184 protein-coding genes, 1 tRNA gene, 2 pseudogenes and 2 riboswitches (1 of these 189 cut by a window edge) are annotated in these 198,943 nt (G+C 66.9%); of the genes and pseudogenes, 88 read left to right on the top strand and 99 right to left on the bottom strand.

The window, feature by feature from the left end; translation table 11 throughout:
• Window positions 1-32: 32 nt before the first annotated feature.
• On the bottom strand, window positions 33-1,244 hold the full coding sequence (gene tyrS / locus ACZK33_RS01635; protein ID WP_134951770.1) for a tyrosine--tRNA ligase: 1,212 nt from the start codon (window positions 1,242-1,244) through the stop codon (window positions 33-35).
• Window positions 1,245-1,411: 167 nt separating this feature from the next.
• Between tyrS and ACZK33_RS01630 the strand changes: the two genes are divergently transcribed.
• The gene (locus ACZK33_RS01630) at window positions 1,412-2,884 is read left to right on the top strand and encodes a M23 family metallopeptidase (protein WP_423173874.1); all 1,473 of its coding nucleotides are present in this window, start codon (window positions 1,412-1,414) and stop codon (window positions 2,882-2,884) included.
• 65 nt (window positions 2,885-2,949) lie between these two features.
• Window positions 2,950-4,077 carry an anhydro-N-acetylmuramic acid kinase gene (locus tag ACZK33_RS01625; protein WP_423173875.1) on the top strand — a complete coding sequence of 376 codons (1,128 nt, stop codon included), beginning with the start codon at window positions 2,950-2,952 and terminating at the stop codon, window positions 4,075-4,077.
• Window positions 4,078-4,147: 70 nt separating this feature from the next.
• Here the strand turns inward: ACZK33_RS01625 and ACZK33_RS01620 are convergent, their stop codons facing one another.
• The 3 genes from ACZK33_RS01620 to ACZK33_RS01610 form a co-directional block, all read right to left on the bottom strand.
• Window positions 4,148-4,378, bottom strand: coding sequence for a hypothetical protein (locus tag ACZK33_RS01620; RefSeq protein ID WP_005420465.1), 231 nt, complete (start codon window positions 4,376-4,378; stop codon window positions 4,148-4,150).
• 78 nt (window positions 4,379-4,456) lie between these two features.
• Window positions 4,457-5,830, bottom strand: coding sequence for an AmpG family muropeptide MFS transporter (locus tag ACZK33_RS01615; RefSeq protein ID WP_423173876.1), 1,374 nt, complete (start codon window positions 5,828-5,830; stop codon window positions 4,457-4,459).
• A complete protein-coding gene (locus ACZK33_RS01610; protein WP_032128444.1) occupies window positions 5,827-6,627 on the bottom strand; it encodes an exodeoxyribonuclease III in 801 nt (266 codons plus the stop codon). The genes ACZK33_RS01615 and ACZK33_RS01610 overlap by 4 nt, the downstream gene beginning before the upstream one ends.
• 162 nt (window positions 6,628-6,789) lie before the next feature.
• Between ACZK33_RS01610 and pyrE the strand changes: the two genes are divergently transcribed.
• From pyrE to ACZK33_RS01570, 8 genes are all read left to right on the top strand, one after another.
• Window positions 6,790-7,449 (top strand): orotate phosphoribosyltransferase, encoded by a 660-nt coding sequence (gene pyrE / locus ACZK33_RS01605; RefSeq protein ID WP_010486876.1) that lies wholly within the window; start codon window positions 6,790-6,792, stop codon window positions 7,447-7,449.
• A 19-nt stretch (window positions 7,450-7,468) separates the two neighbouring features.
• Window positions 7,469-8,137, top strand: coding sequence for a hypothetical protein (locus tag ACZK33_RS01600; protein WP_423173877.1), 669 nt, complete (start codon window positions 7,469-7,471; stop codon window positions 8,135-8,137).
• A 174-nt stretch (window positions 8,138-8,311) separates the two neighbouring features.
• The gene (locus ACZK33_RS01595) at window positions 8,312-8,404 is read left to right on the top strand and encodes a potassium-transporting ATPase subunit F (protein WP_005407770.1); all 93 of its coding nucleotides are present in this window, start codon (window positions 8,312-8,314) and stop codon (window positions 8,402-8,404) included.
• A gap of 12 nt (window positions 8,405-8,416) precedes the next feature.
• Complete coding sequence (gene kdpA / locus ACZK33_RS01590) at window positions 8,417-10,126, top strand: potassium-transporting ATPase subunit KdpA (protein WP_423173878.1); 1,710 nt, start codon at window positions 8,417-8,419, stop codon at window positions 10,124-10,126.
• Window positions 10,127-10,136: 10 nt separating this feature from the next.
• Complete coding sequence (kdpB, locus tag ACZK33_RS01585; RefSeq protein ID WP_423173879.1) at window positions 10,137-12,194, top strand: potassium-transporting ATPase subunit KdpB; 2,058 nt, start codon at window positions 10,137-10,139, stop codon at window positions 12,192-12,194.
• The gene (gene kdpC / locus ACZK33_RS01580) at window positions 12,191-12,841 is read left to right on the top strand and encodes a potassium-transporting ATPase subunit KdpC (RefSeq protein WP_422347057.1); all 651 of its coding nucleotides are present in this window, start codon (window positions 12,191-12,193) and stop codon (window positions 12,839-12,841) included. The genes kdpB and kdpC overlap by 4 nt, the downstream gene beginning before the upstream one ends.
• A 36-nt stretch (window positions 12,842-12,877) precedes the next feature.
• Window positions 12,878-15,538, top strand: a complete 2,661-nt coding sequence (locus ACZK33_RS01575; protein ID WP_368851616.1) for a sensor histidine kinase — start codon at window positions 12,878-12,880, stop codon at window positions 15,536-15,538.
• Entirely contained in the window at window positions 15,519-16,232 is a 714-nt protein-coding gene (locus ACZK33_RS01570) for a response regulator transcription factor (RefSeq protein WP_004153862.1), read from the top strand. Before ACZK33_RS01575 ends, ACZK33_RS01570 begins: the two co-directional genes overlap by 20 nt.
• 319 nt (window positions 16,233-16,551) lie before the next feature.
• Here ACZK33_RS01570 and ACZK33_RS01565 read toward each other — a convergent pair whose 3' ends face one another.
• From ACZK33_RS01565 to coaBC, 3 genes are read right to left on the bottom strand one after another with little or no spacing between them, the layout of a single operon-like run.
• Window positions 16,552-18,897 (bottom strand): phosphomannomutase/phosphoglucomutase, encoded by a 2,346-nt coding sequence (locus ACZK33_RS01565; protein WP_423173880.1) that lies wholly within the window; start codon window positions 18,895-18,897, stop codon window positions 16,552-16,554.
• 12 nt (window positions 18,898-18,909) lie between these two features.
• On the bottom strand, window positions 18,910-19,383 hold the full coding sequence (gene dut / locus ACZK33_RS01560; protein WP_032130326.1) for a dUTP diphosphatase: 474 nt from the start codon (window positions 19,381-19,383) through the stop codon (window positions 18,910-18,912).
• The gene (gene coaBC, locus ACZK33_RS01555; protein ID WP_049421485.1) at window positions 19,380-20,642 is read right to left on the bottom strand and encodes a bifunctional phosphopantothenoylcysteine decarboxylase/phosphopantothenate--cysteine ligase CoaBC; all 1,263 of its coding nucleotides are present in this window, start codon (window positions 20,640-20,642) and stop codon (window positions 19,380-19,382) included. The genes dut and coaBC overlap by 4 nt, the downstream gene beginning before the upstream one ends.
• Before the next feature lie 228 nt (window positions 20,643-20,870).
• Between coaBC and ACZK33_RS01550 the strand changes: the two genes are divergently transcribed.
• The 4 genes from ACZK33_RS01550 (at window position 20,871) to ACZK33_RS01535 (ending at window position 25,002) form a co-directional block, all read left to right on the top strand.
• Window positions 20,871-21,497 (top strand): response regulator, encoded by a 627-nt coding sequence (locus ACZK33_RS01550; RefSeq protein WP_032130328.1) that lies wholly within the window; start codon window positions 20,871-20,873, stop codon window positions 21,495-21,497.
• A 70-nt stretch (window positions 21,498-21,567) separates the two neighbouring features.
• A complete protein-coding gene (gene radC / locus ACZK33_RS01545; RefSeq protein WP_032130338.1) occupies window positions 21,568-22,272 on the top strand; it encodes a RadC family protein in 705 nt (234 codons plus the stop codon).
• A gap of 114 nt (window positions 22,273-22,386) precedes the next feature.
• A complete protein-coding gene (gene argS / locus ACZK33_RS01540; protein ID WP_423173881.1) occupies window positions 22,387-24,075 on the top strand; it encodes an arginine--tRNA ligase in 1,689 nt (562 codons plus the stop codon).
• 21 nt (window positions 24,076-24,096) lie between these two features.
• Window positions 24,097-25,002: an SPOR domain-containing protein gene (locus tag ACZK33_RS01535; protein WP_049399052.1), complete on the top strand. Its 906-nt coding sequence runs from the start codon at window positions 24,097-24,099 to the stop codon at window positions 25,000-25,002.
• 121 nt (window positions 25,003-25,123) lie between these two features.
• On the opposite strand, the gene ACZK33_RS01530 is transcribed toward ACZK33_RS01535, so the two are convergent.
• The gene (locus ACZK33_RS01530; RefSeq protein WP_285301465.1) at window positions 25,124-25,876 is read right to left on the bottom strand and encodes an SDR family NAD(P)-dependent oxidoreductase; all 753 of its coding nucleotides are present in this window, start codon (window positions 25,874-25,876) and stop codon (window positions 25,124-25,126) included.
• Between the two features lie 117 nt (window positions 25,877-25,993).
• On the opposite strand from ACZK33_RS01530, the gene ACZK33_RS01525 reads away from it, so the two are divergent.
• On the top strand, window positions 25,994-26,461 hold the full coding sequence (locus ACZK33_RS01525; RefSeq protein ID WP_005411992.1) for a YehS family protein: 468 nt from the start codon (window positions 25,994-25,996) through the stop codon (window positions 26,459-26,461).
• On the opposite strand, the gene ACZK33_RS01520 is transcribed toward ACZK33_RS01525, so the two are convergent.
• Window positions 26,430-27,317: a LysR family transcriptional regulator gene (locus ACZK33_RS01520; RefSeq protein ID WP_107433493.1), complete on the bottom strand. Its 888-nt coding sequence runs from the start codon at window positions 27,315-27,317 to the stop codon at window positions 26,430-26,432. The two genes, ACZK33_RS01525 and ACZK33_RS01520, sit on opposite strands and share 32 nt — an antisense overlap.
• A gap of 143 nt (window positions 27,318-27,460) precedes the next feature.
• Here ACZK33_RS01520 and ACZK33_RS01515 point away from each other — a divergent pair, with 143 nt between their 5' ends.
• Complete coding sequence (locus ACZK33_RS01515) at window positions 27,461-28,609, top strand: MFS transporter (protein WP_332838306.1); 1,149 nt, start codon at window positions 27,461-27,463, stop codon at window positions 28,607-28,609.
• Here ACZK33_RS01515 and ACZK33_RS01510 read toward each other — a convergent pair.
• Window positions 28,606-29,304 carry a TorF family putative porin gene (locus ACZK33_RS01510; protein WP_423173933.1) on the bottom strand — a complete coding sequence of 233 codons (699 nt, stop codon included), beginning with the start codon at window positions 29,302-29,304 and terminating at the stop codon, window positions 28,606-28,608. The genes ACZK33_RS01515 and ACZK33_RS01510 overlap by 4 nt on opposite strands.
• A gap of 178 nt (window positions 29,305-29,482) precedes the next feature.
• On the opposite strand from ACZK33_RS01510, the gene ACZK33_RS01505 reads away from it, so the two are divergent.
• Window positions 29,483-29,872 (top strand): DUF6165 family protein, encoded by a 390-nt coding sequence (locus tag ACZK33_RS01505; protein WP_032130333.1) that lies wholly within the window; start codon window positions 29,483-29,485, stop codon window positions 29,870-29,872.
• On the opposite strand, the gene ACZK33_RS01500 is transcribed toward ACZK33_RS01505, so the two are convergent.
• Both ACZK33_RS01500 and ACZK33_RS01495 read right to left on the bottom strand, forming a co-directional pair.
• The gene (locus tag ACZK33_RS01500; protein WP_423173882.1) at window positions 29,817-30,551 is read right to left on the bottom strand and encodes a response regulator transcription factor; all 735 of its coding nucleotides are present in this window, start codon (window positions 30,549-30,551) and stop codon (window positions 29,817-29,819) included. The genes ACZK33_RS01505 and ACZK33_RS01500 overlap by 56 nt on opposite strands.
• A gap of 190 nt (window positions 30,552-30,741) precedes the next feature.
• Window positions 30,742-31,314, bottom strand: a complete 573-nt coding sequence (locus ACZK33_RS01495; protein WP_032130335.1) for an OmpO family porin — start codon at window positions 31,312-31,314, stop codon at window positions 30,742-30,744.
• A 210-nt stretch (window positions 31,315-31,524) separates the two neighbouring features.
• On the opposite strand from ACZK33_RS01495, the gene ACZK33_RS01490 reads away from it, so the two are divergent.
• Together ACZK33_RS01490 and ACZK33_RS01485 are read left to right on the top strand one after the other, a co-directional pair.
• Window positions 31,525-33,927 carry a S9 family peptidase gene (locus ACZK33_RS01490; RefSeq protein ID WP_423173883.1) on the top strand — a complete coding sequence of 801 codons (2,403 nt, stop codon included), beginning with the start codon at window positions 31,525-31,527 and terminating at the stop codon, window positions 33,925-33,927.
• A 91-nt stretch (window positions 33,928-34,018) separates the two neighbouring features.
• The gene (locus ACZK33_RS01485) at window positions 34,019-34,378 is read left to right on the top strand and encodes a DUF1428 domain-containing protein (protein ID WP_182267092.1); all 360 of its coding nucleotides are present in this window, start codon (window positions 34,019-34,021) and stop codon (window positions 34,376-34,378) included.
• 15 nt (window positions 34,379-34,393) lie between these two features.
• On the opposite strand, the gene ACZK33_RS01480 is transcribed toward ACZK33_RS01485, so the two are convergent.
• On the bottom strand, window positions 34,394-35,083 hold the full coding sequence (locus ACZK33_RS01480; protein ID WP_423173884.1) for a hypothetical protein: 690 nt from the start codon (window positions 35,081-35,083) through the stop codon (window positions 34,394-34,396).
• A 107-nt stretch (window positions 35,084-35,190) separates the two neighbouring features.
• Window positions 35,191-36,084, bottom strand: a complete 894-nt coding sequence (locus tag ACZK33_RS01475; protein ID WP_049435203.1) for a hypothetical protein — start codon at window positions 36,082-36,084, stop codon at window positions 35,191-35,193.
• 490 nt (window positions 36,085-36,574) lie between these two features.
• On the opposite strand from ACZK33_RS01475, the gene ACZK33_RS01470 reads away from it, so the two are divergent.
• The 9 genes from ACZK33_RS01470 to ACZK33_RS01430 all read left to right on the top strand — a co-directional run bounded on the left by ACZK33_RS01470 (window position 36,575) and on the right by ACZK33_RS01430 (window position 44,483).
• Window positions 36,575-38,008 carry a Do family serine endopeptidase gene (locus tag ACZK33_RS01470; RefSeq protein ID WP_049462587.1) on the top strand — a complete coding sequence of 478 codons (1,434 nt, stop codon included), beginning with the start codon at window positions 36,575-36,577 and terminating at the stop codon, window positions 38,006-38,008.
• Window positions 38,009-38,109: 101 nt separating this feature from the next.
• Window positions 38,110-38,475: a hypothetical protein gene (locus tag ACZK33_RS01465; RefSeq protein ID WP_032128158.1), complete on the top strand. Its 366-nt coding sequence runs from the start codon at window positions 38,110-38,112 to the stop codon at window positions 38,473-38,475.
• Window positions 38,476-38,483: 8 nt separating this feature from the next.
• Complete coding sequence (locus ACZK33_RS01460) at window positions 38,484-38,954, top strand: phage holin family protein (protein ID WP_049398102.1); 471 nt, start codon at window positions 38,484-38,486, stop codon at window positions 38,952-38,954.
• Window positions 38,951-39,412 carry a protein sip-5 gene (locus ACZK33_RS01455; RefSeq protein WP_329893720.1) on the top strand — a complete coding sequence of 154 codons (462 nt, stop codon included), beginning with the start codon at window positions 38,951-38,953 and terminating at the stop codon, window positions 39,410-39,412. The genes ACZK33_RS01460 and ACZK33_RS01455 overlap by 4 nt, the downstream gene beginning before the upstream one ends.
• Before the next feature lie 67 nt (window positions 39,413-39,479).
• Window positions 39,480-40,589, top strand: coding sequence for an AI-2E family transporter (locus ACZK33_RS01450; RefSeq protein WP_032128161.1), 1,110 nt, complete (start codon window positions 39,480-39,482; stop codon window positions 40,587-40,589).
• Between the two features lie 31 nt (window positions 40,590-40,620).
• On the top strand, window positions 40,621-41,340 hold the full coding sequence (locus ACZK33_RS01445) for an HAD family hydrolase (RefSeq protein ID WP_032128162.1): 720 nt from the start codon (window positions 40,621-40,623) through the stop codon (window positions 41,338-41,340).
• Window positions 41,341-41,343: 3 nt separating this feature from the next.
• The gene (locus ACZK33_RS01440; RefSeq protein WP_423173885.1) at window positions 41,344-42,711 is read left to right on the top strand and encodes a leucyl aminopeptidase family protein; all 1,368 of its coding nucleotides are present in this window, start codon (window positions 41,344-41,346) and stop codon (window positions 42,709-42,711) included.
• 135 nt (window positions 42,712-42,846) lie between these two features.
• On the top strand, window positions 42,847-43,950 hold the full coding sequence (locus ACZK33_RS01435; RefSeq protein ID WP_423173886.1) for a catalase family peroxidase: 1,104 nt from the start codon (window positions 42,847-42,849) through the stop codon (window positions 43,948-43,950).
• A complete protein-coding gene (locus tag ACZK33_RS01430; protein ID WP_132808881.1) occupies window positions 43,947-44,483 on the top strand; it encodes a cytochrome b in 537 nt (178 codons plus the stop codon). Before ACZK33_RS01435 ends, ACZK33_RS01430 begins: the two co-directional genes overlap by 4 nt.
• A 627-nt stretch (window positions 44,484-45,110) precedes the next feature.
• On the opposite strand, the gene ACZK33_RS01425 is transcribed toward ACZK33_RS01430, so the two are convergent.
• Genes ACZK33_RS01425 through ACZK33_RS01410 form a run of 4 tightly spaced genes read right to left on the bottom strand, consistent with a single transcriptional unit; the run spans window position 45,111 to window position 48,600 of the window.
• Window positions 45,111-45,713 carry a response regulator transcription factor gene (locus ACZK33_RS01425; protein ID WP_005407733.1) on the bottom strand — a complete coding sequence of 201 codons (603 nt, stop codon included), beginning with the start codon at window positions 45,711-45,713 and terminating at the stop codon, window positions 45,111-45,113.
• Window positions 45,710-46,924 (bottom strand): sensor histidine kinase, encoded by a 1,215-nt coding sequence (locus ACZK33_RS01420; protein WP_423173887.1) that lies wholly within the window; start codon window positions 46,922-46,924, stop codon window positions 45,710-45,712. Before ACZK33_RS01420 ends, ACZK33_RS01425 begins: the two co-directional genes overlap by 4 nt.
• 6 nt (window positions 46,925-46,930) lie before the next feature.
• Window positions 46,931-47,707: an ABC transporter permease gene (locus ACZK33_RS01415; protein ID WP_423173888.1), complete on the bottom strand. Its 777-nt coding sequence runs from the start codon at window positions 47,705-47,707 to the stop codon at window positions 46,931-46,933.
• Window positions 47,704-48,600 carry an ABC transporter ATP-binding protein gene (locus tag ACZK33_RS01410; protein WP_121505143.1) on the bottom strand — a complete coding sequence of 299 codons (897 nt, stop codon included), beginning with the start codon at window positions 48,598-48,600 and terminating at the stop codon, window positions 47,704-47,706. The genes ACZK33_RS01415 and ACZK33_RS01410 overlap by 4 nt, the downstream gene beginning before the upstream one ends.
• A gap of 202 nt (window positions 48,601-48,802) precedes the next feature.
• On the opposite strand from ACZK33_RS01410, the gene ACZK33_RS01405 reads away from it, so the two are divergent.
• The 5 genes from ACZK33_RS01405 to ACZK33_RS01385 all read left to right on the top strand — a co-directional run bounded on the left by ACZK33_RS01405 (window position 48,803) and on the right by ACZK33_RS01385 (window position 56,611).
• A complete protein-coding gene (locus ACZK33_RS01405; protein ID WP_423173889.1) occupies window positions 48,803-50,056 on the top strand; it encodes an efflux RND transporter periplasmic adaptor subunit in 1,254 nt (417 codons plus the stop codon).
• A 102-nt stretch (window positions 50,057-50,158) separates the two neighbouring features.
• Window positions 50,159-50,848, top strand: coding sequence for an ABC transporter ATP-binding protein (locus tag ACZK33_RS01400; protein WP_049399872.1), 690 nt, complete (start codon window positions 50,159-50,161; stop codon window positions 50,846-50,848).
• Between the two features lie 14 nt (window positions 50,849-50,862).
• Entirely contained in the window at window positions 50,863-52,020 is a 1,158-nt protein-coding gene (locus ACZK33_RS01395; protein ID WP_423173890.1) for an ABC transporter permease, read from the top strand.
• Between the two features lie 13 nt (window positions 52,021-52,033).
• Entirely contained in the window at window positions 52,034-53,356 is a 1,323-nt protein-coding gene (locus ACZK33_RS01390; protein ID WP_423173891.1) for an ABC transporter permease, read from the top strand.
• 429 nt (window positions 53,357-53,785) lie between these two features.
• A complete protein-coding gene (locus ACZK33_RS01385; protein ID WP_423173892.1) occupies window positions 53,786-56,611 on the top strand; it encodes a TonB-dependent receptor in 2,826 nt (941 codons plus the stop codon).
• 118 nt (window positions 56,612-56,729) lie between these two features.
• On the opposite strand, the gene rarD is transcribed toward ACZK33_RS01385, so the two are convergent.
• The gene (rarD, locus tag ACZK33_RS01380) at window positions 56,730-57,626 is read right to left on the bottom strand and encodes an EamA family transporter RarD (RefSeq protein WP_423173893.1); all 897 of its coding nucleotides are present in this window, start codon (window positions 57,624-57,626) and stop codon (window positions 56,730-56,732) included.
• Window positions 57,623-58,528: a drug/metabolite exporter YedA gene (yedA, locus tag ACZK33_RS01375; RefSeq protein WP_032128174.1), complete on the bottom strand. Its 906-nt coding sequence runs from the start codon at window positions 58,526-58,528 to the stop codon at window positions 57,623-57,625. Before yedA ends, rarD begins: the two co-directional genes overlap by 4 nt.
• 223 nt (window positions 58,529-58,751) lie before the next feature.
• Between yedA and ACZK33_RS01370 the strand changes: the two genes are divergently transcribed.
• Both ACZK33_RS01370 and ACZK33_RS01365 read left to right on the top strand, forming a co-directional pair.
• Entirely contained in the window at window positions 58,752-60,086 is a 1,335-nt protein-coding gene (locus tag ACZK33_RS01370; RefSeq protein ID WP_423173894.1) for an MFS transporter, read from the top strand.
• Between the two features lie 31 nt (window positions 60,087-60,117).
• The gene (locus ACZK33_RS01365; RefSeq protein ID WP_478454010.1) at window positions 60,118-60,453 is read left to right on the top strand and encodes a hypothetical protein; all 336 of its coding nucleotides are present in this window, start codon (window positions 60,118-60,120) and stop codon (window positions 60,451-60,453) included.
• Between the two features lie 113 nt (window positions 60,454-60,566).
• Here the strand turns inward: ACZK33_RS01365 and ACZK33_RS01360 are convergent, their stop codons facing one another.
• From ACZK33_RS01360 to ACZK33_RS01345, 4 genes are all read right to left on the bottom strand, one after another.
• Window positions 60,567-62,219, bottom strand: coding sequence for a M28 family metallopeptidase (locus tag ACZK33_RS01360; RefSeq protein ID WP_164080610.1), 1,653 nt, complete (start codon window positions 62,217-62,219; stop codon window positions 60,567-60,569).
• A gap of 105 nt (window positions 62,220-62,324) precedes the next feature.
• Entirely contained in the window at window positions 62,325-63,257 is a 933-nt protein-coding gene (locus tag ACZK33_RS01355; protein WP_423173895.1) for an MBL fold metallo-hydrolase, read from the bottom strand.
• Window positions 63,258-63,413: 156 nt separating this feature from the next.
• Entirely contained in the window at window positions 63,414-63,716 is a 303-nt protein-coding gene (locus ACZK33_RS01350; protein WP_065724234.1) for a hypothetical protein, read from the bottom strand.
• A 138-nt stretch (window positions 63,717-63,854) separates the two neighbouring features.
• Window positions 63,855-65,147 carry a tryptophan--tRNA ligase gene (locus ACZK33_RS01345; RefSeq protein ID WP_478454008.1) on the bottom strand — a complete coding sequence of 431 codons (1,293 nt, stop codon included), beginning with the start codon at window positions 65,145-65,147 and terminating at the stop codon, window positions 63,855-63,857.
• 108 nt (window positions 65,148-65,255) lie between these two features.
• Between ACZK33_RS01345 and ACZK33_RS01340 the strand changes: the two genes are divergently transcribed.
• Window positions 65,256-66,056, top strand: a complete 801-nt coding sequence (locus ACZK33_RS01340) for a hypothetical protein (RefSeq protein WP_132808863.1) — start codon at window positions 65,256-65,258, stop codon at window positions 66,054-66,056.
• A 73-nt stretch (window positions 66,057-66,129) separates the two neighbouring features.
• On the opposite strand, the gene ACZK33_RS01335 is transcribed toward ACZK33_RS01340, so the two are convergent.
• From ACZK33_RS01335 to rocF, 3 genes are all read right to left on the bottom strand, one after another.
• Window positions 66,130-66,351 carry a CsbD family protein gene (locus tag ACZK33_RS01335; RefSeq protein ID WP_004153772.1) on the bottom strand — a complete coding sequence of 74 codons (222 nt, stop codon included), beginning with the start codon at window positions 66,349-66,351 and terminating at the stop codon, window positions 66,130-66,132.
• A gap of 202 nt (window positions 66,352-66,553) precedes the next feature.
• Window positions 66,554-66,691, bottom strand: coding sequence for an entericidin A/B family lipoprotein (locus tag ACZK33_RS01330; protein WP_008266021.1), 138 nt, complete (start codon window positions 66,689-66,691; stop codon window positions 66,554-66,556).
• Window positions 66,692-66,853: 162 nt separating this feature from the next.
• Window positions 66,854-67,774 (bottom strand): arginase, encoded by a 921-nt coding sequence (gene rocF / locus ACZK33_RS01325; RefSeq protein WP_049462319.1) that lies wholly within the window; start codon window positions 67,772-67,774, stop codon window positions 66,854-66,856.
• Between the two features lie 90 nt (window positions 67,775-67,864).
• Here rocF and ACZK33_RS01320 point away from each other — a divergent pair, with 90 nt between their 5' ends.
• Entirely contained in the window at window positions 67,865-68,254 is a 390-nt protein-coding gene (locus ACZK33_RS01320; RefSeq protein WP_478454006.1) for a hypothetical protein, read from the top strand.
• Between the two features lie 18 nt (window positions 68,255-68,272).
• Here ACZK33_RS01320 and ACZK33_RS01315 read toward each other — a convergent pair whose 3' ends face one another.
• Window positions 68,273-69,217, bottom strand: coding sequence for an ankyrin repeat domain-containing protein (locus ACZK33_RS01315; RefSeq protein WP_423173896.1), 945 nt, complete (start codon window positions 69,215-69,217; stop codon window positions 68,273-68,275).
• 580 nt (window positions 69,218-69,797) lie between these two features.
• On the opposite strand from ACZK33_RS01315, the gene ACZK33_RS01310 reads away from it, so the two are divergent.
• Together ACZK33_RS01310 and ACZK33_RS01305 are read left to right on the top strand one after the other, a co-directional pair.
• Window positions 69,798-70,205, top strand: a complete 408-nt coding sequence (locus ACZK33_RS01310) for a hypothetical protein (RefSeq protein ID WP_423173897.1) — start codon at window positions 69,798-69,800, stop codon at window positions 70,203-70,205.
• Between the two features lie 80 nt (window positions 70,206-70,285).
• Window positions 70,286-70,609: a hypothetical protein gene (locus ACZK33_RS01305; protein WP_423173898.1), complete on the top strand. Its 324-nt coding sequence runs from the start codon at window positions 70,286-70,288 to the stop codon at window positions 70,607-70,609.
• A 57-nt stretch (window positions 70,610-70,666) separates the two neighbouring features.
• Here the strand turns inward: ACZK33_RS01305 and ACZK33_RS01300 are convergent, their stop codons facing one another.
• Window positions 70,667-70,969, bottom strand: coding sequence for an addiction module antidote protein (locus tag ACZK33_RS01300; protein ID WP_049431463.1), 303 nt, complete (start codon window positions 70,967-70,969; stop codon window positions 70,667-70,669).
• Window positions 70,970-71,027: 58 nt separating this feature from the next.
• Complete coding sequence (locus ACZK33_RS01295; RefSeq protein ID WP_423173899.1) at window positions 71,028-71,315, bottom strand: type II toxin-antitoxin system RelE/ParE family toxin; 288 nt, start codon at window positions 71,313-71,315, stop codon at window positions 71,028-71,030.
• 233 nt (window positions 71,316-71,548) lie between these two features.
• On the opposite strand from ACZK33_RS01295, the gene ACZK33_RS01290 reads away from it, so the two are divergent.
• The 3 genes from ACZK33_RS01290 to ACZK33_RS01280 all read left to right on the top strand — a co-directional run bounded on the left by ACZK33_RS01290 (window position 71,549) and on the right by ACZK33_RS01280 (window position 74,273).
• Entirely contained in the window at window positions 71,549-72,148 is a 600-nt protein-coding gene (locus tag ACZK33_RS01290) for a hypothetical protein (RefSeq protein ID WP_423173900.1), read from the top strand.
• Window positions 72,149-72,175: 27 nt separating this feature from the next.
• Complete coding sequence (locus ACZK33_RS01285) at window positions 72,176-73,300, top strand: XVIPCD domain-containing protein (RefSeq protein WP_423173901.1); 1,125 nt, start codon at window positions 72,176-72,178, stop codon at window positions 73,298-73,300.
• Window positions 73,301-73,421: 121 nt separating this feature from the next.
• Window positions 73,422-74,273: a hypothetical protein gene (locus tag ACZK33_RS01280; protein ID WP_423173902.1), complete on the top strand. Its 852-nt coding sequence runs from the start codon at window positions 73,422-73,424 to the stop codon at window positions 74,271-74,273.
• A gap of 127 nt (window positions 74,274-74,400) precedes the next feature.
• Here ACZK33_RS01280 and ACZK33_RS01275 read toward each other — a convergent pair.
• The 4 genes from ACZK33_RS01275 to birA all read right to left on the bottom strand — a co-directional run bounded on the left by ACZK33_RS01275 (window position 74,401) and on the right by birA (window position 77,050).
• Window positions 74,401-74,476 (bottom strand) — tRNA-Thr (locus ACZK33_RS01275).
• Between the two features lie 40 nt (window positions 74,477-74,516).
• Window positions 74,517-75,344 (bottom strand): SPOR domain-containing protein, encoded by an 828-nt coding sequence (locus ACZK33_RS01270; protein WP_423173911.1) that lies wholly within the window; start codon window positions 75,342-75,344, stop codon window positions 74,517-74,519.
• Between the two features lie 9 nt (window positions 75,345-75,353).
• A complete protein-coding gene (locus ACZK33_RS01265; RefSeq protein ID WP_012509777.1) occupies window positions 75,354-76,085 on the bottom strand; it encodes a type III pantothenate kinase in 732 nt (243 codons plus the stop codon).
• Window positions 76,082-77,050 (bottom strand): bifunctional biotin--[acetyl-CoA-carboxylase] ligase/biotin operon repressor BirA, encoded by a 969-nt coding sequence (gene birA, locus ACZK33_RS01260; protein ID WP_107431404.1) that lies wholly within the window; start codon window positions 77,048-77,050, stop codon window positions 76,082-76,084. Before birA ends, ACZK33_RS01265 begins: the two co-directional genes overlap by 4 nt.
• Window positions 77,051-77,194: 144 nt before the next feature.
• On the opposite strand from birA, the gene ACZK33_RS01255 reads away from it, so the two are divergent.
• The gene (locus ACZK33_RS01255) at window positions 77,195-77,473 is read left to right on the top strand and encodes a hypothetical protein (RefSeq protein ID WP_032128189.1); all 279 of its coding nucleotides are present in this window, start codon (window positions 77,195-77,197) and stop codon (window positions 77,471-77,473) included.
• Entirely contained in the window at window positions 77,440-78,231 is a 792-nt protein-coding gene (locus tag ACZK33_RS01250) for a M90 family metallopeptidase (RefSeq protein ID WP_478454001.1), read from the top strand. Before ACZK33_RS01255 ends, ACZK33_RS01250 begins: the two co-directional genes overlap by 34 nt.
• Before the next feature lie 979 nt (window positions 78,232-79,210).
• On the opposite strand, the gene ACZK33_RS01245 is transcribed toward ACZK33_RS01250, so the two are convergent.
• The 6 genes from ACZK33_RS01245 to ACZK33_RS01220 all read right to left on the bottom strand — a co-directional run bounded on the left by ACZK33_RS01245 (window position 79,211) and on the right by ACZK33_RS01220 (window position 85,502).
• Window positions 79,211-80,635: an ATP-binding protein gene (locus tag ACZK33_RS01245; protein WP_423173934.1), complete on the bottom strand. Its 1,425-nt coding sequence runs from the start codon at window positions 80,633-80,635 to the stop codon at window positions 79,211-79,213.
• A 25-nt stretch (window positions 80,636-80,660) separates the two neighbouring features.
• Window positions 80,661-81,344: a response regulator transcription factor gene (locus ACZK33_RS01240; protein WP_004136763.1), complete on the bottom strand. Its 684-nt coding sequence runs from the start codon at window positions 81,342-81,344 to the stop codon at window positions 80,661-80,663.
• Window positions 81,345-81,418: 74 nt separating this feature from the next.
• Complete coding sequence (locus ACZK33_RS01235) at window positions 81,419-81,793, bottom strand: hypothetical protein (protein ID WP_010487000.1); 375 nt, start codon at window positions 81,791-81,793, stop codon at window positions 81,419-81,421.
• A 212-nt stretch (window positions 81,794-82,005) separates the two neighbouring features.
• Entirely contained in the window at window positions 82,006-83,037 is a 1,032-nt protein-coding gene (gene dusA / locus ACZK33_RS01230) for a tRNA dihydrouridine(20/20a) synthase DusA (protein ID WP_423173913.1), read from the bottom strand.
• Window positions 83,038-83,243: 206 nt separating this feature from the next.
• Window positions 83,244-83,894 (bottom strand): DUF6338 family protein, encoded by a 651-nt coding sequence (locus tag ACZK33_RS01225; protein ID WP_423173914.1) that lies wholly within the window; start codon window positions 83,892-83,894, stop codon window positions 83,244-83,246.
• Window positions 83,895-84,038: 144 nt separating this feature from the next.
• Window positions 84,039-85,502: a SulP family inorganic anion transporter gene (locus ACZK33_RS01220; RefSeq protein ID WP_423173915.1), complete on the bottom strand. Its 1,464-nt coding sequence runs from the start codon at window positions 85,500-85,502 to the stop codon at window positions 84,039-84,041.
• A 242-nt stretch (window positions 85,503-85,744) separates the two neighbouring features.
• Here ACZK33_RS01220 and ACZK33_RS01215 point away from each other — a divergent pair, with 242 nt between their 5' ends.
• Together ACZK33_RS01215 and ACZK33_RS01210 are read left to right on the top strand one after the other, a co-directional pair.
• Window positions 85,745-86,701 (top strand): cation diffusion facilitator family transporter, encoded by a 957-nt coding sequence (locus tag ACZK33_RS01215; protein ID WP_032128195.1) that lies wholly within the window; start codon window positions 85,745-85,747, stop codon window positions 86,699-86,701.
• A gap of 111 nt (window positions 86,702-86,812) precedes the next feature.
• A complete protein-coding gene (locus ACZK33_RS01210; protein WP_049399846.1) occupies window positions 86,813-87,238 on the top strand; it encodes an organic hydroperoxide resistance protein in 426 nt (141 codons plus the stop codon).
• A 751-nt stretch (window positions 87,239-87,989) separates the two neighbouring features.
• Here the strand turns inward: ACZK33_RS01210 and ACZK33_RS01205 are convergent.
• The 6 genes from ACZK33_RS01205 to ACZK33_RS01180 form a co-directional block, all read right to left on the bottom strand.
• Window positions 87,990-88,649: a hypothetical protein gene (locus ACZK33_RS01205; RefSeq protein ID WP_279911981.1), complete on the bottom strand. Its 660-nt coding sequence runs from the start codon at window positions 88,647-88,649 to the stop codon at window positions 87,990-87,992.
• Window positions 88,650-89,515: 866 nt separating this feature from the next.
• Window positions 89,516-90,406 carry a 3-hydroxyisobutyrate dehydrogenase gene (gene mmsB, locus ACZK33_RS01200; protein ID WP_004136647.1) on the bottom strand — a complete coding sequence of 297 codons (891 nt, stop codon included), beginning with the start codon at window positions 90,404-90,406 and terminating at the stop codon, window positions 89,516-89,518.
• Window positions 90,403-91,578: an enoyl-CoA hydratase/isomerase family protein gene (locus ACZK33_RS01195; RefSeq protein ID WP_423173916.1), complete on the bottom strand. Its 1,176-nt coding sequence runs from the start codon at window positions 91,576-91,578 to the stop codon at window positions 90,403-90,405. The genes mmsB and ACZK33_RS01195 overlap by 4 nt, the downstream gene beginning before the upstream one ends.
• On the bottom strand, window positions 91,575-92,372 hold the full coding sequence (locus tag ACZK33_RS01190; RefSeq protein WP_423173917.1) for an enoyl-CoA hydratase: 798 nt from the start codon (window positions 92,370-92,372) through the stop codon (window positions 91,575-91,577). The genes ACZK33_RS01195 and ACZK33_RS01190 overlap by 4 nt, the downstream gene beginning before the upstream one ends.
• Window positions 92,369-93,535, bottom strand: a complete 1,167-nt coding sequence (locus tag ACZK33_RS01185) for an acyl-CoA dehydrogenase family protein (RefSeq protein WP_423173918.1) — start codon at window positions 93,533-93,535, stop codon at window positions 92,369-92,371. The genes ACZK33_RS01190 and ACZK33_RS01185 overlap by 4 nt, the downstream gene beginning before the upstream one ends.
• A gap of 14 nt (window positions 93,536-93,549) precedes the next feature.
• Window positions 93,550-95,055 carry a CoA-acylating methylmalonate-semialdehyde dehydrogenase gene (locus tag ACZK33_RS01180; protein WP_049399840.1) on the bottom strand — a complete coding sequence of 502 codons (1,506 nt, stop codon included), beginning with the start codon at window positions 95,053-95,055 and terminating at the stop codon, window positions 93,550-93,552.
• Between the two features lie 115 nt (window positions 95,056-95,170).
• Here ACZK33_RS01180 and ACZK33_RS01175 point away from each other — a divergent pair, with 115 nt between their 5' ends.
• Window positions 95,171-96,538, top strand: a complete 1,368-nt coding sequence (locus ACZK33_RS01175; protein ID WP_182267060.1) for a helix-turn-helix domain-containing protein — start codon at window positions 95,171-95,173, stop codon at window positions 96,536-96,538.
• Between the two features lie 404 nt (window positions 96,539-96,942).
• Window positions 96,943-97,896 carry a DUF1028 domain-containing protein gene (locus ACZK33_RS01170; protein WP_423173919.1) on the top strand — a complete coding sequence of 318 codons (954 nt, stop codon included), beginning with the start codon at window positions 96,943-96,945 and terminating at the stop codon, window positions 97,894-97,896.
• A 73-nt stretch (window positions 97,897-97,969) separates the two neighbouring features.
• Here ACZK33_RS01170 and ACZK33_RS01165 read toward each other — a convergent pair whose 3' ends face one another.
• Entirely contained in the window at window positions 97,970-99,844 is a 1,875-nt protein-coding gene (locus ACZK33_RS01165) for a patatin-like phospholipase family protein (RefSeq protein ID WP_423173920.1), read from the bottom strand.
• A gap of 127 nt (window positions 99,845-99,971) precedes the next feature.
• Window positions 99,972-100,186: riboswitch (cobalamin riboswitch) on the top strand.
• A gap of 161 nt (window positions 100,187-100,347) precedes the next feature.
• On the opposite strand from ACZK33_RS01165, the gene ACZK33_RS01160 reads away from it, so the two are divergent.
• Both ACZK33_RS01160 and pncA read left to right on the top strand, forming a co-directional pair.
• Window positions 100,348-101,034: an epoxyqueuosine reductase QueH gene (locus tag ACZK33_RS01160; RefSeq protein ID WP_080291760.1), complete on the top strand. Its 687-nt coding sequence runs from the start codon at window positions 100,348-100,350 to the stop codon at window positions 101,032-101,034.
• A gap of 55 nt (window positions 101,035-101,089) precedes the next feature.
• Complete coding sequence (gene pncA, locus ACZK33_RS01155; RefSeq protein WP_423173921.1) at window positions 101,090-101,716, top strand: bifunctional nicotinamidase/pyrazinamidase; 627 nt, start codon at window positions 101,090-101,092, stop codon at window positions 101,714-101,716.
• A 287-nt stretch (window positions 101,717-102,003) separates the two neighbouring features.
• Here the strand turns inward: pncA and purU are convergent, their stop codons facing one another.
• Entirely contained in the window at window positions 102,004-102,855 is an 852-nt protein-coding gene (gene purU / locus ACZK33_RS01150; RefSeq protein WP_032128205.1) for a formyltetrahydrofolate deformylase, read from the bottom strand.
• A 114-nt stretch (window positions 102,856-102,969) separates the two neighbouring features.
• Between purU and ACZK33_RS01145 the strand changes: the two genes are divergently transcribed.
• A complete protein-coding gene (locus ACZK33_RS01145) occupies window positions 102,970-103,881 on the top strand; it encodes a LysR family transcriptional regulator (RefSeq protein ID WP_049399772.1) in 912 nt (303 codons plus the stop codon).
• A 3-nt stretch (window positions 103,882-103,884) separates the two neighbouring features.
• Here ACZK33_RS01145 and ACZK33_RS01140 read toward each other — a convergent pair whose 3' ends face one another.
• The 3 genes from ACZK33_RS01140 to ACZK33_RS01130 form a co-directional block, all read right to left on the bottom strand.
• Window positions 103,885-104,985 carry an NADH:flavin oxidoreductase/NADH oxidase gene (locus ACZK33_RS01140; protein ID WP_423173922.1) on the bottom strand — a complete coding sequence of 367 codons (1,101 nt, stop codon included), beginning with the start codon at window positions 104,983-104,985 and terminating at the stop codon, window positions 103,885-103,887.
• 113 nt (window positions 104,986-105,098) lie between these two features.
• The gene (locus ACZK33_RS01135; protein WP_423173923.1) at window positions 105,099-105,905 is read right to left on the bottom strand and encodes an NAD-dependent protein deacetylase; all 807 of its coding nucleotides are present in this window, start codon (window positions 105,903-105,905) and stop codon (window positions 105,099-105,101) included.
• A 55-nt stretch (window positions 105,906-105,960) separates the two neighbouring features.
• Window positions 105,961-106,362: an acyl-CoA thioesterase gene (locus ACZK33_RS01130; RefSeq protein WP_004153688.1), complete on the bottom strand. Its 402-nt coding sequence runs from the start codon at window positions 106,360-106,362 to the stop codon at window positions 105,961-105,963.
• Between the two features lie 152 nt (window positions 106,363-106,514).
• On the opposite strand from ACZK33_RS01130, the gene ACZK33_RS01125 reads away from it, so the two are divergent.
• Window positions 106,515-107,150: a LysE family translocator gene (locus tag ACZK33_RS01125; RefSeq protein ID WP_032128209.1), complete on the top strand. Its 636-nt coding sequence runs from the start codon at window positions 106,515-106,517 to the stop codon at window positions 107,148-107,150.
• Between the two features lie 191 nt (window positions 107,151-107,341).
• Here the strand turns inward: ACZK33_RS01125 and ACZK33_RS01120 are convergent, their stop codons facing one another.
• Window positions 107,342-108,361 carry a ribonucleotide-diphosphate reductase subunit beta gene (locus tag ACZK33_RS01120; RefSeq protein ID WP_004153683.1) on the bottom strand — a complete coding sequence of 340 codons (1,020 nt, stop codon included), beginning with the start codon at window positions 108,359-108,361 and terminating at the stop codon, window positions 107,342-107,344.
• Between the two features lie 428 nt (window positions 108,362-108,789).
• A complete protein-coding gene (locus ACZK33_RS01115) occupies window positions 108,790-111,192 on the bottom strand; it encodes a ribonucleoside-diphosphate reductase subunit alpha (protein WP_197616975.1) in 2,403 nt (800 codons plus the stop codon).
• 552 nt (window positions 111,193-111,744) lie between these two features.
• On the opposite strand from ACZK33_RS01115, the gene ACZK33_RS01110 reads away from it, so the two are divergent.
• Window positions 111,745-112,581, top strand: a complete 837-nt coding sequence (locus ACZK33_RS01110) for a DUF2884 family protein (RefSeq protein WP_423173924.1) — start codon at window positions 111,745-111,747, stop codon at window positions 112,579-112,581.
• A 75-nt stretch (window positions 112,582-112,656) separates the two neighbouring features.
• On the opposite strand, the gene zapE is transcribed toward ACZK33_RS01110, so the two are convergent.
• Window positions 112,657-113,757, bottom strand: a complete 1,101-nt coding sequence (gene zapE / locus ACZK33_RS01105; protein WP_032128212.1) for a cell division protein ZapE — start codon at window positions 113,755-113,757, stop codon at window positions 112,657-112,659.
• Entirely contained in the window at window positions 113,754-114,425 is a 672-nt protein-coding gene (locus tag ACZK33_RS01100) for an alpha/beta hydrolase (RefSeq protein ID WP_423173925.1), read from the bottom strand. Before ACZK33_RS01100 ends, zapE begins: the two co-directional genes overlap by 4 nt.
• 43 nt (window positions 114,426-114,468) lie before the next feature.
• Here ACZK33_RS01100 and ACZK33_RS01095 point away from each other — a divergent pair, with 43 nt between their 5' ends.
• Entirely contained in the window at window positions 114,469-115,326 is an 858-nt protein-coding gene (locus tag ACZK33_RS01095; protein WP_032128214.1) for an EamA family transporter, read from the top strand.
• Between the two features lie 299 nt (window positions 115,327-115,625).
• Here the strand turns inward: ACZK33_RS01095 and ACZK33_RS01090 are convergent, their stop codons facing one another.
• From ACZK33_RS01090 to ACZK33_RS01080, 3 genes are all read right to left on the bottom strand, one after another.
• A complete protein-coding gene (locus ACZK33_RS01090; RefSeq protein WP_423173926.1) occupies window positions 115,626-117,068 on the bottom strand; it encodes an ExeM/NucH family extracellular endonuclease in 1,443 nt (480 codons plus the stop codon).
• Between the two features lie 172 nt (window positions 117,069-117,240).
• A complete protein-coding gene (locus tag ACZK33_RS01085) occupies window positions 117,241-117,759 on the bottom strand; it encodes a c-type cytochrome (protein WP_005407662.1) in 519 nt (172 codons plus the stop codon).
• Window positions 117,760-117,964: 205 nt separating this feature from the next.
• Complete coding sequence (locus tag ACZK33_RS01080; RefSeq protein WP_005407661.1) at window positions 117,965-118,573, bottom strand: TetR/AcrR family transcriptional regulator; 609 nt, start codon at window positions 118,571-118,573, stop codon at window positions 117,965-117,967.
• A 161-nt stretch (window positions 118,574-118,734) separates the two neighbouring features.
• Here ACZK33_RS01080 and ACZK33_RS01075 point away from each other — a divergent pair, with 161 nt between their 5' ends.
• The 3 genes from ACZK33_RS01075 to ACZK33_RS01065 are packed head-to-tail and all read left to right on the top strand — an operon-like array spanning window position 118,735 to window position 123,528.
• Window positions 118,735-119,898, top strand: a complete 1,164-nt coding sequence (locus tag ACZK33_RS01075) for an isovaleryl-CoA dehydrogenase (RefSeq protein WP_032128216.1) — start codon at window positions 118,735-118,737, stop codon at window positions 119,896-119,898.
• A gap of 10 nt (window positions 119,899-119,908) precedes the next feature.
• Complete coding sequence (locus ACZK33_RS01070; RefSeq protein WP_423173927.1) at window positions 119,909-121,519, top strand: carboxyl transferase domain-containing protein; 1,611 nt, start codon at window positions 119,909-119,911, stop codon at window positions 121,517-121,519.
• 26 nt (window positions 121,520-121,545) lie between these two features.
• Window positions 121,546-123,528, top strand: a complete 1,983-nt coding sequence (locus ACZK33_RS01065) for an acetyl/propionyl/methylcrotonyl-CoA carboxylase subunit alpha (protein ID WP_423173928.1) — start codon at window positions 121,546-121,548, stop codon at window positions 123,526-123,528.
• 21 nt (window positions 123,529-123,549) lie between these two features.
• Here the strand turns inward: ACZK33_RS01065 and ACZK33_RS01060 are convergent.
• A pseudogene (locus tag ACZK33_RS01060) lies at window positions 123,550-123,690 on the bottom strand (putative peptide maturation dehydrogenase); the annotation flags it as partial.
• A gap of 238 nt (window positions 123,691-123,928) precedes the next feature.
• Between ACZK33_RS01060 and ACZK33_RS01055 the strand changes: the two are divergent.
• Window positions 123,929-124,243: an NHLP-related RiPP peptide gene (locus ACZK33_RS01055; RefSeq protein ID WP_125895448.1), complete on the top strand. Its 315-nt coding sequence runs from the start codon at window positions 123,929-123,931 to the stop codon at window positions 124,241-124,243.
• Window positions 124,244-124,275: 32 nt separating this feature from the next.
• The gene (locus ACZK33_RS01050) at window positions 124,276-124,617 is read left to right on the top strand and encodes an NHLP-related RiPP peptide (RefSeq protein WP_012509743.1); all 342 of its coding nucleotides are present in this window, start codon (window positions 124,276-124,278) and stop codon (window positions 124,615-124,617) included.
• Window positions 124,618-124,665: 48 nt separating this feature from the next.
• Here the strand turns inward: ACZK33_RS01050 and ACZK33_RS01045 are convergent, their stop codons facing one another.
• The gene (locus tag ACZK33_RS01045) at window positions 124,666-125,844 is read right to left on the bottom strand and encodes a putative peptide maturation dehydrogenase (RefSeq protein ID WP_423173929.1); all 1,179 of its coding nucleotides are present in this window, start codon (window positions 125,842-125,844) and stop codon (window positions 124,666-124,668) included.
• A 164-nt stretch (window positions 125,845-126,008) separates the two neighbouring features.
• On the opposite strand from ACZK33_RS01045, the gene ACZK33_RS01040 reads away from it, so the two are divergent.
• Entirely contained in the window at window positions 126,009-126,299 is a 291-nt protein-coding gene (locus ACZK33_RS01040) for an NHLP-related RiPP peptide (RefSeq protein WP_012509741.1), read from the top strand.
• Window positions 126,300-126,315: 16 nt separating this feature from the next.
• On the opposite strand, the gene ACZK33_RS01035 is transcribed toward ACZK33_RS01040, so the two are convergent.
• The 4 genes from ACZK33_RS01035 to aceB all read right to left on the bottom strand — a co-directional run bounded on the left by ACZK33_RS01035 (window position 126,316) and on the right by aceB (window position 133,301).
• Window positions 126,316-128,820 (bottom strand): putative peptide modification system cyclase, encoded by a 2,505-nt coding sequence (locus tag ACZK33_RS01035; RefSeq protein ID WP_423173930.1) that lies wholly within the window; start codon window positions 128,818-128,820, stop codon window positions 126,316-126,318.
• A gap of 16 nt (window positions 128,821-128,836) precedes the next feature.
• Complete coding sequence (locus tag ACZK33_RS01030; RefSeq protein ID WP_049400576.1) at window positions 128,837-129,877, bottom strand: GGDEF domain-containing protein; 1,041 nt, start codon at window positions 129,875-129,877, stop codon at window positions 128,837-128,839.
• A gap of 420 nt (window positions 129,878-130,297) precedes the next feature.
• Window positions 130,298-131,599, bottom strand: a complete 1,302-nt coding sequence (gene aceA / locus ACZK33_RS01025) for an isocitrate lyase (protein WP_100474968.1) — start codon at window positions 131,597-131,599, stop codon at window positions 130,298-130,300.
• A 64-nt stretch (window positions 131,600-131,663) separates the two neighbouring features.
• A complete protein-coding gene (gene aceB / locus ACZK33_RS01020) occupies window positions 131,664-133,301 on the bottom strand; it encodes a malate synthase A (RefSeq protein ID WP_423173931.1) in 1,638 nt (545 codons plus the stop codon).
• A 110-nt stretch (window positions 133,302-133,411) separates the two neighbouring features.
• Here aceB and ACZK33_RS01015 point away from each other — a divergent pair, with 110 nt between their 5' ends.
• Entirely contained in the window at window positions 133,412-134,380 is a 969-nt protein-coding gene (locus ACZK33_RS01015) for a LysR family transcriptional regulator (RefSeq protein WP_423173932.1), read from the top strand.
• 292 nt (window positions 134,381-134,672) lie between these two features.
• On the opposite strand, the gene ACZK33_RS01010 is transcribed toward ACZK33_RS01015, so the two are convergent.
• Window positions 134,673-135,578 (bottom strand): IS110 family transposase, encoded by a 906-nt coding sequence (locus ACZK33_RS01010; RefSeq protein ID WP_478453963.1) that lies wholly within the window; start codon window positions 135,576-135,578, stop codon window positions 134,673-134,675.
• A 354-nt stretch (window positions 135,579-135,932) separates the two neighbouring features.
• Here ACZK33_RS01010 and ACZK33_RS01005 point away from each other — a divergent pair, with 354 nt between their 5' ends.
• The gene (locus ACZK33_RS01005; RefSeq protein WP_423175042.1) at window positions 135,933-136,841 is read left to right on the top strand and encodes a LysR family transcriptional regulator; all 909 of its coding nucleotides are present in this window, start codon (window positions 135,933-135,935) and stop codon (window positions 136,839-136,841) included.
• Window positions 136,842-136,923: 82 nt separating this feature from the next.
• Here ACZK33_RS01005 and ACZK33_RS01000 read toward each other — a convergent pair whose 3' ends face one another.
• Together ACZK33_RS01000 and lepB are read right to left on the bottom strand one after the other, a co-directional pair.
• Window positions 136,924-138,180 (bottom strand): MFS transporter, encoded by a 1,257-nt coding sequence (locus ACZK33_RS01000; protein WP_279911997.1) that lies wholly within the window; start codon window positions 138,178-138,180, stop codon window positions 136,924-136,926.
• A 123-nt stretch (window positions 138,181-138,303) separates the two neighbouring features.
• Window positions 138,304-138,930 (bottom strand): signal peptidase I, encoded by a 627-nt coding sequence (lepB, locus tag ACZK33_RS00995; RefSeq protein WP_423175043.1) that lies wholly within the window; start codon window positions 138,928-138,930, stop codon window positions 138,304-138,306.
• A 204-nt stretch (window positions 138,931-139,134) separates the two neighbouring features.
• Here lepB and ACZK33_RS00990 point away from each other — a divergent pair, with 204 nt between their 5' ends.
• Window positions 139,135-139,536: a hypothetical protein gene (locus ACZK33_RS00990; RefSeq protein ID WP_019661885.1), complete on the top strand. Its 402-nt coding sequence runs from the start codon at window positions 139,135-139,137 to the stop codon at window positions 139,534-139,536.
• A 3-nt stretch (window positions 139,537-139,539) separates the two neighbouring features.
• Window positions 139,540-139,986, top strand: a complete 447-nt coding sequence (locus tag ACZK33_RS00985; protein ID WP_004153636.1) for a 3-dehydroquinate dehydratase — start codon at window positions 139,540-139,542, stop codon at window positions 139,984-139,986.
• Between the two features lie 113 nt (window positions 139,987-140,099).
• Here the strand turns inward: ACZK33_RS00985 and dcp are convergent.
• The 3 genes and pseudogenes from dcp to arfB form a co-directional block, all read right to left on the bottom strand.
• Window positions 140,100-142,257, bottom strand: a pseudogene (dcp, locus tag ACZK33_RS00980) (peptidyl-dipeptidase Dcp).
• A 111-nt stretch (window positions 142,258-142,368) separates the two neighbouring features.
• Window positions 142,369-142,929, bottom strand: coding sequence for a lysophospholipid acyltransferase family protein (locus ACZK33_RS00975; RefSeq protein WP_223276957.1), 561 nt, complete (start codon window positions 142,927-142,929; stop codon window positions 142,369-142,371).
• A 46-nt stretch (window positions 142,930-142,975) separates the two neighbouring features.
• A complete protein-coding gene (gene arfB, locus ACZK33_RS00970; protein ID WP_032130467.1) occupies window positions 142,976-143,407 on the bottom strand; it encodes an alternative ribosome rescue aminoacyl-tRNA hydrolase ArfB in 432 nt (143 codons plus the stop codon).
• Between the two features lie 133 nt (window positions 143,408-143,540).
• Between arfB and ACZK33_RS00965 the strand changes: the two genes are divergently transcribed.
• Complete coding sequence (locus tag ACZK33_RS00965) at window positions 143,541-144,068, top strand: DUF2059 domain-containing protein (RefSeq protein ID WP_010487093.1); 528 nt, start codon at window positions 143,541-143,543, stop codon at window positions 144,066-144,068.
• Window positions 144,069-144,143: 75 nt separating this feature from the next.
• Here the strand turns inward: ACZK33_RS00965 and ACZK33_RS00960 are convergent, their stop codons facing one another.
• From ACZK33_RS00960 to ACZK33_RS00945, 4 genes are all read right to left on the bottom strand, one after another.
• The gene (locus ACZK33_RS00960) at window positions 144,144-144,911 is read right to left on the bottom strand and encodes a pseudouridine synthase (RefSeq protein ID WP_423175045.1); all 768 of its coding nucleotides are present in this window, start codon (window positions 144,909-144,911) and stop codon (window positions 144,144-144,146) included.
• Window positions 144,912-145,028: 117 nt separating this feature from the next.
• Window positions 145,029-145,607 (bottom strand): O-methyltransferase, encoded by a 579-nt coding sequence (locus ACZK33_RS00955; RefSeq protein WP_180844588.1) that lies wholly within the window; start codon window positions 145,605-145,607, stop codon window positions 145,029-145,031.
• A gap of 5 nt (window positions 145,608-145,612) precedes the next feature.
• Window positions 145,613-147,268, bottom strand: a complete 1,656-nt coding sequence (ubiB, locus tag ACZK33_RS00950) for a ubiquinone biosynthesis regulatory protein kinase UbiB (protein WP_423175046.1) — start codon at window positions 147,266-147,268, stop codon at window positions 145,613-145,615.
• Window positions 147,265-147,900 (bottom strand): ubiquinone biosynthesis accessory factor UbiJ, encoded by a 636-nt coding sequence (locus tag ACZK33_RS00945; protein WP_049420999.1) that lies wholly within the window; start codon window positions 147,898-147,900, stop codon window positions 147,265-147,267. Before ACZK33_RS00945 ends, ubiB begins: the two co-directional genes overlap by 4 nt.
• A gap of 498 nt (window positions 147,901-148,398) precedes the next feature.
• On the opposite strand from ACZK33_RS00945, the gene ddlA reads away from it, so the two are divergent.
• Window positions 148,399-149,493, top strand: a complete 1,095-nt coding sequence (gene ddlA / locus ACZK33_RS00940) for a D-alanine--D-alanine ligase (RefSeq protein WP_423175047.1) — start codon at window positions 148,399-148,401, stop codon at window positions 149,491-149,493.
• 146 nt (window positions 149,494-149,639) lie between these two features.
• Here the strand turns inward: ddlA and ACZK33_RS00935 are convergent, their stop codons facing one another.
• From ACZK33_RS00935 to oleC, 3 genes are all read right to left on the bottom strand, one after another.
• On the bottom strand, window positions 149,640-149,795 hold the full coding sequence (locus ACZK33_RS00935) for a DUF1328 domain-containing protein (protein WP_004153593.1): 156 nt from the start codon (window positions 149,793-149,795) through the stop codon (window positions 149,640-149,642).
• A gap of 82 nt (window positions 149,796-149,877) precedes the next feature.
• A complete protein-coding gene (gene oleD, locus ACZK33_RS00930) occupies window positions 149,878-150,870 on the bottom strand; it encodes a 2-alkyl-3-oxoalkanoate reductase (protein ID WP_423175048.1) in 993 nt (330 codons plus the stop codon).
• Window positions 150,867-152,525 (bottom strand): olefin beta-lactone synthetase, encoded by a 1,659-nt coding sequence (gene oleC, locus ACZK33_RS00925; protein ID WP_071228789.1) that lies wholly within the window; start codon window positions 152,523-152,525, stop codon window positions 150,867-150,869. The genes oleD and oleC overlap by 4 nt, the downstream gene beginning before the upstream one ends.
• A 104-nt stretch (window positions 152,526-152,629) precedes the next feature.
• Between oleC and ACZK33_RS00920 the strand changes: the two genes are divergently transcribed.
• On the top strand, window positions 152,630-153,055 hold the full coding sequence (locus tag ACZK33_RS00920; protein ID WP_004135417.1) for a YkgJ family cysteine cluster protein: 426 nt from the start codon (window positions 152,630-152,632) through the stop codon (window positions 153,053-153,055).
• Window positions 153,056-153,168: 113 nt separating this feature from the next.
• Here ACZK33_RS00920 and ACZK33_RS00915 read toward each other — a convergent pair whose 3' ends face one another.
• The 4 genes from ACZK33_RS00915 to ACZK33_RS00900 form a co-directional block, all read right to left on the bottom strand.
• Complete coding sequence (locus ACZK33_RS00915; RefSeq protein WP_049400565.1) at window positions 153,169-154,059, bottom strand: alpha/beta fold hydrolase; 891 nt, start codon at window positions 154,057-154,059, stop codon at window positions 153,169-153,171.
• 117 nt (window positions 154,060-154,176) lie between these two features.
• Window positions 154,177-155,193 (bottom strand): 3-oxoacyl-ACP synthase III, encoded by a 1,017-nt coding sequence (locus ACZK33_RS00910; protein WP_010487115.1) that lies wholly within the window; start codon window positions 155,191-155,193, stop codon window positions 154,177-154,179.
• Window positions 155,194-155,295: 102 nt separating this feature from the next.
• Window positions 155,296-155,613: a DUF4156 domain-containing protein gene (locus ACZK33_RS00905; RefSeq protein WP_005407628.1), complete on the bottom strand. Its 318-nt coding sequence runs from the start codon at window positions 155,611-155,613 to the stop codon at window positions 155,296-155,298.
• Between the two features lie 215 nt (window positions 155,614-155,828).
• Window positions 155,829-158,678 carry a M16 family metallopeptidase gene (locus tag ACZK33_RS00900; protein WP_032130144.1) on the bottom strand — a complete coding sequence of 950 codons (2,850 nt, stop codon included), beginning with the start codon at window positions 158,676-158,678 and terminating at the stop codon, window positions 155,829-155,831.
• 415 nt (window positions 158,679-159,093) lie between these two features.
• Between ACZK33_RS00900 and ACZK33_RS00895 the strand changes: the two genes are divergently transcribed.
• Window positions 159,094-159,570, top strand: a complete 477-nt coding sequence (locus ACZK33_RS00895) for an XAC0231 family protein (RefSeq protein ID WP_032130143.1) — start codon at window positions 159,094-159,096, stop codon at window positions 159,568-159,570.
• 69 nt (window positions 159,571-159,639) lie between these two features.
• Window positions 159,640-160,119, top strand: coding sequence for a tRNA (cytidine(34)-2'-O)-methyltransferase (locus ACZK33_RS00890; RefSeq protein ID WP_005407625.1), 480 nt, complete (start codon window positions 159,640-159,642; stop codon window positions 160,117-160,119).
• Window positions 160,120-160,435: 316 nt separating this feature from the next.
• Here ACZK33_RS00890 and ACZK33_RS00885 read toward each other — a convergent pair whose 3' ends face one another.
• Window positions 160,436-161,599 (bottom strand): acyl-CoA dehydrogenase family protein, encoded by a 1,164-nt coding sequence (locus ACZK33_RS00885; RefSeq protein ID WP_423175049.1) that lies wholly within the window; start codon window positions 161,597-161,599, stop codon window positions 160,436-160,438.
• Window positions 161,600-161,914: 315 nt separating this feature from the next.
• Here ACZK33_RS00885 and ACZK33_RS00880 point away from each other — a divergent pair, with 315 nt between their 5' ends.
• Both ACZK33_RS00880 and ACZK33_RS00875 read left to right on the top strand, forming a co-directional pair.
• Window positions 161,915-163,591, top strand: a complete 1,677-nt coding sequence (locus ACZK33_RS00880; protein ID WP_049461849.1) for an electron transfer flavoprotein-ubiquinone oxidoreductase — start codon at window positions 161,915-161,917, stop codon at window positions 163,589-163,591.
• A 65-nt stretch (window positions 163,592-163,656) separates the two neighbouring features.
• Window positions 163,657-164,058 (top strand): c-type cytochrome, encoded by a 402-nt coding sequence (locus ACZK33_RS00875; RefSeq protein WP_049421100.1) that lies wholly within the window; start codon window positions 163,657-163,659, stop codon window positions 164,056-164,058.
• Here ACZK33_RS00875 and ACZK33_RS00870 read toward each other — a convergent pair.
• Complete coding sequence (locus ACZK33_RS00870) at window positions 164,052-167,651, bottom strand: ATP-binding protein (RefSeq protein ID WP_423175050.1); 3,600 nt, start codon at window positions 167,649-167,651, stop codon at window positions 164,052-164,054. The genes ACZK33_RS00875 and ACZK33_RS00870 overlap by 7 nt on opposite strands.
• A 75-nt stretch (window positions 167,652-167,726) precedes the next feature.
• Here ACZK33_RS00870 and ACZK33_RS00865 point away from each other — a divergent pair, with 75 nt between their 5' ends.
• From ACZK33_RS00865 to pnuC, 7 genes are all read left to right on the top strand, one after another.
• Entirely contained in the window at window positions 167,727-168,365 is a 639-nt protein-coding gene (locus tag ACZK33_RS00865) for a response regulator (RefSeq protein ID WP_049421098.1), read from the top strand.
• A 378-nt stretch (window positions 168,366-168,743) separates the two neighbouring features.
• Window positions 168,744-169,514 carry a hypothetical protein gene (locus ACZK33_RS00860; RefSeq protein ID WP_423175051.1) on the top strand — a complete coding sequence of 257 codons (771 nt, stop codon included), beginning with the start codon at window positions 168,744-168,746 and terminating at the stop codon, window positions 169,512-169,514.
• A gap of 111 nt (window positions 169,515-169,625) precedes the next feature.
• Entirely contained in the window at window positions 169,626-171,617 is a 1,992-nt protein-coding gene (locus ACZK33_RS00855; protein ID WP_423175052.1) for a peptidoglycan-binding domain-containing protein, read from the top strand.
• A gap of 246 nt (window positions 171,618-171,863) precedes the next feature.
• A complete protein-coding gene (locus ACZK33_RS00850) occupies window positions 171,864-172,271 on the top strand; it encodes a glycine zipper 2TM domain-containing protein (protein WP_121505030.1) in 408 nt (135 codons plus the stop codon).
• A gap of 125 nt (window positions 172,272-172,396) precedes the next feature.
• Window positions 172,397-173,521, top strand: a complete 1,125-nt coding sequence (locus ACZK33_RS00845; protein WP_423175053.1) for a phosphotransferase enzyme family protein — start codon at window positions 172,397-172,399, stop codon at window positions 173,519-173,521.
• A 43-nt stretch (window positions 173,522-173,564) separates the two neighbouring features.
• Window positions 173,565-173,660, top strand: a riboswitch (TPP riboswitch).
• A 71-nt stretch (window positions 173,661-173,731) separates the two neighbouring features.
• Window positions 173,732-175,921, top strand: a complete 2,190-nt coding sequence (locus ACZK33_RS00840; RefSeq protein WP_423175054.1) for a TonB-dependent receptor — start codon at window positions 173,732-173,734, stop codon at window positions 175,919-175,921.
• Window positions 175,922-175,929: 8 nt separating this feature from the next.
• Window positions 175,930-176,499 (top strand): nicotinamide riboside transporter PnuC, encoded by a 570-nt coding sequence (gene pnuC, locus ACZK33_RS00835; protein WP_012509709.1) that lies wholly within the window; start codon window positions 175,930-175,932, stop codon window positions 176,497-176,499.
• Window positions 176,500-177,266: 767 nt separating this feature from the next.
• On the opposite strand, the gene ACZK33_RS00830 is transcribed toward pnuC, so the two are convergent.
• From ACZK33_RS00830 to ACZK33_RS00810, 5 genes are all read right to left on the bottom strand, one after another.
• Window positions 177,267-177,683: a hypothetical protein gene (locus tag ACZK33_RS00830; RefSeq protein ID WP_423175055.1), complete on the bottom strand. Its 417-nt coding sequence runs from the start codon at window positions 177,681-177,683 to the stop codon at window positions 177,267-177,269.
• A gap of 84 nt (window positions 177,684-177,767) precedes the next feature.
• The gene (locus ACZK33_RS00825) at window positions 177,768-178,742 is read right to left on the bottom strand and encodes a Dyp-type peroxidase (RefSeq protein ID WP_132808759.1); all 975 of its coding nucleotides are present in this window, start codon (window positions 178,740-178,742) and stop codon (window positions 177,768-177,770) included.
• Window positions 178,743-178,865: 123 nt separating this feature from the next.
• On the bottom strand, window positions 178,866-179,234 hold the full coding sequence (locus ACZK33_RS00820) for a VOC family protein (RefSeq protein WP_049423115.1): 369 nt from the start codon (window positions 179,232-179,234) through the stop codon (window positions 178,866-178,868).
• A 68-nt stretch (window positions 179,235-179,302) separates the two neighbouring features.
• Complete coding sequence (locus ACZK33_RS00815) at window positions 179,303-180,070, bottom strand: helix-turn-helix transcriptional regulator (protein WP_423175056.1); 768 nt, start codon at window positions 180,068-180,070, stop codon at window positions 179,303-179,305.
• A 123-nt stretch (window positions 180,071-180,193) separates the two neighbouring features.
• Window positions 180,194-180,769, bottom strand: a complete 576-nt coding sequence (locus tag ACZK33_RS00810; protein WP_043034956.1) for an OmpO family porin — start codon at window positions 180,767-180,769, stop codon at window positions 180,194-180,196.
• Between the two features lie 206 nt (window positions 180,770-180,975).
• Here ACZK33_RS00810 and ACZK33_RS00805 point away from each other — a divergent pair, with 206 nt between their 5' ends.
• The 5 genes from ACZK33_RS00805 (at window position 180,976) to ACZK33_RS00785 (ending at window position 185,298) form a co-directional block, all read left to right on the top strand.
• Window positions 180,976-181,926: a DUF2268 domain-containing putative Zn-dependent protease gene (locus ACZK33_RS00805; RefSeq protein ID WP_423175057.1), complete on the top strand. Its 951-nt coding sequence runs from the start codon at window positions 180,976-180,978 to the stop codon at window positions 181,924-181,926.
• Window positions 181,927-182,138: 212 nt separating this feature from the next.
• Complete coding sequence (locus tag ACZK33_RS00800) at window positions 182,139-182,411, top strand: hypothetical protein (protein ID WP_012509703.1); 273 nt, start codon at window positions 182,139-182,141, stop codon at window positions 182,409-182,411.
• 156 nt (window positions 182,412-182,567) lie between these two features.
• The gene (locus tag ACZK33_RS00795; protein ID WP_071228804.1) at window positions 182,568-183,254 is read left to right on the top strand and encodes a hypothetical protein; all 687 of its coding nucleotides are present in this window, start codon (window positions 182,568-182,570) and stop codon (window positions 183,252-183,254) included.
• A 440-nt stretch (window positions 183,255-183,694) separates the two neighbouring features.
• Window positions 183,695-183,916 carry a helix-turn-helix domain-containing protein gene (locus ACZK33_RS00790; protein WP_200881082.1) on the top strand — a complete coding sequence of 74 codons (222 nt, stop codon included), beginning with the start codon at window positions 183,695-183,697 and terminating at the stop codon, window positions 183,914-183,916.
• Window positions 183,913-185,298, top strand: coding sequence for a HipA domain-containing protein (locus ACZK33_RS00785; RefSeq protein WP_478453979.1), 1,386 nt, complete (start codon window positions 183,913-183,915; stop codon window positions 185,296-185,298). The genes ACZK33_RS00790 and ACZK33_RS00785 overlap by 4 nt, the downstream gene beginning before the upstream one ends.
• A 36-nt stretch (window positions 185,299-185,334) precedes the next feature.
• Here ACZK33_RS00785 and ACZK33_RS00780 read toward each other — a convergent pair whose 3' ends face one another.
• The gene (locus ACZK33_RS00780; protein ID WP_423175059.1) at window positions 185,335-186,000 is read right to left on the bottom strand and encodes an Ivy family c-type lysozyme inhibitor; all 666 of its coding nucleotides are present in this window, start codon (window positions 185,998-186,000) and stop codon (window positions 185,335-185,337) included.
• 115 nt (window positions 186,001-186,115) lie between these two features.
• On the opposite strand from ACZK33_RS00780, the gene ACZK33_RS00775 reads away from it, so the two are divergent.
• A complete protein-coding gene (locus ACZK33_RS00775; RefSeq protein ID WP_423175060.1) occupies window positions 186,116-186,592 on the top strand; it encodes a YybH family protein in 477 nt (158 codons plus the stop codon).
• A gap of 145 nt (window positions 186,593-186,737) precedes the next feature.
• Here the strand turns inward: ACZK33_RS00775 and ACZK33_RS00770 are convergent, their stop codons facing one another.
• From ACZK33_RS00770 to ACZK33_RS00750, 5 genes are all read right to left on the bottom strand, one after another.
• Window positions 186,738-187,763 carry an NAD(P)H-dependent glycerol-3-phosphate dehydrogenase gene (locus tag ACZK33_RS00770; RefSeq protein WP_005407597.1) on the bottom strand — a complete coding sequence of 342 codons (1,026 nt, stop codon included), beginning with the start codon at window positions 187,761-187,763 and terminating at the stop codon, window positions 186,738-186,740.
• Between the two features lie 20 nt (window positions 187,764-187,783).
• Window positions 187,784-188,302, bottom strand: a complete 519-nt coding sequence (gene secB, locus ACZK33_RS00765; protein ID WP_005407596.1) for a protein-export chaperone SecB — start codon at window positions 188,300-188,302, stop codon at window positions 187,784-187,786.
• Between the two features lie 100 nt (window positions 188,303-188,402).
• Complete coding sequence (locus ACZK33_RS00760) at window positions 188,403-188,840, bottom strand: rhodanese-like domain-containing protein (RefSeq protein WP_004134671.1); 438 nt, start codon at window positions 188,838-188,840, stop codon at window positions 188,403-188,405.
• A 57-nt stretch (window positions 188,841-188,897) separates the two neighbouring features.
• Window positions 188,898-189,323 carry a hypothetical protein gene (locus tag ACZK33_RS00755; RefSeq protein WP_049423133.1) on the bottom strand — a complete coding sequence of 142 codons (426 nt, stop codon included), beginning with the start codon at window positions 189,321-189,323 and terminating at the stop codon, window positions 188,898-188,900.
• Between the two features lie 32 nt (window positions 189,324-189,355).
• Entirely contained in the window at window positions 189,356-189,823 is a 468-nt protein-coding gene (locus ACZK33_RS00750) for a YiiD C-terminal domain-containing protein (RefSeq protein WP_005407593.1), read from the bottom strand.
• 35 nt (window positions 189,824-189,858) lie between these two features.
• Between ACZK33_RS00750 and ACZK33_RS00745 the strand changes: the two genes are divergently transcribed.
• The 3 genes from ACZK33_RS00745 (at window position 189,859) to ACZK33_RS00735 (ending at window position 193,052) form a co-directional block, all read left to right on the top strand.
• Complete coding sequence (locus tag ACZK33_RS00745) at window positions 189,859-190,668, top strand: uroporphyrinogen-III synthase (RefSeq protein ID WP_423175062.1); 810 nt, start codon at window positions 189,859-189,861, stop codon at window positions 190,666-190,668.
• A gap of 104 nt (window positions 190,669-190,772) precedes the next feature.
• Window positions 190,773-191,750 carry a uroporphyrinogen-III C-methyltransferase gene (locus ACZK33_RS00740; protein ID WP_032130163.1) on the top strand — a complete coding sequence of 326 codons (978 nt, stop codon included), beginning with the start codon at window positions 190,773-190,775 and terminating at the stop codon, window positions 191,748-191,750.
• A 6-nt stretch (window positions 191,751-191,756) separates the two neighbouring features.
• Window positions 191,757-193,052, top strand: a complete 1,296-nt coding sequence (locus tag ACZK33_RS00735) for a heme biosynthesis HemY N-terminal domain-containing protein (RefSeq protein ID WP_164080634.1) — start codon at window positions 191,757-191,759, stop codon at window positions 193,050-193,052.
• 117 nt (window positions 193,053-193,169) lie between these two features.
• Here ACZK33_RS00735 and ACZK33_RS00730 read toward each other — a convergent pair whose 3' ends face one another.
• The gene (locus ACZK33_RS00730; RefSeq protein WP_099551602.1) at window positions 193,170-194,465 is read right to left on the bottom strand and encodes an acetyl-CoA C-acetyltransferase; all 1,296 of its coding nucleotides are present in this window, start codon (window positions 194,463-194,465) and stop codon (window positions 193,170-193,172) included.
• A gap of 93 nt (window positions 194,466-194,558) precedes the next feature.
• Between ACZK33_RS00730 and ACZK33_RS00725 the strand changes: the two genes are divergently transcribed.
• Window positions 194,559-195,446 carry a hypothetical protein gene (locus ACZK33_RS00725; RefSeq protein WP_049423143.1) on the top strand — a complete coding sequence of 296 codons (888 nt, stop codon included), beginning with the start codon at window positions 194,559-194,561 and terminating at the stop codon, window positions 195,444-195,446.
• 278 nt (window positions 195,447-195,724) lie between these two features.
• On the opposite strand, the gene ACZK33_RS00720 is transcribed toward ACZK33_RS00725, so the two are convergent.
• The 4 genes from ACZK33_RS00720 to ACZK33_RS00705 all read right to left on the bottom strand — a co-directional run.
• A complete protein-coding gene (locus ACZK33_RS00720) occupies window positions 195,725-196,351 on the bottom strand; it encodes a superoxide dismutase family protein (protein WP_285302935.1) in 627 nt (208 codons plus the stop codon).
• Between the two features lie 31 nt (window positions 196,352-196,382).
• Window positions 196,383-196,952 (bottom strand): superoxide dismutase family protein, encoded by a 570-nt coding sequence (locus tag ACZK33_RS00715; protein ID WP_004134573.1) that lies wholly within the window; start codon window positions 196,950-196,952, stop codon window positions 196,383-196,385.
• Between the two features lie 93 nt (window positions 196,953-197,045).
• Entirely contained in the window at window positions 197,046-198,494 is a 1,449-nt protein-coding gene (gene ntrC / locus ACZK33_RS00710) for a nitrogen regulation protein NR(I) (RefSeq protein WP_423175366.1), read from the bottom strand.
• Window positions 198,487-198,943 carry the end of a two-component system sensor histidine kinase NtrB gene (locus ACZK33_RS00705; protein WP_279913420.1) on the bottom strand. 605 nt of this gene lie beyond the right edge of the window, so the window shows 457 of its 1,062 coding nt (coding positions 606-1,062); its start codon lies off the right edge, out of view — the gene reads right to left on this strand; it ends in the stop codon at window positions 198,487-198,489. Before ACZK33_RS00705 ends, ntrC begins: the two co-directional genes overlap by 8 nt.

Here is a 198,943-nt window from a genome sequence, read left to right as displayed (position 1 = left end):
GAAGGGCCGGCTGCGCCGGCCCTTCCTTTGTCTCAGGCAGCGACCAGGCGCACGCGGGCGAAGGTGCGCTTGCCGACCTGTAGCAGGCCTTCGAAGCCCGGCTGCAGCACCTGCTGGCCGTCTTCGACCACTTCACCGTCCACCTTGACCGCACGCTCCTTGAGCTTGCGGTTGGCTTCGGAGTTGCTCGGGGTCAGGCCGGCCGCGGTCAGCAGTGCGGCGATACGCAGGCCTTCGGCCGGGATCGCCACGTCCTGCAGCGGCAGCTGGGTGATGTCGCCCTGCCCGGTCACCGCCGCTTCCCAGCCGGCAATGGCCTGCTCGGCCGCCGCGGCGTCGTGGAAGCGGGTGGCCAGTTCACGCGCCAGGCGCAGCTTGACCACGCGCGGGTTCAGGCCGCCATTGGCCACCTGCTCGCGCAGCTGTACGGCTTCGGCCTGGCTGATGTCGAAGGACAGCAGCTCGATCCAGCGCCACATCAGGGTGTCGTCCACCTTCATGGTCTTGGTGACGATGTCGATGGCCGGTTCGCTGATACCAATGTAGTTGCCCAGCGACTTGGACATCTTGTTGACGCCGTCCAGGCCTTCCAGCAGCGGCATGGTCAGCACCACCTGCGGTTTCTGGCCGTGGTGTTCCTGCAGGCCACGGCCCATCAGCAGGTTGAACTTCTGGTCGGTACCGCCGAGCTCGACGTCCGCTTCCAGGGCCACCGAGTCGTAGCCCTGCACCAGCGGGTACAGGAACTCGTGGATGGCGATGGACTGCTGGGCGGCATAGCGCTTGGCGAAGTCGTCGCGCTCGAGCATGCGCGCCACGGTGTGCTGGCCGGCCAGGCGGATCATGTCGGCGGCGCCCATCTTGCCGAACCACTCCGAGTTGAAGCGGACTTCGGTGCGGTTGCGGTCCAGCACCTTGAATACCTGCTCTTCATAGGTACGGGCATTGGCCAGCACGTCGTCCTTGCTGAGCGGCTTGCGGGTCAGGCTCTTGCCGGACGGGTCGCCGATCATGCCGGTGAAGTCGCCGATCAGGAAAATGACCTGGTGGCCGAGGTCCTGGAACTGGCGCATCTTGTTCAGCAGCACCGTATGGCCCAGGTGCAGGTCGGGCGCGGTGGGGTCGAAGCCGGCCTTGATCCGCAGCGGGCGGCCTTCCTGCAGGCGCGCACGCAGATCCTCGAGCTTGAGGATCTCGTCGGCACCACGGCCGATCAGGGCAAGGGCTTCTTCAATCGAGGACACGTGACTACTCCCGGCAACGCCGATTCTTGTGTGGGGTGTTAAAGCAAAGTTAACCCGATTGGCTTCACAAAAGCCAATGGGCACAAGGGTTTGACGCCGTTTTCTCAGGTGTCTATGGTAACCGGCGATCAGGCCCGTGCTCCCGGGCTGCCAGGAAAAAACCGCCGATGCACAATTCCGAACAAGGGCGCGCACGCAAGCAGCGCTTCCAGGAACGCCTCCACGTCCTGCACGACAACGCCCTGCATCGGAAGCTCAGGCAACATCTTCCCGCCGCCTTCAATGAGCGCTGGACCCGCCGTCATTGGATGCATGCCAGCCTGTTCGCGACCATCGGCGCCCTGGTGGCGACCATCGTCCCCGGCTTCTCGCACACCATCGACGCGCCCTTCGCCGACAGCCACACCAGCCTGGCGCTGCCGTTGCCGCCGCTGACCCTGGCCCGCCAGCAGCAGGTGCCCGGCGACAGCTGGCAGGTGCTGCGGGTGCAGCGCGGCCAGACCCTGAGCGACCTGTTCGACAAGGCCGGCATTCCGGCCACCACCCTGCACCGGGTACTGGACCACCCAGGTGCGCGTGAGGCGCTGACCAAGCTGCGCCCGGGTGCCGAGATCGCCTTCGACATGCCGCTGTCCGGTGACCTGCGCAGCATCCGCTTCGACCGCGATGCCGACAACCGGGTGGAACTGAGCCTGGCCGGCGATGACATCAAGGAGAAGGTGACCAAACGCGAGACCTCCACGCGCACGGTGGTCACCAGCGGCGAGATCACCAGCTCGCTGTATGCCGCGGCCCGGCGCGCCGGGCTGTCGCCGTCGGCGATCGCGACGATGACCGACGACATCTTCAAGTACGACATCGACTTCTCGAAGGACCTGCAGCCGGGCGACCGCTTCAGCGTGGTGATGGATGAAACCTGGCGCGAAGGCGAGAAGGTGGACACCAGCAAGATCCTGGCCGCGACCTTCACCACCGGTGGCAAGACCTATTCCGGCTTCCGCTTCGACCGCAACGGCAAGTCCGAGTACTACGACATCAACGGCCGTTCGCTGAAGAAGAGCTTCATCCGCATGCCGATCCCGTTCGCACGGCTGAGCTCGACCTTTGGCGCGCGCAAGCACCCGGTGCTGGGCAAGATGCGCATGCACAAGGGCGTGGACTACGCCGCGCGCACCGGCACCCCGATCATGGCCGCCGGCGACGCCCGCGTGCAGTTCGCCGGGGTGCAGCGCGGCTACGGCAACGTGGTGATCCTCGACCACGGCCGCGGCCACACCACCCTGTACGGCCACATGTCGCGCTTTGCGAACATCAAGACCGGCCAGCGTGTGGCCCAGGGCACGGTGATCGGCTATGTCGGCTCGACCGGCCTGGCGACCGGCCCGCACCTGCACTACGAATTCCGCGTCAACGGCGAGCACCGCAACCCGCTGACCGTGACCATGCCGCCGCCGGAGCCGCTGAAGGGCGCCGAGCTGGTCGCCTTCCGCGCGCAGACCGCACCGGCGATGGCGCGCATCCAGGGCATGGAGAAGCTGATCTACGCCGACGCCAGCCCGGCACCGACCAGCCGCGACGAGGCCGCCCCCGAGGTTGCCAGCGCCAAGGACAAACAGGCAACCGGCCGCAAGCGCGGCTGAGCCCCTGCGTTGACGAAGAAGGACGCGGCAGCCCAAGCTTGCCGCGTCCTTTTTTTATGCCTGCCATGAACACGACTGCCGACAGCGACGCCCCCCTGTACCTTGGCCTGATGTCGGGCACCAGCGCCGACGGCATCGATGCCGCACTGGTGCAGTTCCCCGCCAGTGGTGGCTGCCGCTTCGTGCATGGGCTGACCGCCCGCTGGGAGCCGGTGCTGCGCGCGCGGCTGGTGGCGCTGGGCGAAGGCGGGCCGCTGGATTCGCTGGAAGAGCTCGGCGAACTGGACGCGCGGATTGCGATCAGCTTCGCTGAAGCCGCCAATCAACTGCTGGCCGAGGCCGGCGTGGACCGCAGCCAGGTCCGCGCGATCGGCTCGCACGGCCAGACCGTGCGCCATCGCCCGCTGGCCAATCCGGCCTTCACCGTACAGCTGGGCGACGGCAACCGCATCGCCGAGCTGACCGGGATCACCACGGTGTGTGATTTCCGCCGCCGCGACGTGGCAGCCGGAGGCCATGGTGCGCCGCTGATGCCGGCCTTCCACCTCGGCATGCTGGGCACGGCTGATGAAGACCGCGCCGTGCTCAACCTGGGCGGGATCGCCAACCTGACCCTGATCCCGCGCGAAGGCGCGGTGCGTGGCTTCGATACCGGCCCGGCCAACGCGCTGATGGATGCCTGGTGCCAGCGCCACACCGGCCGCACCTTTGATGCCGACGGCGCGTATGCCGCCAGTGGCGCGGTGGACGAACGCCTGTTGGCCGGCTGGCGTTCGGAGCCGTGGTTCGCGCTGCCGCCGCCGAAGAGCACAGGCCGTGAGCAGTTCCACCTGGCCTGGGCCGAGGCCCACATGGGCGAAGGCCAGTACGCTGCCGCCGATGTGCAGGCCACCCTGCTGGAGCTGACTGTGGCGACGGTGGCCGATGCGCTGCTGGCGCAGCAGCCGCAGACCCGGCGCCTGCTGGTGTGCGGCGGCGGGGTGCGCAACCGGCAGCTGATGAAGCGGCTGGCTGCACGGCTGCCGGGGGTGCAGGTGGAGTCCAGCGCGGTGCATGGGCTGGACCCGGAGTACGTGGAGGCGATGGGCTTTGCCTGGCTGGCGCAGCGGACGATGGACGGGCTGGCCGGCAACCTGCCGAGCGTGACCGGGGCGACGGGGCCGCGGATCCTGGGGGCGATCCACCTGGCGTGAGGTGGTCATCCACGCATGGCGTGGATCTACCGGGAACGGCGGTCGAGCGTGGCTCGACGCTACATGGGCACTAATCGAAGCCCTGCCCTGCGGGCAGGGCCTGCAGGGCGGCGATGGCGTCGGAGAGCGCGTCCACTTCGGGATCGCCGAAGCCGGAGCGGACCTCCAGTTCACTGCTGAACAGGCCCTGCTCCAGCAAGGCGGCGCAGGTCTGTTCGTGGGTCCAGCCGCGGGCAACCGCGACACGTCGGATACGTTCCAGCAGCAGCGGGTCCAGGTCCCGCAGCACAACGTCGGCCATGCTCACTTCCCCGTTCGCAAGGCACCGCCCCCTCGGCGCGTCGGGGGCGATGATCCCGCAGACCGGGCGGGCAGGCAATCAGGCGGCGCTTGCGGCCTGGCGACGGCGCTGCTGCACGATCAACAGAGCGCAGAGGATCACCACCGGGATCGCCACCAGCGCGGTACCGACGAAGAACAGCGCGTAGCCTTCCAGCAGCGTCCGGCCCTGCGCGAGCGTCTGTACCGACCACCCCGAGAGCCCCTTGAGCGCCTTGCCGGGCATCGCGTAGAACGAACTCAGCAGCGCGTACTGGGTTGCGGTGTATCCGATGCTGGTCAGGCTCGACATATAGGCGATCAGCGCCGTACCGGCGAAACCGCTGGCGAAGTTGTCGATTGCCATGGCCACCGCGAAATGGGTGGTGTCCGGGCCCGAATAGGCCAGCCAGGCAAACGCCAGGTTGGAGGCCGGACCCAGCACGGCGCCCACCATCAGCGCCGCCAGCACTCCCCAGCGAACCGAGACCAGGCCCGCCGCAGCAATGCCGACGAAGGTCGCGACCAGGCCCACCGAGCCACGTACAGCGCCAACGGTGTCCTCGTCCAGGCCGAGATCGACGTAGAACGGGTTGGCCATCGGCCCCATGACGAAGTCGGCCATGCGATAGACGCTGATGGCCACCAGGATCAGGATCGCACCACTACGATGCTCGCGGACGAAGGCGATGAACGGCCCCACCACGGCGTCGAACAGGCCCCGCGGCGTCCACAGCGAGGTCGCCTGAACCTGCACGGCAGCCACTTCCCGCGCGGGCTCACGGGCCATGACCACGGCCACCACGCCAAGCGCCATGAGGACGGCCATGATCTCGTACGAGACCTGCCAGCCGACACGGGCCGCGATGATCAGGATCAGCGCATCGGTGACCAGCAATGCGGTGCGATAGCCCAGCGCCGAGGATGAGGTCAGCAGGCCCAGCTGCTCGCTGTTGTCAGCACTTTCAATGCGCCAGGCATCGATGACGATGTCCTGGGTGGCCGAAGCAAACGCCACGATCACGGCCATCACGCCGAACACGACGATGTGCTGCCAGGCGATACCCAGGAACTGGATCTGGCCCCCCTTGGGCTGGACCAGCGCCATGCCGACCAGGCCCACCACCACGACCAGCTGCGACAGCAGCATCCAGCCACGGCGGCGGCCAAAGCGACCGAACAGAGGCACGTCGGTCTTATCGACGATCGGCGCCCACAGGAACTTCATGGTGTAGGCCAGCCCGACCCATGACAGGAAACCGATCGTGCTCAGCTCGATGCCTTCCTTGCGCATCCAGAAGCCGAGCGTGTTGCCCACCAGATAGATCGGCAGGCCGGAACTGAAGCCGAGCAGCAGCATCGCCAGCACCTTGCGCTGGCTCAGGTTGGACACCACCTGCTGCCACGGCCGACGCGGCTTGGCAGCCTCGGTCACAGGTCGTAGTCCACGATGAACGGCGCGTGGTCGGAGAAGCGCTCGTCGCGGTAGATCGAGCAGCTGCGCAGGCGGTCACGCAGGCCCGGGGTGATGAACTGGTAGTCGATGCGCCAACCGACATTGTTGGCACGGGCAGCGCCGCGGTTGCTCCACCAGGTGTAGTCCTCGCCGGTGGGGTTGAGCAGGCGGTAGGCGTCAGCCCAGCCACGGCCGGCGGCGACATCGGTGGCCTGGCCATGGTCGGCGCACAGGGCATTGAGCCAGTCGCGCTCTTCCGGCAGGCAGCCGGAGTTCTTCTGGTTGGACTTCCAGTTCTTGATGTCCAGCGCCGAACGCACGATGTTCCAGTCGCCGCACAGCACGTAGTCGCGGCCGCTGCGCGCCCATTCCTCGAGGATCGGCCGCAGCCATTCCATCACTTCGAACTTGAAGCCCTGGCGCAGGTCGCCCGAGCTGCCCGACGGGATATAGAAGGAGACCACGCTGAGGTTGCCGTAGCGCGCCTCGATGTAGCGGCCTTCGTCGTCGAACGGGGCCCAGCCCAGCGAGGTGATCACCTGGTCCGGCTCGCGCTTGCTGTAGATCGCCACACCGCTGTAGCCCTTCTTGGTGATGGCGTCGCGGTAGAAGCAGTGGTGGCCGTCCGGGCGGAACATCGGGTCGGTCAGCTGGTCTTCCTGGGCCTTGGTCTCCTGGATGCACAGGACGTCGGCGTCCTGGGACCGGAACCAGTCGAGGAAGCCCTTGGTTGCGGCGGAGCGGATGCCATTGGCGTTGAAACTGATGATGCGCATGCGGGGGACCTGCGGCGGGAAACCGGGCAAGCATACCGGTTGCCTGCGGGGCTGCGCAGTCCGCCAGGCCGGGCCGCGACACCCTTCACAGGGCCCCGGACGAGCGCGAAACGCCCAGCTGGATTAGGATTTGTGCTCCAAATGAAGATGAATCGAGTTTTGATGAGCGACCACCGCCACCGTTTCCTGCAGCTGGCCCTGACCGCCGACGCCCTGCGCTTCGGCCAGTTCACCCTCAAGTCCGGCCGGCTGAGCCCCTATTTCTTCAACGCCGGTCGTTTCGACTCCGGTTCGCTGCTGTCGCAGCTCGGCGCCTGCTACGCCGATGCCATCGATGCCACCGGGATCAAGTACGACGTGGTGTTCGGCCCGGCCTACAAGGGCATTCCGCTGGCCACCGCGATGGCCTGCGAGCTGGCCCAGCGTGGCCGCGACCTGCCGCTGTCGTTCAACCGCAAGGAAGCCAAGGACCATGGCGAAGGCGGCCAGCTGATCGGCGCCGACATGAATGGCAAGCGCGTGCTGATCGTCGACGACGTGATCACCGCCGGCACCGCGATCCGCGAAGCGCTGGGCATCATCCGTGCCGCCGGTGGCACCCCGGCCGGCATCGTGGTGGCACTGGACCGCCAGGAGATCGCCTCGGAAACCGACCGCCGCTCGGCGGCACAGTCGGTGGCCGAAGAGGCCGGCATTCCGGTGATCGCCGTGGCGTCGCTGGCCGACCTGCTTGATTTCGCCTCCGGCAACCCGGAACTTGTGGGTTACCGGCAGCCGCTGGAAGCCTACCGGGCCCAGTACGGCGTCCGTTCGATCCGCTGACCGACCCAGGGGAAAGGTCATGTCCCGAGTTCCTGCTGTCCTCTTTGCCGGCCTGCTGCTGGCCGTGCCGTTCACCGTACCGGCGCAGTCGCGCGACAGCGGCAAGACGGAAAAGAAGCTGTACTGCTGGAACGAGGGCAAGGAGCGGATCTGCAGTGATTCGCTGCCGGCCGACGCGGTCAACCATGCCCGCGAGGAGTTCAACGCGAAGAGTGGCCTGCGCAATGCGCAGGTCCAGCGCGCGTTGACCGACGAAGAGCGCGCCGCCGCCAGCACGGAGGCGGCGCAGCAGCAGCTGGACCTGATGGCCGCGCAGACCCGCCAGCGCACCGAGCAGGCGATGCTGACCACCTATGGCAGCGAGGACGACCTGCGCCGGGTGTTCGCCGAGCGCCAGGAAGTGCTGGACAACAACCTGAAGACCGCCGAGTACAACGTCACCAGCCTGCGTGAGTCGCTGGTGGCGCTGCTGGCGGCCGCAGGTGACCGCGAACTGGCCGGTGGCAAGGTGGCCGACAAGCAGGCCGAGGCGATCCGCCAGCGGCACGTGCAGCTGCAGTCGCAGCAACGGCTGCAAGCCGGGTTCCTGCAGCAGCAGCAGGTGTTGAAGGCCGAGATCGACAGCACCCTGCAGCGCTATCGCGAGCTGAAGGGGCAGGTGCCGGCGAGCCAGGCTCCGGCGGGCTGACCACGCTCCCGTCGCCGGGCATGGCCCGGCGCTACCCAGGGCCTGGTTACGGATTGGCCCACGGAATTTATGCACTCTTTACGCGTCGGCCCGGTCCGGCGCGTAGTGCGTTTATGGGGGGCAGGACGACGATGACGGCCTGAGGTGGAGGGGTTCCACCAGGACGCTATTGCAATGTCCCCCTGGCTGTCGTTGTTGTGTGGCGTGCTGGTGCTGGTCGCCGCCGCCTATCTCCTTTATGTCGTGCTGCGGCCCGAGTCGTTCTGAGCGGAGCCGGCCATGACTGAGATGCTTGTGATTATTGCCGCCAGCCTGCTGCTGGCGTGGCCGCTGGGCCTGTACCTGGCCCGCGTGATGCGTGGCACGCCGATGAAGGTCGACGTGCTGTTCCACTGGATCGAGAAACCGCTGTACAGGGTGTTCGGGGTCGATCCGTCGCGCTCGATGTCCTGGCGCGGCTACGTGCTGGCCTTCGTGCTGAGCAACGTGGTGGTCGCGGTACTGACCCAGGCGGTGTTCATGACGCAGGCCTGGCTGCCACTGAATCCGGACCAGATCCCGAACATGCGCTGGGACACCGCGCTGCACACGATGATCTCGTTCCTGACCAACACCAACCAGCAGCACTATTCGGGTCAGGCGCAGCTGTCCTATCTCTCGCAGATGACCGGCATCACCGGCCTGCAGGTGGTCACGCCGATGATGGGCCTGGCGCTGGCAGTGGCGACGCTGCGCGCGTTGTTCTCGCGTGCGCCGCAGGCTGCGGTGGCGACGGGTACCGGCGATGACCGCCAGGTGGCGGTGGGCAACTACTACGTGGACGTGGTGCGCCTGTGCGTGCGCTTCCTGTTGCCGCTGTGCCTGGTGTGGACCCTGCTGCTGACCAGCCAGGGCGTGCCGTCGACGATGACCGGTGGGCCGCAGGCCACGCCGATCGACGCCAGCGCCGGCATGGCCGAACAGAAGCTGCCGCTGGGCCCGGTCGGGGCGATGGTCGCGGCCAAGCAGCTGGGCGCCAACGGTGGCGGCTGGTACGGCCCGAACAGCAGCTTCCCGCTGGAGAACCCGACCCCGCTGTCGAATGCGCTGGAAATCGTCGGCATCCTGCTGGTGCCGATGTCAGTGATCTTCATGATCGGTGTGTTCACCGGCCGACGTCGCTTCGGCGCCCTGGTGTTCAGCTGCATGCTGGGCATGTCGCTGCTTTCCACCGGCGCGATGATGTGGAGCGAAGGACATAGCGCCAGCGCCGCCACGCCGCTGCTGATGGAAGGCAAGGAGGTGCGCTTCGGCGCCGATGGCACTGCGCTGTGGGCGGCGGTGACCACCCAGGTCTCCAACGGCTCGGTGAACGGCATGCACGATTCGCTGGCGCCGCTGAGCGGTGGCATCGCGATGGTCAACATGCTGGTCAGCGCGATCTGGGGCGGCATCGGCTGTGGCCTGCAGCAGTTCATCGTCTATCTGCTGCTGGGCGTGTTCCTGGCCGGGTTGATGACTGGCCGCACGCCGGAACTGTTCGGCCGCAAGCTGGAGACGCCACAGGTGCGGCTGCTGGCCCTGCTGGTGCTGCTGCAGCCGATCACCCTGCTGGTGTTCACCGCGATCACCCTGGCCGTACCCGGCCTGGCAGGGACCTCCAACCCCGGCTTCCATGGCATCAGCCAGGTCTTCTACGAGTACGTCTCGGCCTACGCCAACAACGGTTCGGGCTTCGAAGGGCTGGGTGACGCCACGCTGTGGTGGAACCTGAGCTGCTCGCTGGTACTGCTGCTGGGCCGCTTCCCGCTGCTGATCATTCCGCTGGTGGTGGCCGCACAGCTGGCTGCCAAGCGCCAGGCCCCGGAGTCTGCCGGCAGCCTGCAGATCGAAACCCCGACCTTCGCCCTGACCCTGGTCTCGGTGATCGTCATCCTGACCGTGCTGCAGTTCATGCCGGCGCTGGTACTCGGCCCGATCGCCGACCACCTGAGCCTGGGACTGCACTAAGGACACCCTGATGAGTACCCAAGCAAGTTCAACCCGTAGTACCCATGCAGCGCGCCCTGCCCTGCTGGATGGCGCCGGCCTGCGCCGTGCGCTGGTCGATGCAGTGCGCAAGCTGTCGCCGATGCATCTGGTGCGCAGCCCGGTGATGGCGGTGGTGATGGCCGGCACGATCGTGGCCGCGATCGTCACCCTGACCGGCAATGCACCACTGGGCTTCGGCCTGGCAGTGACCGTGATCCTGCTGGTGACCGTGCTGTTCGGCAACTTCGCCGAAGCGGTGGCCGAAGCGCGTGGCCGTGGCCAGGCCGCCTCGCTGCGGCGTGCCCGCCAGGACCTGGTGGCGCGCCGGCTGGCGGCGCCGCAGCCGGGCGCCGCCGAAACCCAGGTACCGGCCGCCGAACTGCGCCCGGGCGACCACGTGATCGTCAGCGCCGGTGAGCTGGTGCCGGCCGATGGCGAGATCGTGCAGGGCCTGGCCACCATCAACGAAGCGGCGGTGACCGGCGAATCGGCGCCGGTGCTGCGCGAGGCCGGTACCGACCGCTCCGGCGTGATCGGCGGCACCAAGGTGCTGTCCGACCAGATCATCGTGCGGGTGACCGCCGAACCGGGCCACAGCTTCCTGGACCGGATGATCGCGCTGGTGGAAGGCGCCAACCGCCAGAAGACCCCGAACGAGATCGCGCTGACCCTGCTGCTGGCGGCGATGACGTTGACCTTCCTGGTGGTGGTGGCCACGTTGCCGGCCATTGGTGCCGCGGTCGGCGTCAAGGTCGACCCGCTGCTGCTGATCGCGCTGCTGGTATGCCTGATCCCGACCACCATCGGCGGCCTGCTGCCGGCCATCGGCATCGCCGGCATGAACCGTGCGCTGGCCGCCAACGTGCTGGCCAAGTCGGGCAAGGCGGTGGAGGTGGCCGGCGACGTCGACGTGCTGCTGCTGGACAAGACCGGCACCATCACCTACGGCGACCGCCAGGCCAGCCACTTCCATCCGCTGGCCGGCATCGACGCCAGCCAGCTGCGCGAGGCGGCACTGCTGTCCTCGCTGGCCGACCCGACCCCGGAAGGCAAGTCGATCGTGCGCCTTGCGCGCGAACAGGGCTGTGCCACCGCCGAAGCGGACCACGCCGAGTACCTGGCGTTCAGTGCGCAGACCCGCATGTCCGGCGTGGATCTGGAACATGGGCGGCAGATCCGCAAGGGCGCCGCCGATGCGATCCGCACCCACGTGCAGGCGCTGGGCGGCAACGTGCCGGCGGAACTGGCCGGTCGCGTCGAGCAGGTCGCACGCAATGGTGCCACCCCGCTGGTGGTGGCCGAGGGCCGCCACGTGCTGGGCGTGATCGAGCTGTCGGACGTGGTCAAGCACGGCATGCGCGAGAAGTTCGCGCAGTTGCGGGCGATGGGTATCCGCACGGTGATGATCACCGGCGACAACCCGCTGACCGCCGCCGCGATCGCTGCCGAAGCCGGCGTCGACGACTACATCGCCGAGGCTCGCCCGGAGGACAAGCTGGCACGCATCCGCCAGGAGCAGGCCGGCGGTCGCCTGGTGGCGATGGTCGGTGACGGTACAAACGACGCCCCCGCACTGGCCCAGGCCGACATCGGCCTGGCGATGAACTCCGGTACGCAGGCGGCGAAGGAGGCCGGCAACATGGTCGACCTCGATTCGGACCCGGCCAAGCTGCTGGCGGTGGTGGAAGTAGGCAAGCAGCAGCTGATCACCCGCGGCGCGCTGACCACCTTCTCGCTGGCCAACGACGTCTCCAAGTACTTCGCGATCCTGCCGGCGCTGTTCGCCGCGGCCGTTCCGACCATGGCCGCACTGAACGTGATGCAGCTGTCGAGCCCGCGCAATGCGGTGCTGGCAGCGCTGATCTTCAACGCCCTGGTGATTCCCGCCCTGATCCCGCTCGCCCTGCGTGGCGTGCGCTTCCGCCCGGCCACTGCAACCGCACTGCTGCGCCGGAACATGCTGGTGTACGGCCTCGGCGGCGTGCTGCTGCCGTTCGCAGCGATCAAGGCAATCGACCTCCTTCTTGTCCTGGTATTCGGCGCATGAACCGTTCCGCTTCCACCTCCACCTCCCTGTCCCGCGAAGCAAAAGCCGAGGCCCGCGTGGCCAGCCTGCAGGATGGCGCCAGCTGGCGCCCGGCCATCGGCCTGGGCCTGGCTACCCTGCTGCTGGCCGGTGCGGTCTACGCCGGTATCGCCACCGGTTTCGCCGGTCTGGCCTACCCCACCCAGGCCGAGGGCAGCCTGCTGCGCGATGGCAACGGCCAGGTGCGCGGCTCGGCGTGGCTGTCGCAGCCGTTCACCGGTGACGGCTATTTCCAGGCGCGTCCGTCGGCGGCCAGCTACGACCCGATGGCCGCGGCCGGTTCCAACATGGCGCGCAGCAACCCGGCGCTGGCCGAGCGTGTTGCCGCCAGCACGGCTGCAGTGGCCGCGCGCGAAGGTGTCACCCCCGCGCAGGTACCGGCAGACCTGGTCACGCAGTCCGCGGGTGGCCTGGATCCGCAGCTGTCGCCGGCCGCGGCGCAGCTACAGGTGGCACGCGTGGCGCGCGCCCGTGGCCTGCCGGTGGAACGCGTGCAGGCACTGGTGCAGGCGCATACCGAAGGTCGCCAGTGGGGCCTGTTCGGCCAGCCGCGGGTCAACGTGGTGACGCTGAACTTCGCGCTGGACCACGCAGCCAAGGCACCGTGATGCCGGCCTGCACCGGCTGCGCGCACAATGGCACCCATGACTGATGCGCGTACCCGCCAGGCCGATGCCCTGGTCGAAGGCCTGCAACGCGAAGCCGGCGGCAAGCTGACCGTGTTCCTCGGCGCGGCGCCGGGCGTGGGCAAGACCTACACCATGCTGACCCGCGCACAGGAACAGCTGCGCCGCGGTGTCGACCTGGTCGTGGGCCTGGTGGAAACCCACGGCCGCGCCGATACCCAGGCGCTGCTGGAGGGCCTGCCGCAGTTGCCGCTGAAGGCAGTGGCCTATCACGGCCATACCCTGCAGGAAATGGACCTGGATGCCGTGCTGGCACGGCATCCAGCGCTGGTGCTGGTGGACGAACTGGCCCATCGCAATGCGCCGGGCAGCCGCCATGAGCGGCGCTGGCAGGACGTGATGGAGCTGCTGGACGCCGGCATCGACGTCTGGACCACGGTCAACATCCAGCACCTGGAAAGCCTCAACGACGTGGTGATGCGGATCACCGGCGTACGCGTGAGCGAGACCGTGCCGGACGGCGTGCTCGACCGCCTGCATGACATCGTGCTGGTCGACCTGCCGCCACGCGAACTGATCGCGCGCCTGCAGCAGGGCAAGGTCTATGTGCCCGAACAGGCCGCGCAGGCGCTGCAGGCGTTCTTCTCGCCGGCCAACCTGACCGCGCTGCGTGAACTGGCGATGCAGGAAGCCGCCGACCGCGTCGACAGCAGCCTGCGTGAAGCACGCGCCGCACGCGGCGAGAGCAACCTGCCGCTGCGTCGCGGCGTGCTGGTGGCCATTGATGGCGGCGGTCAGAGCGAATACCTGGTGCGGGTGGCGCGTCGCATCGCCGAACGCCGCGACGCGCCGTGGACGGTGGTGACCGTGCAGGGCCGACGCCAGGACGAGGCGACCCGGCGCGAAATCGATGCGGCCTTCGCACTGGCACGGCGCCTGGGCGGCGACGCCGAACTGCTGCACGGATCGAGCATCGCCGATGCCCTGCTCGACCATGCCGCGCACAACGGCGTGTCGACCCTGGTGCTCGGCCGGACCCGCGAACGTCCGCTGGCGCGGATGTTCAACCGCACCCTGACCCAGCAGCTGATCCAGCGCGGCGCGCACTACGAGATCACCATCATCAGCACGCCGCAGGCACGTGCACGTTCGCGCCGCGAGGGGCTGATGGCACCGGTGCGTGGTTTCAGCCATGAACCCGTGCAGGCCCTGATCGCCACGGCGTTGGCGTGCGTGGTTGCCTGGCTGGCCGAACGCTGGGTGGGCATGGCCGACCTGTCGATGGTGTTCATCGTGGCGGTGGTGCTGGTGGCTGCACGCACCCGTGCCAGCGTGGCGGTGATGGCGGCGATCCTGTGTTTCCTCGCCTACAACTTCCTGTTCATCGCACCGCGCTTTACCTTCGCCATCGGCGCACGCCAGGGCGTGATCACCGTCTTCCTGTTCCTGGCCGCCGCACTGGTGGCCGGACGCCTGGCCTCGCGCCTGCGCATGCAGGTGATCGCGCTGCGTGCGGCCAACCGCCATGCACGTGCGCGCCAGCAGCTGGGCCGGCAGCTGGCCAGTGCCGCCGGCAACGGCGAGGTGGCACAGGCGGGTCGACATGCGCTGGAACAGGCGATGGACGTGCCGGCGTGGCTGCGGATCGGCGCCGACACCGCAACCGGTGGCCGCAGCCAGCCCGGCGACACCGACCTGGCCGCCGCCGACTGGGCGCTGCGCCATGGCCAGCCCAGTGGACGCTTCACCGATACCCTGGCCGGTGCGCAGTGGTGGTTCCTGCCGCTATTGGATGGCGAGGACCGCGCGATCGGCGTGGCCGGCCTGTACCTGCCCGGCGCACAGGCGCGCCTGCTGCCCGAACAACGGCAGCTGGCCGAAGCAATGGTCGACGACATCGCGCAGGCCGCGCTGCGCACGCGGCTGGTGGCCGAACTGGAGCAGGCGCACGTCAGCAACGAGACCGAGCGACTGCGCTCGGCGCTGCTCTCTTCGGTGTCGCACGACCTGCGCTCGCCACTGGCGGCGATGATCGGCTCGGCCGACAGCCTGGCCAGCTACGGTGCGGCAATGGATACGGCCGATCGCCGCGCCCTGCTCGACACCATCCTGGTCGAGGGCGAGCGGCTGGACCGCTACATCCAGAATCTGCTGGACATGACCCGCCTCGGCCACGAGGGATTGAAGATCAACCGCGACTGGATCGGCGTGGACGAACTGATCGGCTCGGCCGCACGGCGCCTGCAGCGCTACCAGCCCAGGGTGCGGCTGGAGCTGGACATTCCGGCCACGCTGGCGCCGATCTGGGTACACCCGGCGCTGGTCGAACAGGCGGTGTTCAACGTGATGGAAAACGCGGCCAAGTTCTCACCGCCCGATGCCGCCGTGCAGGTCCAGGCGCGCGAGCTGGACGGCCAGCTGCGCATCGACGTGATCGATGCCGGCCCCGGCATTCCCGACGACGAGCGTGCGCGCATCTTCGACATGTTCTACAGCGTCGAACGCGGTGACCGTGGCCGCCACGGCACCGGCCTGGGCCTGACCATCTGCCAGGGCATGATCGGCGCGCACGGCGGCAGCGTGCAGGCGCTGCCCGGGCGCGACGGTCGCGGTACCCTGATCCGCATCACCCTGCCCCTGCTCAAGCCAGCCTCCCACGATGAGCCCGACCCCGATTGATGCCAGCGTGCCGGCCGCGCGCGTGCTGGTGATCGATGATGAAACCCAGATCCGCCGGTTCCTGGACATCAGCCTGCGCGCGCAGGGCTACCAGGTACGGCAGGCGGCGACCGGCCAGGAAGGCCTGCAGCTGGCTGCCAGCGAGGACATGGATCTGGTGATCCTGGATATCGGCCTGCCGGACATGGAAGGCCACGAGGTGCTGGAACAGCTGCGGCAGTGGAGCCAGGTGCCGGTGATCATGCTAACCGTGCGCGCCGGCGAAGCCGAGAAGGTACGGGCGCTGGACACCGGCGCCAACGACTACGTGACCAAGCCGTTCGGCACGCAGGAGCTGATGGCGCGGGTGCGGGCGCTGCTGCGCACCCGCAGCGTGCCCAGCGACGGCACGCCGCCGGTGTTCGACGACGGCCACCTGCATGTGGACCTGGTGCGCCGTGAAGTGGCGCTCGACGGCGAGCCCGTCGCATTGACCCGCAAGGAGTACGCGCTGTTGTCGCTGCTGCTGCGCAACGCCGGGCGGGTGGTGACCCAGCCCCAGATCCTGCAGGAGATCTGGGGACCGACCCACCAGCACGACACCCACTACCTGCGCATCCTGGTCGGCAAGCTGCGGCACAAGCTGGGTGATTCAGCGCTGGATTCGCGCTACCTGTTCACCGAACCGGGCGTCGGGCTGCGGTTCAAGGGGTGAGGGTGTGCCGACCAACGGTCGGCATCCACCAAAGCGAATCCGGAAGAGCATCCACGCATGGCGTGGATCTACTGTGTCGACCAAGGTCGACACCTACCAACAGCGGTCCATGCCGTTCCGACAGATCGCGGAAATTGTCAGGGGTGGGGCGGTGTCGGAGTGCGGGGTGTCAGCCGCATGGATGCGGCTGCCAAGCCTACAGGGACGTACTTGCGGCGTCCCCGCACTCCGACACCGCCCCGCCATCTCGCGGATAGCTCGCTATTGATGTTGATGTTGCCGTTGCTTCGGCCGGTGCCGGGCGCCGCCCGGCCCCACCTCAGAACCCCAGCGGGGTGTCGCCCAGCACCGGTTGCAGCTGGCTGCGGAACAGCGCCTGGATGCGTTCCAGTGCCGCCTCGTCGTTGCCTTCGAAACGCAGCACCAGCACCGGCGTGGTGTTGGAGGCGCGCACCAGGCCCCAGCCATCGGGGAAGTCCACGCGCAGGCCGTCGATGGTCGACAGGCGACCGCGCACATACGGGTTGTCCGGCGACTGCGCCGCCGCCACCAGCATCGCCACCAGCGCATGCGGCGTGCCGTCGGCCACCGGCACCTTCAGCTCCGGCGTGGCCACCATCTCCGGCAGCTCTGCCAGTACCTCGTCCGGAGTCTCCTCGCGCTGGGCCAGGATCTCCAGCAGGCGCGCGGCCGCATACAGGCCGTCATCGAAACCGAACCAGCGCTCCTTGAAGAAGAAGTGGCCGCTCATCTCGCCAGCCAGCTCGGCATCGGTCTCGCGCATCTTCGCCTTCATCAGCGAATGCCCGGTCTTCCACATCAGCGGGCTGCCACCATTGCGCAGCACGTGGTCGGACAACTTGCCGGTGCACTTCACGTCGTAGATCACCATCGCGCCGGGGTTGCGCATCAGCACGTCGGCGGCGAACAGCATCAGCAGGCGGTCGGCATAGATGATCTTTCCTTCGCCGGTGACCACGCCCAGGCGGTCACCGTCGCCATCGAAGGCAACGCCGAGATCGGCACCGAAGCGCTTCACCGTCTGCACCAGGTCTTCCAGGTTGGCCGGCTCGCTGGGGTCGGGATGATGGTTGGGGAAGGTACCGTCGACATCGCAGTACAGCGGGATGACTTCCGCACCGATCGCTTCCAGCAGCTGCGGCGCGAGCGCGCCGGCCACGCCGTTGCCGGCATCGGCCACGACCTTCAATGGGCGGTCCAGCTGCACGTCGTCGGCAATGCGCTGGATGTAGTCGGCGCTGACATCGCGCTGCTGGTAATCGCCCGGCTCGGCGGCCTGTACCAGGCGGCCTTCGACGATGCGCTGGTACAGATCGGTGATGGCATCACCGGACAACGTCTCGCCGCCGATGACCACCTTGAAACCGTTGTACTCGGGCGGGTTATGGCTGCCGGTGACCGCCACGCAGGTGCCGGTACGCAGATGGAAGGCGGCGTAGTACACGACCGGGGTCGGTGCCAGGCCGATGTCGATCACCGCGCAACCGGCGCGCCTCAGGCCCTCGGCCAACCCTGCGGCCAGTTCCGGGCCGGACAGGCGGCCGTCGCGGCCGATCACCACCTCGCGCAGGCCCTGCTCCAGGGCCACGGTGCCGATGGCCTGGCCGATCAGCGCCGCCGTTTTCGGCGTCAGTTCACTGCCAACCACGCCGCGGATGTCGTAGGCGCGGAAGATACCGGCCGCCAGTTCCTCGGCCGGAACCGGTGGCGGGGGCGGCGGTGCACTTTCAGTTGTGCTGGCCTCGGCCACCGGCGGCGGCGCCATCTGCAGGCTCTCGCTCAGGGTCGGGCCATGATCGGCTTCCGCCACGGTCGCCCGGCGCGGCAGCGGCAGCGACTTCGGCAGGCGGCCGCGCCCCACCACCAGCAGCACGGCGATGAACGCCAACAGCAGCCCAACGATGGCGCTGGCCAGCGAACCCAGGCCCAGCGGACCAGGTTCGACATTGGGTACCGCGGCCACCAGCCGCAACGGCGTCCCCGGAATCGGCCGCGCCAATGCTTCGGCGCTTTCGGCCAGGCCGGCATCGCCCTGGGCAACGAGGTCATGCGCGCCCTGGCGCAGGCCAAGGAAACCGGCCGATGGCGCACTCACCTGGTCCAGCGGCGAGGTCAGCCGCAGCAATGGCTGGCGCACGTAGAGCACCGCCGGGCCGAGACTGCCCAGTTGAACCGGCGCTGCCAGGCCCAGGCGATTGCCACCGCCATCGCGGACCACGCGCAGGCTGGGCTTGCCTTCGGCCAATGCCGCTTCCAGCAGCGCCAATCGGGCATAGCCAAAGGCGGCCGGGTCGGCGTAGGCGTTGGCCAGATCGGCGGTCAGTACCTCGGCGTGCTCGACGCCGGTCCAGCTCTCGCGGACCGCGAGTGCCGCCGCAGCGGCATCACCGGCCTGCAGCGCCTGCTGCACGCGCTCGTTCTTCAGCTGCTGCTGCAGCTGCTTCAGCTGGCCGGCAGCGGCCTCCTGCAGGCCCTGCACGGCCTGGTCACGAGCAGCTTCCAGCGCCTGGCCGTTGGCCTCCTGGCGCCATTGCTGCACTGCGCTCCATCCGAACCAGCCGGCCAGCAGGATCAGCAGCACCCCCAGTAGTGGCGCACTGCGTCCCAACGACCGTCCCCGCTGTCCTTCCCCGATGCCGCTCATCGATGTCCCCTGTCAACGCACTCCGGTATGGCCGAATCCACCCGTTCCCCGCACGCTGTCGGTGAAAGTATCCACCACCTGCAGGCTGACGCGGGCAATCGGCACGATCACCAGCTGCGCGATGCGATCGCCCGGCTCGATGGTGAAGGCCTCGCGGCCACGGTTCCAGACGCTGATCAGCAGCGGGCCCTGGTAATCGGCGTCGATCAGGCCGGTGCCATTTCCGAGCACGATGCCGTGGCGATGGCCCAGCCCCGAGCGCGGCAGGATCACCGCGCACAGGTTCGGGTCGGCGATGTGGATGGCCAGGCCGCTGGGCACCAGAGCGGTGTCGCCCGGCTGCAGGGTCAGCGCGGTATCCAGCGCCGCGCGCAGGTCCATGCCGGCACTGGCTTCGGTGGCGTAGGCCGGCAGCGGCCAGCTGTCGCCGAAGCGCGGATCGAGCAGCTTGACCTGCAGCGGTTGGGAAGTGAAAGCCTGGGTCATGCCTGGAGTCTCCGCGCGATCAGCGCCAGCAGTTGTTCGGCCAGCTCACGCTTGGAGGTGGCCGGGAATACCTGTTCACCGTCCTGCCAGAAGGCCGTGGCGGCATTGTTGTCGCTCTCGAAACCGCCGCCGCTGATGCCGACCTGGTTGGCGATCACCAGGTCCAGGCGCTTGTCGACCAGCTTGCCACGCGCGTATTTCTCCACGTCGTGGGTTTCGGCGGCAAAGCCGACCACCAGCTTCAGCGACTGGGTCTGCGCAGCCACCTCGGCAAGGATGTCCGGCGTGCGCACCAGCTCGATCACCAGCGACTGGCTGTCGGCGGTCTTCTTCAGCTTCTGCGGCGCGACCTGGCGCGGCGTGTAGTCGGACACTGCAGCGGCACCGATATAGATGTCGGCCGGCAGCGACTTCAGCACGGCATCGCGCATCTGCGCAGCCGAGCGCACGTCGACGCGCTGCACGCCGGGCGGCGTCGGCAACTGTACCGGGCCGCTGACCAGCACCACCTGAGCGCCCATCGTCGCGGCGGCCGCGGCCAGGGCAAAGCCCATCTTGCCGCTGCTGCGGTTGCCGACATAGCGCACCGGATCGATGTCTTCATAGGTCGGGCCGGCGCTGATCAGCAGGCGCAGGCCCTGCAGCGCACGGGTTTCCGGCGCGGCAACGGCCGCGGCGCTGCTGCCGTTGGCGGCCAGCGCGGCCACGATGTCGCCCGGTTCGGCCAGACGCCCCGGACCGGACTCGCCTTCGGCCAGCGGGCCGTCGACCGGGCCGATCACCTGCGCGCCGCGCTGGCGCAGCAGGGCGATGTTGGCCTGGGTGGCCGGGTGCAGCCACATGCGATGGTTCATCGCCGGGCAGATCGTCAACGGCGCGGTACTGGCCAGGCACAGCGTGCTGACCAGGTCATCGGCATGGCCCTGGGCCAGCCGGGCCAGCAGATCGGCGGTTCCCGGGGCAACCACGATGCGGTCGGCCCAGCGCGCCAGCTCGATGTGGCCCATGGCCTGTTCGGCGGCGCTGTCCCACAGCGTGGTGCGGGTGGGCTGCCCGGACAGGGCCTGGAAACTGAGCGGAGTGACGAACTGCTGGGCACCGGCGGTCATCGCCACCTGCACCTGGGCACCGGCGTCGCGCAGGCGCCGCACCAGTTCCAGGGCCTTGTAGGCCGCGATCCCGCCTCCGACGCACAACAGCAGTTTCTGACCTTCCAGCGCGCGGGCCGGCGCGGGGGAAGCGTTGGGGGAGTCAGCCACCTGGAATTCCTGTGCAAACGAGGGCGCTAGCTTACCCGATGGTCGGTAATGTCCCGGTGCAGGGTGCACATAGCGGACAGCTATCAGTAGATGGAGCGCGCTGCGCCTGACCCTGGGTCAGCCGGGCATCGGTTTCGGACCTTTCCTATACCTCTACGGGTCTGCGCTTTTGCAGAATCAGGCATTGGCTGCCGTCTGCCGTGGCCTGTTCGACCTTCGAGGAGCCTCGTGCATCCACGCATCATCATTGCCGACGACCATCCTGTGGTCCTGCATGGCATCCGTATCGTGCTGCAGACCCACCTGATGGACATCGTCGGCAGTGCACGTGACGGCGCCCAGCTGCTGGAGCTGGTGGACCACCACGACTGCGATGCGGTGCTGACCGACCTGTCGATGCCGGGTGACGGCCCGGACGGTCCAGAGCTGATCGACGCGCTGCGCGTGCGTCACCCCGGGCTGCCGGTGGTGGTGCTGACCGGCGCCCGCCATCCCGGGCTGCTGGACGGACTGCTGCGCGAGGGCATCAGTGGGCTGGTCGACAAATGCGCCGATTTCGCCGAACTGCCGCAGGCACTGAACGCCGCACTGGCCGGGCAGGTCTTCGTCTCCCAGCAGCTGCGCCACCACCTGCAGGCGCGCGACCTGCTGTTTCCACGCGAACCGTCGCCGCTGTCGGCGCGGGAACAGGAAGTGCTGGATCTGCTGGCGACCGGGCTCAGCGTGAATGCCGTCGCCGAGCGTTGCGGGCGCAGCCCGAAGACCATCAGCCGGCAGAAGGCCGAAGCCAAGCGCAAGCTGGGCCTGCAGAACAACCAGGAACTGTTCGACTATCTGCAGACCCGGCGCGGGTGAGGCATCCTCCGACCCGGTGCTGCGGTATGCACCGATGGGAGCCGCCACGCAGGCTGGCGATGATGCAGGCATGCCCATCCATGACTGGCCCGAACAGGAACGCCCCCGCGAGAAGCTGATCGCGCGCGGGCCCACGGCACTTTCCGACGCCGAACTGCTGGCCCTGTTTCTCGGCTCCGGGTTCGGTGGCCGCGATGCCGTGCAGACCGCGCGCGACCTGCTGCAGGCGCACGGCCCGTTGCGGGTGCTGCTGGACCGCCCCGCGCGTGACCTGGCCCGCCTGCCCGGGCTCGGCCCGGCGCGCAGCTGTACGCTGGCTGCCGGGCTGGAACTGGCCCACCGCTACCTGGCTGCCGAGCTGGAACACGGCGAAGCGGTCGGCAACAACCCGGCCGCGGTCGGCCGCTATCTGCAGCACCGCCTGCGGGGGCAGGCCCGAGAGATCTTCATGGCCCTGTTCCTGGACAACCGGCACCGCCTGATCGCCTGCGAGGAGCTGTTCCACGGCACCATCAACGCCGCACCGGTCTACCCCCGCGAAGTGGTGCGGCGCGCCCTGCTGCACAACGCGGCGGCGGTGATCCTCAGCCACAACCACCCTTCCGGCGACCCGGAACCCTCCAGCGCCGATACCCGCATCACCGACGAACTGCAGCAGGCACTGGCGATGGTGGACGTGCGCCTGCTGGACCACTTCGTGGTCGGTGAGGGCCGCCCCGTTTCGTTTGCTGAACGAGGCCTGCTGTCGCCGCCCCAGCCCCGCCTGTTCGGCTGAGCGCCCGCCCTCCGGGCGCCATCGGTCGCCCCCACAGGCAGGTTTCGGTCAGCGTGGCCGCTGGTATCTGCGCTAAAATGGGCGATTCCGCCGCTCATTCTCACAGCAGGCCTCGTGAAAAATCTCCTCCGCGCCCTGATCAGCCAAGGCATCGAAGCCTTGCGCGCCAATGGCACCCTGCCCGCCGACTCCCTGCCGCCGGACTTCGTGGTCGAGCGCCCGAAGACCCGTGACCACGGCGACTTCGCCACCAATGCCGCGATGCTGCTGGCCAAGGCCGCGCGCAGCAATCCGCGCGCACTGGCACAGGCGCTGGTCGAGGCACTGCCGCGCAGCGAGGACGTCAGCAAGGTCGAGATCGCCGGCCCCGGCTTCATCAATTTCCACCTGGCGCCGGCCGCGTACCAGCGTGAAGCCGCGTCGGTCATCAAGGAAGCCCACGACTACGGCCGCAACCTGTCCGGCAATGGCCGCACGGTGGGCGTGGAGTACGTGTCGGCCAACCCGACCGGCCCGCTGCATGTCGGCCATGGCCGCGCGGCGGCGATCGGCGACTGCGTGGCACGCGTGCTCGATGCGAACGGCTGGAACGCCAAGCGCGAGTTCTACTACAACGACGCCGGCGTGCAGATCGAGAACCTGGCGCTGTCCACCCAGGCACGGATCAAGGGTATCGCGCCGGACCAGGATAGCTGGCCGGAGGGTGGCTACCGCGGTGAATACATCGCCGACGTCGCCCGCGCCTACATGGCCGGCGCCAGCGTCGATCTGGAAGGCAGCACCGTGGTCGGTGCCAAGGACCCGGACGACATGCAGGCGATCCGCCGCTTCGCTGTGGCCTACCTGCGCAACGAGCAGAATCTGGACCTGGCCGCGTTCGGCGTCGACTTCGACATCTATTTCCTGGAAAGCTCGCTGTACGCCGACGGCAAAGTCGCCGAAGCGGTCGCCAAGCTGCAGGCCTCGGGTCATACCTATGAAGAAGGTGGCGCGCTGTGGCTGCGCAGCACCGACTTCGGTGACGACAAGGACCGCGTGATGCGCAAGTCCGACGGCACCTTCACCTACTTCGTGCCGGACGTGGCCTACCACCTGTCCAAGTGGCAGCGCGGCTACGAGCGCGCGATCACCGAGCTCGGCGCCGATCACCATGGTTCGCTGGCACGCGTGCGCGCCGGCCTGCAGGCGATGGAAGTGGGCATCCCGCAGGGCTGGCCGGAATACGTGCTGCACCAGATGGTCACCGTCATGCGCGGCGGCGAGGAAGTGAAGCTGTCCAAGCGTGCCGGCAGCTACTTCACCCTGCGCGACCTGATCGAGGAAGCCGGCCGCGATGCGACCCGCTGGTTCCTGATCGCGCGCAAGCCCGATTCGCAGCTGACCTTCGACATCGACCTGGCCCGCCAGCAGAGCAACGACAACCCGGTGTTCTACGTGCAGTATGCGCACGCCCGCGTCTGCAGCCTGCTGCGCCAGGCACAGGAGAAGGGCCTGGTGTACGAACAGGGCAACGGCCTGGCCAACCTCGGCCGCCTGGCCGACGACGCCTCGCTGCTGCTGATGAACGAGATCTCGCGGTACCCGGAAGTGGTGGAGGCGGCCGGCGTGGCGCTGGAACCGCATCTGGTGGCGCAGTACCTGCGTGAATTGGCGCACGCGTTCCACACGTGGTATCACGGGACGCCGGTGCTGGTGGAAGACGCTGCGGATCGCAACGCCAAGCTGACCCTGGCCTGCGCCGCGCGCCAGGTGCTGGCCAACGGCCTCGAACTCCTGGGCGTCAGCGCCCCGGAAAAAATGTAAGCATCAGGAGACGCAGTACACATGGCAGCACGACGCGGCAAAAACCAGGCACGACGCAACAGCAGCAGCCAGGGCACACCCGGATGGGTGTGGCTGGTCGCTGGCGTGGCGATTGCGGCCGTGGTGTTCCTGGCGGCGCCGAACCTGTTCAAGGGCGAAGGCGATGGCTTCCTGCGCGCCGGTCCGCAGCCGAACCCGAACGCGCAGCCTGCCCCGGTCGCTGATGCCGACAGCGATGTCGGCACCCAGCCGGCCGCGCAGCCGGCCACGCCGAAGCCGGCCGAACCGGAAAAGCCGGCCGCCACCCAGTACGACTTCTACACCCTGCTGCCGGGCAAGGAAGTTGAAATGTCCGACGCCGAACTGGCCGCCAGCGCGCGTGCCGAGGACCAGCGCCGGGCCAAGGCCGAAGCGCAGCGTGCGCAGGCGGCACTGGAAGGCAAGCCGGTTCCGCCGCCAGCGGCTACCGCGCCCGCACCGACGGCAACTGCCAGCGTGGCCAGCACCGCGCCGGTGACCGCCACCAGCCGTCCGCTGCCGGCACCGCTGAGCGAACGACCGGCTGCGGCAACGCCTCCGGCCAGCACGCCGACGGCGTCGACCAGCACCGCCGCCGCCACTCCGGCAGCGCGTGCGGAAACCGCGCCGACCGCGGCCACTACCCCGGCCGCTGCGGCACCGGCTGCCGCCGACAATGCCCGCTACATCCTGCAGGCGGGTGCGTTCGGTGCCTCCGGCGATGCCGAAGCGACCAAGGCCAAGCTGGCGATGATGGGCCTGGCGGCACGCGTGGAATCGGCGCAGATCAACGGCAAGACCGTGTACCGCGTGCGCATGGGGCCGTATGGCAGTGCAGGTGAACTGTCTGAAGCCAAGCAGAAGCTGGATGGCACCGGCCTGCAGGCGATGGCGATCAAGGCACAGTGAGTCTGCCGAAGTGAATGAAAAAGCCGGGCACAGCCCGGCTTTTTTTTGTCTGTGTAGAGTCGAGCCTATGCTCGGCTTCTGTTGAAAGCAGTCGAGCATGGCTCGACTCTACAAATGACCGTCAGCCTTCGCGGGCGACCTGGAAACCGGCGAAGGACTGGCTGACCGGCATCAGTTCCAGGCGATTGATGTTCAGGTGCGGCGGCAGCGTGGCCACCCAGAAGATCTGTTCGGCGATGTCTTCGGCGGTCATCGGGTTGGCGCCGGTGTAGAGCTTGTCCGACGCTGCCTGGTCGCCATGGGTACGCACCACGGTGAACTCGGTTTCGGCCATGCCCGGCTCGATCGTGGTCACGCGCACGCCGGTGCCGTGCAGGTCCGAACGCAGGCCGAGCGAGAACTGGCTGACGAAAGCCTTGGTGCCACCGTAGGCATTGCCGCCCGGGTACGGGTAGACACCGGCCACCGACGAAATGTTGATGATTGCGCCCTTGCGCTCCACCAGCTGCGGCAGCAGGCGGTGGGTCAGCGTCACCAGCGCGGTGATGTTGGTGTCGATCATCGTGGTCCAGTCCGACAGCTTGGCGCTCTGTGCCGGCGCGGTGCCCTGCGCCAGGCCGGCGTTGTTGACCAGCAGATCGATCTCGCCGAAGGCCGGCGGCAGTGCCAGCAGCGCCGCTTCCATCGCCACCGGATCGCGGATGTCGAAGGCGGCGGCATGCACCACGTCCTTGCCGTAGCGCTCGACCAGCGGCTGCAGGCGTTCTGCGCGGCGGCCGGTGGCGATCACCTTCCAGCCCGCCTGGGCGAAGCGGTGGACGGCGGCGGCGCCGAAGCCGGACGTGGCGCCGGTAATCAGGACAGTGCGGGTCATCAGGCAACTCCAGGGGGAAAAACCAGACCCCCATTCTGGCACCGTCGGCCGGGGGTTGCGTTGCCTGATCGGCCAGATCCGGCCCCACCTGTCGGGGTGACCGGTACAATCGGGGCCATGATCAACAACGATGTCCTGCGCAGCGTGCGCTACTCCCTGGACCTGGGCGATCACCACGTGGTGACCCTGTGCCAGATGGCCGACCCGGCCTTCGCCGTGGATCCCGAACAGGTGAAGGCCTGGCTGCGCCGCGAGGACGAAGCCGGTTTCGAGGCGATGAGCGACAGCGCGCTGGCGCACTTCCTCGACGGCCTGATCGTGCACCTGCGCGGTCGCGACGAAAGCCAGCCGCAGCGTGCGGTGGAAACCCGCATCGACAACAACCTGGTGCTGAAGAAGCTGCGCGTGGCCTTCCAGCTGCGCGACGTCGATCTGATGGAGATCTTCGCCAGCGCCGGTTTCAACGTCTCCAAGTCGGAAGTGGGCGCATTGTTCCGCCAGCCCGGGCACACCAACTACCGGCGCTGCCTGGACCAGATGCTGCGCAATTTCCTCAAGGGCCTGAGCCTGCGCCTGCGCGGCTGAGCACGGCTTCGACGAACGCCCGCGCCGCCGGTGTCGGCAGTCGCTGCCAGACCAGGTGCACGCGGCGGGTCGGGGTCGGCTGCAGCGGAATCTGTACCACCCCCTGGAACCCGTCGGCGATCAACGCTGGCACGATGCCAACCGCCAGCCCATGGCGGACGAAGCGCTCGATCAGTTCCATCAGATTGACCTCGAAGCGCACCGTGTGCGGCAGGCCAGCGGCAGCGAAGGCATCGTCGGTCTGCCGCCGCGCACCGGTGCCGCGCGGAAAGTCGACCAGCGCCTCGTCCTGCAGTTCGGTCAATGGCAGCCGCTTGCGGCGGGCCAAGCGGTGTGACGGCGCCAGCACCGCCACCAGGTCTTCTTCCTGCAGCATCTGGTGGCAGACCCCGTCCAGCCCTGCCGACGGCGCCAATCCGACCAGCGCCACGTCCAGCTCTCGCGACTGCACCTGCGCGATCAGGTCCTCGCTCTTGTCGACCCGCAGCTGGAACTCCACCTGCGGGTGCGCCTGCTGGAAGGCCGCCAGCATCGCCACCACATCGATGTCGGTCAGCGAGGAGATCTGCCCGATCGCCAGCAGGCCACGCACCTCGCCAGTAACGGCGGCCACGTCGGCGCGCAGGTGGCGCAGGCTGGCCAGCACCTGGCGTGCATGCACCAGCAGCGCCTCGCCGGCGGCGGTGGCCCGCACCTGGCGAGGCAGGCGCTCGAACAGCGTTGTGCCCAGTTCCTGCTCCAGGTAGGCAATCTGGTGGCTCAACGCGGACTGCACCACGTGGCAGCGTTCTGCGGCGCGGGTGAAATTGCCCTCTTCGGCCAGGGCGACGGCAAACTCGAGCTGCTTGAGATTCATCCAACTATCTCGTTTCCAGATGGCATGGATGATGATGATTCATTTCCATCATGGCCGCAGCAGGCGGACACTGTGCATCCCGCTTTGTGGAATACCGCGTGAGTCCGTCCCTCCCCCCTCTGCACCGCTGGCAGGTGCTGCTGATGTCGGTGGCTACCGGCGTGGCCGTGGCCAGCAACTACTATGCGCAGCCACTGCTGCACACCATCGCCGATGCCTTCGGCGTGCCATTCGGCCAGGTCGGCATGGTGGTCACTGCCGCACAGCTGAGCTATGCCGCCGGACTGATCCTGCTGGTGCCGCTGGGAGACCTGTTCGAACGCCGCCGCCTGATCGTGGTGATGAGCCTGCTGTCGGCAGGCGGGCTGGTGATCAGTGCCTGTGCACCATCGCTGGCCTGGTTGCTGGTCGGCACCGCGATCACCGGCCTGTTCTCGGTGGTGGCGCAGGTACTGGTGCCGTTTGCGGCCACGCTGGCCGCGCCGGAACATCGTGGCCGCGTGGTCGGCACATTGATGAGTGGCCTGCTGCTGGGCATCCTGCTGGCGCGCACCGTGGCCGGCCTGCTTTCCAGCCTGGGTGACTGGCGCCTGGTGTATGCGATCGCCGCCGGCACCCTGGTGCTGACCGCACTGGCATTGCAGCGCGGCCTGCCGCGATTCCACCACAGCGCCGGCCTCGGTTATTTCGCATTGCTGCGCTCGATCGGCGTGCTGTTCGTGCAGGAGCCGGTGCTGCGCCAGCGCACCCTGCTGGGCGCCTGCAGCTTCGCCATGTTCGCGATCTTCTGGACGCCGCTGGCATTCCTGCTGGCACAACCGCCCTACGCCTACAGCGATGCCACCATCGGCCTGTTCGGGCTGGTCGGCGCCGCCGGTACGCTGGCGGCCGGCCTGGCCGGGCGCATGTCCGATCGTGGCCAGACCGGACGTGCCACTGCCATCGCACTGATGCTGTTGCTGCTCTCGTGGCTGCCGTTGGGGCTGTCGGCACACTCGCTGCTGGCGCTGCTGGTCGGCGTGGTGGTGCTGGACCTGGCCGCGCAGCTGCTGCACGTGAGTAACCAGAACCTGATCTACGCACTTCAACCGGCAGCGCGCAACCGCCTCAATGCCGGCTACATGACCGGCTACTTCATCGGCGGTTCGCTGGGTTCGCTGCTGTCGGCGCAGGTCTACCAGCGCTTCGGCTGGACCGGCGTCTGCGTGGCCGGTGCTGCGGTGGCCATGCTGGCCCTGCTGCTGTGGCTGCCCGGCGCGCTGCGCGCGCGCCAGGCTTCGGTGACTGACTAGAAGCTGCCCTGCAGCGCCAGCTCCCAGCGTCCGCCGGCATTGCCCGGAAACAGCCGCTTCGCTGCGTTGTCGGTGTCATGCACGGTGGCGCGCAGTTCCCATGCCGGGGTCAGCGAGGCGATGGCACTGAGCTGGCCATGCAGGTAATCAGGCCCCTGTGCGGTGGCCAGCCAGTACTGGCCTACCGCAGCTTCGAGGCGGAACCGCTCGTGCAGCGGCACCCGCACACCCAGCTGGGCGTAGGTGCCGCGATGGCCGCCCGCCAGCGCGTCGTTGGAATGCGCCAGCTGCAGCCAGGCGCGCTGTTTCCAGGTCACGGTGGTATTGAGCTCGGTCCAGTCCAGCGCGCGGCCGGTGCCCGGGTACACGTAGCGGGACAGGTTGGCATCCAGTGCCCAGTCCGGTGCCAGTGCACCACTCCAACCGGTCACCAGGTCGAACTCGCTGCGCGCGCCGTTGTCCGGCTTGAACGATACGTTGGACCCCCACACGCTGGCGTACCAGCCCGATGGGATCGAGACCTTCGCGCCGGCCTGCACCGCCGGGTCGCCGTCGCTCTGCGAGCTGCCGCGCCACACGTAATCGCTGGTCAATGCGGCACTGCCACTGACCTGCACCTGCGCCTGGGCGGTGCCGATGCCGAGCAGCCCTGCCAGGGCGGCCACCACTGCCGCCATCATCCCCTTGCTGTTCACTGCACTGTGTTCCTCGTCGAAGGCGGTCACGCCGCCGGGACCGCAGTGTCGAGGCGGTGGCCGTAACGGATCGAGGGTGCTGCCGGGCCCGTGGCGCAAATTCGGCGTAAATCCCGCGGACCGGGGCCACATGCCAGCAGCGCGGTATCATGGCGCCCTGTTTCCAGGAACCAACTGCGTGGACGCCATCCTGACTCCGGTATCGATCGGCGAGCTGATCGACAAGATCACCATTCTCGAGATCAAGGCCGAGCGCATCGACGATGCCGCCAAGCTGAGCAACGTGCGCACCGAGCTGGACGGCCTGCTGCCGTTGCTGCAGCTGCAGCTGCAGGCTCAGCCGGCGCTGGCCGTGCTGAAGCAGCAGCTGAAGGCGATCAACGAGCGCATGTGGGACATCCAGGACCAGCTGCGCGACAAGGAAGCGGCCCAGGTGTTCGACGATGCCTTCATCCAGTTGGCGCGTGGTGTCTATGGCACCAATGGCGAGCGCGTGCAGGTGAAGAACGAGATCAACCGCGTGGCCGGTTCAGCCCTGGTGGAAGAGAAGCAGTACCAGGGCGAGTAACGCCGCCTCGCTCGGCGTCGATCAGATGGCGGAAGCGGAACAGCTCGCCATCGTTGCGGATGCCCAGCTTGCGGTAAGCCGCTCGCTTCTGCGTGCTGATGGTGCTGGCTGTACGCCCACTGCGGCGTGCCATCTCGCCGGTGCTGCAGCCGCGCAGCACCCACTGCAGGACGGTGCGCTCGCGCGTACTCAACCGTGGTGGACGCACGGGCTGCTGGCGTTGCCGGCGGGACTGGTTCAACTGTGCACGCAGTTCCGGCGGCACGAAGCGCCCGCCACGGGCAACCACGCTCACTGCCCGCAGCAGCGTCTGCGGCGCGCAGGCCTTGGACAGGAATCCGCGCGCACCGGCCTGCAGGGCCAAGGACACGACACCCGCGTTGCAGTGCGCGGACAGCACCAGGATCGGCACTGCCGGCCAATGGCGTGATAGGTGCCGCAGCAGTTCCAGACCTTCCCCGCTGTCACCGATCGGCAAGGCGTCGACCAGCAGCAGATCGATCGCGGCCGCCTGCTGCTGCAGGCGCTGCAGCAGATCACCGCTGCGACCGTAGCTTCCATCGACCTGCAGGTCCGCCTGCCGGGCCAGGACTTCCTGCACGCCATGCCGCAACAGCGGGTGCGGATCCAGCAGCAACAGGCGGCAGGGAGAATCGCGGGGCGACGGAAACGTGGGCATGGTTGCATTCCTGCAGAACAGGCCACTCACCCTAGGGCGCAGCCGACGCCTGCGGAATCCAATTCGTTGCAATGCCGCCCTTCCGCCGCGCCACGGTCAGGTAGCGTTTGCCCAGCCGGAAACGCAACAGGCCCGGCATCGGCCGGGCCTGTCGAGGCATCTTCGGCGCGCAGGCGCGCCGAGGAAGCAATTACCAGCTGAAGCGCGGGCCGACGGTGTATTCCTTGTCGCCGTCGCGGTTCATCTTCAGCTCGCCGTTCAGGCCCCAGTTCTGGTTCAGCTTGACCTGACCACCCAGGCGGCCGTACCACTGGCCTTCCGGATTGATGCCGTGCTTCTTCGAGAAATCTTCGTAGCCGACCATGCCGTAGACTTCGGCGTGGGCACCGAAGGCGGTGCGGATACCGGCTTCAGCGCTGTAGCCGTTGAAGTCCAGGCCGTGCTTCTGGTCGCGCTTCTGGTAGGCAACGCGGGCAACGAAGTCGGTGGTCGGAGCGATTTCAACGTTGTAGCCGGCGCCGATCTTCCACTGGTCCAGCTTGATGTTGGTGTGGTCGATTTCCTGGCGGCTGTACTCACCGAAAGCGTGGAAGTTCGGCAGGAAGCCGTACGAACCCTTCACGCCCCAGCCGTCGGCCTTGAACGCGTCGATGTCGGTCTTGGCGTAGTCGGCTTCGGCGTAGTTGTACGACAGGTTCTCAGCAGCCGAGGCGGTGAACGGCAGGGCAGCGGCCAGGGCCAGAGCAATCAGCGAATTCTTCATGGGGGTACACCTTTACTTTCTTATGGTGTGCAGCAGCGCCAAGGCGCCATCGCATCGGGAATGTAAATTCTCCGTTATTCGCCACAACGCTCCCTGAAAACAGCGGTCTTCGCATTGCTGAATTTTTTGCCTTGATTCAGGCTGTCTCTGGCATACGCGCGCGGCGCGCGTGCATTTGTGATTCGTCGTCGATTGCAACAGGAGGTTGCCTTGTACGTTTCCGATCCGCCGCTGGTGCCTGTTCGCGCCGCGCTCCTGGCATGCGCTGCCCTGTTCCCGATCCACGCTGCGCACGCACTGCAGGCCGCTGACTACCAGCGCGCCGAACGCGTGCATGACAGTCACCTTCGCGGTGCGCTGCGCAATGCTTCGGTGCTGCCCCACTGGCTGGCCGATGGGCGCTTCTGGTACGAACGCGAAACCACGCAGGGCCGGCGCCAGGCGGTACTGGTCGATCCAGTCCAGGCCACACGCCAGATCCTGTTCGAACCCGATGCGCTGGACGCTGCGGTTGCACCTCTCGGTGCCAGAGGACCACGCCTGCGCTTGAGCAGCGTGCAGGTACTGGATGAAGGCCTGCGCCTGCAGTTCAACGGCGAGGCGGCGATCAGCTGTCAATGGCCACGCCTGCAGTGCGTGCGTTCGCAGGATGCAGCGCCAGCGACCGATGCACTGCCATCGCCCGGCGGTGATGCCTGGCTGCAGGTACGCGATCACAACCTGTGGCTGCAGTCGCCCGGAATGGCAGCACGAGCGCTGACCAGCGGCGGTGAACCCAATCATGGCTTTGGCGTGCTGCCGGACTTCACCCTGCGCGGCATTCCACGCCGCCAGGGCCGGATGCCGACGCGGCCGTTCGCGGTCGGCTGGTCACCGGATGGCCGCTACGTGGCCGGCATCCGCTACGACGAACGCGCGCTGCAGGACTACCCCTATCTGGAAAGCAGCCAGGCCAACAGCGCGCGGCCGCGCGTGCATACGGTGAAGCTGGGGCTGCTGGGTGACACCCGGCAGGTGCGCGACAGCCTGTATGTGGTCGACACCCGCAATGGCCAGCAGCATGACATCGCCTTGCCGGAAGGCTGGAACACCCTCAGCGAAGCCGGCGTACTCGGCTGGGACGGCGACCGGTTGTATGCCGTGATCGCGCACTTCGGCGCACCGCGCAGGCTGCGCCTGGTGGAGATCGATGCCAACAGCGGTGCGTTGCGCACGGTTCTGGAAGAAGCCAGCGACACCCGCCTGCAGCTCAACGTGTATTCCTACAACCGGCCAGCGGTGGCCATCCTGCCCGGCCAGGACACGGCGGTGTGGTTCTCGCAGCGCGATGGCTGGGGCCATCTGTACCGGGTCCGCCTGTCCGACGGCAAGGTGCTGCGCCAGCTCACCCGCGGCCAATGGGCGGTGCGCGACCTGCTGGGCGTGGACGCTGCGGGTGGCTGGGCGTACTTCAGCGCCGGCGGCGTCGACGGTGGCGACCCCTACGTACGCGGCCTGTACCGTGTATCGCTGCAGGGGGGACCGGTCCAGCGCCTGGCCGCCGATGGCAACGACCATCTGGCCGATGCCGGCACCGGTGCGTTGTTCGGCGGGCGCGCCCCCCAGGCGCTGTCGCCTGGCGGTGGCTATCTGGTGGATACCGCTTCCCGTCTCGACCAGCCACCACGCACCGTGCTGCGGGCCAGCGATGACGGCCGTGAAGTGATGGTGCTGGAAACAGCCGATGACAGCGCGATCCTTGCTGCCGGCTGGCGCCCACCACGGCGCGAACGGCTGCTGGCCGCCGATGGGCGAACGCCGATCTTCGCCACCGTCTACCTGCCCCGCGACTATCGCGATGACGGCAGCTTTCCGGTGATCGACGCGATGTACGGTGGCTCCTTCGTCAGCAATGCGCCGGTGACCTACGCCGAGGCGGTGTCCGCCTTGAATCCGGTGTCACGCGCCAGCCTGGCCGAACTGGGCTTCGTGGTGGTCAGCATCGACGCGCGCGGCACCGGTGGCCGCGACAAGGCGTTCCATGACAGCAGCTTCCTGCACGGGGCAGATGTGCAGCTGGATGACCATGTGGCTGCGCTGCGCCAGCTGGGCGAACGCTACCGGGGCATCGACCTGCAGCGGGTCGGCATCTACGGGCATTCGTTCGGTGGTTACAGTGCAGCGCGCGCCCTGCTGCGCTATCCGGCGTTCTACAAGGTGGGCGTGGCCTCGGCCGGCAGCCACAATTTCCAGGGCATGTACGGCGGTGCATTGCACGGCATGGACCGGCTGTTCGGTGGCGTGCTGCCACCAACACCCCTGGCCGATGGCGTGCCGGCGCCGTTTGCCGGACTCGACAATGCAGCGTTGGCCGGCAACCTGCGTGGGCATCTGATGCTGGTCTATGGCGAACTGGACGAGAACGCGCCGCCGGCGCTGACCCTGCAGCTGGCCGCCGCCCTGAACAAGGCCCAGCGCAGCTACGACCTGCTGTACCTGGCCCGGCAGGACCACGAACTGTTCCGCAACGACGCCACCTACACGCACCGCATGTGGGACTACTTCGTGCGCCACCTGGCCGGCCAGCAGCCACCGGAGACGGTGCTGGCGCCGCTGCCCGGTGGGCCGGGCTGAACAGGCGCACACAGGATGTCGATCCACGGCGCCCTGGTTCGTCGGGTACTTGAAGGCCGTGCATGCGGCACGGTCCATCCGGAGGCAGGCAATGAGCTACATCGATGGTTTCGTCCTGGCGGTGCCCACCGCCAACAAGGAGAAGTTCCTCGCCCATGCACGCACAGGGGATCCCGTTTTCATCGAGTACGGCGCGCTGCGCGTGGTCGAGTGCTGGGGTGACGACGTACCGCACGGCAAAACCACCGACTTCTTCGGCGCGGTGAAAGCCACGGCAGACGAGACGGTGGTCTTCTCGTGGATCGAATGGCCGGACAAGCCGACCCGCGACGCCGGCATGAAGAAGATGATGGAAGACCCGCGGTTTGATCCGGCGAAGAATCCGATGCCGTTCGACGGCGCGCGGATGATCTACGGCGGCTTCGTGCCGATCTACGAGCTGACGCGCTGAACCGGGCGGACGTGCTCAGCGCGCGTCCGTCTCATCGCTGGCGGAGGCATGGCCGGCGCCCAGTGCGGCGCCGGCGCCGAGGCCCATGCCGCCCATTCCGGCCCCCATTCCGCCACCGCCGCCGCCACCACCCGCACGACCGCCCTTGGCATCGCCATCGTTGCGGCCCTTGCCACCGCCACTGGCAGCGGGCCGGGTCGGGCCCTGCGGTGGAATCTGCAGGTCGGTCGGGATGGGGGCCAGATCCAGCGCTTCGCGCACGAAGTCGCGCAGCGAGACCACCAGTTCGTGGAGGTGCACCGGCCGCCCCTGTGCCAGTTCGTTGGCCGCACGCGCGGCCAGCCGCACCTGCTCGTCGGTGCCCAGCAACAGGATGTCCGACAGTGCCGCTTCAACCGCATCGCGGATGCGGCGCGCGCGATCCGAGTGGGGTTCGGCGATGCCTTCGGCATTTTCGCGCTGGCGCAGGTCGCGGCGATGGCTGGGATCCACGCCCAGTTCGCCAGTGAACGACCCGCCCAGGGTCTTGTAGGCCGCCATCAGCGTGCGCAGCCGTTCGTTGATCTGCCGGTTCTCGCGCTCGCGGCGCTGTTGCAGGGTCTGCATCACCAGCAGGCGGATGCCCACGCCCAGCAGGGTGATCAGGACCAGGCCGGCCAACGTGGACAGCACGCCCTGCCAGGAACTGAAGTCGATACCACGCATGCCCGGGGCTCCTGCAGGAAGAACCTGCATCTTGCCCCAGACCGTGCCCCAGAAACGCGAAAGGCCCCACCACCCGTTGGGCGGCAGGGCCTTCGGTCACGGCGCGATTACTTGCGCTTGGCGACCTTGCGCACGGCCTTCTTGGCCGGAGCCTTCTTGGCGGCGACCTTCTTCAGCGGCGCAGCCTTCTTGGCGACCGTCTTGCGGGTGGCGGCAACCTTCTTGCCCACCGCCTTCTTGGCAACGGCGGTCTTCTTGCCGACAACCTTCTTGGCAGCAGCGGTCTTCTTGCCGACGGCCTTCTTGGCGACAGCAGCCTTCTTGCCGACAACCTTCTTGGCGGCCGCGGTCTTCCTGGTGGCGACCTTCTTGGTAGCGGCAACCTTCTTGCCGACAACCTTCTTGGCAGCCACGGCCTTCTTGCCAGCGACCTTCTTGGCCGCGACGGTCTTCTTGGCCACGGCCTTCTTGGCGGTGGCGACCTTCTTGCCGACAACCTTCTTGGCGGCCGCGGTCTTCTTGGCAACGGTCTTCTTCGCGACGGCGGCCTTCTTGGTGGCAGCCTTCTTCACGGTAGCGACCTTCTTGCCAGCAGCCTTGGTGGCAGCCTTGGTGGTCTTCTTGGCAGCGGCGGCCTTCTTGGTCACGGCCTTGCCTGCAGCCGCCTTCTTCTTGGCCACTTCCTTCTTCAGGGCAGCGGCTTCGGCCTTGGCGTTCTTCTTGGCGGCTTCCAGCTTCTTCTTGGCGTTGGCAACAGTCTTGCCGACCGACTTGGCAGCCTTCTCGGCCTTCTTGGCAACGGTCTTCTCGACCTTGGCCACGGCCTTCTTGGCCTTGGCAACGCGGGTGCCGGCAGCCTTGGTGGCGCGCTTGACGGTCTTCTTGACCGACTTCACTGCGTCTTCGGCAGCGTGGGCGATGGTCTCGCCAACGTTGGTGGCGGTTTCTTTGACGTTCTCGACGGCGTCGGTCACGACCGACACACCATTACCGTTGCTCATGTTGCCCTCCTGCGGGCCTTAAGTATCAAAACGGGGCGATGCTATACCGACATTGACGATCGTGGAACGGGGCATGCGCCCGCAATCGCATCTGCTGCGACGGTAATGGTGTAGCCCAGCACCCTCTCGAGCACAGCGGGTTGACAGGAAACCCCTTTTTTCAGTGCTGCGCCGCACGGTGCGGGTAGCGGCAGGTGCTGCCTGCGCGCACCTGCCAGAGTGCTGCGAAAGGCATGCGATATGGCGCATCGCGGCACCAGGATGCGCAGAACTGCGCAAGTATCAGCCTGTATCCACACGCGCTTCGGCAGACGTCGGCACATTGCGAAGCACGCCCGACGTTGTCGCCACCGCCCCACAGATGGCGACGCCGACCCGCGTTCCGGGCGCCCGGTTTTCATGGCGCATTTATCCAGATCGCGACACACTCATTCAGCTTGTTTTACCGTAGGGCCGAACCGCCCCCACCCACGCCAGCGAACCGACTCCCATGCGACCGCTTCCCACCCTGCTCACGCTCGCAATCGCCGCCGCCTTCGGTGGCTTCGTTGCCACCGGCATCAATGCCCACCTGGACAACCGTGCCGACGCCGCGCCGCTGCCTGCGGTACTCCCGACCACGGCGGCATTGCCGGCCTCGGTGGCCGGACAGGCGGTGCCGTCGCTGGCACCGATGCTGGAGAAGGCGATGCCGGCCGTGGTCAGCGTCAACACCAAGCAGGTGGTGCGCGTGCGCAACCCCTTCTTCAACGACCCGTTCTTCCGCCGCCTGTTCCCGGACATCCCGCAGGAACGCATCAACGAATCGCTGGGCTCGGGCGTGATCATCGACGCCAAGGAGGGCCTGGTGCTGACCAACCACCACGTCATCGACAACGCCGATGACGTGCAGGTGACACTGGCCGACGGGCGCACGGTCAAGGCCGAGTTCCTCGGTTCGGACCGCGATACCGACATCGCGCTGATCCGCATCCCGGCGCAGAACCTGACCGACATCAAGCTCGGCAACAGCGACCAGCTTCGGGTCGGTGACTTCGTGGTGGCCATCGGCAACCCGTTCGGCTTCAGCCAGACGGTCACCTCCGGCATCGTCTCGGCGGTGGGCCGCAGCGGCATCCGCGGGCTGGGCTACCAGAACTTCATCCAGACCGATGCGTCGATCAACCCGGGCAACTCCGGTGGCGCACTGGTCGACCTGCAGGGCCAGCTGGTCGGCATCAATACCGCCAGCTTCAACCCGCAGGGCAGCATGGCCGGCAACATCGGCCTGGGCCTGGCGATCCCCTCCAACCTGGCGCGCAGCGTGGTCGACCAGCTGGTCAAGCACGGCGTAGTGGTGCGCGGCACGCTGGGCGTGGAGAGCCAGAACCTGACCGCGCAGATCGCGCAGGGCCTGGGCCTGGGTGAAACCCGTGGTGCGCTGATCACCCGCGTGCTGGCCGGTTCGGCCGCTGCGACCGCCGGACTGAAGCCGGGCGACGTGGTGGTCTCGGCCAACGGCCAACGCGTGGACAGCGCCGAAGCCCTGCACAACGTGGAAGGCCTGGCCGCGGTCGGCAGCGCATTGACGCTGGACGTGCGCCGCGAGGGCAAGCCGCTGCAGATCAAGGCAACCTTGAAGGAACAGGCGCGCGCGGTCAGCGGTGAGAGCCTGGACCCGCGCCTGACCGGGGCCACCTTCGTCGACCTACCCGAGTCGCTGCGCCAGTCCGGTGTCGGCGGCGTGCTGGTCAGCGAGGTCAAGCGCGGCAGCCGCGCGGCCACCAACGGCCTGCAGCAGGGCGACATCATCACCGATGCCACCGTGGGCGAGTTCGCCGACCTGGCCAGCTGGCGCGCCAACTTCCAGCAGCGCCCGCCGACCCTGGTGATACGCGTGCTGCGCAACAATGGCCAGCAGCAGGGCCAGCTCGTGATGCGCTGATCGCCCTGCCGTAACACCCCCTATACCCCGGCAATGCTATTGCTGTCAGTCCAGGTCGGCACCGCCGACTCCCGTTCCCCCATCGCAACAGGAGTGATTCGATGAGCCCCACCAATACCGAGAACCTGAAGGAACACCTGGGTGAAGCCGGTTCCCACCTGAAGCAGGCCGCGTCGGCCGCCGGCGGTGCGATCAAGGGTGCAACCGGCGCAGCCGGCGACGAACTGCGCATCGGCAAGGCCAACGTCAAGGCTGAACTGTCCGACAGCGCGCTGTCCGGCCTGGCCGCCGCCGAGTTTGGTGGTGCAGCCGCCAAGGAACAGGTCGACGCACTGATGGACAAGGGCAAGGACCTGATCGACAGCGCCGCTGAGCTGATCCGTGAACGTCCGCTGGCCTCGTTCGGTGTCGCCTTCGCTGCCGGCTGGATCATCGCCAAGCTGGCCCGCGGCAGCAGCGACAAGTAAGCCGCGGCGTGAGCGAAGACAACGCGCAAGCGCCTGATCCGGCGGCTACCCCGCCGCTGGATGAGAGCATCCGCCAGGTCGGCGCGGCCGGTCGTGCCGCTGCCGATTCTGCCAAGCACACGCTGCGCTCGCTGCGCCGGTTGGCCTCGGCCGACTTCGCGCTGGCGCGTAGTGCATTCGGTCGCGCGCTGGCCTGGGCCGGCGTGGCGATCGTGTTCGGTGCCTCGGCCTGGCTGCTGATGGCCGCCACCCTCATCGCCCTGCTGCAGAGCTGGGGCCTGAGCTGGCTGCAGGCGCTGCTGATCACCTCGCTGCTGAGCCTGGCCGTCACCGGTTATGCGATCTGGCGGGTGTCCTACTTCTTCCACCACACCGGCATGCACGCTACCCGGCGCCAGCTGTCACGCCTGGGCCTGTTCGACGAACCCAGCGAAGACGATCCCGATGCCGAGGTGCAGCTGCCCGAGGGCAAGCCATGAAGTTCGGCGCGCTGCAACGGCGGGTGAAACGCTGCGAACAGGTGGTGACCGTGCGCCTGGGCGAAACCCAGGACCACTGGTCCACGCTCAGCGACGTCTGGCGAAAGGGCTGGTCGCCGCTGCGCATCGTGGTGGTCGGCCTGGCCGGTGGCTTCATCGCCGGCAAGCTGGAAGTGCCGGGCAAGGTCAACGGTGCCCGCTGGCTGCAGATGGTGGGTTCGGTCTCGAACCTGTTCGCCAGTGCACAGGCGGCGTTCGCCACGGCGATGGCGGCGCAGGCCGCAGCCACTGCCGACGACGCGGCTGAGGAAGCCGACGAAGCCAGCGAACAGGTACAGGCGGCGGCCTCCGCTGCCGAGCCACGGCCGGCACCGGCTCCACGCTCCGTGCCGGAGCCAGAGCCGGACCCGCGCGGACCGCATCCGGCCGAAGCGGCCACCGAGCTGTCCGAACGTTGATCCATGGAATCCGCCGCGCCGATCGCGGCCGGCGGATAATGCGCTCCCCTTCCCGGTTGGTGCGTCGATGAGCGAGTCCCTCCTGTCCCCGTCACCGGCCGGCCCTGAACAGCCCGACGCCCCGTTGCCGCCACCGTCGCGTCCGCGCGGACCGATGTCGCTGGTGGTGCTGGCGACCCTGGCGGTGGGCTACACACTGTGGGCGGCACAGGACATCATCCTGCCGGTGCTGCTGGCGATGTTCTTCGCACTGGTCGGCAATCCGATCCTGCGCCTGCTGCAGAAGCTGTGGATTCCACGTGCGCTGGGCGCTCTGCTGATCCTCGGCGCGGGCCTGGGCGTGACCGGTTCGCTGGCGGTGCAGTTGATCGGCCCGGCAATGGAATGGGCACAGGAAGCACCGCAGCAGCTGCGCAAAATCGCCCGCCAGGTGCAGGACCTGACCAAGCCGGTGCAGCAGGCCAACCAGGCTGCGGAGAACTTCGCCCGTGTTGCCGGTGGCGACAGCAACCGCAAGGTGCAGGTGATCCGCGCCCAGCTCGATGACCCGTACCGCATGTTGACCCGTGCGCCGCGGCTGGCCGCCTCGGTGCTGGCGGTGGTGCTGCTGACCCTGTTCTTCATGATCTACGGGCAGAGCCTGCAACGCGCGGCGATCGCCTTGTTCCCGAACCGTCAGCAGCAGCGCTTCACCAGTGACATCCTGCGTTCGATCGAGCGCGAGGTGTCGCGCTATGTGCTGACCATCAGCGTGATCAACACCCTGGTCGGGCTGGTGTTCGCCGGCGTGCTGATGCTGCTCGGCATCGGCCTGCAGGAAGCGTTGCTGTGGGGCACGGTGGCCGCACTGCTGAATTTCGCTCCGTATGTGGGTCCGTTGATCGGCGTGGCGCTGATGCTGCTGATGGGCTTCGTGGAATTCCGCGACCCGCTGCAGGCCCTGCTGCCAGCCGCCGCCTACCTGGGCCTGCACACCCTGGAAGGGCAGATGGTGACCCCGATCGTGCTGGGCCGTCGCATGAAACTGTCGCCACTGGTGCTGATCCTGGCGCTGATGGTGTTCGGCTGGGCCTGGGGCATGATCGGGCTGCTGCTGGCGGTGCCGCTGCTGGTCTGCATCAAGCTGGTGCTGGCACGGCTGGACGGGATGCAGGGCTGGGCGCGTCTGCTGGAATGAAAGCCCGCGCGGGCAGGGGTAGAATGGCGGGGTGAATTTCCCCGTCCAAGCCATCACCCTCGACCTTGACGACACGCTGTGGCCGTTCGCTCCGATCGGCGCCCGCATCGACCTGGTCCTGCACGAGTGGATGCGTGAACACAGCCCCGCCACGGCCGAGATGTATCCGGTGGCGGCGATGCGCGAACTGCGCGAGCGCCTGTACCACGCCCATCCGCACCTCCATCACGACCTGAGCGCACTGCGCCGGCTGACCCTGCACGAAGCGCTGCACACCAGTGGTGCCAGCCTGGATCTGCTGGAGCCGGCGTATGACGTGTTCTTCGCCGCGCGCAACCAGGTCGAGTGCTACCCCGATGCGATCGACGCACTGGCGCGGATTGCCGCGAGGGTGCCGGTGGCGGCGCTGAGCAACGGCAATGCCGATCTGGAGCGGATCGGCCTGGCCCATCATTTCGCCTTCCAGCTGGGCGCGCGCGAACACGGCGCGGCCAAGCCGGAGGCGAGCATCTTCCACGCCGCCTGCGCCCGCCTGGGTGTTGCGCCGGCGCAGGTACTGCACGTCGGCGACCACGCCGAAATGGACGTGGCCGGGGCGATTGCCGCCGGTCTGCGCGGCTGCTGGATCAACCGCGAAGCAGCCACCTGGACCCATCCGCAGCTGCAGCCGGACCTGCAGTTCGACACCCTCACCGGCCTGGCCGACTGGTTGGATGCCAACCTCGACGCTGCCGCACCCCGGAGTACCTGACGCATGAGCGAGATCACTGGTTTCACTGCCGACACCGCCGCAGCACTGCCGCTGTACGTGCTGGACCGCGAGCAGTTCGCGTCCTGGAAGGACGGCCAGCCGGCCGCCACCCAGGCATGGCTGGCGTCGCAGGGCTTCACCGCCGGTGCCTTCACCACGACGTTGCTGCCCGGCGCCGATGGCCTGGCCGGTGCGGTGATCGGCGTGGGTGATCGTGGCGATGCCTACAGCTACTCGCATGCTCCGCATGCCCTGCCGGAAGGCAGCGTGTGGCAGCTGGCCAGCGAACTGCCGGCCGCCGAACTGGCGCTGCTGCAGCTGGGCTGGGGCCTGGGCAGCTACCGCTTCGATCGCTACCGCAAGCGCCACCGTGCACCGGCACGCCTGGTGGCTGAGCCGACCGGCGAAGTGGCCGACCTGATCGCCGCCAGCCTGCGCGTGCGCGACTGGGTCAACACCCCGACCGAAGACATGGGTCCGCAGCAGCTGGAAGACGCCGCGCGCGCGCTGGCCGATGCACACGGTGCGCAGGTCGAGGCGATCACCGGCGATGAACTGCTGAAGCAGAACTTCCCGGCCATCCATGCCGTCGGCCGCGCCTCGCACCGCGCTCCGCGCCTGGTCGTGCTGCGCTGGGGCAAGGACACCGATCCGGCACTGGTGCTGGTCGGCAAGGGCGTGTGCTTCGATACCGGCGGCCTGGACATCAAACCGGCCGACGGCATGCGCAACATGAAGAAGGACATGGGCGGTGCCGCGCATGCACTGGCCCTGGCCGGCCTGGTGATGGCGCGCGGCCTGCCGGTGCGCCTGACCCTGCTGGTGCCGGCGGTGGAAAACGCGATCGGCCCCGATGCCTTCCGCCCGGGCGAAGTGATCGCCACCCGCAAGGGCCTGAGCGTGGAGATCGACAACACCGACGCCGAAGGCCGCGTGATCCTGTGCGATGCGCTGACTTTCGCCAGCGAACAGAAACCGGACCTGGTGCTGGACTTCGCCACCCTCACCGGCGCCGCGCGCATCGCGCTGGGCCCGGACCTGCCGGCGCTCTTCAGCAACGACGACAGCGTGGCCCAGCAGTGGCTGCAGGCCGGCGACGCGACCCGCGACCCGGTCTGGCGCATGCCGCTGTGGCGCCCCTACCTGCGTTACCTGAGCAGCGGCATCGCCGACCTGGCCAACGCCGGCTCGCGCATGGCCGGCTCGGTCACCGCCGCGCTGTACCTGGAACGCTTCCTGGAAGACGGCCAGCGCTGGGCACATCTGGACGTGTATGCCTGGAACGACGGCGAACGCCCGGGCCGGCCGGCTGGCGGCGAAGCGCTGGCGCTGCGCTCGGCGTGGGCGATGCTGAAGCAGCGCTACAGCTGATCGGGTGGGTGCCGACCTTGGTCGGCACGCCGTCCCCGGCAAACTTGACGAAAAATTGAATACCGGGCCTGGAAGGGTTCTGCGAGGATGTGTGGGTCGACCACCCACACGCTCCGTGAAGGCAGGACTCCGACCATGTCGCTCTTCCGCTACACCCGCGCCGGCCAGACACCGGGCGCGCCGCGCAGGCATTCCCCACTGCTCTGGATCGCACTGATCGCACTCATTCTGGGTGCGGTGGCGCTGGCCTTCGCCTGGTTGGCCGGCTGGATTGGCGGCCGCCTGACCGCGCAGCGCTTCACCGACACCATCGAGGCCACCGGCCCGGCCCATCCGGGCTTCCGCCGTGCGCACAGCAAGGGCGTGTGTGTAAGCGGTTGGTTCGAACCCAGTGCGCAGGCCCCCACCCTGTCCAGCGCCCGCGTGTTCTCGCAGCGCCGCGTGCCGGTGATGGGTCGCCTGTCGATCGGCGGCGGCGACCCGTACGGCGCCGACAACACCGCGCGCGTACGCAGCCTCGCGGTGCAGATGGTCAGCGATGATGGCCAGGAATGGCGCATGGCGATGAACAGCTTCCCGTTCTTCGCCGTGCCCAACGCCGAGGCGTTCTACGAGCAGACGCGCGTCTCCATCCCGGACCCGGCCACCGGCAAGCCCGACCCGCAGAAAATGGCCGCGGTGCTGGCGAAATACCCCAGTGCACAAGCGTTCCAGCAGTGGGCCAAGACCGCGCCGTGGACCAGCAGCTGGGCCGACACCACCTTCAACAGCGTCAACAGCTTCTGGTTCACCAACGCGCAGGGCCAGAAACGCGCGGTGCGCTGGCGCTGGCAGCCGCAGGCGCCGGTGGTCGAGATGGATGCGGAAACGCGCAAGAACGCCAGCGTCGATTTCCTCAGCCAGGAACTGCAGCAGCGCCTGACCAGCGGTCCAGTGCGCTGGAACCTGGTCGTGACCACCGCCGAGCCCGGCGATGCCATCGATGATCCGTCGGTACCGTGGCCCGAAACGCGTGACCAGGTGGTGGCCGGCGTACTCAGCCTGGACCGCATGCAGTCGCAGGAACAGGGCGCGTGCGGCCAGATCAACTTCGATCCGCTGATCCTGCCCAGTGGCGTGCGTGGCAGTGACGATCCGATCCTGGCGGCCCGCTCGGCGGTGTATTCGCAATCCTTCAACCGCCGCGAACGCGAGCGCGCCACCGGCAACGTCGAGCAACCGAAGGAGGCCGCACGATGAGCACCGGCAACGGCCACTTCAACCTGCTCGCGCGGGTGCTGCACTGGTCCATGGCGCTGATGATCATCGCCATGCTGTTCATCGGCGTGACCATGGTCGCCTCGCTGCACCTGCGGCCGATGCTGATCGATCTGCATCGCCCGTTGGGCATCGCCATCGGCGTATTGGTGCTGCTGCGCCTGTACAACCGGCTGCGCCATCGCCCGCCTCCGCTGCCGGCGGATCTTCCGGTATGGCAGGTGATGGCGGCCAAGGCGTCGCACTGGATGCTGTACGGGCTGATGCTGGCGATGCCACTGATCGGCTGGGCGATGCTGTCGGCCGGCGGTTATCCGATCGTGCTGTGGGGCGGCCTGCACCTGCCGCCGATCGTGCCGCACACCCCGGCGCTGTATGCCGCGTTGCGCAACGCGCACAGCCTGCTGGCGTATGTGTTGTTCGCCACGGTGCTGATGCATGTGGGTGCGGCGCTGTTCCACCTGTGGGTGCGGCGCGATGGCGTGTTCCAGGCGATGGCGCGCGGGAAGGATTGAGCGGGTTCGCCGGGCGTTCCCGGCGGATCGTTTCCGCGACTGCGGGGGGTGTCACTTTTCTTTTCGCGCGAAAAGAAAAGTAACCAAAAGAAACGCGCCGCCAGAGCGCGAGCCGGTGCTGCGCACCGGTGCCCTGTGCTTCTCGGTGAATCAGGGGACGGCGCCGAACTCGCTGCGCTCAAACACCGGCGCCTCTTCGCCCCTGATTCCCCTGCGATGCTCGGCTCGCTCAAGGCGGACCCAAGGTCAAATGCCACAGCTGCACCCAGTAGATCCACGCCATGCGTGGATGCTCTAGCTGTTGATCTTGCCCTTCAAGTCCGCCTTGAGCGAGCCGAGCACCGCAGGTCCGGCGAGGGCGAAGAGGTGCGGGTGTCTGAGCGCAGCGAGTTCCCGCGCCGTCCCTCGACGGACCGAGGAGCGCAGGGCACCGGCGTGCGCAGCACGCCGGCTCGCGGCCGGCGGAGCGTTTCTTTGGTTACTTTCTTGATGGCGCACATCCATGTGCGCCACCCTGCGGGCCGGCTACGCCGTTCCACGCTGCTCCTGCAGCGTGGTGCACGAGCAAAGAAAGTGACACCCACCCGCGGTCGCGGAAACGACATCATTGGGAACAGCAGGCCGCCCCTACAACCACCCCTTCTGCCGCGCCAGCCGGTACGCCTCGATCCGATTGGCCACGCCCAGCTTGCCGATGCACTCGGACAGGTAGTTGCGCACCGTACCGTGCGACAACCCCAGCTGCTCGGCGATCTCACTGGCGGTGCGGCCCTCGCCCGCCAGCCGCAGCACACGGCGTTCGCGGTCGGTCAGCGGGTCGGCCTGCGACCACGCATCCAGTGCCAGCTGCGGGTCGATCGCGCGGATGCCCTGCTTCACCTTGCGCAGGGCATCGGCCAGGTTCTCGGCCGGTGCGTCCTTCAGCAGGTAGCCCAGCACGCCAGCTTCCAGCGCGCGGCGCAGGAAACCGGCACGGGCGAAGGTGGTCACGATCACCACCTTGATCGGCAGTTCGTGGCGGGCGATACGTTGCGCCAGCTCCAGCCCGCTCAGGCCCGGCATCTCGATGTCGGTCACGAGGATGTCCGGCTGCAGCTGCTGCAACATCCGCCAGGCGGCCTCGCCATCGGCAGCACTGCCCAGCACTTCGATGTCCGGCTCCAGGCCCAGCAGCGCCGACAGTGCGCCGCGCACCATGGCCTGGTCTTCGGCCAGCAGGATGCGGATCATGCGGCACCGTCCTGCGCCAACGACGTGGGCGACAGCGGCGTGGTCGCGGCCATCAACGGCACGCGTACCGTCAGCACGGTGCCCGCCCCGCGCGGCGACTGCAGCGTCAACTGGCCACCCAGTGCTGCGGCCCGCTCACGCATGCCACTCAACCCATTGCCCTCGGCCTGCACGCCGCCACGGCCGTCATCGCGTATCTGCATCGCCAACTGTCGTTCCTCAAGCATGAAATCCACCTGCACCCGGGTCGCCTGCGCATGGCGCACGATGTTGGTCGCCGCCTCGCGCAGCACCAACGCCAGCCCGCGCTCCACCTCCACCGGCATCGCAGGTGGCGTCGTGTACTGCAGATGTACCTGCTGGCATTCCAGCAGCAGGCGCGCCGATGCCAGCTCGCCAGCAAGGTCGCTGGCGCGGATGCCGGTCACTGCACTGCGCACCTGTGCCAGCGCTTCGCGTGCAATGTCCTCGGCCTCGCCGATCTCCTGCCGTGCACGCGCGTCATCGCGATCGTAGAGCTTGCGTGCCAGCTCCAGCTTCAGCGTGATCAGCGACAGCGTGTGCCCCAGCAGGTCGTGCAGGTCGCGGCCGATACGCTCGCGCTCGGCGGTGGTGGCCAGTCGCCGCACCTCGTCCTGCGACAGCTGCAGGGCAACGTCGCGCTGCTGGCTCAGGGCCTCCACGTTCACCACCAGCCCGACGATGAACGACACCGCCGGCATCCACACCATGGCCTGCCACGGATAGCCGAAGTACAGCGCGGTGCCGCAGAACAGCAGGTTCAGCGCGGTCAGCTGCAGCAGGTACGCCCACCAGCTGCTGCGCCCGCTCATGCGGATCATCACGCAGCCGAACACGAAGTAGCTCAGTCCCGAGGGGTACCAGGGCAGCAGTACCAGGGCCAGCACGATCATGCCCAGCGCATAGCGCCACCCATGGTGCCGTGGCGACAGCATCACCCTGGCATAGAGCAGCAGGAACAACGGATAGCTGAGCAGGGTCAGCAGCAGCCAGCGCAGCGTGAAGCCATTACCCAGCACCGGGGTGAGGAAGATCCATACCGACCACAGCAGGTGGATCGCTCCGCTCCAGGGCGACTTGCCACGTCGCAGCAGCTCGGCCACCGCCGAATCCGGTGCGGGGCGCAGCAGGGACGCAAGCCAGCTCGACGACACGGGAGAATCCAGGCGAGGACGATCGCTGCCGATCATGCCAGTTCAGCCGATCCGGCGCAGGCGACGGCGCGCCAGCAGCAGCGCCACCACCGTGACCGCCAGCAGCACCAGCAGGTGGCCGGCCACGCTGCCCACCGACGGCAGCCCGACCACCGGCAGCGCCAGCTGCGCCAGATGCCAGGTCGGCCACAGTGGGGCCATCGTCGAGAACAGCGTGGGCAGCGCCGACAGCGGCAGCCACAGGCCCGACAGCAGGGCCAGCGGCAGGTAGACCAGGTTGACCATCGCCGGTGCCGCGCTGGCACTGACATGGCCGCCGATCAGCAGGCCGATCGCCCCCAGCGGCAGCGCCGCCAGGCCCGCCACCGCCAGCAGCTGCAGCACCTGCAGGGCGTGCAGCTGCACACCACCAAGCACGCGCGCGACGCCGATCAGCAGCAACGCCACCAGCAGCGCGAACATCACCGCCATCGCCAGCCGTGCCACCAGCGGTGCCGCCGCCGGCATCGGCAGCGCGCGCTTGAGAGTCAGCAGGCCGCCTTCACGATCCAGCGCCAACTGCACGCCGAAGCCGAACAGGGCCGGGGCCATCGCGCCGAACACGCAGTAGGTGGCCAACAGGTACAACGGCGCATGACCGCGCCCCAGCAGCACGCCGAACAGCAGGTAGAACAGCACCGGGAACAGCAGCGAGGGCACCGCGAACGCCGGCGTGCGCCAGGCCCGGCGCAGTTCGGCCATCAGCTCGGCGCGGTACGGACGTAGTGCCTGTCGCCATGCAGGCAGCGGCAATCCGGTGGTACGGACAAGGGTGTTCATGCGGCCTCCCGGGTCATGTCGAGGAAAGCGTCGGCCAGCGCCGCGCCCTGTACTTCCAGTTCGCGCAGCTGCGCATCGGCGGCCAGCAGGCGCGCCACCACCGGCTCGGCCGGGCTCGCCAGCAGCTGCAGATGCTCGCCGTCGCGCTGCACCTCCTGCACGCCCGGCCACTGCTGCACGTCCGCAATGGGCAACCCGCTGCGGCAGCGGATGCGGCGCGGCCGATCGGCCAGGCGCAGCTCGCTCAGCGGCGCGTCGGCCAGTACCCGGCCCTGCTCCAGCACCACCACCTGCTGCGCCAGCGCTTCGGCTTCCTCCAGGTAATGGGTGGTCAGCAGCACACCACAGCCTTCGGCCACCAGCTGCCGGATCGCCTGCCACATCGCCTGCCGCGCCTGGATGTCCAGGCCGGTGGTGGGCTCGTCCAGGAACAGCACGCGCGGGCGGCCACACAGCGCGATGGCGAACTGCACGGCGCGCTGCTGGCCACCTGACAGCTGGCCGTAGCGGCGGCGCGCGAGCGCCTGCAGGCCAGCACGCTGCAGCACCTCCTGCAACGGCATCGGGTCGGGATAGCAGGCGCTGGCCTGCGCCACCAGTTCGTCCACCTGCAGCATCGGCGGCAGGCTGGTGCTCTGCAGCATCACGCCCAGGCCGATACGGCTGGCGCGCTGCTGCGGGTCACCGCCAAGCAGCTCGACCTGTCCGGCGTCGGCGCGGCGCAGACCCAACAGCACGCTGATCGCGGTACTCTTGCCGGCACCGTTGCGGCCCAGCAGCGCCAGCACCTGGCCAGCGCGGACCTGCAGGTCGATGCCATGCAGGGCGGTATGGTCGCGGTAACGCACCTGCACCTGCTGCAGGCGGGCCAGCGACGGGGCGATCGGATCCATGGGCGGTACCGGTAGCGGGGACGTTGCCATCCTGTGCCGCCGTGGTCACATTTCGCAGTTGCCGCCGTCAGTGTCATCGGGTGACAGCTGTCACTGCCGTCATCGCTGTGCCTGCCTTCATGCTGTGCCGCACGCTCCACCGCCGGAACCGCCGCCGTCCGCTCTTCCGGCCACACCCGCCCGAACGTCTGTGATGGAACGAATGAACGCTTCTGCCGAGCTGTTGAAGGAACTCCGTATCGACCGCAAGTCCCCGCCGCCCGCCTCCGGAGGGAGTGGCAGTGGTGGTGGCCGCCGCTGGCTGTGGATCGCGATCATCGTGGTCGTGTTGCTGCTGGCCGCTGTCGCTTTCGCCCTATTCGGGCGTACGCCAGCGGTGGACGTGGAAACCGCGCCAGCGGTGGCCATCCAGCAGGGCAGCGCCAGCAGTTCGGTGCTCGACGCCAGCGGCTATGTAGTTGCGCGGCGCATGGCCACGGTCTCGGCCAAGATCACCGGCAAGGTGCGCGAGGTGATGATCGAGGAAGGCATGCGGGTCGAAGCCGGCCAGGTGATGGCCACCCTGGATCCGATCGATGCCGATGCGCAGCGCAGCCTGTATGCCTCGCAGCTGCAGGCCGCACGCAGCCAGGTGGCCGGGCTGGAGGCACAGCAGAAGCAGGCCGCCGCCGAAGCCAGCCGCCTGCAGGCACTGGTCGGCCAGCAGCTGGTGTCGCGCTCGCAGTACGACCAGGCGGTGGCCCAGCGCGACAGCCTGCGGGCACAGCTGGACACCGCACAGCGCAACGTCAAGGTGGCCAACGACCAGCTGGCCATCGCCGACCTGGGCGTGGACAACAACATCGTGCGCGCGCCGTTCTCCGGCGTGGTCACCGCCAAGGCTGCGCAGCCCGGCGAAATCGTTTCGCCGCTGTCGGCCGGCGGCGGCTTTACCCGCACCGGCATCGGCACCATCGTCGACATGGACTCGCTGGAGATCGAAGTCGAGGTCGGCGAAGCCTTCATCGGCCGCGTGCAGCCGAAGATGCCGGTGGAAGCCACGCTCAACGCCTATCCGGAGTGGAAGATTCCCGGCGAGGTGATCGCCATCATCCCCACCGCCGACCGCGGCAAGGCCACGGTGAAGGTGCGCGTGGCACTGAAGGTGAAGGACCCGCGCATCGTGCCGGAGATGGGCGTGCGGGTCAGCTTCCTGGAGCAGGCGCAGCCGCAGGCGGCGGCCAAACCGCAGGGCGTGCGCGTGCCGGCGGGCGCCGTGGTCCAGCGCGAGGGCGCCTCGGTGGCCTTCGTGCTGGGCGACCAGAACCGCGTGCAGCAGCGCACGGTCGAGGCCGGCCAGGCGATGGGCAAGGACCGCCAGATCCTCAACGGCGTCAGCGCGGGTGAGTCGGTGGTGGTGAACCCGCCCGATACCCTGCGCGATGGCGCCAAGGTGCAACAGAAACAAGCGCAGTAACGGCCTGGCGCCCACGGGCGCCGCCGGCAGCACCGCTCGACGCACGCCTGCGGCCCCCGCCGTGGCGCTTCCCCGTTTCCCGCCTTCCGTGGAGAACCACCCATGTCGACCCTGGTTTCACTGCGCAACATCACCAAGACCTACCAGCGTGGCCCCGAGAAAGTGCAGGTGCTGCACGGCATCGACCTGGACATCGCCAGCGGCGATTTCGTCGCGCTGATGGGCCCGTCCGGCTCGGGCAAGACCACCCTGCTCAACCTGATCGGCGGCCTGGACAACCCCAGCGGCGGCGAGATCAGCATCGAAGGCGAGCGCATCGACCAGATGAGTGGCGGCCAGCTGTCGACCTGGCGCAGCCACCACGTCGGCTTCGTGTTCCAGTTCTACAACCTGATGCCGATGCTGACCGCGCAGAAGAACGTGGAACTGCCACTGCTGCTGACCCATCTCAATGCGGCGCAGCGCAAGCGCAACGCCGAGATCGCGCTGACCCTGGTCGGCCTGGCCGACCGCCGCAGCCACCGCCCGAATGAACTGTCCGGCGGCCAGCAGCAGCGCGTGGCGATCGCCCGCGCGATCGTCTCCGACCCGACTTTCCTGATCTGCGACGAACCGACCGGCGACCTCGACCGCCAGTCCGCCGAGGAGATCCTCGGCCTGCTGCAGCAGCTCAACCGCGAGCACGGCAAGACCATCATCATGGTCACCCATGACCCGAAGGCCGCCGAGTACGCCACCCACACGGTGCACCTGGACAAGGGCGAGCTGGCCGACGCGCCGCTGGCCCACTGACGGAGGCCACGGCGATGAAATATTTCTCGTTGGTGTGGGCGCAGCTGTTCCGCAGCCGCACCCGCACCCTGTTGACGTTGCTGTCGGTGGTGGCCGCGTTCCTGCTGTTCGGCATGCTCGACTCGGTACGCGTGGCATTCACCTCCGGCGGCAGCGTGGAAGGCGCCAACCGCCTGGTGGTGGCGTCGCGGCTGTCGATCACCCAGTCTCTGCCGATCCGCCTGGAAACGCAGATCCGCCAGGTGGCCGGTGTGCGTGATGTGGCCTACGGCATGTGGTTCGGCGGCATCTACCAGGATCCGAAGAACTTCTTCCCGAACTTCTCGGTGTCACCCAACTACTTCGATGTCTACCGCGAGCTGCAGATCGACCCGGCGCAGCTGGAGGACTGGAAGCAGACCCGCACCGGTGCCATCGTCGGCGAGACCCTGGCCAAGCAGTTCGGCTGGAAGATCGGCGACACCATCCCGCTGCAGGCAACCATCTTCCCGCGTGGCGGCAGCAACGACTGGCCGCTGGAGCTGAAGGGCATCTACCGCTCCAAGGACCGTGCGCTGGCCGCCAACGAAGAACGCCAGCTGATGATGAACTGGAAGTACTTCGATGAATCCAACGACTACATCAAGAACCAGGTGAGCTGGTACACGGTGACGCTGGACAACCCGGACCAGTCCTCGCGGGTGGCGCAGGCGATCGACGCGATCTCGGCCAACTCCGACCACGAGACCAGGACCCAGACCGAATCGGCGTTCCAGCAGGCCTTCGTCAAGCAGTTCGCGGACATCGGCATGATCGTTACGTCGATCATGGGCGCGGTGTTCTTCACCCTGCTGCTGTTGACCGGCAACACCATGGCGCAGGCCGTGCGCGAGCGCGTGCCGGAGCTGGCCACGTTGAAGACGCTGGGCTTCAAGGACAGCACCGTGCTGACCCTGGTGATGGTGGAGTCGGTGCTGCTGATCGGCCTCGGCGGCCTGATCGGCATGGGCCTGGCTGCGCTGATCCTGCCGGCGATCGGGCCAAAGAGCATGGGCATGCTGCCGCCGCACGTGCCGACGCCGACCTGGCTGATGGGGCTGGGCCTGATCGTGGTGATCGGCATCATCGTCGGCCTGTTGCCGGCGCTGCGTGCCAAGCGCCTGAAGATCGTCGACGCACTGGCCGGCCGCTGAGGAGAACGCAGACATGTTCAAGAGCAAACTCAAGAAGTGGCTGGACAACGGCGTGACGGTGCTGCTGCTGGTGATCGGCCTGGTGCTGTGGATCAGCCTGCCGTGGATCGGCGTGCTGGCCGTGGCCGTACTGGTGGCACTGTGGCTGCTGCTGACCCGCGGCGGGCGACTGGCGCTGGCCGCCACCCGCATCGGCGTGGCCAGCCTGCCGCAGCGCTGGGGCGCATCCTCGGTGATCGTGGTCGGCATCGCTGGCGTGGTCGGCGTGCTGGTGGCGATGCTGGCGATGGGCGAAGGCTTCCAGGCCACGCTCAACAACACCGGCGATGACACCACTGCCATCGTGCTGCGCGGCGGCTCGCAGGCCGAAACCAACTCGGTCATCACCCGCGAACAGGTGCCGACGCTGTCCACTCTGCCCGGCATCAGCCGCGATGCCGAAGGCCGGCCGCTGCTGTCACCGGAGCTGTCGCAGGTGGTCAACCTGGTATCGAAGTCCGATGGCACCGACGTCAACGCGCAGTTCCGTGGCGTCGGCCCGCAGGCGTGGGCGGTGCATGACAAGGTCAAGATCGTCGAAGGCCGCACGTTCGCCACCGGCCTGCGCGAGATCGTGGTCGGCCAGGGCGCCAAGGGCCAGTTCCGCGATCTGGACGTTGGCAAGACGCTGACCCTGGGCAACCAGACCTGGACCGTGGTCGGTGTGTTCGCCACCGGCGATGCACACGATTCGGAACTGTGGACCGACGCCGATACGCTGGCCACCACCTACCAGCGCAGTGCGTGGCAGTCGATCAGCGTGCGCACCGATGGCAAGCCCGGCTTCGAGCAGTTCAAGGCCGCCGTCGCTGCCGACCCTCGCCTGAAACTGGACGTGGAAACCACCCGCGTCTACTACAGCAAGCAGGGCGGCGGCCTCACCAAGCTGATCGACATCCTCGGCAAGGTGATCGGCACCATCATGGCGGTGGGTGCGGTGTTCGGTGCGCTCAACACCATGTATGCAGCGGTGGCCACGCGCGCGCGCGAGATCGCCACCATGCGCGCGATCGGCTTCCGCGGCCTGCCGGTGGTGACGGCGGTGATGCTGGAGACGATGCTGCTGGCACTGCTCGGCGGCCTGCTGGGGTGTACGGTGGCATGGCTGCTGTTCAATGGCTACAGCGTGTCCACCATCGGCAGCAACTTCAGCGCAGTGGTGTTCAAGTTCCATGTGTCGCCGGAACTGCTGTGGACCGGCCTGAAATGGGCGCTGGGCATCGGCCTGGTCGGCGGCCTGTTCCCGGCGCTGCGCGCGGCGCGGTTGCCCATCACCACGGCGTTGCGCGAAACCTGAGCATCACGCAGCGATACAACGCGCATTGCGCAGGGGACGGAGCGAACGCTCCGTCCCTTTTTCTTCTTGCGCGTCATCCGCGCATGGCGTGGATCTACCGAGGGCGATGCATCCAGGCCGGGTGATGAACCAGTACGTCCAGTAGATCCACGCCATGCGTGGATGGATGCCTGCACACACGCACTGCTACAGATTGCGGGAAATCCGCCGCTATCGATGCCTCTGCCCATCGCCAATGCAACGCACGTGACGTTGCGCACATCACATCTGTGGATTGTTGGTTGCGATTCATTTTCGCGCACATCCGCGGCACAGCGATAAACAGTTACGAATGGAAACATTCTAGAATCGCGCCCCCACGTTGGTTTGCAGCACCCCACGCGCCCATAGAACGGGCGCATGTTTTTCCTGAAACACGAGATTTCACGGATGTCCCTGAAGACCACTCCGCTGCGCAACGCGATAGTCATCGCGCTGGCCGCCAGCTGCACCACCCCCGCCTTCGCACAGAGCGCCGGCGATACCCCCACCAATCTCGACCGCATCGAAATCACCGGCTCGCGCATCCGCCAGGCCAGTGTCGAGACCGCACAGCCAGTGATCGCGCTCAACCGCGCCGAGATCGAGAAGAAGGGCTACGTCAACGTCGCCGACATCCTGCAGGACATTCCCGCTGCTGGTTCGCCGAGCATGAGCCGCGCGTCTTCGCTGACCTCCTCGCGCGACTTCGGCGGCATGTACGTCAGCCTGCGCAACCTCGGCCCGGAACGCAGCCTGGTGCTGATCGACGGCCGCCGCATGGGCGTCAGCGCCGGCGGCTACTCCGACCTGGCCTCGATCCCGTCGGCCATCGTCGAGCGCGTGGAAGTGCTGACCGACGGTGCATCCGCTCTGTATGGCTCGGACGCGATCGCCGGCGTGGTCAACATCATCACCCGCAAGAACTTCGATGGTGGCGAAGCCAGCGTCTACGTCGGCCAGTACGGCCAGGGTGACGGCCAGAAGCGTTCCTACAGCGCCACCTTCGGCAAGACCTTCGACCGCGGCTGGTTCACCGTGGGTGCCGAGCGCACCAAGGAAGACGAAGTGCTGGGCAAGGATCGCGAGTTCAGCCGCTATCCCAACGGCCCGCGCCACCCGACCGACAACCTGAACGGCAATACCCCGTGGGGCTACGTCACCGTCGGTGGCAAGAACCTGACCGTGGGCCCGGGCGGCGATCCGAGCCAGAAGGGCAACTTCCACGCGCCGGATCCGGCCGATGGTGCCAACAGCAAGACCAACATGAGCCTGCTGACCGGCCTGGAGCGCACCTCGGTGTTCGCCAACGGTGGCTTCTCGATCACCGACAACCTGCGCATCGTCGCCGACGCGCTGTACAGCAAGCGCGAATCGACCAAGCAGCTGGCCGGTTACCCGTACTCGGTCAGTGCCGCGCAGGCACGCAACGGTAGCCGTGCTGCGCTGTCCAAGGACAGCACGTTCAACCTGTGGGGCCAGGACGTGCTGTTCGCACACCGCTCCGAGGAGCTGCCGCGCGGCACCGAGAACAATCTGGAAACCAAGCGCGCCAGCGTCGGCCTGGAAGGCAGCTTCGAAACCGGTTCGCGGTACTGGGACTGGAACGTCAGCTACATGTACAACCGCAATGAAGGCGAGCGCATCGGTACCGGCAGCATGTACCAGCCGCACGTCAACCAGGCCGTCGGCCCGTCCTTCATGGATGGCAACGTGGCCCGCTGCGGCGCACCGGGTGCGGTGATCGCCGGCTGCGTGCCGTGGAACCCGGCTGCGCCGATGGGTTACACCGGCCCCGGCTCGCTGAGCAACCAGGACGTACAGGACTACCTGTTCGCCCGCTTCGTCGACAAGATGAAGAGCACCACCAAGGTGGCCAGCGCCAACATCTCCGGTTCGCTGTTCACCCTGCCGGCCGGCGACATCATGGGCGCGATGGGCTTCGAGCACCGCAGCGAAGAGGCCAGCTACACCCCGGACATGCGGGTGCAGAAGGGCGAGATTACCGGCACCACCGGCCAGCCGACCCGTGGCGACTACTCGCTCAACGAGGTCTACCTGGAGCTGCAGGTGCCACTGCTGGCCGACCTGCCGTTCGCCCGCGAACTGTCGCTGGACGTGGCCGGTCGCTACTCGGATTACAACAACTTCGGCTCGACCACCAACAGCAAGTTCGGCCTGAAGTGGAAGCCGATCGACAGCCTGCTGGTCCGCGCAACCTATGGCACCGGCTTCCGTGCGCCCACCGTGGATGACCTGTACGGCGGTACCGTCAGCACCCGCGATTCGTTCACCGATCCGTGCGATACCTCGTTCGGTACCGCGGCCACCAGCCCGACCGTTGCTGCCCGTTGCCAGGCGCTGAAGGTGCCGGCCAACTTCCGCCAGCTCAACAGCGATGGCACCGTTGCCACCAAGCCGGGCCAGCAGTCGACCGTCGACTTCAACTCGGGTTCCAACGCGGCGCTGAAGCCGGAAACCGCCAAGACCTGGACCGTGGGCCTGGTGTACAGCCCGGACTTCGTGGCCGGCCTGGATGTCAGCCTCGACTGGTGGAAGATCCGCATCAACAACGCCATCGTCTCCGAGACCACCAACAGCATTCTCGAGCAGTGCTATGTGCAGGGTTCGGACGCCGCCTGTGGTCGCTTCACCCGTGGCAGCAACGGCCAGGTCAACAGCCTGGACCGCTCGCTGGTCAATGCCGGTTTCCGCGAAACCGCCGGCTATGACATCAACGTGCGTTACCGCCTGCCGGAAACCACGTTCGGCCAGTTCGCCGTCAACTGGAACACCACCTACACCGACTACCTGAAGCAGCGCAACGACAACGCCGCGACCACGCCGGTGGAGCAGCGCACCAGCTGGGGCGGCGACTTCCGCGTCCGCTCGACCTTCAACCTGGATTGGCAGTACGGCGACCTCGGCATCGGCTGGACCGCGCGCTACTACTCCAGCATGAAGGAGAAGTGCTCGTACATGGACGAGTGCAACCTGCCGGGCTTCAGTTCGTCGTACACCAGTGCATCGCCGACCAACAAGGTGGGCTCCAACACCTTCCACGACCTGCAGGTGCGTTACAGCCTGCCGTGGGACGGCACCGTGTCGCTGGGCGTGAACAACGTCTTCGACCACCAGGGTCCGATCATGTACAGCCAGCCGAACAGCAGCTTCACCTACTACGGTGGCTTCGACATCGGCCGCTTCATGTACATGAAGTACCAGCAGCGCTTCTAAGCCTGCAACCGCGTTCCCGTCACAGCCAACTCTCTCCTGGCTGTGGATGGAAGCAGAGCGGCGCCCCTCGGGGCGCCGCTCTTTTTTGTGCACACGTGTCAGCCGAGCAGGCGCGGCGCTAGCGCTTGGCGCGCATCGTGCGGATGTTGTCGCCGACAAACAGCACCAGGCCGGCCCAGATCGCGGCAAAGCCGATCGCCTTTGCGGTGTCGAACGCTTCGTGGAAGAAGAACACACCCAGCAGCAGCTGCAGGCTCGGCGCGATGTACTGCAGGATGCCGACCAGCGACAGCGGAATGCGCTTCACGCCGTAGGCGAAGCCGATCAGCGGCACGGCGGTGACTGCGCCGCCGAAGATCAGCAGCAGGTCGTTGCGCCAGCCCCAGCCATGGAAGAACGCGCCACCGTGGCCATTCTCGGCCCAGATCGCGAAGGCCAGCGCCGGCAGGAACAGGTACATGCTTTCCACGCCCAGGCCGGCCACCGGGTCGACCGAAACCAGCTTGCGCAGCAGGCCATACAGGCCGAACGAACAGGCCAGGCCCAGCGCGATCCACGGCGGTGTACCGGCGTCGATGGTCAGCCAGGCCACGCCCACCGCCGCCATCGCCACCGCCACCCACTGCAGGCGGCGCAGGCGTTCCTTCAGCACCAGCACGCCCAGCAGCACGTTCACCAGCGGGTTGATGAAGTAGCCCAGGCTGGTCTCGATGACATGGCCGGCGTTGACCGCCCAGATGTACAGGCCCCAGTTGAAGGCGATGGTCAGGCTCGACACCAGCAGGATCGACAGCGCGCGCGGCTGCGCGGCGATCTTCTGCCACCAGCCCAGGCGCGAGCTGATCAGCAGCCAGCCCAGCACCAGCACGGTGCTCCAGATGATGCGGTGGGCGATGATCTGGAACGAGGGCACCTCGTTGAGCAGGTGCCAGTACACCGGCACCAGGCCCCAGATCACGAAGGTGGACGCGGTGACCAGCAGGCCCCGGCGTTGTTCTTTCTCATCCATGCTCATTTCTTTCTCGTCCTTGCCATCGTCAGCACCACCACACCCAGAAGAATCACCACCATCGCCAACAGGTCGCGCCAGCCGAACCGTTCACCGTTGAGCAGTGCGCCCAGCAGCACCGCGATCACCGGATTGACGTACGCGTAGCTGCCCGCCAGCGCGGGGCGCACGTTCTGCAGCAGCCACACGTAGGCGGTGAACGCGACGATGGAGCCGAACACGCACAGGTAGGCCATCGCCAGCAGGCCACCGGTATCGGGCAGCGTGGTCGGGCGCTCGCCCACCGCCAGGCCGATCAGCACCAGCAGCACGCCGCCGCAGAGCATCTGCCCGGCAGCGGTCATGAACGGGCCCGGCAGGTCCAGCCCACGCGCCCACACCGAACCGAAGGCCCAGCCGATCGGCGCGATCAGCAGCAGCACCAGCCCGGTCGGCGAGGCGGTCAGGCTGCTGCCGGCGTTGAGCCAGACCACGCCCAGGAAACCGATGGCGATGCCCAGCCACTCGCCACGGCTGGCGTGCTGGCCACGCAGCGCCGAGAACAGCGCCATCCACAGCGGCACCGAGGCCACTGCGGTGGCGGCCAGGCCCGAGGACACCTCGCGCTCGGCCAGCACCACCATGCCGTTGCCCAGCACCAGCATGGTCACGCCCATGATGACCAGGTTGCGCCACTGCCGCAGGGTCGGGTTCGGCATCTTCCAGAACAGGCGCAAGGCCAGGAACATCAGACCACCGGCAATGATGAACCGGCTGCCGGAGACCATCGTCAGCGGCAGTGCGCCGCCGTGCAGGGCCTTGGCGATGCCCAGGTAGGTCGAGCCCCAGACCACGTAGACCAGCAGCAGTGCCAGCGCGACAAGGCCACCCCGGGGGGCAGCCGCAGACGAAGAGGGGGGAGCCGACATGACACACCAGGGAGCCGGGGGAAGGCGGATTCTAGGACGTTTTGAGTATGGTCCGGGACCCCATACGGTGGCACGCTGTCATCCATCCATGCACCCTGCTCTGGTCTGCTACCCCGTGTTGACGGTCGATGCAGTACCAAGAGGGCTGCCCGGCCGCGCCGCCCCAAGGCCGGGCGCCGTTTTCCCTGCGCACGGACGCGCCGCATCGAGGATTCCCACCCAGATGAGCACCACGTCCCAACCTGCTGTCCCCGCGAACGACCGCTCCGCCCTGCGGCGGTCGATCTCCAACACCCTCAAAGGCTCCGCCGGCAACCTGGTGGAGTGGTACGACGTCTACGTGTACTCGGTGTTCGCCGTGTACTTCGAATCGCAGTTCTTCTCGCCCGACGACAAGAACTCCACGATGTACGTGTGGGCGATCTTCGCGGCGACCTTCCTGATGCGCCCGATCGGTGCCTGGTTCTTCGGCCGCTTCGCCGACCGCCATGGCCGCCGCCTGGCGCTGACCGTCTCGGTCACGCTGATGGCGCTGTGTTCGTTCCTGATCGCCATCACCCCCACCGCCGCCAGCATCGGCATCTGGGCCGCGGTGATCCTGCTGTTCGCACGCCTGCTGCAGGGCTTCGCCACCGGTGGCGAATATGGTGCCAGCGCCACCTACATGTCCGAGGCCGCCATCCCCGGCCGTCGCGGCTTCCTGTCGTCCTTCCACTACGTCACCCTGGTCGGTGGTCATGTGCTGGCCCAGCTGACGCTACTGCTGATGCTGACCTTCTGGGGCAAGCCGGAAATCTCCGAGTGGGGCTGGCGCATCGCCTTCGGCATCGGTGGCATCGCCGCAGTGGTGGTGTTCTGGCTGCGTCGTGGCATGGACGAGTCGCTGTCGGAGTCGTCCATCGAGGCCGCACGCGAGGGCAAGGCGCAGAAGTCCGGCTCGATGTACGAGCTGTTCGTGCACCAGTGGCGGCCGCTGCTGCTGTGCTTCCTGATCACCGCCGGTGGCACCGTGGCCTTCTACACCTACTCGGTGAACGGCCCGAAGATGATCCAGAGCGCCTTCGCCGGCAACGATCCGATGACCGGCACCCTGATCAACCTGGGCGTGCTGGCGTTCCTGATGGTGCTGCAGCCGGTCGGTGGCTGGCTGTCGGACATCATCGGGCGCAAGACCCTGCTGGTGTTCTTCGGCGTCGGCGGCGTGCTGTACAGCTGGTACCTGATCACCCAGCTGCCGCAACAGCATGACGCCACCCTGGCCTTCCTGACCCTGGCCATGGCGTTCGTCATCCTCACCGGCTACACCTCCATCAACGCGGTGGTGAAGGCCGAGCTGTTCCCCACCCATGTGCGCGCACTGGGCGTGGGCCTGGGCTACGCGCTGGCCAACTCGCTGTTCGGCGGCACCGCCCCGCTGCTGTACCAGGGCGCGCTGAAGACCGGCCACGTCGACTGGTTCGCCATCTACGTGACCGCGACGATCGCGGTATCGTTGGTGGTCTATGTGTTCTTCCTCACCAACAAGGGCCCGAACTGGCTCGACGGCACCCGCAAGTAAGCGCGTTGCCCTGATCGCGGCCACCGGTGCAATGCCGGTGGCCGCTGCGTCTCCCGCCACGCCATTGATGTGGATCGCGGCGACGCTGGCCGCAGCCACGGCATTGGCCTGGCTGCTGCGCCGCCCCAACGCACAGGCCGCGTGGCCGCGCATCGGATTCGGGATCGCCCTGTTGGTGTTCTGCGCCGCGCTGGCGCTGCAGCTGGCGGTGGACCTGGGCAGCGGCCACAGCTCGCTGCAGCTGCGCCTGCACCGCGGCATCAATTCCGGGTCGCCGGTTGGACTGCGCACGATGCTGGCGTGCTATCTGGCAGCGCTCGCCGCCGGCGGCTGGGGCGCGTGGAAGCTGCTGCGCCGGCGCGGGTAGTGCCGGCCGCTGGCCGGCAACGCCATATCCTTTCGGTAGTGCCGGCCGCTGGCCGGCAACCTCATGAACCTCCGGAAAGAGCAGGGAGTTGCCGGCCAGCGGCCGGCACTACCTCAACGGCGGGCCGCTTCGCTCTTGTCGCGCGCGCCGCGGAACTCCGATTCCTTTTCCCACGTCGGCCAACGGCGGCTGTTGGCCAGCTCGGCGCCCAGGTCGTAGACCAGCAGGGTGTCGGCGGCGTGGCCGCTCGGGTCCCAGCTCGGGGTCCACGCATCGCACGCCTGGTGATAGCAGTCGGCGAAGTACTTCTCGCGCAGCGCGCGGCCGGCTTCAACGCCGCCGTCCAGCTTGTCCAGGCCCGGGCCGATGGTGATCGCCGGCACGCCCAGGCGGGCGAAGGCGAAGTGGTCGGCACGGTAGAAGAAGCCGGCTTCCAGGTTCGGGTCCGGGCTGTAGCTGCGGCCGCGGGCCTTGGCCACGCGCTCCAGGTCACCCTCCAGCGAGACCCGGCCCTTGCCCCACGAGGCGATGTCACGGGTCGCGCCATCCGGGCTGAACATTTCGATGTTCAGTACTGCAGCGGTCTTGTCCAACGGCGCCAGCGGGTGTGCGGCGTAGTAGCTGGCACCCAGCAGGCCCTTCTCTTCGGCGGTCAGGGCCACGAAGTACAGCGTGCGCTGCGGCTGCGGGCCGGCGGCGAACACCCGGCCCAGTTCCAGCACGGTGGCCACACCGGTGGCGTTGTCGATCGCACCGCGGCGGATGCGGTCACCCTTGGCGTCGGCCTGGCCGATACCAAAGGCATCCCAGTGCGCCGAGAAGATCACCGCCTCGTCGGCATGCTCGCCACCGGGCAGCTTGGCCACCACGTTGCGGGTCACCACCTGCTCGCGCTTGAGCGCGAAATCAACGCTCAGCTTCGCGTTGTCCAGCGCCACCGGACGGAAGTCGGCGCGCATCGCCTTGCGCTTCTCGGCATCGAAGTCGAGGCCGGCGTCGGCGAAGATCGCCTCGGCCAGTTCGCGCTGCATCCAGCCACGCAGCGGGGTGTGCTGGGCCATCGCCTCGGCCTGGCCGCGCTCGATGTCGAACAGCGGCGAAGTGCCCGAGCTCTTCACCGTGGCCCAGCCATAGGCGGCCGGTGCGGTCTCGTGCACGATCAACACGCCCTCGGCGCCACGGCGCGCGGCTTCCTCGAACTTGTAGGTCCAGCGGCCGTAGTAGGTCACCGCCTTGCCGTCGAACGCGCCCGGCGCATCGGCTTCGAAATCGGCGTCGTTGATCAGCACGACGGCGATCTTGCCGTGCAGGTCCACATCCTTGTAGTCGTTCCACTGGCGTTCCGGCGCGTCGATGCCGTAGCCGACGAACACCAGCGGCGCATCCTTGATCTGCACGCGCTTGCGCGGCTGCAGGCTCTGCAGGGTCACGTCCACGCCGTTGGCCAGCGCGCGCTTGCCCTGCTTCAGCGACAGGCTGGCCTTGGCCGCGCCATCCAGCTGTGCGCGCACCAGCGGCACCGGCTGTACCCAGCTGCCATCCACGCCACCCGGCTGCAGGCCGTAGCTGCGGAACTGCTCGATCAGGTACTGCACCGTGCGTTCTTCGCCCTCGGTGGCCGGCGCGCGGCCCTCGAATTCATCCGACGCCAGCACATGCACGTGGCGCGATAGTGCCTGCGGATCGATACCGCCGCCGGGCAGGTCGTTGGCCGCATGGGCCAGGCCACCGACAAACAGGCAGGACGACAGCAGCAACACGCGCATCGGATTCACGGCAGTACCACGGCTAGCTTGGAAGTCACCAGAGTGTAACGTGGTCGTGACATCACGGCGCAGCCTGGGCCCACGTCATCCACGCATGGCGTGGATCTACTTGCTGATGCGATCCAGCCAGCACGCCAGGCCCTGCGCGTTGAGTTCGATGTCCATCGCCAGAACAGCGGTCACCGCGGCATCGTCCAGCGCACAGCCATGCAGCTGTGCACGTTCCAGGTACAGCGCCTGCAGTGCGGCCAGCAGGCAGCGGTGGCGGTCCGGTCGGCCATCGCACTGGCGGCCGATGGCGGCCATCGCATCGATCTGCTCGAACAGGTCGTCGGCCAGTTTCTCCACCTGTTCCACACGACCGTAGTGGGTCAGGTACATCGCTTGCGGCGCGTAATCGAGCATGCGCCGGATCGAGGCCTTCATCGCCTCCGGATCGAACTGCACCGGCGATGAGGTGGGGAAGATGAAAGCGCCCTGCGCACTGTCCAGCTCGCGGTAGGAGATGCCGAACGTATCGCCGGTGAACCAGCTGCGGCTGCGCGCATCCCACACGCAGTAGTGGTGCAGCGCATGGCCCGGCGTGTGCAGCAGCACCAGCTCGCGGCCGGCCAGATCGATGCGGTGGCCGTCTTCGGCCGCCACCACGCGGTGCTCCGGAATCGCCTCGATGCGGCCATAGCTGCGCGCGATCTCTTCGGCGCCATACACCGCCGTGGCACCCGCAATCAGGCGGGTCGGATCGATCATGTGCGGCGCACCGCGCGGGTGCAGCACCGCCTTCGCATTCGGCAACTGCTGCATCAGCAGGCCTGCACCGCCTGCATGATCCAGATGCACGTGGGTGAGCAGCAGCCAGTCCACCGCCTCCACGCCCAGGCCGGCCTCCGCCAGCGCCTGCAGCATCGCCGGCACCGACAGGCCGGTACCGCAGTCCACGAACGCAGCGCGGCCGTTTTCAACGATCAGGTAAGCCGCGTCGAAATCCGGGCGCTGGAAACCGGTATCGATGGTGTGGATGCTGGGGTCGGCGGTCATCGGCACGCACCTGGCAGGATCGGGAACAGACCCCCATGGTAGGCGCGCAGGCGGCCCGGGTTCGATGCGGCTTTGGTCGGGTAGTGCCGGCCGCTGGCCGGCAACCTCGGGATAGCCAGGAGAATGCATGTGCCGGCCAGCTGCCGGCACTACCGATCAGCCGGAGCGCAATGCGAACCGCGGCCGCAGCAACAGGGCCAACACCAGCACCGCCAGGAACGCGCCGTAGGCGTACAGCACCGCCAGCACCTGCGGCCAGATCGGGCCGGCGCCGGGCTGCACCACGCCGATGCGGTAGCCCCACAGCATCGACACGATGCTCAGCGCGAATGCGAGCACCAGGGTGGTGCTGTCGAACAGGCGCCGCCGCGCGGTGCGCGGCTGGCGCGGGAACAGCCAGTACAGGCTGCCCAGCAGCAGGAACCAGGGCAGGAACAGCAGCAGCGACAACCAGGCCATCGCAGACTCCATGTCATCGCGCCGGAGGCGCGCGGACATCATGCCATGACCTTCGTTCACGGGTAGTGCCGGCCGCTGGCCGGCATTTCCGGGAGCCTGGGGAACGTGCAGTTGCCGGCCAGCGGCCGGCACTACCCCTTACGCTTCGCGCAGCGCGGCCAGTGCAGCCAGCACGGCATCGACCTCGGCGTCCAGCTTGAACAGCTCGCTCTGCAACTGGTCGCCCTGCTCGGCCTGCTTGATTACGGCAATCAACTGCCCCGCATCGCGCGGCGAATCGAAACCTTCGCTCTGGATCAGCAGGGTACCGTCACCAGCGGTCAGCTTGAAGTAGAAGCGGCCATCCTTTTCACGGTACTGCTTGAACAGCGGCGGTGCCACGCGGGCCACGCCGGCATCCTCGCTGGCGATATCGCCCGCGCTGGACAGATCACGCAGGCCGACCGCATGGCGCAGCTCGTCCAGCAGCGGTGCCGCCAGCTGCTCGCGCAGCTGCTGGCCACGGCGCTTGAGCAACGCTTCGATCTTTTCCGGCTCGGCCATCAGCGCGTTGTAGCGCTCGCGCAGCGGCGAGAGCTCGCTGTCGATGCGCTCGAACAGCTGCTGCTTGGCATCGCCCCAGCTGATGCCGGCGGCGAACGCCTTGGCGAATTCCGCGGTCTGTTCCGGGGTGGCGAACGCCTGGTACATCTGGAACAGCGCCGAGCCCTCGGTGTCCTTCGGCTCACCCGGTGCGCGCGAGTCGGTCAGGATCGAGAACACCAGCTTCTTCAGCTCTTCGCGCGGCACGAACAGCGGAATGGTGTTGTGGTAGCTCTTGCTCATCTTGCGGCCATCCAGGCCCGCCAGCGTCGCCACCTGCTCGTCGATCACCACGTCCGGCAGCGGGAAGTACTCCTTGCCGTACACATGGTTGAAGCGCTGGGCGAAGTCGCGCGCCATCTCGATGTGCTGGATCTGGTCGCGGCCCACCGGCACCTGGTTGGCCTTGAAGATCAGGATGTCGGCGGCCATCAGCACCGGGTACATGAACAGGCCGGCGCTGACGCCTGCATCCTCGTCCACGCCTTCCTCGCGGTTCTTGTCCACGGCCGCCTTGTAGGCATGCGCGCGGTTGAGGATGCCCTTGCTGGCGATGGCGGTCAGGAACCACATCAGCTCGGTGGTCTCGCGGATGTCGCTCTGGCGGTAGAACCACACGTGTTCCGGGTCCAGCCCGCAGGCCAGCCAGCTGGCCGCGATCTCCAGGGTCGCGCGCTGGGTGCGCTGCGGGTCCTGGGACTTGATCAGGCTGTGCAGGTCGGCCAGGAAGAAGAAGCTCTCGATCCCCGGCGCGCGGCTGGCCGCGATGGCCGGACGGATGGCGCCAACGTAGTTGCCCAGGTGGGGCGTGCCGGAGGGGGTGATGCCGGTAAGGACTCGGGTCGTCATGACTGCGTGGGGTAACCTTCGATGAACGGGGCCAGTTTACCTTGCACGCCACCAACCCCGTCAGGGCCTGCGGCGCGTTCATTCACGCAACCCCGCTGGAGACGCCCGATGAAACGCCTGCTGCCCCTGCTGCTGATCCTGCCCCTGGCCGGCTTCCGCCCGGCCCCGATGCCGCCGCCGGTGTACGAGGGCGGCCCCGTGCGCATGGCCCTGGTCGACCGCGACCGCGGCACCGAACTGCGCAGCTACCCCGCCGAGGGCCAGCGCTGGGTGGCCGGCGAGCGCGGCCACCGCTACGCCGTGCGCCTGTACAACGACAGCCCGCGCCGGGTGCTGGTGGTGCTGTCGGTAGACGGCGTCAACGCCATCTCCGGCGAAGATGCCGATCCTTCGCAGACCGGCTACGTGCTCAATCCCGGCCAGCGCGCCGACATCACCGGCTGGCGCAAGAGCCAGGACGAAGTGGCGCAGTTCGTGTTCAGCAGCCCCAGCGGCAGTTATGCCAGCCGCACCGGCCGCCCGGACAACATCGGCGTGGTGGGCGTAGCGGTGTTCGAGGAAGCGCGCCGCTGGCGTCCGGATCCGATCCTGCGCCGTGGCCTGCCGCTGCCAGCCCCGGCGGCGGAAGCGTCGGCCGATGCCAGCGCCAGCAGCAGCCGCATCGAGGGCTATGCCAGCAAGTCGCAGGCGCCAGCGCTGGGCACCGGCCACGGTGCACGCGAGCAGTCTTCGGTGCGCGATACCGACTTCGAACGCGCCAGCCGCAGCCCCGCACAGGTACTGCAGCTGCGTTACGACAGCGCCCGCAACCTGCGCGCACGCGGCATCCTGGTGGATTCGCCGTCGCGCCTGCCGCGCGAACCACAGGCCTTCCCCAACCGCTACGTGCCGGACCCGCCGGCGCGCTGATCGTCCCGCCCAGACAACACAACGCCCGCAACCTCTCGGTGCGGGCGTTGTGCCGTGGGGGAAACCGAAGTGCTTACTTGTAGTCCGGGTAGTCCTTGCTCACGGCGTCCTGGAACTCACGCACTTCCTTCTCCGCGCGGTCCTTGGCCCAGCCATAACGTTCCTGCAGGCGACCGGCCAGATACTCGGCATTGCCTTCGGCCACATCGAAGTCGTCGTTGGTCAGATCGCCCCACTTGGCCTGGGCCTTGCCCTTCAGCTGCGACCACTTGCCGGAAATGATGTCTTTGTTCATTGCTGGGAGTCCTTGGTTGCAACGGCGTTCTTACCGTGGCTCCAGCTTCGCGCAGCGGCTGTTGAATACCGGTCAACCGGCAATGAAATAGATGCTCACCTGCTTGAATGGTTCACTCCGCTTCGACAGCACGCAGCGAAAAGCACGCACAAAAAAGGCCGGGGAAATCCCCGGCCTTTTCTCTTTCCGTTCCGTGCAGGGCTCAACGGCCCTTCGCGGTGTCCTCGACCTTCTCGCCCGCCTTCTGCACGTCCTTGCCGGCACCGGCAATGGTGTTGCAGCCGGCCAGCAGGGCCACCGAGAACATCGACAACAGCATCAGGGCAACTACGCGCTTCATGGGCTTCTCCTTGGGTTTGCCGCTACACCGCTTCATTCGCGGATGGGATTGTTTCGCTCGGCGGGAGAAGGCCAACGCCCACCACCGCCGCGTGAAGTGCAATCTGGCGGCAGTGGCGTGGAGCGGGCGTGAACGGATCACAGATCCGTTCAGGCGGCGCCGTCAGTCACGCATCAGGGTGGACTTGCCGAACAGGCTTTCGACCAGGTCCACGGCCAGTTCGGCGGTGGCATTCTGCTTGTCCAGCAAGGGGTTGAGCTCGACGATGTCCAGCGAACCCATGCGCCCGGTGTCGGCAATCATCTCCATCACCAGCTGCGCCTCGCGGTAGTTCACCCCGCCCGGCACAGTGGTGCCCACGCCCGGCGCGATGCTGGGGTCGAGGAAGTCCACATCGAAGCTGACATGCAGGTGGGTGTTCTCGTCGATGCCGGCCAGTGCGGCTTCCACCGCGCGCTTCATGCCGTTCTCGTCGATGTAGCGCATGTCATAGACATCCACCTTGTGGGTCTTGATCAGGCGCTTCTCGTCCGGGTCCACCGAACGGATGCCGATCTGATGCATCTGCGCCGGGGTGATCGCCGGCACGGTGCCGCCGAGGCGGGTCAACGCATCCGGGCCGAGGCCGCACAGGCAGGCCACCGGCATGCCGTGGATGTTGCCCGACGGGGTCACGTCGCTGGTGTTGAAATCCGAATGGGCATCCAGCCACAGCACGCGCAGGGTCTTGCCCTGCTCGCGGCACCAGCGCGCCACGGCGGTGATCGAACCGATGCCCAGGCAGTGGTCGCCGCCGAGCATGATCGGCATGCGGCCAGCCTGCAGTTCGGCATAGCTGGCTTCCATCAGCGCATGGTTCCACGCCACCACTTCATCCAGGTGGCGGTAGCCTTCCACCGGCGCGGTCCACGGGTTGCGCGGGCCATCCAGGTTGCCCAGGTCACGCACGTCCACGCCGCGCGCCTCCAGCGCCTCCGGCAGGCCCGCCACGCGCAGCGCTTCCGGGCCAAGCCGGGCACCACGATGGCCCGCACCCACGTCGGTGGGAACGCCAATCAGGGATACGGAGATGGGATGGGCCATGGGTGCCTCCTGCGGTGGGGAAAAAGAAGCACAGTCTAGCCAGAGCTGTGTGACACCACTCGCGGCGGTGCAGCAGGGCATTGGCATGGCATGATGCCGCGCGGACCCAACCGCCCTTCATGGAAGATTGCGATGTCCCCCTTCATCAATACCGCGTGGCCACGCTTTTTCACCGTGGCGCTGCCCATCGCCGTTTTCGCAGTTTTTTTGAGCAACTCGATCGATGCGTCGCCGAATGGCTGGCTGATGCAGGCGACGCTGCTGGTGGTGCCGTTCTCCATCCTGGTGTTCCTTGGGCTTGGCTGGCAGCGTCTGCGCAAGGCACACGCCGAATATCCGATCCTGAAAAGCGAGCCGCAGCGGATGCTGGCAGCGTTGATCGGCAACGTGAAGGTGGCGGCGCTGTGGTTTGGCCTGACGTTCGCCGGCATGTTCGCCCTGATGCTGGCATGGGTAGTGCTGTACAACGCCGCCGGCTGAAGGCACTTCGGGCCGTGCTCAGAGAATCGCCGACGACCACGCTTCGGTGCGGAACAGGCGCTTCTTCAGCACGTCGATACGCCATTGCCCTGCCACGCGCTTGAGCACGAACAGGCGCTCGTAACGCAGCGCACGGGATTTCTGTGCATGGTCACATACCAGCACTTCGGCCTTGGAGGCCGTTGGCTGACCGACGGCGGCCAGCAGATCCTCCGGCACGTGCACCGGCGGATTGCCCACCGACATGCCCGTGGAATACACCCGCTTCCGGTCGGTACACCAAGCCGCGAGGATGTCCGCGCGCTCCTGTTGGAATGCTGCACTACCGAGCAGGTCTCCACCGGCCTTGGCATCACGGTAACCACGCGTTTCCCATGCATGGCAAGCCAGCATATAGCCACGCACCACTGCTGCCGGTTCCCCTTCTGCGGCAGGTTCAGGCCACGCAAGCGGCGGCGCCTCCTCCAACACCGGTGGCATCTGTGCGCCCGCTGCCTGCAGGCACTGCACCACAGCCGCATGCCCGCGCGCTTCGGCCAGCGACAGCGCATTGCGTCCTTCGAAATCCACGCGTGCAACATCAGCACCGCCAGCCAGCAGCAGCTCGACCATCGGCAGATGACCGCCCTGCGCCGCCACCATCAGCGGAGTGCGATGCAGCTCCGGCGAGGCCGCGTCCAGCGAGGCGCCGCGTGCGATCAGCAGACGTCCGATGTCTGCGTCGTTGCGCTCGGTCGCCCATCCCAGTGAGGTAAAGCCCACCGCCGTGCAGGCATGCTCGATGTTGGCACCGCGGTCCAGCAGCCGCGCCACCGCGTCAGCCTTTCCGGCGATCACCGCCGACAACAACGGCGTGCGACCGGTGCCCTTGTGCCGCCACTCGATGTCCGCGCCGGCATCCAGCAGCGCATCGATACGGTCGAGATCCTGTTGTTCGGCCGCCTTGGACAGGAGGTGGGACATGGGGGCTTCCGTGGGGTTGGCACAGGCCCGGCAGCTTAGTGCCATCGCAACGCCGGGGCCACTTTGTGCCGATGTGAAGCACCGATGCCGTTGGCCGCTTATGATGATCGGGTGGGTGAACTGTGCGGTCAGTTAAGTTGGCTTTACGCGTTGTTTCGCCCTGCGCGCAGGTGGCTGCGCTGCGATGGGGTATATGCCCGCACGTTCCAGCGCTGCGCGATATGTCGCTTTTGCCATGCAACTGCGCAGAACAAGCCAAACGCGATAATTCATTTTTCCTCTCGGATCGCCCGATGCCATCGAAACAAACGACTGGCAGGCGGTGATTCTGCGTGCGCATGATGAATCGCCACCTGAAAAGGTGGTCGGGACTTCCAAGCCCGAGTTGTCAACGATGTATACGCTTGCCAGCCGGCGTCGTCCTTCCAGGTGCGGCGCCGGCTGGCAATCCGTTAGCCGATCGACGGCGGGCGGTGCGTGGGGGCCTCGTGCCCGCCGATTCGTTGACCCGGTCTTGGAAGCCACGCATCGCCCGCCACCCTATCGTGGCGGCACCTCTGTTCCTGACGAGGATGCCCGCATGTCCAACGCCCACCACCCGTACCTGACCGCCACCCTGGGCGAGGCTGCCCTGCGCCTGCCGCCCGAACTGGCGCAGCCGTTGGAAGCCGCTTTCGCTGCCGCCAATGAAGCCCCTGCACCGATCAATCTGCCCGGCTGCCTGCAGCGCATCCAGATGGGTGACGCCGCCGATGGACAGCCGTGGCCGGGACCGGCAGGCGCACCTGGCGACGCCGTGGCCGCCGCACGCAGGGATCGCGCTGCGGTTGGCCTGGTGTCGCTGCTGGAGCTGTATCACGCCGCTGAGCGCGTGCGCGTAGACGGGGAAGAGAAAGACGATATCGGCGATGGCACGCGCGAAGGGCTGATACTGGCCTGTCGGGGGCTGGCGGAGTATGTCGCGTTGCAGGTGGGTGGGGCTCAATAATGCGGAACATTGAGATCCCCGTTGCACAGGTTCACAACGCCCCTGCCCCAGCTATCGAATCGAGCATACCCGCTGCTGGAATGAGCACACCCTACCCAAACCTGAAACCTGTCCTCGTTGAGCTGCGGCTGGACGAAGTGGATTCGCGTGGCGGCGCTGTTGCCGAGATGATCGCGTCCACCGCACGCCCCATGGCGCGTTCCATGAGTCCTGAAATCATGTGGTATAGCTTCGTCTTGAATGACAGAGCCATCACCCGAATCCGTCCCGGCACGCGGATACACTGCACGATCTCATTCATCAATTACGAAGGTGCGAAGGAGACGTTCCCCTGTGGCACATTGGCCGCCTTCGGAGACGGATCGTCGACAAGAGGCTTGATCCGCATCATCCGGTTTGATTGAACCTGTTCGCGCCGGACTTTCTGAGATCGCCGAGCGTGAGCGAAATGCCCTGATGCTTTACACAGCGCTGGCGTGCAATCGCACACCCAGGGCCCGGGTCACCTTCAGGATGGTCGCGAAATCCGGGCTGCGCTCGCCCGACAGTGCGCGATACAGACTCTCGCGCGACAGGCCCGCCGCACGCGCAACCTTGCTCATGCCCTGAGCGCGAGCGATATCGCCGAGCGCCTTGGCGATAAATGCAGAATCACCGTCGCTTTCTTCGATGCAGGCGTCGAGATAAGCCGCCATCTCCTCCGGCGTCCGAAGATGCTCGGCCACATCAAATGATTTGAGTTCGACTTTTCTCTTGATGGCCATGATGGGACAGCTCCGGTACTTCAGTATTGAGTCATTTCGCCTACAGCCAGTTCGATGCTCACAGGGCACGCGCAATCTCCCTGGCCGTCTCGATATCGCGCTGCTGTGAACCCTTGTCGCCTCCAACCAGGAGAATCACCAACTGCCTGCCGCGCTGGGTGTAGTACACGCGGTAACCCGGTCCTGCATCGATACGCAATTCAGAAACGCCATCCGCCAGATAGCGGTGATCTCCGGGATGGCCTTCAGCGAGCCGACCGATACGGGCAAGGATGCGAGCGCGTGCGGTTACGTCCTTGAGAGCGTCAATCCATGTCGCGAACTGACGGGTACGCTGGATCTTCATGGAGGACTGTAGCCTACTGGCTACAGTCTTTCAACTATCGGGAATGCACACATGGAACTGTGCTCGGTCTCCCATCTGGCACTCCCTCCCTCGCAGCCGACGCCCCGTCTTTTCAAATTGGAAAGTGGAACCGGGTGCGTTTTCAGTAGCTCATTGTTCACGCGGACCCGATCCGCACTCACAAAATGCTGTGCTAGATTCAAGAGTGTGACATTGGCGCGCGAGATGCTTTCATGAATGCATGGGTCGAGAAATGCGCTTCTTCATCAAAACGCGGACTTCAGCGCCGCCTCTGGATCGCAGCGCGTCGTCGCCTCGCGATCGCTATTCCGGCGCTTGTGCTGGCAGCATGTTCGAGCGCCGCGCCGCCGAAACCATCAGATCATCTGAATCAAAGACAGTCCGTCGAATCAGGGAGTGAAACTGGTATGGAGCGATTCAAGAACGACATCGAGCGTTTGACCAAGGTGCGTTTTGATGATGTCGACGCATTGAATGAACAGCTCCACACACACCTGGGAGAACCGACTCGACAAGGCTTGAGGGACGAGCGGACCGCAGAACGCGGCATGCTGGGCGGACTTGAGATCCAGAACATCACGCTGAGAAGTCCTGCCGACGATCCTACGCACGCGACCTTGGTCTTTGAGGTCGCCCCACCGAGCATCGCGCTCGGGGAAATCATCTGGGAGGAATCCGCCATATATCCACCCCATCCGGATGCGCCTGATTCCCGCCCTTACTGGTCTGCTCAGGTGAACAGTGCCAAGGTTGTACTCGGGCTCTCCCTTGACCACAAGACGCTGACCTACGTATCGATCAGTCAGCGCTGATCCCTGTCATTGCGAAGGAGCCGCACCATGGAGCGTGCTGAAGAATTTGCACTGTCACAGCCGCAGGAGAGTGGCCGACCAGGGGCCACACATCGTCCGGCTTCGCCTTTGGTTGATCCTTCGCTGGTACCGCTTCTGACCAAATCCCCAACACTTCGAGCGGGTCTTGCACAGGCTGATCACGACAACCTGGGTGTCGAATGGGGGCCAGCCGGTGGCGGCACCTATCTTGTTCCCGGTGTGAAGATCGTCATTGACGAGAACGCCATCGGGCAAGGCTCCAGAATCGCACGTTCTCTTTCTCATGAAGTTGGGCATCATCTCTTCACCGAGCAACCAGATCGGGCGTCCAAGCAGTCCTTTGTGAACGCCTCGCTGCGAGGAGAAGCAGCTGCCACGCTCAGCAATGTCCAGGTCCAGCGTGAAATCACCGCAGCCGGAGGACCGAACATTGGCGTGTCGGGCACAGGCGATCGCCCCCAGCAGTATGGAGCCATTGCCGCGAAACTCGAGGCAGGGCAGATCAACCGTAACCAAGCACTAAGTCAGATCGCTGACGTGTTCAAGACGGAGGCTCCTTCTGTTGGTCCTCATGCGACATACGAGCTTTACTATGGCGCGCACTATGATCAGCACATAGCACCCACGCAGCGTCGACGTAGGCCCGAGCCAGAATTTGACGCCGAGCGCACTTCGGCTGCGGAAAGAGACGCCGTGGTCGCCGACGACTCACTCCCAGTGCAGCGAACAGCTTCCTCAGTACCTGAACTCGGCAACGCTGACCGCTTTCTCTACATGCAGATAAGAGCGGGTGTGGAACGCCTGGACGCCGAGAGCGGGAAGCACTGGGATGAGTCGAGCCAGCGCATGTCCGCGAGTCTGTTGGTACTCGCGAAGGAGCAAGGGCTTGCAAGAGTTGACCACGTTGTATTGAACAACCCGACAGAGTCCCTTGCACGTGGCGAGAAGGTATTCATCGTCGAGGGAGCGATGGACGATCCTGCCCAACGCCGTGGAACCATGAATACGATGGACGCGCTTCGCACATCTGAAGCAGAATCACTTCATCGCGCTGAGGCCTTGGCAGTAAATCTTGAACAGCCATCGGCGCAGCAGGTTCATGCGCAGGATGGGCCATCGTTCTCAAGGTAAGACTGCCGAGGCGCCGGGTGTGCCGCCCTTCGAACCACCCGGCAAGCGCCTGTAGCATTGCAAAGTGGCGCCGACACATGGGGGGACAGCTTATCCGAATCGAACGGATGACCTGGTTGCCGTGGAACAACTGACGCTGTTGGCTGGAACGAGGGCATCAGCCCCGTTTTCGCATGGGGACAAGATGCACACAATCGCAATCTTCCTGGTCAGCGTCTGCACCATTGTTCTTTCAGGCTGCGCGACTACCGCACTTCCGAAAGGGGTTGCCTCAGCTGGATATACTGAAGTTGTTTCCGTCCCTCTAGGCCCTCTTCGCTACTTCTACACGGCTTCCATGCTTCCTGGTCAGAACGCCGTAGGCACGACTTATCTCGTCCGCTGCGCGAACACCGAGCGGACGATCAACCTACAGATCGCGGATGGGCTTACGATTGACGCCGAAGAGGCTTGTGCACGTGTCGATGCGGCGGCTGCCTCATCCGAGTCATGGATACCGGCAGCATCGAATAGCTATCGGATCCTTCTTGTACAGGAAGGCACTTCTGCGGTAGCGCGGGCAAGGTCGCTTGGCCGCTTTGCCACGGGCAGGACGCTCGCGCTTGTGTCACCGGTCTACGGCGATCAACACCGGACCTTCGCAAATCTCGTTGATCTGGTTGCGCACGAGAGCGTTCATGCATTGGGCCATGCTACAAAGCATCCCCGAGCGCTGGACGAAAGAAGCGCCTACTACGCGGGCCTATGCGCGCAACTTCAGATCAACGGCTTCATCACGGAAGAAGGTTTGCCGGGGGCCCCTCTCGCGTCCGGCGATCAGGCCGTACGCTACTCCTCGCAGGAAGCCTATCGCGTGCGGCTGGAAATCTATCCGTTGCTGGCGGGCGGAGGCATCCGGCTTGGAACTCCACCCGGCAAGTTGATGCTGCATCGTTGTCAGCAGATCAGACGCGAGATGAATCGGCTTCGGTAGCCTCATTGGCCCCGTCCAGAACCTGAGCCCAAGGGTCGTTTCCCCGATCATCGCGAATGGGCCAGCGTCCCGCTCTGGCCTTTTTTATTGAAACCGCCATTTCCAACGCGTTTCGGCGCTTCTCATGTGGTGCCGCTTATCCGAATCGAACGGATGACCTACTGTTTACAAGACAGTTGCTCTACCAACTGAGCTAAAGCGGCATGGGTGGTGCACCGGCGGCAGCGCCTCGGTCCGGGGATTCTAGCGCAACCGTGTGCATTCCAGCGACCGGCTCTGTGCCGCCCCGCTGCGCTGCTGGGCCTGGGCCAGCTGCGCGCCCGCCGCCAGCTGCCCTTCCAGCCACCATTGGCCGGCGTCGCCGCTGGCGATCAGGCGCGGCTGGAAGCCGGCGGCCTGCACCGCCGCCATGCGGCGCTCGGCGCCTTCACGGTTGCGGTACTGGCCCAGCGCCACGGCGTTGATGTCCTCGCCCTGGCTGATGATGTAGTAGTCGCTCAGGCCGGCGGCGACGATACGCTTCACCGTGGCCTGGGCTTCTTCGCGGCTGGCGGCGGCCGGCAGCATCACCCGGAAACGTGCGCTGCCGCTGGCAGCAGGCTGTTCGCGCAGGCGCACCTGACTGATGACGTTGCCGGCCTTGCCTTGCGCACTGCTCGCAGCAGCGCGGTCGGCGAACGGGCCCAGCGCGATGCAGCGCGCCGGCTCGGCAGCCGCAGGCTTTTCCGGTGCCGGGGCCGGTGCAGGCGGCGTTACCGGCTTGGCAGCGGCAGCAACCGGCGTAGCCTCAGCCACCTGTGGCTTGGCAATTTCCGGCGTGGCCGGTGCAGGCGTCGCAGCCACAGCCGTCTTCGCGGCCGGTTCGCGTTCCACCAGCGGCGCGGTCGGGGCGGCAGCAGTGGCCTCGGCGGCCGCAGCGGCATCCACGCCACCGGGCACCCACCGCAGCTCGGCCACGCCAGCCGGTTGCGGCGGCGGCGCGGGCGGTTGCGGTGCATCGCGCAGCAGCCACCAGCAGGCGACGCCAAGATTGAGGATGGCCAGTACGACGATCAGGGCACGGGTCAGCATGCGCGGATACTAGCCTGCGGGCTGGTGCACCGCCCAGCGGGCGAGGCCATCCAGCACCAGCGAGGGGTGGTAGTCGGCGCCGGGCAGCAACGGCATCAGCGCCGGTGCGCCGCCACCGTGCACCAGCAGCGACGGTGCCACGCCCAGCAGCGCATGCGCCTGCTGCGCGCTGCGTTCGATCAGCGCCACCGCCGCGCCGTCGCAGCCGGAGGCCAGCGCGTCAGCGGTGTCGTTGGCGAATTCGCTGTAGTCACCCCCGGTGGCCGGCAACTGCACGGCACGCGCGTGCAGCGCTTCGCGCATGGTGGTGGGCGATGCGGAAATGCGCCCGCCGTGATGCTGGCCATTGGCGTCGAGCAGATCAATCGTCAGTGCGGTGCCCACGCCGACCACCAGCACCGGGCGCTGCGCCTTGGCGGCGGCCAGCAGGGCCAGGAAGCGGTCGACGCCGAACTTTTCCGGTTTGGCATAGGCAATGCGCACGCCGGCACATTCGGCGCTGGTGCGCACCACATGCACGTGTTCGAAGCGGCGCTGCAGCTGGTCCAGCATGGCGCTGGTCAGCGACGGTGCGGCCACGCTGGCCACGAACGCGGTGGTGCCGCTGGGCAGGCTGTGCGGCGGCTGTCCGGCCATGCCTTCGGCGCCGTGCGCCCAGGCCTGTACGTCGCCGGCGCGGTCACCCTGCAACGGCGCGAACTTGAAGCGCGAGTTGCCGAGGTCGAACAACCAATCGCTCATGCCGCCCTCACGCTGACTTCGCCGGCGTGCAGCAGGCGTTCCTGGCCATCGATGCGCACGCGCAGCGCGCCGTCGTCAGCCAGGCCAAGTGCGGTGCCGTGCTGCCACTGCCCGTCCAGTTCCACGCGCACTTCGCGGCCGGCCAGCATGTCGAACGCGGCGTAGCGCGGCAGGAACGGGGCCAGTCCTTCGCGATCGAATTCTTCCAGCGCCGGCAGCAGGCGTGCCAGCACCGCGGCGACAACCACGTTGCGGTCCACCGGCTTGCCAGCCAGCGTATCCAGGTCTACCCACGGCTGGGTGATCTGCTCGGCGAACGACGGCGGCATGTGCGTGTTGATGCCGATGCCGATCACCGCGCGCGCCGGGCCGGCGTACTCGCCACCGCCTTCTGCGAGCAGGCCGACCAGCTTGCGCTTGCCGTCGACGATCAGGTCGTTCGGCCACTTCAGCTGCGCCTGGGTGTAGCCCAGGTCATGCAGCGCTTCGGCCACGGCGATACCGGCCACCAGGCTCAGCCCGGCCAGGCGGCCGAGGCCACCGGAGTACAGGCGCAGCACCGACAGGTAGATGTGCGCGGCCAGCGGCGAGGCCCAGGCACGGCCGCGACGGCCACGGCCGCCGGTCTGGCGTTCGGCCAGCAGAACGCTCACCCCGCGCTGGGGCGCGCTGCAACGCAGCAATTCGGCGTTGGTCGAGTCCACCGTCCAGGCCACCTGCAGGTCGTGCAGCAGGGCCTGGACGTCGGCAGGCAGGCCGGCGCGGATCGCGTCCGGGTCCAGCAGGTCGACCGGGCGGGTCAGGCCATAGCCTTCGCCAGCACGGCCCTCGATGTCCACACCGGCGGCCCTAAGTCCTTGAATACGCTTCCAAATGGCCGCCCGGGTCTGACCCAGCTCACGGGCCAGGGCGTCGCCGGACAGGCGACCGGCAGCGAGTTTGGCCAGCAATTGGCGATCGTCCACGGCAGCTTCCACGAAGTCAGGAAGGAATTATGCGGGAAAGCCGCCAGCGACGCCCGCCACGCTGGGTTTCGCGGGGGCTTCCAACGGGGCGCCGGGTTCGGGCTAGAATCGGGAACTCACCCTCCCTTAACGTGGATGTCGTCAATGCGCCGTTATGCCCATTGCCTGATCCTGCTGCTGATGCCCTTCGCGGCGTCTGCGACAGCAGCGCTGGACGACAGCCGTGGGGCCTGCGTGTCCTCCAATGGCGATGCCGCCTCGCAGCGCGCGCCCACCGCCAGCGCATCGGCCGCCAGCACCAAGGCGGCACCGGTACGCCCGGCGGCCAGCACCACCACCGGTGGCGGTGGCAGTGACGACGACATGCTGCCGCGCATCCGCGCGCCGAAGTGGCACAGCTACCTGCCGGGAATGTTCCGCTGATCAAGTCGTTGCTGCAGTGGCTGCGGCCTGCGCCGCGGCCGATCGACGATGCACTTTGGGATGACGCCTGCCGCCGCGCGGCGTGGCTGCACGGACTGGACGACGAACGCCGCACGCGCCTGCGTGTGCTGACCACGCGCTTCCTGCATGAGAAGACCATTACCCCGATTGGTGAGCTGCAGCTGCAGGCCGGCGATGGCGTGCTGCTGGCCGCGCTGTGCTGCCTGCCGCTGCTGGAATTCGGCGAGGTGGGACTGGAAGGCTGGTCGCAGCTGATCGTCTACCCCGACGCATTCCGCGTGCACCGCAGCCACATGGATGCGGCCGGGGTACTACACGAGTGGGATGACGAACTGATTGGCGAATCGTGGGACAGCGGTCCGTTGATCCTGTCCTGGGCCGATGTGCAGGCCGACCTGGCGGCGCCGCACGAGGGTTACTGCGTGGCAGTGCACGAAATGGTGCACAAGCTGGATGCACTGGATGGTGCGATGGACGGCACGCCGCCGCTGCCGCGCGCATGGCAGCGCGAGTGGGCGGCCACGTTCCAGCAGGCTTACGATGCCTTCTGCGTGCGGGTGGATGCCAGCGAAGAGACGTTGATCGATCCGTATGCGGCCGAAGCGCCGGAAGAGTTCTTCGCGGTGACCAGCGAGTACCACTTCTCCGCGCCGGATCTGCTGCAGCAGGCGTTGCCGGAGGTGGCCGCGCAACTGCGGCGGCTCTATGGCGAGCCGCCGGCGATCGAAACACGGTAGTGCCGGCCGCTGGCCGGCACCTTGGCAATGCCACCGAAGATCATGAGGTTGCCGGCCAGCGGCCGGCACTACCGGAACACCCGCGCTGTTGCGCCAGGCGATGCCCGGCGGACGGGAACGCGCAACTGCGGCGGTTCTATGGCGAGCCGCCGACGATCGAAACACGGTAGTGCCGGCCGCTGGCCGGCACCTTGGCAATGCCACCGAAGATCATGGGGTTGCCGGCCAGCGGCCGTCACTGCCGGAACACCCGCGCTGTTGCGCCAGGCGATGCCCGGCGGGCGGGAACGCGCAGCTGCGGCGGTTCTATGGCAAGCCGCCGACGATCGAAATACGGAAGTGCCGGCCGCTGGCCGGCACCTTGGCAATGCCACCGAAGTTCATGAGGTTGCCGGCCAGCGGCCGGCACTACCGGAACGCCACGCGTTGTTGCGCCAGGCGATGCCCGGCGGACGGGAACGCGCAGCTGCAGCGGTTCTATGGCAAGCCGCCGACGATCGAAATACGGTAGTGCCGGCCGCTGGCCGGCACCTTGGCAATGCCACCGAAGTTCATGAGGTTGCCGGCCAGCGGCCGGCACTACCGGAACGCCACGCGTTGTTGCGCCAGGCGATGCCCGGCGGACGGGAACGCGCAGCTGCAGCAGTTCTATGGCAAGCCGCCGACGATCGAAATACGGTAGTGCCGGCCGCTGGCCGGCACCTTGGCAATGCCACCGAAGATCATGGGGTTGCCGGCCAACGGCCGGCACTACCGGAGCACTACGCGCTGTTGCGCCAGGCGATGCCCGGCGGACGGGAACGCGCAACTGCGGCGGTTCTATGGCGAGCCGCCGACGATCGAAACACGGTAGTGCCGGCCGCTGGCCGGCACCTTGGCAATGCCACCGAAGATCATGGGGTTGCCGGCCAGCGGCCGTCACTGCCGGAACACCCGCGCTGTTGCGCCAGGCGATGCCCGGCGGGCGGGAACGCGCGGATTACGGCCCCGGCGGCAGGCTCACTTCGAAACGGGCACCGCCCAGTTCCTCGGAGCGGCCTACAGCCAGTTCACCGCGATAATCCTTGATCAGGTCCTGCACAATCGACAGGCCGATGCCATGGCCCTGCACGCGCTCGTCGCCACGCACGCCACGCTGCAGCACCTTGCCGATGTCGTCCGGGGCGATGCCGGGGCCATCGTCGTCCACCGCAAGCAGCAGGCCGGCGCGGCGCGCGTTCGGTGCCGGCAGCGGCTGCGCGGTCAGCAGCACGCGGCGGTTGGCCCACTTGAAGGCATTCTCCAGCAGGTTGCCCAGCAGTTCCTGCAGGTCACCCGGTTCGCCGTGGAAGCGCGCGGCCGGGTCAATATCGAATTCGCACAGCACGCCCTTGGAGGCATAGACCTTTTCCAGGCCCCGCACGATTTCCTCGGCGTTGGATTCGATCGGCAGCGGCGCGGAGAACAGCTTGTGGCCCGACGACGCAGCACGTGCCAGCTGGTAGGAGACCAGGTTGTTCATGCGCTGCAGCTGCACGTCCAGTTCCTCGCGCAGCGCGCCGTCGCCCGCGCCGCTGTCCATCTGCGTGCGCAGCACCGCAATGGGCGTCTTCAGGCTGTGTGCCAGATCGGCCAGGGTATTGCGCTGACGCTCGAGGTTCTCGCGCTCGCTTTCAATGAAGGCGTTGATGCTGTCGGTCAGGGGTTCCAGCTCGCGCGGGTGGCGCTCGCTCATGCGCGCGGTCTCGCCACGCTGCACCTTGGTCAGCTCGGTGATCACGCGACGCAGGGGCCGCAGGCTCCACTGCAGGATGACGGTCTGCAGCAGCAGCAGGATCAAGCCGATGCCACCCAGGTAGAACCACACCCGGCCACGGAACACCCGCAGCTGCGCACCCAGCGCGCGCGAGTCTTCCATCACGTAGATGGTGTACGGGAATTCGGTGGCGGGATCGGCGTCGGCGTCCCACACCAGGCCCAGGCCATAGCGGTACACCGAGCCCTGGCTGCCGTCGATCTGGATCATCGGCAGCGGGCCTTCGAACACTTCCTGGCGCGGCGCCAGCAGGCCACCGCCGACGGTGGGCAGCATCGGGCCTTCGGCAGACATCGAATTGCCCTTGCCGTGCGGCATCACCACCTGCAGGTACAGGCCGCTGCCCGGCACATCGAAGCGCGAATCCGGTGGCTGCTCGCGGATGTACAGCGAGCGGTCGCGGGTGAAGTCGATGCCGGCCGCATAGGCGGTGGCGTAGTTCTTCAGGCGCTCACGCAGGTTCGCCTTCGCCGTATCGGCGAAGGCGGCGTCGAGCGCGTAACCGGCCAGCGCCAGGAACGCGACCAGGCCCACGGACGCGGCGAGCATCTGGCGCGCCTGCAGTGAGCGCGGCCGCCAGCGTCGGAAGAACCACAGACGGCCGGACATCATGGTATCGCCAGGGTGAGCCGGCTCAGCCCTCGTTGCGGGGGATCGCGAAACGGTAGCCGCGACCGCGCACGGTCTCGATCGGCTTCAGCTCGCCATCCGGATCCAGCTTCTTGCGCAGGCGGCCGATGAAGACCTCCAGCACGTTCGAGTCGCGGTCGAAGTCCTGCTGGTAGATGTGCTCGGTGAGATCGGCCTTCGAGACCAGTTCACCGGCATGCATCATCAGGTACTCCAGCACCTTGTACTCGTAGCTGGTCAGGTCGACATTGCTGCCGGCCACACTGACGGTCTGGGCGGCGAGATCCAGCGCAACCGGGCCGCATTCCAGCGTCGGCTTGCTCCAGCCAGCGGCGCGGCGCAGCAGCGCGTTGACGCGGGCCAGCAGTTCTTCGACGTGGAACGGCTTGACCAGGTAATCGTCGGCGCCCTGCTTCAGGCCCTCGACCTTGTCCTGCCAGCTCGAACGCGCGGTCAGGATCAGGACCGGGAACTTCTTGCCTTCGTCACGCAGGGCCTTGATCAGCTCCATGCCCGACATCTTGGGCAGGCCGAGGTCGATGATGCCGACATCGAACGGAACTTCGCGCCCCATGTAGAGGCCTTCCTCGCCGTCCTGCGCAGCATCGACGGCAAAGCCTTCGCGCTTGAGCCGGGCTGCCAGGGTCTCACGCAGCGGGGCTTCGTCTTCGACCAGAAGGATACGCATGAACTCTCCCTAGTGTCCTGGGTGTGGCCCGGAGGCCTGTGGGGGTACGGGTTGATAGCGACAACTATCCCTGTTCAGGGGTTATCGCCGCGTAGTGATGACATATCCGACCGCGGCGTGCGCGGCTGTGAACGCGACGGGGCGGGGTCGTCCATGTAGCGGACCCGGCCCCGATCGTCCATGTACTTCACCCGGTTGATATCACGACCATCGAACGGCACGCGCTCGGCGCCGAGGATGTGGCCGCCGGTGGTGCGCTGCACGCGGCGCACGGCATCGGACAGCGACCGCTCGTCGCCACGGTTGCCGCGCTCACCCCGCTCCATCATCTCCGCCCGCGCCTGCTCGCCACGCGGTGGCTGTTGCGCCAGCGCCGAAGACAGCGGCACAGCCGACAGGACCACGCAGGTGGCCAGGGCAATGCGGCGATGGAAGGGAGCGGAAGACATCGATGCGATCCTAGCCGAGCACGGCGATTCGTTCAAAAGTCGTAAATCCGGCGCCGGGTTCGAAACCCAGCGTTTTACAAATCTTTTGCAAATTCTTGGTTTACAGCGGTGAATCCGGTCTGAACTTTTCCGGCCCTGCGCCCGAGTCGTTCAGCTAAGTGAACATTCGGGGCGAATCGCCGTCCCTTGTCAAGTCAGGAATGTGACTGCGGTCACGCTGCGGCGCGATCAGCTTCGCGGTCGGTGACCGCCAAGGCCTGTTCGATCAGGCTCCAGCCGGCACCGGGGCGGTGTGCGCCCTCGCTCAGCACCTGGCGGAATGCGCGCCCACCGGGCTGGCCGTGGAACAGGCCGAGCAGGTGGCGGGTGATGTGCTTCAGCGCCAGGCCTTCCCCCAGCCGCGCCTCGATGTAGGGGCGCATCGCGCGCAGCAGGTCGCCACGGGCCTGCAGCGGGGCGCCGGTGTGCAGCGCCTCCAGCTGATGCAGCAGGTAGGGGTCGTGGTAGGCCGCGCGGCCCAGCATCACGCCATCGACGTGCGCGGCCTGCGCCTGCACCGCCTCGATGCTGGCCAGGCCGCCGTTGATCACCACCGGCAGTGCCGGGCGCTCCTGCTTCAGGCGGTAGGCCCAGTCGTACTTCAGCGGCGGAACCTCGCGGTTCTCCTTCGGCGACAGGCCCTTCAGCCACGCGTTGCGCGCGTGCACCACCACCATCGCCGCACCGGCGGCGACCTGGCGGTCGACGAAGCTGGCAAACACGTCGTAGTCGTTGTCCTCGTCCACGCCCAGGCGGCACTTCACCGTCACCGGGATATCAACCGCGTCGACCATCGCCGCGACGCATTCGGCCACCAGCGCCGGCTCGCGCATCAGGCAGGCGCCAAAACGCCCGGCCTGCACGCGGTCGGACGGGCAGCCGCAGTTGAGGTTGACCTCGTCATAGCCCCACTCGGCGGCGATGCGCGCGGCCTGCGCCAGCAGCACCGGATCACTGCCACCCAGCTGCAGCGCCAGCGGCTGTTCGCTGCGGTCGAAGCCGAGCAGGCGCTCGCGGTCGCCGTGGATGACCGCGTTGGCGTGCACCATTTCCGTGTACAGGCGCGCGCCCGGCGCCAGCACGCGATGGAACACGCGGCAATGGCGGTCCGTCCAGTCCATCATCGGGGCAACGGACAGGCGCAGGGAATCGGCGTAACGGGCGGTGGCGGACGTCATCGGGGCATTGATCGTGGAGACTGGCATTGCCAGTGAGATCAATAGTTTACACCGGGCGGCTGAATGCGCCCGGTCAGCCGCGCGGCGAGCGCCGGTTGGGCCCGGCTCCGGCTGGCGGCCGGGGCGGGCTGGGCGGTGGCGGCGGACGCTTCCTGCCCTCGGGGAGCTTGGGGTTCGCGTTCTCCATGGATACGACCAACTGGTCCAGTGGTGGGTTGGAACCCTTCCTCAACTTAGCCATCGTCTGTCTCCTGGAGAATCTCGACCCACTGCACATCCACTGCGTGAATCAGTATGCCATCGAGCTGCGGAAGCTCGACCACGGCGGGGCTGGCCACGGGATCCGCTGCTGGATCGGCACCTTCATCGGGTGGATCCGCATCCACCAGCCAGGCCGGCATCTGCATGTAGAACTGTCCCGCAGCGGGGCTGATCGGCCACTCCTTGGGGTAGCCGGTCAATCGACGGCCATCCTTCAATTGCAGCACCACGAAGGCAGGACGCGTACCCAGCACGCAGTACCACTCGCTCGGGTGGGATGTCCTCGTGGTGAAGCCTGCGCGGCGGAGAACCCCGTGGAAAAAGTCTTTGTTCGCAGCGAGGGCCAATCCTGCCCCCAGCAGTGCGGCGAGGACAAAACCCCATATCAGGCTGCTGGACTCGGTCCAGGTCCCCAGCACAAAGCAGCGACCCGCCAGCAGGAGCATCAGTTCGGTGAACTTCACCAGCACCTGGACCGCGAAGGTGAACACCAACGCTTCCACGGTCCGTTCGAACTGCGGCGGCTTGGGATGGGATGTCAGCCCATAGAACACCCATGCTGCCAGGAAGCCCGGCAGCAGAAAGGTCAGCAGCGTGGTGGCGTTGTTGAAGAGCGAATCCATTCCGGCAGAAGTACTCCGTCGTGAGGATCACAACGGAGCACGATCGCGGCGATTCTTCCACCTTGGGTGGGGTTCACAGGCTGAAGATGCAGCAACCGCAACAGCGGCCATGGCGTTGCAGTTGCTCCACGAGAGCCGATAGCGTCAATGCGCGCTGCCAGCAGCGCCTTTGCCACCCACCTGTTCAATGAGGGTCTGGCTGGCCGCATTGAGCCCCACCACCGTCACCTCCGCCCCATGCGCGGCCAGCTTTTCCAGCGCCCGCTCCAGCGCGGCCACGGCAGTCAGATCCCACAGGTGGGCATCGCGCAGATCGATCTGCACCTTCGGTGCCACGTGCTGGTAATCGAACGCCGCACCCAGCTGCCCTGCCGAGGCAAAGAACACCTGCCCACGCACGCGGTAGACCTGGGTGTCACCGGCATCGCCGCGCTGCACGTCCAGCATGCGGCCAACCTTGCGCGCGAAGAACAGGGCCGACAGCAGCACACCGCTGAGCACGCCCTTGGCCAGATCGTGGGTAGCCACGGTGACCACCACGGTCAGCAGCATCACCGCAGAGGAACTGCGCGGATGCGTGCGCAGGTCGCGCAGCGAGCGCCAGCTGAAGGTGCCGATGCTGACCATGATCATCACCGCCACCAGCGCCGCCATTGGGATCTGCCGTACCAGATCGCTGCCGTACACCACCAGCACCAGCAGGAACACGCCAGCCACCAGGCAGGACAGGCGGCCGCGGCCACCGGAGGTCACGTTGATCACCGACTGGCCGATCATCGCGCAACCTGCCATGCCACCGAGGAAGCCGGTGACCGTGTTCGCCACGCCCTGGCCGACACATTCGCGGTTGCGCTCGCTGGGCGTCTCGGTGATGTCCTCGACGATCTGCAGGGTCATCATCGATTCGAGCAGGCCGACCACGGCCAGCGTGGCCGACACCGGCAGCAGGATGCGCAGCGTCTCCCAGGTGAGCGGCACATCGGGCAGCAGGAAATGCGGCAGGCTGTCGGGCAGCTGGCCCATGTCGCCGACGCTGCGTACGTCCACGCCGAAGCCGATCACCACGGCGGTCAGCACCACAATGGCCACCAGCGGTGATGGCACGGCACGGGTAATGCGTGGCAGCAGGTAGATGATCGCCAACGCGGCGGCGCACAGCACGTAGACCGTAGGACCGCGACCGATCAGCTCGGGCATCTGCGCCAGGAAGATCAGGATCGCCAGCGCGTTGACGAAGCCGGTGATGACCGAGCGCGAGACGAAGCGCATCAACGAGCCGAGCTTGAACACGCCGGCCAGCACCTGCAGCAGGCCGGCCAGGATGCTGGCGGCGAACAGGTACTGCAGGCCATGGTCCTTGACCAGGTCGACCATCACCAGCGCCATTGCACCGGTGGCGGCGGAGATCATGCCAGGGCGGCCGCCAGCAATGGCAGTGATGACGGCAATCGAGAACGCGGCGTACAGGCCAACCTTGGGGTCGACGCCGGCAATGAGCGAGAACGCGATGGCCTCGGGAATCAGGGCCAGGGCGACGACGATGCCGGACAGCAGGTCGCCACGGATGTTGCCGAGCCATTGCTGGCGCAGGGGGTAGGACGTTTGCATGGGAAAGCTCCGCGCACAGGCGGGCGTGGCCGCATGGCGCTGCAGTGGAAAGACACGGGTTCCTGAGCCGGGCGGGCCGGCTGCCGATGTGCGGCAAGGGTCAGGGTGGCGTGATCACTGTAGGCGGACGTCGGTACGTGGGAGGCGCGCAGTCTACGGGAAGCGGCCCTACGGGGGTAGAGCGGTTGGCCGGCGAAGGCAGCGAAAGGCAGCGGAGCCTGGCTCCGCTCTACAATTGAACCATGGCCGCCAACCGCCCGCAGTTCTTCGACCCCGCCACCGAACAGGGCGTGCTGCGCCTGTCGATCGCCGCCTCGCTGCTGCTGGCCGCCGCCGCAGTGGTGTTCGGCCTGCTGGCCAATTCTTCGCTGATCATCTTCGACGGCATCTACGGCCTGATCGACGTGGTGATGACCTGGCTGTCGCTGCTGGTGGCGCGCCTGATCGCGCTGTCCACACAGACCGATGCGCTGCAATCGCGGCTCAACCAGCGCTTCACCATGGGCTTCTGGCACCTGGAGCCGATCGTGCTGGGGGTGAGCGGCACACTGATGATCGGTGCGGCGCTGTATGCGCTGGTCAATGCGGTGGACGCGTTGATGTCCGGGGGCCGCCACATCGCCCTCGGCCCGGCCATTGCCTTCGCCGGGCTGTCGATCGTGGGCGAAGGCGCGCTGGCCTGGTTCATCCTGCGCGCCAACCGCCGCATCGGCTCGGAGTTCATCGCATTGGACGCGAAGAACTGGGTGATCGCGGCCAGCATGTCGGCCTGCTACCTGCTGGCGTTCCTCGGCGGCGTACTGGTGCAGGGCACGTCGCTGGCGTGGGTCGGGCCGTACATCGACCCGGCCATCCTCGCCTTCGTCTGCGTGCTGGTGATGATCGCCCCGCTCGGCACAGTGAGGCGGGCGCTGGCCGGCATCCTGCTGGTCACCCCGCCGGAACTGCAGGCCCATGTGGATGCAGTGGCACGCGGGATCGTGGCCAAGCACGGCTTCGTCGAGCACCGCAGCTACGTGGCCCAGGTGGGGCGTGGCGAGCAGATCGAGCTGTTCTTCGTGGTGCCGGAAAACGACCCGCCGCGGCCCCTGGTGGAATGGGACCAGCTGCGGGACGAGATCGGCGATGCACTGGGCGAGGCCTCGCCGGACCGCTGGCTGACCATCATGTTCACCACCGACCGCGAATGGACGATCTAGGCTGGCAGGACGATCAATCAAATTTTTCGTACGCATTGCAACCCAACGTACGCAGAAACCGGGCAAAGTAGGCTCCAACGCAACACCCACCCACCGACCAGGAGCATCCCGATGTCCATCGAAAAGGTTCTGTACACCGCCCAGGCCACCTCCACCGGCGGCCGTGAAGGCCGTTCCGTCTCTTCCGACAACGTGCTGGACATCCAGCTGTCGACCCCGCGCGAGCTGGGCGGCGCCGGCGGCCCGGGCACCAACCCGGAACAGCTGTTCGCCGCCGGCTACTCGGCCTGCTTCCTGGGCGCGCTGAAGTTCGTGGCCGGCCAGGCCAAGGTCGCGCTGCCGGCCGACACCACCGTGACCGGCAAGGTCGGCATCGGCCAGATCCCGACCGGTTTCGGCATCGAAGCCGAGCTGACCATCAGCGCTCCGGGCGTGCCGCGCGAGCAGCTGGAAGAGCTGGTGCAGAAGGCGCACATCGTGTGCCCGTACTCGAATGCCACGCGCGGCAACATCGACGTGACGCTGGTCGTTGCCTGATTAGGTCAACGCACAAAGCCAAATTCGCCGGATCGGATGCTATTCCGAGCTCCGATCCGGCGACTTGTACGACTTTCAACCAGGAACCGTGTACCAGTTCCCATCTGTCGTGTCGGGCTCCCCGATTCCAGCCCAGGAAAAGATGATGCAACTGGCGTCATCGTCGGATTGAAATGGATCGCCAACCTGAGTGGTTGAACTGTAGCCGTCGGTGGAGATGGCCCATGTCATATCGTCGTTCTGTTCCAGAGTCACTGTTTCTGGCTCCATCCAGCGACGGGGCTTGAAGCAGCGTGTGACTGTTGATCGATCTCCGGGAGCCGGCTTCTCTCCCATCTGAATCAACGTTTCTTCCTTGGTATGGGGACGCGTCAACCAGACCACCCCCCTATCTCTCAGCGAGCCAATTCGACAGTCTCCAGCTACCAGGACGGAGGCGGCCTGACTTCCCTTCTCAGTCAACAAAACTCCGTAGGCAGCCATCGATTGCCTGTACTGATGCCGCAGTTCTGTGTGGACCGACTGCATCATCAGTGACACCTCTGCGCCAACGACTGTGGGTGCCCCATACCATGACTGCAACAACCGGCAGACGAGTTCACGTGCCATCCTTCCTCGGGAAGGCGACGACGTGAATTCATCTACTATGACCGCGATTGCTTGGTTACCAACTATTGATAGCCCACCAGCATCGTGATTCCATTCTCGCTCGAGCCCCCTTCGGCTGGTCCAAACGGGCCTCCTTATCCCATTACTCAACTACCTTCTCCATTCTTGAGTAGATGAGATCACGTACTGCCCGATCACTTGCGGCGCTTTCGACTGCGTACTGCAGACCATCACATGCCAGCAGCGCACCGATTTCAGCCCTGATGAAATCCCGTACATCTTCAGGGGCGTCCGCCACCTCCTGTACGAGCTCCGCTCGGCCTTGAAACAAGGTGATCACGTCCTCGATGTCAGTACTCGACCATACATCGCCATTTCCCCTACCCTTGTACGCGTCCAATTTCGTCGCCAGGAAGTACTCCGGCGTTACAAGGCGAATCTCGGTTTCGCCAACCAGGGCTGGCTGTGCGGCAGCCAGCGCTCGTTCGTACCATTGATTCGAGAATCCAAGAATCTCGGCGTCATACGGCATGAAGTCGACCCTCAGATCGCCGAGGAAGAGGGCGCAGACCGGAGTTTGCTCATGCAGCTTGTCGTGAAATCCCTGTGCCCTCAATTTCTCCTGCAGAAGCTGCCAATCCACTCGTCCGATAACCGGCACTATAAGATCTACATCCTTGGTGTGCCTGATGTTATGCATCGCCAGTGGGTCTGTAAGTTGTAGTCCCGTGGTTGATCCACCGATGAATGCAACTTTTGACCGTAGTTCGCTCCCGAGCGCCCTAGCCACCTTTTCAATCATTTGCCTGTGATCCTGCACCGCATACTGATTCACTGGTTCAAAGCCTCGCCTTTTCGGGTAGATTCATGATTGATGCCAGTTGATCTTCCGCAATTGCCCGTTCTCGGGGTAACCCCACTCTCAATGAATCTGTCAACGCAAGCATCGCGTAGAGCAGGGGATCCGATTTAACAGCATGAGGGACCGTGGGAATAAGCGGTTCGATTGACTGCCCATGACTACTTCCTGTCACGCTCGGCCAGACAAGCAAGTGCTCACCAACTGTCGCCAGATGTTCCGCAAGGACAGGGGCGCTCATTGCGGTTGCGATTCCCCGGGTAATCAGCCCAGGGCGGACGGGGAAAATGAATCTGGAAGCGTGCACCAACACCCCCAGAAGAGCCGGCACATTTGTCTTCAGAAGCTCTGTCCTTCGATCAGGAAAGGCAAGCCCATTGTCGAGGCATCGATTCAGAGCCAAGCCAACTTGGCTCTTGCTAATGCCTGTGTCACCTGCCAACTGCCTAACGGTGAAGAGCCCGCGCCAGTGATTCTCGAATCCGGGTCTACTGTGATCCCAATGCCAGTCCTCATGTTGCGCATGCTCCCACCCCTGCCAGTTCCTGGATCGGAGGTGTAGTTGGCTACCCGCGTCAGCCTTCCAAAGGCTGATGAGCCTTAGAAGCAGAACGACATCTTGACCTTTGATCATGAGCCCACCCCAGAGTGTCCCGCGTCCCGGGACTTGGGACACATAAGATCCTGAACAAAATGGATTGTCAAATAAAAATGGGCGGATGCCGGTCGAAACCGAACATCCGCCCATCCCACCTTCGTTGTCCCGCACGGGGGCATGAGGTTGCCGGCCAGCGGCCGGCACTACCAGGTCACTTCTCGCTGGTGATCAGCTGCACGACGCTGGAGAAATCCAGCTTGCCGCGGCCAGCCTGGTGGTTCATCGAGTACAGGTTGCGGGCCACTTCGCCCAGCGGGATCGAGGCGCCGACACTCATCGCCGCTTCCACCGCCAGGCCCATGTCCTTCAGCATCAGATCGCTGCCGAAGCCGCCGCTGTAGCCGCGCGAGGCCGGGGCGTTTTCCAGCACGCCCGGCCACGGGTTGCACACTTCGGTGGCCCAGCTGCGGCCGGTGCTGACCGCCATCATCTGCGACAGCACCTTCGGGTCCAGCCCGTGCGCCACGCCGAGGGCGATGGCTTCACCGGTGACGGCCATGATCACGCCCAGCGCCATGTTGTTGCACAGCTTGGCCACCTGGCCGGCACCACTGGCGCCGACATGGAAGATGTTCTTGCCCATCGCCTGCAGCACCGGGCGGGCGCGCTCCAGCGCATCCTCCTCGCCACCGACGATGAAGGTCAGGGTGCCGGCCTGGGCACCGGCGGTACCGCCGGATACCGGCGCGTCGATCATCTGCAGGCCACGTGCGGCAGCGGCTTCAGAGACCTTGCGGGCGCTGGCCGGCGCGATCGTGCTGCAGTCGATGACCAGTGCGCCGGCCGGAATCGCGGCAAGAATGCCGTCATCGCCCAGGTACACGCCTTCGACGTGGCGGCTGGCCGGCAGCATCGAGATCACCACCTCGGCATCGGCCAGGGTTTCGCGCGCCGATGCGGCCGCGCTGGCGCCGGCATCGACGGCGGCCTGCACCGCGGCCGGGACCAGATCGAACACGCGCACGGTATGGCCGTTCTTGACCAGATTGGCGGCCATCGGGCCACCCATGTTGCCCAACCCGATGAATGCAATGCGGCTCATGCAAGGCTCCTTTCAACAAGGGGAGTGCCCAGGTCGGCCAGCGGATGCGCGGCATCGGCCCAGGGGGAAGCGAAGAAGGTGTCGGCCCACGCGCCGGTGGCCTCGGCCAGGGTGGCCGGGTTCCACTGCGGATTGCGGTCCTTGTCGATCAGCAGCGCGCGGATGCCTTCGGCGAAATCACCGTGGGCGGCGCAATGCAGGGCGACGATGTACTCCAGGCGATAGATCGCGGCCAGGCCCTGGCCGGCACTGCGGCACTGCAGTTCGTACGACAACCGTGCCGAGCCTGGTGCACCGGCGGCGAGGGTCTTCTGTGCCGCCTGCAGCCAGGCATCGTCGGTCTGCAGAGTGGAGATGCGGCCGATGATCGCGGAGAGGTCATCGCCTTCGCACAGCGCATCGACCTGCGCCGCATTGGCCAGCAGCGGACCGGTCGCGGCGTCACTGGCATGCGACTGCAGCAGATGGCTGAGCCGCTCGTGGTTGTGCGCTGCGTTACTGGACCACGCGACCTGCAGCAGCGCATCGAACACCGCGCTGCGGCGTTCTTCGGCCACATGCACGTCGGCCAGGCCGGCGTAGATGGCATCGCCCGAGTTCAACAGTGCGCCGGTCAGGGCCAGGAACAGGCCGCCCTTGCCCGGCACGCGCGGCAGCAGCCAGCTGCCACCCACATCGGGGAACAGGCCGACGGTGATTTCCGGGAAGGCCAGCTTGGAGCGCTCGCTGACCACGCGGTGGCTGGCACCGGACATCAGGCCGATGCCACCGCCCATCACGATGCCATGGCCCCAGCACAGGATCGGCTTGGCATAGGTGTGGATGAGGTAATCGACGCGGTATTCGACGTCGAAGAACTCGGCCGCGTAATCGTTCTCGCGGATGTCGCTGCGGCCGGCCTCGCGGAAGGCGACCATGCTCTTGTACAGGCTGTGCAGGTCACCGCCGGCGCAGAACGCCTTTTCGCCTGCGCCCTGCAGCACCACCATGGCGATGCCATCGTCGTCGGCCCAGGCATTCAACTGCTTCAGCAGCAGGTGCGCCATCGGCAGCGAGAAGCCATTGAGCGTGCGCGGCGCGTTGAGCGTGGCGATGCCGATGCGCGTGCCATTGCGGGCGGCGCGCTCTTCGAACAGCACCGGTGCGTCATCGGCAACGGTATCGGTGCTCATGCGTTCTTCCACTGCGCAGCGCGCTTTTCCAGGAAGGCGGTCACGCCCTCGACCTGGTCGGCGGTGTCGAACAGATCGACGAAGGCTTCGCGTTCGGCCACCAGCGCCGAAGCGTGGGTACCGGTGCGGGTGGCCTGCACCAGAGTCTTGCAGGCGGCGATGCTGGTCGGGCTCTGCTTGCCGGCCTTCTTCGCCCATTCCAGCGCCAGCGACTTGGCTTCGCCCTTGCCGACCTTTTCTTCGGCCAGGCCAATGCGCAGCGCGGTCTCGGCGTTGATGCGCTCGCCCAGCAGGATCATGCGCTTGGCCCAGCCCTCGCCGACCAGGCGCGGCAGGTTCTGGGTGCCACCGGCGCACGGCAGCAGGCCGACGGTGGCCTCTGGCAACGCGACCCGGGCATGGTCTTCGATGATGCGCAGGTCACAGGCCAGCGCGCATTCCAGGCCACCGCCCATGGCGTAGCCGTTGATCGCGGCGATCGACACGCCACGGAAACCGGACAGCGCTTCGAAGGCTTCACCGAAGCGGCGCGCGGCCTCACGTGCAGCGGCCTTGTCGCCGGAGGCGAACTGGTTGAGGTCGGCACCGGCGGAGAAGAACTTCTCGCCGTCACCGGTGATCACCAGCGCGTAGATGTCGCGGTCTGCGTTGAGCGCGCCGACCAGATCACGCAGCGCCGACAGGCTGTGCACGGTCCAGGTATGCGCCGGCGGGTTGTTCAGGGTGACCACGGCGGTGTGGCCATCCACCTCCACCTTCAGGCCCACGTGCTCCTGGGTACGCCAATCCTTCATCGCAGTTCCTCTTCGGTGTTGAGCAGGTGACGGGCAACGATCACCCGCATGATCTCGTTGGTGCCTTCCAGGATCTGGTGCACGCGGCAGTCACGCAGCAGGCGCTCGATCGGGTATTCGCGGATGTAGCCGTAGCCACCATGGATCTGCAGTGCTTCGTTGCAGACGTTGAAACCGGCATCGGTGGCGAAGCGCTTGGCCATCGCGCACCACACGTTGGCGTCGCTGGCACCGGCATCGAGCTTGCGCGCAGCGGTGTGCACCATCTGCCGGGCGGCCACCAGCTGGGTGACCATGTCGGCCAGCTTGAACTGCAGTGCCTGGAACTCGGCCAGTGCCTTGCCGAACTGGCGGCGCTCGCCCATGTAGCGGCGTGCAGCGTCCAGCGCACCCTGCGCAGCGCCCAGCGAGCAGGCGGCGATGTTGATACGGCCGCCATCGAGCCCCTTCATCGCCAGCTTGAAGCCGCCGCCTTCCTCTCCCAGAAGGTGGCTGACCGGTACGCGGACGTTTTCGAAGGTGATGCCGCGGGTGGGCTGGCTGTTCCAGCCCATCTTCTCTTCCTTGCGGCCGAAGCTGATACCCGGCAGGTCGGCCGGCACCGCAATGGCGCTGACACCGCCGGCACCGGCACCACCGGTACGCGCCATCACCACCAGCAGCTCGGTGGCACCGGCGCCGGAAATGAAGGCCTTCGAGCCGTTCAGCACATAGAAGTCGCCATCGCGCACGGCGGTGGTCTTCAGCGAGGCCGCATCGGAACCTGCACCCGGTTCGGTCAGGCAGTACGAGGCCAGCTTGCTGCCCGAAGACAGGGCGGTGCCCCATGCATCGCGCAGTGCCGGCTGGCCCCACGTGGACACCATCCACGAGGCCATGTTGTGGATGCTGATGTACGCCGCGGTCGACGGATCGACGTTGGCGAGCTCCTCGATGACGACGGCGGCGTCCAGTCGGCTCAGGCCGCTGCCGCCCACTTCCGGGTCCATGTACAGGCCGCAGAAGCCCAGTTCACCGGCCTTGGCGATCGCCTCGCGCGGAAAGATGCCCTCCGCATCCCATCGCGCGGCGTGCGGCGCCAGTTCGGCCTGTGCGAAGTCGCGCGCCGCCTCGCGGTACGCCTGCTGCGCTTCTTCCAGTTCCGTCGTCATCGAGTGGCTCATGGCTGCTCCTGCCGTTACTTCAGGCTGATCGTGGTGTTGACGCCATGGCTGAGCGTCTCGTCATCGAACCAGCGCGCGGTGACCGTCTTGGTCTGGGTGTAGAACAGCACCACCTGCTTGCCGTACGGGCCCAGGTCGCCCAGCTTGGAGGCGCGCGAACCGGTGAACGAGAACAGCGGCACCGGCACCGGGATCGGCACGTTTATGCCGACCTGGCCAACGTCGATGTCTTCCTGGAACTTGCGCGCGGCGGCGCCGGACTGGGTGAACAGTGCGGTGCCGTTGCCGTTCGGGTTGCTGTTGACCATCGCGATGGCCTCTTCCAGCGTCTCTGCTTCGAGGATGACCAGCACCGGCCCGAAGATTTCTTCCTGGTAGATGCGCATGTCGGTGGTGACACCCGCAAAGATGGTCGGACCGACGAAGTTGCCCTTCTCGAAACCATCGACCTGCGGCTTGCGGCCATCGAGCACCAGCTTGGCGCCCTGCTCCACGCCCGAGGCGATCAGGCCTTCCACGCGCTCGCGGGCGCTGCAGGAAATGACCGGACCGACGTCGGTGCCGGCGACGGTGCCGCCGCTGACCTTCAGGGTCTTGGCCTTGGTGACCAGGTCCTGCACCCAGTTGCGTGCTTCACCGACCAGCACCAGCGTGGAGGCGGCCATGCAGCGCTGGCCAGCGGCACCGAAGGCGGCACCGACCATCGCGTTGAGGGTCTGCTCCTTGTTGGCGTCCGGCAGCACCACGGCGTGGTTCTTGGCGCCCATCATGCACTGCACGCGCTTGCCGGCCAGCGAGGCACGGTTGTAGACGTGGGTGCCGACGCGGGTGGAACCGACGAACGACACCGCCTTGATGTCCGGGTGGTCGCAGATCGCGTTGACCACTTCCTCGCCACCATGGACGACGTTCAGCACGCCCTTCGGAATGCCGGCTTCCAGGGCCAGCTCGACCAGGCGCATGGTGACCATCGGGTCCTGCTCGGACGGCTTGAGGATGAAGGTGTTGCCGGTGGCAATGGCCATCGGGAACATCCACAGCGGGATCATCGCCGGGAAGTTGAACGGGGTGATGCCGGCGCACACGCCCAGCGGCTGCATGATCGTGTAGGTGTCCACGCCATTGGCCACGTTGTTGGCCAGTTCGCCCAGCTGCAGGTTGCCGATGGCGGCGGCGTGCTCGACCACTTCCAGGCCGCGGAACACATCGCCTTCGGCGTCGGGCAGGGTCTTGCCCTGTTCGGCGGTGAGGATGTGCGCCAGCTCGCTCATGTTCTCGCGGATCAGCTGCTGGTACTTCAGGAAGATGCGCGCGCGGGTGCCGATCGGGGTCTTGCGCCAGGTCTTGAAGGCTTCCTTGGCGGCGGCAACGGCGGCGTCCACTTCGCCGGTGGTGGCGAACGGCACCTTGGCCAGCACGTCCTGGGTGGCCGGATTGATCACGTCCTGCCAGTGGGAGGTGGCCGATTCAACGAACTGGCCATCGATCAGCATGCGGATACGGGGCGCTGCAACAGTCATGACGACAATCCCACGGGGTGCGAAAGATGCTTGGCATTATTCACAGCACCCACCTCGATTTCCGGGCTGAATCCGCTTAATCTGGCCAACACGCCAGACGATTCATGTTAATTCTGTGAATTATTCAGCCCCCCAGCGACAACTTGGCCTGCGCCTGCTGCGGCTGCGCGAGCAGCGCGGCTACAGCCAGGCGGATCTGGCACGGGCGCTGGGGCTGTCGGCCAGCTACCTGAACCAGATCGAGCGCAACAAGCGCCCACTGACCCCGGCTGTGCAGAAGAAGCTGGGCGAGGTATTGGGCGACGTTTCCGCACTGTTCGACGAGGATGAGCCCGCCGCCCTGCAGGAAGCGCTGGGCGAGACCCTGCGCGATCTGGGCCTGGCCGAGGTCAGCGCCACCGAACTGCGCGCGCTGGCCGGCAACCTGCCGCAGGTCAGCCGCGCGCTGCTGGACCTGCACCGCCGCCACCTGGCGCTGCGCGAGCATGCCGCGGCGCTGGAATTCCAGCTGGGCGAGCCCGGTGCCGGCAGCACCCTGCCCGCTGGCGACCAGGTACGCGAATTCTTCAACCGCATGCACAACCACATTCCCGAGCTGGACGAGCTGGCCGAGCAGCTGTTCGCCGAGTGGGGGCTGTCGCCCGGGCACGTGGCACCGCGGCTGCGCCAGCTGCTGGCCGACCGCCATGGCGTGCTGGTGGAAGTGGCCGCACTGCAGGCCGGGCGCGAGAAGCGGCAATACGATGCCGGTGCGCGGCGGCTGTGGCTGCCCGATTACCTGGAGCCCGGCCAGCAGGCGTTCCAGATGGCGGCCGAGCTGGCACTGCACGGCTACCTGCCGCAGATCGATGCGGTGGTGGCGCGCGCCGGGTTCACCGACGACGCGCGCATCGCGCAGGCACGGATCGGTCTTTCCAACTATTTCGCCGGCGCGCTGGTGATGCCGTACATGCGCTTCCTGCGTGCGGCCGAAGCCAGCAGCTACGACATCGAACTGCTGGCCCACCAGTTCGGCGTCGGCTTCGAAGCGGTCTGCCACCGGCTGAGCACGCTGGCACGACGCAGTGCGCCCGGGCTGCCGTTCTTCTTCATCCGCGTGGATCGCGCCGGCAATGTGTCCAAGCGTCATTCGGCCACCGATTTCCATTTCTCGCAGGTAGGTGGGTCGTGCCCGCTGTGGATCGTCTACGAGGCGTTCAACCAGCCCGGGCGGATCTTGACGCAGACCGCGCGCATGCCCGATGGGCGGCGCCACTTCTGGCTGGCGCGGCAGGTCAGCAGTGGCCCGGTGGGCCATGGCCAACCGCGCAAGACCTTCGCGGTGGCGCTGGGGTGCGATCTGCAACATGCCGAGCGGCTGGTGTATTCACTGGGGCTGGATGTGCAGAGCCCGGGCAACTCGGTATCGATCGGCCCGGGGTGCCGGGTGTGCCCGCGCGAGGACTGCATGCAGCGTGCGTTCGCGCAGTTGCCGGGGCGGTAGGGGGGCGGCAGGGCTGCGCCCTGCACCTGCTTCAATCCAAGGCAACAGCAAAAGCAACAGCGGGCTTTCCGTGGGATGGCGGGGTGGGTCCGGTTGCGGGGGACGCCGTAAACCCGTCCTTGGGGGCTTGGCAGCGGCATCCATGCCGCGGACACCCCGCAATCCGACACCACCCCGCCTTCGACAGTTTCCTGCTGCTGTTGGTGGGTGCTGACCGTTGGTCGGCACGCTGCTCTTGGTGGGTGTCGACCTTGGTCGACACGGTAGATCCACGCCATGCGTGGATGCTCTTCGATGTTCGAAATGCTCGATTTCGATGGGGTTCCATCCACGCATGGCGTGGATCTACTAAACCTTTCGTGCGTAGGCTGCATCCCATTGCAATGCCCGCCCTGGAGGCTCTCATGTCCTTGCTGCGCTCTTGCCTGGCCCTGTTGCTCGCTGCCGTCGCTGCGCCGGCGTGGGCGACCTTTTCCATTGCGGCCTGCAACGCGGCCGGCGACTGCGGGGTGGCGGTGGCCACGCACAACCTGGCGGTCGGCGGTGTGGGCGTGCCGTGGGCACAGGCGAAGGTGGGCGCGGTCGCCAGCCAGTTCGAGACCAACCCGACCTATGGCTCGAAAGGTCTGGAACTGCTGGCCAGAGGCCGCACGCCTGCCCAGGTGCTGAAGCAGCTGTTGGATGAAGACGGCAACTTCGATGGCACCACGCTTGCCGAGCGCCAGGTGGGGCTGGTCAGCGCGCGCGGTGGCAATGCGCAGTACACCGGCGCCACCGCGCAGCAGGCCAGCTGGGCCGGTGCGCACGGCGACGGCATGTTGAGCGTGCAGGGCAATGGCCTGGCCGGACCGGACGTGCTGGCGGCAATGCAACGTACCTTTACGGCTTCGCACGGAGCGCTGGCCACACGCCTGCTGGCGGCGCTGGAAGCCGGCCAGGCCGCGGGCGGCCAGCGCAGTGGGCAGTGGTCGGCCGCGCTGCTGGTGCGCACGCCAGGAGGCGACTGGCAGGACACCGACCTGCGCGTGGACGCCGACCCGCGTGCGGTCGCGAGGCTGCGCGAGCTGTACGACATGCGCCTGTCCAACGAGGCGATCATCCAGGCCGAGCAGCGTTGGGAGAACGGCGATGTGGCAGGTGCGCGCGCTGCGCTGGCGTCCTCGTTGTCACTGGCCCACGGCTGGGACCGTACCTGGGCGCGCGCTGCGCGCCTGGCCATGCGGCAAGGTGATTTCGCGCTGGCCCGCGAATACCTGGCCGGCCTGCGTGCGCTCAATCCGGGCTGGGTGAAGCAGGAGCTGGCGCTGCCGTTGTATGCACCCTTGCAGGGTGATGCGGTGGTTGCACCCTGGCGATGAAGCACCGCAGGGAGCAGATCATGCCGACCAAGGTCGGCACCCACCAGAACAGTTCAATCGGCCGCGGCGGCGATCAGTAGATCGGCGTCACCTTCATCTGCGGCAGCGGGCGCGGTGCGCCGTCGGTGAGGTCCGGGCCGAGGTCCTCCCAGGTACGTCCCTGCTCGACCATCAGCCCCCACAACTGCTGCGATGCCAGCCGCTTGTCTTCCGAGCCCAGCTTGTACGACGGTGGCGTCGGCTGGCCACTGGCAACCATCGAATAAGCTGCACGGTAGGCCAGTACCTGCTGCGCCGGGTCGTCGGTGCGCGCCACTTCCAGCGTGTAGCGCTGGTAGGCCGAGGCCAGGTTGCGCCAGCGGATCCAATAGTGGTTCTCGAACGAGAACGAACAGAAGCGCGCACCGGCCAGGCTGCCCTTGTCTGCGATGCGGGTCAGCACCTCCTGTGGCATGTCCAGGTTCATGCCGCCTTCGTCGCCCTGCAGGCTCACATGCACGATGCGGTCGCGGTAACCCGGCGCGCGCGCCTGCAGCAGGTCGCGCCAGTTCTGCATGGTCGCCACCACCGCGAACAGGAAACGGCCCAGCTCCGCAGCGGCCAGCGGCGTAGCGATCGACTGGTAGGTACGCTGCCAGCCGTGGCGGTTTTCGGTGGGCAGGAACACGGCGTGTTCCAGCGCCTGGCGGCCACTGCTGCCGTGGCTCACGTCTTCGGCATGCTGCGGGTAGACCAGATTGATGGCGAAGGTTGGCCAGCGCGGCAACGCGGCATCGAACAGATGGATCGGGAAGTTGCTGCTGATGCCACCATCGGAGAACCAGCAGATGCGGAACGCGGTGATCACCGGTCCGCAGGTCTGCCCGGCACTGGTCAGCCCTTCCATGCTGTCGGCGACGTTGTGCTCCTGGTCGGCCGCAGGTGCGGTCGGTTCGCAGCGACGCTCGCGGCGCGAGGGCTCATGCAACGGCACCGCGCTGATCAGCAGCGGGAAGCTCAGGCTCATGCGCGTGGCCACCAGCACCGGCAGCTTCGGGCCCTGCGGCAGGTGGTAGTACCGGCGCCCTTCCACCTCCAGCGGCGGGCCGGCCTGCGTCACCAGCCACTGCACCACGCTGGCCGGGAACAGCTGCTCGAACTCCTCGCGCAGGAACCAGAACTGCGCGCCGCCCAGCGGCAACGTGCGCGGCTCGTTGTGCGACACACAGGTGGTGATCATCTGCAGGCTGATCGCATGCGGGCTGTCCGGCTCGCCGGCATAGCGCGGCGCATCGTGCAGGTCGGCGAACGTGAGCGGTGCATCCAGCGGCTTGCCGGACAGCTGCTGCAGGCACTCGTGCAACCATTCGGTCAATGCCGGCGTGCGTGCATCGCGGCCGAGGCCGCTGCACAGGCCCAGCAGGTTACGGCGCGCCACCCGCGCTATCCGCAGCGCGGCACCGGCCACGCCGGCACCGTACGCGCACAGCAGTGATGGCAGCAGCGTGGCGGCCACGCCGCTCCAACCGCCGCCCCACCAGCCCAGGCCGAGCAGCAGCGCCAGCGACACCAGCACCTCCAGTGGCGCAATCTCGAACACCGCGATGGCCAGGCACAGCAGCTTGTGCGGCAGGCGGGCATTGCCGGTCAGCACCACCAGCAACCGGTAGGCGGCGCGCGCGCCCCGTGCCGGCTGGAACAGGCTGTAGATGAAGCCGCGCCGCGACAGCTGCGCCGACACCGCCGACAGCCCGCCGTAGCCGGCATCGCCGGGCAGGTGCTCGCCGGCCTGCTGGCGGCGATCACCGCATGCCGCCGCGGCCGCTACGGCTGCAGCGATGGCGCCGGCCGAGGTGCCGCCGATGCTCTTGAATCGATACTCGCGCGCCAGCGCCAGTACCGCATTTGGGTACACGATGCCGCTGGTGATGCCGCCTTTCATGACCAGATCGCAGTACTTCGCCGCCACGAGCCACCTCCCGTCTGTCGGTGCCCAGTATGGCAAGAGGCGCTCTCACAGCCTGAGAAGCGAGCCACAGCCCTGCGCTTTCATTGGCCCTTGACCATTGCCCTCGACGCGTCCACCGTGGGCACGCCGAAGGTATCCCTGCCGTGGCATTGATGACGGCAGGGATTTGAACGGGAATCCGGTGAAGGCGCCTTGCGCGCCCATTCCGGAGCTGCCCCGCAGCGGTGAATGGAAACGAATCCTGCCAACAGCACTGGGCTCACGCCTGGGAAGCGGCAGGTAGTAGGTGGGCTGCGGCCCGTGTCCATCAGCCCGAATACCGGCCCCGGCCGGGGGACACGACCGTCCCCTGACTCGACCTGGAATCTCCGCGGGGAGGTTGCCGGGGCCGTCGTTGTCCTGCGCCTGCAGGCGGTGCGGCCGCGTGCGTCCTGTTCACGGTTTCTGGCCAGACCTGTTCACCCACGCGCTGATGCATGGGCCACCGCCGTTGCCGGCGGTCCATGCGGTACCTGACGATGACCGAGCTCCAACGCCCCACCCTGTCCCTGCCCGAAAACGGCCAGCGCCTGCTGCTGCACTCGTGCTGCGCCCCCTGCTCCGGCGAAGTGATGGAGGCGATCACCGCCTCCGGGATCGACTACGCGATCTTCTTCTACAACCCCAACATCCACCCGGTGAAGGAATACGAGCTGCGCAAGCAGGAGAACATCCGCTTCGCTGAACAGCACGACATCCCGTTCATCGACTGCGACTACGACACCGACAACTGGTTCAGCCGTGCACGCGGCATGGAAAACGAGCCCGAACGCGGCATCCGCTGCACGATGTGCTTCGACATGCGCTTCGAGCGCACTGCGCTGTACGCGCACGAGCACGGCTACGACACCATCAGTTCGTCGCTGGGCATCTCGCGCTGGAAGAACATGGCGCAGATCAACGACTGCGGCATCCGTGCCGCGTCGCGCTATGAAGGCCTGCAGTACTGGGACTACAACTGGCGCAAGGGCGGCGGTGCCAGCCGCATGATCGAGATCAGCAAGCGCGAGCAGTTCTACCAGCAGGAATACTGCGGCTGCGTGTACTCGCTGCGCGATGCCAACCGTCACCGCCGCGAGAATGGCCGCGAACGGATCAAGATCGGCCTGCTGTACTACGGGCAGGACGCTGAGACGCCGCAGGGCGATTGACGTGTGGGCATGGGGCGGCCACGCTGGTCGCCCCTTCTGCTGTACCGGAACTGCCATGACCGCCCTGCCCGCCGATGTCGCCCTGCTGGTGATCGACCTGCAGCCGGACTTCATGCCCGGTGGCGCGCTGGCCTGCGACCAGGGCGATGCGCTGGTGGCACCGATCGCCGATCTGCTGGCACAGCGCCGCTACGGCACCGTGGTGGCGACCCAGGACTGGCACCCGGCCGACCACGCCTCGTTCGCCAGCCAGCATCCCGGCCGACGGCCCTTCGAGACCATCCTGCTGCACGCGCAGCCGCAGACCCTGTGGCCCGACCACTGCGTGCAGGGCAGCGCCGGTGCCGTCCTGCATCCGGGCGTGGACTGGACCGTGGCCGACCTGATCCTGCGCAAGGGCACGCGCCAACAGGTGGATTCGTACAGCGCCTTCCGCGAGAACCATGGCCCCGATGGCGAACGCCCGGCCACCGGCCTGGCAGGCTGGCTGCACGAACGCCGCATCCGCGAAGTGCACGTGTGCGGCCTGGCCCGCGACTACTGCGTGCTGTGGAGCGCGCAGGACGCGGTGAAGTCCGGCTTCCGGGTGAAATTCCTGTGGGAGCTGACCAAGCCGGTGACCGACGCCAACGACGCGATGGTGCGTGAAGCGCTGGGCAAGGCGGGGATTTCGATCGCCTGAGGCGTGACCGCCGGGCATGGCCCGGCGCTACCGCGCACGTCGCTTATGCCGCTTGCGCGCTCCTGCCCACGACAACACAATCGATTCATCCAGCCCCCTAACTACGCCCCCCTACAGATCGCGGGACGGCCGAACCGGGGGCTTTTCATTGGATGAAATCAGGATTCGGTAGTGCCGGCCGCTGGCCGGCAACCTCGGGATCTCTGCAGTTGCCGGCCAGCGGCCGGCACTACCGGATAGCACCCGTGGTAGCGCCGGGCCATGCCCGGCGGACGCGGGATGGGCGATTACCGGAACACCACCGTTCGGTGCCCGTTGAGCAGGATGCGGTGCTCCACATGGCGCCGAACGGCGCGGGCCAGCACCAGCGATTCGGTATCGCTGCCCAGCCGCACCAGCTCGCGCGGCGCCATGGCGTGGTCCACGCGGGCCACGTCCTGTTCGATGATCGGGCCTTCGTCCAGATCCTCGGTGACGTAGTGCGCGGTGGCGCCGATGATCTTGACCCCGCGCGCGTGTGCCTGGTGGTACGGCTGCGCGCCCTTGAAGCTGGGCAGGAAGCTGTGGTGGATGTTGATCGCACGGCCGGCCAGCGCGCGGCACAGCGTGGGTGACAGGATCTGCATGTAGCGCGCCAGCACCACCAGATCGATGCGTTCGCGCTCGACCAGGTCGATGATCTGCTGTTCCTGCACCGCGCGCGTATCAGCGGTCACCGGCAGGTGGTGGAACGGCACCTGGTAGGACGCCGCCAGCGGCGCGAAGTCGGCGTGGTTGGACGCTACTGCGGCAATGTCCACCTTCAGCTGGCCGCTGTGGGCACGGAACAGCAGGTCGTTGAGGCAGTGCCCCTGCTTGCTGACCAGCACCAGCAGGCGTGCACGGCGGCGGCCATCATGCAGCTGCCAGTCCATGCCGAAGCCGGCGGCGAGCGTAGCCATGGCGGCGTGCACGGTCTCCAGCGGCAGGCCGGCATCGCGATCGAAATGCACGCGCAGGAAGAAGCGGCCGCTCTCCTCGTCGCCGAACTGCTGGGCGTCGAGAATGTTGCAGCCGTGGTCGAACAGCAGGCCGGAAACGCGGTAGACGATGCCGGTACGGTCGGGGCAGGACAGGGTGAGGATGGAATCGGGGCGCATCGCACGAGTGTAGGGCAGCGACCTGCCCTCGGGATCGATGGTCACCGATGCAACCGACCTGCTTGGTTCAGTTCCAAGCGATACTTGGGTTTCTCCATGGCAAGCTGGTCGGTCATGAACCTGTTGCAACTGATCCGCAGCTTCACCCGCACCGCAGAGACCGGCAGCATTGCCGCCGCGGCCCGCATCCTTGGCATCAGCGCCACCGCAGTCGGCCAGAACATCAACCGGCTGGAGGCGCATCTGGGCGTACGGTTGCTGAACCGAAGTACGCGCCAGCTGGCCCTCAGCGAGGCCGGCGCGCTGTACCTGGCGCAGGTGCGCCACATCGAAGCCGACCTGGCGCGCGCGCAGGCGATGGTCACCTCTGGTGACATCGAACCGGCCGGGCCACTGCGCATCGCCAGCAGCAGCGCCTTTGGTCGCCACGTGCTTGCCCCCTTGCTGCCGTCGTTGCAGCAGCGCTACCCGCAACTGCAGCTGGAGCTGCGCCTGACCGATCGCGCCGTGCAACACGGCCCGGAAGCGGTGGATGCCAGCATCCGCATCGGTGCACAGCTGGAGGACGGTGTCGTCGCACGGCAACTGGCGCGCGTGCCGTTCGTGTTCTGCGCCTCGCCGGCCTACCTGAAGGCACACGGCACCCCGCAGCAACCCTCCGAGCTGAGCGGCCATCGCGGGCTGCTGCACCGCTTCCCCACCGATGGCCGGCCGCTGCGCTGGGGCCTGCTGAAGGATGGCCAGCGCGTGGACGCCGCACTGCCGCCGAGCATGGTCTGCGATGACATCGATGCGCTGGCGACGCTGGCCGCAGCCGGTGCCGGCATCACCCGGCTGGCCGCATTCGTGGCAGAGCCGTACCTGCGCGATGGCCGCCTGCAGGCAGTGTTCGGCGCCGACACTGCATGGCGCCCGGAGCCGATGGAGGTCTATTTCTGCGTCAGCGACCGCCGCGATTTCACTGCCAAGATCCGCGCGCTGTTCGAGCACCTGCAGGCCGGCATGGCGCCGGCCTGGCGGGTGTGAACCTCAGCGCGTCTTGAACACGCCGCGCGCATCGCGCGGCTCGCAGCGCAGGTACTGCGGCGCCGGTTCCACGCTGTCGCGCAATGCGGCGGCAGCATGCCACGGCCAGCGCGGGTCGTAGAGGATGCCGCGCGCCAGGGCTACCGCATCGGCGTGGCGATGGCGCAGGATCGATTCGGCCTGCTCCGGTTCGGTGATCATGCCCACGGCGATGACCGGCATGCGCACCTTGGCCTTGATCGCCGCCGCGAACGGCACCTGATAGCCCGGGCCGACGGTGATCTTCTGGCGCTCGTCCAGGCCACCGCTGGAGACATGCAGGAAGTTGCAGCCGCGCGCGTCCATCACCTGCGCCAGCGCTTCGCTCTGCACCAGATCCCAGCCGCCATCGACCCAGTCGCTGGCGGAGATGCGCACGCCCACCGCGACCTTGTCGGACACTGCCGCACGCACCGCATCGAAAACCTCCACCAGCAGGCGCAGGCGGTTCGGCAACGAGCCACCGTAGCCATCGGTGCGGCGGTTGCTCAGCGGCGACAGGAACTGGTGCAGCAGGTAACCGTGCGCGGCATGCAGCTCGATCAGCTCGAAGCCCAGGCGCTCGGCGCGCACCGCACTGGCAGCGAAGGCGGCGATGACCTCGGCGATGCCGGCCTCGTCCAGTTCCTGCGGTGCCGGATCGGCGGCATGGAACGGCAGCGGCGACGGCGCCACGGTGGCCCAGCCACGCGCATCGTCGGCCGGCAACTGGCCACGACCGTCCCACGGACGCTTCACCGAGGCCTTGCGGCCGGCGTGGCCCAACTGGATGCCCAGCGGCATCGGCGACCAGCGCCGGACGCTGGCCAGCACCTGTGCCAGCGCGGCCTCGGTGCCGTCATCCCACAGGCCCAGGTCGGCCCAGCTGATGCGGCCGCGCGGCTCGACCGCGGTGGCTTCCAGGATCAGCAGGCCGGCACCGGACTGCGCCAGGTTGCCCAGATGCATGGCGTGCCAATCGCTGGCGCGACCGTCTTCGGCGGAGTACTGGCACATCGGCGCGATGACGATGCGGTTGGACAGGGTCAGGGGGCCGAACGAGATCGGCGAAAACAGCTGGCTCAAGACGGTGATGAACGACGTAGGGGGTGCGTATTGCACCGCCGCACGGCCTGCGAATCAACCGTCTGGATGGATCGCTGTTTCGCGGTGGGCGTGCAGCCGAGCGTGTGCTCGGCTCAGGACGAAGCCCACGCGGCCAGCGCCTCGGCGCAGTCCCGTTCATCCTTGAACTGCAGCAGGTCGTCGGCGCGGGTGCGGCCACGGTTCAACGCCGCCACCGGCAGCCCTGCCCTGGCCGCCGCCTGCACGAAGCGGAAGCCGGAATAGACCATCAGCGATGAACCCACCACCAGCACGGCGTCGGCCTGCTGCAGGTGCTCCTGCACCGCCTGCACGCGCTCCCGCGGCACGTTTTCGCCGAAGAACACCACATCCGGCTTCAACAGGCCGCCGCAATGCGGGCACTCGGGCACCACGAACGCGGAGAAATCGGTCTCCAGATCGGCATCACCATCGGGCGCGATGCCTGCCTCCAGCGCGTCCCAGCCGGGATTGGCGTCCAGCAGGCGCTGCTGGAAGCCTTCACGATCGCTGCGACGCTCACAGCCCATGCAGCGCACAAGGTCCAGGCGGCCATGCAGGTCGATCACGTTGTGGCTGCCGGCGCGCTGGTGCAGGCCGTCCACGTTCTGGGTCAGCAGCACCTGCAGCGTGCCGCGGCTTTCCAGCGCGGCCAGGGCTTGGTGGGTGCCGTTGGGCCGGGCCAGGCCGAAGCGCGGCCAGCCGAGCAGGCTGCGCGCCCAGTAGCGCTGGCGGGTGGCCGCCTCGCCCATGAAGGCCTGGTAGGTCACCGGCGGCGTGCGTTTCCACTGGCCGTCGGCATCCCGGTAATCGGGAATGCCCGAGGCGGTGCTGCAACCGGCGCCGGTCAGCACGAACAGGCGCTGGGCGCGGTTGATGAAGTCGGTCAGTGGCAGGGTCATGGCTGCCAGATGGGGGCGCGGTGGCGCCCCCGCAAGCGCCGGTCCGTTGGCCGGGTCAGGCCGCCGGCAGCGGCGGTACCGCGATCGGGTGGCCTTCCTCGTCCAGCGCGATCATCACGAAGTGGCCGCGGGTGCACAGCTTGCGCTCGCCGCTGTGCAGGTCTTCGGCGACCAGTTCCACCTCCACCTTCATCGAGCTGCGGCCGACTTCGACGATGCGGCCGATGGTTTCCACCATCTGGCCGATGCGGATCGGCAGCTTGAAGTCGACCTGGTCGCTGCGCGCGGTCACCACGGTGCGGCGCGAGTAACGGGCGGCGGCCAGGAAGGCGGCCTTGTCCATCCACGCCAGCGCCTGGCCACCGAACAGGGTGCCAAGGTGGTTGGTGTGGTTGGGAAAGACGATTTCGGCCATGCGCACTTCGGTGGGCGGCACGGTCTCGGGGATGGGGGTCATTGGGGGGCTTCGGTGTGGGGTGCTGCGGATTCTAAGCGACCGGCGTGATGGCCATCGGAATGCACGTGCAACGGTCACCCGGCAGCGGTGCCTGCGCAGGCCGCGCCTGCGGCAGGCGTTACACTGCGCCACGCCCACTGCCAGGACCGCCCATGCCCGCCACTTCTGACCTGCTGGCCTTCGCGCTGGTTTCACTGGCCATGGTGCTCACGCCCGGGCCGAACATGATCTACCTGATCTCACGCTCGATCTGCCAGGGGCCGATGGCAGGCCTGATCTCGCTGGGCGGGGTGGCGCTGGGCTTCGTGTTCTACATGCTGTGTGCGGCACTGGGCATCACCGCCCTGCTGATGACCGTGCCGTTCGCCTACGACGCGCTGCGCATCGGCGGCGCGCTGTACCTGCTGTACCTGGCCTGGCAGGCGCTCAAGCCCGGTGGCCGTTCGCCGTTCGCGGTGCGCGAACTGCCGCAGGACAGCCCGCGCAAGCTGTTCACGATGGGGTTCCTGACCAATCTGTTGAACCCGAAAGTGGCGGTGATGTATCTGTCACTGCTGCCGCAGTTCCTGCATCCGGACGGCGAGGGCAGTGTGCTGATGCAGTCGATCGTGCTGGGCTCCACCCAGATCGCGGTGAGTGTGACCGTGAACGGCATGATTGCGCTGACCGCTGGCAGCATCGCCGGTTTCCTGGCCGCGCGCCCGACCTGGCAGGTGGTACAGCGCTGGCTGATGGGCACGGTGCTGGCCGGGCTGGCGGTGCGCATGGCGGTGGAAGGGCGACGCTGATTGTAGAGTCGAGCTTGCTCGACTGCTTTGCGCGAACGGCAGTCGAGCAAGCTCGACTCTACAAAGGCCCGCGTGCAGCATGGCGGCCAGTAGCACCAGGCAGGCTCCGCCGGGCATGGCCCGGCGCTACAGAAACAAAAAACCCCGGCGTTGGCCGGGGTTATTCGTTGCGACAGATCTGACCGGTTCGATCAGAAGTTCATGTCGAAGGCGACTTCGCCCTGCACGCCGACCTGGTAGGCCGAGACGCGGCGTTCGAAGAAGTTGGTCAGCTCCTGCACGTCCTGCAGTTCCATGAACGGCAGCGGGTTGCGCACGTTGTACTTCTTTTCCATGCCCAGCTTGGCAAAGTGCTGGTCGGCACAGTGCTGCAGGTACTGGCGCATGTCGCGGGTCGAGATGCCGGCCACGCCGCCGGACAGCACGTCCTCGGCGAACTGCACTTCGCATTCGATGGCTTCGGCCAGCATGTCGTAGACCTGCTGCTTCATCTCTTCGTCAAACAGGTCCGGTTCTTCCTCGCGAACAACACGCACCGACTCGAACGCGAACTCCATGTGCGCGCTCTCGTCGCGGAACACCCAGTTGGTGCCCGAGGCCAGGCCCGGCAGCAGGCCGCGCGAACGGAAGTAGTACACATAGGCGAAGGCAGCAAAGAAGAACAGGCCTTCGATGCACGCAGCGAAGCAGATCTGGTTGAGCAGGAACTGGCGGCGCTCGGCACGGGTCTCGATGCGCTTCAGGTCCTGGATCGAGTCGATCCACTTGAAGCAGAAGTCGGCCTTCTTCTTGATCGAGTCGATGTTCTCCACCGCGGCGAAGGCTTTGACGCGCTCTTCCGGATCCGGCAGGTAGTTGTCGAGCAGGGTCAGGTAGAACTGCACGTGCAGCGCTTCTTCATACAGCTGGCGCGACAGGTACATGCGCGCTTCGGGCGCGTTCAAGTGCTGGTACAGGTTCAGCACCAGGTTGTTGGACACGATCGAGTCGCCGGTGGCAAAGAACGCGACCAGGCGGTGGATCAGGTGACGCTCGCCCGGCGACATCTTGCTGTGCAGGTCGGTGATGTCGATCTGGAAGTTGATCTCTTCCACCGTCCAGGTGTTCTTGATCGCGTTCCGGTACATGTCATAGAACTGCGGGTAGCGCATCGGGCGCAGGGTCAGTTCAAAACCGGGATCGAGCAGCATCTGCTTGGGCTTGTCGGCCATGGGTGTCAGTTTTCCTCAATTTCAAATTCAGAAAGCTGGGGAGAGAATACTCTCCCCCAGCTGTAGATCACTTGTATTCGCGCCGAACACCCTTGAAGGGCTCCTTGCTGCTCGTCTTCACTTCCATGATTCGCCCGTCCGGCCCACGCTTGGCGTGGTGCCCGGAGGGCGTCAAGAACTGGGAGCGGTCACGAACTGCACCGATACGAGCATTATTTTTTGGCGGATTAGTAGCCATTGTTAATTTACCTAACTAAAAGGCATCCGGACTACAACTCGACCCGCCAGCAGAACGAGATCTGGATTGCTATACTCGCCCCACTTCTTAGAGGAAGTGGCAGATCTAGACCCTCATCCGGATACGGAATTTGGGTTTTGTGAAGCATCAGAAGGGCCCCGAGTTACAGCTCGGGGCCCTTCTTTTTTGCTTACTGGCAGGCCTCGCAGGCTTCCGGGTTTTCCAGCGAGCAGGCGATGGCTTCGTCCGGGCTGAACACCTTGGCCGGAGCTGCGCTGCTCACCGTGGTCTTGGCGATCTTGGTGGCCGGGCGCGAACGCAGGTAGTAGGTGGTCTTGATGCCCTGCTTCCAGGCGTACATGTACATGGAGGACATCGCGCCGATGTTCGGGCTTTCCATGAACAGGTTGAGCGAGGCCGACTGGTCGATGAAGGCGCCACGCTCGGCGGCCATGTCGATCAGCGAACGCATCGGCAGTTCCCACGCGGTGCGGTAGACCTCGCGCAGTGTTTCCGGAATCTGTGCCACGCCCGCGATGGAGCCTTCGGCCAGCTTGATGGCATCGCGCATTTCCGGCGTCCACAGGCCCAGCTTCTTCAGCTCGTTCACCAGGTAGCGGTTGACCTGCAGGAAATCACCGGACAGGGTCTCGCGCTTGAACAGGTTGGACACCTGCGGCTCGACGCACTCGTAACAGCCGGCGATCGAGGCGATGGTCGCGGTCGGCGCGATCGCGATCATCAGCGAGTTGCGCAGGCCGTGTTCCTTGATGCGGGCGCGCAGGGCATCCCAGCGTGCGGTGTCTTCCGGCACCACGTTCCAGGCGTCGAACTGCAGTTCGCCACCGGCGGCACGGGTGTCGTTGAACGACGGGTGCTTGCCGCGTTCCTGGGCCAGCTCGCAGGAGGTTTCCAGCGCGTGGAAGTAGATCGCTTCGGCGATCTTCTTCGACAGGGCGCGGGCTTCGGCGCTGTCGAACGGCAGGCGCTTGCGGAAGAACACGTCCTGCAGGCCCATGCAGCCCAGGCCAACCGGACGCCAGCGCAGGTTGGCGCGGCGGGCGGTTTCGATCGGGTAGAAGTTCAGGTCGATGACGCGGTCGAGCTGGCGCACGGCCAGGCGCACGGTCTCGGCCAGCTTCTCGAAGTCGAACTCGTTGTGCTCGTCGAAGTGGTTGCCCAAGTTGATCGAACCCAGGTTGCACACCGCGGTTTCATCGTTGGAGGTGACTTCCAGGATTTCGGTGCACAGGTTCGACAGGTGGATCACGTTGCCCGGACGCAGGGTCTGGTTGCTGGCGCGGTTGCACTTGTCCTTGAAGGTCATCCAGCCGTTGCCGGTCTCGGCCAGCGTACGCATCATGCGGGCGTACAGCTTGCGCGCGGAGATGGTGCGGTTGGCCTTGCCCTGGGCTTCGGCCTGCAGGTAGGCCTGCTCGAAGGCTTCGCCGAACAGGTCGGTGAACTCCGGCACGACGCGCGGATCGAACAGCGACCATTCCTGGTCGGCCTCGACGCGCTTCATGAACAGGTCCGGCACCCAGTTGGCCAGGTTCAGGTTGTGCGCACGGCGGGCTTCGTCACCGGTGTTGTCACGCAGCTCGAGGAAGTCCTCGACGTCGGCGTGCCAGGTTTCCAGGTAGACGCAGGCTGCGCCCTTGCGCTTGCCGCCCTGGTTCACCGCGGCCACGGACGAATCCATGGTCTTCAGCCACGGCACGATGCCGTTGGAGTGGCCGTTGGTCGACTTGATCAGCGAACCACGCGAACGCACGCGGGTGTAGCTGACGCCGATGCCGCCGGAGAACTTCGACAGCTGGGCGATGTCGCCGTACTTGGAATAGATCGACTCCAGCGAGTCCTGCGGCGAATCCAGCAGGAAGCACGAGGACAGCTGCTCGTGGGTGGTGCCGGAATTGAACAGGGTCGGGCTGGACGGCAGGTAGTCCAGGTTGCCCATGCGCTTGTACAGCGCCAGGGTCTCGGACACATCCTCGCTCAGCGCGCTGGCAATGCGCAGGAAGAACTGCTGCGGGGTCTCGATCACCTTGCGGGTGTGCGGATGGCGCAGCAGGTAACGGTCGTACAGGGTACGCAGGCCGAAGTAATCGAAGTTCAGGTCCAGCGAGATGTCGATGGCATCGTTGAGCTTGCGCGCGTTGGTCTGCACGAAGTTCAGCAGGCGGTCGTTGATCAGGCCGACTTCATGGCCACGGCTGACCGACTGCGAGAAAGCGTAGATTTCCTGGCCCGAGACTTCCTTGGCGATGTAGTTGGCCAGCAGGCGCGCAGCGAGGCGGCCGTACTCGGGCTCTTCACCGATCAGCAGGGCGGCGGTGCGGATGGACAGTTCGTCCAGCTCGCGGGTGGTGGCGCCGTTGTACAGGCCGGAAATGGTGCGGGTGGCCACGCGCATCGGATCGACGGCGTGCAGGCCTTCGGAGGAACGCTGCACCGCGCGCACGATCTTGTTCAGGTCCACCAGTTCGGTCGTGCCATTGCGCTTGGTCACACTCATCGCGTTGGCCGTCGGCGGCGACGTCAACAGGAATTCGCTTTCCTTCTCGATGGTGGCGCTGGATTCGGTGGTCACGGCGTGTGTCCTCTTGGCGTGATTGGTGGGTGCTCGATGCATCGGGTGACGCAGCCCGGGACATGACAGCCCAGGATGGCAGGACGGCGTCGCAGGGGATGAGACCCTGCGCCTGCCACTGCCGTTGACGATCGCGGATGGGTACCCCGGGCACCCCTGGAATTGGGGTTGCTGCGACCGACGGCCACAAGATAGTGGGGGTGATGGGGTCCGTCAACGCCAAATGTAGTGAAATTCGGCAATCCCTTGCGCCGCAAGGATCGTGCCATCGGCGCCCGGATCAGACGCTTCAGACCTGCCGGAACAGGCTGCGCAGTCAAGCCCGAAAGGCGTCATCGCGGTGGTACAACGCACCGCGAAAACGGAACAATGACAGCTTCACATGACAGTGATGAAACTGGCTAGGGACAACCCTGTGGATAGCTGGTGGGCAGCCGGTGGGAAAGCCGGTATGGCCGGACGAATCGCCATCGCGCAGTGACTTTCGGCGGGTGACGGCGCCTGCCGAACGCGGGATGCTGAGGTCCTGCAATGACCGGAAAGGATTCCACCATGCGCCTGTCAGCACCCGCCTTGGCCCTGCTGGCTGCTGTGGTCACCGTACCTGCAATTGCCGCTGACACCCCGAAGCTGCGCGCGGACCAGTGCGGCATCCATACCGACTACGACGTGCTGGTGGACAGCGGCGGCATCTGGCTGCGGCATGGCCCGCAGGCGCCGCACGAGGTGGTGTTCCACGATGGCGTGCTGAGCCTGGACGACACGATCGTGCCGGTCAGCGAGGCCGACGCGGCCCGCCTGCGGCAGATGGAGGCCGGGGCACGGCAGCTGATGCCGGCCGCCACGGCGCTGGCCCATGAAGTGAGCGGACTGAGCTTCGACGTGCTCGACGGGGTCTATGAAAGCCTCACCGGTACCGCCAACAGCCGCAAGGTCCGGCGCCTGCGCCGGCAGGCCGATGACTGGATCGGCGGCACGCTGGGCAAGGGCTACTGGGAACAGGCCGTGTTCGGGCCAGGCTTCGAGGCCAAGGTGCAGGACATGGCCGAGTCGCTGTCCGCCTCCATCGCCCGCAGCATGCTGTGGCAGATCTTCACCGGTCGCGGCGATGCGATGGAGGCACGCGCCGACCGTCTGGACGCGCGGATGGAACAGCAGCTGGAAGGCCGCGCCGAACGCATCGAGGCCCAAGCACAGTCGCTTTGCCCGCTGGTGCAGTCGCTGGCCGACACTCATGACGCGCTGGAAGTGCGCTACCAGGGCCAGCCACTGCGGCTGCTGGAGCGCGGCGAGAGCGTACGGGTAGAGCACGGCGATGGCTCGGGCCTGCATGTGTCGGCCGGGCCGGATGAGCGGCCGCGTGGGAACGCCGTGGCGCCGACCCGGTAACCGCGCGGCGGATGCCGGCCAGCGGCCGGCACTACCGGAACTCTGGCCGGCAACGCATTTACCTGGGTGGCGCCCTCACGCCCGGTGCGGGGTACCCAGGTACTCGGCGCTCTGCATCTCGATCAGGCGCGAGGCGGTGCGCTCGAACGCGCCCTGCAGGCGCTGGCCGGTGTACAGCTCGATCGGCGAGGTACTGGCGGTGCAGACCAGGTTGACGTGGCGGTCGTACAGCTCGTCGATCAGGTTGACGAAGCGGCGCGCGGCATCTTCGTTCAAACGGTCGAAGGCGGGGATGCCGCCCAGCAGCACGGTGTTGAACTCGTGCGCGATCTCGATGTAATCCGACGGGCCACGCGGGCCTTCGCACAACGCGGCGAAATCGAACCAGGCAATGCTCTTGCCACGGCCGCGCACCGGGATCTTGCGGCCTTCGATCTCGATGTTGCCGGGCTTGGCCGGCTGGCCGCCGCTCAGTTCGTTCCAGCGCGTGGCCAGCCACTCATCACTGTCGGCGGCCAACGGTGCGCGGTACACCGGCGAGCGGGTCAGCGCGCGCATCCGGTAATCCTCGGTGCCCTCGGCGTACAGCTCGACGCAGAAGCGCTGCAGCAGGCCGATGGCCGGCAGGAAGCTCTCACGCTGCAGGCCGTTGAGGTACAGGTTCTCCACCGCCGTGTTGGAGGTGGTGACCAGGGTCACGCCTTCGGCGAACAGGCGCTCCAGCAGCCGTGCCAGCAGCATCGCGTCGCCGATGTCGGTGACGAAGAATTCGTCCAGCACCAGCACCCGCAGGTTGCTGCGCCATTCCTGGGCGATCTTCGCCAGCGGGTCGCTCTGCCCCTGGTGCTCGCGCAGGCGCTCGTGGACGCTGCGCATGAAGCGGTGGAAATGCGTGCGGTACTTCTGTTTGATCGGCAGGCCGTCGTAGAACAGGTCGACCAGGAAGGTCTTGCCACGGCCGACGCCGCCCCAGAAGTACAGACCCTTCACCGGCTCGGGCTTCTTCCAGAACGAGGACAGGCGGTCCAGCCAGCCGTCTTCGGCGCTGTCGACCAGGCCCAGGTGGATGCGGTCCAGTTCGGCCAGCGCTGCGTGCTGGGCCGGGTCGTTCTGCCAGTCGCCACGGGCAACCCCTTCCGCGTACCGCTGCGACGGGGTCAGCTCGGTTGCACTCATGCCGCTGCGCCCAGCCAGTGCTTGACGCCGTGGGTCAGCGCGCCGCGCAGATCGATCAGCTTGCGGTGGAAGAAATGGCTGGTCTCGGGCATGCGCACCAGCTCATGCGGGACGTCCAGCGTGTCCAGCCACTGGTAGACGGCCTGCGGGTCGACGATCTCGTCCTGCTCGCCCTGGATCACCAGCCAGCGGGCCGGCGGCGCGATGCCATCGAAATCCCAGCGGCCGGCCGGCGGTGCGATCGAGATCAGCGCTTCCGGCTGCAGCGCGGCAGCCGCCTTCAGCGATACGAACGAGCCGAAGCTGAAACCGGCCAGCCACAGACGGTCGTCGGGGCGCTGGCTCTGCACCCAGGCGGCGACGGTCTTCAGGTCATCCTGCTCGCCCACGCCGTGGTCGAACTCACCGGCCGACGCGCCGACGCTGCGGAAGTTGAAGCGTACCGTGGCGATGCCCAGCTCGCGCAGCGTGGTGGCGGTCATGGTGACCACCTTGTTGTGCAGGGTGCCGCCTTCGGTGGACAGCGGATGGCAGACGATGGCCACGATCGGCTGCACCGGCACATCGGCCTTGGGCAGGTCAACGACCACTTCCAGCGGGCCGGCCGGGCCGTCCAGTTCGAGGCAGGCGGTTTCGCCGGGGGCGACGGGGAACGAAGGCTTGTGCATGGCACCATGATACCGTCCCCTGCCCCTGCCCTGTGCCCGCCCCATGCTCTACCTGTCCTTGGCCGTGATCTGCAGCGTGCTGGTTTCGGTGTTGTTGAAGGTGGCCGGACGCCGCCAGCTGGATGTTTCGCAGATGGTCACCTGGAACTATCTGGTGGCGGCAACGCTCACCGCCGTGGTGCTGCAGCCGCCGCTGGACGCACTGCGCGCGCCACATGCCCCGTGGCTGTCGCTGCTGGCACTGGCGGTGGTGCTGCCATCGATCTTCCTGGTGCTGGGCCGCGCGGTGGCGGTGGCCGGCATCGTCCGCAGCGACGTGGCGCAGCGCTTGTCGTTGCTGCTGTCTTTGGCCGCCGCCTTCCTGTTCTTCGGCCAGACTGCGACGCCGTGGAAGCTCGCCGGTCTCGGCCTGGGCCTGCTGGCGATGGTGGCGATCAGCCTGCGCCCGCGCGGCCCGGCGGTGGCGTCCTCACCCGGCGGCTGGGGCTGGCTGCTGGGCGTCTGGGCCGGGTTCGCGGTGGTCGACGTGCTGCTCAAGCAGGTGGCGCTGTCCGGCACGCCGTCGATGGCGGCGGTGCTGGCCAGCTTCAGCGTGGCCTTCGTGCTGATGCTGGCACTTCAGCTGTGGCGGCACGCCAGTGGCCGCAGCCGGTTGGCCTGGCGCAACCTCGGTGCGGGCGCGCTGCTGGGCCTGCTCAACGGCGGCAACATTCTTTTCTATGTGCACGCGCATCAGTCCATGCCGGAGAGCCCGGCCACCGTGTTCGCCGGCATGAACATCGGCGTGGTGGTGCTGGGCGCGCTGGTGGGCGTGTTCGCCTTCGGCGAGGCCACCACGAAGTGGAACCGCGCCGGGCTGGCGCTGGCAGTGCTGGCGATCGGCTTGATCGCCTGGGGGTGAGCATTGGTTGCGGCGGGCCATTTCCGCGCCCACGGTGGGATGTCACTTTTCTTTTCGCGCGAAAAGAAAAGTAACCAAAAGAAACGCGCCGCCAGCCGCGAGCCGGTGCTGTGCACCGGTACCCTGCGCTTCTCGGTGAACCAGGGGACGGCGCCGAACTCGCTACGCTCAGACATCGGCGCCTCTTCGCCCCTGATTCACCTGCGATGCTCGGCTCGCTTGAAGGCGGACTGGTAGATCAAAAGCAACGGCAGCATCCGTGCCTATCAAGGTCCCCCAGAGTTGATCGCCGGCGAACCTTATTTATCGAAGCCCAGCAGCAGCGGATCGTGGTCGGAACTGCGCCACGGGCCCTGCACGTTGCGGCCCTGGTAGCCGCTGGCGTCCTGTTCGTCGGCATTGCTGTGCCACTCGGCGGCACCGCGCAGGCGCTGGGCCATGCCCGGGCTCAGCAGCGCATGGTCGAGGCGGCCGGTATAGCCGTTGTAGACGTAGCTGTAAGGATGCTCGACCTGGGCGACCTTGAATGCGTCCTGCCAGCCCAGGTCATGCAGGGTGCGGATCGGGTCTTCCATCGCGTAGGCGTTGAAATCGCCCAGCAGCACCACGTCCTTCACCTTCAGGCGGCCAGCTTCGGCCTGCACCCACTGGTTCAACTGCTTTGCCGATTCCACCCGGGTGGCATTCCAGCAACCCTGGCCATCGTTGCGGTCGGCATCGCCGCCGCTGGCATCACGGCAGCCCTTGGACTTGAAATGGTTGGCGACCACCATGAACGGTGCGCCCTTGCCCTGGAAGGCCTGCGCCAGCGGTGCGCGGCTGTGTTCGGCGAAAGGACCGTCGGTTCTGGTCAACGGCTTGCCCAGCGGCTTGAACGCGCTCCTGCGATAGATGATGCCAACCCGGATCGGGTTGCTGCCCGGCCCCTCGCCGGCATCGACGAAGGCCCACTGCTTGTCGGCGGCAAGACCGGCGTTGAGGGCGCTGACCAGTTCGGCGATGGCCGACTGCGGGCCATAGCCATCGTTTTCCAGTTCCATCAACGCGGCGATGTCGGCACCGAGCGCGTTGACCGTGGCCACCAGCTTGCCGACCTGCGCCTTGTGCTCTTCCAGCGTGCGCGCGCCGCGCAGGGTCGGGAAGCCACCGCCCTGGCCATCGCCATTGAAGAAATTCTCCAGGTTGAAGGCGGCCACATGCAGGCTGCCCGGTACCGTCGGCACCGCCGGACGCTTCAGCTCCGGCAGCTTCAGCACGCCTTCGACCTGCAGGCGCGGCCGACCCTGTGCATCCACGTGCACCACGCCTTCCACATTGCGCAGCTGCATGCCGGTGCGCAGCACCGGGTTGGCTGGCAGGTAGGCCACGCTGGCCGGGTCGCGGGCTTCGCTGCCGTCGTCCAGCAGCAGGCGGCGGCGCTGGTTGTCGGCCATCACCTGCTCATAGCCGGCAGTACCCGGCGCGGCCACTTCGGTCGGCTGCCAGAGGCGGCCATCGAAGGCCACGGTGAGCTGCCCAAAGCGCTCCAGGCCATCGGTGCCGGCCAGGGTGAGCGGTGCGGCGATGCGCACGCGCTGGCCATCCAGCGCACGCCAGTCGGCCGGCGCGGTGGTCAGCACCACGGTGGCGCTGCTGCGCGCGGCGGACGGCGACGCGACCGGTGCGGCCTGCGGCTGGGCCTGGGCAAAGGCGCCGGCCGGCAGCAGCAGGGACAGGGCAAGGGCGAGGGAACGGCGGCGCATCGACGGGCGACTCCATGGAAGAGGCGCACAGACTAACCCTGAAATGCGAAACCCCGCCTGCGGGCAGGGTTTTGACCTTGGTGGGCAAAGCCTGGGTCGTGCCGGCCGCGGGCCGGCAACCTCATGACCTTCGTGCGATGCGTGGTTGCCGGCCAGCGGCCGGCACTACCGGTTACTTCAGGTTGCCCAGCATCCAGTCCACGGTGGCGTGGATCTGTTCCTCGGTCAGCGCCGGGTTGCCGCCCTTGGGCGGCATGATGCCGCCATCCGGGCCGGTATAGCCCTCGATGGCGTGCTTGTAGAGGGTGTCCTTGCCCTGTGCGATGCGCTTGTCCCAGTGCGAATGGTCCAGCGTCGGCGCCATGCCCACGCCGGTGGTGTGGCAGGCGGTGCACAGGTTGTCGAAGATGACCTTGCCGTCCTTGGTGCCGCCGTAGGCCACCTGCGAGGCGGCCTTGGCCAGCGCGGCGGCCTTGGCCGCAGCCTGCGCGGCGGCGCCGGTGCTGCCGGCATAGACCGCGCCGGTGGGCGAGATGCGCTGCTCGGTGCGCTTGGCCGCGGTCGGCGACACCTCGGGCGGAATCCGGGTGTGGATGTAAGCGGCAAGGAGGATGAGGCCGAGGGTGATGGTCGCCAGCAGCGCGATCACCATGGAGAAGCGTTTCAGGAACTCCAGATCGTAATTCCGCACTCTTCGTTACCCCTGGCTGATAGTCGTTGGACCACGGCTGAGCGACTGCGTGATGGACCGAGTATAGAACGCGCTTTGCGTGCGACAACAGGCGTCACTGCTGGTGCGGCGCAGCATTCGGACCCGGTAGTGCCGGCCGCTGCCCGGCATCGCCAGCCCGCCGGATGGATCGTGCAGAAGCCGGCCAGCGGCCGGCGCTACCGGATTACCGGGCGCCGATCGCGCGCAGGCAGAAGCTGCAGATCGCATCCACCAGTGCGTCTTCGTCGCGGTGTGCTTCGCGGCTGGGCGCGGTCGGGCCGACCATCGCCTCGGTGAAGGCGCCGACGAGGCAGGCGGCGGCCACATGCGCGTCCTGCGCCGGCAGCTCACCGGCGGCCACGCCCTCCTCCACCAGCCGCAGGAACACGTCGCCGAAGGCACGACGACCACGCATGCGCTCGGCTTCCACGTCCGGGTCGACCGGTTCGACGATGAAGGCATGCGCCAGCCCCGGCCCGGCCAGGGCGCGGCGGACGAAGGCGGTGATCGCCAACCGCAGGCGCTCGCTGGCCACCTCCGGGCCGCTGGCGATGCGCTCCATGATCGCGACCTCGTGGGCCACCGCGGCGTTGAGCACCTCCACGAACAGCTCGGCCTTGGACGGGAAGTGCCGGTAGATCAGGCCGGTGGACACCCCCGCCTGGGTCGCCACGGCGGTCACCGGGGCATTGCGCCAGCCCCCGGTGGCGACCAGCTCACGGGTGGCCAGCAGGATCCGTTCACGGGCCCCGGCCAGGCGTTCTTCCATCAGTGCAGAGCGTTTGTAGGCCATGTTTTGATTCTAGTTTCAATTTTTGAATTTGTATTCACTTCTTACCCGAACCCCGCTACGCTGGGGTCCAATCGCCCGTGCGGGCAGCGGTCCTGCAGACCGCCGCCCGCTCCCCCGCCGGGTGCGTCCATTTCCTGCCATCCCGCCGTGGAGCCACCACAATGCACGTGCCATCCCTGAACTTCGACCTTGGCGAAGACATCGACCTGCTGCGCCAGAGCGTGGCCCATTTTGCCGCCGCCGAGGTCGCACCGCTGGCCGCCGAGGCCGATGCCAGCAACCAGTTCCCGCTGGCCCTGTGGCCGAAGCTGGGCGAACAGGGCCTGCTCGGCCTCACCGTGGAAGAAGAATACGGCGGCACCGGCATGGGTTACCTGGCCCATGTGGTGGCGATGGAAGAAATCTCGCGTGCCTCCGGCGGCATCGGCCTGTCCTATGGCGCGCACTCCAACCTGTGCGTGAACCAGCTGCGCAAGAACGGCAACGAAGAACAGAAGCAGCGCTTCCTGCCCGGCCTGTGCAACGGCAGCCTGGTCGGCGCGCTGGCGATGAGCGAGCCGGGTGCCGGTTCGGACGTGGTGTCGATGAAGCTGCGCGCCGACAAGCGCGGTGACCGCTACGTGCTCAACGGCAACAAGATGTGGATCACCAACGGCCCGGACGCCGACGTGCTGGTGGTCTATGCCAAGACCGACATGGAAGCGGGTGCCAAGGGCATCACCGCGTTCCTGGTCGAGAAGGGCATGGAGGGCTTCTCCACCGCGCAGAAGCTGGACAAGCTGGGCATGCGCTCCTCGCCCACCTGCGAGCTGGTGTTCCAGGACTGCGAGATTCCCGAAGAAAACGTGCTGGGCCAGGTCGGTGGTGGCGTGCGCGTGTTGATGTCCGGCCTGGATTACGAGCGCGTGGTGCTGTCCGGTGGCCCGCTGGGCCTGATGGCCGCGGCCATGGACGTGGTCATGCCCTATGTGCACGAGCGCCACCAGTTCGGCGAACCGATCGGCAGCTTCCAGCTGATCCAGGCCAAGATCGCCGACATGTACGTGGGCCTGGGCGCGTGCCGCGCCTACGTCTATGCCGTCGCGCGCGCCTGCGACCAAGGCCGAACCACCCGCCAGGATGCCGCCGGTGCCATTCTGTACGCCGCCGAGAAGGCCACCTGGCTGACCGGCCAGGCGATCCAGATCCTCGGTGGCAACGGCTACATCAACGAGTACCCGACCGGCCGTTTGTGGCGCGACGCCAAGCTGTATGAAATCGGCGCCGGCACGTCGGAGATCCGCCGCATGCTGATCGGCCGCGAACTGTTCCAGCGCACCCTGTAAGGCCAACGCGATGACCGTCCTGAACAGCCAGCTGCAACCGGGCAGCGAAACGTTTGAAAGCAACCGCGCCGCCATGCAGGCCGTGGTCGACGACCTGCATGCCACCCTCGCCCGCACCGCGCTGGGCGGCAGCGAAGCCGCGCGCGCCAAGCACACCGCACGCGGCAAGCTGCTGGTGCGCGACCGCATCGACGCCCTGCTCGATCCCGGCAGCGCCTTCCTGGAAATCGCGCCGCTGGCCGCGCACGGCATGTACGAAGACGCCGTGCCCGCCGCGGGCGTGGTGGCCGGCATCGGCCGCGTCAGCGGCGTGGAATGCGTGATCGTGGCCAACGACGCCACGGTGAAGGGCGGCACCTACTACCCGATGACGGTGAAGAAGCACCTGCGCGCGCAGGAGATCGCCGAGCAGAACCACCTGCCGTGCATCTACCTGGTCGATTCCGGTGGCGCCTTCCTGCCGCTGCAGGACGAGGTGTTCCCCGACCGCGATCATTTCGGCCGCATCTTCTACAACCAGGCCAACCTGTCCGCGCAGGGCATCCCGCAGATTGCCTGCGTGATGGGTAGCTGCACCGCCGGCGGCGCCTATGTGCCGGCGATGAGCGATGAGACGGTGATCGTGCGCGAGCAGGGCACGATCTTCCTCGGCGGCCCACCGCTGGTGAAGGCGGCCACCGGTGAAGTGGTGACGGCCGAGGAACTCGGCGGTGCCGATGTGCACACGCGCATTTCCGGCGTGGCCGACCACATGGCCGACAACGACCTGCAGGCACTGGCGCGGGTGCGCGCGATCATCGCGCAGTTGAACTGGCGCAAGCCGGAACCGGCGATGGCGGTGCAGGCCAGCGAAGAACCACTGCTGCCGGCACACGAACTGTACGGGGTGATCCCGGCCGATACACGCAAGCCCTACGACGTGCGCGAAGTGATCGCGCGCCTGGTCGATGGTTCGCGTTTCGATGAATTCAAGCCGCGCTACGGCGCAACGCTGGTGACCGGCTTTGCGCATCTGAACGGCTACCCGATCGGCATCATCGCCAACAACGGCATCCTGTTCTCCGAGTCGGCACTGAAGGGCGCACACTTCATCGAGCTGTGCACCCAGCGCAACATCCCGCTGGTGTTCCTGCAGAACATTACCGGCTTCATGGTCGGCCGCAAGTACGAACAGGGCGGCATCGCCAAGGACGGCGCCAAGCTGGTGATGGCCGTGGCCTGCGCCAAGGTGCCCAAGTTCACCGTGGTCATCGGTGGTTCGTTCGGTGCCGGCAACTACGGCATGTGCGGCCGCGCGTACTCGCCGAACTTCCTGTGGATGTGGCCGAACGCGCGCATCGGCGTGATGGGCGGCGAACAGGCCGCCAGCGTGCTGGCCACGGTCAAGCGCGATGGCATCGAAGCCAAGGGCGGCCAGTGGCCGGCAGTGGAGGAAGATGCATTCAAGGCACCTATCCGCGACCAGTTCGAGCAGCAGGGCCATCCGTACTACGCCAGCGCGCGCCTGTGGGATGACGGCGTGATCGATCCGGCCGACACCCGCCGCGTGCTGGCCCTGGCGCTGTCGGCCAGCCTCAACGCCGCCCCGCAGCAGACGCGCTTCGGCGTGTTCCGCATGTAACCCGTGCCATGACCGAGCCTGTTGCCATGTTCACCAAAGTCCTGATCGCCAACCGCGGCGAGATCGCCTGCCGCGTCATCGCCACCTGCCGCCGCCTCGGCATCGCCACCGTGGCGGTGTATTCCGATGCCGACCGCAACGCCCGCCACGTGCGCCTGGCCGACGAAGCCATCCACATCGGCCCGGCCGCCGCACGTGAGAGCTACCTGCGCGGTGATGCCCTGCTCGATGCCGCACGCCTGACCGGCGCGCAGGCGATCCACCCCGGTTACGGCTTCCTGTCCGAGAATGCCGACTTCGCCGATGCCTGCGCGGCGGCCGGCATCACCTTCATCGGCCCGCCGGCCAGCGCCATCCGCGCGATGGGCGACAAGAGCGCGGCCAAGGCGCTGATGGCCAAGGCCGGCGTGCCGCTGACCCCGGGCTACCACGGCGACCAGCAGGACCCCGCGTTCCTGCGCGCACAGGCCGACGGCATCGGCTACCCGGTGCTGATCAAGGCCAGCGCCGGCGGCGGTGGCAAGGGCATGCGCAAGGTCGAGCGCAGCGAGGACTTCGTCGACGCACTGGCCAGCTGCCAGCGCGAGGCGGCCTCGGCGTTCGGCAACGACCATGTGCTGGTCGAGAAGTACGTCGAGCGCCCACGCCATATCGAGATCCAGGTGTTCGGCGACAGCCACGGTGAGGCGGTCTATCTGTTCGAGCGCGACTGCTCGGTGCAGCGCCGCCACCAGAAGGTGCTGGAAGAGGCGCCGGCGCCGGGCATGAGCGCAGAACGTCGTGCTGCAATGGGCAAGGCGGCAGTCGATGCCGCGCGCGCGGTGGGCTACGTCGGTGCCGGCACGGTGGAGTTCATCGCCGGCCCGGACGGCGATTTCTACTTCATGGAAATGAACACCCGCCTGCAGGTCGAGCACCCGGTGACCGAGTACATCACCGGCACCGACCTGGTGGAGTGGCAGCTGCGCGTGGCCTCGGGCCAGCCGCTGCCGCTGCGCCAGGAACAGCTGGCGATCCACGGCCACGCCATCGAAGCGCGCCTGTATGCCGAAGATGCCGACCGGGGCTTCCTGCCCTCCACCGGCACCCTGCGCCGCCTGCGCCTGCCGACTCCGTCGGCCCATGTGCGCGTGGATACCGGCGTGGAGGAAGGCGACAGCATCACGCCGTACTACGATCCGATGATTGCCAAGCTGATCGTCTGGGACGTGGACCGCGACGCCGCGCTGCGCCGCATGAGCCAGGCCCTGGCCGATTGCCAGGTGGTGGGCGTGACCACCAATGCCGGCTTCCTACGCCGGCTGGTGAACACCGATTCGTTCGCGCACGCCAAGCTGGATACCGCGCTGATCGAGCGCGAGCAGGTCGCGTTGAATGCGGTGGGCGACAGCGACGACGCGCTGTGGCTGCTGGCCGCCGTGGCCGCTGTTGCCAGCACTGCAGATGCCAGCACCGACGCGCGCGATCCGCATTCGCCGTGGCAGGCCCAGGACGGCTGGCGCCTTGGCGCATCGGCACCGCGCGTGCTGCCGCTGCAGCAGGGCGAACGCAAGCACACGCTGAAGGTGTGGACGCAGACCGATGGCTGGCGCGTGCAGTGCGATGACGCCGCGCCGGTGCAGGTGCTTGGCACGGCCGATGCGCAGCACCTGACCGTGCTGCTGGGCGAGCGCCGCTGGTCGTTGCAGCTACTGCGCGAAGGCGACCAGCTGTATCTGTTCGGCGCCGATGGCCAGCACCGCTTCACCCTGCACGATCCGGTGGGCGAATCGGACCACGCCGTGGCCGATGCCGGCAGCCTGCTGGCGCCGATGCCGGGCAGGATCGTCGCGACACTGGTCGCGGCCGGCACCGAGGTCAAGCGCGGCACGCCGCTGGTGGTGCTGGAAGCGATGAAGATGGAGCACACCCTGCAGGCACCGGCAGACGGCACGGTGAAGGGCTACCGCGCCAAGGCCGGCGACCAGGTGGGTGACGGTGCGGTGCTGGTGGACTTCGAAGCGGCGTGATGTGGCGGGGGCCGCGCGGGTTCAGACCGCGCGGTCCTCGGGATTCCAGATCACACCTGCCGGGTCCAGTTCGGTCGTGGTTATGGTCGGGGCGCGCCAGCCAAAACCGCATACGGCGAGGACGCCCTCGGAACGCGGATCTAGGCCAAATTCGTGCTCGATGGGCCAGGTCGCCGACGACGCCTCCGACCTGGACACCGCGCTGAAACTGCGTCGCAGGAACGTCAAGCTGGCCTCTCCGGTGCGCTCTTCCAACGTTTCTGGAACCACGGTGCCATGCCCAGCAGGACCACTGGCCTGTACCGGCTTGGCGCGCCTTGCTTGACGCTGCGCTGCGGCACGCTCGCGGTAGTCACACGTGGTCTAATCGGCGGACATTGACCCACAAGGAGTGTTTCCGATGTCCGCAAAGTCCCCGATGACCACTGTCAATGCCGGTCGGCTGCTCGACCTGCTGTGTTCTGACGACGCCTTCCGCGCAGAGTTCACAGCCGATGCCGGCGCTGCGATGGCGCGGCATGGGCTGCAGGCACAGTCCGGCACAAGCCCCTGCGCCATCCACAACGTCCTGGCCAGCAAGGAAGAGTTCCAACAGGTGCGCCAGCAGATCGCCGCGCTCCTGGCCCAGCGCGCCGCATTCACTGTCCCCTTCATGTTCGAATCCGGGCATCTGCAGGGAAGCGTGCACCACTCCGCCGTACCGCAGGCCGCTTGAACGCCCCTCAATCCACTTCAGAGGTAAATCCGATGCTGCCGTTCACTCGTGCCCCGTTCTCCAGCGAACACACCACCACCGAGTCGCCGCGCTTTGAGCCGCAAACCGCCATTGCCCTGCTCGATCGCCTGTGCAGCGACGACGTGTTCCGTGCGCAGTTCAGCAGGAATCCGCTGCCGGCCTGCCGACAGATCGGCCTGGCATTCGACTCGATGGCGCAGGTGCCGCCTTGCCTGAGCACCGGCAAGCTGGCCAGCAAGGAAGAGCTGAGCCAGGCCCGCGATGCCCTGGTGAACTATCTCTCCAGCCACCGCGCAGCCATGACCGTGGTCTTCACCTTCGAAGCCGGTCACGTCCACCGCATCATCCAGTAATGCACCCGACAAGGGGCGCTGGGTACTCCAGCGCCCTGCCGGGCTTGTTCAATCGCGGGCCTCGCGCTTCCAGACATGCCCCGCAGGGTCCAGCTCCGCCGTGGTCATGCTCTGCGCACGCCAACCGAATCCGCACACCGCCATTGCGCCGTCGACCATCGGGTCGAACCCGAGCAGCGACTCGATCTCCGTCTCATTGATCGCCGCGGTGACGAAGCCGCCCAAGCCATTGGCCGTGGCCGCTGTATACAGTGCCTGCGACACATGGCCGACATCCAGGCTCACGGCGCGATAGGCCTTGGCGTGGTTGCGGTACTTCCAGAAGTTGCGACCGAAACGGCAGACCAGCACCACCATGGCGTGGGCCGAAGCGAACCAGTGCTGGCCCGACAACAGGCGCAGGCAGAAATCGTCCAGCTGGGCGGGCTGTGCCTGTTGCCGTGCCAGCTCGTGAGCCACGGCATGGTAGTGATACAACCCAGGCTGCAGGCCATCGACCTTGCGCGCAATCACGTACGCTTCCAGCGGATGCAGGCTACCCGCGGACGGTACGTTCTTCTTCAGGAAGCGCACGCCGGGTTCGGTTTCTACCTGTGCCTGCGCCATCAGCACGTGCTGCATCATGCCCGCCAGCATCTCCAGCGATAGAGGCTTGTCCTCGGCGTAGTTGCGGCAGGTGGTACGTGCAGCCAACAGCTGTGCCACGGCATCGGGTGCCGCGACCGGCAGAGCGATGGCACCCGGCTGCCGCTCCGGGGCTTCGGCCGGTGGCTTGCCGAGCTGCTGCACCAGGTCCTGTGCGGTCACCATCCGGTGCTTCTCCATATCGCCGGCACTGTCTACGCCCGCCCAGCGGGAATGGCGATGATGGATGGCTGACAAGGCCCACCAGTGCCCGTCGCGAACACGCTGGTCGGCCTGTCGCGCCGCCTCGGGCGCGCCCTCCTCGGCGATGAGCAACCCCGCCTCCAGCAGCGATGCGACTCGGGCGCGGTTCTGCAGGTCATCCGGCAAGACCTGCCAGCGCTCCGCGCTGGTCTGCAACAGCAACGCACAAGCGTCGGCATCGAGCGTCACAGGCTGATCGAGATGGGCAGCACGCACCTGCAACTGCTGCACGAACTCCACACCGGTTCCACCAGCCAGCAGGCTGTTCAGGGAGAACGATGGTTGTTCATCGGGAACAACAGCCAGCGCGTGGCATCGGCGGTACCGCGAAGAGGTCATCGACGTTCCTGTGGCAAATGGGATTCCAGCAATGTGCTGCCGGTGGAGCTGGGTAAGTATGGCCCAGTACCGCGTTCAAGACCCATCGATCCGCGCCGCTATGACTACGGTCAAAGGCACGCGCCACTTGTTCGACCTTCCCTGTCTCCTTGGATCCCACGCTCATGACCAACCGCAAATCCCCACTGTCCCTCGCTGACGCCACCACGCTGCTTGATCTGCTCACCACCGACGCAGACTTCCGCACAGCATTCAAGCAGGACCCGGCAACAGCCCTGCAGCAGATCAGTGTCGAGGCGGGTGCCGCCGCGCAGGGCTGCATGCTGTCCGCCGACCTGGCCTCCAATGAAGATCTGGCCGCTGCACGCGACAATCTGGTGCAGCAGCTGACCGAGCGCGCGGTGTTCAGCCATCCGCATTGCTTCATCGACGGTTCGCAGGCGCCGACGCCCTGACCTTGGTGCTGATCGCTCAGGATGCGTCCGGTGAGAGGGCGCATCCCGGGCGTGATGGCCCACGCTGGCTGTCGCCTACATTCAATGCCTGCAACACGGACGAGCCTGCGAATTCGGTATAGGCGCGCCCGCGGTGCCGACGCATCCAGTCCAGCTGCGACTGCTGCTCCTGTATCGCGCCCTGTGCGGCGTAGGCCGCTGCCAGCACGCTGTGGACCTGGAACAGCTCGCTGCCATCAACCATCGCCTGCAGCATCTTGATTGCCTGCGCGCTGTCACCGGACAGATGCAACGCATTGGCCTTGACCACCGCCGCCAACTGGCGCGCACGTGGGTCGACGGCGTCGGCCGCCAATACGTCAAGCTCGGCCACCTGCCGGCCGATCGAGGATTGCAGGCCCAAGCGCTGTGCCGCATACAAGCTGGCCGCAGCGAAATACAGATACTGTCCGCGTTCACCGTTGTCGGGGCGTGCCGCATTCCGCAGCAGCGCGCTGGCCTGCGTTGCGAAGTCGCGTGGCGTTACGCATCGAGCCGCCGCGGCGTGAACAGCCAAATTGACCGTGCCCAGCAGATCACATACGAAGGGACCGCCATTGCACCGGCCTGCGGACGCGACCGAGGCTGCCAACGCCTCCTCGAATCGCCCCTCATCAATGGCCAGTGAAGTCCCTTCCAGCCACCGTCCCGGCCCGTTCTCCGGCAACCGCGCCAGCACTGCACTGGCCTCTGCATTTCGCCCGGACACGGCCAGCGCCGCAACCAGCTGCCGGTTCGGGCGACCTTCGGCGAGCTGCATGGCACGATGCAGCGTTGCTACCGCCTCATCGACCTTTCCCCGTGCCAACTGGATGCGCCCGAGCAGCTCCAGCGTCACGCTGCGCAACGGGTTCTGCTCCACGTTGGCATGGGCAACGGCCTGCTCCGCCTTTTCGTAGTGGCCCAGCACGAACTCGGCCAGACCATGGTTGACGCTGGCCCCGTGATGATCCGGATACAGATCGGCCAGTACCTTCCAGGCCTCGCCAGCGGCGGATTCAGAACCGGACTCCAGCTCCACCTGCCATGCATCCAGATACAGGCCCTCACGCGTGCTCAGCCGATGACGCAGCGTCCTGACCTTGGTCAGCAAACCGCGCGCGTCCTCCAGCTGGCCCTGGCTGAACATCGATCGCATCTGCCCGACATAGGCCATGGCGAAGTCAGGATCAATGCGCGTTGCGATCTGGAAAAATTTCAACGACGACTCGGTCTGTCCACGGCCATAGGCAAGCTGTCCGCGCGCGTAGGCATGCAGTGCGTCGAGGTTGGCTGTTGCCACCTGCGGCAACGGTGCCGATGTCTTGCCGATCTGCGCCATCGCTTCGCCCAACCGCGATCGCAATTGCACCACCACTTGGTCACTGGAGGTCAGCGCGGAAGGCAGGCCTTTGCCATCGGAATAAACCGAGTAGACGGTCTCGCCAGTGGCAGGATTGACGACATCGACGGCCACACGCAGCTGGCCGTGTACCTCACGGATCGAGGGATCGAGTACCGCGCGCGCGCCATCGCGCATTGCGATCTGGACAGCGGCGGCACGATCGATCTCGGTGTTTTCTGGCATCAACATGCGCGCCATGGTGTCGCGCGCCTTCATGTCGCTGATCACGTTTACGTAACGCGACTGCTCAAGCCCGATGCGCAACGCCTGGTTCAGGGCGTCGTCCAGGACCGGGTTATCGGTCAGGTTGCGCGCATCGGCCATCACCACCCAGTCGCGTTCGGCGAAGGCAATCGCCGGCTGTGGCCGGGCCAGCAGCCACAGGCCCAGCCCGACAGAGACAATCAGGGCCGCCTGCGCGGCCATCGCCAGCGGACGCCGCCAGACCGGAACATCAGGGCGTGCCTTGTCGCTGGCACGCGGCCGGGAAAGCATGCCCTTCCCCGCCACCGCCACGCCCAGCACTTCCATCGGTTGCGCCACACCGCGAAAGCGCCAGCGACCGAATGACCTCCACTGCAGGCGACCGCCCAGTTCACCCAGCTCCGTCGCTGCACGGCGCACCACCGATTCAGCAGCCGCCGACATCAGCAGTTGTCCGGGGGGAGCCAACTGCATCAGGCGCGCGGCCATCGGCTTGGCCAGGCCCTCCACCTCCACAGCCTTGGCTCCAAGCGCGATCGATTCCGAGCTGTTGTTCCACAGGATGACCTCACCCACGTGCAACCCGGCCCGCGCCTGCAGTCGGAGATCACGCGCCTGCCCCAGCGGCTGCAGGCCACGCTGGTAATCCAGGGCGAATCCGAGCGCATCAACCGGGCGCTCGAAGAGCATGAACAATCCGTCGGAGCGGTCGATCAGCTGGCCGTGCCAGCGCTGCTGCAGCGCCAGCACCAAGCGGTCGTGTTCCTGGAACAGCTCGGCGGCAGCAACATCGCCGATGCGTTCGACCAGCAGCAGCGAATCACACAGATCGGTGAACAGCAGCGCACGTAGTTGCTGGTTGTGCGGCGTCGACGTTCCGTTGTCGCCATTCATCGCCGGTCTCTCCCGATCAAGGTATGTCCGCTGCATCCGCCCAGCGCAGGCAGTTGCCACCATCGCGCTTGGCCTGGTACAGCGCTCGGTCCGCGTTGGCGTACCACTCGCTCCAGCCCGCCTCCGGCGCCAGCAGGCTGGCACCGATGCTGACCAGGCTGACGTGCGGCGTGCCATGACTGCGTTCGAGCAGGCCATGCACCGCGCTGAGGATGAACTCGGCCGCGTGCTGCACGATCTCATGGTTGCCACGGCGCAGGATCAGGCAGAACTCATCGCCGCCGAGGCGGCAGGCCAGGTCCTGTTCGCCGGCCATCGAGCGCAGGATGTTGCCCATGCTCTGCAGTACACGGTCGCCGGCCTGGTGGCCGTGGCGATCATTGATCTGCTTGAAGCGGTCGCAGTCGATCAGCAGCAGTGCCTGCGGCAACCCTTCGCCATCGGCGCGGCATTCCTGCAGGTACAGGGTGAGGCCACGACGGTTGTGCAGCCCGGTCAGTTCATCGGTACGTACCAGTTCACGGGTGTGGGTCAACTGGTGAGTGGTGATGTACAGGTTGTCCAGCGCGGTTTCCAGATCGTGGTTGCGCCGACGCAGCTGGCTGATCAGCGCCTGCTCGTTGGTCAGCACGCGCATGATCGTACGGCGCAGGAAGTAGGCGACCAGGCCGGGATCGGATTCCACCAGGCGATGGAAGTCGGCCGGGCCCAGCTCCAGTACTTCACAGTCGGCCAGCGCGCGTGCACTGGCGCTGCGCAGGTGATCACCGACCAGCAGGCCAAGCTCACCGAAGAACTCATGCTGGCCGAGCGTCTTGATCACCAGGTCCTCGCCGAAGTCCAGTTCGATCTGGCCTTGGAGGATCACATACATCCGTTCGCCGCGATGGCCACGCTGGAACAACCATTGTCCGGCATGAAGCTTGCATGGACGGGCAAATCTGGCGAACAATGCAACCTCGGCAGCGGAAAGCAGCGCGTGCACGATCTCGGCCATCGCCACCCGGGCGATACCTGACGTCACATCACTGTTCTCGGCCGCACCCCTGCCGGTCATTCCCTGCACCCGCCGCCAGCGTCCCCTGGTGAGCCGCGGAGCATAGCACCGCTTTAAAGTGTGCGCCCTATCTCATTTTGACCCGTCTGCCGATCTTGATTGATGTGAAGATCGGTGGTGGCCCGTTCTGGTCACGGGTGTCCGGGCAAAACCCCTGCTGGATCAATCCGATGCTGGGTTTCACAGGCTTTCGGCCAAGTTGCCGGCACGCGGGGGTGCGCCTGATTGACGCTGGCTGCGCGCTGCTCCCTTGCATCGATACAACAACGCCGGCAGGTCCCCCGACCGGCCGGCGTTGTCTGGCCCTTCCCTGGCCACCCTGATCGGATTCCGAGGCTTCGGTAGCGCCGGCCGCTGGCCGGCTTCCCTGTGGTGCCCGAAGTATCACGTGGTTGCCGGCCAGCGGCCGGCACTACCGCATCACGCCGCGCGTTCGCTGCGCCCGCCGTGGAACTGCTCTTCCTCGGTCGAACCGGTCAATGCGGTGGTCGACGACTGGCCCTGCTGGATCGCCTGGGTCACCGCATCGAAGTAGCCGGTGCCAACCTCACGCTGATGCTTGACCGCAGTGAAGCCGCGCTCGGCCGCTTCAAACTCGGCTTCCTGCAGTTCCACGAACGCGCTCATCTGGCGGCGTGCATAGCCGTGGGCCAGATTGAACATGCCGTAGTTCAATGCATGGAAGCCGGCCAGGGTGATGAACTGGAACTTGTAGCCGTAGCTGCCCAGTTCGCGCTGGAACTTGGCAATGGTGGCGTCATCCAGGTTCTTCTTCCAGTTGAAGCTGGGCGAGCAGTTGTAGGCCAGCAGCTTGCCCGGGAACTTCGCATGGATCGCCTCGGCGAACTTGCGCGCGAACTCCAGGTCCGGCTTGCCGGTCTCGCACCACACCAGGTCGGCGTAGGGCGCATAGGCCAGGCCACGGCTGATCGCCTGGTCCAGGCCGTTGCGGGTCTTGTAGAAGCCCTCGACAGTGCGCTCGCCGGTGGTGAACGGCCGGTCGTTGCCGTCGATGTCGCTGGTCAGCAGATCCGCGGCTTCGGCATCGGTACGCGCCACCAGCAGGGTCGGCACGCCCAGCACGTCGGCAGCCAGGCGCGCGGCATTGAGCTTCTCGATCGCCTCGCGGGTCGGCACCAGCACCTTGCCGCCCATATGGCCGCACTTCTTCACCGAGGCCAGCTGGTCTTCGAAGTGCACGCCAGCGGCACCGGCCTCGATCATCGCTTTCATCAGTTCGAACGCATTGAGCACGCCGCCGAAACCGGCTTCGGCATCGGCCACGATCGGCTGCAGGAAATCGATGTCGTCCTTGCCTTCGGCGTGATGCAGCTGGTCGGCGCGCAGCAATGTGTTGTTGATGCGCTTGACCACCGCCGGCACCGAATCGGCCGGGTACAGCGACTGGTCCGGGTACATCTGCCCGGCCAGGTTGGCGTCGGCCGCCACCTGCCAGCCGGACAGGTAGATCGCCTTCAGGCCGGCCTTCACCTGCTGCATGGCCTGGTTGCCGGTCAGTGCACCGAGCGCGTTGACGAACTCGCGCTCATGCAGCGACGCCCACAGCTTCTCCGCACCCAGGCGGGCCAGCGAATGCTCGATGTGGACGGTGCCGCGCAGGCGCACCACGTCGGCGGCGCTGTAGTTGCGCTGGATGCCTTCCCAACGCGGGTTGGTATCCCAGTCGTGCTGGATCTGTTCGGCAGTGGGCAGCTTGCTCATGTCTTTCTCCAGTTCGGTTCGTGCGTGCAGCGGGGAGGGAAACGGCGGGTTTGCGGGCAGTCGATCAGTCGATGCGCGCGTAGGCCGGCAGGGTCAGGAAATCGGTGAGCTCTTCGCTGCGGCTCAGTTCGCCGAGCAGGGCGATGGCCTCGCCGATGCGTGTGCCACCGGGCAGCGCGGCGGTATCGCCAAGCCGTGCCGGCAGCTGCGAGAGGGTGGAATCCAGCAGCGCCAGGTCGATCGCAGTGCCATCGTCCAGCTGCTGGCCCGGCGTATGCAGCCACTGCCACAGCTGGCTGCGGCTGATCTCGGCGGTGGCCGCGTCCTCCATCAGGTGGTGGATCGGCACGCAGCCGTTGCCATCCAGCCACGCCGCCAGATAGCGCACGCAGACTTCCACGTTGCCTTCGAAGCCGGCGCGGGTGATGGTGCCGGGCGGCCGTGCGATCAGTTCGTCGCGGCCGACGCGCACATCCTGGCGCAGCACGCTGTGCTGGTTTGCACCGGGCATGTGTTCGTCGAAGATCGCCATCGCCACCGGAATCAATGCCGGATGCGCGACCCAGGTGCCGTCGTGGCCGGCGGTCACTTCGCGCAGCTTGTCGGCGCGCACGCGGGCCATCGCCTGTTCGTTGGCGGCGGCATCGTTGTTGATGGGAATCTGCGCGGCCATGCCGCCCATCGCATGCGCACCACGGCGATGGCAGGTCTGGATCAGCAGCTCCGAATACGCCTTCAGGAACGGCTGGGTCATGGTCACCTGGCCGCGCTCGGGCAGCACGCGGTCGGCGTGGCGGCGGAAGGTCTTCAGGTACGAGAAGATGTAATCCCAGCGCCCGCAGTTCAGGCCGACGATGCGGTCACGCAGCGCGTGCAGGATCTCGTCCATCTCGAACACCGCCGGCAGCGTTTCGATCAGCACGGTCACCTTGATCTGGCCGTGCGGCAGGCCGAGCATGCCTTCGATGTGCGACAGCGCGGTCTCCCACAGCGCCGCCTCTTCCATGCTCTGCAGCTTGGGCAGGTAGAAGTACGGGCCGCGATCCTTGGCCTGCAGGGTGCGGGCGTTGTGGAAGGCGAACACCGCCGCGTCGAACAGGCCACCAGCGATGAACTGGCCATCGATGCGCACGTGCTTCTCGTCCAGGTGCCAGCCGCGCGGGCGCACGATCAGCACCGCCTGTTCGTCGAACGGGCGCAAGGTGTAGTGCTTGCCGGCCTTCCCGTTGGATGCCGGTGCGGTGTACTCGAGATCGCCACGCACCGCGGCGGCCAGCGACTGCTGCCCGGCCAGCAGGTTGCGCCAGGTCGGCGAGGTCGAATCCTCGAAGTCGGCCATGAACACCTTGGCGCCGGAGTTCAGCGCGTTGATGACCATCTTCGGGTCGGTCGGGCCGGTGATCTCGACACGGCGGTCCTGCAGCGCCGCCGGCAGCGGGGCAACACGCCAGTCGCCGCTGCGGATCGCGGTGGTGTCTTCGCGGAAATCCGGCATGCCGCCCTGGTCGAAGAACGCCTGACGCTCCCGACGGGCCTGCAGCCGTGCCTGCCGGCCCGGTTCCACCGCGCGGTGCAGCGACACCAGCAGGGCCAGCAGCGGCGCCGGCAGCAGGGTGTCCTGGCCGGCCACGCGGGTCGCCAGGGCGATGCCGGGGGTGGCCTTGCTGGCAGGGGTGGGAACAGCGGAAGCGACGGCGGACATGGGGCAACTCCAGCGGTGGGGGAACGTCTCCACGGTGCCGCCGGGGCCGAGTATTTGGCAAAACAGTTTTTGCAATGTTCTACATAAGTTGTGCTAATACTTGTGACGCGATGACCACACGCCTCCCTCCAAGCCCCCGTTTTTCCTACAAATCCGACCGGCTGAAGCCACTGCGCGCGTTCTGCCAGACCGTGCGCCTGGGCTCGGTCTCACGGGCGGCTGAGGCACTTTTCGTCAGCCAGCCGGCGATCAGCCTGCAGTTGCAGGCGCTGGAGCGGGAGCTGGGAGTGCCGTTGTTCGAGCGCAGCGGGCGCCGCCTGGTGCCCAGCCGCGAGGGCCAGCTGCTGTACGAAATGGCACAGCCGCTGGTGGAGAACCTGGACGGGCTGGAGGCACGATTCCGCGACAAGGTGCGCGGCCTGGACGCGGGCGAGCTGAACATCGCCGCCAACAGTTCGACCATCCTGTACCTGCTGCCGAAGATCGTCGAACGCTTCCGCCAGCACCACCCGGACGTGCGCCTGACCCTGCACAACGCGATCAGTGTCGATGGCACCGACCTGCTGCGCGAGGATGCCGCCGACCTGGCGATCGGCTCGATGACTGATGTGCCGGCCGATCTCAGCTACGCACCGGCCTACCGTTTCGAGCAGGTGCTGATCGCGCCGCACGACCATCCGCTGGCCAGCGGTGGCGAGCTGGAGCTGGCCGATATCGCGCGCTATCCGCTGGTGCTGCCACCGAAGCGGCAGATCACCTACCGCCTGGTCGACCAGGTATTCCAGCGCCACCGCATCGCCTACACCGTGGCGCTGGAGGTGGGCGGCTGGGAGGTGATCAAGCAGTACGTGGCGATGGGCATGGGCATTTCCATCGTGCCGGCGCTGTGCCTGAACGAGGCCGACCGCGAGCGGCTGGCGGCGCGGTCGATGAAGCGCTGGTTCCCGGAACGCAGCTACGGGGTGATCGTGCGCCGGGGCAAGGCGTTGTCGGCGCAGGCGCGGGCGTTCATCGAGCTGATCCAGCCGGAGTTGTTCAGTCCGCGCGACTACGACCAGAGCGGGCATTCCGAGCGGTGAGGGGTGTTCGGCAGGGCTGCGCCCTGCACCTGCCGAAGCCGAAGCAACGGCAACAGCGGGCTATCCGTGGGATGGCGGGGCGGCGTGGGTGGGCAGGACACGCCGTAAACCCGTCCATGGGGCTCGATGGCGCCATCCATGGCGCCAACGGTCCTGCCCACCCACACCGCCCCGCCTCTGACAGATTCCCGCGATCTGTCGGGGTCGGATCCCGTTGCTGCGCAATGGGCTCTGACCCCCGCTGCAAATGATCGAAACCGGATTTTGTAGAGTCGAGATCCTATGTTCGTGGTCAAGCCTGCTGGAAGCAGGCTTGACCCACCTTCAGCATGGCCGGATCGAAGTCCCGGCCGCTTTTGAAGACACCCCAGGCGATCCTGGCCAGCTTTCTGGCCAGGATGTTGAAGACGGCGGTGCTGGGGTGACCGCGTTTTGACAGCTCGTCGTAGAGCGGTTGCCCCCGACGACACCGCTTGAGCCCCATGGCGGCCATGTAGAGCATCTGGCGCAGCACTGGCGCGCCCTGTTTGGACAGCCGACGCCGTCCCGTTCTGCCGCCAGACTCGTTGGGCCGGGGATCCAGGCCCGTGCAGGCGATCCACGCGTTGGCGTTGGCCAACGGCCAGCGCGTCATGTAGTAGATCAGGTGAGCGGCGACAGCGGGGCCGATACCAGGGATGGTCAACAGGCGCTTGTAGAGCGTGCCATGCTCTCCATCGCGACCCAAGCGCTGCAGTTCGCTTTCCAGCTCGGACAGCGTCCCAGCCAGAGCGCAGAACAGATCTGACAGCTCCCCGGGGGCACTTTTGCTTACCCCGAAGGATTGCTCCAGCCGCGCGCGTGTCTTTACCAGCGTCTGCCGCTTGCGCAGCAAATCGTGCATCTGCTGCTGCTCATCGGTACGCGGTACGTATTCACGCAGGCGATCGTTCTCCTTCTTCACGTATCGGGCGATCGCTTCGGCGTCCATGGCGTCCGTCTTGCCACGCGAGCCCGTCGCCCGGCCGTAGTGCTTGATCAGACGTGGATTGATCACATAGACAACGTGGCCTGCCTGGCCAGCCATCCGAGCCAACAACTCGTAGTACCGCCCCGTCGCCTCCATGCCAATCCGGCATCGCTGGGGCAAGGTGTTGAGCCACTGGGCTATGCCGGCCCGGGTGTTGGCGATCCTGTCGCCGGCCTTGCGGTCGGCCACTGCCGGTACGAACTCCTTGGAGTCCACGTCCACGCCAATATCGAGAGAATCAGACATTTGTACGGCTCCCAGCTATCTTTAAGGGGCTGGGGTGGTACCGCACCGACGTTAGCTTGCCTACATCGACGATCCCCTTTGGGGGCCGTACGATCCTTTATCGACGTTCGTGTGCGGGATGGGGATCGCTCGACTCGTCTGTCGGCTAGTATCCGCAGATGCATGCTTGACGGTCCCTCCACCCTGGCTCCTACATACCGCGTAGGAGCCGGGAGGAACATACAAGCCATGCTCGACTGGCGGAAAAGCGATCGAAGAAGGCGACAAGCCCGGTGCCGGTCTGGCTAGACTGGACCCATGTCCATCGAACTCCGCCACCTGCGTTACTTCCTTGCCGTCGCCGATACGCTGCACTTCGGCCAGGCCGCCGAGCGGCTGGGGATGTCGCAACCGCCGCTCAGCCAGCAGATCCGCCAGCTGGAAGACCTGATCGGTGCGCGCCTGTTCGTGCGCAGCCATCGTCGTGTGCAGCTGACGCCTGCCGGTGAGCTGCTGCAGGAACGTGCGCGCGCCATCGTGCAGCAGGTGGAAATGGCGGTGGACGAGGTGCAGCGCGCGCAGCGCGGCGAGCAGGGCGAACTGTGTATCGGGCTGACCCGGGCGACGCCACTGTCACCGCAGATTCCGCGTTCAATCCTGCGCTACCGCCAGCAGTACCCGCAGGTGCGGCTGCAGCTGAGCGAGATGAACACGCTGCAGCAGATCGATGCGCTGCTCGACGGCAGCCTGGACGTGGGCATCATCCGCAAGCGCGCGTTGCCGCCGGAACTGGTGGCGCACAGCCTGTTCGTCGATCCGCTGGCGTTGATCGTGCATGCCGACCATCCTGCCCTGCGCAGGCTGTCGAAGCAGGGCACGCTATCGCTATGCGACTTCGCGCAGGAGCCGTTCGTGGCGTTCCGCCGCAGCGCCGGTGCGGGCATCCATGATCACATGATCGCGTTGTGTGCGGCGGCGGGCTTCACCCCGCGCATCGTGCAGGAGGCCGGTGAGGCGTCGACGCTGATCAGTCTGGCCGCCGCAGGCCTGGGCGCAGCGATCCTGCCGTCGTCGTGCGACCACATCCGCGTGGAAGGCGCGCGCTTCGTGGCGCTGGCCGATGCCGGTGCGCATTCGGAAGTGCAGCTGGCGTGGCATCGCGAAGGGGTGACACCGCTGATCCGCAATTTTGCTGGGCTGCTGCGCGAGGCGTTCGCGGAAGGGTGAGGTGCAACCCACCCGGTAGCGGCCAACCTTGGTTGGCCCACGGCCACGGCGCCGACCAAGGTCGGCATCTACCAGAGCAGGTTCACGCCGTCACCGGCTGCGGGGCGCGCTGCTGCAGCGCCCAGACGATGCCACCGCCGATCAGGGTCAGCACGGCGGCGAACAGGCACACACCCAGCCAGTCCCACGCTGCATAGGCCAGGCCGCCCACACCACCGAGCACGCTCGAACCCAGGTAGTAGGCGAACAGGTACAGCGCCGAGGCTTCGGCGCGCATCGCGCCGGCGCGGCTGCCGACCCAGCTGCTGGCCACGGAGTGACCGCCGAAGAAGCCGAACGTCACCAGCGCGATACCGAGTGCCATAGTGCTCAGCCACGGCATCGCCAACAGCACGATGCCGGCACCAATCAGTGCGAACGAGATCGACAGGATGCGACCGCGCCCGTAACGCGTGGCCTGCTGGCCCATCCATGCCGAACTGAAGGTGCCCACCAGGTACACGCTGAAGATCAGCCCGACCACGGTCTGGCTGAGGTGGTACGGCGGCGCCAGCAGGTGATACCCGAGGTAGTTGTAGAGGGTGACGAACACGCCCATCAGCACGAACGAGGTAGCGAACAGCCACGGCAGCCCCGGGTCGGCGAACAGCGTGCGCCAGCGCGACGGCAATTGGCGCAGGCCATCGCGGCGCGGGTGGAAGTGGCGCGACGGCGGCAGCTGCAGCCAGAGCAGGACGGTACTGGCGATGGCGATGATCGAAACCACGCCGATGCCCCATCGCCAGCCCCAATGGTCGGCGATGATGCCGGCCAGCAGGCGCCCGCTCATGCCACCGATGGCGTTGCCGCCGATGTACAGGCCCATCGCCAGGCCCAGCGCGCGGCTGTCCATTTCCTCGACAAGGTAGGTCATCGCCACTGCCGGCACGCCGCTCAGCGCCAGGCCAAGCAGGGTGCGCAGCACCAGCAGCGTGGTCCAGTCATCCACCAGCGCCGTGCATAGCGACAGCGTGGCCGAGGCCAGCAGCGCGGCGATCATCATCGGGCGACGGCCAACCGCGTCGGAGAGCAGGCCGGCCAGCAGCATCGCCACCGCCAGCGTGCCGGTGGTCAACGACAGCGACATCGCGCTGCCGGCGGCGGACACGCCGAAGTGACGGCTGAACTCCGGCAGCAGCGGCTGCACGGTGTAGAGCAGGCCGAAGGTGGAGAAACCGGCCAGGAACAGCGCCAGCGCGGTGCGGCGGAAGGCTGGCGTGCCCTGCTGGATGCGGGTCTCGGCGATGGGATCGACAGTGGGGGGGCGGCGTTCGACGGCCGCCGCGGTTTCGCCAGTCATGGGATCGATGGGCCGGTGGGGCGGCCAAGCGTGGGAGGGAACGGGCCTCAGACTAGGCCCGTCGATCCAGTCGATCCATAACCTGGTAGGTCAGGATTGATACATAAGAAGTATAAATTCAGCTTACAGACGCTGCCACTCGAAACCGTCGCCACGACGGTAGTACACCGCCACGGCGCGGCCGTAGAGCTTGTCGGCGTCAACGAAGCCGAAGAAGCGACCGTCGAAGCTGTTGCCGCGGTGGTCACCCAGCACCAGCACCTTGCCGGCCGGTACCACCAGGTCGGCAATGTCCGGACCGCCGCCCATGTCCAGGTCGAGGTGGGCACGGCGCTCGCCGAAGGCTTCCACGTCCTGCAGGTCGGCGATCTGCAGCGGCTGGCCGTTGATGCTCAGATGGCCCTCGCGCATCTGCACATGGTCACCGGCCACCGCCGCCACGCGCTTGATCAGGCGGGTGCCGTCGGCCGGTGAATCGAATACCGCCACTTCACCGCGCTGCGGAACACCGGTGGGCATCAGTTCCTTGCCGGTAAACGGCAGGCGCAGGCCATAGGCGCGCATGTCCACCACCACCCGGTCGCCGGGCTGCAGGGTCGGCTGCATCGAGCCGCTGGGCACCACGTAGTGGTTGGCGAGGGTATCGCGGGCGGCGGCGAGCAGGCCAAGCATCACCAGCAACGGCAGCGCCTCCTTCTTCAGCCAGACCAGCGCGCGTTCGGAAAAGGGAGGGCGGGCAACAGCATCCATGACAGGCTCCGGGTGGTTGGTAGCGGTATCAGACCACATCCGGGCGGGAGAGGTTCCCGCGCCACCCTCCGAGCATGGGCTCGGCGCTACAGAACGGGTTACGCAGGTTTTACGCCCCGGCCCGGCAGCGGGCATCGCACCTTTACGGGCAGCACGCGCATCGTGTGCCCACCGCGCCACAGGGCGCATTCCGCAAGGTGTTGTATGACCCTCCTGGTGATCCGCCACGCGTCTTCGTCGGCGCCGCGCCCGCAGCTGCCGGCGCAGCTGGCCGGCCATCGCGTGCTGTGCAGCGACTGCGCCAGCCTGTCCGAGGTACGCCAGTGCCTGTGCCAGCCGCAGGCGCGCTCGGCCGACTGGGTACTGCTGGATGTCGGCGCCGCCGACGAGGCGCAATGGCAGGCCGAAGGTGGCGCGCTGCAGGCGGCGCTGGAACGGCTGCCGGCGCAGTACATCGAGCTGCAGGCCCCCAGCGAGCCCGGCCTGGATGCACGCCTGCGCCTGCAGCACGGTCCCGCCGCCGTAGTGGTCGACCAGCGCAGCCAGCAGGCCGGTTACCCGTTGTCGCTGGCCATCGTTGGCCGCCGCCTGGCGCAGGAGGGCTGAGCCATGTCGATCTTCATCATCCGCGGCCCGGAAGCGGCCGGTGCCCTGATCCGCACCGCGATGCCGCTGCCGGCACCGGTCCTGAAGTCACTGGTGCATCGCGCGATCGACGCCGGTACCAGCGTGGCGATCCGTGCCTGCGGTTCGGAACAGGAACTACTGGACGCGCTGCGTGTGGCCGACCACAGTCGCGGCGAGGTGACGCTGCTGGATCCGGGTGCGTGTGCCAACAGCCTGCGCCTGCAGCGGCTGCTGCCGTACCTGCACAACGCCTACGTGGAAGTGCATGACGACGGCGCGGTGGCCGAGCCGTGCCTGCCGGCGGGTGTCGGCCAGCGCCTGGGCATCGCCGCTGGTTACGGCGCGCAGAGCTATGTGCTGGCGCTGGATATCGCGCTGGATCACCTGGGCCTGGCCGAGCAGGCGAACCGGGTGCACGTGGGCACGTAAGCCGCTTGTGTAGAGTCGAGCTTGCTCGACTGGCTTTTCGTGGAAAGACCGTCGAGCAAGCTCGACGCTACACAAAGAAAAACGGCGGGGTTGCCCCCGCCGTTTTCGCTTTCTTATTTCAGCCCGCGGAACTTCAGCAGCGGTTCCACCGACGGGTCCTTGCCGCGGAAATCGCGGTACAGGGTCGACAGCTCCACGCTGTTGCCGCGCGAGAGGATCTTGTCGCGGAACTCCTGGCCGTTGGCCGCGGTCAGGCCACCGTGTTCGGTGAACCACTGGTAGGCGTCATGGTCCAGCACTTCGGCCCAGAAGTAGGCGTAGTAACCGGCCGAGTAACCACCACCCCAGATGTGGTCGAAGTAGGTGGTGCGGTAACGCGGCGGCACCTGCGGCAGGTCGACCTTGAACTTCTTCAGCGCACTGGCTTCAAAGGCGCCGACATCCTGCAGCGGCGCATCGGCCTTCTGCGTATGCCAGGCCAGGTCCAGCAGCGCGGCCGACAGGTACTCGGTGGTCGCATAACCCTGGTTGAAGCTGCGTGCCTTGAGGATCTTGTCGACCAGTTCCTGCGGCATCGCCTCGCCGGTCTTGTAGTGCTTGGCGTAGTTGGCGAACACCTTCGGATCCAGCGCCCAGTGCTCGTTGAACTGCGACGGGAACTCGACGAAATCACGCGAGGTGGCGGTACCGGCGATCGACGGGTACTTCACGTTCGAGAACATGCCGTGCAGCGCATGGCCGAACTCATGGAACATCGTGGTCACGTCGTCGAAGCTGATCAGCGCAGGCTGGCCGGCGGCCGGCTTGGTGAAGTTGCAGACGTTGTAGACCACCGGCTTGGCACCGGTCAGGCCGTCCTGCTCGACGAACACGTCCATCCAGGCGCCGCCGGACTTGCTGTCACGCTTGAAGTAGTCGGTGTAGAACAGGGCCAGCGAGGTGCCGTCCTTGTCGAACACTTCATACACCTTCATGTCCGGGTTGTAGGTCGGAATGTCGGTACGCGGCTTGAAGGTGATGCCGTACAGCTGGGTGGCGGCGTAGAAGACGCCGTTCTGCAGCACGTTGTCCAGTTCGAAGTACGGCTTGATCTGCGACTCGTCCAGATCGTACTTGGCCTTGCGCACCTGCTCGGCGTAGAAGTCCCAGTCCGAAGCAGCGACCTGGAAACCACCCTTCTGCGCGTCGATCACCTTCTGGATCTCGCCGGCCTCGGCGCGCGCCTTGGCGGTGGCGGCCGGCACGGTGTCGGTCAGCAGCTTGAGCGCGGCAGCCGGGGTCTTGGCCATCTGGTCGCCCAGCTGGTAGTCGGCGAAGGTGTCGAAGCCGAGCAGCTTGGCCTTCTGCGCACGCAGCTGGGCCAGGCGCTGCACGGTCTGCCGGGTGTCGTTGGCATCGCCACGCTCGGCGCGGGTTTCAAGAAGCCTTCAGCACGGCGGCGCGCTGGTCGCGGTCGCTCAGCGAGCCGAGCACCGGCTGCTGGGTGGTGTTCTGCAGCGGCAGCAGGAACTTGCCATCCAGCTTGCGTTCCTTGGCGGCGTTGGCGGCGTTGTTGATCGCGTCCTCGTCCAGGCCGGCCAGCTTGGCCTTGTCGTCGACAACGACGGCCGCAGCGGCGGTGGCCGCCACCAGGCGGGTATGGAACTGGGTGGAAAGGGTGGTCTCTTCCACGTTGAGCTTGCGCAGGGTGGCCTTGTCGGCGTCGGACAGCTGCGCACCGGCGCGCACCAGACCGTCGTAGTAGTGCTCGACCAGGCGCTTCTGCACCGGGTCCAGCTCCAGCGTGTCACGCTGGTCGTACAGCGACTTCACGCGCGCGAACAGCTTCGGATCGAGGTTGATCTCGTCCTGGTGCGCGGCCAGCTTCGGCGCCACGTCTTCCTGGATCTTCTGGCGCGCATCGTTGGTATCGGCCTGGACCAGGCCGAAGAAGATGCGCGACACGCGGTTCAGCGTCTCGCCGCTGCGCTCCATCGCCACGATGGTGTTGTCGAAGGTGGCCGGCTCGCTGCTGTCAGCGATCTTGCGCACGTCGGCCAGGTGCTGGCGCATGCCTTCCTCGAACGCCGGCAGGTAGTCGCTGTCCTTGATCTTGTCGAACTGCGGCGCCTGGAACGGCAGCGTGCTGGCGCTCAGCAGCGGATTGGTGGAGGCTTCGGCCAGCTGCTGGGCCGGGGCTTTCTGGGCATCGGACACGGGGGTGGACTCCTTGCCGGAACAGGCCGCCAGCGCCAGGCTGATGGCGGCGGCCAGGACTACGGTACGCGACATGTAAAACACTCCTTGGGCAGACGGTACGGGATACCAGCCCTCCACCCTACTCCTGTCGCGCTCGCCCGGCATGTGCCGGACGTGGCGTCTATGCGGCGGCCTGCGGCCGGCTCAGACCGTACCGCGGGTCTTGCCGATCCAGGGCCGGTAGAACTCGCGGATGGCGGCCATGTCGGCGGCGTCATCGCCGGTCGGCGTGAACAGCGGGCCGATGCCGATGGTCTTCTCCGGGTAGTGGAAATACGCGGCCAGGATCGGCACGTCGGCCATCCGCGCGATCTTCAGGAAGCCGGCCTTCCAGTCCTTCACGGCCTTGCGGGTGCCCTCGGGCGTGATGGCGAACCACATCTTCTCGTTGTTGCGCAGCAGGTCCACGGCCTGGCCCACCGTGCCCTGCGGCGAGCTGCGGTCCAGCGGGATCACGCCCAGCTTGTGCAGCAGCGGGCCGAGCGGCCACCAGAACAGCGATGCCTTGCCCAGCACCTTCACCTTCATGCCCAGCGCGATCTTCGCGGCCATGCCCCACAGGCCGTCCCAGTTGGACGAATGCGGGGCGATGATGAAGACCAGCCTGGGGATGTCAGGCAGGGTACCGGTCACCTTCCAGCCGCCCATGCGCAGGGTGCAGCGCGCCAGCCAGCGCAGGAAGGCGTTGGGTTTGACCTGCGGCATCTGCGGCGGCACGGCCGGCAGCAACGAAGTCGGGTTGTTCAAGCAATCACTCCCAGTCACGTGATGAGCGCCCGCGCTTGATCTGCGCGCGCCCGCGTTTGGCGTCCAGACGACGCAGTTTCGACCCGAGGGTCGGCTTGGTGGCCTTGCGCGGCTTGGGCACGCTCAGCCCGGCCTGGATGAAGGCCGCCAGCCGATCGCGTGCATCCTCGCGATTGCGATCCTGGGTCCGGAAACGTTGCGCGTCGATGACCAGCACGCCTTCGCCGGTCATGCGCCGGTCACGCCGCGCCAGCAGGCGCGCGCGCAACGGTTCGGGCAACGAGGGCGAGTTGGCCACATCGAAACGTAGTTCCACCGCGGTGGAGACCTTGTTGACGTTCTGGCCACCGGCGCCACTGGCACGCACGAACCGCTCGACGATCTCGCCGTCGGGGATTTCAAGCTGCGCGCTGATGGTGACCGGTCCACTGCCCATCCGCGCATTGTAGCGGCAGCCACGTGCCGGAGTGCGGCATCGCGCCCCGTATGCCGCCGATCAGGTACCGAACACGCCGCCTTCGCCTTGGCTGCGGGTATGCTGGCCGTCCCATGTACTGCAGGAAGCCCGCATGACCCGCACCGCACCCGCCCTGCCGTCCCTGCTGCGCCGCGCCGCCCTGCTGCTGGCGCTGGCCGTGGCCAGCGTTCCGGCCCTGGCCGCGCCGCCGACCGATGGCGACATCAACCGCCTGCTGTCGGCGTCACGCGCGCAGAGCATGATCGACACCATGCTGCCGCAGATCGAGGCGATGCAGCAGCAGCAGTTCCAGCAGGTAGCCGCACAGCGCCAGCTCAATGCCCAGCAGCAGGAACAGCTGAAGCGGATCCAGGCGCGGACCAGCCAGACCCTGCGCCAGGCCCTGTCCTGGCAGCAGCTGCGGCCGATGTACGTGGACCTGTACAAAAAGACCTTCAGCAAGGAAGACGTGCTGGCGATGGCCGAGTTCTACGAGAGCGCGGCCGGCCAGAGCCTGCTGGACAAGACCCCGGCGCTGATGCAGAACGTGATGGTGGCGATCCAGGCGCGCATGCAGCCGCTGTTTGCGGACCTGCAGAAGGATCTGGAAGCGATCGTCAACGAGCCGGAAAAGAAATGAGGTAGTGCCGGCCGCTGGCCGGCTCCCCATTACATCTGGAATCACGCAGATGCCGGCCAGTGGCCGGCACTACCGTCAATCGGTATCCACCTGCCAGCCGAACAGGTCCAGCGCCTTCTGGAACCCGCCGTCCAACGGCGCACGCACGTCCACCGTGCCACCGTCCGGATGCGGGAAGCGCAGGCGCTCGGCGTGCAGCAGCATGCGGTGCACGCCCTGCATGCGGAAGATGCGGTTGTGGCGGCCATCGCCGTGGCTGGTGTCGCCGATCATGTGATGCGAGAGGTGCTTGAGGTGCCGGCGGATCTGCCGGAAGCGTCCGGTCTGCGGCTGGCAGCGCAGCAGTGCGTAGCGCGAGCTGGCGAATTCACCGACCGGCACCGACAGCTCGCCGGTGGCCAGGCGCTGGAAGTCGGTGATCGCCGGCTTTTTCACCGGCTTGCCCGGGCCGCCATCCAGATCATGATCGACCTGCCAGGCGAGCTCGGCCGGCCAGCCCCGGCAGACCGTCAAATAGTCCTTCAGCACTTCGCCGCCCATCAGGGCCTTGCCCAGCGCACTGGCGGTATCGCGGTCGAAGGCCAGCAGCAGGCAGCCACTGGTGGCCCGGTCCAGGCGATGCACGAGGAAGATCGGGCGGCCCAGCTGCTCGCGCAGGCGGTCGGCCAGGAAGTCGTCTTCGCCACGGGCCAGCTTGCTGTCGTGGACCATCAGCCCGGCAGGCTTGTTGACCACGGCCAGGCGCTCATCCAGGTGCAGCAGCTGCAGGGGCGCGGTGTCGGTCTCGACCGCGGCGAGGGTATCGGGTTCGGTGCTCACGGCAGGATTATCGGGGCTGGGCACTGAATGGGGTAGAGCCGGCCGCTGGCCGGCTGCCTCCGGGCAATCGGATGGCTGCGGTTGCCGGCCAGCGGCCGGCAACCGCGTGCCAACCAAGGTTGGCACCTACCTGTAGAGCGGTCAGGCGCTGCGCACGGCCAACAGCTCGCCGTTGCCCACCGGCACCAGGCTGGTGCTGAAGTCCGGATCAGCGTCCAGCAGCACGCGCAGCGGTTGCATCTCTTCCGCATGCGAGGTGGCGTTGTCCACCACCAGCAGGCCACCCGGGCGCAGCACGCGACGCAACTGCGGCCACCAGCCGGCGTACTGCCCGCGGTCCGAATCGAGGAACAGCAGGTCGATGCAGGCATCGGCGGCCTGCGCCAGCCAGAGCCCGGCATCGTCGTGGACCAGCGTGATGCGATCGGCCAGACCACTGCGCGCGAAGGTATCACGCGCCATCGCCACCTTGTCCTCGGCGTATTCCAGCGTGGTCACGTGGCCGTCGATGGCGGCGGTTGCCTCGGCCAGCCACAGCGTGGAATAGCCGTTGGACGTACCGATTTCCAGCACCCGGCGAGCGTTGCCGAAGCGCACCAGCACCGACAGGAATTCACCGGTGTCGGGCGTGATGTTGAGCATGCGTCGGCCGCGCTCGCTTTCGCGTGCGTCGTTGTCGGCGCCGAAGCGGATCAGTTCGTCCTTGAGTGCCTGCAGCATGGGGCCTACTTCCACCACGCGCGCAGCAGCGCCACTGCGCCGACCGCACCGGACAGCCAGCTCCACGCCGGCACCTCGCCCCAGTACCAGCCCGGCGGCTGCAGCACATACATCAGTGCAGCGATGGCCAGCAGGCCGACACCGGTGATCGCGCCGACCGCATGCTTCTGCAGGCGCTGCACGCTGGCATCCAGTGCGGCCAGGTCGCGCGAACGCATCGACAGTTCGTGGCGGCCTTCCACCTGCTGGGTCAGCCAGGCGTGCACCAGGCGCGGCATGTCCGGCGCATGGGTCATGATTTCCGGCAGGCGCTTGCCGATCTCGCGTACCACCCGGCGCGGGCTGTAACGCTCGCGCAGGATCTTCGCCAGCACCGGCTTGGCCACTGCCCAGATGTCGATCTGCGGGTCGAGCTGGCGGCCGACGCCTTCGATGTTCAGCAGGGTCTTCTGCAGCAGGATCAGCTGCGGCTGCAGGGTCAGCTGGTAACGCTGGGCCACGCGGAACAGCTTCATCAGCACTTCGGCCAGCGAGATCTGCGACAGCGGCCGGGTGAAGTACGGCTCGCACACCGAACGCACGGCGGCCTCGAGGTCATCGATGCGCACGTTGTCCGGCATCCAGCGCGCCTGCACGTGCAGTTCGGCGATGCGGCGGTAATCGCGGTTGAAGATGGCCATGAAGTTCTCGGCCAGGTAGTACTGATCTTCCTGCGAGAGCTGGCCCATGATGCCGAAGTCCAGCGCGATGAAACGCGGGTTGGCGCGGCGCGCCGGATCGGTGTCGACCCAGATGTTGCCGGCGTGCGCATCGGCGTGGAAGAAGTTGTCGCGGAACACCTGGGTGTAGAACACCCGCACGCCCTTGGCGGCCAGCGCCTTGCGGTCGATGCCGGCCTTGTCCAGTGCGGCGATGTCATCGGACGGGATGCCCCACACGCGTTCCAGGGTCAGTGCCCGCTCGGCGGTGTGGCTCCAGATCACTTCCGGCACGTACAGATCGTCGCTGTTTTCCCAGAAGCGGCGCAGCACGCTGGCATTGGCGCCTTCGCGCTGCAGGTCCAGCTCGGCAGCCAGGGTGTTCTCGACTTCGGCCACCACTTCGCGCGGGCGGATCTTGTCAGCGCGCGGGTGGGTGCGCTCGACCAGGGCAGCCAGCGAATTGAGCAACGCGATATCGGCGTCGATCTGCTTCTCGATGCCCGGGCGCAGCACCTTGACCACCACCTGGCGGCCATCGGCCAGCGTGGCTGCGTGCACCTGCGCGATCGAGGCCGAGGCCAGCGGTTCGGTATCGAAGCTGGCGAAGGCCTCGCTGACCGGCAGGCCCAGCGCTTCCTCGACGATGCGACGCGCGGTCTCACCATCGAACGGCTTGACCCGGTCCTGCAGCAGGGTCAGTTCATTGGCCACATCCGGCGGCACCAGGTCGCGGCGGGTGGACAGGATCTGGCCGAACTTGACGAAGATCGGGCCCAGATCCTGCAGCGCCAGACGCAGGCGTGCACCGCGCGACTGAGCGGCGATGTCGGCCGAGGCGCGCGGCACGAACGGCTTGGCCAGGCGCAGCCAGCGCTCGGCAGGAGTGCCCTGCAACAGGTCGTCGAGGCGGTAACGCAGGATCACCCGGCCGATGCGGCTGGCACGCAGCACGGCCTTCATGCGGCACCCCGCAGACGCTGCACGCGTGCACCGAGGCGTTCGACGTCGTCGCGCAGCACGTCCACATCGTCGTGGAAGGCATCCAGCTCGGCACGCGGCACCACGTCGCGCGATTCCTCGGTGATGAACTCGGCGGCGCTGTGGGCCAGGTCGATCGCGCCCTGGCGCGCATGCTGCAGGGCGCTGCGCAGGGTGTTGGCCACCTGCACGCCCAGCACTTCGCCGAACACGCTGACGAACGGCTGCTGCCAGTCAGGATCGAAGCCCTTGGCCAGCTGCTGCAGGCGACGCGCCAGTTCGGCATCACCGGCCACGCGCACGCGACCCTTGCCGTTGTTGTCGCCGCGCCGTGCGTTGGCCAGCAGCGGCAGCTGCGCCAGCACGCCGGCCAGGCTGCTGCGCACGGCCAGGTCGGCTTCCTGCGCGTCCACCGGGCCGACCCGCAGTGCATCACCGTCGACGCTGATGCGCATGGCCAGCGACGGCGCTTCCAGGGTCAGGTCGATGTGCCGGCCGTCGAGGCTGGCCAGTGCATGGCGGGTATCCGGATCCAGCGCCAGCGCGCGGTTCAGGGCGATCTGCAGGGCGCGGCCAGCGACCGGCTTGAGGGACTTGAGCAGGGAGAGAGCCATGTGCGCATTCTACCTGCGTGGGTGGGGGGCTTGGGCCGGGCTGCCGCCCGGCACCCGCAGAGGCAACAGCAACGGCAACGGCAACGGCAACAGCCGAAGCAACAGCGGGCATTCCGTGGGTAGGCGGGATGGGGCCGGTTGCGGGGGCCGCTGCAAGTACGTCCCTGTAAGCTCGGTCGCCGCATGCTCGTGTGCGCTGTCCTGCGCACACGGCAAGACCGGGGTTGGGCGTCCTGCCCAACCCGCCCGAGGCATGCCTCGGGCCCATGCGGCTCACGCCCCCGCAACCGGACCCACCCCGCCTTCGACAGGTTCCTGCGATCTGCCGGAACGTGCTCTGGTAGATGCCGACCTTGGTCGGCGCTGGATTTCCGAGGGTGCCAACCAAGGTTGGCCGCTACTCGAGCCGGCCGCCAGGCGGTTCATCTGTGCCTCACCTGTGCGGCAATGGAAGGTTCATGCTGTACGGCCACGCAACGCACAGGACATCGCAACACCATGGCACGGACCCGGGTCGGCATCATCTTCGGGGGCAAGTCCTCCGAGCACGAAGTTTCGCTGCAGTCGGCGAAGAACATCCTCGATGCGCTTGATCGCGAGCGCTTCGAGCCGGTGCTGGTCGGTATCGACAAGCAGGGCCAGTGGCATCTGAGCCAGCCGGATACCTTCCTGATCAATGCCGATGATCCGTCGCGCATCGCGCTGCATCGGTCCGGCACGTCGCTGGCGGTGCGCCCGGGTGTGGAACAGGCACAGCTGCAGCCCTCCGATGCGGCCAGCGCGCTGGGCCAGATCGATGTGGTACTGCCGATCGTGCATGGGCCGCTGGGCGAGGACGGTGCGCTGCAGGGCCTGCTGCGCATGGCCAACCTGCCCTTCGTCGGTTCGCCGGTGCTGGGCTCGGCGGTGGCGATGGACAAGGACGTGACCAAGCGCCTCTTGCGCGACGCTGGCCTGCAGGTAGCGCCGTGGCTGTGCATCCGGCGCCACCAGGCCCCTGACGTCGATGTCGATGCGGTGATCGCGCAGCTCGGCCTGCCGTTGTTCGTGAAGCCGGCCAACCAGGGTTCGTCGGTGGGTGTGAGCAAGGTCAAGGATGCGGCGGGCTTCGCCGAGGCACTTGCATTGGCGCTGCGCTATGACCACAAGGTGCTGGTCGAATCGGCGGTGGTCGGCCGTGAGATCGAGTGCGCGGTGCTGGGCAACGAACAGCCGCAGGCCAGCCTGTGCGGCGAGGTGGTGGTGCACGACGAGTTCTACGCCTACGACACCAAGTACATCAACGAGGATGGCGCCGAGGTGGTCGTGCCGGCGGATATCGATGCTGCAACCCAGGCGCGTATCCAGCAGATCGCGCTGCGGGCCTACCAGGCGCTGGAGTGTGCGGGCATGGCGCGCGTGGACGTGTTCCTCACCGCAGACGGTGACATCGTCATCAACGAGGTCAACACCCTGCCGGGCTTCACCCGCATCAGCATGTACCCAAAGCTGTGGGGCGCCAGCGGTGTGGACTACACCACGCTGATCACGCGCCTGATCGAACTGGCGCTGGAGCGCCATGCAGCCGATCGCGGATTGCACAGCGCTGTGTAGAGGCGCTCTCTGTAGAGTCGAGCCATGCTCGACTGCTTTTCATGAGTCGAGCATGGCTCGACTCTACAAAGATGCGTGCCGACCAACGGTCGGCACCCACCGGAAAGAACAGTGCCGGCCAGCGGCCGGCACTACCCAGCGGTCTTCTAGCCGCGCTTGCGGAACATCGAAATCACTGCCAATACCAGGAACACAACGAACAGGATCCAGGCAATGTTGCTGGCAGCACCGGCGATGCCGGAGAAGCCGAGCACGGCAGCGATGATGGCGATGACGAAGAAAATAACGGCGTAATGCAGCATGGTGCTCCTCGCAGATGTCCGGGCCGTTGGATGGCGTGGGTCCATCCTCCCGATCTGGCGGTATGCAACCAGTGATGGCGACCTATGCGGCAGATGAAGCCCTCAGCCTGCGCAGCCCTTCTTCAATGCTGACCTGCGGCACGTAGCCGAAGTCACGGCGCGCCGGCTCCATGCTGTACCAGTGCGGCGTGCACAGCTGCTCGGCCAGGAAGCGGGTCAGCGGCGGCTCGCCACGCAGGCGCAGCAGCGGCCACAGCCGCTCGCAGACCGCACCGATGCGATAAGCGGTCTTGAAGCTGATCGCCTTGTCCACCGTTGGTGCCCCCACCGCGGACAGCAGCTTGTTGACCAGCTCGCGCATGGGCAGCGGTTCGCCGTTGGAGATGAAGTAGGCCTTGCCCGCACACGCCGCGCCCGGTGCCAACGCTTCAAAGGCAAGGAAATGCGCGAGCGCGGCGTTGTCGATGTAAGTGGTATCCACCTTGTTGTTGCCATCGCCCACCAGACGCAGGCGGCCCTGCCGCGCACGTTCTGCCAGGCGTGGCACCAGTTGCTGATCGCCCGGGCCCCAGATCAGGCGCGGGCGCAGCGCCACCGTCGCCAACGAGGCGTCATTGGCCGCCAGCACGCGCTGTTCGGCAATCGCCTTGGTCGCCGCATACGGTGCCTGGAAATCCTCGCCGTACGGCACCTCATCAGCCCCCAGGCCTTCCACCGGGTGGGTCGCGCGGTGGGTCACGCTGGGCGTGGAGGTGTAGACCAGCCGGCTGATGCCGTGCGCGCGGCAGGCGGCGATCACGTTGTCGGTGCCGACCACGTTGGCCTGGTGGTAGCTGTCATAGCTGCCCCAGGCGCCGGCCTTGGCGCCGTTGTGAAATACCGCATCGACGCCGGCCACCGCGTGCAGCACCGCCTGCGCATCGGCCAGATCGCCGCGGATCTGGCCCACGCCCATGGCCTGCAGTTCCGGGTAGTGGCTGCGGTTGAACGCCAGCACCTGGTGGCCACGTTCGACCAGCCCACGGCACAGCGCCTGGCCAAGGAAACCACCACCACCGGTGACCAGGATCTTCATGCGCGCTTCTCCAGTTCGGCGCTGGCCCAGACGGCGAGCTTCTCGCGGCCGATCTTGGCGTTGTGACGGATATCGACGGGGAACGCGGGGTGCATCAGTACGTGCTGCAGGTTCGCCTCGGGCAATCGCAGGGTGGCCTGGGCGCGCAGCGCCTCGCGCAAGGCCGGGCTGTCGCTCTGGCCACGCTGCAGTTCCACGCACAGCACCGGCACCTGCGCACCCGCCGGGCCAACGCCAACCAGTGCCGTGCGCGCCACGCCCGGCACGGTGTTGAACACCGGCTCCACCTGTTCGGTGTACAGCGGCCCCTGTGCGGTTTCCACGCGATGGGTCTTGCGGCCGCAGAACCACAGGCGGCCCTGCGCATCGAAGTAGCCCACGTCACCCATGCGATGCACCACGCGCGTGCTGCCATCGGCCAGCGTCTCGCGGATCTTCGCCGCCGCGGTGGCCTGCGGGCGGTTGAAGTAACTGTCGGTAGCGGTCGGTCCGGCCACGGTAATCTCGCCCACCTCGCCGGTGGCCAGCACGCGCGCCTGCGACCAGTCGGCCAACGGTGCGTCATCGATGCCGATGATGCGCACCTCATTCGGTTCAACCACGCTGCCCACGCAGGTACCGGCACCGGCCTCGGTGGCGGCACGGGTGCGCTCCAGCTCGCGGCCTTCCACCACCGCCACCGGCAGGCACTCGGTGGCGCCGTACGGGGTCCAGAACTGCGCATCGGCCGGCAACAGGCTGCGGATGGTGGCGACCACATCCGGCGGCACCGGCGCACCGGCCGAGGTCACCCGGGTCACCGTCGGCAACGGCCGGCCGTGACGGGCCAGCACCCGCATCAGCGCAGGCGAGCCAAACAGCTGGGTCACGCCGAAGCGCTGGATGGCGTCATGCAGGCGTGCCGGGTCGGCCTGTGCCGGCCGGGTCGGGTCCATGTCCGGGATCACCGAGGTCAGGCCCAGCGCCGGGTCGAACAAGGCAAACGGCGGGAAGGTCGGCAGGTCCACCCCGCCCGCTTCCATGCCAAAGGCACTGCCCAGCAGCTGGATCTGGCCGACGAAATGACGGTGGCGGTAGACCACGCCCTTGGGCACGCCGGTGGAGCCGCTGGTGAACAGGATCGCGGCCATGTCCTCGCCATCGGTGGCGGCCAGCATCGCCCCCCCGTTGGCACCGGCGCGCTCCAGCGCGGCCAGCGTGGTCCCGCCCCAGCCGAGGCGGCGGCCGACGGTGACCAGGCGGGTCGCCGAGGGCGCCCAGCGCAGCGCCAACCGCGCCACGTGTGCCAGCGGAATGCCAATGAAAGCCTCCGGCTGCGCCTCATCCAGGCACTGCTTCAGCGCGCGTTTGTCGATGCCCGGGTCGACCAGCACCGGCACCGCACCCAGTTTGAACAGGGCAAACATCAACAGGAAGAACTCCGGCGACGGCCGCACCATCACCACCGTGCGCACCCCGCGACCGATCCCGTAGCCTGCCAGGCCAGCCGCCATGGCGTCGCTGCGGGCGTCCAGCTGGCGGTAATCCAGGGTCACGTCGTAGGCGGCCATGCCGTTGCCGGCGCCACGGCGGCCCGGGCAGCGGATGGCGATCTGGTCGGGCCGTTCACGCGCCAGTTCAGGCAAACGGGCGGCAATATTGCAGGGTCGGTTCATCCGTTCATTGTCGCCGCTTACGGAATTTCTTGCGCGGCGGCCAACTTCGTGGAAAATCCGCACCCTCGTTCCTGATTCCGACTGCCGCCCGAGGCGGCTTGCCCATGCAACATCCCTGCATGACCTGCGGCGCCTGCTGCACCCAATACCGCGTGGCCTTCCACTGGATGGAATCGGACGAGGTCACCCCCGGCGGCGTACCGCACCAGCTGACCGAGGTGCTGGACCCGCATCGCCTGTGCATGCGCGGCACCCACTCCAAGCCGGTGCGCTGCGTGGCGCTGGATGCGCAGATCGGCGTGTATTCACGCTGCACCATCCACCCCAACCGGCCCAGCGTGTGCCGTGAGGTGGATGCATCGTGGGAGTACGGCAAGGCCAGCCCGCAGTGCGACAAGGCGCGCATTGCCTATGGCCTGGATCCGTTGACCCTGGCCGACTGGCGCTGGCGCGATGAAGCGGGCAACGACGACGACCACCCGGACGACAACGGCAACAGCCCGTCACCGCAGGCGCCGATCGCGGCGTAGTGGTAGTGCCGGCCGCTGGCCGGCAACCTCATGAACCCTTCGGGTGTGCCGACCAACGGTCGGCACCTACCCATGTCCTCTTCCGGTGGGTGCCGACCGTTGGTCGGCACACCTCAGATCGGGTTCTTGTCCAGGAACGCGCGGATTTCCGGCACCAGCACTTCGTGCTTGTCTTCCAGCACGTAATGCCCGGCATCCTCGAAGGCATGCACCTGGGCCTGCGGCAGCGCAGCCTGGAAGCCCTTCAGGAAGTGGTGGTCGAACACGAAGTCGCGCAGGCCCCAGCCGAGGAAGGCCGGGCGGTCGGCGAACGACGGCAGCGCTTTGCCGGCACGCTCCAGCAGCGACCAGGCCTTGTCGGCCGGCGACAGCGGGATGTCCTGCATGAAACGGATGGTGCTGATGCGATTGGCGTAGTTGTTGTACGGCGACACGTAGGCGCGGCGCACATCGGCCGGCATCTTCCGCTCCACACCCAGCCACGAGGCACCGGACGAGAACGCGTTGAAGGTGCGGATGATCCACTCGCCGATCTTCCAGTGGCGGCCCAGCGCGATCTGCCACGGCATCGTCTTCGCCGCCGGCATCGGGAACGCGGCGGTGTTGAGCACCACCAGGCGCTTCACCTGGTCGTGGTGCGACAGCGCCCAGCCGAAGCCGATCATGCCGCCCCAGTCGTGCACGGCCAGGGTCACCGGACCGGTGATGCCCAGGTGCTTCAGCAGCGCATCAAGGTCGTCCACGCGCGACTGCAGCGTGTATTCGTAGCGGCTGTCATCGGGTTTGTCCGACAGGCCCATGCCGATGTGGTCCGGCACGATGCAGCGGTACGTGTCCGACAGGCCGGCCACCAGCGTGCGCCAGTAATAGCTCCACGACGGGTTGCCGTGCACCATCACCACCACTTCGCCATCGCGCGGGCCTTCGTCGAGATAGTTCATCGACAGGCCGGGGCGGACCTCGAAGCGCTGCGGGTGGGCGGGGTAACCGGGAAGCTGGGACATCGGATCGCACCTGTAGAAAGGGCCGGTAGAACCGGCCCTTGGACACTTGGAAAAATCATCGCTGTCCGTCGCGAGCGATTGGCGAGGCAATCGCGCAGCAGGTCAGCGGTGACTTTTTTACCAGACCACTTCAGCCATCGAGCAGTTCAGGCCCGAGCCAATGCCCAGAAGCGCGATGCGATCGCCCTTCTTCAGCTTGCCCAGCTGCTTGAGCTTGCTCAGCACGATCGGCACCGAGGCCGGGCCGATGTTGCCGTGCTCGCCGAAGATGGTCATGACCTTCTTCGGGTCGATGCCGAAGTTCTTGATGAACGCAGCGGTGTGCGGCTGGCTGACCTGGTGGATGACGAACTGGTCCAGCTCTTCCACGGCCCAGCCCAAGGCGATCTTGGCGGCGCTGAAGGTCTTCTGCGCCAGCTTGATGCCTTCGATCAGCAGCAGGCGGGTGTCGGTGACCATGCGGTCCAGGTTGCCCAGGCACAGCTGGTTCCACTCGGTGGCCGAGCGGGTCACGCCACCCTTGTAGCGCGGCGCATCCGGCACCAGTTCCGAGCGCGCCATCACCATCGCGGCGGCGCCCGAACCCGTGGTCAGGGCGGCCAGCTCGTTGCGGAAATCGTCGGCGGTGACGTCCGGGGCGGTCATGCGCTCCAGGGTCTTCTCGTACACCAGGTTGGCGGTCTCGCCATCCACCACCAGCGCGTAGTCGATGTCGCCGCGCTCGATCATGCGCGCCGCGATATCCATGCCGTTGATGAAGGCCAGGCAGGCATTGGCGACGTCGAAGGTCATGCACTCGTCGCTGACGCCAAGGTTGCCCGACACGATGGAGGCGGTGGACGGCTCCAGGTAGTCACGGCTGACCGAGGTATTGACCAGCAGGCCGACCTGGGTCGCGGTGATGCCCGCGTCTTCCAGTGCCTTGCGGCCGGCCATGGTGGCGGCGTCCGACGCCAGCACGCCGTTGTCCCACAGGCGGCGTGCGTGGATGCCGGCGATGTCGCCGAGCACATCGGTGCGGATACCGAGGCGATCCAACGTCGGCTGCAGGCGTTCGTTGATTTCCTTGGTCGTCAGCGTATGCGGCGCGTCGACGTGTGCCAGGCCGGCGATCGAGACATTCTTGAAGAGCATCGAGGTTAGCGCCAAGGCTCAGGCAAAAGGGGGCGCTATTCTATAACCCCCGGGCTTTCACCGCATCTTTACGAATTCAGCCTTGCCCGTATGGTGAAGCGTTCAGCGCGGCGGGCACTGGAAGGCGGCGAAGCGCTGGCTGCCATCGGCCGGGGCCGCGGCGGCCTGCACGGCATTGGCGCCGGCGCTCGGGGCCTCGTTGCGGGCCAGGGTTTCCAGCTCTTCCTGCACCCGCAGCGGGTTGCGGTTGTAGAAGCCGACCTTGCTCTTCACGGTGACCACCACCTCGCCCTTGGCGATGCAGCCAGCGGGAACCGGGCCTGCCGGCAGCACGCGGGTCGCCTTGCCGGCCGGTTCGATCGGCACCCAGGTACAGGCGGTGACGGTGAGCAGCAGGGAGGAAAGCAGCAGAACGCGCATGGGCAGATCCTGGAAGGGTATGGGGGGATTCTGCCTGAACAGCCTGAATCGAGGGTAGCCGGTGGGTGGGGTCAGATCCCCCGCAGGGGGTCCTTGACCCCGCCTTCGGGTCACGGAGTTGCCGGCCAGCGGCCGGCACTACCAGAGCAAGGTTGCCGGCCAGCGGCCGGCACTACCCGGGGAGGCCTGCCCGCGGGGGCGGGCAGGCGCATCCCTTACTTCTTGACCGGATTGCCTTCGGCATCGATCACCGTCACCTCGCCCAGGTTCAGCGCGCGCACGGCCGCTTCGGTCTGCTTGAGGTCACCCACCACCACCCAGGTCAGCGCCTGCGGCTTGATCTCGGCGGCGGCCTGCTGCACCTGTGCCGGGGTCATCGCCTCGATCTCGGCCTTGCGGCGCAGCACGTAGTCATCCGGGCGCTTGAACTGCACGATCGAACCGATGGTCGACGCCACCGCGCTGGCGGTCTCATAGGCACCGGGCAGGCTCAGGGTCTGGATGTTGCGGATGCGGTTGACCTCGGCGGCGGTGGCCGGCTTGCTGCCGTCGGCGAACGCGGCGATTTCCTTGCGCATTTCCGCCATCGCCGGGCCGGTCTTGTCGATCTGCACCGGCGCGCTGGCCATCCACGGGCGCTGGCCCACCGAATTGATCGCGCTGCTGCGCGCACCGTACGACCAGTGCTTGTCCTCACGCAGGTTCATGTTCAGGCGCGAGGTGAAGTCGCCACCGATCACGCCGTTGGCGATATCGAAGCGGGTCGAGCTGGTGGCGCTGGACGGCGCGACCACCTGGCCGGCGAACAGGTTGGCCTGCACCGCGCCCGGCTGGTCGATCAGGAACACACGCGGGCCCTTCGGCAATGCGACGTCGGTCGCCGCCTTCACCTGCGGAGCATCGCCGGCAGCCTTCCAGTCGCCCAGCTGCTTGTCCAGCAGCGGCACGATTTCCGCCAGCGTGGTATCACCGACCACGATCAGGGTGCCGTTCTGCGGGCGCAGCCAGTCGTGGTGGAAATCAACCAGATCTTCGCGGGTCAGGCCGCTGATCGCCGCCTCATCGCCACTGCCGGTGAACGGAATGGCATACGGGTGGCCCTTGCCATACAGCAGTGGCGGCAGCACGCGCATCGCCACCGCACCCGGGTTGACCTTCTCCTGCTGGATGCCGGCGATCCAGGTCGCCTTGACCCGGTCGATCTCACCCTGCTCGAAGCGCGGCTCGCGCAGCAGGTCGCGGTACAGCGCCAGCGACGGTGCCAGGTTTTCCTTCAGTGCCGACAGGTCCACGCTCATCGAGTCTAGGCCGGCCGAGGCATCCAGGCTGGCGCCCAGCGCATCGGCAGCATCGGCGAAGGCCAGCGAGCCGAGCTTGCCGGCGCCTTCGGTCATCAGGCTCATGGTGAAGTTGGCGGTGCCCGGCTTGCGGCCCTGGTCGGCGCTGAAGCCGCCCGGGAACTGGTAGCTGAACTGCACCACCGGAATCTCATGGCGTTCGGCCAGGATCACCTGGGTGCCGTTCTTCAGCGTGGCGCGCTGCAGCGCCGGGAACTTCAGCTGCGGGAACTCGCGGGTCTGCGGTACGCCGGCCTTGCGGTCGACCTGCTCCGGCAGGGTGCTGTACTTGGGGTCCACCGCGGGAACGTTGAACGGCTTCGGCGCCTGGCTCGGGTCTTCCTTCAGCGCCACACGCTCACCCGGTGCGATCACCAGGGTGTGGCTGCCCTTGTCCAGCCACTGCGCGCCCAGCCGGCTCAGATCAGCGGCACTGGCCTTCTCGATGTTGGCCAGCGAGGTGCGGAAGCAGCCCGGGTCGCCGGTGAACACCGCGCACTCGGCCAGTGCGTCGGCCTTGCCGCCGAAGCCGCCGATGCGCTCGATGCCGCGGATGAAGCCGGCGCGGGCACCGGTCTTGGCGCGCTCCAGCTCGGCCGCGGTGGGGCCCTGCTTGATCAGGCGGTCCAGTTCCTCGTCGATGATCTTCTCGACCTTGGCCGGGTCCTGGCCCTGCTTGACCGTCGCCATGATCACGAAGTTCGAACCCAGCTGCGAGGTCGAAAGGCCCGAGGCGATGCTGTCCACCAGTTTGTCCTGGTGCTGCAGGCGCTGGCTCAGGCGCGAGGACTTGGCACCGCCCAGAACCTGCGCGAACAGCTGCAGCTGATCGACATCGGTGGTGCCGACCTGCGGCACGTTCCAGGCGCGGTAGATGCGCGCCTGCGGCACCTTGTCGGTCATCGTCTCGCGCGTGTCGGCGTTGCGCTTGGCCACGTTCACTGCCGGCTGCGCCATGGTCGGGCCAGCCGGGATGCTGCCGAAGTACTTGCCGACCTTTTCCTTGGCAGTGGCCAGGTCGATGTCGCCGGCCAGCACCAGCACCGCATTGTTCGGGCCGTACCAGGTGCGGAACCAGGTCTTCACGTCATCCAGCGACGCCGCGTTCAGATCGTTCATCGAACCGATCACGCCGTGGTGATACGGGTGGCCTACCGGGTACAGCGCCTTGTTGAGCTGGTCCCAGGCCTGACCGTAGGGCTGGTTCTCCCCCTGGCGCTTCTCGTTCTGCACCACGCCACGCTGCTCGTCCAGCGCCGCCTGGTCGATCGCACCGACCAGATGGCCCATGCGGTCCGACTCCATCCACAGCGCCATGTCCAGCGCGGTGGTGGGCACGTTCTCGAAGTAGTTGGTGCGGTCGGTATTGGTGGTGCCGTTCTGGTTGGTGGCACCGACCTGCTTGAACGGTTCGAAGAATTCGCCGTCGTGGTTTTCGCTGCCCTGGAACATCAGGTGTTCGAACAGGTGCGCGAAGCCGGTACGGCCGGCCGGTTCGTCCTTGCTGCCCACGTGGTACCAGACATTGACGGCGACGATCGGCGCCTTGCGATCGGTATGCACGATCACGCGCAGGCCGTTGGGCAGGGTGAACTGCTCATACGGGATATCGACCTTGGCCGGTGCGGCCGGCTTGGCCGCCAGCGCATGGGAAGGCACAAGCGTGCCCAGGGCGGTGCTGAGGGCGACGGCCAGCAGTGCAGCGCGCGGGCGAAGGGCGAGAGACATATCCGGATCCTTGGTCACATAGGTGAACCCCGATCCTAGCCTGCGCACGCAGCGGCAGGAATCGGCCAGCAGTCACTGGGGGTGTTTGCCCCTGTGCCCCATCCGCAGCGCCGATCTGCGCTGCCTGACCGGTCACAAGCGCCCGCCAGGACCGTCCGGACAGTGTCCGCAGCACATCGAATGGACAGGTGTCCGCCTACCGGACACTTCTCGACCAAACAAAAACTCTTGCAAATCAACAACTAAAAGTTGGCACGGGGATTGCTTGGTACTTCCTGCGCCAGGAAGGGCTTCAGATGAAAGCTGACTGAAGACTGAACAAATGCAGGAAACCGAAAATTTTCCTTGCAAGCCCAGAATTGGTGTACTACCTTACTACCACACCACTGATCACCAACACTAAACAGGCCCCGTCATGAACGCCAAGACCATTGCCATCGCCATCGCCCTGATCGCCGGCACCGCGGTTGTTTCGTCGGTGCAGGCCTCCGAATCCATCCAGACCCTGGCCACCGTGCAGGTCCGCCCGGCCGCCGACCAGCTGGCCCAGCAGGCCTGGGAACAGGCCAGCGGCATCCCGACCCTGGCCACCGTGGAAGTGCGCCCGAGCGCAGACCAGCTGGCCGAGCGCAATGGCTACGTTGCCGCCCCGGTTGCTGCCGCGATGCCGATCACCACCCTGGCCTCGGTGGAAGTGCGCCCGAGCCTGGAACAGCGCGTCGCCCTGGCCGCCGAAATGGAAGCCCAGCGCTACGCCGCCACCCTGGCTGCTGCCGCCACCAACGTCGCCAACTCGGTCATCGTCAACCTGCCGGCCCTGCAGGTGCGCCCGAGCGCCGCCGACCTGCAGGCCCTGGCCACCGAAACCGCCCAGGTCCTGCTGCGCCCGTAAGCGGTGCCGCCCTGCCCAGCGCAGGGCGTGCGCCGTAAAGGCGGCGGTCGTCGCAGGTACACTGCGCCGATGAATGCCGCGCCCCAGTTCCATGTGATCCTGTTCCAACCGGAAATCCCGCCCAACACGGGCAATGTGATCCGGCTCTGCGCCAACACCGGCGCGCAGCTGCACCTGGTCGAGCCGCTCGGCTTCGCACTGGAAGACAAGCAGCTCAAGCGCGCCGGCCTGGACTACCACGAATACTCGCGCCTGCAGGTGCACCCCGACCTGGACACCGCGCTGGCGCGGATCGCACCGAAGCGCTTGTTTGCCCTGAGTACGCGTGCCAGCGTGCGCTACGACAGCGTGGCCTTTGAAGATGGTGATGCGTTCCTGTTCGGCCCGGAAAGCCGCGGCCTGCCGCAGGACGTGCTCGATGCCTTGCCCGATGGCCGCCGCCTGCGCCTGCCGATGCGGCCGGACAACCGCAGCCTCAATCTTTCCAACACTGTTGCGGTGGTGATGTACGAAGCGTGGCGGCAGCACGGGTTTGCGGGCGGCGCGTAAACCGCCTCAGGTGAGTGTGGACCTGCTTCTGGTGGGTGCGGACCCTGGTCCGCACCGATGCCTGGTCGCGCGCTGAAGGAATGTGCCAACCAAGGTTGGCACCTACCAAAGGCAGGTCCAGGCCGCCGCCGAGAACCTCTGATGGCTGTGGATCGCTTCTGGAGGGTGCGGACCTTGGTCCGCACCGATGCCCGGTCGTGCGCTGAAGGAATGTGCCAACCAGGGTTGGCACCTACCAAAGCACATCCCAGGTCGTAGTGGCAGGTGCCATGTGCAGTAGATCCACGCCATGCGTGGATGGTGTTCCCCGCACCGCTCAGAACGCGCTGATGCCGGTCAGTTCGCGGCCGATCACCAGCTGGTGCACGGTCTCGGTGCCTTCATAGGTGATCACCGATTCCAGGTTCAGCGCATGCCGGATCGCTACATGCTCGGTGGTGATGCCGGCGCCGCCCAGCAGATCGCGACACTCGCGGGCGATGTCGATGGCCATGCGGCAGTTGTTCCACTTGGCCAGGCTGACCTGCTGCGGCTGCAGCTGGCCAGCTTCCTTCAGGCGGCCCAGCTGCAGCGCCAGCAGCTGCGCGGTGGTGATGCGGCGGGCCATTTCGGCCAGCTTGATCTGCGCGCTCTGCGTGGCCGCCAGCGGGCGACCGAACAGCACGCGTTCCTTGGCATAGCCCAGCGCTTCATCCAGGCAGGCAATGGCAGCGCCGATCGGGCCCCAGCTGATGCCGTAGCGGGCCTGGGTCAGGCAACCCAGCGGGCCCTTGAGGCCCTTCACGTTCGGCAGGCGGTGGCTGTCGGGCACGCGCACGTCGTCGAAGAACAACGCGCCGGTCAGCGACGCGCGCAGGCTCATCTTGTGCTTGATCTCCTGCGTGGTGAAGCCGGCCATGCCCTTTTCCAGCACGAAGCCCTGGATGCCGTCCTCGGTCTGCGCCCAGACGATGGCCAGATCGGCCACCGGGCCGCTGGTGATCCACATCTTGCTGCCGCTGATGCGCCAGTCGCTGCCATCGCGCACCGCGCGGGTCTTCATGCTGGCCGGATCGGAACCGCCGTGTGCCTCGGTCAGGCCGAAGCAGCCGATCAGCTCACCGCGCGCCATCGCCGGCAACCACTGCTGGCGTTGCTCCTCGCTGCCGTAGGCATAGATCGGGTACATGCACAGCGAGCTCTGCACCGAGACGAAGCTGCGCAGGCCCGAATCGCCGCGCTCCAGCTCCTGGCAGATCAGGCCATAGCTGACCGCACCGAGGTCGCCGCCGCCGTATTCGGCCGGCAGGGTGGCACCGAGCAGGCCCAGCGCGGCGATCTCCGGCACCAGCTCTGAAGGGAAGCGGGCCTGGTCGAAGGCATCGCCGATGATCGGCAGCACGCGCTCGTTGGTGAAGCGGGCGACGCTCTCCTGCACCGCGCGCTCTTCCTCGCTGAGCAGGGAACGGACATCGAACAGATCGTACGGATGCAAAGCCATGGCACTCACGCGCAGTCAGGACCCGGCCATTGTCGGTCATCCGCAAGCATCGCGTCTGGTAGGTGTGGACCTTGGTCCACACGGAAGCGGGTCCGGGCGGTGAAACAATGTGCCAACCAAGGTTGGCACCTACCCGGCCACGTGCATTACGCTGCACCGCAGCAATCATGACGTGAACATCGTCGATCTAGCTCGATCACGCGCGGCCCGGTACCCTGACACATTCAAACAACCGTTTCGCTCGTGGCTGCACGCGCGATTCCCAGGCACCGCCGGTGGCCCCGATGCCGGCCCTACCCACGAGTCATGCAATCGATGAGCGCTGAAGCCAACGCCCTGCCCCCGCGTGAAGTAATGGAGTTCGACGTGGTGATCGTCGGCGCCGGCCCCGCCGGCCTGGCCACCGCGATCCGCCTGCGCCAGCGCGCGATCGAAGCCGGCCGCGACCTGTCGGTGTGCGTGCTGGAGAAGGGCTCCGAACCGGGCGCGCACGTCCTGTCCGGCGCCGTGATGGATCCGCGCGCACTGACCGAACTGTTCCCGGACTGGGCCGAGCGCGGCGCACCGCTGAAGCAGAAGGTCACCCGCGACGAATTCCTGTTCCTCAGCGAAACCGGCGCACGCAGCACGCCCAATGCGCTGCTGCCGGAGTGCTTCCACAACGAAGGCAACTACATCATCAGCCTGGGTGAAGTGACCCGCTGGCTGGCGCAGCAGGCCGAAGCGCTGGAAGTGGCGATCTTCCCCGGCTTCGCCGCAGCCGAGGTGCTGTACGGCGACAATGGTGAAGTGATCGGCGTGGCCACCGGCGACATGGGCATCGAGAAGGACGGCAGCATCGGCCCGGCGTTCGAACGCGGCATGGCGCTGCAGGCCAAGTACACGATCTTCGCCGAAGGCGCACGCGGCCACCTCGGCCGCCAGCTGATCGCGCGCTACAAGCTCGATGAAGGCAAGGACCCGCAGGCCTACGGCATCGGCATCAAGGAACTGTGGCAGATCGACCCGGCCAAGCATGAGCCGGGCCTGGTGGTGCACGCCGCCGGTTGGCCGCTGGACAGCGACACCTATGGCGGCGCGTTTCTGTACCACGCCGACGGTGGCAAGGTCGCCATCGGCTACGTGGTCGGCCTGGACTACAGGAACCCGTGGCTGAGCCCGTTCGAAGAGTTCCAGCGCTTCAAGACCCATCCGTCCATCCGCAAGCACCTGGAGGGTGGCACCCGCATCGGTTACGGCGCGCGTGCGATCACCGCCGGTGGCCTGCTGTCGCTGCCCAAGACCGTGTTCCCCGGTGGCGCGCTGGTCGGCTGCGAGGCCGGCTACCTCAACGCCAGCCGCATCAAGGGCAGCCATGCCGCGATCAAGACCGGCATGCTGTGCGCCGATGCCGCGTTCGACGCGCTGGCCGCCGACCGCCAGCACGATGAACTGAGCGCCTACCCGAAGGCGTTCGAAGCCAGCTGGCTGTTCACCGAACTGCAGCAGGCCAAGAACTTCAAGCAGTGGTTCAAGAAGGGCCAGACCGTGGCCACGCTGATGACCGGCGTGGAGCAGTGGCTGCTGCCAAAGCTGGGCGTGCGCAATCCGCCGTGGACCCTGCACCGCACGCAGCCGGATCACGTCTGCCTGGAGCCGGCGGCCAAGCACACCCGCATCGCCTACCCGAAGCCGGATGGCGTGCTGACCTTCGACCGTCTCAGCTCGGTGTTCCTCAGCAGCACCAACCACGACGAGAACCAGCCCAGCCACCTGACGCTGAAGGACCCCAGCATTCCGGTGAAGGTGAACCTGGCCGAGTACGCCGGCCCGGAAGCCCGCTACTGCCCGGCGGGTGTGTACGAGTTCGTCGGTGAAGCCGACAACGCGCGCCTGCAGATCAACGCGCAGAACTGCGTGCACTGCAAGACCTGCGACATCAAGGACCCGACCCAGAACATCGTCTGGGTGACCCCGCAGGGCGGTGGCGGCCCGAACTATTCGGGCATGTGATTGCTCCGGGCTGCGACCGCGTGTCGCAGCCCACCTGCCCCGCTGCGTCGCTATCCTGCCCGCCCATGCGTGCCTTCCGCCTGCTCATCACCATTGCTTTGGCCCTGGCGGCCACGGCCTGCCAGCGTCCGCCTGCGGCACCGGCCACGCCGGAACAGGCGCAGCAGCAGGCCATGCAGCGCGCGTTCGAGCTGTGCGCCGGCTGCCACACCGTGCAACCTGGTGGCATCCACCGCTTCGGACCCAATCTGCACGGCGTGATCGGCCGCCGCGCTGGCAGCCTGCCGGACTATGGCTATTCCGACGGCATGCGCCGCGCCGATATCACCTGGACCGCGCAGACCCTGGATGCGTTCCTGCAGTCGCCCACCCACGTGGTGCCCGGCACACGCATGTACAACGCCTTCCCCAGCGCCGAACGCCGCGCGCTGGTGATCGCCTACCTGCAGCAGCAGTCGGCTCAGTGAGCCAGGCGCTGCAGTTGTTGCTGCAGCCGTGCCACAAATTCCGCCACTGCCGCGAACAACGGCGCCACATCGGCTTCCGCCGCATCCTGCAGACGCTCCACCAACGCATTGGCCTGCCCGGCCAGCACTGTCGCTCCCACCGCGCCCAACCCACCGGCCTGACGATGCAGGTGCAGTGCGGCCGCCTCGCGATCTCCAGCCTGCAGCGCGCGCTGCACGGCGGCAAGATCGCCCTCGCTGGCCTGCAACAGGCTGTCGCGCAGCTGCTCGGCCACCGCACGTGAGCCGAAGCGCCGCTGCAGGCTGTCCAGATCGGGCAGCGTCCCACCATCGTCGGCAGCGGACCCGGCCTGCGGCTCCTCGAACGACTGTCCCTGCGCCTGCGGCAACCAGCGCAGCAGTGCGGTACGCAGCGTGGCCAGTGACAGCGGCTTGGCCAGCACTTCGTCCATGCCGGCCTCGCGGCAGCGCCGTGCATCGTCATCCAGCACGCTGGCGGTCAGCGCCAGCACGGTCAGCCGCGGCTGGCCGTTGCGGCCCTCGCGTTCGCGCAGCAGGCGGGTGAAACCGAAGCCATCGAGCACCGGCATCCGGCAGTCGGTGATCACCAGATCGAAACTCTCCGACGACAGCCGATCCAAGCCCTGCTGGCCGTCACCGACCATCACATGCGGCACCCCCAGCTGCTGCAGTCGCCAGGCCATCATCGCCTGGTTGGTCGGGTGGTCTTCGATCACCAGCACCCGCGCCTGGCGCAGCGCCGGCGGCAGCAGCGAGGCCTGTTCCTGCTCGGCGACCAGCGCTTCCACATCACCGCTGCCGGCTTCCACCAGCGACAGCCGCACCTCGGCGCGGGTCCCTTCGCCCAGCGTGCTGTGCAGCTCCAGCTCGCCGTCCATCATCTGCACCAGGCGCTGGCAGATGCTCAGGCCCAGGCCGGTACCCCCATGGTCGCGCTGGATGTAGGCACCGGCCTGGGTGAACGGCGCAAACAGGTGCTGCAACTGTTCCGGCGCGATGCCGATGCCGGTGTCGGTGACGCTCAGGCACAGCGGCTGGCTGCCGTCTTCGGCGGTCGGCCCCAGCACGTCCAGCTGCAGCCGCACTTCGCCGCGCACGGTGAACTTGATGGCGTTGCTGAGCAGGTTGAACACGATCTGGCGCAGGCGCACGCCATCCACTTCGTGCGCGGCCGCCAGCTGCGGGTCGATCTGCACGTGCAGGTCCAGCCCACGTGCACTGGCCTGCGCCGACAACAACCGGCACACGCTTTCCAGCAATGGCCGCAGCGGCTGCGGCACCGGTTCCAGGCGCAGCGCGCCGGCCTCAAGCCGCGAGTAGTCAAGAATATCGTCGAGGATCTGCCGCAGCATCTGCGCCGAATCCTCGATCACCCCGAGGATGCGCTGCTGCTCGGCATCCAGCGGCGAATGCGCCAGCACTTCCAGCATGCCCAGCACGCCACTCATCGGCGTTCGGATTTCATGGCTCATGGTCGCCAGGAAACGCGACTTCGCCTCCGCCGCCTGTTCGGCGTCAGCCTTGGCCGCAGTCAGGGCCTCGGCCTGTGCACGCGCCTCGCTGACATCCACCCAGTATCCACTCCAGGTGACCACGCCCGCTTCCGCCGCATAGGGATGGGCCTGGCTGCGCACCCAGCGCGCGCCGGTGCCTTCAGGTCGCAGCCGGAACTCGAGAACAAGCGGTGCGAACTGGCGCGCCGCCTGCTCGACCGCATGCAGGATGTGCTCGCGGTCGTCTTCCTCGATGCGCTCCAGCAGGCACATTGCATCCTGTTCGGCCTGCTGCCGGCTGATCCCGAACAACGCCTGCAGGTCACCGGCAATGAACGGGAAGCTGAGGGTTCCGTCTGCCGCGCGGCGAGCCTGATAGACCACGGCGGGCAGGTTGTCGGTGACTTCGGCCAGGCGCTGTTCCAGGTGACGCCGTCCGGCCACCTCGCGGCGCAGCCGCCAATGCCCGATGGCATGCACCAGCAGCGCGGTGAGCAGCACCAGCAGCAGCGGCACGCCCCAGCGCATCGCGCTGTTCCAGTCCAGGCCGTTGCGGTACTCGACGGCCAGCCAGTCCCCGCGCAGGGCCTCGCGCTTGCGCGGCGTCATCTGCAGCAGCAGGCGGTCGAAGGTGGTGGCCAGGGCGGCATGGCGGCGCTCAACCGCCAGCACCAGCTGATCGTTGAAACCTGCCGGTGCCGCCACCTGCAGGCGCCCCGGGAAGCGGTTGCGCAGCAGATGGTCAACCAGTGCCAGGTTGCCTACGTAGGCATCGGCATCGCCATTGATCAGGCGCTGCAGGGCCTGTTCCGCGCTGCGTGCCGCGATGATCCGCGCCTGCGGCGCCTGCTGCAGCACATAGCCACGCACACGTTCCGGATCGGACAGCAGCACCCGCTTGCCCTGCAGGTCGGACAGGCCCAGCAACGCCGGGCTGTCACTCCGGCTGACGATCACGTTCGGCACGCTGATGAAGGGCTGGCTGAACACCCAGTCCGGGCCCAGGTAGCGAGAATCGGCAGGAATGCCCATCACCGCCTGCAGCTCGCCGCGGCGCGCCTTCTCGCGCACCTCGTACCAGTCATGGCTGTTTTCCACCTGCAGGTTGGCGCCAGCCTGCAGCAGGCGCTGCAGGTATTCGCTGGCCAGGCCACTGGGTTTGCCATCCTGGTCCGCGAACGACAGCGGCGCCGCGTTCGGCGCGAAGCCGATCTTCAACGGCTGCTCCAATACCCGTTTCTCGGCCTGGCTCAACGCCAGCTGTGCCGATGCCGACCACTGCGGAGGTGGCAGCCAGCGCTGCACCAGCGCATCGCGCTGGGCCTGGCTGGTCGCAGCCAGTGCCAGGTCCAATGCTTCGGCCAACGGCTGCTTGCTGTTGGGAACACCGAAGTGCAGCCGTTCGGGCGGCAGATCGCTGGGACGCAGCAGCACGACCCCCTGCAGGTCCTCGCGTGCGATCAGTTCGGTGGCCACGTAGGCATTGCCGATGTAAACGTCGGCCTTGTCGTCTCTGACCATCTCCAGCGCCGCCAACGAGCTGTTTGCGACAAGCTGTCGTGCCCGGGGAAAGCGCGCCCGCACCTGCGGGCCGGTCAGGAAGTCCTGCTCGATCACCACCCGCAGTCCATCCAGGTCGGGGATATCGGAGGCACGCAGGTCATCCGGGCGTCCCACCAGGGCCAGCGGTGCCTCGCCATAGGCGGCGGTGTAGACCATGCAGCGGGTGCGGTCGGCACTGAGACCGACATTCATCACTACATCGATCTCGCCACGACATGCCGCATCCAGCACGGATGTCCAGTCGGGATAGCGTCGTGCCTCCACCTTCACGCCCAGCTGACGGGCGATAAGCGACAGATAATCCGGCCCCAGCCCGATCTGCCGACCATCACGGAGGGACTCGAACGGCGGCCAGCCGCTGTCATACTGGCCCACAACGATGCTTGGATGCGCGGCCAGGTACTCGCGCTGCAGGGGAGTGAGCGGCAGCAGTCCTGGCACGGCCTGTACCGGTGCGGCAGGCAGCACCAGCACGGCCAGCAGCAGGACCAGCCCGCGAACAGCCCAGCTACGCATCGGCGTCGATCTCCTAGAATCCTGCCAGGAACCGCGATGGTCGCGGTCCGGCGTGCCCGGTGGCCATACTAGAGCATGAGCTTGCGCATCATCATCGCAGACGACCACCCGGTGGTCCGTATCGGTACCCGTGCCGTTATCGAATCGAGCGGGGTGGGCCGCGTGGTCGGCGAAGCCGACAGCGCGCAGGCGCTGATGGCCCTGCTCGGCAGCCAACCCTGTGACCTGCTGGTCACCGACTACTCCATGCCGGGCAGTCCCCAGGCCGACGGCTTCGCCATGATCGGCATGATCCGCCGCCGTTATCCCGACCTGCCGGTGCTGATGCTCAGTGTCTCCAACAACCTGGCGATCCTGCGCATGGTGCTCGACAGCGGCGTGCTCGGCCTGGTCGACAAGAGTTCGTCGATGGACGAACTGCCACAGGCCATCCAGGCGGTCTACCGGGGCCAGCCCTACATCAGCCGCAGCCTGCGCGAGCGGGTCGAGGCCGCTGGCAGCTGGCGCATGCGCGAGGGCGACGGCAAGCCACTGTCGCCACGCGAGGTGGAGGTGCTGCGGCTGCTGGGCACCGGCATGACCGTGAAGGAAATCTCGCTGCAGCTGCACAAGAGCGTCAGCACCATCAGCCGGCAGAAGGGTGACGCCATGCTCAAACTGGGCCTCAAGGGCGACGCCGAGCTGTTCGATTACCTGCGCGACGGCAAGATCTGAGAGCCAGATCACACAAGAAGGGCAGCTGCCATCGCCCTCTTTGACCGGCCGCCGATCTGTGCCAAGATGGTCCGGCATGAGTTCTCAATGCGAGGTCGAAGGAATCGACCGGCTCATGTCCTCGCTCCCGTCCCTGGTGGACGTGGCGCGGTTTCCTGCCGGCCGTCTGGCCCGGCAACGCTGACCATGGAGAGGCGCATGCATCATCCCCCCAAGCTACGTTGGACCCTGCCGTTGCGGCCTCTGCGCGCATTCGCGGCGTGCCTGCTCGTCTCTCTTTCCGCTGCCGCCTGCAGCGCCGCCGATCCGGCCCCCTCGTCCTCCCAGCCCGGCGCCCCTGCGCAGGCTGCCAATGCGCCCCGACAGGATGTTGCCCCGATGCAGACCCCCACCCCCGATGCCGCCACCACCCCGCCCGACGCGCCGACCGTGATGTATTTCACCTACCAGGTGGACGGCGATGGCGCGACCTCCTATGAGGTCCAGAACGGCAGCGTGGCGACCTTCTGGTTCGGCCACACCTTCACTCTCGATGGCACCACGTACTACACGGGTTTCTCCTGGGATACCCGCGAGCACTACGGCAAGCCGGGCGAGCAGACGCCGGCCGGTCCGGATGACCGCGCCAACCTTGCCGAGGCCACCTTCGTGCTGGCCGGCACCGACGCCAGGAAGCCATGGAAGTTCCGTGGCCAGGAATGGACCATCGGCGCACTGGGCGCGTACGACAAGGCCGACGATGTCGATACCCGGCGCAAGCCGCTTGAACATCGCACGGCCGATGGTCGCCTGCTGCTGGCGGTGCCGACCAGCAGCTTCGACCGCGGCATCAGCAGCACCGGCTATGCGCTGCTGCTGTTCAACCCCAGGCGCAGCGAAGACGACGTGGACAGCAAGGTCTGGCGCTATGTCGGTTCAGTGCGCTCGGGTGAGGACAACAGCGCCGCCTGCGACGACGGCAACGTGATGCCCTGCACCGACAGCGATGGCGAACTGGCCTTCGCTGCCGACGGCAACGGCCTGCCGCGACTGACAGTGACCTTCAAGGGCACCACCATCGAAGGCCCCGGCAAGACCCGCGCACTGGGTGCCGGCGACGCCGTGCACTACACCTTCGACAGCGCGACCCAGCAGTACGTCGCGCCCTGATAGCACCCGCCACGCGCGGGTTCCCTGTTGACCGACATGTTCTTGACTCACGGATGAGTCCGGTTGGCGATTCGCGGCACGCGCCGCTCCATCAACCCCGAGGAAAACGTCATGGCACAGCATGACTACAGCAGAAAGGAAGTCCTGGACATCGTCGAGCAGGTCGCCAGGCAGAAGGGCATCCCTGTGGATGACTTCATGCGTTTCGCGCACATCGAGACCGGCGGCACCTTCAACGAGCGCGCCCACAACACCTCATCCGGCGCCAAGGGCCTGTTCCAGTTCGTGCCCGGCTCCGCGCGCCAGTACCACCTGACCGGCCACGAGTTCGACCCCACCCGCAACACCGAAGCGGCCGCGCAGATGTACCAGGACAACCTGGACTCGATGGCGCGCCGCAACGAGCGCACCGGCAACCCGTACCTGTCCGGGGGCAACACGCCCACCGGGCTGGACCTGTACCTGGCCCACCAGCAGGGCAGCGCCGGCTACGGCTCGGTGCAGACTGCCATTGCCACCGGCACCTTCGGTGTGGTCCGCAACAGCCACGGCGACGAGATCAACATGCGCCGCAACGTGCTGAACCAGATCGGCTCCGACGCGAAGGCGCTGACCGGCCACACCCTGGCCGAGATGCGCGGGATGAACGACGGCGACCTGGCGCGGACGTTCTCCAGCTATTACATCCACAAGTACGCAGCGATCAGCATTCCGGAAAAGAACATCGAACCGCAGGCGGTAGTGCAGGGCCAGGGCCAGACCCCGGCAGCACCTGCACAGGCCAGCGCAGCCGTGGCGGCGGGTGCAGCCACGCTGGCGGCAACCGCAACGGCAGCTGCCACACCGAAGCCAGGCATTGAACTGCAGGCCGCCTACGAGGCCGGCGTGAAGTACGACGACGTCAAGTACGCCATCAACATTCCGGGCCACGCGCTGTACGTACCGGGCAAGACCGGCAAGAACGTGGAGCAGGGTTACATCGACTGTTCCGGCTGGGTCGGCACGCTGCAGAACCGGACCATGGACGAGATCAACCAGAAGGCCGGGCACGCGGTGTTCAGCAAGGCTGATCGCATCGACCTGGGCAACCTCGGTTCCGGTGGCATCGTGCGCAAGGCGTTCGACCAGTCCGGTGTGCTGCTTGACCGCGACGCGATCCTGAAGCCCGATGCGCTGAAGGAAGGCATGATCATCGGCCTGGATACGGCCAGGACCCGCCATGAGCACTGGAACGGCATCGACCACATCGTGATGGTGGTGCGCGACCCCAACACCGACAAGCTGCTGATCAGCCAGTCCACCGGCAGCAAGGGCGTGCACACCATGCCGGTCGAGGACTACCTCAAGCAGGTGAAGGACCACCCGAACTGGAAGCTGTACGCCTCCGATCCGCTGTCCAAGGCGCGCGACCTGCTGGAAAACCGCACCCACTCGCACGAGCAGAGCCAGGGCAAGCCTGCGGCCGAGCACAAGGCCGCTGCCACGCCGCACGCCGAACTGTACAAGCAGGGCGCGCACAGCGAGGGCGTGCGCAAGGTGCAGGAGCAGCTGGGCCACCTGGGCTACGTCGGCGCCGACGGCAAGCCGCTGGTCGAAGATGGCCGCTTCGGCCGCAACACCGACACGGCAGTGCGCCAGCTGCAGAAGGACAACGGCCTGGTGGTCGATGGCATTGTCGGGGCGAAGACCCTGGAGGCAATCAAGGACGCACGCGAACGGCCGTTGCTGAACGACGAGCGGCACCCGGGCAATCCGTTGTTCATCCAGGCCAGCAAGGGTCTGGAACTGCTGCCGGCCGGGACCTTCAAGGACCGCCACACGCTGGAAAGCGCTGCTGCGGCTTTGACCAAGGAGGCGCATGCCGCCGGCCTGCAGCGCATCGACTCGGTGGTGCCCAGCCCGAACGGTGAGCGCCTGTTCGCCGTGCAGGGCACCATCGGCGACCCGGCCGCCAGCCGCGTGGCGGTGGAGACCCGTGCCGCCAGCGAGCAGAGCCTGGCGCTCAGCAGCGGTGCCGTGCAGGGCGCGCCGAACGTGCTGCATCAGCAGCAGGACGCCCAGCAGGAGCAGGCCCGGCAGGCCCAGAAGGCGATGGGCGTCTAGGCCCGCGGCGCCTTGGGAGAGAAGGGAGGGCCACGTCCGCGTGGCCTTTTCCCTTTCTGCCAGCTGAGCGGCCGAGGCCGCTTTCAGCCTTGCTTCATGCCGCCTGCCGCTAGATGAATGCGCAAGCCGCACGGTGGACCAGGCAATGTTCCGGCAATGTTGGAACGCCAGCGTGGACATCACGGCAGCCGGGGCGTCCCGCGCCCTCCCTGCCCAGCGTGGCATGCACCTCACAGGAGAACGAACATGCTCAGTACTTCCGCACTCAGCTTCCGTGGTCTGGCGATGGCCCTGGCACTGCTGGCCGGTGTCGCCGTGGTCAGCGATGCCAGCGCGATGTCGAGGAAGGACAAGCGCACCCTGGTCGGCGCCGTGGTCGGTGGCGTGGCCGGCAACCTGCTCTCCAACGGTGATCCCGCTGCCACGGTCGGCGGTGCCGTGGCCGGCGGCGCGATCGGCAACCTGACCACCTCCGACCGCCGCGACCGTCGTTACTACGACAATCGCCGTTACGACGACCGCTACGATCGCCGATACGACCGTGGCTACTACCGCAGCGGCTACTACGACCGCGGTGACGACCGTCGCTGGCAGCGCGAGCGCTACTACGACAACCGCTACTACCACGACCGCGGTCGCCATCGCGGCTGGTAAGCAGCGCGGCATCCCCCATGCCGATGCACGGACGGGCGGGTCGATGACCCGCCCGTTTGCGTTGGCCGCGTGCATGGCGTTGAATGCGCAGCCTTGGATGTGACTTTCCCCACTGGGGCTGCGGCATGACTTCTTCCTCCCACCGCGTGCAGGGCCTCAACAACGACGAGGTTGCTGCCGATTGGCCACCGATCAGCACCGCAGACCTCGCGTGGCTGCGCCAGCGCTTTCCGCAGCTGGATGCGGGCAGCCAGCCGCACTGGCACAGTCCTCGACCGTTGTCGGCCGCCGCCATCGTCAATGGCACGCGCGGACCGGTGTTCATCAAGCGCCACCACCACAGCGTTCGCAGCGCCGCCTGCCTGGAAGAAGAACACCACTTCATCGCCCATCTCGCTGCCGCCGGCGTACCGGTGGTGCAGGTGCTGGCGGCAACCGATGGCCACACCGCAGTAGAGCACGGCGAATGGACCTTCGAACTGCATGCCGTGGGCGTGGGCGAGGACCTGTACCGCGATGCCGTGTCGTGGTCGTTGCTGACCGATGTCGCGCAGGCCGGCGAAGCCGGCCGCATGCTGGCCCGGCTGCACCGTGCCGCCGCCAGCTATCACGCGCCACAGCGCAGTACCCATCTGCTGGTCGCGCGCGACGATCTGATCCGCGCCGACGATCCGATCGCGGCCATCAAGGCGGGGCTGCACAAGCGCCCCGGGCTGGCCCGCTATCTCGCGCGCATTCCCTGGGAAGCGCAGCTGCAGCGCGACGTGCTGCCGTGGCATGCCGGCCTGGCCGAGCGCCTGCGCGACGAGCCACGGCTGTGGGCGCACAACGACTGGCATGTCTCCAACCTGCTGTGGCGCGACGGGCAGGTCAGCACCGTGCTGGATTTCGGCCTGGCTTCGCCCACCAGCGCACTGTTCGACCTCGCCACCGCGATCGAGCGCAACGCAGTGGCGTGGCTGGAACTGGAGCGCGGCATGGAGGCGGTGCGCATCGACATCGCACTGGCGTTGCTCGACGGCTACCGCGAGGTGCTGCCGCTGTCGGCGGCACGCGTGCAGCTGCTGGCCGACCTGCTGCCGATGGTCCATTTCGACTTCGCACTGTCCGAAGTGGAGTACTTCGAAGGCATCACTGGCTCCACCGCAAACGCGGATGTGGCGTGGCAGCCCTTCATGCTGGGGCACCCGGTGTGGTTCCACAGCGCGCCGGGGCAGGCACTGCTGCAGGCGCTGCACGCGGCAGCCTGAAGGGCACCGGCTCGCAAATCCGTACCATTTGTAGTGAAATGGTCACCTGAAGCGGGGGTGCCTGGATCTGCCAGGCTGAGAGAGTCCCTTGGAACCTGATCCGGTTTGCACCGGCGTAGGGAGCTTTGAGCCGCAGCCACACCCCCCGTCATGGGCCGGTGCACCTGCGCGCCGTCGCTTCGTCTCCCTTGTTGTCCGAAGACGAACCGAATGAACCGCTGCCTGCGCCCCACCCTGCTCTCCCTCGCCCTCTGCGCCGCCTTGCCGCTGCATGCCAGCGAGGCCGACGCTGCCACCGATGCGGCTGCCACCGGCGCCGAGCGCTCGCCCACCGAACTGGCGGCAGTGCGCGTGCAGGCCGGCAAACCCAAGGCCGATACCTCACGCGTGAACGCCTTCGGTGGTGGGTCCTGGAAGGACACCCCGGCCTCGGTGAACGTGCTCGAGCGCGACTACCTCGACCGCCGCCAGGTGCGTTCGCTGTCCGAGCTGGCCAGCAACGATGCCTCGCTGGGTGATGCGTATGCGCCGGTGGGCTACTACCAGAACGTCGCCATCCGCGGCTTTGCGCTGGATGCCGCCACCGGCTACCGCTTCAACGGCCTGTCCATCGCCGGCGAACAGCGCCTGGCGCTGGAGAACGTGCAGTCGGTTGAGATCCTCAAGGGTGAAGCCGGCCTGGCCGCGGGTGTGATGGCGCCCGGCGGGATCATCAACTACATCGGCAAGCGCCCGGCCGAAGTGCGCACCGCCACGCTCGGTACCGACTCGGAAGGCTCGCGCTACGTCGCCGTCGATGTCGGCCACTGGATCACCCCGCGTTTCGGCCTGCGCCTGAATGCCGCATGGGATTCCAGCAATTCCTACGTCGAGCACGCCGATGGCCGTCGCAACTTCTACTCGCTGGCCGCCGACTGGCTGATTGGCGAACGCGGCAAGCTGGAAGTGGATGCCAACTACCAGACCAGCTCGCAGCGTTCGGTGTCCGGCTACCAGCTGCTGGGCGCGCGTGAGCTGCCGCACGGCGTGGATCGCGAATTCCTGCTCGGCTACCAGCCGTGGCAGCGCCCGGTGGATATCGCCAGCACCAACATCACCGCGTTGCACACCTACGACTTCAACGATGCCTGGCAGTCGCGCGTCTCGGTCGGCCACAGCCGCTCGGTGATCGATGACAACGTCGCCTTCGCCTACGGCTGCTACTACGCCACGCAATGCGCCGATGGCAGCGTGCCGGGCAACTACTTCGCGCCCAATGGCGACTACGACGTCTACGACTACCGCAGCCCGGACGACACCCGCCGCAACCAGCAGGCCCGTGCCGAGCTGCGTGGCCGCTTCGAGACCGGCAGCGTCGGCCACCAGCTGACCCTCGGTGCCGATTACTTCCGCCGCACGGTAGACAAGCGCCCGAGCGTCAACGAGTACGTCGGCACCAGCAACATCCACGACGCACAGGTGCCGGTGTTCGCGCCGTCGCCGAAGATGCCAGGGCCGTCCGCACGACGCCTGGACAGCCGCCAGACCGCATTCTTCGCGCTGGACCGGATGAGCTTCGGTGATGACTGGCAGTGGCTGGCCGGCGGCCGCTTCGTGCGCCTGGACGAGCGTGCCTACGACAAGCGTGGCACCCCGCAGCGGCACAGCCGCCTGTCGCGTTTCCTGCCGCAGACCGCCGTGGTGTGGAAGGCTACCGACCAGCTCAACGCCTATGCCAGCTACGTGCGCGGCATCTCGCTGGGCCAGGAAGCGCCGTTCTGGACCAGCAACGCCGATACCTTCCTGCCGTCGGTGCAGTCGCGGCAGCTGGAAGTGGGCGTGAAGTACGTGCCGGTCGAGGCGCTGACGCTGGGCGCAGCCGTGTTCCGCATTTCGCAGCCGTACCAGTACGCCAAGCCCGACAACAGCGAGGTCGGCTACAGCTTCGTCGAGGAAGGCACGCAGACCCACACCGGCCTGGAGTTGACCGCCAATGGCCAGCTGACCGATGCGCTGCAGATCGTGGCCAGCGCCAGCATGCTGCAGGCACGTGCGCGCGACACCGGCACGCCGGCCTATGAAGGCCATCAGCTGGTGAACGTGCCGAAGGTGCGCGCCAGCGTGCACGTGGCTTATGCGCTGCCGTTCGTGCAGGGCCTGGATGTGACCGGCGGCTGGCGCTATGCCGGTGCCAACGTTGCCCGCGCCGACGGTGGCGTGCGCGCACCGGACTACTCGGTGTTCGACGCTGGCCTGCGTTTCCAGCATCGCCTGCACGAGCGCGCGGTGACCTGGAACCTGTCGGTGGACAACGTGTTCAACCGCTTCTACTGGCGCGACACCGGCAGCAGCGGCGGTGACTACTACCTGTTCCCCGGCGCACCGCGACAGGCCCGCCTGTCGGTGACGTTCGCGCTGTGAGCGGCGTCATGCTCGAGTGGACCGCCGCGCTGTGCAGCATCCTCGGCGTCTGGCTGATGGCCAAGCGCCGGCTGGTGGCGTGGCCGGTCGGCCTGCTGTCGGTGACGCTGTACGGGCTGGTCTTCGCCGAGGCCAAGCTGTACTCGGACACCCTGCTGCAGGTCGCCTTCGGTGGCTTCCTGGTCTACGGCTGGCTCAACTGGCGGCAGCACGCCGCCGACGAGGGCAGCGTCCGCATCGTGCCACTGGCACGCGGCAAGCTGCTGCGCGACCTGGCCATCGGCCTGTGTGGTGGCGTAGCGCTGGGTGCGGCCATGCACACCTTCACCGATGCCGCGCTGCCGTGGCTGGACGCGATGCTGACCGCGCTGAGCCTGGTCGGCCAGTGGTGGCAGGCACGCCGCCACGTGGCCTGCTGGTGGGTGTGGATCGCGGTGGACGTGGTGTACGTGGGTGCGTACCTGTTCAAGTCGCTGCACGTGACCGCCGCGCTGTACGTGTTCTTCCTCGGCCTGGCCGTGTTCGGGCTGCGCGCATGGAGCGCGGCAGCCCGTGAACCACAGGTAGCAACGCAGTAGCGCCACGCCATGCGTGGCCGGGGCTTACCGGTAGTCGCCAACCTTGGTTGGCGCGCGTGCCGACCAAGGTCGGCATCTACCCAACACATCCACGCAGGGCGTGGATCTACTGCACCCGCAAGATCAGTAGCGCCACGCCATGCGTGGCTTGGGCTACCGGTAGTCGCCAACCTTGGTTGGCGCACGCCTGCCGACCAAGGTCGGCATCTACCCAACACATCCACGCAGGGCGTGGATCTACTGCACCCGCAAGATCAGTAGCGCCACGCCATGCGTGGCTGGGGTTTACCGGTAGTCGCCAACCTTGGTTGGCGCACACCTGCCGACCAAGGTCGGCATCTACCCGGCGCATCCACGCATGGCCTGAATCTACTGCACCCGCAAGATCAGTAGAGCCACGCCATGCGTGGCTGGGGGCCTACCGGTAGTCGCCAACCTTGGTTGGCGCACACCTGCCGACCAAGGTCGGCATCTACCCAACACATCCACGCAGGGCCTGAATCTACTGCACCCGCAAGATCAGTAGAGCCACGCCATGCGTGGCTTGGGCTTACCGGTAGTCGCCAACCTTGGTTGGCGCACGCCTGCCGACCAAGGTCGGCATCTACCCGGCGCATCCACGCATGGCCTGAATCTACTGCACCCGCAAGATCAGTAGAGCCACGCCATGCGTGGCTGGGGGCCTACCGGTAGTCGCCAACCTTGGTTGGCGTGCGCGTGCCGACCAAGGTCGGCATCTACCAGACGCATCCACGCATGGCGTGGATCTACTGGGTAAGCAGCAGGCCCAGCCGCAGCGGCTGGCGCATATCTGCCGGTGGCGCGGCCTGCAACGGCGCGGACTGCAGGGTCGCGCGCAGGTCGGCGTCGACCTGGGCGTCGCCCAGGCTGTCGAATTCGAGTTTCGAAATGCGGCCATCCGCCGCGATCCACACGCTCACCGGCAACGGCGTCGGTGCATCCGGGTGTGCCTGCAGCCATTCCAGCACGCGCTGCGCCTGCGGATCCTGTTCCTGCTGCAGACGCTGCTGCAGCTGGCCGCCCACGGCGGCGGCATAGGCCATCCAGTGTGCAGGGGCTTCCTGCGCGGACACCCCGGCGCTCCCCAATGCCAGCGCACCGAACAATGCAGCCAGCGGCCGCCACCAGCGGCGTGCGCCGGTTGTGTTCCTTGCCATCGCCATCGCCCGCTCCTGCGCTCTCATCCAACGGCTGATGGTCGGCGCGGTAGATGACAGGCAGATGGCGGTCGGCACTCCCCGGCGCGATCAATCGCCCAGGTCGGCCAGCACCTTGCGCGAGGGCGCGAAGAAGGTCACGCCGGTGGTGGCGGTGGAGAAGTCGAGAATGCGGTCATGCAGCGGCGCGGGATTGCCGATGAACATGCGCTCAAGCATCTTTTCGATCACCCACAGGCGGCGCGTGTAGCCGATGAAGTAAGTGCCGTACTCGCCACGCCCCGGATTGGCGAAGGGCATGTTGTCACGCAGGATCTCGTGCTCGCCGTCGGCATCCTCGATGGTGCACAGCGTCTTGTGCGATTTCTGCGCATCGGCCGGTGCATCGTCCAGCTCGATGTTGTCGTGCTTGGTGCGGCCGATGATCGCTTCCTGTGCCTCGGTCTTCTGCGCACGCCAGGCATCGAGGTTGTGCAGGTACTTCTGCACCACCACGTAGCTGCCACCGGCATGCGCCGGGTCTTCATCGCCCACGATGGTGGCTTCCGGCAGCGACAGCCCTTCCGGGTTGGCGGTGCCATCGACGAAGTCGAGCAGGTCGCGGCCGTCGAAGTAGCGGAAGCCGGCCACGTCATCGACCGTTTCCACCGCATCACCGAACGCCATCAGCAGGTTGCGCTCGAACGCGACAATCAGGTCCATGGTGCGCGCACGGATGTGGTACAGCAGGTCGCCCGGCGTGGACACCGCGGTGTGAGTCGCGCCCTTGATCTCGCGGAACGGCTTCAGTTCACGCGGCGGCGTGGTGCCCACCAACGGCTGCCACACGCGGTGACCAATGGCCACATTGCAGGTGAAGGTGCGCTCGATTTCACGGATGGCAGTGTTCTTGATCAGGTCATCGGTGCTGGCCAGCACCTCGCGTGCCTTGGCGATCGACGCCTCGTCATCCTTCACTTTCAGCACCAGGAACGCCGCCGAATGGGTGAGCGGCGCGGTGATCTGCTGCGGCTCGTTGTCGAGCGTGTGGTTGAGGGCGGTGATCGGTGCGGGCTGGGAGTTCACGGCGGTTCCTGCTGGCTTGAGGCGGGCGCATCGCGTGTGGCGATGTGCGGGCGATCATAGCGGAACCGCCTGACCGGGGACGGAGCGGTTCTCGTTCCGTACACCGGCGAAGGTACGAAGACCTCAATCCATATCACTCCAGACCGCCAGCTCGTAGCCATCCAGATCGCGGAAGTGGAAGCGGCGGCCACCGGGGAAGGCGAATACCGCCTGCACCACCTCGCCACCGGCGGCAATCACGCGCTGCTGGGCGTCGGCAAGGTCCGCGCAGTAGAGAATCACCAGTGGGCCGCCCTGCGCACGTACCGGTGTGTCGGACACGAAGCCGCCTTTCAGGCGGCCGTCGTCGAACTCGGTGTAGGCCGGGCCGTAGTCCGTGAATTTCCAGCCGAATACCTCGCCGTAGAAGCGCTTGCTGCGGGCGATGTCGGCGACGTTGAATTCGATGTTGTCGATGCGGCGCTCGGCATCGCGGGGTGCGGCGTGGCTCATGGCGTGACTCCTGGGTGGGAGCCCCAGCTTCGGTCAGCGCGGCACGGCGGTCTTGAAGAAAACGGCCATCATCGGCCCCATTCCAGGCGCAGCTGCCGTGCGGTCATGCTGGCAAGCTCGCGCGCCTCGCGGCTGAGGTGGGCCTGGTCGGCATAGCCGGCATCAGCGGCCAGCATCGCCAACGAGTGCTGCGGCAGCGCGCGGCTATGGCGAAGAAAGCGCTGCAGGCGCAGGATGCGCTCCAGCGTCTTGGCGCCATAGCCGAACTGCGACTGGCTGAAACGGCGCAGGCTGCGCGGGCTCAGGTTCAAGCCTGCCGCAAGCTCGTCCAGCGTAGCTTGGCCACGGCCAAGCGCGTGGAACAACACATGAGCCCGTTGCGCCTGCACGTCGAGGGCCGCCGCGCCCATGTGCTGTTGCAGGCACTGCGCCATCCGCTGCAATCGTTGAGCCGGCGCGGTATCGCCAATGGAAGCAGCGGCTGCTGTGGCCCATCCGCCCTTCAGATCGGCCAACGGCACCGCCTGTCCAATGATGCCGGCCAGTGGCAGTCCCAGCGCGGCCAATGCCTGGCCAGGTCGGAAGCGTGCCCCCAGTACCTGTGCACCGGGTGCCAGTGCCGGATGTGCAGCCACCCGATCCGGGCCGACCACGAACAGCGCGCCGTCGCGCCAGAGGATATCCACGCAGCCATCGGGCAATACGGTGATGTGCCCATCGGCATCGGCAGGGAGCTGGCTCTGCCACAGCTGGCCGAACTGGCCACGCAGCGGCGCAGGCGCCAGATGCTCCTGGTAGGCCATGCCAGTACCTGCGAGGGAGGAAGGGTCGCCCATGCCGCATTGTGGCGCCACAGGGCCCATAAAAGTGAAGCCCGGCGCGAGGCCGGGCTTCGGTTGGCGTGTGGGAGAGAGAGAGAGTCACACGCCAGCACAACACGCACTAACGACAGGCGTTTGTTACCAGGTGAAGCGCGGGCCCACGAACCACTCGCGGTCGCCGGCCTTGGCCAGCTTCACTTCGCCACTCAGGCCCCAGTTCTGGTTGAACTTGGCGGTGGCGCCGACGCGGCCGTAGAACTCGCCGTCCGGGTTGATGCCGTGCTTCTTGCTGAAATCTTCGTAGCCGGCCATCACGTAGCCTTCCACGTACGGGTTGAACGCGGTGCGCACGCCCACTTCGGTGGAGTAGCCGTTGAAGTCCAGGCCGCGCTTCTCGTCGTACTTCTGGTACGCAACACGGGCCACCAGGTCGGTGTTCGGTGCGATGCCGTAGTTGTAGCCGACACCCAGGCGCCACTGGTCGACGTCATTCTTGAACTTGTCGGTTTCCTGGGCGCTGTAGTCGCCAAAGACGTGGAAGTTCGGGTGCACCGCAACGGAACCCTTCACCTTCCAGCCATCGGCGTCGCCGCCCTTGGCATCGGTGTTCACGTAGCCGCCTTCAACGTAGTTGTACGACAGGCCATCGGTTGCCGATGCAGCGAACGGCAGAGCAGCCAGAAGACCCAGGGCAAGCAGCGAATTCTTGTTCATCGGGACACACCTTTAATTATTTTGGTTTCGTCGACCGCCTCCCGGGAGGGGGAGAGAGAGGAGGCGGTCGACAGGTGTGAATTATCCGTTAGGGGGTCTAATCAACCCTGAATATTGAACTGACTGGTGTATAAATAAGGCTGGCGTTCAGGGAACTCCGCATGGCATTGCTGCCGGCTTCTTACGCGCATCACGCTCGATGCTTGATGCGGGCACTGATCCTGATCGCCTCGCCGATCGCGCTGCTGCAGGCACAGGCGGCTGAGCGTGTCGGTCCTGCCGGGCACATCGTCGTACAGACAGACGATGTCACGCGCTTCTTCAAGGTGCTGGACGCCAACCATGGGCGCCCAAGCGCCGATGATCTGCAGCACGGCTATCTGGATGCGGGTACGGATGCCCTGCGCAGCTTCACCGACAGCCGTATCGGCTCGATGGAGCGGCTGGCCAGGGCCATCCAGGACAAGCCGGCATTGTTTGCGAAAGCGAGTACCTGCGCGGCCGCATTGCCATCGATCCGCACGCGCGTCGCCGCTGCCGTCGATCAGCTCGGCGCCCTGTTGCCATCTGCGCGCTTTCCTCCGGTCACCGTACTGGTGGGCCGCGGCAACAGTGGTGGCGTTACCACCGAAGCAGGTGTGGTCATCGGACTGGAAGCGCTGTGCAATGCCGACTGGATGCAGGCCGATGCAAGCGACCGCTTCGTGCACCTGATCGCCCATGAGTACGTGCACGTGCAACAGCCCGGCGCGCGCGTTGATGTCGAGCAGCCCACCCTGCTCTATCAGACGCTGCTGGAAGGCGGCGCCGAATACGTGGCCGAACGGATCTCCGGGCAACCAGCCAACGCGCATCTGCAGCGTTGGACGCAGGGTCGCGAGTGTGCGCTGGAGCGCGCGTTCCTGCAGGACAGCATGGGTACCGATCTTTCGAGGTGGCTGTACAACGGCCCCGGCGACGATACGCGCCGCGGAGATCTCGGCTACTGGATCGGCTACCGCATCGCCCATGCCTATGTTGCGCGCGCGCCCGACACGCCCAACGCCATCGCCGAACTGCTGGATGTCCAGCCTGGAAACGCTGCAGCGCTGCTGGAAGCAAGTGGATGGCAGCCTGCGTGCGGAGCAGGCGAAAGCACACAGACGCACATGCCGTGATGCCGGCTTCATGCAGGTGAATGGGTGATATTGAACAGGCACAAGGCGATACGCCGGTGCAGATCAGCTCGCTTGATCCCGCTTGTTAAGGTTCGTTGATTTACAGGCCTTCACAGCCCATCCACGTACTCAAATTCCAGCTGAAAGCGCTCGGTAGCGCTGGGAACAAACGCCGCTATATTCCAGCTTCCCCAGACGAAGGAGGGAGTGGAATGAAACTGACCTCGCAACACATGAAGATGGCCCGTGCACTCAGCGTGGCGCTCATCGCCACCGTGAGCCTTGGCGCTTGCGCCTCTTACAAGAACGAGTTTGCAACGATCAACTCGCGTCTCGATCAGCTCGATGTAAAGGTGCAGGGCGCCGCCCAGAGTGCCGAGTCCGCCAACCAGTCGGCGCAGCAGGCCAACCAGCGTCTGGACCAGATCGAAGGTCGCGTGCAGCAGCTTGAAAGGGCACCAGCGGGCCGCAAGCCGCGCGGCTGATCGCTCCCTCACCGTTTGAACTGATCCACCTCTGTATCGGGAACCAGTGGCCTTCGCCGGCCACTGGCATCCTTCCACCAAGATTGCACTGCAAGGAGCCGTCCCATTCGTACCTCCTCCTCCCCTGCGCGCCGCGCCCTCCATGCCGCACTGGCCATGGCACTGGCCGTTGCGTGCAGCGGCGTAGCCAACGCCAGGGACAAGGACGCACCTGCACCCCCGGTCGCCGCAGTCGATGAACTGCCCGCTGACCAGAGCGTGTCCGAGACGGTGATCGAACTGGCCGGCTGGGTAGTCGCCAGCAAGGACAACCAGGGTTATCCGTTCGCGATCATGGACAAGGCGGCTGCGCAGGTACTGGTCTTCGGTGGAGACGGCAAGCTGCGCGGTGCCGCACCGGCGCTGTTCGGTTCGGCCATCGGCGATCACTCCGCACCCGGCGTTGCCAAGCTCGCGCTGAGTGCGATTCCAGGCCATGACCGCACCACCCCGGCGGGCCGTTTCATTGGTGGCTACGGCCCCTCCGACGATGCCGGTCGCGTGCTGTGGGTGGACTACGATTCCGCCGTGTCGATGCACCCGCTGCCGCCAGGCACTCCGAAAGAGAAGCGCGCCGAACGGCTGGCATCACCTTCGCCGGACGACAACCGCGTTACGCACGGCTGCATCAACGTCACGCCTGCGTTCTACGAGCAGATCGTGCAATCCACGTTCGAGAAGGGCGGCGTGTTCTACATCCTTCCGGACAAGGATTCGATCGCGAAGACGTTCCCGGAGTTCGCGCAGAGCCGGGGCGAAGCAAAGGACGAAGACGAGAAAGGCGCGCGGCGCGCGAGCAAGTAACAGACGCTTTGCCTGCGGCCTGTTGACGATGCGAGCCTGCGCTGCAGGCAGAGGTTCCCGGGTGCGCTCCTGGCAGGCCCCACCTGGACCCCACTCATCGCGGACGTCCCACCCTCGTGGCGCTGCCCATATGGACCGGATGAGGCATCGCGCTCCCACGACGTCAAAAAAATCCTTGAGTTCATGAGGATTTTTTGCGGGCTGGACGCCTTTGCAGATAAATCCTTCTTTCAATGAGGATTTTCTTGCATCCAGCTCTTTTGCGAAAAAATCCTCAAGATCGAAAGGATTTTAAGGAATCCTGGGTTTTGCGCGAAGAATCCTCACTGCAGTGAGGATTCTATGGTATAGACGATGGGTCGAATCCAGAGCGTCAGGCTCTGCTGGGGGAGTTCCCATTGAAGATCAGGCTTGAGAAGGCTGAGGCCTTGGGACCACTGGTGAGAGCCGCCCGCAAGCATCAGGGACTGCGCCAGGATGCAACTGCCGAAGGCATCGGGGTCAGCGAAAATTTCCTGGCCAAGGTCGAACGCGGCGGTACCACGGTGCAATGGGGCAAGTTGTTCACCGTGCTTGACGAGCTGGGGCTGCATGTCGAAATCGACGTGCCGGACGAAGCGATGGCCCTGCTGGCCAAACGTGCCAACGGGAAGGTGCCATGAGCGCCCCCCGTATCGATCTCAAGGACGTCATTACAACGACCGTCCTGTCTGGACTGCACTATCCGCTTCCACCACGCGAACTGCAGGTCAGCATCGACGAAGCGCCGGTGGGCCGCCTGACCGAAGCAGCAAACCTGTGGCGCTTCACCTATGCGCCGGAGTGGCTCGGCAGCGCACATCGGTTTCCACTGGCGCCTGCGTTGCCACTGCAAGACACCGCCATCCTCGATGGCTCCAGCCAACGCCCCGTGCAGTGGTACTTCGACAATCTGCTGCCGGAAGAGCAGCAACGCACGCTGATGGCAACCGATGCCAGGGTGGATGGCGCGGACGCGTTCGCATTGCTGGCCGCCTATGGCGCGGAATCGGCAGGCTCGTTGACGCTGCTGCCTCCAGGCGAGCGCCTGCCACCCGGCGGCAGAAAACCACTGCCCGATGCGGAACTCTCCACGCGTATCCAAGGCCTGCCACGCACGTCGCTTGCGGCGGGTGCCGCCAAGCGCATGTCACTGGCAGGTGCCCAGCACAAGCTGGCAATCATCGAGACAGGGGGAGAACTCTACCAACCTCTGGGCGCCGAGCCCTCGACCCACATCCTCAAGCCTGACAGCACCAGCAGCAGTTATCCCCACAGCGTGGCCAACGAGTGGTTCGTGATGCGCCTTGCACAGCGCATGGGGCTGCAGGTGCCGAAGATCGAGCGCCGCTACGTACCGGAGCCGGTCTTCATCATCGAGCGCTTTGATCGCGAAATCACCGCCGATGCCATCCATCGCCGTCATGCCATCGACGCCTGCCAGCTGCTCAACCTCGACCGGCAGTTCAAGTACACGCTCGGCAGCATCGACACCCTGAAGGTCATCGTCGAGCAATGCAGAAGCAAGCTCAAGACGCGCGTCCGCCTGTTCGACTGGTTGATCTTCAATGTACTCACCGGCAACAACGATGCGCACCTGAAGAACCTGAGCTTCCTGGTCGACAGCAGGGGCATCGAACTGGCCCCCCACTACTACGACCTGCTGTCCACCGCATGTTACGAGACCCCCGCGTATGCCGACGAGGGCGCACGTTGGCCAGAACGCTCGGAACTGTCGTGGCCCATTCTCGGTGTCGCGCGCTTCCACGACCTTCGTTTCGAGCATCTGGTTTCTGCCGGTGAAGCCCTGGGCCTGGGAAGACCAGCCGCCACCCGGCAGCTGCGCCATCAGATCGACCGCATCGCAGGCGAAGCCCAGGCGCTTTACGCGGAGGTGCTGCAGGAAAACCAGCAATGGTTGACCCGTTTCGACATCGGCCCAACCCTGGAAGGCGAGGTGCATTTCCTGAGAACGCTGGTCCACGTGATCATCGCCGACATGGTGATGCAGCTTTCACCCGCATGATGCGGCCGCCGGAACATCATCCGGCGTCACCACCGATTACTCGCAGGACTCGCCTTCTTCCTTCAGCATCGCTTTGTCCACCGGCTGCTCGCGCTCGATCAGCGCGCGCTGCTCGTCGCTGGGTTCACCCAGCCACCACACACGGCAGCGCGCGGTAAGACGGCCGACCATCTTCGACTGATCGGGCGAGTACAGCATCGCCAGCGCGGTGCCGGGGCAGTCGTGGGCCTGGCAGGCGGTGTAGAACCACCATGGCTCGCCCTGCAGCACCACCAGTTCGCCAGGCCCGCTGGGCCCGCTCAACAGGCGTTCGCGCAGCGACGGAATCTCCTTGTCAGCAGATTCGGCCGCGGCTGTGTTCTTCATCAGGTCGTTGAACGCGGCCAGCACCTTCGGGTCCTTGCGGCCGCAGTCGTCCACGGTGTTGCCGCCGACCAGGGTGAAGAAGTGGGTCGCCAGCGGATTGTCCGCGCAGGTGAGTTCGCCGCCAGCACCCGGGTCTTCCGGTTCGCCTTCGTTGTCCCACACCGAGGGGTCTACGCCGTCTTCGATGGACGGCGCCTGCTCGACCACCGTTGCCGTGGCCGCAGGTGCTTCGGTGGTTGGTGCCGGTGCGGTCGGTGCTGCATCCGGCGCTGGTGCCTGTCCGCAGGCGGCCAGCAGTGCGACCGTCAGTGCCATCCCTGTGATCCGAATCTTCATTCCTTGTCCTTGTCTGATCTGCGGTGCATGCCGCCGCGCGGGCGCCTGCGTGATTCTAACCAGCAGCGCGCTAGGATGCGTTCGCACGTTCCCGTCATCGCCTGGAGCCGGACGCATGCACCGCACACGACTCGCCGTGATTTTCTGCAGTGCCCTGCTGCTGGCATCGCCGGCCATCGCCCACGATGCTGAAGGTGCGAAGCCCGCACAGCCTCTTCCTGATGCGGCCCTGCCCGCGACGCTGGACCGCGTACTGCGCGACTACGAGCAGGCCTGGCGCACGGGCGATGCCAGGGCACTGGCTGCGCTGTTCGCCGAGGATGGTTTTGTGCTGCAGAGCAACCAGCTACCGGTGCGTGGGCGCAGCGCGATCGAAGCCGCGTATGCCGGCCAGGGCGGCAGCCCGTTGCGGCTGCGCGCGCTGGCGTACTCGGTGGAGGGCAGCACGGGTTACATCATTGGTGCCTACCGCCACGGCAACAACGTGGGGGACACCGGCAAGTTCACGCTGACGCTGACGCGCGTGGGCGACGGGCCGTGGTTGATCTTCTCGGACATGGACAACGGCAACGCGCCGCCGCGCGCGCGGTGATGGATTCCGCCGGGCATGGCCCGTCGCTACCGGGCGCCAACCAAGGTTGGCTGCTACCAGAAGCGGATTCCGGAGTAGATCCACGCCATGCGTGGATGGGCCACACACATAAAAAAACCCCGGCACGTAGCCGGGGTTTTTCGATTCACTTGAACAGCGTGTCCGGATACTCCGGTTTCTGTTCCCGTGCCAGCAGCGCGCGCAGGCCTTCCTCAGGCGTCTGCTCGCCGTGCAGCACGGCACGCACGCGGTCCGAGATCGGCAGGTCGATGCCATGGCGGCGTGCCTGTCGCATCACTTCGTCGGCGGTCTGCACCGACTCGACCACCTGGCCGATTTCGCGCACGGCATCCTGCAGCGTCTGGCCCCGGCCCAGGGCCAGGCCCAGGCGGCGGTTGCGCGACAGGTCGCCGGTGCAGGTCAGCACCAGATCGCCCAGGCCGGCCAGGCCCATCAGCGTTTCAGGCTTGGCGCCGATCGCAGCGGCCAGGCGCAGCATCTCGTTGAGGCCACGGGTGATCAGGCCGGCTCGGGCATTGAGGCCCAGCTGCATGCCATCGGCCACGCCGGTAGCCACGGCCAGCACGTTCTTCATCGCACCGCCCAGCTCGGCACCGACCATGTCGTCGCCGGTGTAGGCGCGGAACGCCGGGCCGTGCATGGCCTCGGCCACCGTCTGCGCGAACTCGGGCACGTCGCCGTGCACGGTGATCGCGGTCGGCAGGCCCTGGGTCACTTCCTTGGCGAACGACGGCCCGGTGACAACGGCCAGCGGCACGTCCTCGCCCAGCACTTCGCGCGCCACTTCATGCAGGAAGCGGCCCGAACCAGGTTCGAAGCCCTTGGTGGCCCAGGCCACGCCGGCACCGGCCGGACGCAGCGGCGCCAGCGCACGCACGGTTTCACCGAAGGCATGCGACGGGGTGACCACCAGGATCCAGGCGGCGCCCTCCACTGCCGACGCCAGGTCGGTGGTGGCACGCAGGCTGTCCGGCAGCGGGATGCCCGGCAGGTAGCGCGGGTTCTCGTGGCGCTGGTCGATGGCCTCGACCACGGCAGCGTCGCGCCCCCACAGCACGGTCGGGTGACCGTGCCGTGCGAGCAGGCTGGCCAGCGCGGTTCCCCAGGAACCGGCGCCAAGCACGGCGATCTTGTCAGCGGTAGTGCTCATCCGTGACGTCGCGGCAGGAATCAGGCGTTGCCAGCCGGCTCGGAGTCAGCCAGCGACGGTGCGTCGCCCTGCTCCTGGCGCTGGCGCAGGGTTTCTGCGTACAGGCCTTCGAAGTTGATCGGCTGCAGGAAGAACGGCGGGAAGCCGCCGGCCTGGATCAGGTCGCTGATCAGCTGACGCACGTACGGGAACAGGATGTTCGGGCACTGGGTGCCGAGCAGCACGTCGATCGACTGCGGGTCCAGGCCGACCAGGCCGAACACGCCGGCCTGCTTCACTTCGGCCACGTAGGCGGTGCGCTCACCGGCCTGGCAGGTCAGGGTCACGGCCAGCACCACTTCGAAGGCGTTCTCGCCCAGGCGCTGCACCTGCTGGTTCAGGTTGAGCTGCAGTTCCGGCTGCACCTGGTCATTGAAGATGGTCGGAGCGTTCGGCGACTCGAAGGAGACGTCCTTGACGTAGATCTTCTCGACGGTGAAAGCAGGGCCGGTAGCGGCATCGACCGGCGCAGCGGCGCCGTTGGTGATCTCTTCGGACATTTCCAGTAACTCCAGGTGAATGCAATGAAAACGATGGTCGAATTACTGCGATGGGGGCGGGATCAGGCCCATACAAGGCCGGATCCGCCACCTGCGGCAATCAGTTGCGGCCCTTGACCAGCGGCAGCTCGGCCTGCTGCCAGGCGGGAATGCCGCCGTCGAGCACGTAGACCTTTTCGAAGCCGGCCTTCTTCAGCGCCTTGGCGGCGGTTTCCGAGGCGTTGCCGCTGCGGCACACCAGCACCACCGGCGACTGCTTGGCGTTGGCCACCAGCTTGTTGTCCGGGCCGAAGGCACTGGCCTGGGCATTGCGGCTGCCGGCAATGTGGCCCTTCTCGAAGTCACCGCTGGCCGACAGGTCGACCACCACCGTGCCACCCGCGTTGATCAGCTGGGTCAGTTCGGCGGGCTTGATGCCCTTGAAGCCCCGGAACAGGCGGCGGATCTCGGTGACGATGATGGCCACGGTCAGGCCGACCAGGGCCGCGGACAGCATCGGGTTTCGGCCTGCAAAGGCCAGCAACTCTTCGTAATTCACTCAGGTCACGGGTCGATTAAGCGGGCGCCGATTGTCGCACAAGCCGGACGCGGCCCGTCACTGCCCCTTCCACAGGTCCGGCAGGCCGGCAGTCTGCCACCAGCGCTTGGCCTCGGCATCCCAGCGCCAGCGCTCAACCACCACAACGGTGCGTTCGGCCTGGGTGTTCTGGTTGATCACCCCGATTTCGACCCGGCGCTCGACCAGGCCCCCGTCCAGCGCGGCGCTGCTGCGCTCGCGGTAGGACGACACGCGCAGCTGCGCGTAGCGGTTGAGCTCGAACTCGGTGGGCGGCTTTTCCTTGCGCAGCTTGGGGTCCAGATAGCCGATGGCATCGTCCATGCTGCCCCAGCGGATGGTGGCGCCGTAGGCGATCTGGGTCTCTTCCAGCAGCTTGCGCTGCTTGCGGCTCAGGTCGTCGGCCGAAGCCACGGCGCTGGCCAGCAGCAGGGAACACATCAGGAACTGGATGAGGCGGCGCATCGGTGGTTTCCCCAGAACGTCAGCCTGCCATCCTACCCTTTGGCGAAGGCAACGAAGCGACCGCTGAACTCGGCGGCGGGCTTGCCATCGGCACCGGGCTGGGTGGCGATGATGCTGATGCGGGCCTTGCGGCGCTGGCGGAAGGTGTTCAGGAAGGCATCCCAGCCAGTGGCCTCGGCCGCTTCGGCATGGGCGTGCAGGTCTTCGTAGACCGGTGCCAGGTAGCGCAGGTTGCTGTCGGCCACGTAGACCTCGGCATCGTGGCCGGCCAGGCGCAGGCGCAGGCTGACCAGTGCCCAGCCGGACAGGGTCAGCACCGAGGCCAGGCTGCCACCGAAGGCGTTGCCCTTGTCGTTGACGTTGGCGGCCAGCGGCGCGGTGATGCGCAGCACGCCATCGGCATAGCCGTCGAGCTGGATCTGCATGGCGCGGACCGCCGGCATGCAGTCAAGCACGTCCTGCAGGGCGGCCAGCGAGGAAGTCAGAGCATCAACGGACATCGGAGCAGGGACCACGACAACGAAGGGCCCGCATAATGCAGGCAATGGCCGACCATACGATACCCACTGGCGCCGCCGGTTCCGAGCCGGGCTGGACCTTCATTTCGCTGCGGCCGCAGGGCCAGAATTCCGCGCTGCGCCGCGCCGTTGCTGGGCTGGGCGGGCATGTGCTGGCCCTGCCACCCTGGCGCCTGCAGCGCCTGAACGGCACGCCAGTGGTGCACCAGCTGCAACGCGCGCTGAACTGCGATCGGGTGGTGTTCACCAGCCCGGCCGCCGTTACCGCAGCCGCCACCCTGTTGCCACTGGCCGAGGCACAACGCAGCCCGTGGCTGACCGTGGGCGAAGGCACCGCGCGCGCGCTGCGGGCGCAGGGTGTCGCCGAGGTGCATGCGCCGCAGCGGATGGACAGCGAGGGCCTGCTGGCGCTGCCGGTACTGGCGGACGTACGCGGCCTGCGCATCGGGCTGGTGACCGCCCCCGGCGGGCGCGGCCTGATTGCTGCGCAACTGCAGGCGGCCGGCGGCAGCATCGAGCTCGCCGATGTCTATCAGCGTCGCCTGCTGCGCCTGTCGCCACGCACGCTGGCTCGATTGGCGCATTCAGCGTATCCGTGGGTGCTGGCGGTCAGCAGTGGTGAGGCGTTGCTGCATTTCTGGCAGCAGCTTCCGCCGGCATTGCAGCAACGCTGTCAGGCACATGCCACCGCCGTCGTGGCCAGCGAACGGCTGGGCGAACAGGCACACGCATTGGGGCTGCAGCGCGTGGTGCGCGCGGCCGGGCCCACCACCGCGCAGCTGGTGGCGGCTGCACACGCCACGCTCACCGTCCCGGCAGCGAACTGAACAGGGACGTGGGTCACGCTTGCCGCTGTGGTCGGCAACAGTGATGCTGTGCACAACGCGGCCTGCCGGAACCTGACCGGCGACGGTGCCGACAAGGAAGCCCCATGAACGAGACTCCGCCCGTTTCCCCGCCCCGTCGACCCGTGCGCTGGCTGCTGCCGCTGGCCGGGGTGGTCGTGCTTGGCGTGGGCGGCTATGCCGGCTGGTACGTCTGGCAGCAGCAACAGCACGAACAGGAAGCGCAGGCGCAGACCACGGCCGTACAGCTGCAGGGCCTGCAGGCGACGCTGGATGCATTGCGCCGCGACCAGCGCGCAACCAGCCAGCGCCTGCAGGATGCGGCGACCACCAACCGCGTGCTGCGCGACGAGATGCTGGGCCTTTCCCAGCGCAGTGCGCTACTGGAAGAGAACCTGGCCAAGCTGGCCGACAGCGCCAACCAGGGCCGTCAGGCGGTACAGCGCGATGAGGCCGAACTGCTGCTGACCCAGGCGGCGCAACGCCTGAACTACGCCGACGACGTGGAAGGCGCACGCCGCCTGTATGCACAGGCCGCCACCGCGCTGGCCGATCTGCCCGACAGCGACGGCCTGAACCTGCGCCAGGCACTGGTACAGGAACGCGATGCACTGGATGCGCTGGGCACCGGCCCGCGCGTGCAATCGCTGCAACGCCTGGATGCCCTGGCCAAGGCCCTGCAGGGCCTGCCCTCGCAGGTGACGGGTAGCACCGCGCCCGGCGCCGGCAAGCCCTGGTGGCAGGCCACGCTGGCACCGTTCGTGGATATCACCCCGAGCCGCCAGAATGGCCCGCTGACCGCCGCCGAACGCCGCAATGCCGACGATGCGCTGCAGCTGGAACTGACCCTGGCGCGTGCCGCAATCGAACGTGGCGACCGCACCGGTCGCGATACCGCGTTGGCGCGCGTGGAACACTGGGCACAGCGGCGTTGGCCGGATTCACCGGCCCTGCGCGCGCAACGTGCTGAACTGAAGGCCTTGCGCGAGCTTCCGCTGCAGGCCAGCAACAGCGTTCTTGGAAGCACCCTGCAGCAACTGCGCACCCAGACCGACCGGAGGTAATCCCCCATGAAACCCCTGCAATCCCTGGTCGTGCTGTTGCTGGCCGTGGCCATCGGCGTGGTGGCCGCGCAATGGCTCGGCGCCGATGACCTCAACCGCTTCGGCGAAGTGACCCTGCGCTACGGCGGCTACGACTACCACAGCAACCTGCCCAAGGTGGCACTGCTGTCGGTGATCGCGGTGCTGGTGCTGTGGCTGCTGTGGAGCCTGATCGCTGCACCGTTCCGCGCCTGGGGCCGCTACCGCCGCAAGCAGGGCCGGGTGCGCCTGATCGACGGCCTGCAGGCCTATGAGCACGGCCAGTGGCAGCGCGCGGAAAAGCTGCTGGATGGTGCCGCCAAGGATCCGGAAGTGAGCGCGGTGGCGCTGGCCAATGCCGTGCGAAGTGCGCAGGCACGTGCCGACGGCCCCGCCGGTGAAGCCCTGCTGCAGCGCCTGGGCGAGAGCGATGCCACCCTGCAGGCGCTTCTACGCGCCGAACAGCTGCTGGCGCGCGATCTGCCGGTGGATGCGATCAACGCGTTGGATGTGGCGACGATCCAGCCGCTGCCGCCGCGCGGCCTGTGGCTGCGTACCGAAGCGCTGGCACAGGCCGGCCGCGCCCACGAGGCGTATGGCCAGCTGGGTGCACTGCGCCAGAGCAAGGTGCTGCCGGCCGACGCCAACAGCGAACTGGAAGCACGCCTGGCCGCACAGGCGCTGCTGGAAGCGGCCGACGTCAATGCGCTGGCCGCGCAGTGGGAAGCCACGCCGAAGGCGCTGCGCCCGACCCCGGACGTGGTCGGTGCGTATGCCAGCCGTGCGGTTGCGTTGAACTGGGACGAACCGGCGCTGCTGGCGTTGGAACAGGCACTGGACCAGCGTTGGGATGACGAACTGGTGGCGCTGTATGGCCGCCTGCCGGCCGAGCGCCTGGCCACGCGTCAGGCCAACCTCGCGCGCTGGCGCAACGTGCACGACAGCTCGGCTGCGCTGCGCCTGGCACAGGGCCGCGTGGCCCTAGCCCAGCAGCAGTGGGATGCCGCCGATGCGTTCCTGCACGAGGCCATCGCCGCGGGCGCCGGTGCCCCGGCGTGGGAGGCACTGGGTGAGCTGTTCGCACAGCGTGGCGAGCACGCGCTGGCCGCACAGTGCCTGGCCAATGCGCTGCGACTGCAGCGTGGCGAGGACAGCGTGGAACTGGTGCGCGGCACCGAAGCGCCGCGGCGTGCCACGGTGGAGGAGCAGCCGGTTACGGTGCAGCCGCCGGTGTATGACGCCAACGAAGAGCGCGACGAATTCGGCAATCCACGGTTGCCGTGAAGCGTGCCGACCAACGGTCGGCACCCACCGGAGCAGAAAAAACGCCGCCCATTGGGCGGCGTTTTCATCTGTGGAACCCGGTAGTCGCCAACCTTGGTTGGCGCGCGGTTGCAACGATCAGCGTTCGACGATCGCCACTACGCCCATGCCGCCGGCGGTGCAGATCGACACCAGCGCGCGGCCACCGCCGCGTTCGGCCAGCTGCTTGGCTGCGGTGGCGATGACGCGTGCGCCAGTCGCCGCGAACGGGTGGCCAGTGGCCAGCGACGAGCCCAGCAGGTTGATCTTGTCCGGGTCGATGCGGCCCAGCGGTGCATCCAGGCCCAGGCGATTGCGGCAGTAATCCTCGCTCTCCCACGCACGCAGGGTGCACAGCACCTGCGCGGCAAAAGCTTCGTGGATCTCGTAGATGTCGAAGTCCTGCAGGGTCAGGCCATTGCGCTTGAGCATCTCCGGCACGGCCACGGTCGGCGCCATCAGCAGGCCTTCGCCATGCACGAAGTCCACCGCCGAGACGTGCGCGTCACGCAGATAGGCCTGCGGCTCATGGCCGTGGGCGCGCGCCCACTCTTCGCTGGCCAGCAGCACCGCGGCGGCGCCGTCGGTCAGCGGCGTGGAGTTGGCGGCGGTGAGCGTGCCGCGGCCGGAAACCTTGTCGAACGCCGGCTTCAGCGTGGCCAGCTTCTCCAGCGAAGTATCCGGGCGCAGGATGTTGTCACGCTCGACACCACGGAACGGTGCGATCAGGTCGTTGAAGAAACCGCGCTCATAGGCAGCAGCCAGCTTCTTGTGCGACGACACCGCCCACTCGTCCTGCGAGTCACGCGAGATGTTCCATTCCTTGGCCATGTCCTCGCAGTGGTCGCCCATGCTCTTGCCGGTGCGCGGCTCGGCCACGCCCGGGAATTCGGGCTTGAGCTCGGAGAACTTGAAGCCAGCGGTGAGCGCGCGGATCTTGTCGCCGGTGCTCTTGGCACGGTTGGCCGCCAGCAGGCGTGCACGCAGCTTCTTGCCGTAGACGATCGGCACGTCGGAGGTGGTGTCCGAACCGCCACCGATACCGGATTCGATCTGGCCCAGCGCGATCTTGTTGGCAACCGTGATGATGCTGTCCAGCGAAGTGCCGCAGGCGCGCTGCAGGGTGATGCCCGGGGTCAACGGCGACAGGCCGGAGGACAGCGTGGCTTCGCGGCCCAGGTTCCAGTCGCTGGAGTGCTTGATCACCGCACCCATCGCCACTTCACCCAGCTGCTGGCCGTGCAGGCCGAAACGTTCAACCAGCGCGCCCAGCGTACGGACCGACATGCCAAGGTTGCCGACATCCGAATACGCGGTGTTCTGGCGGCAGAACGGAATGCGGACGCCACCGAGGATGGCGACGGGACGAGCGTTGGGCATGGAGATACCTGGCATGGATGAGGGTGTCTGCAACATGGCCTGCACGACGGAGCAGGCATAATGGAGCCAAGTGTAGCTGCCGCCCTGTGATGGGCCAACCGTGGAACCATGAGCAAACCCGACCCCGCGATGAATGCCCTTGGCGTGCTGGCCCTGGAACTGGCCGGCGGCGAAATCCCCCGCCAGGCGGTGCTCAGCGCCGAACAGGCCGGTGAACTGGCCGATCGCGTCGGCCGCGACCTGTCCAAGCTGGTGCCGCAGGTGGCCGAGCTGGACCTGGTGTTCGCCGCCGCCCATTTCGACCCGGCCGAAGTACTGCGCCCGGGCTGGCCGATCCATCGCCGCCTGGAAGAACTGCAGATGCGTGCGCCGGGCCGTAACCAGGGCCCGCGCCTGCTGGCCTTCGGTACCGATGCCAACGGTGACGTGCCGCTGCCGTTCCAGGCCGATGCCAGCCTGGTGGGCGGTGGCCTGCGCGTGGTGCCGTTCCTGCTGACCGGCAGCGACGTGGCCACCACCAACGCGGTGGCCGAGGCGTTGGAAGACACGCTGCTGGCCAACGGCATGGCGCATGCCGATACCGCATTGATGGCGCAGAACACCTTCGGTGCGCGCATCGAGCATGCGCGCTATTTCACCGTGAACGACCTGGCCGCGATGATGTCGATGCAGTACGACAACCAGGGCCTGGCCGCGCTGTGGCCGCTGATCGAGACCGCGATCATGGCCCCGGGCGAGGACGAATGGCTCAACGCCGCGCCCGAGCCGCTGCTGCGCTACACGCACGGCGAGGCACGCATGGCGCTGTTCGATCCGGCCGGCTGGTGCGCGCACTACAATCACGGCAAGAACGACTGTGACCGCCTGAAGGGCATCTACGAGCAGTTCCTGATGCGCCAGCGGCAGATGGCTGCGGTGCTGGAAGCGCACGGCGTGCCGGTGCTGTTCGTGCACTGCGAGGCCGGGCAGGACGCGCGCGAGTTGCTGGCGCGCTGATGCGGGTGGCCTGTTGGTAGTGCCGGCCGCTGGCCGGCAACCTCCGGATCTGCGATTGCCGGCCAGCGGCCGGCACTACCGATAAGGAAAAACGCCGCGGTGCTGTTCGTGCACTGCGAGGCCGGTCAGGACGCGCGCGAACTGCTGGCGTGCTGATCCGGGTGGCCTGATGGTAGTGCCGGCCGCTGGCCGGCAACCTCCGGATCTGCGATTGCCGGCCAGCGGCCGGCACTACCTATAAGGAAAAACGCCGGCTTGCGCCGGCGTTTTCTGATGACTTACTGCGCCTTCTGGATCACCGCACACGCCAAGCGCGCACCGGCGTTGCCGGTCGGCTGAGTCTTGTAGTCATCGGCATCGGCGTGGACGATCAGGCCGCGGCCGATGATGTCGAAGTCATCGCCCTTGCCGATGTTGACGTTGCTCGACACCGGGCCGTCGATGGTGGCCACGCCCTTGTCGTCGGCCTTGATGTTGGGCATGTCGCCGCCGTGATGCGGATCGGCGGACACGCTGCCGTGATCCTGCTTGCCCGGGTTGAAGTGGCCACCGGCGCTCATGCCGTCCGGGGCGCTGCAGTCGCCCTTCTCGTGGATGTGGAAGCCGTGCTCGCTGCCCGGCTTCAGGCCGCTGATCTGGCCGGTCACGTGGACCTTGCCGTCAACCACCTTGAAGGTGACGCTGCCCTTGGCCTCGTTGCCCTGGGTCGGTGCCAGCTCGGCGGTGGCCGAGGCGTCGGCCGCCGGGGCGGCAGCGGGTGCCGGTGCTGCGGCCGGTTCAGTGGTTGCGCCCTCGGCCGGCGCGGCCGGCGGGGTTTCAGTCTGCGGAGCGGCCGGCTGCTGGCCGCAGGCCGCCAGGCCCAGCGCGGCGATGGCCGCAAACAGCGAAGTGTGGATCAGACGCATGGAATCTCTCCCTGGATGATGCCTGCAGTGATCAGCGGACAACCCGGATCACGCCACAGGCGATGCGGACGCCGGCATTGCCGGCGGGCTGGCTGCGATAGTCGTCGGCGTTGGCATGCACGACCAGTGCACGTCCGGCGATATCGGTGGCGGCGCCTCCGCCAAGGGTAACGCCCTTGAGGTGGATATCGACGTTGGCGCGGCCCTGGGCGTCGGCACGCAGATTGTCCATGTCGCCCAGGTGGTGCTTGCCGGTGCCGGCGCGGCCATGCGCAGCGCCACCGGGATTGAAGTGATTGCCGGCACTGCTGGCATCCACCGCGCTGCAGTCACCGCGCTCGTGGATGTGGAAACCGGCCTGCTGCATCGGCTGCAGGCCACCGATCAGCCCAGTGATGTGGATGCCACCGGGCTCCACCATCAGCGCGATGCGGCCACTGACGATACTGGCCGAGGCCGGCGACAGATTGGCCTCGGCCTGCTTGGCGGCGCTGACCACGGTCGGCGGTGGCGGGGTGGGTTCGGCCTTCTTCGGTGCGCTGCCACAGGCAGACAGCAGCGCGGCGGCGGACAACGGCAGGATGGCAAAGGACAGACGCATCGAAGACTCCTTGCAGGTGACACTACGGACGGCATCGTCCATGAACGATCAACGGTTCGGCAAGCGGGCGCGAGGATCGCGTGCAGGGACCGTTCAATGGCCCCCGCGACGGCGCCCGGCGCCCAGCTTGCGGGTAAGGGTATTGCGGCCAAGGCCCAGGCGGGCCGCGGCTTCGGCACGGCGGCCATGGGTGATCTGCAGCGCGGCCTCCAGCAGGGCATGGTCGACCCGCTCTCGCACCTGCGCGTGCAGCCCTTCCACGCCTTCGGCCAGCTGACGGCGTGCCCATTCGGCCAGCAGCGCCTCCCACTGCCCCGGATCGGCGTTGGTGGTGCTGCTGCGACGACCGCGCGTACGGTTGAGCGCGGTATCGACGTCGGCCACGCCAATGGTGTCAGCGGCGGCCAGCGCCGCCATCCGCCAGCACACGTTTTCCAGTTCGCGCACGTTGCCCGGCCAGTCGTGTTCGCGCAGCGCCTGCAGTGCGGCAGCGGTCAGGCGCTTCGGCGGCGTATCCAGCTTGCGTGCGGCGGCGGCCAGGAAGGTGCTGGCCAGTTGCGCGATGTCCTCGCGACGCTCGCGCAGCGGTGGCAGCTGCAGGCGCACCACGTCCAGGCGATGCAGCAGATCGGCACGGAACTTCCCCTGTGCGACCAGGCCTTCCAGATCCTGGTGGGTGGCGGCAATCACCCGCACGTCGACGCGGATCAACTCGCGGCCGCCGACGCGGAAGAACTCGCCCTGTGCCAGCACGCGCAACAGACGGGTCTGCAGCGGCAACGGCATATCGCCTATTTCATCGAGGAACAGCGTGCCGCCGTTGGCCTGCTCGAAACGGCCGATATGGCGGCGCTGGGCGCCGGTGAAGGCGCCGGCTTCGTGGCCGAACAACTCGCTTTCCAGCAGCTCGGACGGGATTGCAGCAGTATTGAGCGCGACGAACGGCCCCTGCGCGCGCGGCGATTCGCGATGCAGCGCATTGGCCACCAGCTCCTTGCCGGTGCCGGTTTCGCCGGTGATCAGCACCGCCAGCGGCGCCTGCGCCAGGCGGCCGATGGCACGGAACAGCGCACGCATCGGCGGGGTATCGCCCACCAGTTGCGGCGGCTGGTCGCCATGCGCTTCCGCCGCAGGTGTGGGCGCCGCCAGTGCCGGTGCAACGGCCGGCAGCACACGCTGCGCCAGCGCCACGGCGTCATCCAGATCGAACGGCTTGGACAGGAATTCATGCGCGCCACCGCGGAACGCACCGGCCGTGCTGGCCACGTCGGTGTAGGCCGACATCACCACCACCGGCAGCTGCGGAAGCGCGGCCTTGAGCTTGTCCAACAGCACCAGGCCATCGTCACCCGGCATGCGCACATCGGTGAACAGCAACGCCGGCGGCGGGCCTTCGCTCAACGCCTGCAGGGCGGGGGCGGCGCTGTCGAAATCGACGACCTGGTAGCCCGCCTCGCGCAGCGCGGTGCACAGCACGAAACGCACGGCCCGATCGTCATCGACCACCCAGATGCGCTGCGGGGACGAAGAGGACTCAGACATCGTGCGGGGCCTCCTCGGCCGGGGCGGCGCCGCTGACGATCGGCAGCAGCAGGGTGAACACGGTATGGCCCGGGCGCGAGCGGTAGGTCAGTGTGCCGCGATGTTCGCGTGCGACCTGCTGCGCCAGCGCCAGGCCCAGGCCAGTGCCTTCGGCGCGACCACTGACCAGGGGCAGGAACAGATGCTCGGCCAGCTCCTCGGGCACGCCACGGCCGTCGTCGGCGATCTCCAGGCGCAGCGCCAGCGTGTGCAGCTGCTCGGCGATGCGTACACCGTGTTCTACGCGGGTACGCAGGGTGATGTTGCCGGCGCCGGCCTGGATCGCGTTGCGCACCAGGTTCCACACTGCCTGGGTGAGGCGGTCGGCGTCGCCATGGAATTCGGGAATGCTGGGGTCGTAGTCGCGCTGCAGGCGTACCGCCCAACCGGCCTCGTTCTCGGCCAGGCGC

Source organism: Stenotrophomonas sp. 86156_Sma (assembly GCF_056481625.1).
The sequence above is the reverse complement of the archived record's forward strand: the minus strand, read 5'-3'. Positions and strand labels throughout refer to the sequence as shown.

What these genes read in the sequence shown, in the direction of transcription:
- ACZK33_RS01630 (WP_423173874.1), top strand. Translation starts at nt 1,412, where the DNA reads ATGCACAATTCCGAACAAGGGCGCGCACGCAAGCAGCGCTTCCAGGAA.
- ACZK33_RS01625 (WP_423173875.1), top strand. Translation starts at nt 2,950, where the DNA reads ATGAACACGACTGCCGACAGCGACGCCCCCCTGTACCTTGGCCTGATG.
- ACZK33_RS01620 (WP_005420465.1), bottom strand. Translation starts at nt 4,378, where the DNA reads ATGGCCGACGTTGTGCTGCGGGACCTGGACCCGCTGCTGCTGGAACGT.
- ACZK33_RS01610 (WP_032128444.1), bottom strand. Translation starts at nt 6,627, where the DNA reads ATGCGCATCATCAGTTTCAACGCCAATGGCATCCGCTCCGCCGCAACC.
- pyrE (WP_010486876.1), top strand. Translation starts at nt 6,790, where the DNA reads ATGAGCGACCACCGCCACCGTTTCCTGCAGCTGGCCCTGACCGCCGAC.
- ACZK33_RS01600 (WP_423173877.1), top strand. Translation starts at nt 7,469, where the DNA reads ATGTCCCGAGTTCCTGCTGTCCTCTTTGCCGGCCTGCTGCTGGCCGTG.
- ACZK33_RS01595 (WP_005407770.1), top strand. Translation starts at nt 8,312, where the DNA reads ATGTCCCCCTGGCTGTCGTTGTTGTGTGGCGTGCTGGTGCTGGTCGCC.
- kdpA (WP_423173878.1), top strand. Translation starts at nt 8,417, where the DNA reads ATGACTGAGATGCTTGTGATTATTGCCGCCAGCCTGCTGCTGGCGTGG.
- kdpB (WP_423173879.1), top strand. Translation starts at nt 10,137, where the DNA reads ATGAGTACCCAAGCAAGTTCAACCCGTAGTACCCATGCAGCGCGCCCT.
- kdpC (WP_422347057.1), top strand. Translation starts at nt 12,191, where the DNA reads ATGAACCGTTCCGCTTCCACCTCCACCTCCCTGTCCCGCGAAGCAAAA.
- ACZK33_RS01575 (WP_368851616.1), top strand. Translation starts at nt 12,878, where the DNA reads ATGACTGATGCGCGTACCCGCCAGGCCGATGCCCTGGTCGAAGGCCTG.
- ACZK33_RS01570 (WP_004153862.1), top strand. Translation starts at nt 15,519, where the DNA reads ATGAGCCCGACCCCGATTGATGCCAGCGTGCCGGCCGCGCGCGTGCTG.
- ACZK33_RS01565 (WP_423173880.1), bottom strand. Translation starts at nt 18,897, where the DNA reads ATGAGCGGCATCGGGGAAGGACAGCGGGGACGGTCGTTGGGACGCAGT.
- dut (WP_032130326.1), bottom strand. Translation starts at nt 19,383, where the DNA reads ATGACCCAGGCTTTCACTTCCCAACCGCTGCAGGTCAAGCTGCTCGAT.
- radC (WP_032130338.1), top strand. Translation starts at nt 21,568, where the DNA reads ATGCCCATCCATGACTGGCCCGAACAGGAACGCCCCCGCGAGAAGCTG.
- ACZK33_RS01535 (WP_049399052.1), top strand. Translation starts at nt 24,097, where the DNA reads ATGGCAGCACGACGCGGCAAAAACCAGGCACGACGCAACAGCAGCAGC.
- ACZK33_RS01530 (WP_285301465.1), bottom strand. Translation starts at nt 25,876, where the DNA reads ATGACCCGCACTGTCCTGATTACCGGCGCCACGTCCGGCTTCGGCGCC.
- ACZK33_RS01525 (WP_005411992.1), top strand. Translation starts at nt 25,994, where the DNA reads ATGATCAACAACGATGTCCTGCGCAGCGTGCGCTACTCCCTGGACCTG.
- ACZK33_RS01520 (WP_107433493.1), bottom strand. Translation starts at nt 27,317, where the DNA reads ATGAATCTCAAGCAGCTCGAGTTTGCCGTCGCCCTGGCCGAAGAGGGC.
- ACZK33_RS01515 (WP_332838306.1), top strand. Translation starts at nt 27,461, where the DNA reads ATGTCGGTGGCTACCGGCGTGGCCGTGGCCAGCAACTACTATGCGCAG.
- ACZK33_RS01500 (WP_423173882.1), bottom strand. Translation starts at nt 30,551, where the DNA reads ATGCCCACGTTTCCGTCGCCCCGCGATTCTCCCTGCCGCCTGTTGCTG.
- ACZK33_RS01495 (WP_032130335.1), bottom strand. Translation starts at nt 31,314, where the DNA reads ATGAAGAATTCGCTGATTGCTCTGGCCCTGGCCGCTGCCCTGCCGTTC.
- ACZK33_RS01485 (WP_182267092.1), top strand. Translation starts at nt 34,019, where the DNA reads ATGAGCTACATCGATGGTTTCGTCCTGGCGGTGCCCACCGCCAACAAG.
- ACZK33_RS01480 (WP_423173884.1), bottom strand. Translation starts at nt 35,083, where the DNA reads ATGCGTGGTATCGACTTCAGTTCCTGGCAGGGCGTGCTGTCCACGTTG.
- ACZK33_RS01475 (WP_049435203.1), bottom strand. Translation starts at nt 36,084, where the DNA reads ATGAGCAACGGTAATGGTGTGTCGGTCGTGACCGACGCCGTCGAGAAC.
- ACZK33_RS01470 (WP_049462587.1), top strand. Translation starts at nt 36,575, where the DNA reads ATGCGACCGCTTCCCACCCTGCTCACGCTCGCAATCGCCGCCGCCTTC.
- ACZK33_RS01465 (WP_032128158.1), top strand. Translation starts at nt 38,110, where the DNA reads ATGAGCCCCACCAATACCGAGAACCTGAAGGAACACCTGGGTGAAGCC.
- ACZK33_RS01455 (WP_329893720.1), top strand. Translation starts at nt 38,951, where the DNA reads ATGAAGTTCGGCGCGCTGCAACGGCGGGTGAAACGCTGCGAACAGGTG.
- ACZK33_RS01450 (WP_032128161.1), top strand. Translation starts at nt 39,480, where the DNA reads ATGAGCGAGTCCCTCCTGTCCCCGTCACCGGCCGGCCCTGAACAGCCC.
- ACZK33_RS01440 (WP_423173885.1), top strand. Translation starts at nt 41,344, where the DNA reads ATGAGCGAGATCACTGGTTTCACTGCCGACACCGCCGCAGCACTGCCG.
- ACZK33_RS01435 (WP_423173886.1), top strand. Translation starts at nt 42,847, where the DNA reads ATGTCGCTCTTCCGCTACACCCGCGCCGGCCAGACACCGGGCGCGCCG.
- ACZK33_RS01430 (WP_132808881.1), top strand. Translation starts at nt 43,947, where the DNA reads ATGAGCACCGGCAACGGCCACTTCAACCTGCTCGCGCGGGTGCTGCAC.
- ACZK33_RS01425 (WP_005407733.1), bottom strand. Translation starts at nt 45,713, where the DNA reads ATGATCCGCATCCTGCTGGCCGAAGACCAGGCCATGGTGCGCGGCGCA.
- ACZK33_RS01420 (WP_423173887.1), bottom strand. Translation starts at nt 46,924, where the DNA reads ATGATCGGCAGCGATCGTCCTCGCCTGGATTCTCCCGTGTCGTCGAGC.
- ACZK33_RS01415 (WP_423173888.1), bottom strand. Translation starts at nt 47,707, where the DNA reads ATGAACACCCTTGTCCGTACCACCGGATTGCCGCTGCCTGCATGGCGA.
- ACZK33_RS01410 (WP_121505143.1), bottom strand. Translation starts at nt 48,600, where the DNA reads ATGGATCCGATCGCCCCGTCGCTGGCCCGCCTGCAGCAGGTGCAGGTG.
- ACZK33_RS01405 (WP_423173889.1), top strand. Translation starts at nt 48,803, where the DNA reads ATGAACGCTTCTGCCGAGCTGTTGAAGGAACTCCGTATCGACCGCAAG.
- ACZK33_RS01400 (WP_049399872.1), top strand. Translation starts at nt 50,159, where the DNA reads ATGTCGACCCTGGTTTCACTGCGCAACATCACCAAGACCTACCAGCGT.
- ACZK33_RS01395 (WP_423173890.1), top strand. Translation starts at nt 50,863, where the DNA reads ATGAAATATTTCTCGTTGGTGTGGGCGCAGCTGTTCCGCAGCCGCACC.
- ACZK33_RS01390 (WP_423173891.1), top strand. Translation starts at nt 52,034, where the DNA reads ATGTTCAAGAGCAAACTCAAGAAGTGGCTGGACAACGGCGTGACGGTG.
- ACZK33_RS01385 (WP_423173892.1), top strand. Translation starts at nt 53,786, where the DNA reads ATGTCCCTGAAGACCACTCCGCTGCGCAACGCGATAGTCATCGCGCTG.
- rarD (WP_423173893.1), bottom strand. Translation starts at nt 57,626, where the DNA reads ATGAGCATGGATGAGAAAGAACAACGCCGGGGCCTGCTGGTCACCGCG.
- yedA (WP_032128174.1), bottom strand. Translation starts at nt 58,528, where the DNA reads ATGTCGGCTCCCCCCTCTTCGTCTGCGGCTGCCCCCCGGGGTGGCCTT.
- ACZK33_RS01370 (WP_423173894.1), top strand. Translation starts at nt 58,752, where the DNA reads ATGAGCACCACGTCCCAACCTGCTGTCCCCGCGAACGACCGCTCCGCC.
- ACZK33_RS01365 (WP_478454010.1), top strand. Translation starts at nt 60,118, where the DNA reads ATGCCGGTGGCCGCTGCGTCTCCCGCCACGCCATTGATGTGGATCGCG.
- ACZK33_RS01360 (WP_164080610.1), bottom strand. Translation starts at nt 62,219, where the DNA reads ATGCGCGTGTTGCTGCTGTCGTCCTGCCTGTTTGTCGGTGGCCTGGCC.
- ACZK33_RS01355 (WP_423173895.1), bottom strand. Translation starts at nt 63,257, where the DNA reads ATGACCGCCGACCCCAGCATCCACACCATCGATACCGGTTTCCAGCGC.
- ACZK33_RS01350 (WP_065724234.1), bottom strand. Translation starts at nt 63,716, where the DNA reads ATGGCCTGGTTGTCGCTGCTGCTGTTCCTGCCCTGGTTCCTGCTGCTG.
- ACZK33_RS01345 (WP_478454008.1), bottom strand. Translation starts at nt 65,147, where the DNA reads ATGACGACCCGAGTCCTTACCGGCATCACCCCCTCCGGCACGCCCCAC.
- ACZK33_RS01340 (WP_132808863.1), top strand. Translation starts at nt 65,256, where the DNA reads ATGAAACGCCTGCTGCCCCTGCTGCTGATCCTGCCCCTGGCCGGCTTC.
- ACZK33_RS01335 (WP_004153772.1), bottom strand. Translation starts at nt 66,351, where the DNA reads ATGAACAAAGACATCATTTCCGGCAAGTGGTCGCAGCTGAAGGGCAAG.
- ACZK33_RS01330 (WP_008266021.1), bottom strand. Translation starts at nt 66,691, where the DNA reads ATGAAGCGCGTAGTTGCCCTGATGCTGTTGTCGATGTTCTCGGTGGCC.
- rocF (WP_049462319.1), bottom strand. Translation starts at nt 67,774, where the DNA reads ATGGCCCATCCCATCTCCGTATCCCTGATTGGCGTTCCCACCGACGTG.
- ACZK33_RS01320 (WP_478454006.1), top strand. Translation starts at nt 67,865, where the DNA reads ATGATGCCGCGCGGACCCAACCGCCCTTCATGGAAGATTGCGATGTCC.
- ACZK33_RS01315 (WP_423173896.1), bottom strand. Translation starts at nt 69,217, where the DNA reads ATGTCCCACCTCCTGTCCAAGGCGGCCGAACAACAGGATCTCGACCGT.
- ACZK33_RS01310 (WP_423173897.1), top strand. Translation starts at nt 69,798, where the DNA reads ATGTCCAACGCCCACCACCCGTACCTGACCGCCACCCTGGGCGAGGCT.
- ACZK33_RS01305 (WP_423173898.1), top strand. Translation starts at nt 70,286, where the DNA reads ATGAGCACACCCTACCCAAACCTGAAACCTGTCCTCGTTGAGCTGCGG.
- ACZK33_RS01300 (WP_049431463.1), bottom strand. Translation starts at nt 70,969, where the DNA reads ATGGCCATCAAGAGAAAAGTCGAACTCAAATCATTTGATGTGGCCGAG.
- ACZK33_RS01295 (WP_423173899.1), bottom strand. Translation starts at nt 71,315, where the DNA reads ATGAAGATCCAGCGTACCCGTCAGTTCGCGACATGGATTGACGCTCTC.
- ACZK33_RS01290 (WP_423173900.1), top strand. Translation starts at nt 71,549, where the DNA reads ATGAATGCATGGGTCGAGAAATGCGCTTCTTCATCAAAACGCGGACTT.
- ACZK33_RS01285 (WP_423173901.1), top strand. Translation starts at nt 72,176, where the DNA reads ATGGAGCGTGCTGAAGAATTTGCACTGTCACAGCCGCAGGAGAGTGGC.
- ACZK33_RS01270 (WP_423173911.1), bottom strand. Translation starts at nt 75,344, where the DNA reads ATGCTGACCCGTGCCCTGATCGTCGTACTGGCCATCCTCAATCTTGGC.
- ACZK33_RS01265 (WP_012509777.1), bottom strand. Translation starts at nt 76,085, where the DNA reads ATGAGCGATTGGTTGTTCGACCTCGGCAACTCGCGCTTCAAGTTCGCG.
- ACZK33_RS01255 (WP_032128189.1), top strand. Translation starts at nt 77,195, where the DNA reads ATGCGCCGTTATGCCCATTGCCTGATCCTGCTGCTGATGCCCTTCGCG.
- ACZK33_RS01245 (WP_423173934.1), bottom strand. Translation starts at nt 80,635, where the DNA reads ATGTCCGGCCGTCTGTGGTTCTTCCGACGCTGGCGGCCGCGCTCACTG.
- ACZK33_RS01240 (WP_004136763.1), bottom strand. Translation starts at nt 81,344, where the DNA reads ATGCGTATCCTTCTGGTCGAAGACGAAGCCCCGCTGCGTGAGACCCTG.
- ACZK33_RS01235 (WP_010487000.1), bottom strand. Translation starts at nt 81,793, where the DNA reads ATGTCTTCCGCTCCCTTCCATCGCCGCATTGCCCTGGCCACCTGCGTG.
- dusA (WP_423173913.1), bottom strand. Translation starts at nt 83,037, where the DNA reads ATGCCAGTCTCCACGATCAATGCCCCGATGACGTCCGCCACCGCCCGT.
- ACZK33_RS01225 (WP_423173914.1), bottom strand. Translation starts at nt 83,894, where the DNA reads ATGGATTCGCTCTTCAACAACGCCACCACGCTGCTGACCTTTCTGCTG.
- ACZK33_RS01220 (WP_423173915.1), bottom strand. Translation starts at nt 85,502, where the DNA reads ATGCAAACGTCCTACCCCCTGCGCCAGCAATGGCTCGGCAACATCCGT.
- ACZK33_RS01215 (WP_032128195.1), top strand. Translation starts at nt 85,745, where the DNA reads ATGGCCGCCAACCGCCCGCAGTTCTTCGACCCCGCCACCGAACAGGGC.
- ACZK33_RS01210 (WP_049399846.1), top strand. Translation starts at nt 86,813, where the DNA reads ATGTCCATCGAAAAGGTTCTGTACACCGCCCAGGCCACCTCCACCGGC.
- ACZK33_RS01205 (WP_279911981.1), bottom strand. Translation starts at nt 88,649, where the DNA reads ATGATTGAAAAGGTGGCTAGGGCGCTCGGGAGCGAACTACGGTCAAAA.
- mmsB (WP_004136647.1), bottom strand. Translation starts at nt 90,406, where the DNA reads ATGAGCCGCATTGCATTCATCGGGTTGGGCAACATGGGTGGCCCGATG.
- ACZK33_RS01195 (WP_423173916.1), bottom strand. Translation starts at nt 91,578, where the DNA reads ATGAGCACCGATACCGTTGCCGATGACGCACCGGTGCTGTTCGAAGAG.
- ACZK33_RS01190 (WP_423173917.1), bottom strand. Translation starts at nt 92,372, where the DNA reads ATGAAGGATTGGCGTACCCAGGAGCACGTGGGCCTGAAGGTGGAGGTG.
- ACZK33_RS01185 (WP_423173918.1), bottom strand. Translation starts at nt 93,535, where the DNA reads ATGAGCCACTCGATGACGACGGAACTGGAAGAAGCGCAGCAGGCGTAC.
- ACZK33_RS01180 (WP_049399840.1), bottom strand. Translation starts at nt 95,055, where the DNA reads ATGACTGTTGCAGCGCCCCGTATCCGCATGCTGATCGATGGCCAGTTC.
- ACZK33_RS01170 (WP_423173919.1), top strand. Translation starts at nt 96,943, where the DNA reads ATGTCCTTGCTGCGCTCTTGCCTGGCCCTGTTGCTCGCTGCCGTCGCT.
- ACZK33_RS01160 (WP_080291760.1), top strand. Translation starts at nt 100,348, where the DNA reads ATGCGGTACCTGACGATGACCGAGCTCCAACGCCCCACCCTGTCCCTG.
- pncA (WP_423173921.1), top strand. Translation starts at nt 101,090, where the DNA reads ATGACCGCCCTGCCCGCCGATGTCGCCCTGCTGGTGATCGACCTGCAG.
- purU (WP_032128205.1), bottom strand. Translation starts at nt 102,855, where the DNA reads ATGCGCCCCGATTCCATCCTCACCCTGTCCTGCCCCGACCGTACCGGC.
- ACZK33_RS01145 (WP_049399772.1), top strand. Translation starts at nt 102,970, where the DNA reads ATGAACCTGTTGCAACTGATCCGCAGCTTCACCCGCACCGCAGAGACC.
- ACZK33_RS01135 (WP_423173923.1), bottom strand. Translation starts at nt 105,905, where the DNA reads ATGACCCTGCCACTGACCGACTTCATCAACCGCGCCCAGCGCCTGTTC.
- ACZK33_RS01130 (WP_004153688.1), bottom strand. Translation starts at nt 106,362, where the DNA reads ATGACCCCCATCCCCGAGACCGTGCCGCCCACCGAAGTGCGCATGGCC.
- ACZK33_RS01125 (WP_032128209.1), top strand. Translation starts at nt 106,515, where the DNA reads ATGCCCGCCACTTCTGACCTGCTGGCCTTCGCGCTGGTTTCACTGGCC.
- ACZK33_RS01120 (WP_004153683.1), bottom strand. Translation starts at nt 108,361, where the DNA reads ATGGCCGACAAGCCCAAGCAGATGCTGCTCGATCCCGGTTTTGAACTG.
- ACZK33_RS01110 (WP_423173924.1), top strand. Translation starts at nt 111,745, where the DNA reads ATGCGCCTGTCAGCACCCGCCTTGGCCCTGCTGGCTGCTGTGGTCACC.
- zapE (WP_032128212.1), bottom strand. Translation starts at nt 113,757, where the DNA reads ATGAGTGCAACCGAGCTGACCCCGTCGCAGCGGTACGCGGAAGGGGTT.
- ACZK33_RS01100 (WP_423173925.1), bottom strand. Translation starts at nt 114,425, where the DNA reads ATGCACAAGCCTTCGTTCCCCGTCGCCCCCGGCGAAACCGCCTGCCTC.
- ACZK33_RS01095 (WP_032128214.1), top strand. Translation starts at nt 114,469, where the DNA reads ATGCTCTACCTGTCCTTGGCCGTGATCTGCAGCGTGCTGGTTTCGGTG.
- ACZK33_RS01090 (WP_423173926.1), bottom strand. Translation starts at nt 117,068, where the DNA reads ATGCGCCGCCGTTCCCTCGCCCTTGCCCTGTCCCTGCTGCTGCCGGCC.
- ACZK33_RS01080 (WP_005407661.1), bottom strand. Translation starts at nt 118,573, where the DNA reads ATGGCCTACAAACGCTCTGCACTGATGGAAGAACGCCTGGCCGGGGCC.
- ACZK33_RS01075 (WP_032128216.1), top strand. Translation starts at nt 118,735, where the DNA reads ATGCACGTGCCATCCCTGAACTTCGACCTTGGCGAAGACATCGACCTG.
- ACZK33_RS01070 (WP_423173927.1), top strand. Translation starts at nt 119,909, where the DNA reads ATGACCGTCCTGAACAGCCAGCTGCAACCGGGCAGCGAAACGTTTGAA.
- ACZK33_RS01065 (WP_423173928.1), top strand. Translation starts at nt 121,546, where the DNA reads ATGTTCACCAAAGTCCTGATCGCCAACCGCGGCGAGATCGCCTGCCGC.
- ACZK33_RS01055 (WP_125895448.1), top strand. Translation starts at nt 123,929, where the DNA reads ATGTCCGCAAAGTCCCCGATGACCACTGTCAATGCCGGTCGGCTGCTC.
- ACZK33_RS01050 (WP_012509743.1), top strand. Translation starts at nt 124,276, where the DNA reads ATGCTGCCGTTCACTCGTGCCCCGTTCTCCAGCGAACACACCACCACC.
- ACZK33_RS01045 (WP_423173929.1), bottom strand. Translation starts at nt 125,844, where the DNA reads ATGACCTCTTCGCGGTACCGCCGATGCCACGCGCTGGCTGTTGTTCCC.
- ACZK33_RS01040 (WP_012509741.1), top strand. Translation starts at nt 126,009, where the DNA reads ATGACCAACCGCAAATCCCCACTGTCCCTCGCTGACGCCACCACGCTG.
- ACZK33_RS01035 (WP_423173930.1), bottom strand. Translation starts at nt 128,820, where the DNA reads ATGAATGGCGACAACGGAACGTCGACGCCGCACAACCAGCAACTACGT.
- ACZK33_RS01030 (WP_049400576.1), bottom strand. Translation starts at nt 129,877, where the DNA reads ATGACCGGCAGGGGTGCGGCCGAGAACAGTGATGTGACGTCAGGTATC.
- aceA (WP_100474968.1), bottom strand. Translation starts at nt 131,599, where the DNA reads ATGAGCAAGCTGCCCACTGCCGAACAGATCCAGCACGACTGGGATACC.
- aceB (WP_423173931.1), bottom strand. Translation starts at nt 133,301, where the DNA reads ATGTCCGCCGTCGCTTCCGCTGTTCCCACCCCTGCCAGCAAGGCCACC.
- ACZK33_RS01015 (WP_423173932.1), top strand. Translation starts at nt 133,412, where the DNA reads ATGACCACACGCCTCCCTCCAAGCCCCCGTTTTTCCTACAAATCCGAC.
- ACZK33_RS01005 (WP_423175042.1), top strand. Translation starts at nt 135,933, where the DNA reads ATGTCCATCGAACTCCGCCACCTGCGTTACTTCCTTGCCGTCGCCGAT.
- ACZK33_RS01000 (WP_279911997.1), bottom strand. Translation starts at nt 138,180, where the DNA reads ATGACTGGCGAAACCGCGGCGGCCGTCGAACGCCGCCCCCCCACTGTC.
- lepB (WP_423175043.1), bottom strand. Translation starts at nt 138,930, where the DNA reads ATGGATGCTGTTGCCCGCCCTCCCTTTTCCGAACGCGCGCTGGTCTGG.
- ACZK33_RS00990 (WP_019661885.1), top strand. Translation starts at nt 139,135, where the DNA reads ATGACCCTCCTGGTGATCCGCCACGCGTCTTCGTCGGCGCCGCGCCCG.
- ACZK33_RS00985 (WP_004153636.1), top strand. Translation starts at nt 139,540, where the DNA reads ATGTCGATCTTCATCATCCGCGGCCCGGAAGCGGCCGGTGCCCTGATC.
- ACZK33_RS00975 (WP_223276957.1), bottom strand. Translation starts at nt 142,929, where the DNA reads ATGCCGCAGGTCAAACCCAACGCCTTCCTGCGCTGGCTGGCGCGCTGC.
- arfB (WP_032130467.1), bottom strand. Translation starts at nt 143,407, where the DNA reads ATGGGCAGTGGACCGGTCACCATCAGCGCGCAGCTTGAAATCCCCGAC.
- ACZK33_RS00965 (WP_010487093.1), top strand. Translation starts at nt 143,541, where the DNA reads ATGACCCGCACCGCACCCGCCCTGCCGTCCCTGCTGCGCCGCGCCGCC.
- ACZK33_RS00955 (WP_180844588.1), bottom strand. Translation starts at nt 145,607, where the DNA reads ATGCTGCAGGCACTCAAGGACGAACTGATCCGCTTCGGCGCCGACAAC.
- ubiB (WP_423175046.1), bottom strand. Translation starts at nt 147,268, where the DNA reads ATGAAGGCCGTGCTGCGTGCCAGCCGCATCGGCCGGGTGATCCTGCGT.
- ACZK33_RS00945 (WP_049420999.1), bottom strand. Translation starts at nt 147,900, where the DNA reads ATGGCTCTCTCCCTGCTCAAGTCCCTCAAGCCGGTCGCTGGCCGCGCC.
- ddlA (WP_423175047.1), top strand. Translation starts at nt 148,399, where the DNA reads ATGGCACGGACCCGGGTCGGCATCATCTTCGGGGGCAAGTCCTCCGAG.
- ACZK33_RS00935 (WP_004153593.1), bottom strand. Translation starts at nt 149,795, where the DNA reads ATGCTGCATTACGCCGTTATTTTCTTCGTCATCGCCATCATCGCTGCC.
- oleD (WP_423175048.1), bottom strand. Translation starts at nt 150,870, where the DNA reads ATGAAGATCCTGGTCACCGGTGGTGGTGGTTTCCTTGGCCAGGCGCTG.
- oleC (WP_071228789.1), bottom strand. Translation starts at nt 152,525, where the DNA reads ATGAACCGACCCTGCAATATTGCCGCCCGTTTGCCTGAACTGGCGCGT.
- ACZK33_RS00920 (WP_004135417.1), top strand. Translation starts at nt 152,630, where the DNA reads ATGCAACATCCCTGCATGACCTGCGGCGCCTGCTGCACCCAATACCGC.
- ACZK33_RS00915 (WP_049400565.1), bottom strand. Translation starts at nt 154,059, where the DNA reads ATGTCCCAGCTTCCCGGTTACCCCGCCCACCCGCAGCGCTTCGAGGTC.
- ACZK33_RS00910 (WP_010487115.1), bottom strand. Translation starts at nt 155,193, where the DNA reads ATGCTCTTCAAGAATGTCTCGATCGCCGGCCTGGCACACGTCGACGCG.
- ACZK33_RS00905 (WP_005407628.1), bottom strand. Translation starts at nt 155,613, where the DNA reads ATGCGCGTTCTGCTGCTTTCCTCCCTGCTGCTCACCGTCACCGCCTGT.
- ACZK33_RS00900 (WP_032130144.1), bottom strand. Translation starts at nt 158,678, where the DNA reads ATGTCTCTCGCCCTTCGCCCGCGCGCTGCACTGCTGGCCGTCGCCCTC.
- ACZK33_RS00895 (WP_032130143.1), top strand. Translation starts at nt 159,094, where the DNA reads ATGAACGCCAAGACCATTGCCATCGCCATCGCCCTGATCGCCGGCACC.
- ACZK33_RS00890 (WP_005407625.1), top strand. Translation starts at nt 159,640, where the DNA reads ATGAATGCCGCGCCCCAGTTCCATGTGATCCTGTTCCAACCGGAAATC.
- ACZK33_RS00885 (WP_423175049.1), bottom strand. Translation starts at nt 161,599, where the DNA reads ATGGCTTTGCATCCGTACGATCTGTTCGATGTCCGTTCCCTGCTCAGC.
- ACZK33_RS00880 (WP_049461849.1), top strand. Translation starts at nt 161,915, where the DNA reads ATGAGCGCTGAAGCCAACGCCCTGCCCCCGCGTGAAGTAATGGAGTTC.
- ACZK33_RS00875 (WP_049421100.1), top strand. Translation starts at nt 163,657, where the DNA reads ATGCGTGCCTTCCGCCTGCTCATCACCATTGCTTTGGCCCTGGCGGCC.
- ACZK33_RS00870 (WP_423175050.1), bottom strand. Translation starts at nt 167,651, where the DNA reads ATGCGTAGCTGGGCTGTTCGCGGGCTGGTCCTGCTGCTGGCCGTGCTG.
- ACZK33_RS00865 (WP_049421098.1), top strand. Translation starts at nt 167,727, where the DNA reads ATGAGCTTGCGCATCATCATCGCAGACGACCACCCGGTGGTCCGTATC.
- ACZK33_RS00860 (WP_423175051.1), top strand. Translation starts at nt 168,744, where the DNA reads ATGCAGACCCCCACCCCCGATGCCGCCACCACCCCGCCCGACGCGCCG.
- ACZK33_RS00855 (WP_423175052.1), top strand. Translation starts at nt 169,626, where the DNA reads ATGGCACAGCATGACTACAGCAGAAAGGAAGTCCTGGACATCGTCGAG.
- ACZK33_RS00850 (WP_121505030.1), top strand. Translation starts at nt 171,864, where the DNA reads ATGCTCAGTACTTCCGCACTCAGCTTCCGTGGTCTGGCGATGGCCCTG.
- ACZK33_RS00845 (WP_423175053.1), top strand. Translation starts at nt 172,397, where the DNA reads ATGACTTCTTCCTCCCACCGCGTGCAGGGCCTCAACAACGACGAGGTT.
- ACZK33_RS00840 (WP_423175054.1), top strand. Translation starts at nt 173,732, where the DNA reads ATGAACCGCTGCCTGCGCCCCACCCTGCTCTCCCTCGCCCTCTGCGCC.
- pnuC (WP_012509709.1), top strand. Translation starts at nt 175,930, where the DNA reads ATGCTCGAGTGGACCGCCGCGCTGTGCAGCATCCTCGGCGTCTGGCTG.
- ACZK33_RS00830 (WP_423175055.1), bottom strand. Translation starts at nt 177,683, where the DNA reads ATGGCGATGGCAAGGAACACAACCGGCGCACGCCGCTGGTGGCGGCCG.
- ACZK33_RS00820 (WP_049423115.1), bottom strand. Translation starts at nt 179,234, where the DNA reads ATGAGCCACGCCGCACCCCGCGATGCCGAGCGCCGCATCGACAACATC.
- ACZK33_RS00815 (WP_423175056.1), bottom strand. Translation starts at nt 180,070, where the DNA reads ATGGGCGACCCTTCCTCCCTCGCAGGTACTGGCATGGCCTACCAGGAG.
- ACZK33_RS00810 (WP_043034956.1), bottom strand. Translation starts at nt 180,769, where the DNA reads ATGAACAAGAATTCGCTGCTTGCCCTGGGTCTTCTGGCTGCTCTGCCG.
- ACZK33_RS00805 (WP_423175057.1), top strand. Translation starts at nt 180,976, where the DNA reads ATGCGGGCACTGATCCTGATCGCCTCGCCGATCGCGCTGCTGCAGGCA.
- ACZK33_RS00800 (WP_012509703.1), top strand. Translation starts at nt 182,139, where the DNA reads ATGAAACTGACCTCGCAACACATGAAGATGGCCCGTGCACTCAGCGTG.
- ACZK33_RS00795 (WP_071228804.1), top strand. Translation starts at nt 182,568, where the DNA reads ATGGCACTGGCCGTTGCGTGCAGCGGCGTAGCCAACGCCAGGGACAAG.
- ACZK33_RS00785 (WP_478453979.1), top strand. Translation starts at nt 183,913, where the DNA reads ATGAGCGCCCCCCGTATCGATCTCAAGGACGTCATTACAACGACCGTC.
- ACZK33_RS00780 (WP_423175059.1), bottom strand. Translation starts at nt 186,000, where the DNA reads ATGAAGATTCGGATCACAGGGATGGCACTGACGGTCGCACTGCTGGCC.
- ACZK33_RS00775 (WP_423175060.1), top strand. Translation starts at nt 186,116, where the DNA reads ATGCACCGCACACGACTCGCCGTGATTTTCTGCAGTGCCCTGCTGCTG.
- ACZK33_RS00770 (WP_005407597.1), bottom strand. Translation starts at nt 187,763, where the DNA reads ATGAGCACTACCGCTGACAAGATCGCCGTGCTTGGCGCCGGTTCCTGG.
- secB (WP_005407596.1), bottom strand. Translation starts at nt 188,302, where the DNA reads ATGTCCGAAGAGATCACCAACGGCGCCGCTGCGCCGGTCGATGCCGCT.
- ACZK33_RS00755 (WP_049423133.1), bottom strand. Translation starts at nt 189,323, where the DNA reads ATGCGCCGCCTCATCCAGTTCCTGATGTGTTCCCTGCTGCTGGCCAGC.
- ACZK33_RS00750 (WP_005407593.1), bottom strand. Translation starts at nt 189,823, where the DNA reads ATGTCCGTTGATGCTCTGACTTCCTCGCTGGCCGCCCTGCAGGACGTG.
- ACZK33_RS00745 (WP_423175062.1), top strand. Translation starts at nt 189,859, where the DNA reads ATGCAGGCAATGGCCGACCATACGATACCCACTGGCGCCGCCGGTTCC.
- ACZK33_RS00740 (WP_032130163.1), top strand. Translation starts at nt 190,773, where the DNA reads ATGAACGAGACTCCGCCCGTTTCCCCGCCCCGTCGACCCGTGCGCTGG.
- ACZK33_RS00735 (WP_164080634.1), top strand. Translation starts at nt 191,757, where the DNA reads ATGAAACCCCTGCAATCCCTGGTCGTGCTGTTGCTGGCCGTGGCCATC.
- ACZK33_RS00730 (WP_099551602.1), bottom strand. Translation starts at nt 194,465, where the DNA reads ATGCCAGGTATCTCCATGCCCAACGCTCGTCCCGTCGCCATCCTCGGT.
- ACZK33_RS00725 (WP_049423143.1), top strand. Translation starts at nt 194,559, where the DNA reads ATGAGCAAACCCGACCCCGCGATGAATGCCCTTGGCGTGCTGGCCCTG.
- ACZK33_RS00720 (WP_285302935.1), bottom strand. Translation starts at nt 196,351, where the DNA reads ATGCGTCTGATCCACACTTCGCTGTTTGCGGCCATCGCCGCGCTGGGC.
- ACZK33_RS00715 (WP_004134573.1), bottom strand. Translation starts at nt 196,952, where the DNA reads ATGCGTCTGTCCTTTGCCATCCTGCCGTTGTCCGCCGCCGCGCTGCTG.
- ntrC (WP_423175366.1), bottom strand. Translation starts at nt 198,494, where the DNA reads ATGTCTGAGTCCTCTTCGTCCCCGCAGCGCATCTGGGTGGTCGATGAC.